Source organism: Bacillus sp. BS3(2021) (assembly GCF_021043345.1).
Lineage (GTDB): Bacteria > Bacillota > Bacilli > Bacillales > Bacillaceae > Bacillus > Bacillus paralicheniformis.
Map to the genome: position 1 here is coordinate 57672 of NZ_JAJNDM010000003.1, position 227480 is coordinate 285151.

At 44.9% G+C, this 227480-nt stretch carries 247 protein-coding genes, 1 tRNA gene, 3 pseudogenes and 1 riboswitch (2 of these 252 cut by a window edge); of the genes and pseudogenes, 53 read left to right on the plus strand and 198 right to left on the minus strand.

The genetic code is table 11. The features are described from left to right. The 4 genes from buk to LQ247_RS07870 form a co-directional block, all read right to left on the minus strand. Window positions 1–92, minus strand: partial view of a butyrate kinase gene (buk, locus tag LQ247_RS07855; protein ID WP_023855156.1) — the 5' portion only. It extends 1015 nt beyond the left edge of the window; only the first 92 of its 1107 coding nucleotides appear in the window; it begins with the start codon at window positions 90–92; its stop codon lies beyond the left edge, outside the window. A gap of 38 nt (window positions 93–130) precedes the next feature. After that, window positions 131–1225, minus strand: a complete 1095-nt coding sequence (gene bcd / locus LQ247_RS07860; protein WP_020452118.1) for a branched-chain amino acid dehydrogenase — start codon at window positions 1223–1225, stop codon at window positions 131–133. A 3-nt stretch (window positions 1226–1228) separates the two neighbouring features. Continuing rightward, the gene (yqiS, locus tag LQ247_RS07865) at window positions 1229–2140 is read right to left on the minus strand and encodes a phosphate butyryltransferase (RefSeq protein WP_023855157.1); all 912 of its coding nucleotides are present in this window, start codon (window positions 2138–2140) and stop codon (window positions 1229–1231) included. Window positions 2141–2265: 125 nt separating this feature from the next. After that, window positions 2266–4332, minus strand: a complete 2067-nt coding sequence (locus tag LQ247_RS07870) for a sigma-54 interaction domain-containing protein (RefSeq protein ID WP_023855158.1) — start codon at window positions 4330–4332, stop codon at window positions 2266–2268. A gap of 153 nt (window positions 4333–4485) precedes the next feature. Here LQ247_RS07870 and LQ247_RS07875 point away from each other — a divergent pair, with 153 nt between their 5' ends. Further along, entirely contained in the window at window positions 4486–4740 is a 255-nt protein-coding gene (locus LQ247_RS07875; RefSeq protein ID WP_020452121.1) for a DUF2627 domain-containing protein, read from the plus strand. Between the two features lie 110 nt (window positions 4741–4850). Here the strand turns inward: LQ247_RS07875 and LQ247_RS07880 are convergent, their stop codons facing one another. The 32 genes from LQ247_RS07880 to LQ247_RS08035 all read right to left on the minus strand — a co-directional run bounded on the left by LQ247_RS07880 (window position 4851) and on the right by LQ247_RS08035 (window position 31473). Beyond that, on the minus strand, window positions 4851–5576 hold the full coding sequence (locus LQ247_RS07880) for a glycerophosphodiester phosphodiesterase (protein WP_145654269.1): 726 nt from the start codon (window positions 5574–5576) through the stop codon (window positions 4851–4853). Window positions 5577–5710: 134 nt separating this feature from the next. After that, window positions 5711–6331 (minus strand): N-acetylmuramoyl-L-alanine amidase family protein, encoded by a 621-nt coding sequence (locus tag LQ247_RS07885; RefSeq protein ID WP_020452123.1) that lies wholly within the window; start codon window positions 6329–6331, stop codon window positions 5711–5713. Window positions 6332–6366: 35 nt separating this feature from the next. Continuing rightward, entirely contained in the window at window positions 6367–6672 is a 306-nt protein-coding gene (locus LQ247_RS07890; RefSeq protein WP_020452124.1) for a membrane lipoprotein lipid attachment site-containing protein, read from the minus strand. A 491-nt stretch (window positions 6673–7163) separates the two neighbouring features. Continuing rightward, the gene (locus tag LQ247_RS07895) at window positions 7164–7733 is read right to left on the minus strand and encodes a serine O-acetyltransferase (RefSeq protein WP_425332685.1); all 570 of its coding nucleotides are present in this window, start codon (window positions 7731–7733) and stop codon (window positions 7164–7166) included. 117 nt (window positions 7734–7850) lie between these two features. After that, window positions 7851–8147, minus strand: a complete 297-nt coding sequence (locus LQ247_RS07900; RefSeq protein WP_020452126.1) for an antimicrobial peptide LCI — start codon at window positions 8145–8147, stop codon at window positions 7851–7853. 341 nt (window positions 8148–8488) lie between these two features. Next, window positions 8489–9289, minus strand: coding sequence for a sporulation transcription factor Spo0A (gene spo0A, locus LQ247_RS07905; protein WP_075213036.1), 801 nt, complete (start codon window positions 9287–9289; stop codon window positions 8489–8491). 288 nt (window positions 9290–9577) lie between these two features. Beyond that, window positions 9578–10828 carry a SpoIVB peptidase gene (gene spoIVB / locus LQ247_RS07910; protein ID WP_031304732.1) on the minus strand — a complete coding sequence of 417 codons (1251 nt, stop codon included), beginning with the start codon at window positions 10826–10828 and terminating at the stop codon, window positions 9578–9580. A 214-nt stretch (window positions 10829–11042) separates the two neighbouring features. Further along, window positions 11043–12773 carry a DNA repair protein RecN gene (recN, locus tag LQ247_RS07915; protein WP_020452128.1) on the minus strand — a complete coding sequence of 577 codons (1731 nt, stop codon included), beginning with the start codon at window positions 12771–12773 and terminating at the stop codon, window positions 11043–11045. Window positions 12774–12804: 31 nt separating this feature from the next. After that, window positions 12805–13254 (minus strand): transcriptional regulator AhrC/ArgR, encoded by a 450-nt coding sequence (gene ahrC, locus LQ247_RS07920; protein WP_020452129.1) that lies wholly within the window; start codon window positions 13252–13254, stop codon window positions 12805–12807. A 163-nt stretch (window positions 13255–13417) separates the two neighbouring features. Then, window positions 13418–14263 carry a TlyA family RNA methyltransferase gene (locus LQ247_RS07925; protein ID WP_020452130.1) on the minus strand — a complete coding sequence of 282 codons (846 nt, stop codon included), beginning with the start codon at window positions 14261–14263 and terminating at the stop codon, window positions 13418–13420. Continuing rightward, window positions 14260–16161, minus strand: coding sequence for a 1-deoxy-D-xylulose-5-phosphate synthase (dxs, locus tag LQ247_RS07930; RefSeq protein WP_231005866.1), 1902 nt, complete (start codon window positions 16159–16161; stop codon window positions 14260–14262). Before dxs ends, LQ247_RS07925 begins: the two co-directional genes overlap by 4 nt. 232 nt (window positions 16162–16393) lie before the next feature. Continuing rightward, on the minus strand, window positions 16394–17284 hold the full coding sequence (locus LQ247_RS07935) for a polyprenyl synthetase family protein (RefSeq protein WP_048349985.1): 891 nt from the start codon (window positions 17282–17284) through the stop codon (window positions 16394–16396). Next, the gene (locus LQ247_RS07940; protein WP_020452133.1) at window positions 17274–17534 is read right to left on the minus strand and encodes an exodeoxyribonuclease VII small subunit; all 261 of its coding nucleotides are present in this window, start codon (window positions 17532–17534) and stop codon (window positions 17274–17276) included. The genes LQ247_RS07935 and LQ247_RS07940 overlap by 11 nt, the downstream gene beginning before the upstream one ends. After that, complete coding sequence (gene xseA, locus LQ247_RS07945; RefSeq protein ID WP_105980355.1) at window positions 17527–18876, minus strand: exodeoxyribonuclease VII large subunit; 1350 nt, start codon at window positions 18874–18876, stop codon at window positions 17527–17529. The genes LQ247_RS07940 and xseA overlap by 8 nt, the downstream gene beginning before the upstream one ends. Window positions 18877–18958: 82 nt before the next feature. After that, window positions 18959–19807 (minus strand): bifunctional methylenetetrahydrofolate dehydrogenase/methenyltetrahydrofolate cyclohydrolase FolD, encoded by an 849-nt coding sequence (folD, locus tag LQ247_RS07950; RefSeq protein ID WP_020452135.1) that lies wholly within the window; start codon window positions 19805–19807, stop codon window positions 18959–18961. Between the two features lie 16 nt (window positions 19808–19823). Further along, on the minus strand, window positions 19824–20213 hold the full coding sequence (gene nusB, locus LQ247_RS07955) for a transcription antitermination factor NusB (RefSeq protein WP_020452136.1): 390 nt from the start codon (window positions 20211–20213) through the stop codon (window positions 19824–19826). Window positions 20214–20505: 292 nt separating this feature from the next. Beyond that, window positions 20506–20889, minus strand: a complete 384-nt coding sequence (locus tag LQ247_RS07960; RefSeq protein ID WP_031304734.1) for an Asp23/Gls24 family envelope stress response protein — start codon at window positions 20887–20889, stop codon at window positions 20506–20508. 47 nt (window positions 20890–20936) lie between these two features. Further along, a complete protein-coding gene (gene accC, locus LQ247_RS07965; protein WP_020452138.1) occupies window positions 20937–22289 on the minus strand; it encodes an acetyl-CoA carboxylase biotin carboxylase subunit in 1353 nt (450 codons plus the stop codon). Window positions 22290–22300: 11 nt separating this feature from the next. Beyond that, the gene (accB, locus tag LQ247_RS07970; RefSeq protein ID WP_035338362.1) at window positions 22301–22780 is read right to left on the minus strand and encodes an acetyl-CoA carboxylase biotin carboxyl carrier protein; all 480 of its coding nucleotides are present in this window, start codon (window positions 22778–22780) and stop codon (window positions 22301–22303) included. A 173-nt stretch (window positions 22781–22953) separates the two neighbouring features. Beyond that, window positions 22954–23592, minus strand: coding sequence for a SpoIIIAH-like family protein (locus LQ247_RS07975; RefSeq protein ID WP_035338363.1), 639 nt, complete (start codon window positions 23590–23592; stop codon window positions 22954–22956). Continuing rightward, complete coding sequence (spoIIIAG, locus tag LQ247_RS07980) at window positions 23593–24288, minus strand: stage III sporulation protein AG (protein WP_231005867.1); 696 nt, start codon at window positions 24286–24288, stop codon at window positions 23593–23595. Next, entirely contained in the window at window positions 24281–24910 is a 630-nt protein-coding gene (spoIIIAF, locus tag LQ247_RS07985) for a stage III sporulation protein AF (protein WP_048349980.1), read from the minus strand. Before spoIIIAF ends, spoIIIAG begins: the two co-directional genes overlap by 8 nt. An 11-nt stretch (window positions 24911–24921) precedes the next feature. Continuing rightward, window positions 24922–26127, minus strand: coding sequence for a stage III sporulation protein AE (gene spoIIIAE, locus LQ247_RS07990; RefSeq protein ID WP_026579320.1), 1206 nt, complete (start codon window positions 26125–26127; stop codon window positions 24922–24924). Window positions 26128–26148: 21 nt separating this feature from the next. Further along, window positions 26149–26544: a stage III sporulation protein AD gene (gene spoIIIAD / locus LQ247_RS07995; protein ID WP_256164082.1), complete on the minus strand. Its 396-nt coding sequence runs from the start codon at window positions 26542–26544 to the stop codon at window positions 26149–26151. 12 nt (window positions 26545–26556) lie between these two features. After that, on the minus strand, window positions 26557–26763 hold the full coding sequence (gene spoIIIAC / locus LQ247_RS08000) for a stage III sporulation protein AC (protein WP_003183409.1): 207 nt from the start codon (window positions 26761–26763) through the stop codon (window positions 26557–26559). Window positions 26764–26785: 22 nt separating this feature from the next. Next, window positions 26786–27301 (minus strand): stage III sporulation protein SpoIIIAB, encoded by a 516-nt coding sequence (spoIIIAB, locus tag LQ247_RS08005; RefSeq protein ID WP_020452145.1) that lies wholly within the window; start codon window positions 27299–27301, stop codon window positions 26786–26788. Continuing rightward, window positions 27295–28218: a stage III sporulation protein AA gene (gene spoIIIAA, locus LQ247_RS08010; protein WP_020452146.1), complete on the minus strand. Its 924-nt coding sequence runs from the start codon at window positions 28216–28218 to the stop codon at window positions 27295–27297. The genes spoIIIAB and spoIIIAA overlap by 7 nt, the downstream gene beginning before the upstream one ends. A 91-nt stretch (window positions 28219–28309) precedes the next feature. Further along, window positions 28310–28591 carry a YqhV family protein gene (locus tag LQ247_RS08015; protein ID WP_003183412.1) on the minus strand — a complete coding sequence of 94 codons (282 nt, stop codon included), beginning with the start codon at window positions 28589–28591 and terminating at the stop codon, window positions 28310–28312. A gap of 162 nt (window positions 28592–28753) precedes the next feature. Then, complete coding sequence (gene efp, locus LQ247_RS08020) at window positions 28754–29311, minus strand: elongation factor P (protein WP_020452147.1); 558 nt, start codon at window positions 29309–29311, stop codon at window positions 28754–28756. A gap of 31 nt (window positions 29312–29342) precedes the next feature. Beyond that, on the minus strand, window positions 29343–30404 hold the full coding sequence (locus LQ247_RS08025) for a M24 family metallopeptidase (RefSeq protein ID WP_105980351.1): 1062 nt from the start codon (window positions 30402–30404) through the stop codon (window positions 29343–29345). Window positions 30405–30419: 15 nt separating this feature from the next. Continuing rightward, the gene (gene aroQ, locus LQ247_RS08030; protein WP_020452149.1) at window positions 30420–30857 is read right to left on the minus strand and encodes a type II 3-dehydroquinate dehydratase; all 438 of its coding nucleotides are present in this window, start codon (window positions 30855–30857) and stop codon (window positions 30420–30422) included. Window positions 30858–30936: 79 nt separating this feature from the next. Continuing rightward, on the minus strand, window positions 30937–31473 hold the full coding sequence (locus LQ247_RS08035; protein ID WP_020452150.1) for a YqhR family membrane protein: 537 nt from the start codon (window positions 31471–31473) through the stop codon (window positions 30937–30939). A gap of 251 nt (window positions 31474–31724) precedes the next feature. On the opposite strand from LQ247_RS08035, the gene LQ247_RS08040 reads away from it, so the two are divergent. Continuing rightward, a complete protein-coding gene (locus LQ247_RS08040) occupies window positions 31725–32678 on the plus strand; it encodes a DUF1385 domain-containing protein (protein WP_020452151.1) in 954 nt (317 codons plus the stop codon). Between the two features lie 38 nt (window positions 32679–32716). Continuing rightward, window positions 32717–33103 carry an SA1362 family protein gene (locus LQ247_RS08045; RefSeq protein ID WP_020452152.1) on the plus strand — a complete coding sequence of 129 codons (387 nt, stop codon included), beginning with the start codon at window positions 32717–32719 and terminating at the stop codon, window positions 33101–33103. Here LQ247_RS08045 and LQ247_RS08050 read toward each other — a convergent pair. From LQ247_RS08050 to LQ247_RS08060, 3 genes are all read right to left on the minus strand, one after another. Further along, the gene (locus LQ247_RS08050; protein WP_020452153.1) at window positions 33100–33975 is read right to left on the minus strand and encodes a patatin-like phospholipase family protein; all 876 of its coding nucleotides are present in this window, start codon (window positions 33973–33975) and stop codon (window positions 33100–33102) included. The genes LQ247_RS08045 and LQ247_RS08050 overlap by 4 nt on opposite strands. 331 nt (window positions 33976–34306) lie before the next feature. Then, window positions 34307–34735: a transcriptional regulator MntR gene (mntR, locus tag LQ247_RS08055; RefSeq protein WP_020452154.1), complete on the minus strand. Its 429-nt coding sequence runs from the start codon at window positions 34733–34735 to the stop codon at window positions 34307–34309. Between the two features lie 91 nt (window positions 34736–34826). Then, a complete protein-coding gene (locus LQ247_RS08060; RefSeq protein WP_023855177.1) occupies window positions 34827–35663 on the minus strand; it encodes a lipoate--protein ligase family protein in 837 nt (278 codons plus the stop codon). Window positions 35664–35817: 154 nt separating this feature from the next. Here LQ247_RS08060 and LQ247_RS08065 point away from each other — a divergent pair, with 154 nt between their 5' ends. Beyond that, window positions 35818–36231, plus strand: coding sequence for a rhodanese-like domain-containing protein (locus LQ247_RS08065; RefSeq protein WP_043054396.1), 414 nt, complete (start codon window positions 35818–35820; stop codon window positions 36229–36231). 154 nt (window positions 36232–36385) lie between these two features. Here LQ247_RS08065 and LQ247_RS08070 read toward each other — a convergent pair whose 3' ends face one another. The 6 genes from LQ247_RS08070 to gcvT all read right to left on the minus strand — a co-directional run bounded on the left by LQ247_RS08070 (window position 36386) and on the right by gcvT (window position 43660). Further along, window positions 36386–37270: a glycine betaine ABC transporter substrate-binding protein gene (locus tag LQ247_RS08070; RefSeq protein ID WP_023855178.1), complete on the minus strand. Its 885-nt coding sequence runs from the start codon at window positions 37268–37270 to the stop codon at window positions 36386–36388. After that, complete coding sequence (gene opuAB / locus LQ247_RS08075) at window positions 37270–38124, minus strand: glycine/proline betaine ABC transporter permease subunit OpuAB (RefSeq protein ID WP_035338367.1); 855 nt, start codon at window positions 38122–38124, stop codon at window positions 37270–37272. The genes LQ247_RS08070 and opuAB overlap by 1 nt, the downstream gene beginning before the upstream one ends. Then, complete coding sequence (opuAA, locus tag LQ247_RS08080) at window positions 38124–39380, minus strand: glycine/proline betaine ABC transporter ATP-binding protein OpuAA (RefSeq protein WP_105980349.1); 1257 nt, start codon at window positions 39378–39380, stop codon at window positions 38124–38126. The genes opuAB and opuAA overlap by 1 nt, the downstream gene beginning before the upstream one ends. Window positions 39381–39738: 358 nt before the next feature. After that, entirely contained in the window at window positions 39739–41196 is a 1458-nt protein-coding gene (gene gcvPB / locus LQ247_RS08085) for an aminomethyl-transferring glycine dehydrogenase subunit GcvPB (protein ID WP_020452160.1), read from the minus strand. Beyond that, entirely contained in the window at window positions 41189–42535 is a 1347-nt protein-coding gene (gcvPA, locus tag LQ247_RS08090) for an aminomethyl-transferring glycine dehydrogenase subunit GcvPA (RefSeq protein WP_231005868.1), read from the minus strand. Before gcvPA ends, gcvPB begins: the two co-directional genes overlap by 8 nt. A gap of 30 nt (window positions 42536–42565) precedes the next feature. Further along, window positions 42566–43660 carry a glycine cleavage system aminomethyltransferase GcvT gene (gene gcvT / locus LQ247_RS08095; RefSeq protein WP_105980345.1) on the minus strand — a complete coding sequence of 365 codons (1095 nt, stop codon included), beginning with the start codon at window positions 43658–43660 and terminating at the stop codon, window positions 42566–42568. A 245-nt stretch (window positions 43661–43905) separates the two neighbouring features. Beyond that, window positions 43906–44010, minus strand: a riboswitch (glycine riboswitch). 244 nt (window positions 44011–44254) lie between these two features. Here gcvT and LQ247_RS08100 point away from each other — a divergent pair. From LQ247_RS08100 to sinR, 4 genes are all read left to right on the plus strand, one after another. Beyond that, entirely contained in the window at window positions 44255–45934 is a 1680-nt protein-coding gene (locus LQ247_RS08100) for a DEAD/DEAH box helicase (RefSeq protein ID WP_231005869.1), read from the plus strand. Between the two features lie 6 nt (window positions 45935–45940). After that, the gene (locus LQ247_RS08105; protein WP_020452164.1) at window positions 45941–46735 is read left to right on the plus strand and encodes a YqhG family protein; all 795 of its coding nucleotides are present in this window, start codon (window positions 45941–45943) and stop codon (window positions 46733–46735) included. Between the two features lie 190 nt (window positions 46736–46925). Further along, window positions 46926–47102, plus strand: a complete 177-nt coding sequence (gene sinI / locus LQ247_RS08110) for an anti-repressor SinI (protein WP_020452165.1) — start codon at window positions 46926–46928, stop codon at window positions 47100–47102. Window positions 47103–47135: 33 nt separating this feature from the next. Next, window positions 47136–47471 carry a transcriptional regulator SinR gene (gene sinR, locus LQ247_RS08115; RefSeq protein ID WP_023855185.1) on the plus strand — a complete coding sequence of 112 codons (336 nt, stop codon included), beginning with the start codon at window positions 47136–47138 and terminating at the stop codon, window positions 47469–47471. A gap of 104 nt (window positions 47472–47575) precedes the next feature. Here the strand turns inward: sinR and tasA are convergent, their stop codons facing one another. The 3 genes from tasA to tapA form a co-directional block, all read right to left on the minus strand. Next, window positions 47576–48370 carry a biofilm matrix protein TasA gene (tasA, locus tag LQ247_RS08120; RefSeq protein ID WP_020452167.1) on the minus strand — a complete coding sequence of 265 codons (795 nt, stop codon included), beginning with the start codon at window positions 48368–48370 and terminating at the stop codon, window positions 47576–47578. Window positions 48371–48442: 72 nt separating this feature from the next. Further along, window positions 48443–49027, minus strand: coding sequence for a signal peptidase I SipW (gene sipW, locus LQ247_RS08125; RefSeq protein WP_231005870.1), 585 nt, complete (start codon window positions 49025–49027; stop codon window positions 48443–48445). Continuing rightward, a complete protein-coding gene (gene tapA, locus LQ247_RS08130; RefSeq protein ID WP_020452169.1) occupies window positions 49024–49752 on the minus strand; it encodes an amyloid fiber anchoring/assembly protein TapA in 729 nt (242 codons plus the stop codon). Before tapA ends, sipW begins: the two co-directional genes overlap by 4 nt. A gap of 277 nt (window positions 49753–50029) precedes the next feature. Between tapA and LQ247_RS08135 the strand changes: the two genes are divergently transcribed. After that, the gene (locus LQ247_RS08135; protein ID WP_023855188.1) at window positions 50030–50350 is read left to right on the plus strand and encodes a YqzG/YhdC family protein; all 321 of its coding nucleotides are present in this window, start codon (window positions 50030–50032) and stop codon (window positions 50348–50350) included. A 29-nt stretch (window positions 50351–50379) separates the two neighbouring features. On the opposite strand, the gene LQ247_RS08140 is transcribed toward LQ247_RS08135, so the two are convergent. The 9 genes from LQ247_RS08140 to LQ247_RS08180 all read right to left on the minus strand — a co-directional run bounded on the left by LQ247_RS08140 (window position 50380) and on the right by LQ247_RS08180 (window position 55591). Beyond that, complete coding sequence (locus tag LQ247_RS08140; RefSeq protein WP_020452171.1) at window positions 50380–50562, minus strand: YqzE family protein; 183 nt, start codon at window positions 50560–50562, stop codon at window positions 50380–50382. Between the two features lie 88 nt (window positions 50563–50650). Continuing rightward, window positions 50651–51016, minus strand: a complete 366-nt coding sequence (comGG, locus tag LQ247_RS08145) for a competence type IV pilus minor pilin ComGG (RefSeq protein WP_048349968.1) — start codon at window positions 51014–51016, stop codon at window positions 50651–50653. Window positions 51017–51027: 11 nt separating this feature from the next. Further along, the gene (gene comGF, locus LQ247_RS08150) at window positions 51028–51516 is read right to left on the minus strand and encodes a competence type IV pilus minor pilin ComGF (protein ID WP_231005872.1); all 489 of its coding nucleotides are present in this window, start codon (window positions 51514–51516) and stop codon (window positions 51028–51030) included. Continuing rightward, window positions 51425–51772, minus strand: coding sequence for a competence type IV pilus minor pilin ComGE (gene comGE, locus LQ247_RS08155; RefSeq protein WP_025811161.1), 348 nt, complete (start codon window positions 51770–51772; stop codon window positions 51425–51427). Before comGE ends, comGF begins: the two co-directional genes overlap by 92 nt. Further along, complete coding sequence (gene comGD, locus LQ247_RS08160; protein WP_020452175.1) at window positions 51756–52193, minus strand: competence type IV pilus minor pilin ComGD; 438 nt, start codon at window positions 52191–52193, stop codon at window positions 51756–51758. Before comGD ends, comGE begins: the two co-directional genes overlap by 17 nt. Before the next feature lie 5 nt (window positions 52194–52198). Then, the gene (comGC, locus tag LQ247_RS08165; RefSeq protein WP_020452176.1) at window positions 52199–52492 is read right to left on the minus strand and encodes a competence type IV pilus major pilin ComGC; all 294 of its coding nucleotides are present in this window, start codon (window positions 52490–52492) and stop codon (window positions 52199–52201) included. A gap of 13 nt (window positions 52493–52505) precedes the next feature. Then, entirely contained in the window at window positions 52506–53540 is a 1035-nt protein-coding gene (gene comGB / locus LQ247_RS08170) for a competence type IV pilus assembly protein ComGB (protein WP_048349965.1), read from the minus strand. Then, window positions 53530–54594, minus strand: a complete 1065-nt coding sequence (gene comGA, locus LQ247_RS08175; protein ID WP_039072848.1) for a competence type IV pilus ATPase ComGA — start codon at window positions 54592–54594, stop codon at window positions 53530–53532. The genes comGB and comGA overlap by 11 nt, the downstream gene beginning before the upstream one ends. Before the next feature lie 157 nt (window positions 54595–54751). Then, window positions 54752–55591, minus strand: coding sequence for an STAS domain-containing protein (locus LQ247_RS08180; protein ID WP_035338373.1), 840 nt, complete (start codon window positions 55589–55591; stop codon window positions 54752–54754). A gap of 107 nt (window positions 55592–55698) precedes the next feature. Here LQ247_RS08180 and LQ247_RS08185 point away from each other — a divergent pair. After that, window positions 55699–55770 (plus strand) — tRNA-Gln (locus LQ247_RS08185). 62 nt (window positions 55771–55832) lie between these two features. Here the strand turns inward: LQ247_RS08185 and LQ247_RS08190 are convergent. Continuing rightward, window positions 55833–56210 (minus strand): Spx/MgsR family RNA polymerase-binding regulatory protein, encoded by a 378-nt coding sequence (locus tag LQ247_RS08190; protein WP_003183482.1) that lies wholly within the window; start codon window positions 56208–56210, stop codon window positions 55833–55835. 210 nt (window positions 56211–56420) lie between these two features. Between LQ247_RS08190 and LQ247_RS08195 the strand changes: the two genes are divergently transcribed. Further along, window positions 56421–56666 (plus strand): DUF2626 domain-containing protein, encoded by a 246-nt coding sequence (locus LQ247_RS08195; protein WP_020452180.1) that lies wholly within the window; start codon window positions 56421–56423, stop codon window positions 56664–56666. A gap of 35 nt (window positions 56667–56701) precedes the next feature. Here the strand turns inward: LQ247_RS08195 and LQ247_RS08200 are convergent, their stop codons facing one another. Beyond that, entirely contained in the window at window positions 56702–57340 is a 639-nt protein-coding gene (locus LQ247_RS08200) for an MBL fold metallo-hydrolase (RefSeq protein WP_020452181.1), read from the minus strand. A gap of 155 nt (window positions 57341–57495) precedes the next feature. On the opposite strand from LQ247_RS08200, the gene LQ247_RS08205 reads away from it, so the two are divergent. Next, entirely contained in the window at window positions 57496–57669 is a 174-nt protein-coding gene (locus tag LQ247_RS08205) for a DUF2759 domain-containing protein (protein WP_003183486.1), read from the plus strand. A gap of 60 nt (window positions 57670–57729) precedes the next feature. Here the strand turns inward: LQ247_RS08205 and LQ247_RS08210 are convergent, their stop codons facing one another. The 14 genes from LQ247_RS08210 to LQ247_RS08275 form a co-directional block, all read right to left on the minus strand. After that, window positions 57730–58044: an MTH1187 family thiamine-binding protein gene (locus LQ247_RS08210; RefSeq protein ID WP_020452182.1), complete on the minus strand. Its 315-nt coding sequence runs from the start codon at window positions 58042–58044 to the stop codon at window positions 57730–57732. A 15-nt stretch (window positions 58045–58059) separates the two neighbouring features. Then, entirely contained in the window at window positions 58060–59169 is a 1110-nt protein-coding gene (locus LQ247_RS08215; protein WP_048349964.1) for a hypothetical protein, read from the minus strand. A 54-nt stretch (window positions 59170–59223) separates the two neighbouring features. Continuing rightward, window positions 59224–60348: a M14 family metallopeptidase gene (locus LQ247_RS08220; RefSeq protein ID WP_020452184.1), complete on the minus strand. Its 1125-nt coding sequence runs from the start codon at window positions 60346–60348 to the stop codon at window positions 59224–59226. A 131-nt stretch (window positions 60349–60479) separates the two neighbouring features. Then, entirely contained in the window at window positions 60480–61421 is a 942-nt protein-coding gene (locus LQ247_RS08225; RefSeq protein ID WP_050820735.1) for an iron-hydroxamate ABC transporter substrate-binding protein, read from the minus strand. 174 nt (window positions 61422–61595) lie between these two features. Continuing rightward, window positions 61596–63494 (minus strand): LTA synthase family protein, encoded by a 1899-nt coding sequence (locus LQ247_RS08230; RefSeq protein WP_035338376.1) that lies wholly within the window; start codon window positions 63492–63494, stop codon window positions 61596–61598. 181 nt (window positions 63495–63675) lie between these two features. Further along, on the minus strand, window positions 63676–64650 hold the full coding sequence (locus LQ247_RS08235) for an ROK family glucokinase (RefSeq protein WP_080131444.1): 975 nt from the start codon (window positions 64648–64650) through the stop codon (window positions 63676–63678). Window positions 64651–64674: 24 nt separating this feature from the next. After that, a complete protein-coding gene (locus LQ247_RS08240; protein WP_020452188.1) occupies window positions 64675–64872 on the minus strand; it encodes a YqgQ family protein in 198 nt (65 codons plus the stop codon). 99 nt (window positions 64873–64971) lie between these two features. Continuing rightward, window positions 64972–66426, minus strand: coding sequence for a spore germination protein (locus tag LQ247_RS08245; protein WP_231005873.1), 1455 nt, complete (start codon window positions 66424–66426; stop codon window positions 64972–64974). A 76-nt stretch (window positions 66427–66502) separates the two neighbouring features. After that, window positions 66503–68041, minus strand: coding sequence for a rhomboid family intramembrane serine protease (locus LQ247_RS08250; protein ID WP_080131445.1), 1539 nt, complete (start codon window positions 68039–68041; stop codon window positions 66503–66505). A gap of 96 nt (window positions 68042–68137) precedes the next feature. After that, on the minus strand, window positions 68138–68311 hold the full coding sequence (locus LQ247_RS08255) for a hypothetical protein (RefSeq protein ID WP_020452191.1): 174 nt from the start codon (window positions 68309–68311) through the stop codon (window positions 68138–68140). Window positions 68312–68353: 42 nt separating this feature from the next. Beyond that, window positions 68354–68926 (minus strand): 5-formyltetrahydrofolate cyclo-ligase, encoded by a 573-nt coding sequence (locus LQ247_RS08260; RefSeq protein ID WP_224146164.1) that lies wholly within the window; start codon window positions 68924–68926, stop codon window positions 68354–68356. Window positions 68927–68975: 49 nt separating this feature from the next. Continuing rightward, a complete protein-coding gene (rpmG, locus tag LQ247_RS08265; protein ID WP_003183500.1) occupies window positions 68976–69125 on the minus strand; it encodes a 50S ribosomal protein L33 in 150 nt (49 codons plus the stop codon). Between the two features lie 103 nt (window positions 69126–69228). Next, the gene (locus LQ247_RS08270; protein WP_231005874.1) at window positions 69229–70341 is read right to left on the minus strand and encodes a glycosyltransferase family 4 protein; all 1113 of its coding nucleotides are present in this window, start codon (window positions 70339–70341) and stop codon (window positions 69229–69231) included. Continuing rightward, window positions 70338–70826, minus strand: coding sequence for a hypothetical protein (locus LQ247_RS08275; protein WP_231005995.1), 489 nt, complete (start codon window positions 70824–70826; stop codon window positions 70338–70340). The genes LQ247_RS08270 and LQ247_RS08275 overlap by 4 nt, the downstream gene beginning before the upstream one ends. 184 nt (window positions 70827–71010) lie before the next feature. Here LQ247_RS08275 and LQ247_RS08280 point away from each other — a divergent pair, with 184 nt between their 5' ends. Then, complete coding sequence (locus tag LQ247_RS08280; protein ID WP_011198121.1) at window positions 71011–71361, plus strand: hypothetical protein; 351 nt, start codon at window positions 71011–71013, stop codon at window positions 71359–71361. After that, entirely contained in the window at window positions 71358–71837 is a 480-nt protein-coding gene (locus LQ247_RS08285; RefSeq protein WP_023855204.1) for an endolytic transglycosylase MltG, read from the plus strand. The genes LQ247_RS08280 and LQ247_RS08285 overlap by 4 nt, the downstream gene beginning before the upstream one ends. Before the next feature lie 87 nt (window positions 71838–71924). Here LQ247_RS08285 and pstB (LQ247_RS08290) read toward each other — a convergent pair whose 3' ends face one another. From pstB (LQ247_RS08290) to LQ247_RS08330, 9 genes are all read right to left on the minus strand, one after another. After that, window positions 71925–72704 carry a phosphate ABC transporter ATP-binding protein PstB gene (pstB, locus tag LQ247_RS08290; protein ID WP_023855209.1) on the minus strand — a complete coding sequence of 260 codons (780 nt, stop codon included), beginning with the start codon at window positions 72702–72704 and terminating at the stop codon, window positions 71925–71927. A 12-nt stretch (window positions 72705–72716) separates the two neighbouring features. Next, a complete protein-coding gene (gene pstB / locus LQ247_RS08295) occupies window positions 72717–73529 on the minus strand; it encodes a phosphate ABC transporter ATP-binding protein PstB (RefSeq protein WP_043054596.1) in 813 nt (270 codons plus the stop codon). Window positions 73530–73563: 34 nt separating this feature from the next. Continuing rightward, on the minus strand, window positions 73564–74451 hold the full coding sequence (gene pstA / locus LQ247_RS08300; RefSeq protein WP_025811149.1) for a phosphate ABC transporter permease PstA: 888 nt from the start codon (window positions 74449–74451) through the stop codon (window positions 73564–73566). After that, window positions 74451–75380: a phosphate ABC transporter permease subunit PstC gene (gene pstC / locus LQ247_RS08305; RefSeq protein WP_003183532.1), complete on the minus strand. Its 930-nt coding sequence runs from the start codon at window positions 75378–75380 to the stop codon at window positions 74451–74453. Before pstC ends, pstA begins: the two co-directional genes overlap by 1 nt. A gap of 75 nt (window positions 75381–75455) precedes the next feature. Further along, window positions 75456–76373, minus strand: a complete 918-nt coding sequence (locus LQ247_RS08310; protein WP_023855212.1) for a phosphate ABC transporter substrate-binding protein — start codon at window positions 76371–76373, stop codon at window positions 75456–75458. 192 nt (window positions 76374–76565) lie between these two features. Then, window positions 76566–78689 carry a peptidoglycan D,D-transpeptidase FtsI family protein gene (locus LQ247_RS08315; protein WP_050820708.1) on the minus strand — a complete coding sequence of 708 codons (2124 nt, stop codon included), beginning with the start codon at window positions 78687–78689 and terminating at the stop codon, window positions 76566–76568. A 101-nt stretch (window positions 78690–78790) separates the two neighbouring features. Further along, the gene (locus LQ247_RS08320) at window positions 78791–80077 is read right to left on the minus strand and encodes an MFS transporter (RefSeq protein WP_023855214.1); all 1287 of its coding nucleotides are present in this window, start codon (window positions 80075–80077) and stop codon (window positions 78791–78793) included. Window positions 80078–80459: 382 nt separating this feature from the next. Next, entirely contained in the window at window positions 80460–81068 is a 609-nt protein-coding gene (gene sodA / locus LQ247_RS08325; protein WP_023855215.1) for a superoxide dismutase SodA, read from the minus strand. 182 nt (window positions 81069–81250) lie between these two features. Beyond that, entirely contained in the window at window positions 81251–81733 is a 483-nt protein-coding gene (locus LQ247_RS08330; protein ID WP_026579296.1) for a DUF456 domain-containing protein, read from the minus strand. Window positions 81734–81891: 158 nt separating this feature from the next. On the opposite strand from LQ247_RS08330, the gene LQ247_RS08335 reads away from it, so the two are divergent. The 3 genes from LQ247_RS08335 (at window position 81892) to ispG (ending at window position 84268) form a co-directional block, all read left to right on the plus strand. Continuing rightward, window positions 81892–82650: a DUF1189 domain-containing protein gene (locus LQ247_RS08335; protein WP_048349957.1), complete on the plus strand. Its 759-nt coding sequence runs from the start codon at window positions 81892–81894 to the stop codon at window positions 82648–82650. Between the two features lie 84 nt (window positions 82651–82734). Then, window positions 82735–83040: a LysM peptidoglycan-binding domain-containing protein gene (locus LQ247_RS08340; protein ID WP_026579294.1), complete on the plus strand. Its 306-nt coding sequence runs from the start codon at window positions 82735–82737 to the stop codon at window positions 83038–83040. A gap of 106 nt (window positions 83041–83146) precedes the next feature. Continuing rightward, window positions 83147–84268 carry a flavodoxin-dependent (E)-4-hydroxy-3-methylbut-2-enyl-diphosphate synthase gene (gene ispG, locus LQ247_RS08345; protein ID WP_095323521.1) on the plus strand — a complete coding sequence of 374 codons (1122 nt, stop codon included), beginning with the start codon at window positions 83147–83149 and terminating at the stop codon, window positions 84266–84268. 34 nt (window positions 84269–84302) lie between these two features. Here ispG and LQ247_RS08350 read toward each other — a convergent pair whose 3' ends face one another. Then, entirely contained in the window at window positions 84303–84674 is a 372-nt protein-coding gene (locus LQ247_RS08350; RefSeq protein ID WP_023855219.1) for a hypothetical protein, read from the minus strand. A gap of 137 nt (window positions 84675–84811) precedes the next feature. Here LQ247_RS08350 and LQ247_RS08355 point away from each other — a divergent pair, with 137 nt between their 5' ends. After that, the gene (locus tag LQ247_RS08355; RefSeq protein WP_026579293.1) at window positions 84812–85396 is read left to right on the plus strand and encodes a 5' nucleotidase, NT5C type; all 585 of its coding nucleotides are present in this window, start codon (window positions 84812–84814) and stop codon (window positions 85394–85396) included. Window positions 85397–85466: 70 nt separating this feature from the next. Here the strand turns inward: LQ247_RS08355 and LQ247_RS08360 are convergent, their stop codons facing one another. The 4 genes from LQ247_RS08360 to LQ247_RS08375 form a co-directional block, all read right to left on the minus strand. Next, window positions 85467–85898: a Fur family transcriptional regulator gene (locus LQ247_RS08360; RefSeq protein ID WP_023855221.1), complete on the minus strand. Its 432-nt coding sequence runs from the start codon at window positions 85896–85898 to the stop codon at window positions 85467–85469. Then, window positions 85876–86736, minus strand: coding sequence for a metal ABC transporter permease (locus LQ247_RS08365; protein WP_023855222.1), 861 nt, complete (start codon window positions 86734–86736; stop codon window positions 85876–85878). Before LQ247_RS08365 ends, LQ247_RS08360 begins: the two co-directional genes overlap by 23 nt. Then, window positions 86736–87512 carry a metal ABC transporter ATP-binding protein gene (locus LQ247_RS08370; RefSeq protein ID WP_048349955.1) on the minus strand — a complete coding sequence of 259 codons (777 nt, stop codon included), beginning with the start codon at window positions 87510–87512 and terminating at the stop codon, window positions 86736–86738. The genes LQ247_RS08365 and LQ247_RS08370 overlap by 1 nt, the downstream gene beginning before the upstream one ends. Before the next feature lie 143 nt (window positions 87513–87655). Then, window positions 87656–88540, minus strand: coding sequence for a YitT family protein (locus tag LQ247_RS08375; RefSeq protein WP_026579292.1), 885 nt, complete (start codon window positions 88538–88540; stop codon window positions 87656–87658). Between the two features lie 126 nt (window positions 88541–88666). Here LQ247_RS08375 and LQ247_RS08380 point away from each other — a divergent pair, with 126 nt between their 5' ends. Then, on the plus strand, window positions 88667–88921 hold the full coding sequence (locus LQ247_RS08380) for a DUF2624 domain-containing protein (protein WP_023855226.1): 255 nt from the start codon (window positions 88667–88669) through the stop codon (window positions 88919–88921). A 29-nt stretch (window positions 88922–88950) separates the two neighbouring features. On the opposite strand, the gene LQ247_RS08385 is transcribed toward LQ247_RS08380, so the two are convergent. Both LQ247_RS08385 and LQ247_RS08390 read right to left on the minus strand, forming a co-directional pair. Then, window positions 88951–89844, minus strand: a complete 894-nt coding sequence (locus LQ247_RS08385) for a deoxyribonuclease IV (RefSeq protein ID WP_020452220.1) — start codon at window positions 89842–89844, stop codon at window positions 88951–88953. Between the two features lie 11 nt (window positions 89845–89855). Next, window positions 89856–91175, minus strand: coding sequence for a DEAD/DEAH box helicase (locus LQ247_RS08390; protein WP_231005875.1), 1320 nt, complete (start codon window positions 91173–91175; stop codon window positions 89856–89858). Between the two features lie 255 nt (window positions 91176–91430). On the opposite strand from LQ247_RS08390, the gene LQ247_RS08395 reads away from it, so the two are divergent. Together LQ247_RS08395 and LQ247_RS08400 are read left to right on the plus strand one after the other, a co-directional pair. Beyond that, entirely contained in the window at window positions 91431–92081 is a 651-nt protein-coding gene (locus LQ247_RS08395; RefSeq protein WP_231005876.1) for a YqfQ family protein, read from the plus strand. Window positions 92082–92200: 119 nt separating this feature from the next. Next, window positions 92201–93145: a 4-hydroxy-3-methylbut-2-enyl diphosphate reductase gene (locus LQ247_RS08400; protein ID WP_023855228.1), complete on the plus strand. Its 945-nt coding sequence runs from the start codon at window positions 92201–92203 to the stop codon at window positions 93143–93145. A gap of 26 nt (window positions 93146–93171) precedes the next feature. On the opposite strand, the gene LQ247_RS08405 is transcribed toward LQ247_RS08400, so the two are convergent. The 32 genes from LQ247_RS08405 to rpsU form a co-directional block, all read right to left on the minus strand. Continuing rightward, a complete protein-coding gene (locus LQ247_RS08405) occupies window positions 93172–94293 on the minus strand; it encodes a Nif3-like dinuclear metal center hexameric protein (protein WP_101561087.1) in 1122 nt (373 codons plus the stop codon). Next, window positions 94290–94955, minus strand: coding sequence for a tRNA (adenine(22)-N(1))-methyltransferase (locus LQ247_RS08410; RefSeq protein WP_230631872.1), 666 nt, complete (start codon window positions 94953–94955; stop codon window positions 94290–94292). Before LQ247_RS08410 ends, LQ247_RS08405 begins: the two co-directional genes overlap by 4 nt. Before the next feature lie 137 nt (window positions 94956–95092). After that, the gene (locus LQ247_RS08415) at window positions 95093–95818 is read right to left on the minus strand and encodes an endonuclease V (protein WP_023855230.1); all 726 of its coding nucleotides are present in this window, start codon (window positions 95816–95818) and stop codon (window positions 95093–95095) included. A 224-nt stretch (window positions 95819–96042) separates the two neighbouring features. Further along, the gene (locus LQ247_RS08420) at window positions 96043–96267 is read right to left on the minus strand and encodes a hypothetical protein (RefSeq protein WP_020452227.1); all 225 of its coding nucleotides are present in this window, start codon (window positions 96265–96267) and stop codon (window positions 96043–96045) included. 196 nt (window positions 96268–96463) lie between these two features. Then, window positions 96464–97123, minus strand: a complete 660-nt coding sequence (locus LQ247_RS08425; protein ID WP_231005877.1) for a hypothetical protein — start codon at window positions 97121–97123, stop codon at window positions 96464–96466. 263 nt (window positions 97124–97386) lie between these two features. Then, entirely contained in the window at window positions 97387–97896 is a 510-nt protein-coding gene (locus LQ247_RS08430) for an Imm6 family immunity protein (RefSeq protein WP_105980318.1), read from the minus strand. A gap of 16 nt (window positions 97897–97912) precedes the next feature. Then, complete coding sequence (locus tag LQ247_RS08435; RefSeq protein WP_231005878.1) at window positions 97913–99925, minus strand: ribonuclease YeeF family protein; 2013 nt, start codon at window positions 99923–99925, stop codon at window positions 97913–97915. Window positions 99926–99950: 25 nt separating this feature from the next. Next, the gene (locus tag LQ247_RS08440; protein ID WP_043928719.1) at window positions 99951–100214 is read right to left on the minus strand and encodes a YwqI/YxiC family protein; all 264 of its coding nucleotides are present in this window, start codon (window positions 100212–100214) and stop codon (window positions 99951–99953) included. Then, window positions 100214–100648, minus strand: coding sequence for a YwqH-like family protein (locus tag LQ247_RS08445; RefSeq protein ID WP_023855236.1), 435 nt, complete (start codon window positions 100646–100648; stop codon window positions 100214–100216). Before LQ247_RS08445 ends, LQ247_RS08440 begins: the two co-directional genes overlap by 1 nt. Before the next feature lie 324 nt (window positions 100649–100972). After that, window positions 100973–101332, minus strand: a complete 360-nt coding sequence (gene cccA, locus LQ247_RS08450; RefSeq protein WP_020452233.1) for a cytochrome c550 — start codon at window positions 101330–101332, stop codon at window positions 100973–100975. 355 nt (window positions 101333–101687) lie between these two features. Continuing rightward, window positions 101688–102809 (minus strand): RNA polymerase sigma factor RpoD, encoded by a 1122-nt coding sequence (rpoD, locus tag LQ247_RS08455; protein ID WP_020452234.1) that lies wholly within the window; start codon window positions 102807–102809, stop codon window positions 101688–101690. A gap of 206 nt (window positions 102810–103015) precedes the next feature. Continuing rightward, complete coding sequence (gene dnaG / locus LQ247_RS08460) at window positions 103016–104839, minus strand: DNA primase (RefSeq protein ID WP_023855237.1); 1824 nt, start codon at window positions 104837–104839, stop codon at window positions 103016–103018. A gap of 32 nt (window positions 104840–104871) precedes the next feature. Beyond that, on the minus strand, window positions 104872–105363 hold the full coding sequence (locus tag LQ247_RS08465; RefSeq protein WP_023855238.1) for a YaiI/YqxD family protein: 492 nt from the start codon (window positions 105361–105363) through the stop codon (window positions 104872–104874). A gap of 264 nt (window positions 105364–105627) precedes the next feature. Further along, window positions 105628–106440: a pyruvate, water dikinase regulatory protein gene (locus LQ247_RS08470; RefSeq protein ID WP_023855239.1), complete on the minus strand. Its 813-nt coding sequence runs from the start codon at window positions 106438–106440 to the stop codon at window positions 105628–105630. Between the two features lie 25 nt (window positions 106441–106465). Further along, window positions 106466–107104 (minus strand): helix-turn-helix transcriptional regulator, encoded by a 639-nt coding sequence (locus tag LQ247_RS08475; protein WP_025804968.1) that lies wholly within the window; start codon window positions 107102–107104, stop codon window positions 106466–106468. A 197-nt stretch (window positions 107105–107301) separates the two neighbouring features. After that, complete coding sequence (glyS, locus tag LQ247_RS08480) at window positions 107302–109341, minus strand: glycine--tRNA ligase subunit beta (RefSeq protein WP_231005879.1); 2040 nt, start codon at window positions 109339–109341, stop codon at window positions 107302–107304. Beyond that, the gene (glyQ, locus tag LQ247_RS08485; protein ID WP_020452239.1) at window positions 109334–110221 is read right to left on the minus strand and encodes a glycine--tRNA ligase subunit alpha; all 888 of its coding nucleotides are present in this window, start codon (window positions 110219–110221) and stop codon (window positions 109334–109336) included. The genes glyS and glyQ overlap by 8 nt, the downstream gene beginning before the upstream one ends. A 331-nt stretch (window positions 110222–110552) precedes the next feature. Next, a complete protein-coding gene (recO, locus tag LQ247_RS08490; RefSeq protein WP_020452240.1) occupies window positions 110553–111323 on the minus strand; it encodes a DNA repair protein RecO in 771 nt (256 codons plus the stop codon). A 37-nt stretch (window positions 111324–111360) separates the two neighbouring features. Next, window positions 111361–111504 (minus strand): YqzL family protein, encoded by a 144-nt coding sequence (locus LQ247_RS08495; protein ID WP_003183626.1) that lies wholly within the window; start codon window positions 111502–111504, stop codon window positions 111361–111363. A 161-nt stretch (window positions 111505–111665) separates the two neighbouring features. Continuing rightward, window positions 111666–112571 carry a GTPase Era gene (era, locus tag LQ247_RS08500; RefSeq protein WP_020452241.1) on the minus strand — a complete coding sequence of 302 codons (906 nt, stop codon included), beginning with the start codon at window positions 112569–112571 and terminating at the stop codon, window positions 111666–111668. Beyond that, a complete protein-coding gene (locus LQ247_RS08505) occupies window positions 112552–112962 on the minus strand; it encodes a cytidine deaminase (RefSeq protein WP_020452242.1) in 411 nt (136 codons plus the stop codon). Before LQ247_RS08505 ends, era begins: the two co-directional genes overlap by 20 nt. A 132-nt stretch (window positions 112963–113094) precedes the next feature. Next, on the minus strand, window positions 113095–113475 hold the full coding sequence (locus LQ247_RS08510) for a diacylglycerol kinase family protein (RefSeq protein WP_145624080.1): 381 nt from the start codon (window positions 113473–113475) through the stop codon (window positions 113095–113097). Continuing rightward, entirely contained in the window at window positions 113453–113929 is a 477-nt protein-coding gene (gene ybeY / locus LQ247_RS08515) for an rRNA maturation RNase YbeY (protein WP_020452244.1), read from the minus strand. The genes LQ247_RS08510 and ybeY overlap by 23 nt, the downstream gene beginning before the upstream one ends. Then, window positions 113926–115980, minus strand: coding sequence for an HD family phosphohydrolase (locus LQ247_RS08520; protein ID WP_223254788.1), 2055 nt, complete (start codon window positions 115978–115980; stop codon window positions 113926–113928). Before LQ247_RS08520 ends, ybeY begins: the two co-directional genes overlap by 4 nt. Window positions 115981–116144: 164 nt before the next feature. Further along, on the minus strand, window positions 116145–117104 hold the full coding sequence (locus LQ247_RS08525) for a PhoH family protein (RefSeq protein WP_017474322.1): 960 nt from the start codon (window positions 117102–117104) through the stop codon (window positions 116145–116147). Then, the gene (gene yqfD / locus LQ247_RS08530) at window positions 117101–118297 is read right to left on the minus strand and encodes a sporulation protein YqfD (RefSeq protein ID WP_231005880.1); all 1197 of its coding nucleotides are present in this window, start codon (window positions 118295–118297) and stop codon (window positions 117101–117103) included. Before yqfD ends, LQ247_RS08525 begins: the two co-directional genes overlap by 4 nt. Window positions 118298–118314: 17 nt before the next feature. Continuing rightward, window positions 118315–118596: a sporulation protein YqfC gene (yqfC, locus tag LQ247_RS08535; protein ID WP_020452247.1), complete on the minus strand. Its 282-nt coding sequence runs from the start codon at window positions 118594–118596 to the stop codon at window positions 118315–118317. A gap of 55 nt (window positions 118597–118651) precedes the next feature. After that, complete coding sequence (locus LQ247_RS08540; RefSeq protein ID WP_231005882.1) at window positions 118652–119104, minus strand: hypothetical protein; 453 nt, start codon at window positions 119102–119104, stop codon at window positions 118652–118654. A gap of 29 nt (window positions 119105–119133) precedes the next feature. Continuing rightward, window positions 119134–120126 carry a flotillin-like protein FloA gene (gene floA / locus LQ247_RS08545; RefSeq protein WP_020452249.1) on the minus strand — a complete coding sequence of 331 codons (993 nt, stop codon included), beginning with the start codon at window positions 120124–120126 and terminating at the stop codon, window positions 119134–119136. A gap of 23 nt (window positions 120127–120149) precedes the next feature. Then, entirely contained in the window at window positions 120150–121469 is a 1320-nt protein-coding gene (locus tag LQ247_RS08550; RefSeq protein ID WP_020452250.1) for an NfeD family protein, read from the minus strand. A 143-nt stretch (window positions 121470–121612) separates the two neighbouring features. Further along, entirely contained in the window at window positions 121613–122059 is a 447-nt protein-coding gene (locus LQ247_RS08555) for a GatB/YqeY domain-containing protein (RefSeq protein WP_023855244.1), read from the minus strand. A gap of 14 nt (window positions 122060–122073) precedes the next feature. Next, the gene (gene rpsU / locus LQ247_RS08560; protein ID WP_003183654.1) at window positions 122074–122247 is read right to left on the minus strand and encodes a 30S ribosomal protein S21; all 174 of its coding nucleotides are present in this window, start codon (window positions 122245–122247) and stop codon (window positions 122074–122076) included. 185 nt (window positions 122248–122432) lie between these two features. Between rpsU and LQ247_RS08565 the strand changes: the two genes are divergently transcribed. After that, window positions 122433–123368 (plus strand): Na/Pi symporter, encoded by a 936-nt coding sequence (locus LQ247_RS08565; protein WP_231005884.1) that lies wholly within the window; start codon window positions 122433–122435, stop codon window positions 123366–123368. Window positions 123369–123387: 19 nt separating this feature from the next. Here the strand turns inward: LQ247_RS08565 and deoC are convergent, their stop codons facing one another. The 13 genes from deoC to gpr all read right to left on the minus strand — a co-directional run bounded on the left by deoC (window position 123388) and on the right by gpr (window position 138155). After that, on the minus strand, window positions 123388–124059 hold the full coding sequence (gene deoC, locus LQ247_RS08570) for a deoxyribose-phosphate aldolase (protein WP_048350753.1): 672 nt from the start codon (window positions 124057–124059) through the stop codon (window positions 123388–123390). Window positions 124060–124148: 89 nt separating this feature from the next. Then, window positions 124149–125504, minus strand: coding sequence for a tRNA (N(6)-L-threonylcarbamoyladenosine(37)-C(2))-methylthiotransferase MtaB (mtaB, locus tag LQ247_RS08575; protein WP_026579280.1), 1356 nt, complete (start codon window positions 125502–125504; stop codon window positions 124149–124151). Window positions 125505–125506: 2 nt separating this feature from the next. Next, window positions 125507–126274: a 16S rRNA (uracil(1498)-N(3))-methyltransferase gene (locus LQ247_RS08580; RefSeq protein WP_026579279.1), complete on the minus strand. Its 768-nt coding sequence runs from the start codon at window positions 126272–126274 to the stop codon at window positions 125507–125509. A gap of 23 nt (window positions 126275–126297) precedes the next feature. Next, window positions 126298–127233 (minus strand): 50S ribosomal protein L11 methyltransferase, encoded by a 936-nt coding sequence (prmA, locus tag LQ247_RS08585; protein ID WP_231005886.1) that lies wholly within the window; start codon window positions 127231–127233, stop codon window positions 126298–126300. Between the two features lie 23 nt (window positions 127234–127256). Further along, window positions 127257–128384, minus strand: coding sequence for a molecular chaperone DnaJ (gene dnaJ / locus LQ247_RS08590; RefSeq protein ID WP_231005888.1), 1128 nt, complete (start codon window positions 128382–128384; stop codon window positions 127257–127259). 182 nt (window positions 128385–128566) lie between these two features. Then, entirely contained in the window at window positions 128567–130405 is a 1839-nt protein-coding gene (dnaK, locus tag LQ247_RS08595) for a molecular chaperone DnaK (protein WP_020452259.1), read from the minus strand. Window positions 130406–130428: 23 nt separating this feature from the next. After that, window positions 130429–131013: a nucleotide exchange factor GrpE gene (grpE, locus tag LQ247_RS08600; RefSeq protein ID WP_020452260.1), complete on the minus strand. Its 585-nt coding sequence runs from the start codon at window positions 131011–131013 to the stop codon at window positions 130429–130431. 79 nt (window positions 131014–131092) lie between these two features. Further along, window positions 131093–132124 carry a heat-inducible transcriptional repressor HrcA gene (hrcA, locus tag LQ247_RS08605; RefSeq protein ID WP_020452261.1) on the minus strand — a complete coding sequence of 344 codons (1032 nt, stop codon included), beginning with the start codon at window positions 132122–132124 and terminating at the stop codon, window positions 131093–131095. Between the two features lie 80 nt (window positions 132125–132204). Further along, window positions 132205–133344: a radical SAM family heme chaperone HemW gene (gene hemW / locus LQ247_RS08610; protein ID WP_025811134.1), complete on the minus strand. Its 1140-nt coding sequence runs from the start codon at window positions 133342–133344 to the stop codon at window positions 132205–132207. Between the two features lie 59 nt (window positions 133345–133403). Further along, window positions 133404–135242: a translation elongation factor 4 gene (gene lepA, locus LQ247_RS08615; RefSeq protein ID WP_020452263.1), complete on the minus strand. Its 1839-nt coding sequence runs from the start codon at window positions 135240–135242 to the stop codon at window positions 133404–133406. 145 nt (window positions 135243–135387) lie between these two features. Beyond that, a complete protein-coding gene (locus LQ247_RS08620) occupies window positions 135388–135711 on the minus strand; it encodes a YqxA family protein (protein ID WP_023855247.1) in 324 nt (107 codons plus the stop codon). 14 nt (window positions 135712–135725) lie between these two features. Beyond that, entirely contained in the window at window positions 135726–136931 is a 1206-nt protein-coding gene (gene spoIIP / locus LQ247_RS08625; RefSeq protein WP_020452265.1) for a stage II sporulation protein P, read from the minus strand. A gap of 117 nt (window positions 136932–137048) precedes the next feature. Next, window positions 137049–138155, minus strand: coding sequence for a GPR endopeptidase (gene gpr / locus LQ247_RS08630; RefSeq protein WP_025811132.1), 1107 nt, complete (start codon window positions 138153–138155; stop codon window positions 137049–137051). Between the two features lie 204 nt (window positions 138156–138359). Between gpr and rpsT the strand changes: the two genes are divergently transcribed. Then, on the plus strand, window positions 138360–138626 hold the full coding sequence (gene rpsT / locus LQ247_RS08635) for a 30S ribosomal protein S20 (RefSeq protein WP_020452267.1): 267 nt from the start codon (window positions 138360–138362) through the stop codon (window positions 138624–138626). Between the two features lie 483 nt (window positions 138627–139109). On the opposite strand, the gene LQ247_RS08640 is transcribed toward rpsT, so the two are convergent. Then, window positions 139110–139394 (minus strand): RNA polymerase alpha subunit C-terminal domain-containing protein, encoded by a 285-nt coding sequence (locus LQ247_RS08640; RefSeq protein ID WP_101561247.1) that lies wholly within the window; start codon window positions 139392–139394, stop codon window positions 139110–139112. Window positions 139395–139764: 370 nt separating this feature from the next. Further along, on the minus strand, window positions 139765–140121 hold the full coding sequence (locus LQ247_RS08645) for a winged helix-turn-helix transcriptional regulator (protein ID WP_026579274.1): 357 nt from the start codon (window positions 140119–140121) through the stop codon (window positions 139765–139767). Between the two features lie 261 nt (window positions 140122–140382). Here LQ247_RS08645 and LQ247_RS08650 point away from each other — a divergent pair. Then, a pseudogene (locus LQ247_RS08650) lies at window positions 140383–140894 on the plus strand (NAD(P)H-dependent oxidoreductase). Between the two features lie 109 nt (window positions 140895–141003). On the opposite strand, the gene holA reads toward LQ247_RS08650, so the two are convergent. Then, complete coding sequence (holA, locus tag LQ247_RS08655; RefSeq protein WP_023855252.1) at window positions 141004–142029, minus strand: DNA polymerase III subunit delta; 1026 nt, start codon at window positions 142027–142029, stop codon at window positions 141004–141006. 229 nt (window positions 142030–142258) lie between these two features. On the opposite strand from holA, the gene LQ247_RS08660 reads away from it, so the two are divergent. Then, a complete protein-coding gene (locus LQ247_RS08660) occupies window positions 142259–142390 on the plus strand; it encodes a YqzM family protein (protein WP_003183686.1) in 132 nt (43 codons plus the stop codon). 24 nt (window positions 142391–142414) lie between these two features. Here LQ247_RS08660 and LQ247_RS08665 read toward each other — a convergent pair whose 3' ends face one another. From LQ247_RS08665 to LQ247_RS08675, 3 genes are all read right to left on the minus strand, one after another. Further along, window positions 142415–144802 (minus strand): DNA internalization-related competence protein ComEC/Rec2, encoded by a 2388-nt coding sequence (locus tag LQ247_RS08665; protein ID WP_231005889.1) that lies wholly within the window; start codon window positions 144800–144802, stop codon window positions 142415–142417. Between the two features lie 4 nt (window positions 144803–144806). Further along, window positions 144807–145376 (minus strand): ComE operon protein 2, encoded by a 570-nt coding sequence (locus LQ247_RS08670; RefSeq protein ID WP_020452273.1) that lies wholly within the window; start codon window positions 145374–145376, stop codon window positions 144807–144809. Between the two features lie 68 nt (window positions 145377–145444). After that, window positions 145445–146074: a helix-hairpin-helix domain-containing protein gene (locus tag LQ247_RS08675; RefSeq protein WP_096748238.1), complete on the minus strand. Its 630-nt coding sequence runs from the start codon at window positions 146072–146074 to the stop codon at window positions 145445–145447. 82 nt (window positions 146075–146156) lie between these two features. Here LQ247_RS08675 and comER point away from each other — a divergent pair, with 82 nt between their 5' ends. Next, entirely contained in the window at window positions 146157–146978 is an 822-nt protein-coding gene (gene comER, locus LQ247_RS08680) for a late competence protein ComER (protein WP_231005890.1), read from the plus strand. A gap of 70 nt (window positions 146979–147048) precedes the next feature. Here the strand turns inward: comER and LQ247_RS08685 are convergent, their stop codons facing one another. Genes LQ247_RS08685 through LQ247_RS08720 form a run of 8 tightly spaced genes read right to left on the minus strand, consistent with a single transcriptional unit; the run spans window position 147049 to window position 152074 of the window. Further along, a complete protein-coding gene (locus tag LQ247_RS08685; RefSeq protein ID WP_231005891.1) occupies window positions 147049–147804 on the minus strand; it encodes a class I SAM-dependent DNA methyltransferase in 756 nt (251 codons plus the stop codon). Then, window positions 147801–148157 carry a ribosome silencing factor gene (rsfS, locus tag LQ247_RS08690; RefSeq protein WP_023855256.1) on the minus strand — a complete coding sequence of 119 codons (357 nt, stop codon included), beginning with the start codon at window positions 148155–148157 and terminating at the stop codon, window positions 147801–147803. Before rsfS ends, LQ247_RS08685 begins: the two co-directional genes overlap by 4 nt. A 13-nt stretch (window positions 148158–148170) precedes the next feature. Continuing rightward, complete coding sequence (yqeK, locus tag LQ247_RS08695; RefSeq protein ID WP_026579268.1) at window positions 148171–148734, minus strand: bis(5'-nucleosyl)-tetraphosphatase (symmetrical) YqeK; 564 nt, start codon at window positions 148732–148734, stop codon at window positions 148171–148173. After that, window positions 148724–149293 (minus strand): nicotinate-nucleotide adenylyltransferase, encoded by a 570-nt coding sequence (locus LQ247_RS08700; RefSeq protein WP_025811125.1) that lies wholly within the window; start codon window positions 149291–149293, stop codon window positions 148724–148726. The genes yqeK and LQ247_RS08700 overlap by 11 nt, the downstream gene beginning before the upstream one ends. Before the next feature lie 18 nt (window positions 149294–149311). Next, window positions 149312–149602: a ribosome assembly RNA-binding protein YhbY gene (gene yhbY / locus LQ247_RS08705; RefSeq protein ID WP_003183704.1), complete on the minus strand. Its 291-nt coding sequence runs from the start codon at window positions 149600–149602 to the stop codon at window positions 149312–149314. Then, window positions 149596–150432, minus strand: coding sequence for a shikimate dehydrogenase (gene aroE / locus LQ247_RS08710; RefSeq protein ID WP_020452280.1), 837 nt, complete (start codon window positions 150430–150432; stop codon window positions 149596–149598). Before aroE ends, yhbY begins: the two co-directional genes overlap by 7 nt. A gap of 19 nt (window positions 150433–150451) precedes the next feature. Next, the gene (gene yqeH / locus LQ247_RS08715) at window positions 150452–151552 is read right to left on the minus strand and encodes a ribosome biogenesis GTPase YqeH (RefSeq protein WP_025811124.1); all 1101 of its coding nucleotides are present in this window, start codon (window positions 151550–151552) and stop codon (window positions 150452–150454) included. A 3-nt stretch (window positions 151553–151555) separates the two neighbouring features. Next, a complete protein-coding gene (locus tag LQ247_RS08720; RefSeq protein ID WP_020452282.1) occupies window positions 151556–152074 on the minus strand; it encodes a YqeG family HAD IIIA-type phosphatase in 519 nt (172 codons plus the stop codon). Window positions 152075–152442: 368 nt separating this feature from the next. Between LQ247_RS08720 and LQ247_RS08725 the strand changes: the two genes are divergently transcribed. Further along, complete coding sequence (locus LQ247_RS08725) at window positions 152443–152583, plus strand: sporulation histidine kinase inhibitor Sda (RefSeq protein ID WP_003183713.1); 141 nt, start codon at window positions 152443–152445, stop codon at window positions 152581–152583. A 114-nt stretch (window positions 152584–152697) separates the two neighbouring features. Here LQ247_RS08725 and LQ247_RS08730 read toward each other — a convergent pair whose 3' ends face one another. The 4 genes from LQ247_RS08730 to LQ247_RS08745 form a co-directional block, all read right to left on the minus strand. Continuing rightward, complete coding sequence (locus LQ247_RS08730; protein WP_023855260.1) at window positions 152698–152853, minus strand: hypothetical protein; 156 nt, start codon at window positions 152851–152853, stop codon at window positions 152698–152700. A gap of 77 nt (window positions 152854–152930) precedes the next feature. Continuing rightward, the gene (locus LQ247_RS08735) at window positions 152931–153662 is read right to left on the minus strand and encodes an SGNH/GDSL hydrolase family protein (RefSeq protein ID WP_020452283.1); all 732 of its coding nucleotides are present in this window, start codon (window positions 153660–153662) and stop codon (window positions 152931–152933) included. Between the two features lie 144 nt (window positions 153663–153806). Continuing rightward, window positions 153807–154571, minus strand: a complete 765-nt coding sequence (locus LQ247_RS08740; protein WP_231005892.1) for a GNAT family N-acetyltransferase — start codon at window positions 154569–154571, stop codon at window positions 153807–153809. A gap of 28 nt (window positions 154572–154599) precedes the next feature. Next, window positions 154600–154971, minus strand: coding sequence for a DUF2294 domain-containing protein (locus tag LQ247_RS08745; RefSeq protein WP_025811122.1), 372 nt, complete (start codon window positions 154969–154971; stop codon window positions 154600–154602). 307 nt (window positions 154972–155278) lie between these two features. Here LQ247_RS08745 and fdhF point away from each other — a divergent pair, with 307 nt between their 5' ends. Together fdhF and LQ247_RS08755 are read left to right on the plus strand one after the other, a co-directional pair. After that, the gene (gene fdhF / locus LQ247_RS08750; protein ID WP_035338391.1) at window positions 155279–158218 is read left to right on the plus strand and encodes a formate dehydrogenase subunit alpha; all 2940 of its coding nucleotides are present in this window, start codon (window positions 155279–155281) and stop codon (window positions 158216–158218) included. A 21-nt stretch (window positions 158219–158239) separates the two neighbouring features. Next, entirely contained in the window at window positions 158240–158719 is a 480-nt protein-coding gene (locus LQ247_RS08755) for a DUF1641 domain-containing protein (RefSeq protein WP_025811120.1), read from the plus strand. Between the two features lie 76 nt (window positions 158720–158795). Here the strand turns inward: LQ247_RS08755 and LQ247_RS08760 are convergent, their stop codons facing one another. Continuing rightward, the gene (locus LQ247_RS08760; RefSeq protein WP_023855265.1) at window positions 158796–158975 is read right to left on the minus strand and encodes a hypothetical protein; all 180 of its coding nucleotides are present in this window, start codon (window positions 158973–158975) and stop codon (window positions 158796–158798) included. A 272-nt stretch (window positions 158976–159247) separates the two neighbouring features. Between LQ247_RS08760 and sigK the strand changes: the two genes are divergently transcribed. Next, window positions 159248–159973, plus strand: a complete 726-nt coding sequence (gene sigK, locus LQ247_RS08765; RefSeq protein ID WP_003183729.1) for an RNA polymerase sporulation sigma factor SigK — start codon at window positions 159248–159250, stop codon at window positions 159971–159973. A gap of 892 nt (window positions 159974–160865) precedes the next feature. On the opposite strand, the gene psiE is transcribed toward sigK, so the two are convergent. The 3 genes from psiE to yrkP are packed head-to-tail and all read right to left on the minus strand — an operon-like array spanning window position 160866 to window position 163308. After that, a complete protein-coding gene (gene psiE / locus LQ247_RS08770) occupies window positions 160866–161282 on the minus strand; it encodes a phosphate-starvation-inducible protein PsiE (protein ID WP_023855272.1) in 417 nt (138 codons plus the stop codon). Window positions 161283–161327: 45 nt separating this feature from the next. Beyond that, window positions 161328–162626, minus strand: a complete 1299-nt coding sequence (yrkQ, locus tag LQ247_RS08775) for a HAMP domain-containing sensor histidine kinase (protein ID WP_231005893.1) — start codon at window positions 162624–162626, stop codon at window positions 161328–161330. Next, window positions 162613–163308 (minus strand): two-component response regulator YrkP, encoded by a 696-nt coding sequence (yrkP, locus tag LQ247_RS08780; RefSeq protein WP_144497933.1) that lies wholly within the window; start codon window positions 163306–163308, stop codon window positions 162613–162615. Before yrkP ends, yrkQ begins: the two co-directional genes overlap by 14 nt. 264 nt (window positions 163309–163572) lie before the next feature. Here yrkP and LQ247_RS08785 point away from each other — a divergent pair, with 264 nt between their 5' ends. The 5 genes and pseudogenes from LQ247_RS08785 to LQ247_RS08805 form a co-directional block, all read left to right on the plus strand. Then, a complete protein-coding gene (locus tag LQ247_RS08785) occupies window positions 163573–164790 on the plus strand; it encodes a DUF418 domain-containing protein (RefSeq protein ID WP_144497931.1) in 1218 nt (405 codons plus the stop codon). Beyond that, window positions 164709–164957, plus strand: a complete 249-nt coding sequence (locus LQ247_RS08790; RefSeq protein ID WP_144497929.1) for a hypothetical protein — start codon at window positions 164709–164711, stop codon at window positions 164955–164957. Before LQ247_RS08785 ends, LQ247_RS08790 begins: the two co-directional genes overlap by 82 nt. Window positions 164958–165301: 344 nt before the next feature. Next, a complete protein-coding gene (locus tag LQ247_RS08795; RefSeq protein ID WP_212110695.1) occupies window positions 165302–165898 on the plus strand; it encodes a GNAT family N-acetyltransferase in 597 nt (198 codons plus the stop codon). A gap of 449 nt (window positions 165899–166347) precedes the next feature. Continuing rightward, a pseudogene (locus tag LQ247_RS08800) lies at window positions 166348–166592 on the plus strand (ImmA/IrrE family metallo-endopeptidase); the annotation flags it as partial. 44 nt (window positions 166593–166636) lie between these two features. Continuing rightward, window positions 166637–167014, plus strand: a pseudogene (locus LQ247_RS08805) (sigma-70 family RNA polymerase sigma factor); the annotation flags it as partial. A gap of 80 nt (window positions 167015–167094) precedes the next feature. Here the strand turns inward: LQ247_RS08805 and LQ247_RS08810 are convergent. The 10 genes from LQ247_RS08810 to LQ247_RS08855 all read right to left on the minus strand — a co-directional run bounded on the left by LQ247_RS08810 (window position 167095) and on the right by LQ247_RS08855 (window position 177056). Then, a complete protein-coding gene (locus LQ247_RS08810) occupies window positions 167095–168336 on the minus strand; it encodes an alanyl-tRNA editing protein (protein ID WP_231005895.1) in 1242 nt (413 codons plus the stop codon). Between the two features lie 23 nt (window positions 168337–168359). Further along, window positions 168360–169466 (minus strand): D-TA family PLP-dependent enzyme, encoded by a 1107-nt coding sequence (locus LQ247_RS08815; RefSeq protein WP_231005897.1) that lies wholly within the window; start codon window positions 169464–169466, stop codon window positions 168360–168362. Continuing rightward, window positions 169463–169801: a RidA family protein gene (locus LQ247_RS08820; protein WP_261378088.1), complete on the minus strand. Its 339-nt coding sequence runs from the start codon at window positions 169799–169801 to the stop codon at window positions 169463–169465. Before LQ247_RS08820 ends, LQ247_RS08815 begins: the two co-directional genes overlap by 4 nt. A 69-nt stretch (window positions 169802–169870) precedes the next feature. Then, window positions 169871–170845, minus strand: coding sequence for an asparaginase (locus LQ247_RS08825; RefSeq protein WP_231005899.1), 975 nt, complete (start codon window positions 170843–170845; stop codon window positions 169871–169873). 45 nt (window positions 170846–170890) lie between these two features. Continuing rightward, window positions 170891–171994, minus strand: coding sequence for a threonine synthase (locus LQ247_RS08830; RefSeq protein ID WP_231005901.1), 1104 nt, complete (start codon window positions 171992–171994; stop codon window positions 170891–170893). A 93-nt stretch (window positions 171995–172087) separates the two neighbouring features. Further along, window positions 172088–172462 carry a RidA family protein gene (locus tag LQ247_RS08835; protein ID WP_128822609.1) on the minus strand — a complete coding sequence of 125 codons (375 nt, stop codon included), beginning with the start codon at window positions 172460–172462 and terminating at the stop codon, window positions 172088–172090. A gap of 5 nt (window positions 172463–172467) precedes the next feature. After that, entirely contained in the window at window positions 172468–173133 is a 666-nt protein-coding gene (locus tag LQ247_RS08840; protein ID WP_026579249.1) for a helix-turn-helix transcriptional regulator, read from the minus strand. 574 nt (window positions 173134–173707) lie between these two features. After that, window positions 173708–173806 (minus strand): DUF3986 family protein, encoded by a 99-nt coding sequence (locus tag LQ247_RS08845; protein ID WP_229128970.1) that lies wholly within the window; start codon window positions 173804–173806, stop codon window positions 173708–173710. Window positions 173807–174851: 1045 nt separating this feature from the next. Continuing rightward, complete coding sequence (locus LQ247_RS08850) at window positions 174852–175667, minus strand: Cof-type HAD-IIB family hydrolase (protein WP_144497915.1); 816 nt, start codon at window positions 175665–175667, stop codon at window positions 174852–174854. Window positions 175668–175727: 60 nt separating this feature from the next. Then, the gene (locus LQ247_RS08855) at window positions 175728–177056 is read right to left on the minus strand and encodes a 6-phospho-beta-glucosidase (RefSeq protein WP_231005903.1); all 1329 of its coding nucleotides are present in this window, start codon (window positions 177054–177056) and stop codon (window positions 175728–175730) included. Between the two features lie 209 nt (window positions 177057–177265). On the opposite strand from LQ247_RS08855, the gene LQ247_RS08860 reads away from it, so the two are divergent. Further along, window positions 177266–178003, plus strand: a complete 738-nt coding sequence (locus tag LQ247_RS08860) for a MurR/RpiR family transcriptional regulator (RefSeq protein ID WP_035338395.1) — start codon at window positions 177266–177268, stop codon at window positions 178001–178003. 270 nt (window positions 178004–178273) lie between these two features. Here the strand turns inward: LQ247_RS08860 and LQ247_RS08865 are convergent, their stop codons facing one another. From LQ247_RS08865 to LQ247_RS08880, 4 genes are all read right to left on the minus strand, one after another. After that, window positions 178274–179482, minus strand: a complete 1209-nt coding sequence (locus LQ247_RS08865) for a CynX/NimT family MFS transporter (RefSeq protein ID WP_101561113.1) — start codon at window positions 179480–179482, stop codon at window positions 178274–178276. Continuing rightward, complete coding sequence (locus tag LQ247_RS08870) at window positions 179479–180171, minus strand: FadR/GntR family transcriptional regulator (RefSeq protein WP_231005905.1); 693 nt, start codon at window positions 180169–180171, stop codon at window positions 179479–179481. The genes LQ247_RS08865 and LQ247_RS08870 overlap by 4 nt, the downstream gene beginning before the upstream one ends. A 364-nt stretch (window positions 180172–180535) precedes the next feature. Then, the gene (locus LQ247_RS08875) at window positions 180536–181105 is read right to left on the minus strand and encodes a flavin reductase family protein (RefSeq protein ID WP_039072867.1); all 570 of its coding nucleotides are present in this window, start codon (window positions 181103–181105) and stop codon (window positions 180536–180538) included. A 241-nt stretch (window positions 181106–181346) separates the two neighbouring features. Next, entirely contained in the window at window positions 181347–182192 is an 846-nt protein-coding gene (locus tag LQ247_RS08880; RefSeq protein ID WP_231005907.1) for a MerR family transcriptional regulator, read from the minus strand. A 374-nt stretch (window positions 182193–182566) separates the two neighbouring features. On the opposite strand from LQ247_RS08880, the gene LQ247_RS08885 reads away from it, so the two are divergent. Continuing rightward, complete coding sequence (locus tag LQ247_RS08885; protein WP_231005909.1) at window positions 182567–182716, plus strand: hypothetical protein; 150 nt, start codon at window positions 182567–182569, stop codon at window positions 182714–182716. A gap of 79 nt (window positions 182717–182795) precedes the next feature. On the opposite strand, the gene LQ247_RS08890 is transcribed toward LQ247_RS08885, so the two are convergent. From LQ247_RS08890 to LQ247_RS08955, 14 genes are all read right to left on the minus strand, one after another. Then, entirely contained in the window at window positions 182796–184226 is a 1431-nt protein-coding gene (locus LQ247_RS08890; RefSeq protein WP_231005911.1) for an MBL fold metallo-hydrolase, read from the minus strand. Window positions 184227–184281: 55 nt separating this feature from the next. Further along, the gene (locus LQ247_RS08895; RefSeq protein ID WP_231005914.1) at window positions 184282–185481 is read right to left on the minus strand and encodes an NAD(P)/FAD-dependent oxidoreductase; all 1200 of its coding nucleotides are present in this window, start codon (window positions 185479–185481) and stop codon (window positions 184282–184284) included. A gap of 158 nt (window positions 185482–185639) precedes the next feature. After that, a complete protein-coding gene (locus tag LQ247_RS08900; RefSeq protein ID WP_224146145.1) occupies window positions 185640–186284 on the minus strand; it encodes a response regulator in 645 nt (214 codons plus the stop codon). After that, on the minus strand, window positions 186281–187348 hold the full coding sequence (locus LQ247_RS08905) for a PAS domain-containing sensor histidine kinase (protein ID WP_101561118.1): 1068 nt from the start codon (window positions 187346–187348) through the stop codon (window positions 186281–186283). Before LQ247_RS08905 ends, LQ247_RS08900 begins: the two co-directional genes overlap by 4 nt. A gap of 13 nt (window positions 187349–187361) precedes the next feature. Next, window positions 187362–187706: a thioredoxin family protein gene (locus tag LQ247_RS08910; RefSeq protein ID WP_105980217.1), complete on the minus strand. Its 345-nt coding sequence runs from the start codon at window positions 187704–187706 to the stop codon at window positions 187362–187364. 21 nt (window positions 187707–187727) lie between these two features. Beyond that, window positions 187728–188510, minus strand: a complete 783-nt coding sequence (locus tag LQ247_RS08915) for a sulfite exporter TauE/SafE family protein (RefSeq protein ID WP_105980215.1) — start codon at window positions 188508–188510, stop codon at window positions 187728–187730. 53 nt (window positions 188511–188563) lie between these two features. After that, complete coding sequence (locus LQ247_RS08920; protein ID WP_023855297.1) at window positions 188564–188791, minus strand: sulfurtransferase TusA family protein; 228 nt, start codon at window positions 188789–188791, stop codon at window positions 188564–188566. Window positions 188792–188822: 31 nt separating this feature from the next. Further along, window positions 188823–189953 carry an MBL fold metallo-hydrolase gene (locus LQ247_RS08925; RefSeq protein ID WP_231005916.1) on the minus strand — a complete coding sequence of 377 codons (1131 nt, stop codon included), beginning with the start codon at window positions 189951–189953 and terminating at the stop codon, window positions 188823–188825. Window positions 189954–190023: 70 nt separating this feature from the next. Beyond that, entirely contained in the window at window positions 190024–190602 is a 579-nt protein-coding gene (locus LQ247_RS08930) for a sulfurtransferase TusA family protein (RefSeq protein WP_075213049.1), read from the minus strand. A gap of 93 nt (window positions 190603–190695) precedes the next feature. Beyond that, on the minus strand, window positions 190696–191178 hold the full coding sequence (locus tag LQ247_RS08935) for a DsrE/DsrF/DrsH-like family protein (RefSeq protein WP_020452325.1): 483 nt from the start codon (window positions 191176–191178) through the stop codon (window positions 190696–190698). Window positions 191179–191344: 166 nt separating this feature from the next. Continuing rightward, window positions 191345–191605, minus strand: coding sequence for a metal-sensitive transcriptional regulator (locus LQ247_RS08940; RefSeq protein ID WP_009327831.1), 261 nt, complete (start codon window positions 191603–191605; stop codon window positions 191345–191347). A 463-nt stretch (window positions 191606–192068) separates the two neighbouring features. After that, window positions 192069–192665, minus strand: coding sequence for a class I SAM-dependent methyltransferase (locus LQ247_RS08945; RefSeq protein ID WP_035338406.1), 597 nt, complete (start codon window positions 192663–192665; stop codon window positions 192069–192071). A 43-nt stretch (window positions 192666–192708) separates the two neighbouring features. Continuing rightward, window positions 192709–193416 carry a DNA alkylation repair protein gene (locus LQ247_RS08950; protein ID WP_035338407.1) on the minus strand — a complete coding sequence of 236 codons (708 nt, stop codon included), beginning with the start codon at window positions 193414–193416 and terminating at the stop codon, window positions 192709–192711. Between the two features lie 255 nt (window positions 193417–193671). Then, window positions 193672–193791 carry a hypothetical protein gene (locus LQ247_RS08955; protein WP_315897772.1) on the minus strand — a complete coding sequence of 40 codons (120 nt, stop codon included), beginning with the start codon at window positions 193789–193791 and terminating at the stop codon, window positions 193672–193674. 235 nt (window positions 193792–194026) lie between these two features. Here LQ247_RS08955 and LQ247_RS22295 point away from each other — a divergent pair, with 235 nt between their 5' ends. Both LQ247_RS22295 and erm read left to right on the plus strand, forming a co-directional pair. Then, window positions 194027–194071: an erythromycin resistance leader peptide gene (locus tag LQ247_RS22295; RefSeq protein WP_105980607.1), complete on the plus strand. Its 45-nt coding sequence runs from the start codon at window positions 194027–194029 to the stop codon at window positions 194069–194071. Between the two features lie 276 nt (window positions 194072–194347). Beyond that, window positions 194348–195211, plus strand: a complete 864-nt coding sequence (gene erm / locus LQ247_RS08960) for a 23S ribosomal RNA methyltransferase Erm (protein WP_231005918.1) — start codon at window positions 194348–194350, stop codon at window positions 195209–195211. Window positions 195212–195296: 85 nt separating this feature from the next. Here erm and LQ247_RS08965 read toward each other — a convergent pair whose 3' ends face one another. The 4 genes from LQ247_RS08965 to LQ247_RS08980 all read right to left on the minus strand — a co-directional run bounded on the left by LQ247_RS08965 (window position 195297) and on the right by LQ247_RS08980 (window position 197990). Continuing rightward, window positions 195297–195686 (minus strand): tautomerase family protein, encoded by a 390-nt coding sequence (locus LQ247_RS08965; protein WP_035338409.1) that lies wholly within the window; start codon window positions 195684–195686, stop codon window positions 195297–195299. A gap of 584 nt (window positions 195687–196270) precedes the next feature. Continuing rightward, window positions 196271–196828, minus strand: a complete 558-nt coding sequence (hxlB, locus tag LQ247_RS08970) for a 6-phospho-3-hexuloisomerase (protein ID WP_023855326.1) — start codon at window positions 196826–196828, stop codon at window positions 196271–196273. Window positions 196829–196830: 2 nt separating this feature from the next. Further along, window positions 196831–197457, minus strand: coding sequence for a 3-hexulose-6-phosphate synthase (hxlA, locus tag LQ247_RS08975; protein WP_003183787.1), 627 nt, complete (start codon window positions 197455–197457; stop codon window positions 196831–196833). A gap of 185 nt (window positions 197458–197642) precedes the next feature. Then, the gene (locus LQ247_RS08980) at window positions 197643–197990 is read right to left on the minus strand and encodes a winged helix-turn-helix transcriptional regulator (protein ID WP_003183789.1); all 348 of its coding nucleotides are present in this window, start codon (window positions 197988–197990) and stop codon (window positions 197643–197645) included. 279 nt (window positions 197991–198269) lie between these two features. Here LQ247_RS08980 and desE point away from each other — a divergent pair, with 279 nt between their 5' ends. The 3 genes from desE to desR all read left to right on the plus strand — a co-directional run bounded on the left by desE (window position 198270) and on the right by desR (window position 201181). Continuing rightward, window positions 198270–199328, plus strand: a complete 1059-nt coding sequence (desE, locus tag LQ247_RS08985; protein WP_020452331.1) for a fatty acid desaturase DesE — start codon at window positions 198270–198272, stop codon at window positions 199326–199328. Window positions 199329–199449: 121 nt separating this feature from the next. Beyond that, window positions 199450–200562, plus strand: coding sequence for a sensor histidine kinase (locus tag LQ247_RS08990; RefSeq protein WP_020452332.1), 1113 nt, complete (start codon window positions 199450–199452; stop codon window positions 200560–200562). 19 nt (window positions 200563–200581) lie between these two features. Next, window positions 200582–201181: a two-component system response regulator DesR gene (gene desR, locus LQ247_RS08995; protein WP_020452333.1), complete on the plus strand. Its 600-nt coding sequence runs from the start codon at window positions 200582–200584 to the stop codon at window positions 201179–201181. Between the two features lie 72 nt (window positions 201182–201253). Here the strand turns inward: desR and LQ247_RS09000 are convergent, their stop codons facing one another. Continuing rightward, window positions 201254–202303 (minus strand): NAD(P)/FAD-dependent oxidoreductase, encoded by a 1050-nt coding sequence (locus tag LQ247_RS09000; protein ID WP_231005919.1) that lies wholly within the window; start codon window positions 202301–202303, stop codon window positions 201254–201256. A gap of 282 nt (window positions 202304–202585) precedes the next feature. On the opposite strand from LQ247_RS09000, the gene nikA reads away from it, so the two are divergent. The 9 genes from nikA to LQ247_RS09045 all read left to right on the plus strand — a co-directional run bounded on the left by nikA (window position 202586) and on the right by LQ247_RS09045 (window position 212325). Beyond that, entirely contained in the window at window positions 202586–204208 is a 1623-nt protein-coding gene (gene nikA / locus LQ247_RS09005; protein ID WP_231005920.1) for a nickel ABC transporter substrate-binding protein, read from the plus strand. A gap of 9 nt (window positions 204209–204217) precedes the next feature. Then, a complete protein-coding gene (gene nikB, locus LQ247_RS09010; protein ID WP_035338411.1) occupies window positions 204218–205162 on the plus strand; it encodes a nickel ABC transporter permease subunit NikB in 945 nt (314 codons plus the stop codon). Beyond that, entirely contained in the window at window positions 205159–205992 is an 834-nt protein-coding gene (nikC, locus tag LQ247_RS09015) for a nickel ABC transporter permease subunit NikC (RefSeq protein ID WP_231005921.1), read from the plus strand. Before nikB ends, nikC begins: the two co-directional genes overlap by 4 nt. Window positions 205993–206010: 18 nt before the next feature. Beyond that, window positions 206011–206829: a nickel import ATP-binding protein NikD gene (gene nikD / locus LQ247_RS09020; protein ID WP_020452338.1), complete on the plus strand. Its 819-nt coding sequence runs from the start codon at window positions 206011–206013 to the stop codon at window positions 206827–206829. Between the two features lie 41 nt (window positions 206830–206870). Then, a complete protein-coding gene (gene nikE / locus LQ247_RS09025) occupies window positions 206871–207689 on the plus strand; it encodes a nickel import ATP-binding protein NikE (protein ID WP_035339356.1) in 819 nt (272 codons plus the stop codon). A gap of 264 nt (window positions 207690–207953) precedes the next feature. Further along, window positions 207954–208784 (plus strand): MerR family transcriptional regulator, encoded by an 831-nt coding sequence (locus LQ247_RS09030; protein ID WP_023855332.1) that lies wholly within the window; start codon window positions 207954–207956, stop codon window positions 208782–208784. 60 nt (window positions 208785–208844) lie between these two features. Beyond that, the gene (locus LQ247_RS09035; protein WP_035399740.1) at window positions 208845–210200 is read left to right on the plus strand and encodes an MATE family efflux transporter; all 1356 of its coding nucleotides are present in this window, start codon (window positions 208845–208847) and stop codon (window positions 210198–210200) included. Window positions 210201–210505: 305 nt separating this feature from the next. Continuing rightward, window positions 210506–211513 (plus strand): AraC family transcriptional regulator, encoded by a 1008-nt coding sequence (locus LQ247_RS09040; RefSeq protein ID WP_195257703.1) that lies wholly within the window; start codon window positions 210506–210508, stop codon window positions 211511–211513. A gap of 17 nt (window positions 211514–211530) precedes the next feature. Continuing rightward, the gene (locus tag LQ247_RS09045; RefSeq protein ID WP_231005922.1) at window positions 211531–212325 is read left to right on the plus strand and encodes an SDR family NAD(P)-dependent oxidoreductase; all 795 of its coding nucleotides are present in this window, start codon (window positions 211531–211533) and stop codon (window positions 212323–212325) included. Between the two features lie 82 nt (window positions 212326–212407). On the opposite strand, the gene LQ247_RS09050 is transcribed toward LQ247_RS09045, so the two are convergent. The 6 genes from LQ247_RS09050 to LQ247_RS09075 form a co-directional block, all read right to left on the minus strand. Beyond that, the gene (locus LQ247_RS09050; RefSeq protein ID WP_231005999.1) at window positions 212408–214192 is read right to left on the minus strand and encodes a phosphatase PAP2 family protein; all 1785 of its coding nucleotides are present in this window, start codon (window positions 214190–214192) and stop codon (window positions 212408–212410) included. 262 nt (window positions 214193–214454) lie between these two features. Then, complete coding sequence (locus tag LQ247_RS09055; RefSeq protein ID WP_105980200.1) at window positions 214455–215282, minus strand: alpha/beta hydrolase; 828 nt, start codon at window positions 215280–215282, stop codon at window positions 214455–214457. Window positions 215283–215687: 405 nt separating this feature from the next. Next, window positions 215688–216923 carry a cytochrome P450 family protein gene (locus tag LQ247_RS09060; protein ID WP_023855338.1) on the minus strand — a complete coding sequence of 412 codons (1236 nt, stop codon included), beginning with the start codon at window positions 216921–216923 and terminating at the stop codon, window positions 215688–215690. A 444-nt stretch (window positions 216924–217367) separates the two neighbouring features. Then, window positions 217368–218255 carry a sulfite exporter TauE/SafE family protein gene (locus LQ247_RS09065; protein ID WP_020452347.1) on the minus strand — a complete coding sequence of 296 codons (888 nt, stop codon included), beginning with the start codon at window positions 218253–218255 and terminating at the stop codon, window positions 217368–217370. A 391-nt stretch (window positions 218256–218646) separates the two neighbouring features. After that, window positions 218647–220248: a xylan 1,4-beta-xylosidase gene (gene xynB / locus LQ247_RS09070; protein ID WP_020452348.1), complete on the minus strand. Its 1602-nt coding sequence runs from the start codon at window positions 220246–220248 to the stop codon at window positions 218647–218649. A 52-nt stretch (window positions 220249–220300) separates the two neighbouring features. Further along, the gene (locus LQ247_RS09075; protein ID WP_026579217.1) at window positions 220301–221674 is read right to left on the minus strand and encodes an MFS transporter; all 1374 of its coding nucleotides are present in this window, start codon (window positions 221672–221674) and stop codon (window positions 220301–220303) included. A gap of 570 nt (window positions 221675–222244) precedes the next feature. On the opposite strand from LQ247_RS09075, the gene LQ247_RS09080 reads away from it, so the two are divergent. Continuing rightward, complete coding sequence (locus tag LQ247_RS09080; protein ID WP_231005923.1) at window positions 222245–222625, plus strand: hypothetical protein; 381 nt, start codon at window positions 222245–222247, stop codon at window positions 222623–222625. 226 nt (window positions 222626–222851) lie between these two features. Then, a complete protein-coding gene (locus tag LQ247_RS09085; RefSeq protein WP_025811081.1) occupies window positions 222852–223646 on the plus strand; it encodes an SDR family NAD(P)-dependent oxidoreductase in 795 nt (264 codons plus the stop codon). A gap of 37 nt (window positions 223647–223683) precedes the next feature. On the opposite strand, the gene LQ247_RS09090 is transcribed toward LQ247_RS09085, so the two are convergent. The 3 genes from LQ247_RS09090 to LQ247_RS09100 form a co-directional block, all read right to left on the minus strand. Then, window positions 223684–225717: a GH32 C-terminal domain-containing protein gene (locus tag LQ247_RS09090; RefSeq protein WP_025811080.1), complete on the minus strand. Its 2034-nt coding sequence runs from the start codon at window positions 225715–225717 to the stop codon at window positions 223684–223686. Between the two features lie 129 nt (window positions 225718–225846). Further along, window positions 225847–226674, minus strand: a complete 828-nt coding sequence (locus LQ247_RS09095) for a PTS system mannose/fructose/sorbose family transporter subunit IID (protein ID WP_020452353.1) — start codon at window positions 226672–226674, stop codon at window positions 225847–225849. A gap of 21 nt (window positions 226675–226695) precedes the next feature. Next, window positions 226696–227480, minus strand: partial view of a PTS mannose/fructose/sorbose transporter subunit IIC gene (locus LQ247_RS09100; protein ID WP_020452354.1) — the 3' portion only. The gene runs 19 nt beyond the window's last position; 785 of the gene's 804 nt are visible here — the last part of the coding sequence; the start codon falls outside the window, past its right edge; it ends in the stop codon at window positions 226696–226698.

Consider the following 227480-nt stretch of genomic DNA (forward strand, 5'->3'; position numbering starts at 1 on the left):
TCGAAAATCGAACGGTCATCATGAAAAACGCCGATCTTTGTAGATGTTGATCCCGGATTGATGACGAGAATACGTTTTTCCTGTACCTGCATTGATATAAAACCTCCAATAGCGAATAGGGGTTATGATCTTAACGCCTGCTTAAAATGTGATGGCCGTTTTGCAAAAATTGACTTCTCGATTGGCGCATGCGCTCAATACGCTCTTCCGCCAGGCGGTCTGCGGCCAAGTATGTCGGAATGCGGTCGCGTTTTGAAATTTCAAGGACGCGTTCAATATTACCGTAGATGCCTTCGACTTTTTTCAGCGCGCGCTCTGAATTATAGCCGTAAAGCTCGTCAGCGACATTGATGACGCCGCCGGCATTGATGACATAGTCAGGGGCATAAACGATACCCATGTCGTGGATTTGATCCCCGTGGCGCGTTTCTTTCAGCTGATTGTTGGCTGCCCCGGCAATCACTTTGGCTTTCAGCTGCGGAATCGTATCATCGTTGATTGTCGCTCCCAGAGCACACGGTGCATATATATCGCACTCCTGTGAATAAATATCATCCGGATCGACGGCACGGGCGCCGAATTCGGCGACTGCGCGTTCGACCGCTTCTTTATTGATGTCGGTCACGATCAGTTTCGCGCCTTCTTCGTGGAGATGACGGCACAGATTGTATGCCACGTTTCCGACCCCTTGGACAGCAACGGTTTTTCCTTCAAGCGAATCTGTCCCGAAGGCCTCTTTTGCCGCAGCCTTCATCCCTTTATATACCCCGTAAGCCGTTACCGGGGAAGGATTGCCAGATGAACCGAAAGCAGGCGAAATGCCTGTAACAAAATCAGTTTCGTCATGAATGATGTCCATATCTTCAACGGTTGTACCGACGTCTTCCGCGGTGATGTATCTGCCGTTCAGCCCTTGAATGTAACGGCCGAAAGCGCGGAACATTTCTTCGTTTTTATCTTTGCGCGGATCGCCGATAATAACGGTTTTGCCTCCTCCGAGGTTCAGTCCGGCCGCCGCGTTTTTATAGGTCATTCCCCGCGCAAGGCGCAGCGCATCTTCAATTGCGGCTTCTTCACTTTCATATGTCCACATTCTCGTGCCGCCGAGAGCCGGCCCGAGCGTCGTATCATGAATCGCGATGATCGCTTTTAATCCGGACTGTTTATCTTGGCAAAATACCAATTGCTCATAGTCATACTGTTCCATATATCGAAATAGTTCCATTTTTTATTCCTCCTCTTGTCGTGCTTCAGACGTACACAGCGCCAAAGCAATCGAATACAGCTTGTTTTCTGCGGAATCGGCCCTGCTTGTCAAGGCGATGGGCGCTTTTGCCCCTGCCAAAATGGCTCCCACTTTCGCACCCGCAAAATGAATCAATGATTTGTAAAGGACATTGCCTGTTTCAATTGAAGGAACAAGCAGGATGTCAGCCTCGCCCGCAACGATTCCGGAAATGTTTTTATGCCGGGCGGCAAGCGGTGAGATCGCGTTATCCAACGCAAGAGGCCCGTCAACGATGCAATTTTTGATTTGGCCCCGATGATTCATCTGCGTCAAGGCAGCTGCATTTAATGTCGCTTCCATTGCGGGATTCACCGTTTCCACCGCGGCGAGGCAAGCGGCTTTCGGCATTTGCACGCCGACCGCTCTTGCCACGCCGACTGCGTTTTCTAAAATTTGTTTCAGCTCATCAAGCTTGGGGCTGATATTCATTGCCGCATCTGTTACATAAATCAGCCTCTCAAACCCGCTGACTTCAAAAGCTGCTACATGTGACAGCACATGCGAGGAACGGAGCCCGTACTCTTTATTCAAAACGGCTTTTAATAGCACGGCTGTCGGGACATTCCCCTTCATGAGAACATCAGCATTTCCGCTTTTGACAGCTTGAACGGCAATTCTCGCCGAATCCGCCGGCGATTCCGAATGAATGATATCCACGTGCCGTTTTGAAATGTTCTGTTCTGTCATCATATGCCTGATCTTTTCTCTGTGCCCAATCAGCAAGAACCGGGCAAATTGTTTGTCGACCGCAAGTTTGACTGCTTGCAGCACTTCGTCATCTTCTGCATGTGCGACGGCGACCGTTTTATTGTCAAGCTCCGCCGCTTTTTGCAATAATTGTTTCAGCTTCATAGTACCCACCTTTCTTAGCAAACATCCGCCCACTATATCATGCAAGTTTCGTGCCAGTATAAAAAAGCGGTTCGGTACTGTGATCCTGTTTTACAGTTTGCATGATTTTGCACTCGTTTTGCAATTTATTGCATGCTATCTTTTGCAAGATTGTATTTATCCATTTTGTAATAGAGATTGCGGATACTGATTCCAAGCGCTTTCGCCGTTTTCGTTCTGTTGTATTGATGCTTTTCAAGCGTTTCTTTTATGACATGAGCTTCAAACCGTTCAACCGCATCAGACAGCTTTTCCTCTTCAATCTCAGGGAAAGCTGCTCCGGCTTCCACCTTTTTTTTCGGACGGTCTGCTTCAGGCAGGTGTTCGAGATCAATCCATTCCATTTGCGGTTTTAAAAAGATCATCGCCCGCTCAAGGACATTTTCAAGCTCTCTGACATTCCCCGGCCACTTCCGTGCTTTTAACGATTTGAGTGCGTTTTTCGTGAGCCCCTTTACATTGCGTCCGTATTCTTGATTGATCTTCCCAATCAAATGCCTGCTCAAGGCTTCGATATCCTCTTTCCGCTGCCTGAGCGGCGGAATTGATATCGGATAGCGATTGATCCGGTAGTACAAGTCTTCGCGAAACCTGCCCTCAGCGAGCGCTTTTTCAATATTGACGTTTGTCGCTGCGATGACCCGGACGTTCACAGAAATCGGTTTGGTCCCGCCGACTCTGACAATTTCTTTTTCCTGAAGAACGCGGAGGAGCTTCGCTTGTGTGTTTTGCGTGAGCTCTCCGATTTCATCCAAGAAAATGCTGCCGTTGTTCGCCTCTTCAAAAAATCCTTTTTTGCCGCCGCGGCGCGCGCCTGAAAAAGCGCCTTCTTCATAGCCGAACAGCTCTGATTCAAGCAGTGATTCCGAAATGGCCGCACAATTGACGCGAACAAACTTATTATACTTTCGGTCACTTTCGTTATGTATGGCATGGGCAAAAAGCTCTTTCCCCGTTCCCGATTCGCCTCTCAGCAAAATCGTCGCAGGCGTCTTCGCCCCCAATTTCGCCTGTTCCAGCGCGACGAGCATCTGCTCGCTTGAACCGATGATGTCGGCAAATGTATATTTCGCCTCGAGTGTACGGATAATCTGGCGCGCTCTGTTCAGCTCGTTTGTGAGCGATTGAATTTCAGATACATCGTGAATAACGCCGACGCTCCCTTTTAAAATACCGTCAACGATAATCGGCGCGACATTGACGATCACTTCTTTTTTATTGGGGCCGACTTTCATTCTGACCCCTCTGACAGGGCGCCTCGTTTCAAGCACTTTCAAATGCATGCTTTCACCTTCGGATATGTCGGTATTGGCCGGCTTCCCGATCACCTGGTCTTTTGTCAGGCCCGTCATCTTTGTATACGCCCTGTTGATCATCATCCCGTTTCCGTTTTCATCAACGACCGATATCGCTTCATCCGAAGATTGAATGATCGCTTCAAGCATCGTTCTGACTTCCTTCAGGTTGGTCACCTCTTCAGCCAGCTCGACCGCATCGGTAATGTCCTTAAATATGCTAAGCGCCCCGAGCAGCGTCCCTCCGTCATCGATAATCGGAATTCTGGTCGTGACGATCTGCCTGTTCGGATGGAGAAATTGTTTTTGATGATACTCAGGCTCTCTCGTATTGAGAATGCGCGGCAGCTTCGTCGTCGGGATCACGCTTTGAATATGCTGGCCGATCGCTTCAGTGCGCTTTGTCCCGGTCATCACTTCCGCCATTTTGTTAAACAAAATGATCTCTTCGTTAATGTCGATAAAAATCATGCCGTCATTCATAGAGTTGAAAATACGGTCGTGTTTATACGTCTGCTCTTTTAACATTTGGATGAGCTGCTGCTTTTCGTTCATCAGCTGAGAGATGATATAAGCGAGCGATCCCGGCACCACGATCGTACTGTCGTGCTTTTTTCGCATCAGTTGCTTTAATACGCCGGCGTCTCCGGTCGTTTCAATGATGATATCGATCTGTTCTGTGATGTACGGCGCCCAATCGAGCGCCGTTTCGATATCGTTTTTTTGCGCGATGAAAAGTCCGGGAGCTTCCGGATTTTTATCGATGACCGCCTCGATATGCATCGTCTTTGTTTTCAGCAGCACATCCAAGAGAGCGGTCCCCCCTTTTCCAGCACCAACGATCAGTACTTTTTGCATCATCCCTTTACCCCTTTGTATGAAAAATTTTGCACACTATCACGTTCACTTGCAACAATTTGCACAACATCTATGTTATCATGTTTTCCTTTCTTGACAAACTTTTTTTTCAAATAGACAATAAAGGTAAATCTTTGGTAAGGGGATTCGTGTATGGGGAGAATGATCGCACTGCTCGTTTTGCTGATACCGGGAGGCCTGGCTGCTCTCGGAATTAAATTGATGCGCGACACTGTTTTCGGCGTTTTGATCAGCCCGTTTCAGATCCTTTGGCTTCAGGGGCTGGCGGGGTTCATATGCTTCGCAGGCGGCCTTTATTTATTAGGCGGATTTATTCTATACAGAGACAGAAAACGCAACCAAGTAAGCCCCCGCTTCAGAAAAAAGCAGAGCGGCCGCGAGGTGTGATCTCTGCGAACGGAAAGCAAAAAGCCGCAGATATTGTCTGCGGCTTTCAGATTGTTGACAAAATCCCAAAACGACTTTTAGTTTTGGGATTTTGTAATCCTTTCAGCGTGTCACATCTCGGCTTTTATTTTTAACGCTTTTTCGGGAAAATCGGTGAAGAAACCGTCAATTCCTTCAGCAATCAGCTTTTTCATCTCCTCTTCACGGTTGATGGTGAACGGCCGGACCGCTTTTTGTTTCAAATGGGCGTTTTTGATCATGTCAACCGACATTGAACGGCGATACGGATGAAATCCTGCAGCCGGAATCATTTCAATGTACTCCTCAGGCTTGTAGATGACATCCATGTAAAGCGCGGCCAACTCGATACTTGGATTCAATCTGCTGCATAACGCAAGGCTTTCATGATTAAACGATGAAAGAATGATCCGGTCTTGAAGGCCGTACGCTTCAATCATCGACATCACCTTTTCTTCCATCCCTTCATAACGGATAATGCTGTTTTTCAATTCCACATTGAGAAGAAATTCAGCATCTGCCGCCCACTCAAACACTTCTTCAAGGGTCGGTACCGGGACAGATCCGGTTTTTTCGGAAAAACGGTGGCTTGCGTCTCCGCGCTTGATCTCCGCATATGTAAGATCCTTTACATATCCTTTCAGCGAAGTCGTCCTATCAAGCTTTTCATCATGTATTACAACAAGACGTCCGTCTTTTGCCATTTGTACATCCAATTCGATGCCGTCTGCACCGATGGCCGCCGCCTGCTTAAACGCCTCCATTGTATTTTCGGGAAAAGTGCCTGAAGCTCCTCGGTGTGCAAATATTTTCGTCATTTCTGGTTCACCTCTACAAGAATTGCAAGTTTATATCCCATTATGAAGGTCTTACTGTTTTCTTTCCACACATAAGGCCTTTTTTAACATAAACATAACACAAGAACCCCGGTCTTATACCGGGGCCCCTATTGTTATTCGTAATAAGCTGTGACAGCGTCAGCAATCGCGTCTGCCGCTTTTTCCTGATATTCCGGACTTTCGAGTTTAGCTGCATCAGTTTTGTTCGTGATAAAGCCGAGTTCGACTAAAACACTCGGCATTTGAGAATTTTTGATGACATAAAACCCTGATTCTTTTACACCTCTGTCCCGAGTGCCAAGCGCATCCGGAAGGCGTTCTTGAATGTTAGACGCCAGGCGTTCGCTGTCAGCGGCTTGATAGGCAGAATCGAAGTATGTTTCTGTACCTGACGCTTCAGGGACGGCCGAGTTTGCATGAATGCTGATCAGCAAGTCCGAAGCGTGCTTGCTCGCTTTGGCCACCCGGTCTTCCAGCGTCAAAAACGTATCATCCGTTCTTGAGGCGACTGTGGCAGCTCCCTCTTCTTTCAGTTTTTCATCAACCAGCTTTGCCACTTCAAGATTGACATCTTTCTCAAGCAGCCCGTTTCCGACCGCGCCGCTGTCTTCGCCCCCGTGACCTGCGTCAACATATACCGTCTTACCGGAAAGCGGCTCAGCTGCAAAAGCAGCTGGAAAAACCGCAATAAACGAAAACAGCAGCAAAACTAAACTCCTCATTAACAGTTTCACGATTAGTTCCTCCTACAATCCCTTTTTGCAAACGATCATTCTTTCTCTTTCATATCTTCAAGCTGTAATGTTCCGTCCTCTGTTTTCGTGTACTTCACTTCCACCTTTGTATCATCCTTGATCCCCTTATATTTGTCCCGTTTTTCGGGAGGGACCTGAAACGTCGTTTCTTTACCGTCAATATTGACGGCGACGGTATGCTGATCCGCCAAACCGACAAAGGTGCCTTCTTTCACAAACGTTTCCCCGCCTGTTCCTTTTCGGCTCTCATTATGTTGCGTTGTCCCGCAGCCTGCCAATAGCAGCATAGCGAACAAAACAAGGATGACTCCTTTTTTCATGTCTACCACCTCGCCCGCTGAATTTTTTACACCCCGTACCTTATCTTTAATACCCGGCGGCTGTAAAGCAGGCTACTCCAGCAGATATTCGCCCGATTTACCCGTCCAACGCCCCAGGGATTTCCGAATTGTTAGAAGCCATCCGCTCAAAAACGTCTGTGAAAAACGGTCTACCCAAGGCGAAAAATGGTTGTCATCTGGAAGAAATCAGATCTATTTCATCATTTTTATTTTTTTGTATAAAAAAACGTCTTTTTTCATAAGAAAAAAGACGTTTCATGCGGCTTTCGCTTTATATGATTCAGTCTATGACGCCAATGCACCGGGCGTGAGACAAACTTTGAAAAATAGACGGATACACCGAAAGCTGGCTGCGTGCTATGTGGCTTTTATCAGAACTTGCAGGAATGCATTTTTAAAGCCCGGCTGCTTGATGACAACATTTAGTCCTTCATAGCTTAGCAGCGCTGCTCCTTCCGCAGTTCTCATGCTTATATTTGCTGCTGCAGAGCCTGCTTCCGGTCCATTGTTGACGGCGCCTCTTTAATCTTTTTGGCAGGCACACCGGCTATTGTAATGTTTTCCTCAGTGAAAGATTTGTTGACTACGGCGTTTGCGCCAATCGAAATGCCGTCGGCAATGTGAATGCTGCCAAAGAGCTTTGCTCCAGGCCCGATCCAGACATTGTCTCCGATTGTTGGAACATCGTGGTGAGCGTGATTTTGCCCGATGTTAACTCCTTGATGAATGTCACAGTTTGCACCTATTTTTGCATTGCTGTTTACGATGAGCAATCCGTAATGGTTGATCCTCAACCCCGGACCGAAAACATTCACCGGGATGTCAAATCCGAGCTTCAATCCTCTCTTTTTATGCAGATACCGGTAAACACGCTTGAACACCTTGGAGTTGGCATTTGAGTAATATTCATGTTTGCGCAAGGCTATCTGATACTTCCAAATATCATCGCCAAACCATTTAGGCCTTTTTCGACTTGAGATTCCTAACGCTTTCTTGTCTTGTTCGAGATAATAGCGAAGATCTGTTTTCGTAAAGATCATCATACCACCTGCTTATTTCATACTTTTAACTCGAGATTGGCTTTTTTCGAAAGGTTTTACATTCTCCGCCATCTATTTCCGTGAAAACAAAAAAAAGGGGGAGCCCCCCTTTTTTGTTCATCCTTCGTAAAAACCAACCCAAGTGTTAAAAACATTACTGTAAAATTTCCCTTTGAAATACCATGTTCCATCGCTATCAGAAAATTTGTTACTGAAAACTCCTGAAGAAGATTTTACACATTTTGATGATTTGCTGCTTTTGAATGAGCTTGGCAAGTCACTTGGACAATTGATGTATTGAGCAGTCGGATGTGCAATCACCTCAGATGAATGCGGTGCAGCAAATACCGGCGCTGTAGAAATAAGTAAACCAACAGCCAGAGTCGTACCAGTTAATAATTTATTGACTTTCATTTTAAAACAACTCCTTTTCCATTTATTTCATTTCGATTTCATCATATAACAAACAGGCATGTCTAAAAAGTGCACAAATTACAATATTTTGGTATTTTTTGATAAGCTGTTAGGCTGACTTTACACAATACACACCGTGCTGAAACACAAACAGTACATTTAAGAGCAAAAAAACAGCCTCGTTTATAAAAACGAGACCTTCAAATACTGTATGAAACCCTTCGGATCGCAATTCATCGCAATAAGGGCGAAAAATTCATCGGAATTACGATAAACTATTCGTTAGAAACAGGTCGGCAATTCAACGGTAAATCTTCGTCAAAACCGCGCCATGTCAACGTTTAAGAAGCCTTATGCTCCAGTCTCAGCTTGTCTGCGACCATCGCGATGAATTCTGAATTCGTCGGCTTGGCTTTTGACATGCTGACTGTGTAGCCGAAAAGTGACGAAATCGAGTCGATGTTGCCTCTGCTCCATGCGACTTCGATGGCGTGGCGAATCGCCCGTTCGACTCGGCTTGCAGTCGTGTTGAATTTTTTGGCGATATCCGGATAAAGCACTTTTGTAATGCTTCCGAGCAGTTCGATGTCGTTATACACCATGGAGATGGCTTCCCTTAAGTATAAATAGCCTTTTATATGAGCGGGCACGCCGATTTCGTGGATGATGGTCGTAATGCTGGCGTCCAGGTTTTTCTTCGGCGATTCCGACTGCGGCCGAAGCACACTGCTTTGAGAAGACGGGGCACGGTGTGTCAATTGAGATCCGTTTCCGCTGACCTGGCGGATATGGCCGACTAAGTTCTCCATGTCAAAAGGCTTCAAAATAAAATACGACGCGCCCAAATCTACAGCTTTTTTCGTCACGTCTTCCTGACCGAACGCCGTCAGCATGATGACATTCGGCTGCTTTTTAAGCTGCGATTCCCTCAGCCTTTCAAGAACGGCCAATCCGTCGAGGTGAGGCATGATAATATCCAGCACAAGCACATCGGGCTCCTTGTCTTTAAACAACGAAAGGCATTCCTGTCCGTTGTATGCGACACCAAGTACTTCCATGTCGCTTTGTCCCTCGATATATTCGCTTAATAGGCCGACAAGCTCCCTGTTATCATCAGCAACACATACTTTAATTTTCTCCACGTTTCTTCCTCCCCAATGTGTATGTTGATAAATTTCATCATTCTTTTCTAATATGTTTAATTCGACAGCACCACTTTATTCCCTTTTTTTAAAAAGGATTTTTCCAATAATAGTGGTATCTCTCGCTTTTTCTCTGTTTTTTTCTGATTTTCTCGATTTTTCGACTCGAAATGCGACTTGACAAACCGGGGAACGTGAATTTGTCGAAAAATCTTTTCTTCTTTCATTTTAACGCACAACGCGCAAGAAAAAAAGACGAAATCAAAAACTGCCGGAGGAATCCGGCAGTCAGCTTGCTTTTTCTTTTTTATAAATATCGATTCCTGCTTCAGACAGCATCCATTCAATATGCACGCCGTATCCGCTCGTCGGATCATTGACGAAAACGTGAGTTACGGCGCCAATGATCTTTCCGTTTTGGATGATCGGGCTTCCGCTCATCCCTTGAACGATGCCTCCTGTTTTGCTCAACAGCCTCGGGTCGGTAATTTTCAGCACCATCCCTTTTGTAGCCGGAAACTTCTGAGGTGTCGTACTGACGACCTGAATATCGAATTTCTCGACTTTGTCGTTTTCGATAACCGTTAAAATTTGGGCAGGGCCTTCTTTTACTTCATCTGAAAATGCAATCGGAATGGCTTTGTCAGCGATGCGGTTTTTGATTGACTCGTGAAGCGTCCCGAAGATCCCGAATGGACTGTTTCTGTTGATATCACCGATCACTTTTCGTTCTGATGCGAAACGGGCCAGTTTCTCTCCGGGATTTCCGCCTGTTCCTTTTTCAATCGAAGTGACGGTCGATTTCACGATTTGCCCTTTTTCAACAACGATCGGTTTTTTCGTATCCATGTCTGAAATGACGTGACCAAGCGCTCCGTATTTTTTCGATTTCGGCTCGAAAAAAGTCATTGTGCCGATTCCTGCGGCAGAGTCCCTGATATATAAGCCGATTCTGTATTTATCTTCAGCCTGGTCTTTTTTCGGAATGAGCTTCGTTTTGATTTCTTGTTTATCTCTTTTAATCGACAGATGTAAGGTTTCTCCTGTTTTCCCGGCCTTTTGAATAAAAGGGGTAATGTCATTCATTTTTTCGATTTTCGTGCCGTTGATTTCGGTGATAATGTCGCCTACCGCGATTCCGGCTGCTTCACCGGGCGATTTTTTGCCTTCAGAGGTATTGATTTGATGAAAACCTACGACCAATACGCCAACGGAGTGAAGCTTTACACCAATAGACTGCCCGCCGGGGACCACTTTCAAATCAGGCAGGACATTTACTTTCGTTTTTTTAACTGGGAATCCGGCAAAATCATATACGAGTTCTGCCTTTCCATTCTTTTCACCTTTTATTTCCACTTCGCTTTGATTTTCTTTCAGTGTGAATGCTTCCGATGATCCATCTTTCGAAGCACTGACGGATAAGCTCGTTTCAACCGCACGGGTACCCGTCTCAAAAATGTTCAAGTTTTTTGGGATTACAATGTATTCTTTCACCGGTTTGTAAAACCCTACACTTATTAAAGAAACAAGGAGAATCATACCCACAACTTTTCTGATTTTTTCAACATCCACCTTTTCACTCTCCTCGCACCTAACCCACACCATATAAAATTTCTTTCGCTACATTCATTACTTTTGCCTTTCGGACAGCGATTTATAACTGCGGACGGAAGAAAATCATTGGATAAAATGATAAGAATGAGTTTGTATAAGAAAATGCCGACAAAAAAATAAGCTGTTCAGGATGAACAGCTTATCCGGTAGTTTTAACAAGCTTAGCTTGGTTCAAAAGTTCTTTCGCATGGCGCTTCGTCAGATCCGTTACTTCGACTCCGGCGATCATCCGGCCGATTTCCGCTATTTTTTCCTGTTTTGTCAACGGTGTGACGCTTGTCGTCGTTCTCCCGTCTTTCGACTGTTTCGTAATCAAAAGATGGGTGTCAGCCATCGCGGCCACCTGCGGCAAGTGGGTAATGCATAAAACTTGAGAGCCGATCGAGACGCGGTGTATTTTTTCGGCGATCGCCTGCGCGACTCTGCCGCTTACACCCGTATCCACTTCATCGAAAATGATCGATGTAACATCCTGCTGAGCAGAGAAAATGCTTTTCATGGCCAGCATGATTCTTGACAGCTCTCCTCCAGATGCAACCTTTGACAAAGATTTGAGCGGTTCTCCCGTGTTTGTTGAGATTAGGAAATGGACGGTATCAATGCCGTGCTTTGTGAGCTGAACCGGCATACCGTTGACGACGGGTGCATCATCATCCCGTTCCGCTTTTTTCACCTGGAATTCCGTATCGAATGTCGATTTTTCCATATACAGATCTTTCAGTTCCTGCTGAATCTGTTTGGCCAGTTTTTTCGCCCATTTTTTTCTGATTTCGGACACATTGGCGGCTTCAATCGCCACATCCTTGCCGATTGATTCAAGGCGGGATTTTAAAGCCTGCAAGTGGCTGTCCCGGTTTTCGATCCGGTCGATCTCTTCCTCTATCTTAGCCGAATAAGCTTGGATATCTTCGACAGTAGCGCCGTATTTGCGTTTCAGCTGTTTGATTTCGTTTAATCGCGATTCGATATAATCGAGGCGCTCGGGGTCGTATTCGAGTTCATCCAGCATATTTCTGATCTGAAAAGTTGAATCTTCGAGAATGTAGTATGCGTTGGCTACGGATTCAGATACTTTATTGAGCCCTTCATTGATGCCTGAGACGTTTTCAAGCTCGCTTGAAGCCATGCCGACCCAGTCAAGCCCGGCCTGCTCGTTGCGAAGCGCATTATAGGCATTTTGCAGAGCTTCGTATATTTTTTCGAAATTAGCGATTTGACGGCGCTCTTCCTGAAGAAGTTCGTCCTCTTTCGGCTCAAGGTTTGCAGATTCGATTTCATCAAGCTGAAACTGTATTAAATCGAGTCTGTGAGCCATTTCCTGCTCGCTTTCAGAAAGCTCTTTCACCTTTCTCATGACGTCCATGTAGCGGCTGTAAACTTCCTGATACGCTTTTAAAGCATGCTCGATTTCTTCTCCTGCAAACCTGTCCAGAAGCTGAAGATGGTGCTCATCCTCCATCAGCAGCTGATTGTCGTGCTGCCCGTGTATGTCAAGCAGCAGTCTGCCGACTTCCCGCAAAGCGGCAATGGTGACAAGTTTTCCATTGACGCGGCAGATGCTCTTGCCGTTTGCGTTAATATCTCTCCTCATGACGATCATGTCATCCGAGGCTTCAATCCCGAGTTCTGTGCACAAATCAAAAACCGGATGGCCGCTGTCAAGGAGGAAGAGCCCTTCCAATTCGGCTCTTTTTTCGCCATACCTGACATATTCGGACGAGCCGCGGCCTCCGACAAGCAAAGAGACGGCGTCGATGATGATCGATTTTCCGGCCCCCGTTTCACCGGTCAGAACCGTCAGCCCTTTTTCAAAAGAAACGGTTAATTCTTCGATAATGGCAAAGTTTTTGATCGATAATTCAGCTAACAAGCTTTCATGACACCTCTTTTCAGGCCTTCGTTTATAAAAGCTCCAATATTTTCTTCTGTACGATTTTGGTATCATCATGCGTCCGGCAGATGATCAAAATGGTATCATCTCCGCAGATCGTTCCCATGATTTCTTCCCAATCCAAATTGTCCATCAGCGCCCCGATCGCCTGCGCGTTGCCCGGCATTGTTTTTAAAACGATCAGATGGCTGGCTGAGTCGATTTTGACAAATGCGTCCATCAATGATCTTTTTAATTTGGAAAGGGGATTAAAGCGCTGATCAGCAGGCAGGCTGTATTTGTAGGAACCGTTGTTTGTCGGCACCTTGACCAAATGAAGCTCTTTAATGTCCCGCGAGACGGTGGCCTGCGTCACATTATAGCCGTCTTTCTTTAAAATATCGACAAGCTCATCCTGCGTTTCAATTTCATTAGCGGTGATAATCTCCCTGATTTTAATATGCCTTTGACCTTTGTTCATTTCACACCTCGTTTTATACACAAATTGTGTATGTTTATACATTTATGTTAAATGATTTTGTCGGAAAAGTACATGTTTGCAGTAAAAAAGGAATAATAGCCCACTATTATTCCTTTTTGCGTGCCGGCCACCCTCGCATTCGCCGTACGGCTCTCAAGGGTTTTTAATCACGCGGATCCGTTTTTTTCGCTTTTAATGTCTTGTGAGCTTCTTCGACAATTTGATTGATCGTTTCTTCTGCTATCGGCGTGCCAGGTTGCTCTTCTCCGTCCCAATGCAAATGGAGAAGGAATTCGATGTTGCCGTCGCCGCCGGTAATCGGCGAAAACGAGACGTTTCTGCAGTCATATCCTTCCCGAGCCGCAAACCGGCTGATGTCATCAAGCACAGCTTGATGGACGAGGGGATCGCGGACGATCCCTTTTTTCCCAACGGATTCCCGCCCTGCTTCAAACTGCGGTTTGACGAGAGCGATGCAGTCGCTTCCCGGAACTAAAATGCTCTTAAGCACAGGCAGGATGATTTTCAGTGAGATAAAAGAGACATCGATCGTCGCGAACTCCGGCAGTCCTTCCGTAAAATCGGCAGGTGTACAATACCGGAAATTCGTGCGTTCCATCACTACAACCCGCTCATCCTGTCTCAGCTTCCAGGCGAGCTGATTATACCCGACATCAACGGCATATGAGCGGAGAGCGCCGTTTTGCAGCGCGCAGTCAGTGAAGCCGCCAGTGGAAGAGCCGATGTCAATCATCAGCTTGCCTTGAACGGAAAGCTGAAACTCTTTTAATGCTTTTTCAAGTTTTAATCCGCCTCTTGAGACGTATTTTAACGGGTTTCCTTTAACGGTCAGCGGAATCGTGCGGTCGACCTTTTCGCCCGGCTTGTCCAGTCTGTTTTCATTCGTATAGACGATGCCGGCCATGATGGCTCTTTTCGCTTTTTCCCGCGTTTCCATTAACCCTCTTTCTACTAATAAAACGTCGAGCCGTTCTTTTTTTCCTGTCATGATCCAATTCCTTTATGAGTCTTTACGGGCGTCAATAGTCTTATTCGTCTGATGACGTCTTCTTTTGTCATTCCGATCTCTTCCAGAAGCTTGGCGACACTGCCGTGTTCAATAAATTGATCAGGTATCCCCATTCTATCAATGATCGGGCTGTAAGACTGATGTTCATGGGCATACTCAAGGATCGAGCTGCCGAATCCGCCTTGGAGCACAGCCTCTTCGATCGTTAAAATCGGAAGCCCTTCGTTCAGGATTTCCATCAGCATGTTTTCGTCAAGCGGCTTGATAAAACGGGCGTTAACCACTCTGACCGAACGTCCTTCTTTCTGCAGCTCCTCCGCGGCAGCAAGCGCCATCGGAATGGTGGTGCCGAATGTTAAAATGACCGCGTCTGTCCCGGGTCTCAGCACTTCCCACTTTCCGATCGGGATCGTTTTCAATTCTTTATCCATTTTGACGCCGAGTCCGTTTCCGCGCGGAAAGCGCATGGCAATCGGGCCGTCATCGTATTTGACAGCCGTGTTGACCATGTGCTGGCCTTCGTTTTCGTCTTTCGGCATCATGAGAACCAAATTCGGAATATGCCGTAAAAAAGCAATGTCAAACACGCCCTGGTGTGTTTCCCCATCAGCGCCGACTAGGCCCGCTCTGTCAATGCCGATAAATACATTTAGGTTTTGCCGGCAAATATCATGGACAACCTGGTCATAAGCGCGCTGAAGAAATGTCGAATAGATCGCCAGAAACGGCTTCATATTCTGAGTCGCGAGACCAGCCGCCATCGTTGCCGCATGCTGTTCCGCAATGCCGACATCAAACATGCGCTCCGGAAACTCGCTCGCAAACCCTTCAAGTTTTGAACCGACAGGCATGGCCGGAGTAATGGCTACAATCCTTTCATCCTCGCGGGCAAGCTTCCTGACCGTTTCGCTTACGAGCGCGCTCCATGATGGCGCAGCGGCTTTCGGCTTAACAAAATCACCGGTATCGATTTTATATGGGCCGGTTCCGTGCCATGTGCCGGTTTTATCGGTTTCCGCAGGCTTATAGCCTTTTCCTTTTTTCGTAATAACGTGGAGGAGTACCGGGCCTTTCGTCTTTTTCGCATACTGCATGTTTTCAAACAGTTCATCATAGGAATGACCGTCTACAGGCCCTAAATACGTAAATCCGAGCTCTTCAAAGAACATCCCGGATACCAGCAGGTATTTCAGGCTGTCTTTGATCCGCTCGGCTGTAGCGGCAAGCTTCCCGCCAACAGCAGGAATCCGCTTGAACAAATACTCAAGCTCATCTTTGACCCATTGATATTTTCCGGCTGTGCGCAGCCTTCCGAGCATGGAATGAATCGCTCCGACGTTTGGAGCGATGCTCATTTCGTTGTCATTCAAAATGACAATCATATCTTTTTGCTCATGGCCGATATGGTTAAGCGCTTCAAGAGCCATGCCGCCGGTCAGTGCACCGTCTCCGATGATCGGGATAATATATTCGTTTGTCCCTTTCAAGTCTCTCGCAGCTGCCATCCCCATCGCACCGGAGAGAGAAGTCGAACTGTGGCCCGTTTCCCAGACATCATGTTCGCTTTCATTCCGCTTTGGAAAACCGCACAGTCCTTTATGCTGACGCAGGGTGGCGAAGTCCTTTCCGCGGCCGGTCAGCAGTTTATGGACATACGATTGATGCCCCACATCCCACAAAAACTTATCTTTCGGGCTGTTAAATTCTTTATGCAATGCAATGGTAAGCTCGACAACGCCGAGATTCGGACCAATGTGCCCTCCGGATTCAGAAAGCGTTTCAATTAAAAAACGGCGAATTTCAGCGCTCAAGCTTTCCAGTTCTTGATTTGAAAGGTTCTTCAAAAATGCAGGGTCCTTTATCGATAACAGATCCAATCGGATCAACTCACTTTCAGCATGATTTCTGCAAGTATGCGCCTTGCTTCATTTTAAGTTTCAGCTTGAATTATTATATGACGAATTCATCCCCATGCGCAAACTTGCATATGCGGACGCTTCGTTTGAAAAAACAGCCGCTAACACAACGTGATAACGGCGCGGCGTTTTAGAGTTCAACTCTTTATATTTTAGCATAATAAGCCTTTGATGCTCAAATGGAAGCCCTGTATCAATGATCCCTTGCGGCAATCATATCGCAAAACTCGTACATAAGCTCTTTTTCAAGCGGAAGCTCTGAAATCAGCCGTTTTGCTTTTTCAATATGTTCATCAAGCTTTTGGCTGGCGCCCTCAAGCGAAAGGAGCGACGGATAGGTCGATTTTCCGTTTGTCTCGTCAGATCCGATCCGTTTGCCGATTTTATCCTCTGATCCTTCAAGGTCGAGAATGTCATCTCTGATCTGGAAGCCGATGCCGATATGATGGCTGAATTCGCGGAGCTTTTCGATCTCTTTTTCAGATGCATCTGCTAGAATCGCCCCCGCGATGACGCTGAAGCTGAGGAGTTTAGCCGTTTTTCCTTCGTGAATCCGCTGCAGTTCATCAAGAGAGACAGACTTTGATTCCGCTTCCATATCTAAAATTTGACCGCCGACCATGCCTTCAGCCCCCGCTGCCGATATCAGCTCATTCACCAGTCTGATGCGTTTTTCAGCAGATACATCAGAAGGCATATTGGAAGTGATCATTTTGAAACTTTCGGTTAATAAGGCATCTCCGGCGAGAATGGCCGTCGCTTCCCCGTATATTTTATGGTTTGTCGGCTTTCCCCTTCTGAGGTCATCGTCATCCATACAAGGGAGATCGTCATGGATTAATGAATACGTATGGATCATTTCAACCGCGCACCCTACCGGAATTCCGGCTTCTTCGTCTTTTCCGTACGCATGAAGAAGCGCAAGTACCAAAATCGGTCTCAGCCGTTTCCCTCCGGCTTCCAATGAGTACAGCATGGATTTCTTAAGGATGGACGGCGCTCGTAGGTCTTTAATATACATCGGAAGGCGTTCTTCAATTACTGTTTTTCTCGATTTTAAAAATCCGTCAAGTTTACCGGTCACCTTTTTCCTCCTCCCGAACACTGAAAGGAGCTAATTCCCCATTTTCCCGCAAAATGTAGTCCATCTGCTTTTCGACATTTTGCAGTTTTTCGTGGCACATTTTCGAAAGAGCCATCCCTTCCTGGAAGTAGTCGATCGCCTTTTCCAAAGGCACATCCCCTTCTTCAAGCTTTGATACGATCTGTTCCAGACCTTTCATCGCCTCTTCAAATGTCAGGTCTTCCCGGTTTGTTTTGTTTTCTTCAGCCATTTGTTTCGCCTCTCTTTTGCAGTACCTCACAGGTCAGCGTCCCATCGTTTAATGTGACGCGGATCTCGTCTTTTTCATGAACCTGTTCAATACTTTTAATCAATTCGTTTTCTTTATATGTCAAACTGTACCCTCTTTCCATCACTTGGAGAGGGCTTAATGCATTCAGTTTACCAAGAACCGTTTGAAACTGCGAGTGAATCTGCTTAAGCTGCACATCCATATTCCGCTTCAGCCGGACTGTCTGCTCTTCATGCCTCTTTCTCGCTTGTTTAAGCTGCTCCTCGGGATGAAGCATCTCCAGCTTGTATGTCTGTTCGTTCAGTTTTTGTTTTTTGCGTTCAACGGTCATCGCCAGCTGTTTTTGGAAACGGTCGAATATCAGGTCGAATTCCTGTTCCTTTTGGGCATACAGCCGTTTCGGGTAGCGGAAGGCATAAGAGGACTGGAGGGTTTTCACGCGCTCCTGCCGCTTTCTTAAATCCTGCTTCATCGATTTTGCAATTCTCGCTTCGAGCGTTTTCAGACGCTCCAGCAAATCAAGCATATTAGGTACGGCCTGTTCGGCCGCTCCCGTCGGGGTCGCCGCGCGCAAATCCGCAACAAAATCGCTGATTGTAAAATCCGTTTCATGCCCGACGGCGGAAATGATCGGAATGTCGGAAGAAAAAATGGCCCTGGCGACAGCCTCTTCATTAAATGCCCACAGCTCTTCGATCGATCCCCCTCCGCGTCCGACGATTAATACATCGCATAAATCTCTGCGGTTAGCCTCTTTGATGCTGCTGACGATGGACTCGCCCGCGTTTACTCCTTGAACGAGCGTTGGAAAGACGATCACTTTTACAAGGGGGTATCTTCTTTTAATGGTGGTGATCACATCGCGTACAGCCGCTCCGGTTGGAGATGTGACAACACCGACGACGGATGGGAACGCGGGGATGGGTTTCTTATGTTTTTCATCAAACAAGCCTTCTTGCGACAGCTTTTTCTTAAGTTCTTCATACGCGAGATGAAGCGCACCTATGCCGTCAGGCTGTATTTCTTTCGCATAGAGCTGATAATTGCCGCTCGGTTCATATACCGAAATGCCGCCTCTCACCAATACCTTCATCCCGTTTTCAGGGGTAAAGGCGAGATTTCTGTTTTGTCTGGCGAACATGACGGATTGAATGCGGGCGTTATCATCTTTCAGTGTAAAATAAATATGGCCTCTGCTATGTATTTTAACATTTGACAGCTCGCCCTTGATCCAAATATCTTCAAGATGGGGGTCCACGTCAAATTTGCGCTTAATATATTTTGTCAAAGCCGTGACCGTGACAAATGAAATTTCACTCATGGCACAGTCTCCTTTCTAAGAAGGCACAAGCACGTTCATCCGCCGGCGCGAGACCAGGCGGATGAACGGCTGTACATTAAAGTTAAATTGTACGCTTCGCTGATTTAACCGTGTTATGGGCCAGCATTGTAATCGTCATCGGACCGACACCGCCCGGTACGGGTGTAATATAGGAAGCCTTTTCCTTCGCTTCTTCAAAATCGACATCACCGACGAGCTTTCCGTTGTCAAGGCGGTTAACGCCGACATCAATGACAACGGCTCCCTCTTTCATTTGATCCGCTTTGATGAAATTCGCCTTTCCGACAGCGACAATCAGAATGTCGGCTTTTTTTGTGTGAGCCGTAATGTCGGCCGTTCTTGAATGGCAGTACGTAACGGTTGCGTTTTCGTTCAAGAGCAGCTGCCCTACCGGCTTTCCGACGATATTGCTTCGCCCGACGACAACAACCTCTTTTCCCGACAGATCAATCTCGGTTTTCTTTAAAAGCTCCACGATGCCCGCAGGCGTGCAAGGCAGAAATGTATCTTCGCCAAGCAGCATCTTTCCTACGTTTAATGGATGAAAACCGTCAACATCTTTGTCAGGGGATATTCTTTCAATCACCGCTTGTTCGGAAATATGATCCGGAAGAGGCAGCTGGACAAGAATTCCGTGAAAGTCGTTATTTTGGTTGTACTGGTCAATTACTTCAAGAAGTTCCTGTTCAGAGAAACTTGCATCGAAATGATCCAGCTGAAAACGAATCCCCATGGCTTCAGCTGCTTTTTTCTTTCCCCGTACATATGAAAGAGACGCCGGATCATCACCAATTAAAATAACGGCCAGTCCCGGGGTCACTCCTTGTTTTTTCAGCTCTTCAACTTCCTTGGCCAGCTGCCCGCGCTTTTCCTTTGCTGTTTCTTTCCCATCGATGATGGTTGCTGTCATTTGCTCTCCTCCTAGATTATTCAAGATCGGATTTAATGTTAGAAAGAACACCGTTTACAAACTTCGCCGACTTGTCATCTCCAAATTGCTTGGCCAGTTCAATCGCTTCATTCATAGAGACGTTGACAGGTATGTCTTCTAAAAAAATCATTTCGTAGGCGGACAAACGCAAAATCGCGCGATCGACATTCGCTAGCCTGTCAAGCTTCCAATTGACGAGATGCCGTTTGATCATCTCATCGATTTTCTCTTTGTTCTCTAAGACCCCGTAAACAAGCTGCTCGAAAAAAGCGTCGCTTTCCTGCCCGTCCAAGGCGTGCTGCATCGCTTCATTCGGTTCTGTATCACTGACATCAATCTGGAATAGTGACTGCAAAGCCTTTTCTCTTGCTGTTCTTCTTTTCATTCTTTCTTTTTCTCCTTTAACCCTCTTTGCCGCTTGCCGTTTAAGCCACAAAGAGATCATATCATATTTTTAGTCTTTCCGCATGCAAAAATCGCGGTTTTATCGTCAATAACCGAATAATAAGAAACAAACATTTGTTATCATTCGTTTTTCGAACTTCTTTGCAAACTTTCCGGTTCCTCTTATTTTTGGTCGATAACAGCGGAAAGATGCTTTTAAACGTCATTTTTTAAAACGGAACATGAAAAAACCAAAGGGCCGTCATTCCCCTTGGTTCTTCCACTTCACCGCACTACATCTCTTGATCGACTTCCACCTCGTGCGTTTTTGAATCGAATTGAATGCCAACGATGTGAATATTGATTTCATTAATCGAAAGAGCTGTCATATTGAGAAGCGTCTGGCGGATATTATCCTGAACGGCATTTGCAACTTTAGGAATCGAAACGCCAAACATCATCACGCAATAAACATCAATGATAATTCCGTCATCTGACAAATCAACTTTGACGCCTTTGCCGTGATTCTTTTTTCCAAACCGTTCCACGACACCTGTCGCAAAATTGCCGCGCATTTCAGCTACGCCTTCAACTTCGGAAGCTGCGATTCCGGCAATGACTTCGATGACTTCCGGAGCGATTTCCACTTTTCCTAAATGATTGTCTTCATGGCTCATTTCCAATAAGCTGTTGTCGTCTTTCAATATGTTCACCTCCGTTAAAATTACGACCCCATTACATCATATATTTCTAAAAACTTCGTATTGAATTCTCCGCTTACGAATGTTTCGTGCTCGAGCAGTTTCAGATGGAACGGTATCGTCGTATGAACGCCTTCGATGACGAATTCGCTCAACGCTCTTTTCATTCTTGATACAGCTTCTTCCCTCGTCTTCCCGTATGTGATGACTTTTGCAATCATGCTGTCGTAATAAGGAGGAATCGAGTATCCCGGATAAGCCGCAGAATCCACTCTGACGCCGAGCCCGCCCGGAGGCAGATACATCTCGATTTTTCCCGGAGAAGGCATGAAGTTTTTCTCAGGGTTTTCCGCATTAATCCGGCATTCGATGGCCCAGCCGTTAAAAGTGACTTCATCTTGGGTGAGGGCTAATTTTTCACCTGATGCCACTCTGATCTGCTCTTTAATCAAATCAACGCCCGTCACCATCTCTGTTACCGGATGCTCAACCTGAATGCGCGTGTTCATTTCCATAAAGTAGAACTTCTGCTCGCGGTAATCGTAGATAAATTCAACTGTTCCCGCGCCCGTGTACTTAACGGCTTCAGCCGCTTTGACAGCCGCCTGCCCCATTTGCTCCCTGATTCCTTCATCAAGCGCAGGTGAAGGGGTTTCTTCAAGCAGCTTTTGGAGCCTTCTTTGGATTGAACAGTCGCGTTCACCCAAGTGAATCGTATTTCCGTGTGTGTCCGCAAGCACTTGGATCTCGACGTGTCTGAAGTCTTCAATGTACTTTTCAATGTACACACCCGGGTTGCCGAAAGCGGTGGCCGCTTCCTGCTGAGTGATTTTAATGCCGTTGATCAGTTCTTCTTCCGTACGGGCGACCCTGATTCCTTTTCCGCCGCCCCCGGCAGTTGCCTTTATAATGACAGGATACCCTATATCGCGCGCTAATGAAACCGCATCTTCAATATCTTCAATAATTCCTTTGGAACCCGGTACGATCGGAACGCCAGCCTGCTGCATCGTTTCCCTAGCAACATCCTTTGTCCCCATCTTAGAGATCGCGTCTGCTGTCGGACCGACGAAGGTTACGTTTACCTCTTCGCAAAGCTCGGCAAAATCGGCGTTTTCCGCCAGGAAGCCGTAGCCCGGGTGAATCGCATCAGCGCCGGTCATTTTGGCGACGCTGACGATGTTCGTTATATTCAAGTAGCTGTCTTTTGATAGCTTAGGTCCGATGCAAAATGCTTCATCAGCCATCTGAACATGGAGCGCCTCTCTGTCGGCCTCGGAAAAGACGGCTACTGTATCGATCCCCAGTTCTTTACAAGCTCTGATAATTCTGACAGCAATTTCTCCCCTGTTCGCAATTAATAGCTTTTTGATCATCTTATTGCTCCTTACTCTGCTTTTACTAAAAATAAAGGTTGTCCGTATTCAACCAGCTGGCCGTTTTCAACCAATACTTCAACGATCTCGCCTTTCACTTCGGCTTCGATCTCATTAAAGAGCTTCATTGCTTCCACAATGCAGACGACAGAGGATTCTGTTACCTTCGAACCGACTGTTACGTAAGGGTCGGCTTCAGGCGAAGAAGACGCATAAAACGTTCCGACCATCGGAGAGGTGATTTTGTGGAGGTTTCCGCCGTCTTTTGCGGCTTCTTCTGCTGCAGGCGCATCCTGAACTTGCGCTTGCATCGCGGGAGCTTCCGGAGCCGGTGTTTGAACAGGCGCCGCAGCCACTTGCTGGATGGTTTGCACGGTTCCGCTTTGTTTTTTCAGTTCAACCTTCGATCCTTCGTTTTCGTATGTAAATTCATTTATCGAAGATTCATCAATTAATTTTATCAACTGTCTGATTTCATCAATGTTTAACATGCTATCGCACTCCTAATGAAAAAGATTTTACGCATTTATCAGTTAGTACTAAAAGTACATACTATATTCATCTTACAGGAGAGGAATGCCGAATTCAACTACAATCATGAGCGCCCTGCATCAACAGGGGCCTCAAGCATAAAAAAATCCCGCTTTTTGCAAGCGGGACATGTTTACTCTGCTGGCTCGAACGTCACAGCCACATCGTTTAAGTTTTTCACTTCTTTTGCGACGATGTCGATGATATCGGTGGCAGCGGCCTTCGAGTGCTCCTTCGCCTTCACCGTAATATTGACTTTATCGCCGTCGGCATTGACCAAGGCGTCTTTATAGCCTTTTGTTTTGATCAGCGTTTCAAGCGTCTTTTCCGTTCCTTCAGCTTCACTGAGCTCTGTCATCTTGTCGTAAGCTTCGCTTTTTTCTTTTGCCGTCGCTTTATCGCTTCTGACGATTTCGGTTAATTCCTCCCTCTCCCTGCTGCGCTGATCGTCCATTTCCATGCGGTATGTTGTGAATAAATCTTCATCACCGGATGATTCTTTTGTTACAACTTCTCCGTTCTGCTCACTCGCAGACGTTTCTTTATCTTTTGTGTCTTTCCCTTCAGTTTTGTCTTTAGCAGGCGCGGTGTCTTCTTTGCCATCTTTGGCAGGCTCTTCTTTCATCGGTTTTTCTTTTTCAGCAGCGACTTGTTCTTTGTCATCCACCGTGACGACATTTTCTCCTTCAGGCGACATAATGTAGTAGACACTCAGCACAACGACGAGACTTAACATGGTTAAAAGCCAAACCGTTTGTTTTTTCAGCATCATTTATGAATCCTCCTTCATTTTTTTAGGGGCAACAGCGACGCGGTGGCTCGGAACATCAAGAACCCTTGTCACTGCTTCAATGATGGTCTTTTTTATTTGAACGTTGTCGACTCCTTGAGCGACAACGAGAACACCCCTGATATCGGGCTTTTTCGTCTGAACGACGACAGGCGTCTCTTTATCTCCGTTTTTGATGATGACAATTTCTTCGTCAGAAGACATTTCAGACACCGTTCGCTTGCCTCCCTGTTTATCTGTCTCATTCGTTGAAGTCTCCTGGGTTTTTCTATTTTTCTCGAATATTTTCAATGAGGTTGCATCAACATTGACGACGATTGATACGTCTTCCACGCCGATAATCGTTTCCAATATGTCTTTGAGCTGATTCTCATATTCCTGTTCGTAATCTTGGATCGAGTCCTTCGGTTTGTCATCTGAGGCGGGTTTGAACACTTCTTTTTCACCTTCACCGCTCTGTCCGGCGCTTTCAGACGAAGCTTTTTGTGAAGCCGACGGCTGATCTGCCGCTCGATCTTGAGAAGGTTCGGAAGAGAAGATTTGACTGACGAGCATGAAGGAAACGCCGAGAACAAAAAGCAGCAGAAAATAGTGATATTTCGTCAGCTTTTTTCCGTTTTTCTCGCCTTTGGGTAGCAGGTGGCCGATCAGCTTTTCGATCCAGGTTCTTTTATTCATTGCCGCTTCGTTCTCCCCCTTCAATATGAACTGTAATCTTGTCGGGGCTTATTTCCCATATGCCTGCAAGCTGTTCTCTGACTTCCCCCGTCTCTTTCTTTTCTCTTTCTCGCATTGGCTGGTAGCCTCGATCCGTATTGATTTCGACAGGAGCGACGGCTTGGACCGTTTTTTCGGATGCCGGTTCCATGAATACCGAGACTTCCGCATGCTTACTGAGATCTTTCTCTGTTTTCAGCTGGCTGTCAGAAGAGACCGCGACTCGGTCAATCTTGTATTTGTCGCTGATAAACCTTCCCTCTGCGCTCTTTTTCAATTGAACAGCCATCTGTTCTAAGATATATGCTTGTTGTGAGGCTTGTATTTCTTTTTTTTCTGAATTCAACTGATTTTTTATTTCGTTTGACTGAACTTGTCCGTTTTTTGTAAGCCTCTCAAAGATTACATCCGGATCGGTCCTGAATAAAGAGAAGATCGGATTCAGTATCACAACGATCAAGAGCAGGCTGATCACCATTTTCGCGTATTTTTGCATGCTCGAATTCGGCAGAAGCATATCGATGACGATCGCCATCAGAATAAATAGAATAATGTTCGTGAGCCACTCTGTCAGAAATTCCATCTCATCCCTCCCTACTTCATCATCATCGTCAAATTCCCCGCTGTAATGATCACGGTTAAGCTTAAAAAAAACATCAGCGAAACGATGGCCATGGCCGCGAAAATGTAGATGACGCTTTTGCTGATGACATCCAGGCAGCTGATCACCGGACCGCCTCCGAGAGGCTGGAGAACGGCTGCGGCAATTTTGTATATGAGCGCGAGGGAGAGGATTTTGATTGCGGGAAAGGCTGCGATGCAAATCAAGATCGCCACCCCGAGTATCCCGACGGTGTTTTTCAACAGGAGAGACGCGCTGATCACCGTGTCCGTCGCTTCGGTAAACATGCGGCCCAATACGGGAATGAAGTTTCCGGTGATGAATTTGGCCGTCCGCAAAGTAATGCCGTCCGTCACTGCGGCTGAGGCGCCCTGAACCGAGATGACACCGAGGAACACGGTTAAAAATGCAGCCAGCGTGCCGATCGCCGCGTTTCTGAGGAGCTGAGCCAGCTGTGTGACTTTATACTGGTCCGTCATCGTGCTGACAATGCTTAAAATCGCTGATAAAAACAAAAGCGGCAGCACGATATATTGGATAAACAAGCCGCTCGTGTTCATGAGAAAGAGAATGACCGGATGAAAAAATGCGGCTGAGGCGGCTCCTCCCGAAGTCGCCATCAGCGCTAGAAGCAGAGGCACGAGCGACAGGATAAAGCTTGTCATCGTCTGGATCGCTTCATTCGCATATGTGACGGCAACCCGAAAGCTGTTGAGCGCAAGAATGATCAGTACCATGTAGACAATTGCATACGCCACTTTGCTGACGGTGCTTTGCTGAAACGCGTTTTGCAAAAGCTGAAGCAGCACGCAGAAGATGGTCAACAGGATCAGCGTCCCGAGCAGTTTCCCGTTAGCCAGCACTTCATGAAACAAGTAAGAAAACAGCGCTTTGCTCCATTCCTCAGGCGAAAAGTGCTTTTCACCTTTGACAAATTCAAGCAGGCTTCCTTTTTGACTTTCGGGAAGGTGTCCTCCATACTCAGTCAAAATGTTGTTCCAGAACTCCCCGACCCGGTCAAGCTCCAAACCTTCAGCCTGCTCTCTGGCCATCGCTTCAGCCGATTCTTCCGCGGCGGGTTCCCCAGCCGGCTCCGCTTCTTTTGGCGAAGCTTGTACATCATGCGCTCCAAAGCATACGATTCCTATGACCAAGAGCCAGAACAGAAAACGCTTCACTCAGGAAATCCTCCTTTCTAACTAAGACATGGAAGGGATGAGTCCGATGATCGTTTCGATAATGACGGTTAAAATAGGCACGGCCATGACTAAGATGAGGATTTTGCCTGCCAATTCGATTTTTGAAGCAATCGCACCCTGTCCGGCATCTTTCGTCAGCTGGGCGCCAAACTCCGCTATATAAGCAATCCCGATAATTTTCAAAATCGTTTCGACATACATCATGTTGATGTTGGCATTGGCAGCTATTTTTTCAATCATCCGAATGATTTCGTAGACTTGATCGACTAAGAATAAAAAAATCGTGCATCCGGCAAAAACGACAATCATAAAAGCAAACGTCGGTTTTTGCTCTTTCACAATCAAGCTGAGGAAGGTGGCGATCATTCCCAATCCTACGATTTGTACGATTTCAATGAGTGAGCCCCCCTATCCTTGAAATAGAAAGACAGCTTTTATCTTTTGGAATAGATCATCGACAACAGTAGCCACCATGAACAATATATAAATGAATCCTAAAAGCGTGACCCATTGGGCATATTCCTTCTTCCCCATTTGATCCAGTATGGTGTGAAGAAAAGCGACGACGATCCCGACGCCGGCAATTTGAAAAATAATATTTACGTCTACTCCCATTTCGTGTATGCTCCCCTCTTCATTACATCAATAGAAGAATCAGCAGCAGTCCCGACAAGAACCCAAGGCTCTTCACCATTTTTTCATTTTTCGCCTGGGCGAGATTTGCTTCAGCTTCCTCTGTCTCTAAATGGGTTAACGCCAGTTTGATATGTTTTTGCTGAGAAATCAGATCATGACGGCCAAGCGTTTCGCCGAATTGCCGTAAAATCTCGTATTCTTTCTTTTTGAGAGCCGTTTCGGGCCATACTTTCTCCAAGCTGTCTTCCCATGCCGTCCCCGCTGAAGCGCTGCCTTTTTCCAGCTGTTCTGCAAATGTCTGAAACAAAGAAGCTATCGGCCCGGAAAGCTGGTGTGCGATCTGCTTTGACGCCTGAAGGAGCGGTGTGTGCCCGTACATGATTTCAGCCTCTAAAGACTGCAAAGCGGCCAACAGCTGGCGGATTTGCTTCGGTCTATCCCTGAAAGGCTTCGCCATTTCAAATCCTGTCCATGTGGCTGCTGCCAAAATAAGCACGGCACCTAAAAGCTTCAGCATGATAACATCCTCTTCGCCGCACCGAGCGGCTCTCCATTCCCGTTCAAGATGCGGCTCAGGCTGCCGGGACCGTTCTTTCTGGATAGTTCCACGATTCTCTCAAAAACCCGGTGCTCCTGAAGCATTTTCAATGATGGACGCCTGGCGATATCGGCATATGAGGAGCCGTGAGCCGAAACGATGACAGACACCCCCGCATGGACCGCTTCCAAGAGCGCTTCTGCGTCTTCCATTCTTCCGATCTCATCGGCGATCATAACCTCCGGACTCATCGATCTGATCATCATCATCAGGCCTTCCGCTTTTGGACAGGCGTCAAGGATGTCTGCCCGGTCGCCGAGCCGATATTGCGGGATGCCGTTTACACAACCTGCGATTTCAGACCTTTCGTCGACGATTCCCACCTTTTTGGCAGACACGTTGCCGCTCCCTGAGCTGATCAGCCTGGCGAGATCTCTGAGCAGTGTTGTTTTTCCGGTTTGCGGCGGACCGATGATCAGCGTGTTCAGCCACGAGTTTTGAAATAAATGAGGGACATACGGTTCGGAAATGCCGATTTTTTCTTTGGCAATGCGGATATTAAATGATGATATTTCTCTGATTCCTTTGACTGCTCCGTTTTCGACGACAACCCGGCCGGCAAGCCCCACGCGGTGTCCGCCTCTGATCGTGACATATCCTTTTTTCAATTCCTCTTCCAGTGTATACATGCTGTAATTTCCCAGCCTGTTTAAAAGAAGCGCCGAGTCTTCAGGCGTCGCCGCATAAGGGAGAAAGCGTGGCTTTCCTTTGTTCACCAGTTCGAGCGGACGACTTGTCCGAATCCGAATTTCTTCTATCTGATTGATTTCATGGTCGCCAAGACCGTTGAGCGCGCGTTTGATCGTATCGGGGAGAATCTCTGTGATGTGATGCAAAAACACTCCCTCCTCTTTTTGCTTGTCTTCTATAAAAATGTATGATCAACGGAAGACATTATGACAAGTCGGTCTCTCTTATCATGTGTCACTATTTATAGATCCCCGCGATGATCAACACCACTCCCATAAAGATCAAAATCAGCTTTGCGTAAGAAAGCTGCCCTGCAATCTGATAGATGCCGATTGTCATTGTAATAATAAAGATGAGCGGTCCGACCATCGCAAGCACACTGTTGACCGCCACGGCTTTTCTGACGTCGTTTGTCAAAAGCATTACGACAGCCGCCGTCAGTTCGATCAAAGATGATACCACTCTTAACGCAGCCATTGTCAAAACCGTCGGATTGACTTGTCCAAAGAAAAGCTTCATGATCTTAAACCTCCAGTAACACATCCTCTTTTTTTACAATCTATGCTCCTCATTGAAAAAGTAGTCTTCCGATTTTTCTATTTGGCCTGTGAGAGGTAAAAGATTTCAGACAGCAAAAAAAGAGCCGGCTTCAATGAAGCCGACTCTTTCCCGCTGTTACTCTTATGCTCTTGATACGTAAGATCCGTCAGAAGTATTGACAACAAGCGTATCTCCTTCGTTTACGAAGAACGGCACGTTGACAACAAGGCCTGTTTCTGTTTTTGCCGGTTTTGTTCCGCCTGAGGCTGTGTCGCCTTTAATGCCCGGTTCTGTTTCCACAACTTTCAGTTCAACTGTATTCGGAAGTTCGATTCCGATCGTCTCTGTCTGATACATCATGATGTGGACAGACATATTTTCAAGCAGGAATTTGAGCTCGTGTTCGATTTGCTTCTCGTTCAGCTCAAGCTGCTCGTAAGATGTCGTATCCATAAAAACGTGCTGGTCGCCGTTGGCATACAAGTACTGCATCGTTTTTGTTTCAATTTGGGCGCGTGCCACTTTTTCACCTGCGCGGAATGTTTTTTCCTGAATCGCGCCTGTGCGAAGATTTCTCAGTTTGGAGCGGACAAATGCCGCACCTTTTCCCGGCTTAACGTGCTGGAAGTCAACAACGCGCCAGATGCCTCCATCTACTTCAATCGTTAATCCTGTACGAAAATCGTTTACTGAAATCATGATTATCCTCCTATTGCTCCAATCAAACGGATTATAAAATAATTAATTCTTTCGCGGAATGGGTAAGGGATTCGTTTCCTTCCTCTGTCAGGACAATATCATCTTCTATCCTGACCCCGCCTTTTCCCGGTATGTAAATTCCCGGTTCAACCGTTACAACCATGCCTTTTTCAAGCATCTGGTCCGAACGTGCTGAAAGCGCCGGACTTTCATGAACTTCCATGCCGAGGCCGTGGCCTGTTGAATGGCCGAAATACCCGCCGTAGCCTTGTGAAGATATGTAGTCCCTTGTATAAGCGTCAGCCTGTTTCCCGGTGATTCCCGGCTTGATGCTCCGCATGCCGATAGCCTGCGCCTCAAACACGGTTTGATAAATGCGTTTCAGCTCATCATCCGGCTCTCCTACCGCGACCGTACGCGTTATGTCCGAGCAGTAACCTTTATAGTAAGCCCCGAAGTCCAGTGTCACAAGGTCGCCTTTCTCAATCGCTTTGCCGCTTGCCACTCCGTGCGGCAGACTTGAGCGTACGCCTGATGCCACGATCATATCGAAGGACGAATGATCCGCTCCCTGGCTCCGCATGTAAAACTCGAGCTCATTGGCGACTTCAATTTCGGTGATGCCGGGCTTTATGACCGTCAGAATATGGCTGAATGCATCATCTGCAATCTTTGCAGCTTCCTTTAATATCTTAATCTCTTCACTAGACTTAATCAAGCGCAACTTTTCCACAGATTGAGAAACAGGAACGAGTTCAGCTGCGCCAAGCAGCTCTTTGTAGGCGGCATACGTTCCGTATGTCATTTTATCCTGTTCAAAACCGATTTTGTTTATCCCCATCTCTTTGATCACTTCGGCGGCCTTTTGAACGATTCCGCCGGCATGCTGAACAATGTCAAAGCCTTTGACTTGATCTTTCGCCTGTTCTGTATAGCGGAAATCTGTAATAAAGACCGCTTGGTCGCCGGAGATGACCGCCAGTCCTGAAGATCCGGTAAATCCGGTGATGTACCGCAGATTAACGCTGCTCGTCACCAAAATCCCGTCAATACCCAAACCGCCGAAAAGCTCTCTCAATTTGTTTAGTTTCATTGTCCACTAGTCCCCCTATTTGTTATTTGCGTTCATAAAATAACAGATGGCCAGCTTATAACCTTCAAAGCCGAGTCCCGTGATCTGGCCTCTTGCAACCGGAGCGATGACCGAGCGGTGCCGGAACTCTTCCCTCGCATGAGGGTTTGAAAGATGGACCTCAATCACCGGTATGCTGATTGCTGCCACCGCATCGCGGATGGCATAGCTGTAATGGGAGAAAGCCCCCGGATTCAGGACGATTCCATCGTATTGTTCCTCTGCCTCATGAAGAGCATCAATCAGGTCCCCTTCGTGGTTTGATTGAAAAAAAGTCAATTCAATCTGAATGCCTTCGGCAAATTGAAAAAGTTTTTGTTCCAAATCAGTTAATGTGTCTGTACCGTATACATCGGGTTCGCGTTTTCCAAGCCGGTTTAAATTCGGTCCGTTCAATATTAAAATATGCGGCAACTCTGCCTCCCCCTTCTCATCACGCAAAAAAATGTCCACTTACAGTGAACATTTTATCATATTGCTTCCTGATCAGGCACTATTCTCTTGTTTCTCCAAGGGCCCGCGTCAACTTTTCAGAATTGAGCTCATTGTATTCAAACGAAATGGAATAGCCGACGAATAAACCGTAAAGCAGGTAAATGCAAAGCGTCGTCACAACCGTTTCCCTCTTTAATTCAGCCACAGTCTGAACATCTGGGAACATCGGATTGAACAGGTAAAACACGACAGCCCACAAAACGGCTCCATATACAATGCCTGCCCACATGCCTTTGACCTGCTTCAAAGTGCCGTAGTAAAGCAGGGCAGCTCCGATGGAAATAACACCGATCAGCAGGATGCTGATAAACGTCCCGAGAAATCCGTTTTTCCAATCGCCGATGACAAAAGGCTGGAGAATCATGTTTGCATTGACTTCGGAGAACTTAAAAAGGTACGCAAGCTCACCGAGTGCACTCCAAAGCACTCCGCCGACAAAGCCAGTCGTGATCACCCTTCCGATGAAAGTCATCGGAGTTTCACGCTTATTTTGCTCAAGCTCTTCCGGCTGTTTTTGATTGTCTTCATTACCCATACAGTCCAGATCACCTCCATTTCCAGTATGTCCAAAAACAGCCTCGCCAACATCAGCTTTCCCGGATTTTTAAGATCCGAGTGTAAAAAGCATGAAAAAGGGTATACTTTAATTAGATTTGGCTTTGTAATAGGTTCGAATTTCTTAAATTTTTGAGCCCGTCAATCTAGAGGTTTCAGCGTTTTTCCTGTACAATAGGTGTAAGGAAATGGTTAATGTACTCATAGATTGATACAGATAGGTTGATGCAAATGTCAAATCAAACAAAACAGCCCGCATACGGAGGGCAGGCTGTCGTCGAAGGCGTTATGTTCGGCGGCAGGCGCCATTATGTAACCGCGATCCGCAGAAAAGACGGAAGCCTTGAATTTTTTAAGCTGCCTCGGAAAACCAATCCGGCGCTTGAAAAATTTAAAAAAATTCCTTTTCTCAGAGGGATTATCGCGATTATTGAAGCAAGCGCGAACGGCACCAAGCACTTGAATTTTTCGAGCGAACGCTATGACCTCGATCCTTCTTTAGACGATCAATTGAAAGAAGAGAAGCCGTCCAAGCTGACGATGATTTTTGGCCTCGCCGCAGTCGGCGTCCTGTCTTTTTTGTTCAGCAAGTTTATTTTTACGCTCGTGCCCGTTTTTTTAGCGGAGCTCACCCGTCCGGTCTTTCAGTCGGACGTCGCGCAGATTATGATCGAAAGCTTTTTTAAGCTGCTCCTTCTCTTAAGCTATATTTACGCCATATCATGCACTCCTTTTATTAAAAGAGTTTTTCAATATCACGGAGCAGAACACAAGGTCATAAACTGTTACGAGCAAAATCTGCCGGTCACGGTTGAAAACGTTCAGCGGCAGTCAAGACTGCACTACCGATGCGGAAGCAGCTTTATTTTATTCACCGTCATCGTGGGCATGTTTGTTTACTTGCTCGTTCCTACTGACCCTCTCTGGGTCCGTATTTTGAATAGACTCGCACTGATACCCGTCGTTCTCGGCATTTCATTTGAAGTTCTGCAGCTGACAAACAAACTGAGAGACATCCCCGTATTGAAGGTGCTCGGCTATCCGGGTTTGTGGCTGCAGCTTTTAACAACGAAAGAGCCGTCTGACGATCAGGTGGAAGTCGCCATCGCAAGCTTCAATGAGCTTCTTCATATGGAGACCAAAGCAGAGGACGAACAGAAGGAACCTTCTAATATCGTAATGTAATGCAACGAATTGGTTAATTTTTTGGGAGGTGGACAGTTATGAAGCAACGCGTACATCCTGTCTCAGCTTTAATTATTGCGTTTGGAATTTTTGGGTTTGTCTATTTCGCCGTCACAAGTCCGGGCCGCCTGCTCCAATACTTGGTTGTTTTTGCAGCGGTCGGCGCCATCATTTATTTCGTGATCAGGCGCATTTCCAATCGCGATATGGGCAGTGAAGGAGCCGCTTTTAAGAAAGCAGCCAAGCAATCCAACAAGCGTTTTCAAGATCACAAAAAACGCTCTATAAAAGGCAAGGTTAATCATCTGAGAAGCGTACCGTCTATTAATAAATCGAAGCCGGTATTGGTGAAGAAAAAAAGCCAGACTCAGCTGACAGTGATTGAAGGCAAAAAAAGCAAAAAGAAAAACAGGGCTTTCTTTTAAAACGTCCACTGTTTCAAAAATAATTCTGTTCGTTTTTTTCCTAGCTCGATTAGAGCTAGTTTTTTTTCTGCCGACATCGCGAATTCAGTCGACAGGACTTCCTCAACAGGTAAAAAAATGATGTTGCGCTCATGTTTTGTGGCAATGTGCCTGGCGTCATGCGCCTCTTTCATCGTCTCAAACAGCGCCCCGAACAGTTCGAACGCATTTTTAATCGTTTTCTTCGGCCTCTCTTTTTCATTGGGCATCAGCGTGATCCCCAATACCGGCCGTTTTTTTTCTGTTGTAAACAGCCACATCGGAAAATTGCTCAGAACTCCGCCGTCTACGACAACGCTGATGCCGCTGGAGGACTTGAGCTTCACCGGCTCAAAAAAATAAGGAATGCTGCAGCTCATCCGGACCGCCCTGGCGACGGAAAAACGCCTTGGGTTTAAGCCGTATCTGTTTAAATCGTCAGGCAGCACAAGCATCTTGCCATTCGATAAGTCGGAGGCGATCAACTTCAGTTTTCCCTGTTCAAGATCCCCGAAAACTGAAATGCCTTTCGCTTTCAGCTTTTCGGAAATCCAGTTTTCCAGTTTATCTCCTTTATATAAACCGAGCCGCCAATAAATCGATGCCCATTGCAGCATTTTCAAAGGCAAGAGTGAAAATCTCGGGTCAAGGAGCTCGCTTTCATTTAATTCTTCCATCATTTGACGGATCTCCGCGCTTGTATAACCTGCCGCGATAAACGAGGCAATAATCGAACCGGCGCTCGTTCCGGCCAGCCTTTTAAATCGGAAGCCCCGTTTCTCAAGCGCCTCGTATGCCCCCACAAGTGCAATCCCTTTCATACCGCCGCCTGAAAAAACCCCGTCGATGTACATCGCGATCTCCCTCCCTTAAAAGATGGCTTTACACCATTTTAAGAAACGGACAGAAAAAAAAGACCATGAGACAAAGCGGCAGCTGGAAAAACTGATACGGAAAGAGAAAAGCCGCCGTTACCCGGCGGCTTCAGCGTGTCGACAAACCCTCGCATTCGTTGTCAGGCCTGCGCGTCGGTGCTCACGAATTCCAACATTCGCTCCGCTCCGATGCTCGGCCTTCCTAGACTGCAAGAGTTTTCAATCACGCTGATAGGATGACAAAATCCCAAAACCAAAAGTCGTTTTGGGATTTTGTCAACAATCTGAAACCGCCGTTACCCGGCGGCTTTTATTGATTTTCCTGTTCGTTTCTTTTTTGGACGCTTCTCAAATCGTCGATTCTTTTGCTGTCGTCTTCAAAATACTGCACAAGATCTCCGACACGGTCAATGCTGTTCCAGCTTAAATGATGCTCGATTCCTTCGACATCATCATAAATTTTCTCTTCGTCAACACCAATGATTCGTAAAAACTGCTCCAATAATTCATGTCTGTATACTAAACGTTTGCCTATTTTCTTCCCTTTAGGCGTCAGCACGAGGCCGCGATACTTTTCATAAATCAAATATTCGTCTTTATCGAGTTTTTGAACCATTTTTGTAACCGAGGAGGGATGGACGGCCAGAGCTTCGGCTATATCTGAGACCCTTGCATATCCTTTTTCTTCAATCAGCATATAAATTTGTTCTATGTAATCTTCCATACTCGGTGTTGTCATCAAATCCCTCCAAATCACACCTATTCAAATCATAACAAGTTTACACTATGTGCATGTAAAAAACAAGCAACGGGATAACGTTTTCACCCGATTACCTTCTATAATTCCATTCATCTGCCGCATACTTCGTTCTGGCGAGATCGGCGACAAATTCCGTTTCCTCTTCTGTCAGTTCATAAGGCTCCAAATGAATGTTAAGCCCCTTTTCGAACCCTTTTTTAAAAGCTTTGCTCGCTTCTTCAATCGTGATTTTTTCTTTTGCGAGCTCATTGATGGCGACCGCTTTTTGTTTGAAGTTTCTCTGCATGCGCTCTCTGAGGCGATCATTTTTGTAAATAAACAAATCAAAGAGCTTGTCCTCATCCAGATCAAGAAGGATCGAACCGTGCTGGAGAATGACTCCTTTCTGCCTCGTCTGGGCGCTTCCTGCGACCTTTCTGCCTTCGACAACGAGCTCATACCACGACGGCGCGTCAAAACAGACGGAAGATCTCGGGTTTTTCAGGCTCTGTTTCTCTTTTTCCGTTCTTGGTATGGCGAAATACGCATCAAGTCCCAGCTCTCTGAAGCCTTCAAGAATACCTTCTGAGATGACGCGGTACGCTTCCGTCACCGTCTTGGGCATTTCCGGGTGTTCTTCAGACACAATAACACTGTAGGTCAGCTCTTGATCATGGAGCACGCCTCTTCCGCCGGTCGGCCTTCTCACAAAGCCTAAACCGTGTTTTTTGACGGCATCCAGATTGATTTCCTTTTCGATATTTTGGAAATAGCCGACTGAAAGCGTGGGCGGATTCCAGCCGTAAAAGCGGATGGTCGGCGGAATCTTATTTTCGCTGTGCCAATAAAGGAGCGCCTCGTCGAGCGCCATATTAAAAGCGGGATCCTGTCGTCCCGAATCGATAAAACGCCATATTTCTTTTTCCATAACCTACCCTCTTTTTCTTTGGTATAAAATAAGTCTACCATTCCCTCTTAAAATTGAAAATAAATTCGGCGAATCAGATGACAGATTTCTGAGGCTTTACTATAATAGTATTTGTCTTAACATATCGTTAAAAATCTCCCGATTATCAGACGGGATGAATTCAAAAAGGAGTCGGATCAGATTGTCTACCAGCAGCATTATCATTCTCTTGATTTGCGCCGCGCTCATCATCTACGCGGTCGTTTCATACATCTATCAGCAGCGCATTATGAAAACCTTGACAGAAGAAGAATTCCGGGCCGGCTATCGCAAAGCGCAACTCATCGATGTGCGCGAGCCGAACGAGTATGAAGGCGGCCACATTTTGGGTGCGAGAAACATTCCGCTTTCACAGCTTAAGCAAAGAAAAAGCGAAATCCGTCCTGACAAACCGGTTTACCTGTACTGCCAAAACAACGTCAGAAGCGGAAGAGCCGCCCAAACGCTCCGCAAACACGGCTGTAAGGAGATTTACAACCTGAAAGGCGGGTTCAAAAAATGGGGCGGAAAAATTAAAACGAAAAATTAATAACCGCAGCTGTCTCCAGTTGCGGCCAACATCCTAAAGCGTCTTTGCGTTTTAGGATTTTTTTTAGCATATCCTGCAGACAATCAAAACAGGCGGAGCAGATGATCCTTCAAATAAAAATAAGCCGGCGAAATGGGTTCGCCGGCTTTGTTCGTTATTTTTTCAAGTCTTCGATTGAATTGACATCTTTCATGTATGTCGGAACGACAAGGCCAATTTTTACGCCTGTCATGCTTGTACCGATATCTTCGTATTTGCCTTTGTATTTTTCAGCATATGTTTTATGCGTTTGCGGCAGCCATGCAGCAAGTGAAGCATCGACGCTTCCATTTGCAATTCCAGTCCACATCGGGCCTGCTTCTACTTGGCTGAGCGTCACGTTGTAGCCTAAGTCTTCAAGAACTTTTGCGATGACATTTGTGCTCGCAATTTCACTGTCCCATGCCACATAGCCGAGCTTAATTTTTTCGCCGTCCGCTTTATCGACGCCTTTTGTCCATTTCTTAACAAGGTCTTGATGTTTTTTAACGAAATCTGCTGCAGCTTCTTCCGCTTTTTTGCCTTCCTGAACGGCAAGCATGACTTCTCCCATATCATCCTCTGTCCAGCTGAATTGGCTGAGCAGCTTGTGTGCGCCCGGATGATCGTCCTTGAATCCTTTGCGCGTAACAGTATGGATTTCTTCGGCATCGCCGTAAGAACCTTTTGGATCTTTCAAATATTTGAGATCGTATTTTGCAAACATCCAATGCGGTGTCCAGCCCGTAATAATGATCGGATCTTTTTTATCGTAAGCTTTTTTCAATGCGGCTGTCATCGCTGAGCTTGAGCCTGATGTTACAGCCCACTTGCTGAGATCGTAGTCCTTGAGCGCCTTGTCCGTTGCATTCATAATGCCCGCTCCAGGATCAATGCCGGTAATTTTATAACTGACTTGATCGCCTACAGACGCGTTTTCATTATTATTGCTGCTTCCGCAGGCAGCCAGACCCAATGTCAGTACTGCTGCAGTGCCGATTCCCGCTATCTTTTTCCACATTATGCATTCCCCCTGCTTTTTTTCAATTTTATATTTTGTGTAACCCGGTCAAGTACGATCGCAATAATAACAATCGCAAGCCCGGTTTCTACACCGGTACCCGTTTGCAGCTGGGTAACAGCCCGGTAAACTTCTTCTCCAAGTCCAGGCGCACCTACCATGGATGCAATAACGACCATTGACAACGCAAGCATGATGCTTTGATTGATACCGGCCAGAATGGTTTTCGTCGCAAGCGGCAGCTGCACTTTAAAGAGCCGCTGGCTTGTCGTTGAACCAAATGCTTCTGTAGCTTCAATCAGATCTTCCGGCACCTGCTGAATTCCTAAGATTGTCATCCGGATTGTCGGAGGCATCGCAAAGATAACGGAAGCGACAACACCCGGCACAACCCCGATATTGAAAAAGAAGATGGCCGGAAGCAAATAAACGAATGCCGGCATCGTCTGCATTAAGTCAAGAATGGGCGTAACGATTCTCCGAACCGTTTTCTTTTGGGAGCCCCAGATTCCGACCGGAATGCCGATAATGACAGAAATCAGAACGGATGTGACGACAAGCGCCAATGTCTGGAGCATGGCGTCCCAATATCCTAAATAATCAATGATAAAAAATCCGATTAAAGTAAACAGCGCAATGCCTCTTTTGCTGATCAGCCAGACGAGCGCGGCAAAGATAACGGTCAAAATAACCGGCGGAACAAAACCCAGGCCTTGGACAATCACATCAACAAACGATTCCACTCCGCTGGCAATTCCGTTAAATACCCCGCCGAACGACACCGTCAGCCAGTCAACAAACTGATCGATCCAATCGGCTAAAGGAATGCGGGGAAGCGATGATAAAGTAAACATTATCTCACCTCCTGAACAACAGTTTCATGAGCTGATTCATGATCTGAATGTGCATTAATATACCGGTCATTTCCGGCAAGCGCTCCGATTAACGCGCCTTTGACGATGATCCCTTTCATCCGCTGTTTTTCATCGACGACAGCAATCGGGATGCTGGCATCAGAGACCAATTCAAAAATATCCGTCAGGACCGCATTCTCTTCCACGGTTGTAATGTCTCTCGAGATGACGCTCTCCAGCGTCTGGCTTTTTTCGGCTGCTTTTTTAGCTGTTTCAGCATCAACAGAACCAAGAAGCCTATTGTGTTTGTCAACGGCATAAATCGAGGAAATCCCGAGGTTTTTCATCAGCGTCAGAGCGACGCGCGGCCCTTTGTCTGCGCGTACGGTTTCAGCGCGTTTCATAATATGACCGGCTGTCAGCACTTTAGACAAGTCGACATCTTCAACGAATTTTTCAACATATTCATTTGACGGGTTCATTAAGATCTCTTCCGGCGTACCGATTTGAACGATGTTTCCGTCTTTCATCAATGCGATTCGATCGCCGATTCTCAGCGCTTCATCAAGATCATGGGTAATGAAAATAATCGTTTTGCCTACTGATTCATGCAAATCGAGGAGTTCATCCTGCATATCTTTGCGAATCAGCGGGTCAAGCGCGCTGAACGCTTCGTCCATCAGCAGAATGTCCGGATCATTCGTCAATGCGCGGGCAAGCCCGACGCGCTGCTGCATCCCGCCGCTCAGCTGATCCGGATATTGCTGTTCATATCCTTCAAGACCGACAAGCTTTAATGATTCCATAGCTCTTATCCGGCGTTTACTTTTATCGACTTTTTGCAGTTCCAATCCGTACTCTGTGTTTTCAAGAATCGTTTTGTGCGGAAACAGAGCGAACTTTTGAAAGACCATGCTGATTTTTTTCCGGCGGATTTCCCGAAGCTGGTCTTTGGACATATTTGTTATCATGTCACCATCTATGTACACATGTCCTGCAGTCGGTTCAATCAGCCGGTTTAAAAGCCGCACCAAGGTTGATTTACCGCTCCCTGATAGACCCATGATGACAAATATCTCACCTTCATACACGCTAAAATCCGCTTGGTTCACCCCGACGGTCGCCCCGGTTTCTTTCAGAATTTCTTTTTTGGTTTTGCCATCGGCAAGCAGCTGCGTTGCTTTCTTTGTATTTTTCCCAAAAACTTTAGACACTTTTTCTACTTTTATCTTGATTGGCTTTTCGTCTGAATTCATATTTCTCCTCCCGTATGAAGCAATCTAATATACCGTAACATTTATGTAACATATGAGACAAACGGCATATTCGCTGTCATTTTGTATCAAACCTTCATATTCATCGTTGTCACTCTCTACCCTTGTGAATCCTTTTAAATACTCCATAATCCTCTTCTTTTAAGGTAAATTAAACCATTATATTTCATAAAAACATTGAAACTATCACGTTTTACAATGTAATTTTTATTTTTAATTTTAAATTTGATGAATTTACTATTTAATACGAGAGAAATCCTTATCATTCAGCACATAAACCGTTTACATAAAGATGTTTTTTTCACAAAAAAACCGGCGAAATCGATCCGCCGGCTTCTTATCATTTTTCATAACGCAGCACGGGCTTCCGCGCAGCTTTTGTTTCATCCATGCGTTTCACAACGGTTGAATGCGGTGCTTCCTGAACGACTTCAGGCGTTTCCTCCGCTTCTTTTGCAATCTGGATCATCGTATCGATAAACGCATCGAGCGTTTCTTTAGACTCTGTTTCTGTCGGTTCAATCATGATGCATTCCTCGACATTGAGCGGGAAATAGATAGTCGGCGGATGGAAGCCGAAGTCCAAAAGCCGCTTTGCGATGTCAAGCGTCCTGACTCCCAGCTTTTTCTGGCGCCTTCCCGACAGCACAAATTCGTGCTTACAGTGCCGGTCAAACGGCAGATCGTAGTATGGAGCAAGCTTTCTCATCATATAATTCGCATTTAAAACGGCGTTTTCCGTTACTTCTTTGAGCCCGTCCGGCCCCATTGAACGAATGTACGTATAAGCTCTCACATTGATGCCGAAGTTTCCGTAGTAAGGTTTCACCCTGCCGATCGAATGCGGACGGTCATGGTCAAAGGTATAACGGCCGTCTTTTTTCACCAGCACCGGCTTCGGCAAATACGGAATCAATTCCTTCTTGACGCCGACAGGGCCTGATCCAGGTCCTCCGCCTCCATGCGGTCCTGTAAAGGTTTTGTGAAGGTTCAAATGGACGACGTCAAATCCCATGTCACCCGGCCTTGCTTTGCTGAGAACGGCGTTCAGGTTCGCTCCGTCATAGTACAGCTTTCCTCCGGCTTTATGGACGATTTCAGCCATTTCTAAAATATTTTCTTCAAAAAGGCCGAGCGTATTTGGATTAGTCAGCATTAACGCGGCTGTTTCTTCATCTACGACACGCTTTAAATCTTCGAGATCAACAAGACCGTCGTCATTCGATTTGACGGTGACCGTTTCAAATCCGGCAACAGTCGCAGACGCCGGGTTTGTACCGTGGGCCGAATCAGGTACAATGACCTTCGTCCTTTTATGATCGCCGTTTGCCTCATGGAACGCGCGGATCATCATCAGCCCGGTCCACTCGCCGTGCGCACCCGCAGCCGGCTGAAGGGTGACCTCATCCATACCCGTGATCTCTTCCAAATGCTCGCTCAAGTCGTACAAGAGCTCCAGCGCACCCTGCACGGTCCGTTCATCCTGGAGCGGATGGATCGCAGAAAGTCCTGGGATTCTCGCGATTTTTTCGTTAATCTTCGGGTTGTACTTCATCGTGCATGAACCGAGCGGATAAAAGCCCGAATCCACTCCGTGGTTGCGCCTTGATAAAGCCGTATAATGGCGCATAATATCAAGCTCAGACACTTCGGGGAGATCTGCCGGTTCATCTCTGAGATACGCTTCGTCAAGGACGTCTGTCACATCTGTTTCAGGGACGTCAAGCTCAGGAAGGCTGTAGCCGACCCGCCCTTCTTTTGATACTTCAAAAATAAGCGATTGATCCTGATTATTCATGGCGATCCCCCAATTCATTCATGAGTGTATCGATTTCCTCTCTTGTTCTGAGCTCTGTCACGGCGATCAGCATGTGCTGTTTTAAATCCCGATATGAAGCGCCGAGATCGTAGCCTCCGATAATATTTTTCTCAAGCAGGCGTTCATTCGCTTTTTCGACAGGTTCATTGAGCCTGACGACAAACTCATTGAACATCGGCCCGTAAAACACGACTTCAAGACCGGCCCGTTTAGCTGCTTCTTTTGCGTAAGCCGCTTTTTGCAGGTTCTGCCATGCGATTTCCTTGACGCCTTTTTTGCCGAGCGCCGTCATGGCGACTGATGCGGCAAGCGCATTGAGCGCCTGGTTGGAGCATATATTTGATGTTGCTTTATCCCGTCTGATATGCTGCTCGCGCGCCTGCAAGGTGAGAACGAATCCCCTTTTCCCGTTTTCATCTTCCGTCTGACCGACGAGACGGCCAGGCACTTTTCTCATCAATTTTTTCGTGACGGCAAAGAATCCACAGTGCGGCCCGCCGAAAGCGGCCGGTATTCCGAACGGCTGGGCATCCCCGACAACGATGTCAGCTCCCAGTGCCCCGGGCGGTGTTAAAAGCCCGAGAGCCAGCGGATTGGCGGACACGATGAACATGCTTTTCCCTTTATGGGCGATCGGTTCAATGTCTTTCAGCGGCTCAATTCGCCCGAAAAAGTTAGGGTATTGGACGATCACTGCTGCTGTATCTTCGCAGACGGCTTCATCAAGAGCCGCAAGATCTGTTGTTCCGTTTTTGGCAGGTACTTCTACCACGTCGATGTACTGTCCTTTCGCATACGTTACTAAAACCTCGCGCGATTCGGGATGGACGGTTTCCGAAACGACGATTTTTTTCTTTTTTGTATGTCCTGAAGCAAGCATTGCCGCTTCGGCTAATGCCGTTCCCCCGTCATACATCGACGAGTTGCTGATATCCATGCCCGTCAGCTCGCAAATCATCGTTTGAAATTCAAAGATCGCCTGGAGCTCCCCTTGAGAAATTTCAGGCTGATACGGTGTATAAGCCGTGTAAAATTCCGACCGCGAAATCACGTGGTCCACGATGACGGGCTGGTAATGATCGTATACGCCCGCTCCCAAAAAAGAGGCGTGCATCACTGTATCTTTATTTTTAGCCGCGAGTTTCGTCAGCTCTTTTGTGAGCTCAGTCTCGGACTTTGCCTTTTTAATTTGGTATTCCCCTTTAAATTTGACGCTTTCGGGTATATCGGAGAATAGCTCTTCGATCTTCTCGACTCCAATTGCCTCAAGCATTTCTTTTTTATCCTGATCTGTAGCTGGCAGGTAACGGTGCTTCATCTTCAGTCTCCTTTCACGGCCTTGGCAAACTTACGGCTGCCGTTTGTAAAATGGGGTTTTCACGATTTTGGCTTTCAAGCGCTTATTTCTGATTTCCACTTCAACGACGGTGTCGAGGGCGCAGGCTTCTTTTTTCAGCAATGCGAGGCCGACGTTTTTCTTTAAGGTCGGCGACTGTGTGCCGGTTGTCACCTCGCCTGCTTGTTCGCCTTGATAATAGACGGCGTAGCCGTGCCTTGGAATGCCTTTATCGATCATTTCAAGGCCGACGAGCTTTCTGTCCGCTCCATGTTCCTTTTGGCTTGCCAGGACGGCTTTTCCGAAGAAGTCCGAGGCTTTGTTTGTTTTGACGGCGAATCCGATGCCGGCTTCGATCGGTGTAATATCTTTTGAGAGCTCTTGTCCGTACAGCGGCAGCTTCGCTTCAAACCTCAGCGTATCTCTGGCCCCGAGGCCGCACGGCACTAATCCCGAATCCTTGCCCGTTTCAAGAAGCAGCTTCCAAATGTAGGCTGCATCTTCACTCCGGCAGTAAATCTCAAAGCCGTCCTCTCCCGTGTATCCCGTTCTGGACACAAGCGCCTGCACGCTGCCAATCGCCGCATCATCCCTGAACGTAAACAGCTTTAACCCGGCAAGATCGCTATCTGCGACCTGTTTTAAAATCGATTCGGCCTTCGGTCCTTGAAGGGCAAGCAGCGCAACCTCGCCAGACACGTTTCGAACCGAAACGTCTCCTTCTTGGTGCTTGTTCATCCAATCGACGTCTTTGTCGATATTGGCTGCGTTAATGACGAGCATGTAGACATTGGCCGCTTTTTTATAGACGAGGAGATCGTCGATCGTTCCGCCGTCTTCATAGCACATGGCCGTATACTGGGCACCGCCTTCTTTCAGTGTCGAAACATCGTTTGTCAACAGTTTTTGCAAAAACGGAAGGCTGTCTGTTCCTGTGATTTCGACCTCCCCCATGTGTGAGACGTCAAAAAGCCCCGCTTTCGTCCTGACGGCTTCATGCTCCTCTTTAATTGAAGAAAATTGAACAGGCAGTTCCCAGCCGCCAAAATCAATCGTTTTTCCGCCATATTCCTTATAAAGGTCAAATAAAGGCGTTCGTTTAAGCATTCTGCTTCCCCCTTCGCTTTTCAAACTAAAAACAAGTTTGCCAATCATCAGAAAACAAGAAAGATTCCAACATCACCTGGATGGTTCCGCCGCTTTGGACGGCACAAAAAAGGACAGAGAAGCCCCTTTGTCAGTTCTGAGGCTCTCTGTCCTGGCACCTGAAAGTTTACTTTGCATCAAAAGCAAAGATGTCCCCTTTGGTGGTTTGTTAAAACATCATATGATACAAACTCTCTCCAGAGTTGCGTCAAGCAAGAGTTCTTTTGCCTGAGAGATTCACTGTTTCCCCAGCTTGCTCCTTCGGCGCCGCTTTAAGGTTTCCCGCTATCGGTCTCTCCCCTTGCTGTCATTCGCTCATATTCATTTCTTTTCATGGACATACTATATAAAGCTTATGATTTTTTTACTGATGATCTACAAATATCCTACCATCATCACAACAATTGGGCAACAGGAAAAATCATTAACAATTTATTATTTTAAAATAAGAATGTTCGTGTTTTGTTTATTTGTTAGTAAAATCCGTTTTTTTCACGCAATATTTTCTTTTAAAAAAGAACATTTGAATCTCAGAAGAGAAAGGCGGCATTAGTGATGAGACCAGACATTCATTTCGACAACGAGTGGCCGGAACAGTTCAAAAAGCACCTTGATGAAGACGGACCATGGGCGAATTGGGAGCTTTACAAGCTTTCCTGTGAAGTGCAGAAAAGGCTTGCGATTCCGACGTTTGAAGGCTTGCAGGCCCCTTATCACCTCCCAGGATTCACCCCGCTTCCCCATCAGCTCGAAGTCGCCCGGAAGGTAGTCGAGCAGATGAACGGAAAAGCCATCTTGGCGGATGAAGTGGGCCTCGGCAAAACGGTCGAGGCTGGGCTGATATTAAAAGAATACATGATTCGCGGGCTGGCCAAGAAAATCTTAATCCTCGTCCCCGCCTCGCTCGTCTCGCAATGGGTGAAGGAACTGCGGGAAAAGTTTTTAATTCCGGCCGTGGAACAGAAAAAAAGCTATGTCTGGGAGCAGTGCGATGTTGTCGTCTCCTCCCTTGACACGGCAAAGCGGTCACCGCACAGGGAGACGGTTTTGTCGATCCAGTATGATGTGGTGATTATTGATGAAGCTCACAAACTGAAAAACAATAAAACAAAAAATTACGAGTTTGTCCGCAGCTTAAAGAAAAAATATTGCCTGATGCTGACGGCGACGCCCATCCAAAACAAGATCGACGAAATATTTAATCTCGTTTCCCTGCTAAAACCCGGACACTTGGGAAATGAAAGCAACTTCAACAAAGATTATACAAAACAGATCAATTCAGCTGAAGCGCATGAACGCTTAAAGTCCCTTATCAATAAAGTCATGATCAGAAACAGACGGCATGATACCGGCATCACCTGGACGAAGCGCCATGTCGAAACCGTGCCCATTTCCTTTTCTCCTACAGAACAGGCTTTGTATGACGAGATTAAAAAGCTGAAGACAAGTCATCAGCATTCATCAAGCATGTTCTCAATCATGACATTGGAGCGCGAATGCTGTTCAAGCAGAGAAGCTGTCTATATGACGCTGAAAAACATGCTTGACCGAAAGGATCGCGAAGCGCCGGTGATCTCCGAACCTGTCATCCACCATTTGATCGAAAAGGTCAACGAGGTCACGCAAAATTCAAAAGCGCTGAAAGTTGTTGAGCTCATTCAAGAACTCGATGACAAAGTCATCATCTTTACTGAATACAGGGCGACGCAGATTTATCTGCAATGGTTCCTCCAGCAGAACGGCATCAGTTCTGTACCGTTCAGAGGCGGATTTAAAAGAGGAAAGAAAGACTGGATGAAAGATTTGTTCAGGGGCAAAGTTCAAGTTCTGATCGCGACTGAAGCAGGCGGTGAAGGGATCAACCTTCAATTTTGCAATAAAATCATCAACTATGACCTTCCGTGGAACCCGATGCGTCTCGAACAAAGGATCGGCCGGATTCACCGGCTCGGCCAGGAACGCGATGTTTACATTTACAACATGGCAACAAAGCATACCGTAGAAGAGCATATTTTAAAACTTCTCTATGAAAAGATCCATTTGTTCGAAAAAGTCGTCGGAGACTTGGATGATATTTTAACAAAAATTGAGGTCGGCAATTTTGAAGACCACCTTCATGACATTCTCTTTTACTCCGCAACAGACGAGGAAATGAAGATTAAAATGGAAAACTTAACCTCTTTCATTTCATACGGAAATGAAGCCGTTTCAAACCAAGAACAGATCGGAGGCTAAAATCAAATGCGTCAGGAAGAAATATACCTGTTTTTAGAACGCTTTTTCATCGCAAACGGCTGCACGATCACCGACAAAAGTTCAGGCCACATGACTGTGCAGCTGACGGTTGAAGTCGATAAACAGATTATGAACAGGCCGTTTTACTGGCACTGGCTCGAAAAGACGGGCGGAGAACCTAATCCGATGAAAATCACGCTGATCACGAATGAAGACGAGGCCCCTTCCGATATCGAAGGTGAGTTTATTCATTTTGGATCACCAAGACTTTTTCAAATTTTCCAGGCCGTGCAAAAAAACGGCAAATTTATTCGCCTTTATGAGAAAATCCGTTCTGATGGAGCCCATATTTCCCTGGAACCGTGGCTCGGCATGAATGTGACGATCTCGTACCAATCCGACATGAAAAAAGATAAGCTTTTGTCTCTCGGCCTTCATTTAATCAGCGGTCAGCTGGTCGAATCGTTTCAAGAACAAATGGAGGCCCGCGATCTCTCTTCACAGATCTCTGACTACTGCTACACGATGTCGCCGTTGATTAAGCCGGAAAGCGGCATTAAACGGCTTGAGCGCTATATCGAACAGGCGGCCAGAAGCGAGCCGCTTGATTGGGCTGAAGCTTCCCTGAAACGCTGGAATAACGACCTGTCACTTTTAAACCAATTTTACGAGGATACTGAAGAAAAACCGGAGGAATACGAAATTGAGAAAAAGGCTCTCCAAACGCTTTACGAGCCTAAAATCGATATTAAAGTTCAAAACGGGGGATTATTTTATTTGCACAAAAAAAATTCAGGATAATTTTTCCGATTCGACAACATTCTTGTTTTTATTCAGTGAGCTGGACTTATAATAGAACTAAAGAGATAGGAGGAACTTTCGTAACACCATTTGGACAATATTGGTAAAGTGTTGAGTCTCGGGGTTTATCTTTGTTTATCACAACACGGTTGTCTGAAATACATAATGAAGTATTTTGGGGGGGAAATGTATGAATAAAGATAAAAATGAGAAAGAAGAATTGGATGAGGAGTGGACAGAACTGATTAAACACGCTCTTGAACAAGGCATTAGTCCAGACGATATACGTATTTTTCTCAATTTGGGTAAGAAGTCTTCAAAACCTTCCGCATCAATTGAAAGAAGTCATTCAATAAATCCTTTCTGAATGTGCTATAATATCGAAAGGAAGGTGATGACATTGATTGGCCAGCGTATTAAACAATATCGAAAAGAAAAAGGCTACTCACTATCTGAACTAGCTGAAAAGGCTGGGGTAGCGAAGTCTTATTTAAGTTCAATAGAAAGAAACTTGCAAACAAACCCCTCCATTCAATTTCTAGAAAAAGTCTCCGCTGTTCTGGACGTCTCGGTTCATACCCTGCTCAATGAGAAAGATGAAACCGAATACGATGGTCAATTAGATAGTGAATGGGAAAATCTAGTTCGTGACGCTATGGCATCAGGGGTTTCTAAAAAACAATTTCGAGAATTTTTAGATTATCAAAAGTGGAAGAAAAGACAGGAAAAGGAGTAAGGGAAACATATCTTACTCCCTTTGGCATTTTTTACGCTGAATAAGCCGATTCCTCATGAACATAAAAAAACGGATCATACAGATCCGTTTTTTAAATTGCACCATTATTTATCTTCACTGTGCGCTCTTTCGTTCTCTTTTACATAACCTTTTTCATCGGCATGTTTTTTGCCGTCGATTGTCAAGCCGTTCCATTGAGTACCTTCGAATGAGAAGTCAAGCTGCACAGAATCTCCTTGATATTTGTTCTGTACCATTCTGCCGCTGGCGTCTGTTGTTTTGTCATTGACGAACTCAATCACCAATTGAACTTTGTCAAAGTCATATGGATCTTTCGGAATGCCGTCGTATTCAGGCGCCGTTTTTCCGTTGATTGTCGCTACATTGATTTTGCCATTGTCATGCAGGAACTCTGGCTCGATTGCTTTCTTCACTTTTTCGTACGCGGCCTTATCTTTTTTCGCGGACATATTGTACAGATCATAAAGGTTGGCTTCATCTAAAATGATGTTTTTAGGATAGCCGTTTCCGCCTTCAACTCCGACAGTCAGAACGCTGACTTTAAATTGTTTCAGGAAGTCTTCCGCTGTGCTTTTTCCGCCGTTTTTCGCATTTCCGTCAACGAAATTGCTGTAGCCAACCTGCATCAGCACTTCTTTAATCGCAAGTGATCCGTCATTTTTGAATTCGAAATCTTTAGTGAATTTGTCGCCAGGTTTTAAGTTGGACAAGTTCACTCTTGCAGATGTATCTTTCGCATTCAGGTCAAGCGTACCTGCTGCATAAGTTGCTTGAGTTGTTTCGATGTCGTTAAACGCAGCCCAAGTTCCTCCTCCTACTAATGCCAGTCCAAGCGCAGCAGACGCAACGCCTAATCCGAGTTTTTTCTTTGTACCCATTGATAACTCCTCCTTTTATAATAAGAAAATCTGTATATATGGAGACCTGAATGTTCAGGTGACCAACGAAGATTACATGGAAACTGATTGATCTTTCCCGGCGGCTTCAATTGCTTTAGTTTTTTGGTCAATCTCTCTTAAAGCCGCGGATACAGTAATCACTGCATAAAGAATCAACAAGAGTCCCGGCACGATCAGCAATATAGCTGTGCCGATCGGTTTACTTGCAAAATCCAGAAAATACCCGGCATACGGAACCGTAATGCCCGAATACTTAGCGACAACATTTTCCGCCAGCACCGGATCGGAATCAGGGTTTTGGTTATTGTCACCCTTTGTTTTAAACATGAGGTTTGATTTATTTTTTGTTATACCGATAATTCGGTGGGTAACCATGGTGTTTTCGTCTTGCATGAATGTAATGATATCTCCCTTTTTCAAAGACCCGGGATTTTCAATCTTTTGAACGGCTATCACAGAACCTGTTTTAAATTCCGGCTCCATCGAACCGGATAAAACCGTTTTCAATTGATAGCCGAAGAGCTGCGGCTCTCCGCCGGACGACTTTGTCGAAATCACGACGATGACCGCGGCGATGATGAGTGTGAAAATAATCACATATAAGATATTGCTGACCCATTTGATCACATGTTTCATGACGCTTCCCCGCTTTCTAATGAATTTTCTTCTTTTCTATTTTCTTTATCTACGGATTCACTGCTCTTTGGTGTTTTCTCTATGTCCTGTTCAGACTTTTCCCGTGTTTCTGTCTGTTCTGTTTGCTTCGGCTTTTCTGATGCTTTTTTAGGCGGCTTCGGTGTTTCTTCTTTACAGTCTTGAAGCTTCATCACATTTGACCAAATAAAAGGTTTGCCCTTTTTCACATCGGGATGGCCTTCAGGCTTAATCAATTTAAATGCGTAGAGCCCTCCTTTTGCCGCCCGCTTTGACTCTATCCGGTAGATGTTCTTTTCGGCTTCTTTTTTGAACGCGCCTTTATCGATCACAGTCCCGTCCTCTAACGGTTTTTTGGCATTACCGAGTTTATGCAGCTCCCACTTCCATTCAGAGTCGGCGATTTGGCTGCCGCGGTTTTTATATTCTGCAAACAATGTCAGCGGTGCACAGACCGTTCCTTTCGTCTTTGTCTGTTTTTGAAGCTTCAAATTGCTCCCGTCCCACTGTTTCCCATCTTGAGGAAATGAAGAGGCCGCTTTCATTGTCATGCTGTATGTTTCCACATCGTGAAATGATGCGTTTGTATGCTGTGACAGCTGACTCCCCAATCCAATTAAAAGATAAATGATCAGCAGCGTTTGAAAAACGATGATGTTTTTTCCGGCTCTTTTTCGGGATCTCCTAGTTCGAGATAATCGGATCATGACTACCCTCCTAGCGAGTATGTAATGGCTTTTTTCGCTCGTTCGTTTTAAAGAACTTGATAGTTAGAGTATAAAGAACAAATGTGCCATTTGAAAACTATCAAAATAGTCGATTAAGTTCGTTTTACAGAACGTTTTCGTTTAATTCCTCAAAAAATCTCTCAAATTCTCATCTTTTTGAAAAGATTGAAGTTCTTTATAAAGTACATAATTTCTTCTTCATTTTTGTATAAACACTGTTGACAAGGAAAAAATAGGATAGAAAGGATGATGCCCCGTGCTGAAAAATGCTATGTTATGCTCTTTTTTACTGCTTGCAAGCATCGGGCCGCTCAATGCCCATGCGGCAGCTTACGAAACAGCCCGCATGTCTAAGTGGGAAGAAAAAGCGGTTGAGGAAGCAAAAAAGAGGTATCCGGAAGCAGAAGTGCGTCTCACGAAAAAAGTATGGGATCGAAAGCGGGCGGATGAAGCGGTCAAACAATACCATGTCACATTGAGTGAAGGAAATAAAAATTTCGGAGTATTTGTTACAATTTCATTTGAACCTGCGACACACAAAATCAACAAAGTCGTCGTTGTGGAAGAATATAAATAAGCCGCTTTGCAGTAGAAAGCGGCTTGTCTTTATTTATGCCTTTTAAAAAACATGATACACCCAAGAGGAAGAATGCCGAACCATTGATATATCCTGGACGGCGGCTTTGATTCTTTACGTTTTTCTTTCATTTCTTTTCTTTCCTGCTTAGGCGTGTCCATATATTTTACGAGCTGTTCCGTCATATATTTAACATAATCGTTCGTTTTCATCACATCACCTCTTGGGGAGTTCTGTCAGTTGAAGTGTTGTCATACGAATCTTTTTTTATACATTCTTCATGATTCCGACACACAATTTTTAATATTCTTTCCACTGTGTGATTTTCTTAGTGCTCAAATCATATTGAAATTCAGCGCTCGTTTCTGTGCCGGAAGCTGTCGTTACCTCTATCTTCACTCGCTTGAGCCGCTGATGAGCCGGATTGACAGTATACGATATCAAGCCATGCTGTTTTTGAATTTTCTCTTTTGTCTCTTCGTGAATATGAGACAGGGCATGGAGCATTCCATTTTGGAGAAGGTTTTGCTGAATATGAAATTCTTTTGTTTGCTGTGCAAACATTCGTTGATTCGATAATAAAACGGCTGAATGACCCGCGCAGAGCATGTAAATCACAGCTGTGAAAACAGCAGCCGGATAAATGAATCCTTTTGAATTTTTCACGTGATCACCTTTTACATATGATAGAGCGGAATGGACGTACGGTATGACTTGCCGCTTAAACTTGTCGCTTCAAGGATCAGCAGATGATCTTCAATCACAAACCTCATGTGTTTGACATGTTGCAAAAGCGGCACATGACCTTTTCCAGTGACTCTTTTTCGAATAACTGTCTGATATTTCTCATAGCGAACGGCGGCACCTTGGCGATTTGTCATTTCCAATGACTGATGATCGTCGCCCGCTCTTATATCAACCGAGTTCCTGCACTCCTTCAATATTTGCTCGGCAGTAATCGTCCATTCGCGCGGGTGAATATCCGCACCGTTTCTTTCCGGGGATAAAAACAGATGAAATATCGAGGCCATCGTTCCTGCAATGAACATATACACCATTAAGGAAACCAGTACATTAAGAAGGGTAAATCCCTTTTGACCGCAAAATGGTGAAGCAACGCCTTTGACTGTCTCTTTTTTTAATGGAGATGCATACTTCATAATCATCTCCCTGCTCCTTCCATTCAATAAAGTAAGATGTGTTTCGGTAAAGCACAGTTTCTTTAGGCTGAAACCGTCCGGTCAGTGTGTATCGGCTGATCTTTTCATCCAATATGCGATATGCCTCTTCTTCTTTTTCAGATGCCCCGCGCTGCAAAGACAGCTGATGAACCATAGGAATCAATAACATGGTGATCATGACCCAAATGCCGAATGCGGAAACAGCTTCAACTGTTGTAAAGCCTCTATTTTTTTTGCACATTAATCTTTCCGCTTCCTAAATAGATCGTCAGTGCAAAAGAGGCGTGCTGTGTATCGATCACGATTTTTCCCCCTTGATTCGGAACTCCGCTTGGGTTAAAAGTAAGAGTTCGTTTGAGCGTCGCTTTTTTGAACGCAATATGGCAACTGTATGTCCTGACCAGCTTAGGCGATGAGCCTTCGTCCGCGTGCTTAATAATATAGCGGCAGCCGGCAAAGTCAAACTGCACCTTAACCGTCGCATGGCGGACGAGAGCTGTCTGCTGTGCGTAAAGCAGATCCTCTTCAAGCTGTGAGACAAAGTGCTGAACAACTCTTTTTTCATAAACGGGAGGCAGTGCGGCAAAGAGAAGAGAGAGCATAATGGAACCGATCATCAATACAGTTAGGCTTTCCAAAAGCGTAAATCCTTTTTGATTCATAACCGTCAATCAGCCTGTGCTTTGCCGTTTGAAATTTTAATTGCTTTCCCATTCGGGCACTTTAAGTTCTTCTTCACGTAACCTTCAGATTCAAGGTCCGCCCTACTCGGCGTTTTCCCGTCATGATCCATTTGATAAGCCGTGATTTGCGCTTGAACCATATTAATTAACCCTTCGCATCCTTTCTTTTGAATACTTTGATTATGCTTGGTCACATTCGGTATGGTGATCAACAGCAGGATGGAGATGACGAGCATGACGACTAACATTTCTATCAGTGTAAATCCCTTTTCATTCACAGTTCCGTCCTCCTTATAACTGGTTCATCATTTGATACATTGGCAAAAGCATAGACAAATAAAGAATTAATATCATCGCCGCTGTTAGCCCGTAAATCAATGGCTGGATCAAACCTGTCCATTTTTCTGCTTTCCGTTCAAGCCGTTCAATCAAAAATTGACTGTATGAATACAGCTCTCTGTATAAGAGTCCGTTTAATTGGCCGTGAGCAACAGCCTTCGCCAGATCATTTTCATAAAACGGATGCCCGGCCAGCATCTGCTCCAGACTCTCCCCTTGTTTCAGCCGCTCGATCAGACGCTTCGCTTCATTTTTATGAAATGATAAAAACGGCTGGCTTTCAAATGCTTTTAAACTGTCATATACAGACAGACCAGCTTGCAAAAGATTGCTCAATTGGAGCGATAAAAAATAACTGTTGAATAGTTTGAAGGTTTGGCCCAGCAAGGGAATTCTAATGAGAAAGGTCATTTTGTCTTCTGGAGGTTTATGGCGAAATGAACACAGATAATAGAGGGATAAAGCGGCGGCAATCAACATCATTCCTGCGATAAAAAGATAAAAATGATCAAAAACCGAAAAGATGAGGGTCGTTGCAAAAGACGTTTCAACGTTCATTGATTCATAGATCGCGGAAAATTGCGGGATGATTGCCGATTTCATAATAGAGATAATGACGCAGACCGTTAAAACTAAAAACAAGGGATATCTGGCGGCTTTCTTTAGTTTTTCGGTTTGAGCGATCTTGCGGTGAAGCAGCTCTCCGCTCTGCCGAAAGGCATATGGCAAATTCCCGTGCTGTTCGGCAAAGTAAACAATGGTAACAGCATCCTTATGAAATGAAATCATTTCAAGCACTTGAAACACAGGTCGCCCTTCTGTCAGCTTCTCCATCGCAAATGTCAGATCTGCTCTTCGCCTTTCATTCAATTGCAGTTTCAGCATACTTAAAGCATCCAAAATCGTATATCCGCTCTTCATCATGTCTCCGAGTTTTTTCAGAATGTCCGCCTGTTCCCGGACGGGCCACTTCATTTTAATCTTCATGGCCTATCCAGCGTTCATAAGTATTCGACGGCAGATATCCGAGTGCTATTCCCTTCTGGATCAGCGTTTTCAATGTTTCTGTTTTTATGTCACCGCACCTGCCTTTTGCTTCTTCGATGCAGAGATTGAGGCTTTTTCCGTACAAAAGCTCGAAGACGCTTGCTCTTCTCACAGGCCTCGACAATCTGCAATATAAAGAGCAGTTGTCGCCGCAAAACGGGCAGACGAGACCGACGAGGCGCTGGGCGCTGATTGCGACCAGTGTTTGTTCAATTTCTGTCATATCAACGCCGAACTCGAGCAGCCTGTATATTGCGCCTTTGGCATTTTTCGCATGCATGCTCGATAAAACAAGGTGTCCTGTCAAAGCTGCCCTGACTGCGATTTGGGCTGTTTCGGCATCGCGAATTTCCCCGAGGATGATCATGTCCGGATCGTGGCGAAGCACCGCCTTCAACCCCGCAGAATAAGTCATGCCAGCTTTTTCGTTTACTTGCACTTGCAAAATGTTTTCGCTTCTTGATTCAACAGGGTCTTCCAAGGTAATGATATTTCGCTTAAAATGCCGCTTAGCGTATTCGATTAAAGAATAGAGTGTTGTCGTTTTCCCCGAGCCTGTCGGACCGGTGAACAGAATTAATCCGTGGGAATGCTTCAGAAAAGACAGCAGCTTGAATGTTGCACTCGGAAACAATGAGAGCTTTGTGAGCGGCTTGCTGCTCATCTTGGGAAGAAGCCTGATGACCAAGCTTTCATCATGGATGGTGGGCAGAGTGGACATTCTTAAATGAACGGGCTGACGGTTGATATAAAGAGTCAAAGCTCCGCTTTGCGGCAGCCGTCTTTCCCCAATATCCATCGAAGAAAGGAATTTAAAGTGAGAAATGAGCCTTGAGCACTCATTTCTCGTTAATCTTTCTTTTTGAAAAAGTTCATCATCAATCCTGAAGCGAACCACCGCCTCTTTTTCACCGGGAACAATATGAATGTCTGACGCCTTCATTCTATATGCCTCGTCAATTAATCTTCCGCTTAATGATTCAATCGTGTACAAACCATTGCGCCTCCTTTCTAAGCGCAGTTTATACGAAAAACATCGGAAGCATCAAATCCTTAAAAATCGCAAATCAAGCTGAATACGAAGCAAAAACGGAATTTCCGAATACCGATTTGACTATTTTATTCAGCTTCCAACTGCTGAAATGAGAAATTTAAACCTTCTCTTCAGCCTTGCCGTTTTCACGGATGCAAAAGCCTTTATTGCAAAGCGCCTTAGCAAGGCTCTGTTCTGTGTTAATATGCGAAAAATCCATCCCAAGCTTCACAACTGTTTGGGCAATCTCCGGTCTCAAGCCCGAAAGAACCGTCTCAACGCCAAGTAGTTTTGTGCTGTCTACGACTTTGAACAACTGGTAGGCAACCATCGTATCGACGACAGGAACACCGGAAATATCAATAAACAGATGCGAGAGATGAAGCTCAGCACACTGCTTAAGCGCAGATTCAATGATCACCGTTGCCCTGTGAGTATCAATTTCACCAATGAGCGGCAGCACACCGATGTGTTCTGATACCGGTATAACAGGTGCGCTCAGTTCGCGTATCATCTCGGTCTGCGCCTTCAATTGCCTCTTTGTCGTATGCTCATATTCAAGAATAAACTGTTCAATAACCTCATCCATCATTGAGTGAAGCTGTTTATTCCAGATAAAAAAGTCTTTTTTCGAACAGTCCGGTGCATGTTTATCCGAAAAATGCTCGATTTCATCTATTAAAAGTTCACGGCACACTTTAAACCCCTTTATGCTTTCAGTCACCGGAATTTGGCTAACAGCCCTGTCGTAGGCAATTTCCTTGGCGCATCCGGAAGCTTTATCCCAGCATAGCGCCTGTTCATCCTTGGCAAATACCCTTGAAACAGCCAGTATAAAGTCCTTATATTGCTGTGCCGTTTTTTCTTTTTCAGACGCTGTTCGGGACAGCCATTCATCGGTGATTCTGTCCGCCTGTTTGACCAAATACTCATAAAGGGCTGCATGCTTGTTTTCCATGTCAATCCTCCTCATTGTTTTCCTTTAAAATCAATCGGCTATATGACCAACATTTTGATCACTATGTATAAAACGAAATCGATTGTCTACACTATACGTAAGCGCATTGGGCTATAGCCAAGCGGTAAGGCAACGGACTTTGACTCCGTGACGCGCTGGTTCGAATCCAGCTAGCCCAGTTACACAGGCGAAAAAACGAAGATATGCTGAACATGCAATGTGTCAGCAATCTTCGTTTTTTTCAGGAAACAGAACGGTGTAAGGTGTGTTTTTTTAATTTTAAGAGTTCGCCGGGATTATATCCGACAACCAGCTTATCGCCGTTTACGATAATCGGGCGTCTCAGCAGTTTTGGTTTTTGAATTAACAATTCCAGCACTTCGCTGACCGTTAATTCTTCGATATCAAGATTTAACTCTTTAAATGCCTGGCTTCTTGTCGCCAATATCTCATCAATTCCTTCGGTCGTGAGAGACAAAATATGTTTCAGCTCGTCCTGATTCGGCGTTTCCCTGAAAAGATGCCGCTCTGTAAAATCAACCTGGTTCGCTTTCAGCCAATGTTTCGTTTTCCGGCATGATGTGCAGCTCGGGTATGAATAAAAGGTCAGCTCTTCCATGAATGATTCCTCCTTAAAATGTACTGACTTTGTCTTTGTATGTTTTAGTACCCGTGATATTTTCCGTTTAAACACGTGACAGGTGATTTTTTAAAAATGCTTATCACAAAATTGTAAAAAATGAATTGATTTTCCCAAAATGAAAATGTTTACATTTCAAGATAAATTGGCTTATAATAAAATCAAAGGGGCTTTTTGGGAGGGATATAAATGAATCGCATGTTCCGTGTGTTAGGATTCTGGACAGGTATCTTTGCGGTCATGTTTTATTTAGGAAATATGAAAGATGCATCACTGCTGTTCTTCGGTCAAACTGTATTTTTTGTGTTCTTATCGTATCTCAACTTGACCGAGCGGATGTACATTTATATTTTCGGTGCTTACTTGACAGTCTTTTTTGCCGCATTTACATATTATTCTGTGTTTATTATGGTTCCCGGGCAGGGAGGCCATTAAAAAAGACGATCCATCAGGATCGTCTTTTTTATGTTTTACAAAGTAAATCCGTTGATGAACGGGTTTTGTTCCTGTTCTGTTGCAATGTCCGTCTCGGGGCCGTGACCGCTTAACACAAGCGTCTCTTCCGGAAGCGTCAGCAGTTTTTGATGAATACTGTCCATCAGCACCTTTTGATTTCCTCCCGGCAGGTCTGTACGCCCGACTCCCCCTTTAAATAAAACATCCCCGGAAACGATCAGGTTTTCTTCTTCCGCATAATACGAGACGCTGCCCGGAGAATGTCCAGGCGTAAAGAGCATGCGGAGCGTAAAAGAGCCGATTTTAAGATCCCCCTCTTCTTCGATCAGATGATCTGCTTTTTCTGCTGTGATCGTCTGTCCCGTAAGCAGCGCTGAACCATTTAATGAAGGATCAGTCAGCCATTCAGCTTCATTTTTATGTACGTATACAGGAATGTTCCATTCTTTTCTGACATTGTCCACGGCTCCGATATGATCAAAATGAGCGTGAGTGAGCAATACTGCAAGAGGCTTCAAACCGTTTTCTTTTATGTATGCATTCAGTTTCCCTGATTCGCTGCCGGGATCAATTATTAAACAGGTACCGTCATCATGGGATAAAATATAAGCGTTCGTCTGGATAGGCCCTAAAGGCATTCTTCTCCATTTCATTTTCTTCACCTCAGATTCATCTTTCTTTGTTCCATTATGAAGGTTTTGCGGGAAACTTTCAATGAATCATGTTGTCCTCGACAAATTTGATGAAAACGGTTAAAATAAAATTGGAAATATACTGCAGGGGATCCAAACGAAGGGGGTTTATATTGATGTTGCTCGTGATCATTTTCGGTCTAGTCACGATATTATCTGCTCTTGGAGTTCTTCGTTCTCTTAAACAAATCAACGTTCTTGGCATCTTATTTGGCGGGGCGGCTTTTTTAGTGTTTGGATGGTTTACCGTCATGACAATCATTAACAGCGGGTATCCGACAGTCCACTAAACCCGGTGCCTTTAGACAAAAACAGCCTTATTCCGTTATTCCGGAATAAGGCTGTTTTTCTTATTGGCTGAAATGACGCTGGACGCTTGCAAGCTTGCCTTCCATCGTCGTTTTCTTGTCGCGGCGGTCGTCAATCCTGATATTCGTCGCCACTCTGTGGATGCCTTTTTGGAAAGGCGCTTCGTGAATCGTCTGAATCACCTCAAATAAATCGCTTAATTCCCCTTCAATCAAAGTATTCATCGGTGTCAGCTGATATTGGATTTTGCCTTCTTTTTTAAATCCTTCTAAAATGGTTTGAATCTCCGCTACATACGCGCTTACGCTTGGAGTTTCGGTACCGATCGGTATGATGGTAACGTCTGCTATGGCCACTGTCCATTCTCCTTTCTATTCTTTTGTCACAAGGGGTGCTGCAGTTTTTGAGTTGAATGAAATGATTTGATCCTGGGTATAACCGTACAATGCATAATCCCCGTCAGGAGATACGGTAATCGGAAGCATTTCCACTTTTTCACGAATGACTTCCCGTTTGCCGGTTTTGAGACTGACGGAAATCAGATCATACAAGGAGCCCGACTCATTCGGCTGATACGTATAAAACAGCTCATGCCGAGGGTCGTAGCTGTATTCCATCGGTGACAGGCTGCCATATTCCGAGAACAGCGGCAATTTGAAAGAAATTTTCTTTTCCGAAGAAGAAACGTCTGAAAATATGTAGGTGCCCTGGCGATGACTGGATGAAGGCGCTACAATCAGCCGCATATCCCCCAGAACATCGAGCAGTACGGCATCACCGGCGAGCTTCTTTTCCCGTCCGTCCGCTGTGTTGAAGGAATAAACAGGAGCCGGTTTTTCCCGGTTCCGTTCATTCCATTTGATATATTCAAAAGTGTCGGCGGAAGTCCAATGAACAAAGGCGGCCTGTGCGATGTCTTTTTCGGTTTGCTGTTCTTTCGCATCAATCAGGCGCGATTCATAATTCCAATCTTTCGTAAAAGTTGTGACGTATAAAAGATAAGGGTCAAACCGATTCCAGTCCACTTGCAGTTCATGCGTGCGAAATTTTTTTGTGTATAGCTGTTTTCCCTGTAAATTAAGCAAAGTTAACTTCATTTCAGAGCCGTTTCCGGCGGTTTGGATGAGAATCATGCCTTTTTCCCTGTTTACTTCCGCCGCTATCAGCCTGTCATCCGTCTTGTAGATCGTTTCGCCCGTCCCTTTAAATATATCATATGATTTGACTTCACTTCCTGCGACCGGATCGGTTGCGGTGTATATAACGGTTTCATCATCAAGCCATCCTGCCGCCTCATCAAAGTGCCGGTCCTTCAGCGCTATCACTTTTTTATCTTTTACTGCTGCACTGCTTTTCTTTTTCCCTTCCGGCTCCTCATGATGAACGCTTTTCGTTCCTTCCTGATGCTGCGGTGTGCAACCAGCCGCAGCCACGGTCATCACAGCGGCAATAAGCCATAACGAAACTCTCAAACCGGCCATTCTCCCTCCATAAATGATTGGCTGTCTAATTTACGATTTTCACCGTGAAAAGTTTCAGCTTTCAAAAAAGCAGGATGCCCAAAGTATGCCTCTGCTTTTACAATATATATCGTCAAATTGTTTCAGTGGTAAAGGATTTTTTCCTTTGCCGAGTTCAACAGTATATCCTTCTCTTCCGAAAAAATGAATAAACCAATCTCTAAATCCTGCATAGCTGTCTATATATCTGACGCCCTTATAACCGCTCAGGCGCTCAAATGTTTGGATCACATCGGCTGATTCAGGAGGCTCCAGCCCCTTGTACCCCCAATAAATTTCCTCTCCCTGTGTGTGAAGCGCCACAAGCCGATCAGGCGGCTCGTTTGCGATTAAATCCCTCATCGCTGCCGCTTCCGGTTCTGTCAGCGGTTCATCTCCGGGGTAGTCCCTGTAGGAAGGGGATTTGGGTGGTTTTCTCTGTTTTTCGATCTCCCAAAAAGACGGAAACTGATTATTTAAATCCACTCCGTTTATATTGGCTTTCCATTCCCGGAAATCCGGTTGATGCTCATTCATCTCATCCAGTGCTTCCCGCGCTATCCCAAGATGACCGGGACCGTTAAGCACAAGATCAACCCCGTCGGGATTAACGATCGGCACGACGGAAAGCTTTGTTGATGAAAAAATGTCAAGCGGTGAAAAACCTAAAGCGGACCGGCCTGTACATAAATGATAACAATATTCTTTGAGCCATTTCATCAAAACAGAAGTGGTGATCCATTCATTGGCATGAAAAGAAGCATTCATATGCGTTTTTTTTTCGGCATTTTCAGCTCCGAGGAGCAGTTCGTATATAGGCTGGCCCATGCTTGAGCGACCGATGATGCGGGAAGTAACAAACGGAAAGCACTCCGTCAATCTGTCAATTTCCTTTTTCAGTACTGCTGAATCGTAAACGACTGTTTTTGTCAGCCACTGTTCATCTTCAAGTGTGTATTGATTCACCAATAATTGCAGCTGTTCATATGTTTCGGCTGCTGGAACGTTTTTTCCTGCTTGAAAAGACGCTCCCGGAAAATAAAATTCGTCCGCGGCTGCATTCGCGTTTGCGCTGATTAAAAGCGGTTCGGGTATGTTCAGGATATTAGACAATCTTTCCATATTCTGCTTTAACTCCGGTTTGATGTTGATGAATGCCATCAATGATCCCTCCCACAATAGCATATGATGAAGGCTCGTTTAAAAACTCTCCCGGTTCGCTTAAAAAACGCTTTTTCAATAAGGTTTCAGCCCGCAAAAAAACTTCCGCCCAAATAGGCGGAAGTTCATCTTTATTTCGCTAAGCTTTCTGTAATAAAGTCAAGCTGGCCCTCTAATGAAATCGGATCGGAAAAGTAGAAGCCGACAGGGTCGATTTTATAGACATGTTGATTTTTGACCGCGCCAAGGTTCTTCCAAATAGAGGTATTAAGCACGGCGCTGTCGTCTCCGCTTGATTCCCAGGGCCCTATAAATATATAATCTCCGGCGAATTCAGGCAGCTTTTCTAATGAAATGCTCGTGTAGCCCGGCCCTTCGTCGATTGCTTTTTCCTTCGTCAGCTTTGTCGCCTTTAAGCCGAGATCTTGATAAACAATGCTTCCTCCCCTTCCGAATTGATCGCCGAATACAAAGATTTCTTTGCCATTCGTTTGCATAATGGAAACCGTTTTGTCCCCGACCGCTTTTTGAATTTTTGATTTTGCCGCGGCAACTTTTTTGTCCCAATCAGCCAGCCATTTCTCCGCTCGATCTTCAGTACCTGTCATTTTTGCGAAATCCTTCAGCCGTTCAGTGTTATTCAAGCTGTCATATTTCAAAGCGACCGTCGGAGCGATTTTTTCCAGCTTTTCGATATCAGCGCCTTGGGTCGTCCATACGACAATCAGGTCCGGTTTTAATTGAATAACCTTTTCAGCGGAATTTCCTTCACCAATGTTTGTCACACCCTCGGTTTTCCCCTTGAAATAAGGATTTTTGAATACCCTGTCAGGGGCACCCACTACATTGAGACCGAGTGTCTTGAAATAGCCGAAATAATCGTCAGCCATGACAACCACCCGTTTCGGATGCTTCGGAACTTTAACCGTTCCGTTTTCAGCCTTGTATGTAATCGTTTCTTCGCTTTTTGATTTAGAAGACGAATCTTTGCTCTCCGTTTGATTACCGCATGCTGTCAATGCTGCGATCAATAATAGTACAAAGCATGCTCCAGCGAGCGTCTTTCCTTTCATATTCACCTTTCATACCTTCTTTCTGGTTTGAATATCGATAAAGAGAATCATTATCAATTATATCATAACCGGCATCGGCTTGGATCATGATTTTTATGACGGACTCTTGTCATTAAAAACAGGCCGGAACGATATCCGGCCTGCTGCATCAGCTTTCTCCGCCAAAAGAAAAGCTTACTCGTCTTTCGGCTTGGCGTCAGATTGCTTTTTTAAGCGCTCGCTGTCATAAAACCTCAGCAAGTCGCCATAAATGATTTGATCTGAATATGAAAGCTCCTGTTTCGCTTTTTCAATGTACGGCTCACAGCCTTTTTTATCTTTAGACGGCTCTCCTGTCGATTTATCATAGCATATGCCGTCTGTGTATACTTTGTCTTTCGTAATAAAGCTGCCGTCGCGAAGCACTGTAAACTCCGTTTTGTCTTTGGCAAACAGGTCGTTTCCAAACTGGATCTGATCGCTCGAATCGATTCCGAGAAGGTTCAGTACAGTCGGCCGAATATCGATTTGGCCGCCGACGGTGTCAATGGCTTTCGGCTCTTTATCCGTCACTCCCGGAATGTGGATCACAAGCGGGACTCTTTGAAGCTGCACTTCCTCAAACGGGGTTACTTCTCTGCCGAGGAATTGGCTCATCGCTTCGTTATGGTTTTCGGAAATCCCGTAATGGTCACCGTATAACACGATAACAGAATTATCGTAGAGGCCGTCTTCTTTCAGCTTTTCAATAAATCGTTTAAGCGCTTCATCCTGATAGCGGACGGTCGGGAAATATCTGTTTAACGTACGGCTTTTTGAATCAAATTCATCGATCAGTTTATCTTCCTCATCCAGCTCAAACGGAAAATGGTTTGTCAGCGTGATCAGGCGGGTATAAAACGGCTGAGGCATTTCTTTCATCAGCTCTGATGTTTGTTCAAAGAATTCCTTATCTTTCAGTCCCCAGCCCACTGAGTTTTCTTCGTTTACATCATAGGAATTGATATCGTAAAACTTATCGTATTTAAACGTATCGTACATAATATCCCGATTCCAGAAGCTTTTGTTGTTCGCATGGAAAATCGAGGAATAATAGCCGTGGTTTTTCAATATTTCAGGCATTGCCGTATATTCGTTTCCTGCATTCGTAAAGAAGACCGCTCCTCTTCCAAGAGGATAGAGAGAGTTGTCAACGATGAATTCGGAATCTGCCGTTTTGCCTTGGCCTGTCTGATGATAGAAATTCTCGAAGCTGTAGCTTTTCTTTATCAGGTCGTTTAAATAAGGCGTAATCTCTTTGCCGTTTAACTTTTGGTTCACGACAAAGCTTTGGGTGGATTCCAGGGAAACGAGGATCACATTTCGACCCTTGGCGATCCCGGCCAGGTTCTGATTGGTGTCCGTGCGGTTTGCGTTGACATAGTTTTCAATCTCCGTGAGGCTGTTGCTGTCGGCCAGCGCACGCTGTGCAGATTGCTTTGACTGGATCAGCCCGTCATAGATATGGAAGTTGTAAAGACTGATATTCTTCACAAGAACTTCCCTGTCAAACGATCTTGTCAAAAGCTGCGGTCTTTCTGTTTCAGAAATCCCTAAATTGAAAAAGAAAACGGCAGCGACAAATAGATAGTAAGCCGCGCGTTCCTTTCTTGTCGCCTTTCCGCCTGTTTTGGCAGGCTGGCGCTTGTACAGCCAAATTAAAATGGCAATGTCGACGACGAGGAGCAAATCGGTCGGCATAAACAAAGAGTTGATACTGCTTCCCAAATCACCCATATTATTCGTCTGGAACAATACAGGAATCGTTAAAAAGTCGTTGTAAAAACGGTAGAAGATCATGTTCGCAAGCAAGACAAACGTCAGGACGATGCTTGCCCCGATAATAAACCGGTTCCTGTTTTTTTCTTTGAAAAACAGGCCGATTCCGAATATAAACAGCAAAAAGCTTAAAGGATTGATGAACAATATAAACTCTTGCATGAAGTTTTCAATTTTAATGTTGAAGCTTGTTTTGTAGACGACATACGTTTTCAGCCACATCAGCAATGTCGCAATTAACAAAAACGAAATTTTTGAAAAAAATGACTTTCGCATTCGAAACCTCCCTATGCAGCAAGACGCATGTTTCCGCAAACTGAATTTCCACATATTGTTTTATTTTAGAAAAATCGCTAAAATTACTAAATCATATCTTAACCTGTCTGTACAAAAAAATCAATCATTTTTCACATTGGCTTAAAAGTGTTAACAATGCTGCAAAGCGGTCCGAAAATGCTTATAAAACAGGCTCCGCCTGGCTTTTCAGCCATTGGTTTTTGGCGATCCATGCGCCGCCGATCACGCCTGCGTCGTTTCCAAGTGAAGCGATTACGATCTCAGCCGCCTCGCCGGCCCGCGGGAATACGAAGCGGTTGAAAGATTGTTCAACTTTGGAGCGCAGGATTTCTCCTGCTTTTGAGACGCCTCCGCCAATTACGATTTTCGAAGGATTGAGCGAGCTCGCCAAGTTGCCGAGGACCATTCCTAAATGACCCGCCACATAATCGACGACTTCGCAAGCAACCGGATCATTTTCCCGGGCCGCTTCAAAAATATCGCGCGCCGTGATATCCAGACATGCACGCAAGTCTGTATCTAGATGACCGGATTCTATTTTTTCTTTGGCAATCCTGACGATGCCCGTAGCCGAAGCGATCGTTTCGATACAGCCGCTTTTCCCGCAGTTGCACGGCGCTCCTCCTTCAGGAACTGAACAGATGTGGCCGATTTCTCCGCCTGCACCGTTTTGCCCGCGGACGATTTCTCCGTTTACAATAATGCCGCCTCCGACACCCGTTCCCAACGTGACAAGAATCAAATCCTTTGCGCCGTCTCCCGCTCCTTTCCACATTTCGCCGAGAGCCGCGATGTTCGCGTCATTTTCAATGACCGCCGCTAATCCTGTCTCTGCTTCAAGGTGGTCTTTTAACGGATAGTTCTCCCAGCCCATGTTCGTCGTTTTATAAACGATGCCGGTCTCCGTATTGACGGGGCCCGGAGCGCCCATGCCGATCCATTTTAAGATGTGCTTCGGTTTGCCGAGCTCTTTCAATTTTCCGTCGATGGCTTTTGCGATGCTTACCGTAACCGTTTCCCCCGATTTATCGGTCGGAATTTCCCACTTGTGCAGGATTTCACCATAAGCGCTTACAAAAGCGAGCTTTACCGTTGTTCCTCCAAGGTCGACTCCGACCAGCCAGCTGTCATTCATTTTGCTCCCCCTCTAATCCCTGTTTTATTTTCTCTTTACTTTTGTGAGTTCATTCTGCAAAATTGAAACGCCTTTAAGCCACTGTTCTTTTTCTATCAGATTCGAAAGAAACATTTCTTTCAGTTCGTCCATCATATATTCAAGTTCAAGTTCGCGATCTCCAAAATAAACATAACATCCAAACTGTTTCAGCAACAGCTGTACATCATAGGCTGTTTTCATTTTATTTCACCATTCTTTAAAGGTCTAACATTAGAGTATTCATAAAGCTGTCCGGCGTCAAGCAAAAAAAAAGCCTGTTTTCCTGAAGAAAACAGACATTCAGCGGTCTGGATCCTGGGGATCCAAAAATACGGGCCTTCTATTTTTCAGCGGCATTGGCGTTCGAATCGCGATATCTCGAAAGGCTCTGTAGTCAAAGGGGATAAACGGCCATAAATACAGCACATGAAACGACTTCATTCTGACCAGATAAATCACCCAGCAGAAGATCGCGATGACAAAGCCGATCGGTCCGAATGCGCCGGCCGCGATCAGGAGAACGATTCTTGCCAGCCTGTTCGCTATGCTCAGCTCATAGCTCGGCGTAGCAAACGTGCCGATAGCCGCAACAGCGAGATACAAGACGACTTCATGCGAGAAAAGTCCGACCTGCACTGCCACTTCTCCGATCATTAAAGCAGCTACAAGTCCGAGAGCCGTAGCCAGAGACGACGGGGTGTGGATTGCAGCCATCCGCATCATGTCGACGCCTATTTCAATTATGATGAATTGCGCAAGCAGCGGAAGGGCCCCTTTTTTTTCAGGCCCTATATATTGAAGGGCGTCCGGCAAAAGATCGGGATGAACGGAGAGCAAAAACCACAGCGGCAGCAAAAAGATCGATGCCAACACAGATATAAAACGGACCACTCGCAAATAGGCGCCTGCAAGCGGTTTGTTTCTGTACTCTTCGGCATGCTGCAGATGGTGCCAAAAAGTAACAGGGGTAATCAGCGCGCTTGGCGAACCGTCCACAAAGACGAGAATGTGGCCTTCGTACAAATGAACGGCCGCAGTATCAGGCCTTTCTGTATAGCGGACCGTCGGATAAGGATTCCAATGACGGCCGCCGATATATTCTTCCAGTGTCTTTTCCGCCATTGTCAAAGCGTCCGTATCGATCGCTTCAAGCGATTGCTTCAGCTTTTTTACACTTTCCAAATCAGCGATATCTTCCAAATAGCAGATGACAACATCTGTTTTGCTTCTTCTGCCGACCTGAAGGAACTCCATTCTGAGGGACCGGTCGCGGATTCTTCTTCTCGTCAGTGCGGTGTTGAACACGATCGTTTCGACGAAGCCGTCTCTTGAACCTCTGACGACACGTTCATTGTCGGGTTCCTCCGGGTTTCTTGCCGGGTATGTCCGCGCATCGATAATAATGGCATGGTCCACCCCGTCGACAAGGAGAACGGCCGGCCCGGACAGCACCTGGGCGGCTGCTTTGTCGAGGTCGTCTTCCGTATCAATTTCGATGTATGGGATGTACGTTTTGATCAGCTTCTCAAGCGGATCGTCTTCCAGAGTTTCGGGGGTGAGCCTTGAGAGATTCTTAAGCAAGTGGTGCATAATATCATCTTTTACAAAGCCGTCGACAAGATAAAGCGACATGTCTCTATCAGCATAAACAACATCAAGCCGGATCATATCGAAGCTTTTGTCGACCCCCAGCTTTTCATTTAAATATTCAACATTTTTCGCTAAATTTTTTTGGACCGCATGCTTTTTTTCCATTGTATATTAAAAGCTCCCGTCAAATGAGTCTATACTAAAGACCATTTTTAACATAACGGAAGCTTTTCATACTTGGTTACCGGGCGGTTTCTTTCTTAAGTTCGTCCCGAAGCGCTTTATACATCTCTTCATCAGGCTTTTCTGCCAACGCTCTTTCAACAGACTGTTCGGCTTTGGCGAACTCGCCTTTTTGAGCATAGAGCCTGGCAAGATTATAGAGTGAGGCGTGATCTGATGGATCTTTTTCAACGACGGCCTCGAACCTTTTCTCAGCGTTTTCAAACTCGCCGAGCTGAAATTCGGAATAAGCGAGCAGCTTTAAAGTGTCGCTGGAAGCGTCCTGCTTTGAGCCCGCTTCCTGCAAGGCATCTTTTACCTTTTCATAGTCTCCCTCTTCATACCATTTCGCCGCCTGATGCAGCATGGCATTTTCCTGCATCGAAGCTGAATGTGTCCCAATGTACAGAGCGCCTCCTCCGATGACAAAGATGAGAACCCAGCCTGTCAGCCGCTGGAGTGGTCTTTTTTTCCCGGGGATTCCGACTGCCAAGGCCGTCAGGAGTCCGCCGATCAATCCGCCGATATGGCCGGCATTGTCAACATTTGAAATCGTGAAACCGAGGCCGAGGTTCAGAATGATAATCACAATGATATTTGTTCCAATCGTTTTTAAGAAAGCTTTCCGATTTGAAAAAGCCAGATACAAAAGTGCTCCCAAACAACCGAAGATGGCTCCCGAAGCCCCTGCGGACGGATACGGGCTGAACAGAAAGCTGCCGATCGATCCAAAAATTCCGGCTGATATGTATATGACAAGAAAGCGGAATGATCCAAACACCCTTTCTGCCGCGGCTCCGACAGACAGCAATGCAAATGTATTGAACATGAGGTGGACCAATCCGATATGAAGAACGATCGGCGTGACAAGCCGCCACCATTCCCCGGCTAACAGGAGGCTGTTTTCCTTCGCACCGAACCGGATGAGCGTGTCGGTATTCTGACTGCCGCCCGACATTTCCAGAAGCAGAAACATGAAGACTTGAAGCACTGCAAAAATCCAGGTAAACATCGGTTTGCCTTTCTCAAATACAGCCGCTTCCCGCCGCCTTTCTTCTTCTCTTGCTTTAGCCGCTGCTAATACTTCGGCTCTCTTCTCTTCCACATTCTCGTATCCGGCATCGTGCATGTGGCCTGTCAGCTCATCCGGCCCCATGTTTAAAGCAACGGCGAGTTTGCGGAAGCCTTCTTCAGCCGAAGCGTGCTCAATAAAAACCGGCACGATGCTGATCCGTTTATCTGCGACCGGATGACTGACAACATCTTCCCACTCATCTACAGGTGCTTCCTGTGACAAATAGACGTTTAATATCGAGAGCTTTCGCTGCCTTGATGCTGCTCTCAGGCGCTCCGCTCTTTCATAAAGAGATTCCAAGTCACCGACGAGATCCTGTCTGAAATCGATATCTTTCCGAAAAACGCGAACCAAATCATACGGCGCGCTCCCCCTTGCTTCAAGCCAGGCTTCTCCGAATGAAGCTGGTGCCTGCACAAGCTCAAAATCCCTGTCTAAGAGGTTCCCGATGAAATTCCAATACAAATAATCGATTGAATACATACCGACGCTCCACAATTGTTTTTGTCCATTATAACAGGAAACGCGTCATTCTGCGCCTTTTAAGCGCTTTAAAAAAATCCCGTTTTTAAACGGGATTCAGAAAGCCTGCTGTATAAACTTATTGCGAAAAAACGGAATTCTCATCATCAAATGGATAAAATAGTGGCGGATCTGGTTTTGACCAAGAATGAAATTGATGACACGATAACGGTTTTGAAAAAACACAAGGGCGGCAATGACGCCTACTGCAATGAATGTAACTTTTCTCATATGATCCCTCCTATAACCGTATCGTGTCTCATTTTTTAATAATTATTCAGCAGACCCGCTGCAGGTGTAAACGGCGTCTTCGGTAAAAATTTGCTCAACCGGAATGTCGTGCGGTTCTTTTGGGACATGATCGATCACTTGGCACTCGAAAGCCAGCGATGCGGTATCTTTTGTGAAACCGGCCAGGTATCTGTCATAATAGCCGCCTCCATAGCCGATTCTGTATCCTGTCCGGTCATAGCAAATTCCCGGCACAAGGATGAAATCGATGTCTTCAGGCTCCATCCGCCCGGTTTTGTGCACGATCGGTTCCTGCAGGCCAAAATACACAACTTCAAGATCGCTTTCATCCTGAAAGCTGCGAAAGTGCATCTCTTTTGTATCAGGCATACATTTCGGAATGCACACCGTTTTTCCTTCAAGCCAGGCCTGTTCGATAATCGGTTTTGTCGGAACTTCGCGATTTCTGGATATCGTGAGGGCAATGACAGACGCTTTTTTCCACTGTTTGGATTGAAAAAGTTTCCGGTGAATCGCTTCCGCCTTTAGAAGAAACTCCTGTTCCGGCATGTTTGCAAGCCTCTTTCTGACCTCATTTCGTAAAGAACGCTTCACATCTCTTTCCCCCTTAAAAACAAAAAAACAGCAGGAAAATCCCTGCTGCTTACTTTGTTTCGCGGTGTAATGTTGATTTTTTGTCACGTGGGCAATACTTTTTGAATTCAACGCGATCTGGATTGTTACGCTTGTTTTTTGTAGAAATATAGTTACGCTCGCCGCATTCAGTGCAAGCTAAAGTAATATTAACGCGCATTTATTTTTCCCTCCAAACTATATATCATTTCTGTTCAGACTTATCTATAATACCACTTATGATGCCGGAATGCCAGGCGTTTTTTTTAGTTTGTCACGGTTTGTTAAAAAGACGTGTGATACACATGTTGCAAAAACACATTTTTGATATATCCAGGATCATGCAAATCCAATATATAAGCCTCTGCCGTTTGCCCGACCTTGAGCAGCTGCTCCTTATCGCGGACAATTTCTGCAAGCGCATATGCAGCTTTATACGGATCATTAAAATCAACCTGAAAACCGGTCACCCGATCGATGACGAAATCGTTCCATCCCCCGTTGTTTCCGACGGCGACGGCAGCGCCGGCTGCCATGCTTTCTTGAGCAGCAATGCCGAACGGCTCATAACAACTTGGAAAAACAGCCATTTCACAAAATGCCAGCCAGCTCTCTCTTTCTTCTTCACAAAGGAAAGGAAGAATTGTCACACTTTCCTTAATGCCCAACTCTCTTGTCTTGGTCTCGATCCCGCTTTGAAGCGGTCCTTCCCCGGCAATGACAAGTTCAAGATCAAGCCGCCGTTTGCGTAGCTGTTGAAAGACGTACAGCAATTCGATAAATCCTTTTTCCGGAACAAACCTTCCGTAGGAAAAAAAGTACGGCGCGCTTTTCATTCGTTTTTTCACCGTGCGGCTTTTTATGCACGGATGTGGAATGACCCTGACTTGCTCGCAAGGAAGCGAAAACGCCTTTTGCATGTCTGACTTCATCATGCTGCTCAGCACGAGGATTTGATCGCTTTTTTCAGCCAGAAGCCGTTCAATGGTTGCCCTGTATGGGTGGACATTCTCGCCTGCTGCCGTTTTCCGGCCGCTTTCAAGGCCGTGTACCGTGGAAATCAGCGGAAGAGCCAGCACCTCGCTGAGATAAACGGCGGCAGGCGCGGTGATATCATCATTTGCATGGATAAAATTAAATTGTCCTTTATACGCCAGCACGGTTTTGATCATCTGAAAATTCATGGCGGCCACCGCCTCTTCAAAAGAAGCGAACGCTTTTAAATCAAGCGGAATCTCAAGCGTTTTCCATCCATGGCTGTTTTGCCCGGCAGCCGTCGTGCAGACGGTAAAGCTGACTTCGTTCCGCAATAGTTCAAGGTGACTTTTCACATAGCGCCCCGCTCCGCTTTTCAATAAAAGAGGATTTTCCAGCGACAGCAGCAATACGTTGATCAACGGAAACGCTCCTTTCCTTCTATTAAAGAATAACTCGTGTACGCGGAAAATTGAGTCGTCCAATCCTGCTGATTGTCGTGATACAGAAAACAGCTGCTGTTTGAATGGATTCCGTTTTCCCCAAGGTAGAAGCAGCCGGAGGTGAGAACGGCCAGCGACATGTTGAGCGAATTGTATATCCGGTATTCCGTTTTGTAGAACGCATTGCCTGCAGCGGGAAAAACCGAGGCTTCCCCTTTAAATGCATCGGTATGGATCGTCCGTACGCTGCGCTCTCCGTTTTTTACGCAAAAGAGAAGAATTTGCTTTTCGACGTCTTTTATACTTTCAAACAGAACCGCTTCAGCCGCTGAAAGCACAGCATCTGAGATTTCCCAGCTCAGCCGAACGGTTTCATGATCCGGCGAAGATATTTTTAAAATATCGTTACAAAACAAAGATTCGCTTCGAATACTATGTTGAAAAGGTTTTTTCGAGATGATCATCCTTTTCACCGTGCGCCCTCCCGTTAAGCCCTGTTATGTATTTATCCTATTGGAAATGGCCCCGCAGGCGCAACGAAAATAAAATTCTTCGACAAAATTTTTATTTTTTGCATTAACTCCTTTTGAAGCAAGCGTTTTTATGGTATAAAAAAGAAGGAGAAAATTAGAATTGAAGGTGATGAACGTGGAAATTGCTATCATTGCGCTGCTCGTTGTCAGCATTGCGCTGATTGCATTCTCATATTTTCAAAGAGAACCGATCAAGGAAGTTGAACAGGAGTTGGAAACCCTTCAGCTGTCCGCCATGCAGGAAATCTATAAATTGAAAAAGAAGATGACCGTGCTTGAGGAAGAGCTCCTCGATTCAAATGTGGTCGTCCGCAGACCAAATGCCGGCATCAGCCAGCATATTGCGAAGCAGATTCTTTCAAAATACCAAAACGGCATGTCTGTAGACGCCATCGCTAAAGCTGAGCACGTATCTGTCGAAGATGTGAAAGCGATCATTAAAGACAATGAGAGGGTGCTTGTATGACCAGACAAAGTGTACAAGCATTTGCCGGTGGAATGATTTTGGCTACCGCTGTTCTTGCAGGCGCATTTTATTTGACGGATAACGGAAAAGCTGAAGCTTCTAAAGACGCTCAAAACATCAGCGAAACCGATGTCAAAACCTATTTAAAGGACAACCAGCAGGTTTCGCTGAAACGCGAAGAATACCAGCAGCTGCTCCATTATAAAGAGACCGCTCTGAAGCAGGATGCTTCGTCTCAAAACAAAAAAGAGAAAGAAGCAGAAAAAAAAGATTCCAAGTATAAGCTTGAAATCAAAAGCGGCATGAGCACGGCTGAGATAGCAGACCTCCTTGCAAAAGGAAAAGTCATTTCATCTGCCGATGACTTCAAAGATTATGTGAAAAAGACCGGAAACGAATCTAAAATCCGCGCAGGTAAGTACGAACTGAAGCGCGGTGACAGCTTGAAAAACATCGTCAAAACACTGTCCAAATAAAAAAGCAGGCTGCCATTCCAGCCTGCTTTTTTATTGCCTCCGCTCCGGTGCAAAAAAGGCTACCGCTTTAAAGCGGCAGCCTTTTTCTCATCCGAACCGGCCTGTAATATAATCTTTTGTCCGATAATCGTCAGGACTTGAAAACATTTTGACCGTATCGTTGCACTCAATCAGCTCGCCCATGAGGAAAAATGCCGTTTGATCGGAAATTCTCGATGCCTGCTGCATATTGTGCGTGACGATTGCAATCGTGTATTTCTCTTTCAGCTTGAGCATCAGCTCTTCAATTTTCAAAGTCGAAACTGGATCAAGAGCTGATGTCGGTTCATCCATCAAGAGAACGTCCGGATTGGTGGCCAGCGCCCTTGCGATGCAGAGACGCTGCTGCTGCCCCCCGGAAAGTCCGAGCGCCTGGGAATGAAGGCGGTCTTTCACTTCATCCCACAGCGCCACATCCACAAGCGCTTTTTCCACCCTCTCATTCAATTCCTTTTTGTTTTTCAGTCCATGGATCCTTGGTCCGTATGCGACATTATCAAAAATCGACTGGGGAAACGGATTTCCTTTTTGAAACACCATACCGACTTTCTTCCGCAGCTCAACAAGATCGACTTTGCTGTTGAGTACGTTCGTTCCGTTGTAGCTGATCTCTCCGGTCATTTTGACATTCGGAACCATATTGATCATGAGATTCAGCGTTTTAATGAAGGTCGACTTTCCGCAGCCTGACGGACCGATGATGGCGGTAATTTCGTACTCGGGTATTGTCAAGTTAATGTTCTTTAATGCGTGATGTTCGCCGTACCATAAATTCAAATCATTGATCTGGTACACATCTTTTGGCTTTACGGCTGTTACAGCGCTCATACCGGCCCCTCCTTATCCAAACCTGCCGTTGATGTAATCCTCTGTCTTTTTTTCTGAAGGATTCATAAAGATCTTTTCCGTACGATCGTATTCGATCAAATCTCCGTTAAGGAAAAATGCCGTTTGATCGGAAATTCTTGAAGCTTGCTGCATGTTATGCGTGACAATGATGATCGAGTATTCCTCTTTTAAACCGACGATTAATTCCTCTATTTTCGCATTTGAAATCGGATCGAGCGCTGAAGCAGGCTCATCCAAAAGCAGTACTTCAGGCTTCATCGCGAGCGTCCGGGCGATGCAGAGGCGCTGCTGCTGCCCGCCTGACAGCGAAAAAGCCGACTCATGCAGCCTGTCTTTCACTTCATCCCACAGCGCGGCTTTCCTCAAGCTTTCTTCCACGATCTCATCAAGCACAGATTTACGCCGTTCACCCGCATACTTTAAAGCATGGGTAATGTTGCTGTAAATCGATTTTGGAAAGGGATTCGGCTTCTGAAATACCATTCCGATTTCCCTTCTCAGATTGACGACATTGATATTGGAATCAAGGATGTTAAGTCCTTCATATCGTATTTCTCCGGATGTTCTGGCTGATGGAATCAGATCGTTCATCCGGTTGATGCTTCTTAAAAAAGTTGATTTTCCGCAGCCTGACGGGCCGATCAAAGCCGTAACGGCATGTTTGTCAACATGCATGGAAATGTCGTTGACGGCCCGCTTTTCTCCATAGTAAATATTTAAATTTTTCACTTCTAAAATATGTTCTTTCGCTTCAGGAAACGGAGCGATTCCGATAGTGTCGCGCACGGTTTCCAAAACCGGCATCTGAACCTGAACCATATGATTTCATCCTTCCTTCTTATTTGTTTGCCGTTAACTTTTTATGAATAAAAGAGCCGAGCCATCGGGCTGCCAAATTAAAGATCAAGACGGACAGTACAAGAACGGCGGATGCCCCGTTTGCGATCGCTTCAGCATCAGGGATGATCCCCTGTGTGTTTACATTCCAAATGTGAACGGCCAGCGTTTCAGCCGGTCTGAAAATATTGAGCGGCGAGGTCTCAGAAAACGGATTCCAATCGGCGAAATTCAGTCTCGGCGTGGTTAGTCCGGCTGTAAACAGCAAAGCGGCAGCTTCGCCAAATACGCGGCCCGACGCAAGAATCGCCCCTGTGATGATGGACGGCACCGCACCAGGGATCAAGACCGTTTTAATCGTATGCCACTTGGACACACCTAAAGCAAGGGAAGCTTCTTTTTGTTCCTTAGGTACAGAGCGGATCGCATCCTCTGTCACCCTGACCATGACGGGAAGGTTGAAAATCGTCAAAGCAAGCGCTCCGCCGATAATGCTGTACCCCCATCCGGTCAAATTAACAAACAGCAGCATGCCGAACATCCCCATGACGATCGAAGGAAGGGATGACAAAACTTCAATACAGACACGGATAAAATCGGTCAATTTGTTGGCGGGCGCATATTCAGCCATATAAATTCCTCCGCCGACTCCAAGGGGAACTGTGATCAGCATCGTCAGTGCGAGAATATAAAACGAGTTGAACAGCTGATCGCGGATTCCGCCGCCGCTTGAAAGCGCACTGGAACGCGAAGTTAAAAAGCTGAGGCTGATATGTGAAACACCATTGATGATGATATAAGTGAACAAACCGACAAGAATGGCGGCGATTACCGCAGCAATCAATCCAAAAACACCGGTTGCTAAACGATCTGTTACTTTGCTGTTCATTACAGTTTCCTCCTGGATGACAGATAGCGGATGAGCAGGATGAACAAGAACGACATGATCAGAAGGACAAGGCCCATTGACCAGAGCGTATTGTTTTCCACGCTTCCGTATGTTGTATGGCCCATATTCAACGTTATAATCGTTGTTAATGTCCCCGCAGGGTCTAAAAGGCTCTCAAACAGGTTTCGGGAATTTCCGATGACCATCTGCACGGCCAGCGCTTCGCCGAACGCCCTCGCCATTCCTAAGACGACGGCTGTCAGAAGCGAAGGCAGCGCTGCCGGTATCAGCACTTTTCGGATTGTCTGCCAGCGGGTTGCGCCCAATGCGTATGATCCTTCGCGCAGATTTTTCGGCAGAGACATGAGCGCATCCGTTGAAATAGAAGTGACCGTCGGCAAAATCATGACAGCTAGGACAATCGTTCCCGCCAGAAGGCTGTGGCCCGATCCGCTTGACTTAAACTGTGAAATGAACGGCACTAACACTGTAAGGCCTATGAATCCATAAACGACGGAAGGAATACCAACAAGCAATTCGACAACCGGCTGCAGTACTTTTCTGCCCCATGATGGCGCGATTTCCGTCATGAAAATCGCACCTCCTATTCCAAGCGGTGCAGCAATCAAAGATGCAAGAAGGGTCACTGCAAAAGATCCGAGTATAAACGGAAGGGCTCCGTATTCAGGGTTTTCGTTCGTTGGATTCCAATCTAGACTGGTTAAGAACTCAATTGGACTTACACCATTGGCCAGAAAAGATTGCAACCCCTTATTTCCGAGAAAAATTGTGATCGAAATCGCCGCCGCCATCATGATAAACGCGCACGACGCAACCAAAATCCTCCCGCGGATTTCATCCATTTTGCGATTATGCTTGGAGCTGATCAGCCGCTCTTTTGCGGACAGTTTCTCTATTTTTTGAACCATTTTTTTACACTCCTATAAGAACAAGTCATAAGAGGGAAAGTGTCAGGAGCACACTTTCCCGCCTTCTATTGTCAATTATTTATCAGTTTGCTTTCCATTCGCATCGCGCTTGACTTCCATGTCTGTTACTGGAATGTAGCCCTGCTCCGTCACGATGGATTTTTGAATGTCATCGTTCATCAAATAGTCGAGGAATTCTTTCGCCAAGCCTTCAGGCTCGCCTTTCGTATAAGAATGCTGGTATGCCCAGATCGGGAATTTGCCTTTTTGTACATTTTCGGCTGTCGGCTTAACGCCGTCGATTGAAAGCGGAGTGACAGTGTCATCCTTGATATAAGAAAACGCAAGATATCCGATTGCTCCAGGCGTTTCAGCGATTAACTTTTTCACTGTGTTTGAAGAATCTTCCGTGATTCCTTCAGCCGGAGTTTCTCCGTCAAGTGCATATTTAACAAAAGTCGCGCGGGTTCCTGAAGAATCAGGACGGTTGACAAGCGTAATCTTTTGATCTTTCCCGCCTAGTTCCTTCCAGTTCTTGATTTTACCTGTGAATACCTTTTTGAGATCCTCTAACGAAATGTCATCGATGCCTACTTCAGGATTGACCGCAGCTGCCATTCCGACAACCGCAACTTGATGATCGGTAAGTTCTTTGGCAGGAATGCCTTCTTTTTCTTCGGCAAAGACATCGGAGTTGCCGATTTGGACTGTGCCTTCAGCCACCTGGGAAAGACCTGTGCCAGAACCTCCAGCCTGAACTTGAATATCGGCATCAGGATTTTCATCCATGAATTTTTCAGCCGCTGCTAAAACAAGAGGCTGCATCGCCGAAGAACCCGAAATCGTCAAAGAACCTGAAGCCTTATTCTCTGCTTTATCGCTTTGTTTGCCTTCGTCTGCATTGTTGTTTGTACTGCTGCTTCCGCAAGCTGCTGCGAAGACAACTAAAACGGACATGATGAACATCAGTGTGATTTTTTTAAATGGTTTCACTTCTTAATCCTCCCGCGTAAATGTGTAATTTGTCCTACGGGTATAGCGTAACTTTTCAGTGTTAATCTTGTTTAAATGAATTATTAAGGTTTTGTAAAATAAGCTTGAACTTTGTATAGAATGCGGGTGAAAGGAACGGGCGCACAAAAAAACACCTGCATGGTTCAATGCAGGTGTTTTAATGAAAAAGTCCTATTCTGTAGCTTCTTTTTCGATTTTGTCTTTATTTTTTTCGGCGGTATTTTCTTTCGATTGTTTTGATTTCAGTTCAAAATACTTATCAAGCACTTTCCGGCCGAGTTCGTTTGTAATTGAATATCTTTGGCCATAGTCATTATAAACCCAAGGAACGACGACGGAAATTGCGACTTCAGGATTATCGTAAGGAGCGTAGGCAACAAGCGTTGTATTGTATGTCGGTGTTCCCGTTTTCGATTTGTCCGGTCCGTCATAGAAAGACTGGGCCGTTCCTGTTTTTCCTGCTGGTTTATATGAAGCAGAAGCAAACTGACCCGCTGCCGTACCTTTTGTCATTACGCGCCTGAATCCGTTTTGGACTTCTTTAATATATTGATCGCTCATGTCTAATTTGTTCAATACTTCAGGCTGCACGGACTGTGTAACGGCCCCGATTCCTTTTTTCGAATCAGGCTCCCTGATCTCTTTCACGAGCTGCGGCTTCATGCGGTACCCGCCATTGGCAATCGTTGATACATACTGAGCCAGCTGCAGCGGTGTGTATGTGTCATACTGTCCGATGGAATAGTCAAGCAAGAAACCAGGCAGTCTTTGAGATCCTTTGTAGCCTGTTGCTTCATTTGGCAGATCGATTCCGGTTTTGACGCCGAGGCCGAACTGGCTGAAATAATACCTGAATGTATCAAATGCTTTTGTTTGAAGATCGAGAGGCTGGTGCGCCTTATATTGACCTTTACCAAGGGCGATCGCTGTTTTAAACATGAACACGTTTGAAGATTGTTCAAGCGCTCCCTGGATACCCAGTGTTCCCAAGCCCACTCTCCATGACTTTTTCGGATTCGGCGAGTCACCGATCCAAAGCGGTTCATCAAGAAAAGTCGTATTTAAATTAATGGCTCCCGTCTGCAAACCTGTTAAAACAGTGGCCCCTTTGACAGCCGAGCCCATCGCGTAAGAAGACGTCATCGCGCCGAGGGCATAGTCGTCAACCTTTAATTTGCCGCTTTCGTTTTTAAGCTGCTTGCCGGCAATCGATAACACTTCCCCGTTTCGCGGGTCCATCATGACGACGAATGCGCGGTCGAGAAGCGGAGCGCTATGCTGGGCTTTGGCGGACTTCAGTTCATCCTCGATAATTTTTTCAATCTCTTTTTGCATATCAACATCGATCGTCAAGACTAAATCTTTTCCGCTTTTCCCCTCTGAAATGACTTCCGTATCGACGATGTCCCCTGATTTGTCGGTAATATTTTTCACTTTCTCTTTCTGTCCCTGAAGCACATTTTCATATTCGGCTTCAAGGTAGCTTTTTCCAACCCGGTCATTCCGGTTGTAGCCGAGCGACAAATAATGATCAAGCAGACTTTTCGGAAGCCCTTCATTTGAATCAGATATGCTGCCGATCATCGTTCTGAGCAGACCGTTATAAGGATAATCCCGCTTCCAATCTGACGTCACATCGACTCCAGGGAGCTCGTCCAGGTGTTCGCTGACAACCGCCATTTCTTTTGCGGTTACGTCCTTGTTTTTAATATACTGCGGAGTCAACGCGTATCCAGAATCCATCTGACGCTTGATTGCCAAGACTTTCAAATCTTGATCTGTCAGTTCTTTCAGTTTATCTTCCGTGATCCTGTCAAGCTGCAGCTGGTATAAATCGTCTTCTTTCAGCTTGCCGTCCTTAACTTTTTTCCGATCCTGATCGGTGATGAGCTTCTCGGCTTTTTTCGGCCTCGTTAAAATCCAGTAGTCCTTTTTATCGCGCTCCGTTATTTTATCTGTATCGATTTTGATCATTTCTGCAAGTTTTTTTGCTATTTTAAGCCTGTCCTTTTGAGAGGTCGATGATGTCCTTGTGTATGTAATGGCATTCATCGGTTTATTTTTCACGATCGTGTTTAAGTTCCGATCATATATTTTCCCCCGCGGAACGCTTGTCGAGACATCGACTTCTTCCTGCTTCTGCACTTCGTTCGTATAGTCTTCGCCAAAGACGATCTGCACCATGCCGAGGCGCACGACGACGATGGTGAAAATAATAAAAGCGAGCAGGAACAATATGTTCAATCTAATGGGGAGCGATTTGCGTTTTTCAGTTTTCATTTTTTTGTTCATCATTAGCATCACCTTTTTGAAATAAAGAAAAGACACCTTATGAAAAGGTGCCAAATCTATTGTAAAGTTTTTTTCGGCATTTTTCTACTATTTTCCCTTGCGGCTTACCTTTTTCCTTCTAAATAATTGGGTTCAGCTGTTTGTTTATGCGCATCTTTTCCGACCGTTTCGCGGGCGGGCTCTGTCAGACGGATATCTTTGACGAAATAGTAGATCAGCGTGTGGCCTGCCCCCAGCAAAACGAGGGAAACCGGAATGCCCAGGTCTTCTTTCAGCAGCGACACGAGCAGCAAAAAGACCAAGATCGAGACAATCCGTCCGATGTTTAAAAAAACCTCTCTGACGACAATATATTCGATCCGCGCTTTCCGGGCATACCTTGCTTTACCGATCACATCATATGTGAGCGATGAATACGGTACGAGCAAAATCGGATAGCCGATCGCAATCGCTACAGCATACAGCAGCAGCGTCACATACGTCATATGAAACAAAATCAGAAATAGAGCGCCGAACAGGATGAGACCGCCCATTAAAATCGCCTTTTTGCGCGCTCCTTTTTTAATAAGCCGCGTTGCGAAATAGTATGCAAAAAAAGAAACAGCTGAATTAATCAAGCCGAACTTCCCCAATGCCAACTCGCTCTTTGTCGTAATAAAGACAAAGACATTGATTAAAAAAACGAAAATCCCTTCTCTCAGCCCCTGAAAAAAATGAGCATTTGTAATGCTGCGCCAATTCGGGTCTGAATTTCGTTCCGCCCAGATTTTCTTCAAAATGTAGCGGCCGCGCGATTCACGCCTCTTTAAAAAAAAGCTCGTGATGACAGCCACTGAAAATAAAGCCAAAGACAGGCTGAAAATCACCGTGTACCCCGTGTTGTCAGCAAGCCGTGAAATAACATAGCCGGCGACAATCGGACCGATCATTCCCGCGCCGGAATTTAAAATGCCGAGAAACCCGTTAAAAAAATCTCTCGTGTCTGGCTCAGTGATTTCAAATGTCAGGACATTAAACGCAAGCCAATAAAATCCGTAGCCAATTCCGAGCACACTGCCGAGCAGCACAAGCCGTGATCCCGCATTCTCCCCCGCCAACAGCACAGTTAAATAAAATACAGCCAAAAACGAAACGCCAAACCTGAGTATAAACACCCTGTCGATTTTTTTAGCAAGGCGGCCTGCAAACATAAAGATGATAGGCTGCATCACGACGATCGACAAATTGTAAATGGCCAAATCGACAAACTGTCCGGACTGCTTCCACAGATATACATTCACAAACGTATTGGAAAGGGCAATGCTAAGAGAATAAAGGCCGCCGACTGCAAGCAGCAGCAGGAGGTCCCTGTTTACTTCAACATCGCCTATTATGTTTTTGATTCTGCTCATAACTGACTCCCCTTTACTGATCATCATTAGTCTGTCTCATCAAAAGTCAGTTATGTACTTCAGAGCAAAAGAAACGAAAAACAAACAGACCGGCTTTTTGCCGGTCCTTCAACAGCCGCTCCGCTTCGCGAACAACATAAAAAGGCCCGCTTTCCGCGGGCCTCTCAGCGTGTCGACAAACCCTCGCATTCGTTGTCAGGCCTGCGCGTCGGTACTCACGAATCCAACATTCGCTCCGCTCCGATGCTCGGCCTTCCTAGACTGCAAGGGTTTTCAATCACGCTGAAAAGGGATGATAAAATCCCAAAACAAAAAGTCGTTCTGGGATTTTATCAACAATCTGAAAGGCCCGCTTTTCGCGGGCCTCTTTTCTCAAACTGGATTATTTTGCTTCGCTATAAAGGCGGGCAACTTCATCCCAGTTCACGACGTTCCAGAATGCTTTAATGTAATCTGGACGGCGGTTTTGGTAATTCAGGTAGTATGCGTGCTCCCATACGTCAAGACCTAAGACAGGGGTCTTGCCTTCTGAAAGAGGAGAATCTTGGTTTGGCGTGCTTGTGATTTCAAGCTCTCCGTTATTGACAACAAGCCATGCCCAGCCGGAGCCGAAACGGCCAGCTGCTGCAGCGGCAAAGTCTTCTTTGAATTGATCGAAGCTGCCGAATTTGCTGTTGATCGCTTCTGCCAATTCACCAGTCGGAGCGCCTCCTCCGTTTGGAGAAAGAAGTTTCCAGAACAATGAGTGGTTGGCATGTCCACCGCCATTGTTGCGGACAGCTGTGCGGATGTTTTCCGGTACAGCATCAAGGTTTGCAACAAGCTCTTCAACAGATTTGCTTTCAAGATCCTGTTTGCCTGCCACCGCTTCGTTCAATTTTGTAACATATGTGTTATGGTGCTTCGTATGGTGAATATTCATCGTCTCTTTGTCGATGTGAGGTTCTAACGCATCGTAAGCATAAGGTAATTCTGGAAGTTTGTAAGCCATATCAATTCCTCCTTAATTTGTATGTATTGAAATGCCGCCTTTAGCAAGCCTTTCCTCTTTCAATGTATCAAAAGAAAAGGCTTGTTTCAATGGAAATGCTCACAAAATGATCACAGTTGCATTTCAAGCGCTCACTAAACTTTTTCCTTTTCCCCTTCTTTTTAAACATGGACGGGAAAATTTTAGAGCACAGTATATAAAAAGTAGCCGATCATTATCAGCTGAATCACACTTTTCGCAAAAACGCCTGAAATAAATCCGATCAATGAACCGATCCCGATTCTGGCCGCTGTTTTCAAATCCTTCTGATGGACAATCATCTCACCCGCCAAGGCCCCGACAAACGGCCCCAAAATAATGCCCGCCACAGGTATCACAAAAGGTCCGATCAAAAGGCCGATTGTGCTGCCCCATATCGCCGCCCTGCTGCCGCCGAAGCGCTTAATACCGAGGAGATTTGCAATATAGTCAGCAGCAAACAATACGGCTGTAAAAATGCCTTCAATGATCCAAAACAGGTAGGAGTAATGCCCGAATGTAAATAAAAAACCGTATAGCACAAAGCCGGCTACGATGAAAACGACGCTCGGAATGATGGGATAAACAAGGCCGATGAACGCAATGACGAACATCGCCGCAATGATGATCCAATATAAAACATCCATCCGAATCTCCTCCAATCGATTGTGATGCTTCATATTATACCCATTTTTCCAAAAGGAAACTTCCAGAGTCCCTGTTGATCGATAAGTTTTCTTGTATTCGTCCTTTTGTGACGATACAATAATGCAGATACATTATAGAAATAGGAAGTGAAAAACGAATGAATTTATTTCAGCGATTTTTTAAAAGTACATATTCCCCTCACGCGATTGGCAAAATGCGTTTCCAAGGCATAGGGAAAACGATTTTATACGTATTTTTGCTCAGCATCATTGCCGCTCTCCCGAACCTTTACCATATCAGCAGCGGAGTGGTGAATACAATGAACAGCTTTCAGTCAGCTGTAAAAGAATTCCCCGCTTTCTCCATAAAAGACGGCTCACTGCAAACAGATGCAAAGAAAGCGATTGAATCACAGTCATTCGGATTTGTCATCGTTTTTGATCCGAGCGGCTCTTATAAAACAAAACAGATCGAAGACAAACGGAATTCCGTCGGCATTCTGAAAGATAAGTTCGTCATCGCCATTGACGGCCAAGTTCAGGAAATGCCGTACACCATGCTTCCCGAAGACATGTCCAAGGACGATATCCTTTCTTTAGTTGATCAAAATAAATCGGTGATTGTTCCCGTCTTATGCGTTCTGCTGTTTTTGGCGACGGCAGCCGGAAAATTCATTGATGTCTCGGTTCTTGCCGTCATCGGGCTGGTCATTCGCAATGGACAGAAGAAAATGCTCTCCTATAAGCACCTTTGGGTGATGTCTGCTTATTCGATCACGCTCGCGACCGTGTTTTTTGCAATTATGGACGCGCTGGAGGCGGTGGTTCCAAGTCAGTTCCTCCTGAACTGGTTTGTGAACTTTATCATCCTGTTTCTCGCCATTAAAGAGACGCCGTCTTCTAAAGCAGCAAGGTAAAACGGGCAGGAGCAAATTTATTGTCATGTTGAAAGAGGGACAAGCGTAACATAATAAAAAATGCACGAAATGGGGACAAATCAGATGAAACGTGTGATTGTGCTGTTTTCGATTTTGCTCGCCCTGTTCATTGTTTATTATGACTTGAAATCAGGCACCATCCCTCAAAACGCCTTGCCGGCTTCAACCATGGCAGCAGAAGCTCCGGCTGCAAGCCTGCAATATAAGACCGTTACCGTCAAACCCGGACAGACCGTATTTTCAATTATCGGGAACAGCGCCGTTCCGGCCGACAAAATAGCCGAAGATTTTGAAGCGCTGAATCCGAATGTGAAGGCGAGCCGCATTCAAGCAGGCATCACCTACAAGTTTCCCGTTTATCCTGAATAAGCGTTAATTTCTTGTCAGTTTCATGAACGGGCTGTTACAATAATACTTGTAAACGATTTGGTATAAGAAAAGGAGCAACCGCCTCCGAATTATACTTAAGGAGCGAATTCAAGTGAGTGAAATCACACATCGTACAAAAACGCGTCCCGTTAAAGTGGGACCTTTAACAATAGGCGGCAATAACGAAGTCGTCATTCAAAGCATGACAACAACAAAAACACATGACGTTGAAGCAACCGTCGCCGAAATCAACAGACTCGCGGAAGCGGGATGTCAAATCGTCCGCGTCGCCTGTCCTGATGAACGGGCTGCAGACGCGATTCCTGAGATCAAAAAGCGGATATCCATCCCTCTTGTCGTGGATATTCATTTCAACTATAAATTGGCTTTAAAAGCGATCGAAGGCGGAGCCGATAAAATCCGCATCAATCCGGGAAACATCGGCCGCCGCGAAAAGGTTGAAGCGGTGGTCAATGCAGCGAAGGAAAAGGGCATTCCAATCCGGATCGGCGTCAATGCAGGCTCTCTGGAAAAACGAATCCTTGAGAAATACGGCTATCCGACAGCAGACGGCATGGTCGAAAGTGCACTGCACCACATTAAAATTCTTGAAGATCTCGATTTCCACGATATCATCGTCAGCATGAAGGCGTCTGATGTCAATCTGGCGATTGAAGCGTACGAAAAAGCGGCAAAAGCATTCGATTATCCGCTTCATTTAGGCATCACCGAATCGGGTACGCTGTTTGCCGGTACGGTGAAAAGCGCCGCCGGTCTCGGCGCGATCCTTTCAAAAGGAATCGGCAATACATTGCGGATTTCTTTAAGCGCGGACCCGGTCGAAGAAGTAAAAGTCGCCAGGGAGCTCCTGAAATCTTTCGGGCTCGCTTCCAATGCAGCGACATTGATTTCCTGTCCGACTTGCGGCCGGATCGAAATCGATTTGATCAGCATCGCCAATGAAGTCGAAGATTACATCGCTAAAATCAAGGCGCCGATTAAAGTTGCCGTTCTCGGCTGTGCCGTCAACGGTCCCGGAGAAGCGCGTGAAGCCGATATCGGGATTGCCGGCGCACGCGGCGAAGGCCTCCTGTTCCGCAAAGGCGAAATCGTCCGGAAAGTGCCTGAGGAAACGATGGTCGAGGAATTGAAAAAAGAAATCGACAAGCTCGCCGAAGAGCATTATGCCAAACAAGCGGCCGAAAAAGAAAAATTAAACACAAAATAAAAAAGCTTGACGGATATCCGTCAAGCTTTTTCCGTTAGAAAAACGGGGTGATGAATATGCCAAGCACCAAGGAAACTGCACCGATACCCATTGCCCATGCTCCTAAGCCAGCTGCTCCTTGTCTTCTGGCTATATAACCGACAATGATCCCTGCAATTCCTAACAGCACTGGAAGCATAAACAAGGAAATAATCGAAAGCGCAAGCGCGATATACCCGGTTACGCGTCCGCCGGCAGCATCGGCATCGTTACGCGCGTCACCGTTGTCCCTGTTATCCGTACGATAAGTCGGGGCAACTTCTGCTGCTGTTTCTTCTAAAAAGTCATCATTATCTAAAGTCGCATCGACTAGGTCAGCATCATAACCGGCCCGGTTACGACCGCGAACATTTTGATCTCTTTCCATTCGATATCCCCCCTCTTTAATCCATAAAGGAGCATTTATAGTTTAAGCATTTTAGCCCGATTCATGTTTGCTAAACTTTACTGTAAATGTTAAAAGATTATGATACACTGGAGGAATGGATGATAAGGAGTGTGGACATGTTACATTTAGGAATCGATATTGATGGAACGATCACTGCCCAGGATACTTTTGTTCCCTATTTGAACGAGTCGTTCAGCCTCTCCATTACATTGGAAGATATTAAGGAATATGACTTAACAAAGCTGCTGAATATATCCCAGGAAGATTTTTGGAAATGGATGAACGAAAACGAGCCCCGCATCTATCAGGAAGCATTGCTGGCTCAATATGCCAAACAGACGCTGGATGAGCTGAAAAAGCAGCATAAGCTGATATACATTACGGCAAGAAGACACCATCTGGAGGATATCACCTTTGATTGGTTCGAGAAACGCGACATTCATTATGACCATATAGAACTTGTCGGCGGTCACGATAAACTGGAAGCCGTCTTCAGGCATAAGATCGATGTTTTCTTTGAGGACCACCACGGAAATGCAACCATGATTGCAAAAGAAGCAGGCATTCCGGTTCTGTTGTTTAATACGCCGTATAATCAGCTTCCGATCGATTCAAACATCGTCAGAGTCGACAGCTGGCTTGAAGCCGCCCAATGGCTGAAAAAGAACGAGAAAACGATTAAAGGCGCAAAAAGCATGTAAGATAAAGTCTCTTACATGCTTTTTGCGTTAAAAAGGCATATGGCTTTTTAACGCCATATGCCGCTTTTCTTTACTGCGCTTCTGCGCTTTTTTCTTCGCATCGCGGGCACGTTCCGTAAATTTCAAACTTGTGGCCGCTGATCTGGTAGCCGTCAAGATCGTCTGTCAGCTTTTCCATCGGGCATAGCTCGATTTCCTTCGTTTTGCCGCACATCATGCAAATAAAATGATGGTGGTGATGAGCAGAAGAACATTTAAAGCGAAACAGCTTTTCACCGGAAAGCTCAGTCGTTTCCAAAATGCCGAGTTCTTCAAACAGCGACAAATTCCTGTAGATCGTATCAAAGCTTAACCCCGGATAATCATCGTTTAAAGCGGAAAGGACGTTTTTCGCCGTTAAATATTTATCAGAATCACTAAACAGCTGAAGCATATCCTCCCGTTTGCTTGTATATTTATATCCTTTTTCCTTCAGTAAATCAAGCGCTTCCTGTACGTTCACGGCGAATCCTCCTTTTGATTTTATTATAACTGATGCACAGTATCAGGATAAAGATCGACAGCATCACGATCGTTCCCCCCGGCGCAAGATCCAGATGATAAGCAAGCACCAGGCCGACGATGACGGAAAGTTCACCGAATAGAATCGATAAGAAGATCGCCTGCTTAAACCCCTTGGCAATGCGCATGCTCGCAGCGACAGGGAGCGTCATCAGCGCTGAAACGAGAAGCGTACCGACGATTCTCATTGAGGCGGCAATAACAAGCGCAACGATCAAAATAAATATAAAATGAATCCACTTTGCGGAAATCCCCGAAGCTTTAGCATGCTCTTCATCAAACGACAGAAGAAACAGCTCTTTAAAAAGGGAAAACACCACAATCAAAACGGCCGCGGAAATTCCGACGATCACCAGCATGTCTTCCCGCGAAACAGCGCTGACGCTGCCGAATAGATAGCTGAACAGATCCGTATTAAATCCGTCCGCAAGCGAAATAAAAATAACGGAAATCCCGATTCCCCCCGACATGATAATCGGGATCGCCAGCTCCTGATAATGTTTATAAACCGTTCTCAGCCTCTCGATAATCAAAGATCCGGCAACGGAAAACGCCATTCCGAAATAGATCGGGCTGACGCCGGCGAGCACTGCAAACTGTTTGCCTGCATACAGGCTCGCTGCTATGCCGGCTAAAGAGACGTGGCTGAGCGCATCTGCGATCAGCGACAGGCGCCTGACAACGATGAATACACCGAGCAAGGGCGCGATGAGGCCGATTAATATTCCTGAAATAAAAGCGTTTTGCAAAAACTCATAATGAAAAAAAGGTGTCAGCATTATTCGTGTCCTCCATGATGATGGTGATTGTGGCTGATGGCTTGAACATCATGCCCGTAAAATTGAGACAAGTCTTGATCTGTCATGGACTCAAACTCTTCTGTATTGCCGTGAAAATGAAGATGTTTATTCATGCAGGCAACGTGTGTGACTTTATCGGAAACCGTGCCGACATCATGGGTGACAAGAATGAGTGTAATGCCTTTTTCACGATTCAACTTCTCCAGCAGCTTGTAAAACCCTTCAACTGTTTTTTGATCGACTCCAACCGTCGGCTCGTCAAGAATGAGCAGCTTCGGTTCGCTCACAAGCGCTCTCGCGATGAAAGTTCTTTGCTGCTGTCCCCCCGAAAGCTCGCCGATGTTCCTGTCTTTCAGGGACGTGATGCCGACGGCTTCGATCGCTTCATCCACCTTTTGCTTATCGGCTTTGGCCATGCGTCTGAATAAGCCGAGCTTCGCTGTTAAACCGCTTGCCACCACTTCATATACGGAAGCGGGAAAACCGGTGTTAAAGCTGTTTGCTTTTTGGGATACAAAGCCGATTTTGCTCCAGTCCTTAAATTTTCTGAGAGGGACGCCGAACAAATTAAGTTCGCCTGTCTGCGGCTTAATCAGCCCCAGAATGCATTTCAGCAATGTCGTCTTTCCCGATCCGTTTGGACCGACCAAGCCGAGAAAAGTCCCTTCTTCAATGTTTAAATTGATATCTTCTATCACATTTCGATGATCATAGGAATATGATACATGCTTCATTTCAATAATAGGTTGTTTCAATACGTTCACCTTCAACTTCTCCAGAATCATTACGATTTATCGCACAAAAAGAAAATGGCAGCCGAAAAGCAGCAAGCCATTTTCACGATTGACCAGTTCATCTTTAAATTATACATATAAACTAAAAAAAAGTAAATGAAAGCCTAATGGATGGCATTTTTGAACTTTCCTCCACGCGTTTCGTGCGTGTCCATAATCGTTATAAAAGCATTGTGATCAATATTGAAAACAATCGATTTCAGCTTTGTCACTTCAAGCCTGGTCACAACGGCATAAATCACCTCTGTATCCTCATCGGAATAGCCGCCTTTCCCTTTGAGCTTTGTCGTTCCCCGGCCGAGGCGATGCAGCAGCGCATCGGAAATCTCCTCGTATTGATCTGAAACGATGATGACCGCTTTCGTCTCATCAAGCCCTTGAATAACGGCGTCGATCGTCTTCATCGCAATATAGTACGTCATAACCGAAAACATAGCCTGCTCAAGGCCGAATACAAAGCTTGCCCACGTAAAAATAAAGACATTGACGAACATGACAAATTCGCCGACTGAAAATGGCAGCTTTTTCGTAAGCAAAATGCCGAGTATCTCAGTTCCATCCATAGAACCGCCGTTACGAATAACAAGCCCTACGCCGAATCCGAGCAGAAGACCGCCGAATACGGCTGCCAGAACGGGCTGAGTCGTAACCCCTTCTACATGATGCAACAAGGTTTCAATAATTGATAAGCTGATGATTCCGATCAGGGTTGAAATTAAGAACGTTTTTCCGATGTGCTTGTAGCCTGAAAACATAAACGGAATGTTAAGAACGACGACGAGCAGTGCGAAGTTGATATACGGAGTATCTTTAAAAATGTAGTCCAATATTAGTGAAATGCCGATAATGCCCCCGTCAATGATGTTGTTCGGCACTAAAAATAATTCGATGCTGGCGGCTGCACAGGCAGCCCCGACGAGAATCATGACGATCCGAAACGCCACTTTGACCGCTGATTCTTTTTTATGCTGTTTTATGGTATTTGCCATTCTGTCTCTCCTTTTTCCAAACTGGCCAAACTGTCCCTTATCATCATATCATTTAACAGACTGAAATAAAAAAATGACACATTTTTAATTTTACGCCATACATTAGTTCAGAGGGGAGGAATGGACGTGATTTTATTTCAAAAAATCGTGCTGCAGCGTTTAAATCAGGTCACGGCTGACGAGGTGCTGAAGTACGCTAAACAATACGGAATTCATGTAACAAGAAAACAGGCGCTTGAAGTGGAAAAGCTTGTGAAAGGAAAAAACATCAATATTTTTAATGAGGAAGAACGCAATAAACTGCTCAAGCAGGTGGAAGCGGTCACTTCAAAAGAAGCGGTGCAGCTCTTGAACCAGCTATTTTCTCAATACGTATCATAAAAAAAGGGGAGCTGATACGCCCCCCTTTTTTATTGCTGCTTGATTTTTTCCAGCAGCCCTTCATCAAACTGTTTATTTTTAAGCATTTCAATTTCAAACCGGTATGGCGGCTTTTTGTTCTTTTTATCTTCTCCTACATAAGGCGTTTCAAGGATTTTCGGAATATCTTTCAGCTGATCGTGGTGGACGATGTATTGAAGCGCATCAAAACCGATTTCTCCGAATCCGATGTTTTCGTGCCGGTCCTTTCTCGCGCCTCTGACATTCTTGCTGTCATTAATATGAAGCACTTTTAAACGGTCGATTCCGACGATCTTATCGAATTCGTTTAAGACACCGTCAAAGTCGGATACGACATCGTAACCCGCGTCATGGGTATGGCATGTATCGAAGCAGACGGATAAATGTTCATTGTGTGTAACGCCGTCGATGATCTGTGCCAACTCCTCAAACGTCCGTCCGCATTCTGAACCTTTGCCGGCCATCGTTTCCAAAGCGATCTGCACATTCTGATTCGGGTCGATGACCTCGTTCAATCCTTCGATGATTTTTTGAATGCCCGCTTCTGCGCCTGCACCTACATGAGCTCCCGGGTGAAGAACGATTTGTCTGGCGCCGATCGCCGACGTCCTTTCAATTTCAGAACGCAGGAACTCGACACCGAGCTCAAATGTGGCCGGATTTGTTGTATTGCCGATATTGATAATATACGGGGCATGAACGACGATATCAGAGATGCCGTTCTCCTCCATATGGGCTCTTCCTGCTTCAATATTTAAATCCTCGATTTTTTTCCTGCGCGTGTTTTGCGGCGCTCCCGTATAGATCATAAATGTATTGGCGCCGTAGGAGCTTGCCTCCTGACTGGCCGCAAGCAGCATATGTTTTCCGCTCATTGAGACGTGTGAACCGATTTTCAACAAAACTGTTTCCCCTACTTTCCTTTTCTAAATTGCTTTCTTTTTTGCTGTCTTTTTATTTTATTGATTTCCGTCTGCATTTTCTTCTTATATCCTGGCTTGACTTTTCTCGGTTTTTTCACAAGCCGCTTGGCGACCTCATCCGTTTCATCAGGCGTTCTTTTTCGATTCTGACGGCGCTTGCGGTCATCGATCTTTTTCCACTCGCCTTTTTCAAGCCTCATGTTTTCAAACGCGATTCCCATCTGTTCAAGCTTCACAAGTGCATCTTCGTCAGAGGTATCATAAAACGTCATCGCTGTTCCGGATGTTCCGGCGCGCGCTGTACGGCCGACGCGGTGAACGTAAAAATCAAGATCGTCTGGCAGTTCATAGTTAATGACATGGCTGATGCCTTTAATATCGATTCCCCTTGCAGCCAAATCAGTGGCTATGATATAGGTGAATTCCAGATCGCCGATTTGCTTCATCACTTTTTTTCGTTCCCGCGGCGTAAGCCCTCCGTGAAGAAGTCCGACTTTCATCCCTTTGTCCGTCAGGTATGCGGCGATTTCGTCAGCCGTTGTTTTTGTATTGGCAAAAACAATCGCCAAATACGGATTTAAATGGGTCATAACCTCGAGCAGCAGCTCATTTTTATCCCTGTGTCTGGAAGGTATCAGCACGTGTTCGATTTTTTCGGCCGTGATGTGCTTCGGCTCAACATGCGCATACCTCGGATTGGCCATATACTTTTTCAGGAAAGGCTTTAATTTTTCTGGAATCGTTGCGGAAAATACGAGCATCTGCAAGCCTTCAGGCATATGCGACCCGATAAAATCGACATCTTCCAAAAATCCCATATCAAGCATTAAGTCCGCCTCGTCGATAACGAGCGAACCGGCTTTATGAACATCGAGCGCCTGCTCCCTGATCAGATCTGCAATCCGCCCCGGCGTACCAACCACCAGATGGGGCTGTGTTCTTAATTTGTCAATCGATTTTTGTTTATCGGTACCGCCGATGAAACATTTCGAACGAACCGCTTCATCAGGCCCTAAAAACTTGGTGATTTTCAGGACTTCCTGATGAATCTGGTTGGCGAGCTCCCTTGTCGGAGCCGTAATCACGACTTGAACGAACTCTTTTTCAAAATCGATCCTGCTTAAGAGCGGGAGCAGATAGGCATGCGTTTTTCCCGTACCTGTCTGCGACTGTCCGATCGCGCTCTCCCCTTTCAGCGCCGCAGGAATTAACCGCTTCTGAATATCAGTCGGCTCATAAAATCCCAAGTCGTGAACAGCCTCTATAATAAACGGCTTTAAATCGTACATTTCAAATTTCGTTTGTTTCATTTTCCCAACTCCTTCTTGGAAAGCCTTTATTCCGGCGCTCCAAGCTTTATCCTATATGGCTGAATTGTGCGCTTATGTATCCTTTTTTATGCCGCACTGCTTAAAAAAAGGCTGATATCATGTCCATCATTAAATTATAACTGATCCTGCGGAAAAAAACCATCACCCCCGCCCTATTCGGGCCGGCGGCAAAGGCACTTTGCCACCGTTGGTGCATACCCTATCAAGAGAAGGATTTTGAAAGGAGGTACAAGTATGTTTCAGCAACAGCCGATGAGAAATCAGCCAAGACCGCAGATGCCGCAAAGGCCCGGCAGAGCCTTGATGCCGAGACATCCGGGGATGAGAATGCAGCCCCCTCAAGCGCAGCAGCGCGGCCTGCAGCAAATGTTTCAGCCGATGGGCGCCGCCCAGGAGCAAGCAGGGGCGCGAGGAGGCGGCGGGATTCAGGGTTTGCTCTCGAAAATCCTTCCTGGATCTGCCGCGTCCGGGGGAACAGGAGCAGGCCTCGGCGGAACCGGAAGCGGCCTTGGAGGCATTCAGGGTCTTGCCAATCCGGCTACCATTTCAAACATGCTCGGCAATGTTCAAAAAGCGCTCGGTGTAGCCCAGCAAGTAACGCCGATGATTCAGCAATACGGACCTCTCGTCCGCAATCTCCCCGGCATGGTGAAAATGTTCAGACAGCTGAATTCCGATGATACTGAAGCGGAGGACAGCGAACAACAAAAAGACGAACCGGACAACAAGACCGAAACGAGCGGCGAAAAGAAAGAAGAAATAAAAGTGTCTTCCAAAACACCCGAAAAATCCAAAGCCGAAGAAATCAGAAAAAAACGGAGCCGTTCAGCCACTCCGTCTGCAAAAAGAAAAACCGGAGGATCAAAACCTAAACTGTATGTATAACATTCTTTGATATCTCCTGCGGGATCAGATATAATAGGTCTATAGAGACTGCAAAAATAAGCCGTTTTTTACGGCTTTTTATCATGCCCGGCTCTTACTTCTTTATAGGAGGACTAAGAATGAACGTAATTAAAATATCGCCGCGCGGCTATTGCTACGGTGTCGTCGACGCCATGGTCATCGCAAAAAACGCGGCTCTCGATAAAAGTCTGCCGAGACCTATATATATTTTAGGAATGATCGTTCACAATAAACATGTCACCGACGCATTTGAAAAAGAGGGCATTTATACGCTTGACGGTCCGAACCGGCTTGAGATTTTGAATCAGGTCGACAAAGGAACGGTGATCTTCACCGCTCACGGCGTTTCGCCCGAAGTCCGTAAAATAGCTGAGGATAAAGGTCTTGTCGCGATTGACGCCACCTGCCCTGATGTGACAAAAACACACGATTTAATCCGAAAAATGAAAGCGGAAGGCTATCACGTCATCTACATTGGAAAAAAAGGACACCCGGAGCCTGAAGGAGCGGTCGGTGTCGCCCCGGATATCGTTCATCTTGTCGAAACCGAAGAAGACGTGGAAAGGCTGGACATTGAAGCGGAGAAACTGATTGTCACGAACCAAACGACGATGTCCCAATGGGATGTCCATGATATTATGGAAAAAGTAAAAGAAAAATATCCGGATGTTGAATTCCACCAGGAGATTTGTCTGGCCACCCAGGTGCGTCAGGAAGCGGTGTCCGAACAGGCGAAAAAAGCCGACTTGACAATCGTTGTCGGCGATCCGAAAAGCAATAACTCGAATCGCCTCGCCCAGGTCTCCGAGGAAATCGCAGGCACGAAAGCATACCGGATCGGCGATTTAAGCGAATTAAAGCTGGAATGGCTCGACGGCGTGGAAACCGTCGCTGTAACGGCCGGCGCATCGACCCCGACTCCGATTACAAAAGAAGTCATCCGCTTTTTAGAACAATTCGATCGTGAAGATCCTTCCACATGGAAGATCAGTCACGAAGTACCTCTTCAAAAAATCTTGCCTAAAGTAAAAGCAAAAACCTGAAGCATCCATCGCTTCAGGTTTTGTTTTTATAAAAATGTAAACGGGTTCGTATTTGTATCTGATGGAAAGACGGCGACATTGTATTTTTTCTTTCGGCACATCGCCGTCAGCTTTTTCGCAACTCCGTTTTTCATGATTTGTTCGGCATAATGTCCAGGGTCGACCACATTCAGCCCGATCATCATGGCATCGTGCGCTGTATGGAAATAAAGATCTCCTGTTACATATACATCGGCGCCCCTACGTTTTGCATGATGGATGTATTTATTGCCGTCGCCGCCTAATACAGCGACCTTCTTCACTTTCGCATCAGACTTGCCCACCATCCGCGCTCCGTTTGCCTCCAGCTTTTCCTTCACATAACGGGCAAATGCTTCGAGTGTCATCTCTTCATTCAATTCACCGATACGGCCCAGCCCTTTTCGAAGCGGACTCTGCTCGACGGGATAAATATCAAAGGCCACTTCTTCATACGGATGAGCCTCATTCATTGCTTTAATCACGGATTTTTCAATACCTGACGGATAAACGGTCTCGATTCTTACCTCTTCGACCCGTTCAAGCTCGCCCCGCTTGCCGATAAAAGGATCGGCTTCAGACAGCGGCTTGAAGCTGCCGACTCCTTCTGAAGAAAACGCACAGTGGCTGTAGGCGCCGATATGACCGGCTCCGGCGTCTCCAAGCGCTGCGCGCACCTGTTCTTCATAATCTTTCGGGACATAGACGGCGAGTTTTTTCAGCGGCTCTTCGTAGGTTGGAACGAGCACTTTTGTGTTCTTTAATTCCAGCGCTTCCGCAAGCATGTCGTTGACACCGCCGTCAGCAACATCGAGATTTGTATGAGCCGCATAAACGGCAATATCATGCTTGATGCACTTTTCGATCAGCCTTCCGCCGGGCTGGTCTGTGATGACATGTTTCAGCGGCCTGAAAACAGGCGGATGGTGCGCAATGATTAAGTCAACGTTCTTTGCAATCGCTTCATCAACCGTTTCTTCGAGAACATCTAGCGTGACCATGACATTGGACACCGTTTTGTTCAGCGTGCCGATTTGCAGGCCGATTTTATCGCCTTCAACGGCGTATGACTTTGGTGAAAATTGTTCAAACAATTGGATGATTTCATGCCCGTTTATCGTTTTTGTCATCTTCTAAGTACCTCCTTTAAGACCTCTATCCGTTTTGACAGTTCAAGCAATTTTTGTTGATTTTCTGCACTCGGAAGAGCCGCTTCAATTTGTTGATAGATGTTTTCCGTATGTTTCAGTTCTTGCGACCATTTTTTGATAAAAACAGCATTTTTTTGTTTGGCCAAAAATGGGCCGACAAGCATGCCTGCCGCAAAGGAAATCCCATCGTAAGCCGCATCCCGATCGCCCGCTTCCGCGACGAGAACCTCATAGTACTTGCCGTCTTCTTCAAGGATTTCTTCATTGATCAGTGCATAGCCTTCCTGATAGAGCCATTCTCTAATATGGTGAGCGTGGATATTCGGCTGTAAAACCAAACGTTCCTTACCTGAGAGCTTATCCTTGCCCGCTTTTAGAATGTGAGCAATGAGCGAGCCTCCCATTCCGGCAATCGTGATCACATCAGCTTCGCCCTTTTCAATCACTTCAAGCCCGTCGCCTTTCCTTACGGATATGAGCGGACTTAATTGCAATTTCTCAACCTGCTGCTTCGCAGAAAGAAAAGGACCATCTGTGATTTCTCCGGCGATCGCGGCACTTGCCAGTCGATTCAGCACACAATAGCAAGGCAAATACGCATGATCAGACCCGATATCAGCGACAACCGCCCCTTTTGTTATGTATTTCGCCACAGTCTGCAGCCTTTTCGATAACTTCAATTCATTCACAATTATCACAACTTTTCTAGATTCATTTTTCCTTTACTATCATATAAAAAATCGCTTTAGTTTCCAAGCTGGAACAGCAAATCAACATTTTACTCGATCAATTTTTGATTTTCTCTGTAGTACGCACGTAAAGCATGAGTCTCAAGATCCGCGAGCCGAACCGGAATCGGCAGCCTGCTTTCTCGATTGACCAAGCTCATCGCGATGTCATAACTGCTGTCTAAATCAATCAAATGTCCGCATGATAGAAATATCGGTTTGACATCTTGCCTTGTCCGCACCGCACGTCCGTAGACTTCGCCATCAATTACAATATCAGTATAAGCACCGAAATTATTATCAGGCATCACAAAATCAGTTTGTTTTATTTTCAAGTAAGTTTTCGCAATGCCGATCGTTGGCTTTTCGAGAAAAAACGCCGCATGTGTCGCAATCCCCATATGGTTAAAATGGAGATAGCCATTCCCGTCAAATAAAAAAACATCCGGTTCAATCGTCAGCTTCTTAGCCGCCTTAATAATAAGCGGCAGCTCCCTAAAAGCAAGAAACCCCGCGATATAAGGCACAGCGATTTTTCCTGCACTATGTACTTTTTCAATGACACGCTTCGTATGAAAATCCAGCACGATGATACTGCAGACACCAAACGCTTCACCATCTTCCTCCCAATAAGCTAAATCAACCCCCGCACAGGTTTGCAGAGCGTCTTTACTGATGGAGTTTACTAGATTGATATGTTTTTTTAGTTTTGTTTGTATCGTTAAGAAGTCATTTTCTTGGTTTAAATTAAAATCGTGTATGTTGTTGATGTTCATTTTTAAAACCAACTTTCTATCATCCCATTTTTTTAAGCGCCTTTAGCCAGATCATATCTAAATTGTTCAGTTCATTCAAAGTTATTGATTCATACCGGGATAAGCCGGGACAGCAAGATGTCTTATAGAATGAGCAGCATATAAAAAAGAACCCCTCAACAAGCAAAAAATTGGGAGCTCTGTTTGTCTTTTTGTAAATCGAAGTATTTTCTAATCATTCATTATTATTCTTTATTTCTCAGCTTCATCGTCATACTGTTTACACCCTCAAAAACAGCGTCCCGTATGATTTCAGTGTAATTCTCATAACTGTCGCTTTTGGCTTTAATGATATCTAAAACTTGTTTAAATTGTCCATCTATGATAATCGTAATGCCTTCGACCTTTTCACCTGTCTGATCATTCACAAATTCCTCATTTAACATGGTTACCGTATCATTACTATTCATAAGACACTCTCCTATCTTTTTGAAAATAAACTTTTCCCTTTATGATTGATCCAATACTTTTGATTTGTAGGAACTAGATTTGTAAAGTCCTCATAAATTCCGATCCAATGATTCGGTACATATTCTTCATAAGATGCTGGCTCTGGGTATATGGAATACAACTTTTTTGACCAAAATCTAACAAATCATCGACTGGCTATTTATATTTATGTTCGGCTGCTTTTTGAAGTGTGGCTTCGATGTGGTCCACTAATTTTTCCGGTCTTCTCGTTTCCATGTCTTCTAACGGGTTATCCCAGTCTAGATTTTTTATTAACAGCATATAAAAGGTGCCTGAAGGATCAATATCTATATACCAGCCGACATCTAAAGTCAAGCGGCTTTCTTTATGCTCCAACTGCAATAATGATGACGTAAAGTTGAACCAGTCATCACTGTCTTCCTCTAACTGATCTGGATCGATATCAATTAGTTTATTATAAGAGACAGTCCATCCTTGAGGAACTCTCAGACGTAAATAGTCAGGAGGGCCTTCAAAAATAAAAATGTTCCCTCCAAATGCCCCCGCTTCTATTTTCCAAATGATCCGTTCCAATTCGTCCACTAACTGCCGGCGATCTTCAACATTGATTGTGTCAATCGTTTCTCCATGATTGTCACAAATATGTATAAGATAATCATCATGGCCTTTAATGATTTTGACCGCAGCATGATATCTTTGTTTTTCTAATTCTATTAATTTGGTATTTGGTTCAACTGTTTCTTGTGTGACGGTTAAATCATGATATTTAACGAACCAGCCGCACGGTATATTTATAGGTTCTAATGATTTTATGGAATTAGACAAATCGTTCACTCCTGATTTTCTATTATAAACTGTTGATTTGTTTTCTGCTATATCTGAATGTTATTACGAATAAAGCTCATTACTTCTTCGACTAATTGAGTGTTCTTACCAAAATTCATTTAGATAACCACCTTTTCAATAACTCTTCGGTTGCTTTACCGCCTCTGTTCCAAATAGGGAGCTTTTTCTTTTTTTCACTTTTATAAAATTCTTTAGATATTCCTATTCTTTATATAAAATAAGAAAGCTGGGATATCCCAACTTTCTTATTTTTATTCTGCACTATTAAGTAAAAAATCTTGAATACTCTCCCTGGAAACTTTTTCTGACCCCTCTTTTTTCAAAAACTTCAAAAAAGCTTTTTCTTTTTGACCTGGATTTTTAGATAATAAACTAAAGTGACTATGAAATTCCTCAAATAACTCGTAAGAATCAATAGATTCGATGGTTTCAGGTAAATACTCATCTTTCTGATATTTATATGCTTTGTAAATTGTATAAGATATTGCATCGGCAATACATATCCAAGCATCTAGAGCATCTTCATTTGATTCAAGCTGCATTAAAGTTAAAATCCCTGTGTCATCTAAATTTTCCAGGTAAGTATAAAGATCGTCTGCTTCTATATTCTTGTGTTCAAGCCACTTCCAGCAGGCATCTAATGCTTCTTTTATATAATTGAAATCATTTGATTGTTTTAATGCAGGAACTATTGCTTCACAAAGTCCTAAATAATATGCAGATTTTAAATGATCGTTCAATTCTTCCCACTCTTGAAACATCTACTACACTCCTCAATTAAATATATTCACCATTTTTAATAACTAAATTCAATCTTCCGTTTGGCTTGATTCCTTGAATAGTCTCAGAAGTTACTTCTATCGTTAAATTAGGAAACATCTCGCTAAATTGCTTAAATATCCCAGATGGTACATTTGGATTATTTAGTCCTTGAATACAGGTTGGACAAACCCCTTTAGGATTAGATTGGTGAATTTTTAATGTTCCTGTTATTTCAGCAGGATTTTTTCCTACAGCTTCTACTTTGCTTATAAAGTCATTTAACACGCCTTCTTCAGCATGTCTTGTTGCACTTGCGATTTTTCCCGGAGATTTTATAGGTCTATCTGGCATTACTGAGTCTAAATCGGGAAGCCCGGCTTCTTTTCTAACTTTAGGCGATCCACCCTCAAATACTAAATTTTCCAAACCTTCCACATCTGTCTTTCCAACTGCAACAGTGTCAGTTTTAGGAACATTCCATTTTTGGCGTAGAACATCTAAATCAGCTTTTCCAACATCTATTTTACTCCCAGTCCTATTGGCTCCCTTACTGACGTTCCCCCCACCACTCACCATCTTCACAATTCCAAGCTCTTTCACCGGCGTTTTCTCAACATTCACGCGGACAATTGGGGTGCCGATGCGGTGGCCTGTTGTGGAGGCCGGCTGTTCGACGTAGACGCGGACGTTTGTCGGAACTTGGAAGGATTTCACCTTTTCAAGGATGTTGTTTCCTTTTTGTACCAGCGCCGCTTTTGGCGATTTCGCGAGCGGAATGTTTTTGCCGGCCGTTTTGGCCAATGTTTGAGCGCCGTGGTTTGCCGTTTTTGCGACAGCACCTGCACCGACGAGACTCAAGGCTGCTTCGATCAGGCCTTGTTTCCGCCTCTCCTCAGAAACTTTGTTTCCAAACATGTCCTTGCCCGTGACGGCTTCTGAGAACCCATTTGAAGCGACAAGGCCGTAGGCGCCCATTTCCGTCATTTTCAAGACGTTCAACGTTTTTGAGGCTTTGTAAGCGTCAAGCGCGTGTTCAGCAGCGATGAGTCCTTTTCCTGTTTTATAAATGGCTTTGCCGCCTTTGAAGGCTCGGCCTGCCCACCCTACGATCGGAATAAATCCTGCTGCCGCCATTGCTCCGGCGGCGACACGCTGGCCGTCTGTCAGCTTTTCTCCTGTGACCGGGTCGACGCCGTCAGCGGCTCTCTTATAATCATAATACCCGCTGACTTCTCCGACAAATGTTCCGGCTGCGTCGAGCGCTTTTAAATACCAAGGCTTGTTCGCTTCTTCTTCTTGTTTTTCCTGAAGCCTGCGCGCTTCTGCCTGTTCATTTTTGAATTCAATATAATTGGCGGCTTGATTTTCGACGTCTATCGTATTTTTATAGATCTCGCTTGAGTGGAACGATTTCAAGCTAAAATACATCGGCGAGGCGGTTTTTCCGTGGCTTGTAGCTTCCATTAGCCCGGAATATTTGCCGAGCACGGCGCTGTCGAGCGCTTGTAAGTTTGTGTATTCGGTCTTGAGCGATTCATCCAGCTGATTAACGGCGTCGATGGTGTTTTGCCGAGTTGTTTGCGCTTTAGACATTTTATCAATATAGTCGTCGAGCGTCCAATTGTCCAAGTCAACGATATCGCTGATACTCGCGATGATTTTATCCATTTCCAACTTGAGCCCCGAGACGATTTCCGTCGCTTTCAAATCAGCGTTTTTCAGTTCATGATCCAAAAAAGAGATTTCCACATAAGAATCGGACAGCTTTTTGTCCTTTATATCACCTGATACACCTTTAAAAAAAGCAATCTGCGCTTCAACAAGCTTTAACCAACTGTCTACAATCTCTGCCTGTCCCTTATAGAAGTCTTTAATGTTGTCCGCACCTTTCCCCTGAAAATCATCACCTAAATCGGCGACTCCGAGAAACGCTTTTTTGAGCGTTTGCAGTTGATCCTCAAAGGTTTCGTATTGTTTCTTGCGGTTATTCGCTGCTTCAATTAAAGAATGCGCTTCAAATACTTTCATTGAATTGTCCTCTCTAACCTAAGGGCTATTTTCTGGCGATTGCTTTGTCCTGCTCTTTCAGCAAATCGACATTTTCCTTCGTATCCTTTATGTTTTTGTGTACGGCTTTTTTGTAATCGGCCACCATCTGATGAATGTTTTGCTCGCGTTCGTGGCACTTTGTCGTATATGTCAATTTATTTTTCCCTGCAGCTTTCGGAGGGTTTGGCAGGTCTAGGGCATCAAGCGCCTCTCTTACGGCCTCCAGCTTTTTGATGACCGCTTCATGTTTCAGCTTGATTGTCGTCATTAAAACCAGCTCCAACTGTTTTTGATTGAGCGGAGTTTATCGCTCAACTGATCAACCGCTTTTTCTCCGAGAGAAAGCAAATGATCCGCCTCTTTAGCTGCCGCTCCCGCCAATTCAAGGCTGTGTTTTTCAATTTCCAGCGCGAAAATTTTTCTCTCCAGCTGTGAAATATAGCCTTCGTACTTTCCGTTCACGATGTTGTACATAGATGTATGAGCCTCATCCCGTTCGTCATCAAAATCGTTGGCGAAGTCCCCTGTCCAGTGGCTGTTCAGATGAGGGTGCAAGATTTGTCTGATCTCGACTATCCCGGTTTCGTGTTCTTTCTCAATTTCCTTTTTTGCTGTTTTGACACGTTCAATCCGGCTTTCTACATCAGTCAGCTTTTGGTTAATCGTGCTGTGGATATGATTCAATGTGCTCTCATGACTCATATGATTCACCTCAAGAAATACTCAAATAGACGGATGAAAACAGTGCATCCGCTGCATTCTCTCCATTTATATAATAGTAAAATAGATGCAATCTTACTTAAATAGGGTGGATTGCTTATTTTTTCCCTTGCAAAGATGAGTGCAGTCTTCAGAAAAAGTAATAAAGACCTATTCCTGATAGACGCCGCACCGTCATAAAGGACGGAATCACGGATGCTGAAACAGTTCAGATCACCCATTTACCGAAAACAGAAAAAGGATTCGCACAAAAGCTCTTATCAAAGCTTTCATTGCGAATCCTTTTGGTGATGAAACGGTTTTAACCTATTTAATCTCTGACACCCATTTTGCCATATCATCAAGCTTTTCCGCCGGAACCAGTCCTCCCGGCATTCCGTTACCTCCTTTTTCAATCTTTTCTTTAATCGCACCTGTATCCATCCGGTCTCCGACGCCCTTCAGTTTAGGTCCTGATACACCTTCATAATTCTCGCCGTGGCAGGTTACACAGTTCGCTTTGTAAATTTCTTCAGGCGAGGCATCCGCTTTGTCTTCTTGAGCTGTTTTATTCCCTTCGCCTGCAATTTCTTTTTCGTCATAAAGGCCTTTTATGGATAAGATAAAAACCAGTCCTATGCCCATAATGGCGATTAATAAAAATGGTATCAATGGATTGCGGTTCATTTTACATCCCCCTTTTTAATTTACCCCTGCCCCTTATGTAAACAATTCTAATTCTACTTTAATTTTACAAAAAGTAAACCAATTATGAAACAAAAGCTGATGAAGTTCACATTTTAGACAAAATAACGGATGATGAAGCAATTGTTCATTTTCCATTTAAAGACCAGTTTTTGAATACGGTTACAACAATAATTATAAAGGGCTTTTCCTTCGATCTCAAGGTTATAATGACTCAAAATGCACTTTTGGATATTTGCAAATTCGAAAGAAATTAAGTAAAATATAATCGGGTTACCAATAATAGCGCTTTCATTCTGTCGTGAAAAAAAGAACGGATCTCCTGACCCGTTCAAGTTTATTCGAGAAAATCTTTCAAGCGTTTGCTTCTGCTTGGATGTCTTAATTTACGAAGTGCTTTAGCTTCTATTTGACGAATTCGTTCTCTTGTTACCCCAAATACCTTACCAACTTCTTCTAATGTTCTTGTACGACCATCATCAAGGCCAAAGCGAAGGCGGAGCACATTTTCTTCACGGTCTGTCAATGTATCCAGTACATCTTCAAGCTGTTCTTTCAGCAATTCATATGCTGCATGATCTGACGGAGAAGTCGCTTCCTGATCCTCAATGAAGTCTCCCAGATGTGAATCGTCCTCTTCACCGATCGGAGTCTCGAGTGAAACCGGTTCCTGGGCGATCTTTAGAATTTCACGGACTTTTTCAGGCGTCAGATCCATATCTTCCGCAATCTCTTCAGGCGTTGGCTCGCGGCCGAGATCCTGAAGGAGCTGCCTTTGAACACGAATCAGTTTGTTGATGGTTTCAACCATATGAACAGGAATCCTGATAGTTCTCGCCTGGTCGGCAATCGCTCTTGTAATCGCCTGTCTGATCCACCATGTCGCGTATGTGCTGAATTTGTATCCTTTGCGGTAGTCAAACTTTTCTACCGCCTTCATCAGGCCCATGTTTCCTTCCTGAATAAGGTCAAGGAAAAGCATTCCGCGGCCGACATACCGTTTTGCGATGCTGACGACAAGTCTCAAGTTGGCTTCAGCCAGCCGGCGCTTCGACTCTTCGTCGCCTTCTTCGATTTTTTTCGCGTATTCGATTTCTTCTTTTGCAGACAAAAGGTTTACCCGTCCGATTTCTTTCAGATACATGCGGACAGGGTCGTTTATCTTAACGCCCGGAGGCACGCTTAAATCGTTAAGGTCAAATTCTTCTTCGGCCTTGGCCAGCTGTTGAATATTAGGATCCTCATTTTCTTCGTTCTCGCTAATTAATTCAACGCCTTGTTCTCCTAAAAATTCATAATACTCATCCATTTGGTCTGATTCGATCTCGAAGCTGGACATGCGCTCTGCAATTTCTTCATATGTGAGCACTCCGCGCTTTTTTCCGGCTTCTGTTAATTGATCCCTCACCTGTTCAAATGTGAATTCAGTTTCGGTCTCGTGTGCTTGTTTATCAGCCATTCATGGATCCCTCCTTCCAAAACTTACAGACGAATTCTAAAAGCATCCCGCTTTTTTTGTTCCTATTTCACGAATAAAGCCTTCTCTCTCATCTAGGGCTTCACGGGAAAGCAAATCATAAATTGACAATATATGATTAGGACAAGCAGCTTTTGCTCCTCCGTTAGGATTCATTGCCAAAAGCTTTTCCTATTATATATAACGGTTTATTTCAGCGAACGGTTCAGCTTAACAATTTCCTGTGCCAAAGTTGCCGCTTTGATGAAGTCTTTTTGCCTCTCGGCTTCCGCCCTTGCAGCTTCTTTTTCTTTTATCATTGACCAATTTCGATAATTCAACACTTTTTTTACATAATCAGATAATTCCGCTTCACTTAATTCTTCGTTCACCTGAAGCATTAAGATATCTGTCAGAAGCTGACCGAGTTCCTGATCCTCAACTCTCTTAAAGAGCTCCTGGATGGAAATGTCCGCTCCTTCTTCATACATGGCGTACAAATAAGCGGCAATCGCGCGGTGCTGATCAAGGTTGAATTCAAAGCCCACCCGGTCTAAAACCTTTCGAATGACGTCCCGGTCATGAATCATGTGAGCCAGGAGCATCCGCTCCGCGTTCTCATGAGCCGGCCGAAGACCTGTCTTTCTCCGCGGGGCGCGCGAAACGGCCGCCTGCCGCTCTTTTGAGTCCTGACGGCTGCTTTCCCTGCTGCGGCTTACAGCCTGCTTTTCAAATACGGAAAGCTGATCCTTCAAGGATTCAAATGAGATTGAAAATTCATTTGCCAGCTGTTTGACGTATATTTCCTGTTCCAAAGGTCCGCTGAGAAGGCTGACTTCCTTCAGTACATCGTTGATATAGGCTAAACGGTCTCCTTCATCAGACAGGTTTCTGCCCTTGCGGAAATAGTTCATTTTAAACGTCATCATCGTAACGCTGGCCCCTATTACATCATTCTTAAATTTCTCGCTTCCGAATTTTTTGATGTAGTCATCGGGATCCAGCCCGTCAGGTATCATGGCCACCTTGACGTCGCAGCCTTTTTTCTGAAGAATCTCCGCCGCTTTCAGCGTGGCTTCATAACCGGCATGATCCGAGTCATAGCACAGTATGACCTCTCCGACATTTCGCCTGATGATTTTCGCATGCTCTTCTGTCAGCGATGTGCCCATCGTGGCGATCGATTCTTTCACACCGGAACTGACGGCTGAGATGACGTCTGCAAATCCTTCAAAAAGGACGGCCCTCTCTTCTTTTCGAATGTGAAGGCGGGCCTGATGGAAATGATAGAGAAGCTTGCTTTTTCGAAAAAGCGGCGTTTCCGGGCTGTTCATATATTTTGGCTGCTCCCCGGTGAACGTCCTTCCGGAAAAAGCGACCGTTGCGCCGTGATGATCATGAATCGGAAACATAATCCTGTTTCTGAAACGGTCAAAATAGCCGTCACCGTTCTCGCGTCTGATGATGAGTCCAGCTCTTTCCATCAGCGCAAGATCAAAACCTCTCCGTTCCAAAAACTTTGTGATGAAATCCCATGAATCAAGGGCGCATCCGATTTCAAACTGCTCGATCTGCTCCATCTCAAAGCCTCTTTCGAGCAAATAATCGAGCGCTTCCTGGCCTTCCTTTGTATTGACCAGCAAATGATGATAAAATTTCTTTAACAGATCATGAGCTTCCGCCATTTTCTGTTCATCCGAACTGCCTGTGCTGTATGCTGATACAGCCGCTACCTGCTCCGGCAGATCTATTTGATATTTGTCCGCCAGGTGAGAGACGGCCTCCGTAAATGAATAACCTTCCATTTGTCTTAAAAATGAAAAAACATTCCCTCCCGCTCCGCAGCCAAAACAATGAAAAATCTGTTTTTCTCCGGAAACGGAAAAAGATGGCGTATTCTCACCATGAAAAGGACAAAGCCCAAAATAATTACGCCCCTGTTTTCTCAACTGGACGTACTCTCCGATAACTTCTACGATATCAGCTGATTTTTGCACCTGTTCTACAATTTCGTCTGGTATACGATTGCCCATGTTCCAACACTCCGTCGTACATAATTCGCTGCTTAGTACGTAAATCCTTCAATTTTCGACAAGATTTTTTGCAGCTCTTTGACAAATCGCTCTCGGTCTTCCTTGACCAGTTTTTTCGGGCCTTTCGTGTAACGTCCGCTTCTTCTCAATTTTTGTGCGACGTGACGGCGGAAAAGAGCATGATCGATGGAGTCCTCTTCGAAAAGATAGCCTCTCTCCGACATCACATAGACCTTTTTGCCAAGCAAAAGTGATGCCAGCCCGATATCTTGTGTGACGACGACATCACCTGGTCGAACATGGTTGGCAATGTACAGATCGGCTGCTTCTTTATGCGGATCGACATATGTCCAATTCTCTTCTTCTTTCCTTGTGACTTGAAAATGCTCGAATGAAGCCACGAATATGACCTTTACGTCGAAATCCGCCGCTGTTTTGAGCACTTCATCTTTCACCGGGCATGCGTCTGCATCGACAAAAATCGTCCTTTCTTTTTCAAGAAGACTAATTCTCCATCCCTCCATCAATCTCCTGCTATAAATACAGGCAAAATCACACAGGTTTCAAAAATAATCGATCTATAAGAATTTGTCGAAAGTTTTTTTCGGGAAATTCTTGACACGATACCCATAATAGTTTATTCGTTCTGTACTAAGCTTAAACCTAAAAGTTAATTATTTTATCACAATTTTTTATTATAATACAAATGGGTTAAAGATGCTAACATTTTCACTTTTCCCAAAACCATCAAAGCAAAAACCCAGGATGGGGTGTCCTGAGTTTTATTCTTAGACCCTTTTTGTCATCATGTTGTGAATAATGTTGGCCGTTTCCTCTACCGCTTTATTTGATACGTCTACGACATTGCAGCCGATGCGGCCGACGATCTTTTCAAAGAACTCCAGCTCTTCTTTGATGCGGTTGATATTAGCGTAAATCGCTTTGTCGTTGAGGCCGAGCGATTTCAGGCGCTCTTTGCGAATATGGTTCAGCTTATCCGGGCTTATTTTTAACCCGATGCATTTAGCCGGATCAACGGTAAAGAGCTCTTCGGGAGGATCCACCTCGGGAACGATCGGAACGTTTGCCACTTTTAACCGTTTGTGCGCCAAGTATTGGGATAACGGAGTTTTGGACGTTCTCGACACGCCGATCAGCACGATATCCGCTTTTAAGATGCCCCTTGGGTCTCTGCCGTCGTCATATTTTACGGCAAATTCGATGGCCTCTACCTTCTTAAAATAATCTTCGTCCAGCTGCCGGACTCTGCCCGGCTCGTATTTCGCGCTAAAGCCGTAGACCGTCTCCATTTTCTCAATCAGCGGGCCGATGATATCGTAATACACGACATTCGCCTTTTCCGCTTCGGCGATTAAAAAATCACGAATCTCCGGGACAACAAGCGTAAAACAGATGATGCCTCCGTCCGCTTCTGCCAGCGAGATCACTTCTTTTATTGTTCCGCGGTCTTCGACATAAGGAATCCGCCTGATGTTTGTCTGCTCGGATGAACCGTTAAACTGGCTGATAGCCGCCTTGACTACGAGCTCAGCGGTCTCGCCGACAGAGTCTGATACAACATAAATCGTCCGATTACTCATGATATCCCTCCATTTGAAGTTCACTCTACATGATTTCATTTTCAGATAAGCCGACTAAAATTTTTGTCATGTTCGTTTTCGTAATTCTTCCCACAACTTCATAGCCTTTTTCTGTATCTTTTACAACAGGCAGTGCGTCAATTTGTTTTTCGATAAGCATCTTGGCAATGTCCAAAATGAAATCGTCGCGCCTGCAAAGCGTAATGTTCGGCATTCTCGTCATAATGATATGGACGGGTATTGAAGGGAGCTCCTGTTTGCCGATGCTGGCTCTGAGCAAGTCTTTTCGTGAAAGTACACCGACTAAGATGGCATTATCATCAACGACAAAAAGCGTTCCTACGTCCTCTAAAAACATCGTGCAAATCGCATCATAAACGGAGACATTTTCATGAATGACCACCGGAATGGACTGGAAGTCTTTCACCTGCAGCTTTTTCAGCTTATCAGCCAAGAGCTGCGTGCCCGTCTTTCCCGTGTAGAAATAACCGACCCGCGGCCTTGCTTCCAAAAATCCTGACATCGTCAATATCGCCAAGTCCGGACGAAGCGTAGCCCTTGTCAGATTCAGCTTTTCCGCGATATGTTCTCCGGTAATCGGTCCGTTCTCTTTGACAATCTGCAAAATATGCTCCTGACGTTTATTTAGTTCGATCGTACTCACCACCTTTAAGCCGAAGCTCACAATTCGTTCGTTATGTATAAAAGTCGATAACATATTATAACGCATATGAAGACTAAAATAACAGCAATTACAATTGAATTCTATGAAAAAGACAGGCACAATTTGACAAGGATGTGAAAAATCAATTTGAGCAAAAAGACGATTGCCAGCTTGTCAGCAACCGTCTTCTGCGGTGTTTATTTTACAATGATGGCATTGATGTTTGCAAAAGATCGGATCAGCTCCGCCAGGCTTGCCATTTGCGCCAGGCGGTTCGCTTTTAATCTTTCATCTTCGGCATGGACCATCGTGTGATCAAAATAAGCTTCGATCGGCTCTTTCAGCTTGGACAGCTCACTGAAGGCTCCCTCATAATCTTTTGCTTGGTAAAGGGTCTCTAATTGCTGTCTGCACGCCTCATAAGCTTTGAAAAGCTCCTCTTCTTGAGGGTTTTCAAACAGTGACGCGTCAATGGCGTTCGTTTCGCTCTTTTTGCTGATCGAAATAACCCTTGCCAGCGCTTCAGCCGTTTCTTTAAATTCCGGTTTTGCTGCAGCCGATTCAAGAACAGCGGCTTTTTTGACAGCCGAATACGGCTCAAGGTTCGAGCTTTCGAGCACGGCATCCACCACATCGTAGCGGATGTTTTCCGCTGTTAATACGTATTTGAGGCGCTGTTTAAAGAATTCGAGCAGTTCGCTGTTTGCTTCCTGTCCGGCAAACGCAGCCAGTTCTTTGAATGAAATGCCCCAGTTCCAGTCAAGCAGGATTTGGACGATGCCGCTCGCCTGTCTTCTTAGTCCATACGGATCCTGAGATCCTGTCGGAATAACGCCGATTTTAAAGAATGAAGCGACCGTATCGAGCTTATCCGCTAATGCGACGACGGCGCCGACGATTGATGAAGGTGTTTCCCCTCCGGCTTGTCTCGGCATATAGTGCTCATTGACAGCGAGCGCCACTTCTTCTTTCTCCCCGAGCATCCGCGCATATTTTTCTCCCATGATGCCCTGCAGCTCAGGAAATTCGTAAACCATGTGTGTCACAAGGTCGAATTTTGAAATGTGCGAAGCGCGCTTGATCAGCTGCACCGTCTCTTGATCCGCACCGATGATTTCAGCGATCCGTTCAGCAACCGCCTCAGTGCGTCTTACTTTGTCTCCAAGTGATCCCAGTTCTTCGTGGAAAACGATCTTTTCGAGTTTTTTCACATTCTCGTCAATGTTTAATTTTTGATCTTCTTTATAGAAGAAGGCGGCGTCTGAAAGCCTTGCTCTCAGTACTTTTTCGTTCCCTCTCGCCACGTTTTCAAGGGCGCGGCTGTCTCCGTTGCGGACGGTCACAAAGTAAGGAAGCAAGCCGCCGTTTTCATCTTTGACAGGGAAATAGCGCTGATGCTCTTTCATCGTTGTCACGAGCACCTCTTCAGGAATTGCGAGAAATTCCTCTTCGTAAGAACCGAACAGAACCGTTGGATATTCAACCAGATGGGTAACCTCATCCAGCAGATCCTCGTCTCTCGGAATGTCCCAGGACTTTTCAGCCGCCAGTTCGTCAAGCTGCTTAACGATCAGCTGCTTCCGTTTGTCCGGATCGGCAATCACAAACTGGCTTTCAAGTGCCGCTTCGTATTCAGAAGGTGCGCTCAAGCCGGCTGTTTTTCCGAGGAAGCGGTGTCCCTGTGTTGTGCGGCCGGTTTCGACATGAGCGACTGAAAACGGAACGACTTCACTGCCGAACAGCGCGACGATCCATTTAATCGGCCTGATGTATTTCAAATCTTCGCTGCCCCAGCGCATGTTTTTTGGAAAGTGGAGGCTTGTCACCAAGTCGCCGAGCTCAGGAAGTAATGAAAACGTATCCTGACCTTTTTGAAATTTTTGCACAAAAACATATTCCGTTCCTTTGATGTCTTTAAAATACAAATCTTCCGGACTTGCTCCTTGCCCCCGTGAAAAGCCGATGGCCGCCTTTGTCCATTCGCCGTTTTCGTCAAGGGCGATTTTCTTTGCCGGTCCTTTCGCTTCTTCTGTCACATCGTCCTGCTTCTCCGCCACGTTCTCGACAAGAACGGCCAGTCTTCTAGGGGAGTTATAGAGCTTGACGGAACCGAAGGCAATATTTTTTTCCTTGAGCCAGCTTTCCAGTTTTTCACCAAGCTGAGTCATGCTGTCATGCATGAAGCGCGCCGGCATTTCTTCTAATCCGATTTCTAAAAGCAAATCTTGATTACTCATGTGAAGCCTCTTCCTCCTTCAGCATTGGGAAACCCAACTTTTCGCGTTCATCATAATACGTTTTCGCCACTTTTCTGGCCAGATTTCTCACCCTTGCAATATATCCTGTGCGCTCCGTGACGGAAATCGCTCCTTTTGCGTCAAGCAAGTTGAACGTATGCGAGCATTTCAGTACATAATCATAAGCAGGATGGACAAGTCCCTGATCCATCTGACGGTTCGCTTCTTTTTCGTACGTGGCAAACAATTCGAACAGCATGTCGACGTCAGATGTCTCGAACGTATAGACGGAATGCTCGTATTCAGCCATCTTGAACAGGTCTTTTATCGTATAGCCTTTCGTCCATTCGAGGTCAAAGACGTTTTCTTTGTCTTGAATATAAGAAGCAAGGCGTTCAATACCGTATGTGATTTCCACAGAAACCGGTTTGCACTCAAGCCCGCCGACCTGCTGAAAATAGGTAAACTGGGTGATTTCCATGCCGTCAAGCCACACTTCCCAGCCAAGCCCGGCGCAGCCGAGCGACGGATTTTCCCAGTTATCCTCGACAAAACGGATATCATGCTCCAGAGGGTCGATTCCAAGAGCTTTTAATGAATCTAAATAAAGCTCTTGAATATTGTCGGGAGACGGCTTAATGATCACCTGGAATTGATGGTGCTGATAAAGCCTGTTCGGGTTGTCCCCGTATCTTCCGTCCGCAGGACGTCTTGACGGCTCCACATAAGCGACTTTCCAAGGTTCAGGTCCAAGGCTCCGCAAAAATGTATATGGACTCATCGTTCCTGCACCCTTCTCTACATCATACGACTGCAAAAGTACGCATCCTTCATTGGACCAGTGCTTTTGCAGGGTCAAAATCATTTCTTGAATATTCAAATGAAGCACCTCCATAAAACGTGTTTTCAAGTTTAATTTTTGGCATAGGGCTGGTTTGGGCAGAAAAAAACTCCCGTCCCTATGCTTGTTTGCCCACAAACATAGGGACGAGAGTTCTCCCGCGGTTCCACCCTAATTGCTGAGAGGAAATGTCTCAGCCTCTTTTTTAAAAGTTGCTCAGGGAATGCCTTTCATTACGCTCTCATCCCCGGCTTTCACCGCCCCGGAGTCGCTTCAATGAGGCCGTGCGCAATTACTTCTTTCCGTCAACGCAACGTCATTATTGAATCCAATCTTCATGACATGATCTTATAAAAAGATGAAGAGGTTGTCAACTTTTGTTTTCATCGCCCAGCATCTTTTTCATATTGTCCATTTGTTCCATGAAGCGCCGCGATTTCAGGTAGATCCCTGAGTACTCGTCATAGTACGTCTGTATGACCCTTTTCAGCTCATCCTTCGTCTCCTGTTTAACCGAGACATTTCCGAGCCTTGACAGGTCAAAATAAAAAAACAGCCTCAACAGCCTGGCGGATGCGGGAGACAGCGGTATCCTGTATGGATCTTTCGCAAAACAGCGGTGGCAGATAAAGCCGTTGTCGCGGATCGAAAAATGAAATGTGCCGTCTTTGCTTTTGCAATGTACACATTCATCCAGCTCCGGATACAGCCCCATCACGCTGAGCATTTTAACTTCGATAAGGTTGGCGATAATGTCGGGATCTGTACCGTCATCGAGCCTCCTCATCGACTGAAGAAGCAGCTCAAATAAAAACGGATTCGGTTTCTTTTCCTCCGTTCCCTTGTCGATTAATTCAGTGATGTAGGCCGCGTATGCTGTTAAAAACAGATCCTCGCGTATATGCCTCATGCTTTCGATCATCTCGCCCTGCTCCAATGTGCCGAGACCGGATGATTTGCGGAATAAAAAAGAAGCATAAAGGAACGGCTGGGAAATCGCTGACAAGCGGCTGTTCGGCTTTTTGGCGCCCCTTGCCAGCACACCGATTTTCCCGTGTTCTCTCGTCAACAGCGTAATGATTTTATTTGTTTCACCATAGTCGTTTGTACGAAGGACGATACCTTCACATTTCGTCAGCATATGTGCACCATCCAAAAATTGGAGGGGTCAAGCATGATCACAAAATTGGAAAGTCAATTTGCGCTAGCTCTTCTTCAAGTACTTCGGGTCTTTCCAGGTTCTCCTTTTCCAATTCTTTAAAAAGGAGGTACGTGTCTACGCTTCCTGTTTGTGAAAATACATTCCAAGTAAAATTCAACATAAAAAGCCCCACCTTTCTGTTTATAACTAGCTTTTTAAACATCCAAATTCTTAAGATTATCTTGACCTTGTATCCTCCATTTCATGTTAAACAATTTTTTCTAATATATCTTTGATTTCGAGAGATTTTGTCACGACTAAACCGCGGTCAAGCTCTGTTCGTTAATACTCGTCTTCTCTAAATCCAAAATCACGAAGCTGAGACATCTTGTTGCGCCAGTCTTTCTGCACTTTAACCCACAGCTCTAAAAACACCGATGATCCGAGCAGCGCCTCGATATCAGTTCTTGCCCGCTTGCCGATTTCTTTAAGCAGGCTGCCTCTTTTTCCGATGACGATCCCTTTTTGTGAATCGCGTTCGACGACGATGGTCGCGCTCACATACACAGAACCGTTTTCCCGTTCTTGAATGGACTCGATCGAGACCGCAATGCTGTGAGGGATCTCTTCCCTTGTCAGATGCAGCACTTTTTCCCGAATCAGCTCAGAAATGATAAATCGCTCCGGATGATCGGTCACCTGGTCACTCGGGTAAAACTGCGGACCTTCCGGCAAATAATCTTCAATTTGCTTTAAAAGCGTATCGATATTATTTCCCTCAAGGGCGGAGATCGGAACGACTTCCTGAAACGGATACCTGGTTCTGTACTCATCGATAAGCACAAGAAGCTCATCCGGATGAATCCGGTCGATTTTGTTGACGATCAAAAATACCGGCGTCTTGACTCCTTTTAAGCGCTCGATGATAAATTCGTCGCCTTTTCCGTAGCCTTCCTCCGCATTGATCATAAACAAGATCAAGTCGACTTCCTTTAAAGTGTTCTGCGCCACCTTCATCATAAAATCGCCCAATTTATGCTTCGGTTTATGAATGCCCGGCGTATCGATAAAAATCGTCTGGGATGTATCGGTTGTCAGCACACCTTGCACTTTGTTTCTTGTTGTTTGCGGTTTGTCGCTCATGATGGCGATTTTTTGGCCGATCACGCGATTCAAAAATGTAGATTTTCCTACGTTTGGTCGTCCGATAATGGAGACAAATCCTGATTTAAAGCTTTCCTGTGTCATGTAAGTCCTCCGATGAAAATGCTCCTGGCAGTAATTCTTGAACCGTCATTTCTTTGATTTGGCCATTCAGATTGGTTAAGATGACAGGCATGTTTGGTGAACAAAGTTCAGAAATCACCTGTCTGCACGCTCCGCACGGCGACACCGGACCCGGCGTATCCGCAGCGACGGCAAGCATCTTAAACGATTTTTCCCCTTCCGAGTAAGCCTTGAACAACGCTGTCCGCTCGGCGCAGTTGCACAGGCTGTATGCAGCATTTTCAATGTTGCAGCCTTTGTACACCTTGCCGTCCTCAGTCAAAAGGGCAGCGCCGACTTTGAATTTCGAATACGGAACATATGCAAATTCCCTTGCTTTTAAAGCTTCTGCAATCAATTCTTGTTTAGTCAATGTGTGTATTCCTTCCTATAGCGGTTATGGTACCGCTAACACTTTTATTTTACATAAAAATGGCTTCTTTTTCACGCCCAAATCACAAATGTAAAATTTTTGTAAGAATTGCGCACAATGAAAGGCACGGCATCAAAACAATTTTGACAAAAAGATGAGTAACCCAATCATACACGAAACGGCCGCAAACACGCAAACCGCCCCGGCCGCCGCGTCCTTTGCCGCCTTTGCAAGCGGGTGGTTCTCTTTTGTGAAAAGATCGATCGTATGCTCCACAGCCGTATTCATCAGCTCCAAGGCAAGCATTCCGCCGATCAGGATCAAGATGATGGACCATTCGATCAGAGTCAGCCTGAAGAAAAAGCCGCAGACGATCACAAGGATGGCGGCCCCGGAATGAATTCTAAAATTGCGCTCCGACATGAACGTCTTGACTATTCCTGTAAAGGCGTTTGAAAAACTCCATTTCAGACGGCGCCATTCATTTTGTTTATGAGGATCTTGAGAGCCCATATCGATTCAAAATGTCCTTTTGCTTAGTGAACATCTCTTTTTCCTCTTCTTCTGTCATATGGTCATAGCCGAGGAGGTGCAAGAAGCCGTGAACCGTCAGAAAACCCAGCTCCCTCATCAGTGAATGCCCGTATTCTTCGGCCTGTTCCCGTGCTTTATCAGCGCTGATGATGATATCTCCGAGAACGGGCGGCATGTCAGCGCCGATAATTTCAATCTCTCCTTCGCCGTCTTCTTCAAGGGCAAATGAAATGACATCAGTCGGATAATCTTTGCCTCTGTACTCTTTGTTGATTTTTTGGATCTCTTCATTGTTGACGATCGTAACCGAAACTTCGGCGCCGTCTGCGACGCCTTCCTCTGCCGCTGCGAATTGAAGAATTTTCTCAATTTCAGCAAGCTGGTCTTCAGGGACCCGTCCGGTCTCGTCTGTGATATCTAGAATTAAACTCATGTATGTTTCACCTTCTGTTTAGGATTAGCTTCCGGATATTCGATCCGGGAATGAAAAATGCCTTTCAGCGTTTCGCAGAGCGTCTTCGCGATAATATTGAGCTCTTTTAAAGTCAAATCGCATTCGTCAAACTGCCCGTCCTGCAGCTTATCTGATATGATCCCGCGCACCAGCTTTTCAATCCTTTCGGGATTCGGGTTATGCATTGAGCGGACGGCTGCTTCGACACTGTCGGCCACCGAGATGATCGCCGCCTCTTTTGTCTGGGGCTTAGGGCCAGGATAGCGGAACTCTTCTTCAGTCGTCTGATCGCCTTTTTCTTTCGCCTTATAGTAAAAAAACTTGAGCAGCGATGTGCCGTGATGCTGTTCGGCGATGTCGACAAGCTCCTTCGGCATTTTATGATCCCTCAGCATATCGGCGCCGTCTGTCGCATGGGCAATGATGATGTTTTTGCTCAGCTGCGGAGAAAGCTTGTCATGCGGATTATCAATATTCATTTGGTTTTCTATAAAGTATTGGGGCCGCTTTGTCTTGCCGATATCATGGTAATAGGCTCCGACTCTTGCCAAAAGCCCGTTTGCTCCGACAGCTTCACATGCCGCCTCCGATAAGTTCGCGACCATAACGCTGTGATGGTATGTGCCGGGTGTTTCCGTCAGAATTTTGCGGAGCAGCGGATGATTCGGGTTTGAAAGCTCGAGAAGCTTCATCGTGGACAGAATCCCAAAGCCGCTTTCAAAAAACGGCATGAGCCCGAGAACAAGAACTGACGATCCGATGCCGGACACCGCTCCCATAACAAGGTATGTACCCATCTCAAGTCCGGTTTGCGCCGTGTTTTGAATCAGCTGCAGGGTAAACAGGACGACGATGTTGATCAGGGAGACAAACAAGCCGGCCTGGAGGATTTTCGCCCTCGCATTATGCTTCCCTAAAAATAGTATACCCGCCATCGAGCTGATCAAGAAATACGTTCCGATTCCATAGTTAAACGTGCCTGTCACACCCTGGTTAAACATCATGCTTCCGCAAATGGAAAGGATCATGCTCGACAGGATCGCCAGCCTTTCATTGATCAGCAGTTTAATGAGCATCACGCCCATCGCAATCGGCACGAGATAGCCGATATGGCCGATTTCAAGCTGCTGAAACAGGCTGATCACTTCCATGACGATTAAAACGATCGCTGTAATCAATGAAAACAGCATGAGCGACTTATTTTTCGGAATCCGGCTGCTGTACTGCTTTTCGAAATAGTAAACCAAAGCTGAGATGAAAAGCGCGATTAAAAGCAGCAGTCCGCCGACAGGCTTGAAGATGTTGGCTCCGCTTAAAAGTCCTGTCAGTTCAAGCTTTCGATAGACTTCCCTGTCGATCAGCTGATTTTCCTCAACAAGTATCTGCCCCTGCTTGATCTGCACCTGCTGCACGCTGTCTGCCGCTTCCTGACGCTTCTGCTCCGTCTTGTCAGGATCGTATACATAGTTGGGAATGATTGCAAAGCGTCCGATTTCATCGGCGGCGTTTTTTAATTTTGAAGGTATTGAATTACCCTTCAGCTCTTTCGTTACATGCTCTTTCGCTTCATCAAGCTTGCCGGCGCGGATTTCTTTGCTCATCACGTCATTGACGGCGGTGATGACCGAATCCTGTGTCATGGAAAGTTCTCCGTCGCTGGCCTTCAGCAGGTGTTTGACTGAATCCTGCGACAGCGAGTCCGTCACATCTGAAGTCAGCTTTTCTTCGACAGATTTGATCTGGTCTTTTTCAGATGGGGCCTGCTTGTCTTTTTTCTCTTGTTCTGCGCTTTCTTTTTTCACTTCTTTAATGATGTCGAAAATTGATGAGACAAGGTCGACCCTGTTGTCAGAGTACTCTTTTTTCAAGGTGTACTGGTCGGGAACTTCCTCTCTCGCTTCCTGCTTTTTATTAGCCGTTGCCTTTTGATCTTCGACTGTTGCCGGCGCATAGATCGTATTCTCGCTGATCGAAAATAAATCGAGGTCGAGGGACTCGGGCCTCACATGGAAAAACAGCAGGATGAACATTAGCGCGGATAAAGCCGCATAAAGAATGACGGGGAGGAAGCGGCCGTTTTCCAAGCGGATGGGCCGAAACTTTCCGTCTCTTTTTTTCTTTTTCAACAAAAGCACCTCTTTTCCCGCGGGAAACTAAAAAATGACCCGATAACGGGCGATCGGGCCATTCGGAATTATTTTGACTTTTCGTATGCTTCAATAATACGGGCGACAAGCGGGTGTCTGACCACGTCCGTCTGATCCAGTTCAACAATTGAAATGCCTTCGATATCAAGGAGCATCTTTTTTGCAACAGCAAGCCCCGATGTGACGCCCTTCGGCAAATCGATTTGCGTAATGTCGCCTGTAATGACCATTTTAGAACCAAAACCCAATCTCGTCAAAAACATTTTCATTTGTGCCGGTGTCGTATTCTGCGCTTCATCCAAAATCACAAATGCGTCGTCGAGCGTCCGCCCCCTCATGTAAGCAAGCGGCGCGATTTCGATCGTTCCTCTTTCAAGCAGCCGTGCCGTATGGTCCGTTCCGAGCACGTCATGGAGCGCGTCATATAGCGGTCTTAAATAAGGGTCGACTTTCTCCTTTAAATCCCCCGGCAAAAACCCGAGGCTTTCCCCTGCTTCAACAGCTGGTCTTGTCAAAATGATTTTTTTGATGCGTCCGTTTTTCAGTTCATGAACGGCCTTTACGACAGCCAAATAGGTTTTCCCCGTTCCTGCAGGGCCGATGCCGAAGATTAAGTCGTGCCTTTTCATGGCGGCGATATATTCTCTTTGACCGATAGTTTTGACTCTGATCGGTTTTCCTTTGGCGTTTTTCGTAATTTCCTCTTCATACATGCTTTCAAAAAACTCAAGCTTCTGCTTTTTCGCCATCTTGATCGCATACAAGACATCGCGTTCTGATATCTCGATTCCTTTGCGGATGAGATTCAAGAGGGATGCAAGCAGGCTGTCCACGATTTCAAACGTTTCTTCGTCTCCGGTCACATAGACGGTTTCACCGCGCGTGACAATCGAAATGTTCAGCTCTTCCTCCATTAACTTCAAATGGGAATCCTGGTTCCCAAACAGCGCTTGAGCCTCGTTCGGACTTTCCAGTTGCTGATGAATCGCAAGTAAGTGTTCTGTCATTCTTTAGTCTCCTGAACAATTGGTGTTGTTTGAACAATGTCTTCAATAACCTGGTAAAGGATGATCAATTTAACTTTACCATTCTCACTCGTTTCGTGCAAAACTTTTTCACTGATAATGTTCCCGTCGCTGCCGATTTTTTTCCTGATGTCTCTTTTTCCCATTTCGATCCCTTCAAGGACCGCTTCTTTTTTCGAGTACACCCTTTTGATTTGTTCGCTCTCTCTCGTATGTTCCTTTTCATATGCGACAGGAAGCGTAAAATTCATAAAATGCAGCGAGTGTTTTTCGGTTTCTGTCTTCGGACGCGAGAACTCTTCTTTTTTAAAAGAAAAGCCCCAGACAGGCACAGAAAAAGAACCGAAGGATAGCTTGTGACTTGTCCTTACTTTACCCGTAAAAACGTCAAATGATGTCTCAAGAGGAACCGTTACCTTTGACTTGTACCAGGTTTCACCGTAGATTTTCCCTTTGGCTCCGACTTTTTGCTTTTCCTCTTCGCTCCCGATCAGTCCGGAAACAAGCATTTGCCTTTTTTCAACGTGCTGGTTTACGGTGACGAGCGGCTCGCCTTTTTCCACGAACATTTTCGAGATGGTCGCCCCTTTTTTGGCGACGATGTGCCTCGGACCAATATATTTTTCTTTGTCAGGTTCATTTTTTTCAACCACTTTCATGTGAAGGGCCGTGCCGTTTAATTCAATGCCCACCCAGGTGATGTTTTCGACGCGCTTTGTAAGCGCCTGCTGAATTTTTTCCGGGGTCAGCATCGTAAACTGAAGGCGCCCTTTTTTGACGCCGATTTGATTCAAGTGCTGTCTGATTTGATGTTCTGTCTCCGGATTGGCTCCTGTTATGTCAATTTTCCAGAGCATATTGGACAATAAAAACATGATGATAAAAAAAGCAGCAATTCCAATAGTGAAGCCGCTATTCCGTTTAGACTTCTGCACAAGGAAAGGGAAACCTTTTCGTCTGACGAAGCGGCACTTGCAGTCAAAATCTCTTATGACCCTCCGGAAGGCATGTACATCAGAAAGCGGAATATAAAGAAAGACAGCGTCTTTCTTTTTCTTAACATTAAACATCGGGATGCTGCGCCTGGTGCATTCATTTAATAATCGCTCGATCCCCTTTCCCGTTATCTCAAGCTGGATCTTTCCTGAAAAAAAAGAAAGCCATTTATTCTTCACGATTCTTTCCCCCCGACTTATGAATCGATATAGCGTACGAGCTCAATCGTGCCTTCAAGTAGAATTTCCTCAGGCAAAATCGTTTTGATGACAAAATTTTTGCCTTGAATGATGCACTGCCCCTGTTTGAGCATCAGCCTTACTTCCGTATCGCTGAAAAGCAAAAGCCCTCTGTGGTTTTCAATATATATGTGAAGTCTTCCTATCATCGTGATCCTCGGAAGATCCATCATGACATCAGGGGGAATTTCCAATGTTCTTGTCAGCCACGCTTTGATGCGGTTTTTTCTTTGCGCCATAAAAAAAGAACCCCCTTTCATCTCATATGTATGAGTGATATGGGGGTTCTAATACTTAAATTTTAGGCCGGCGCCTCATTGTGTAATGCGGCTTTCTCGACCGCGGAGGGCCGAATACTTCGCTAAGTACAACGCCTTGGACAATCGTGTTTTTATTCATATCGAGCAGCTCTTGTTTCCGGTTGATCACCCGGCTGCTCTGCTTTTTAATGGCCCGTTCAACGGCCGGCATGGACCGCTCGGCATCCGCTTGTATTCTGCGGAGTTCTGCGGCCATATCTTCGCTTTTTGCAGCAGCCGCTGCTGCTGCAGGCCGTTGTTTTTTGTTTTCTGCCGGCCGGCGCTGTGCCGTCTGCTTCGGCGTCGTCTGCGTTTTCGTCCGTTCAGGCACCGGTTTTCGCTTGGTTTCTTCATTTTCATCATTTTTTCCGAGCTTGTTGAATATGAAGGAGATGGCTGCGATGATGGCCGCCATGATAATCGGATTGTCGAACAGGATATCAAGCAATGAGCTCCCTCCTTTTTACAGGGGCTTGTTTATTTATGATCCTCTTCATTTTGGTCTTTCGTCATCTTTCCGAAAGAATCGCGCATGTCTGTGTCGGCGTCGATGTTTTTCATATTGAGGTAGTCCATGACTCCGATCTTTCCGCTGCGGAGAGCTTCAGACATCGCAAGCGGCACTTCGGCTTCTGCCTCGACGACTTTAGCACGCATTTCTTCGACGCGGGCGCGCATTTCCTGTTCTTGCGCAACCGCCATGGCTCGGCGTTCTTCCGCTTTCGCCTGGGCGATGTTTTTATCGGCTTCAGCCTGGTCGGTCTGCAGAATCGCTCCGATGTTTTTGCCGATGTCAACGTCAGCAATATCGATCGATAGAATTTCAAACGCTGTGCCTGAATCCAATCCTTTGCTCAAGACGGTTTGTGAAATCATATCCGGGTTCTCAAGCACTTTTTTATGATTATCGGAGGAACCGATTGTCGAAACGATCCCTTCGCCGACACGGGCAATGATTGTTTCTTCTCCCGCTCCCCCGACAAGGCGGTCGATGTTTGCGCGAACCGTGATTCTCGCTTTTGCTTTCACTTCGATACCATCCATTGCTACACCGGCAATAAACGGCGTTTCGATGACTTTCGGATTAACGCTCATTTGAACGGCTTCAAGCACGTCACGGCCCGCTAAATCGATGGCCGCACATCTGGCGAATGTGAGTTCAATGTTTGCACGCTGGGCAGCGATAAGCGCGTTGACAACCCGGTCAACATTACCCCCTGCAAGATAGTGGCTTTCAAGCTGATTGATAGTAACATCAAGTCCCGCTTTATGCGCTTTGATCAGCGGGTTCACCACGCGGTTTGGAATGACGCGGCGGAGCCTCATTCCGATCAGTGTGAAAATGCTGATTTTAACACCAGCGGCCAAAGCCGAGATCCACAGCATGACCGGGACGAATGTAAAGAAGACAGCTAGTAAGATGATTCCGGCTGCTATAATAAGCAAAAGAAACAGTGTTGACGGATCCATAATATTCCTCCTAATAATATAATTTATAATTCTCTCACAACAATGCGTGAGCCTTCCACTTTAACTACTTTCACTTTCTTGTCCTTCGCGGTGAACGAGCCTTCAGATACGACATCAAGCCGTTCATCGCCGATAATGACCGTTCCGGACGGTCTGAGCGGTGTAAACGTGACGCCGGTTTTACCAATTAAATCGCGCCGGCTTTCATTTGATACATATCCGCTTTCCGTGCTTGTCGAGTCAGTTAAGATCAATTTTTTAAAAAATTTCATACGCTTCCCCAACACCCTTGTTAATAGAATGGATGCCGCTATAGAAACAGCAGTTGCAATCAAAATGGATACGGCCATGACCTTAAAGCTTCCCGATGCTAAAAAGAGGCTCGCAACAATCGCGATCAGGCCGGCAATCCCTGCTATTCCGCCCGGCAAAAAAATCTCTAAAATGATTAAAATAATGCCTGCTGCAAACAGAAGGATCGTTTCCATTCCGGCAAGCCCGGCGACGAGATGACCGTAGAAAAAGAGCAGCAGCGCGGAGAGTCCCATAAAGCCGGGGATCCCAAAACCAGGCGAATAAAGCTCGACAATCAGCCCGAGACTTCCGATTGAAAGGAGAATCGGAATCACGACCGGATGCGTGATGAACCGGGCCACCTTTTCGGCGAAGCTCACCTCGGAACGCTCGATTTTGGCATCCTTCAAGTTCAGCTTTTTCAAAAGATCATCAAGGCTCGAAACTGTGCCTTCGGAATAGCCGACTTCCAGCGCTTTGTCAGGGCTTAATGTGAGCAGCTCGCCCTTCGGCGCCCCAACTTCTTTAGCATCGACATCCGCATCGGCCATCGCGAGAGCGTATTTCGGATCACGTCCGTTTTTTTTGGCTGCGTCTTCCATTTCAGCGAGCCACAGAGATTCCGACTTTTTATCAGCGGCATTTCCCTGCGTGTCAATGATCGCGGCAGCTCCCATTTTCCCGCCGGGCGCCATATAAATATCGTCTGCATTCAAGGCGAGGTAAGCGCCTGCGGACAGAGCCCTTCTATTCACATAAGCGGTCACCGGAATGTCGGAGTTATGTATCGTATCAGCCATGTCAAGGACTGCATCGACCGCTCCGCCGGGGGTATTGATATCGAGTATGATATGTTTGGCATTCATATCTTCCGCTTCTTGAAAAGAACGCTCAAGAAATTTTGAAAGCCCTTTTTCAACCGTTTCTTCGATCGGAATGACATACACTGTATCTCCATCCGCTTTCACGGTCAAATGAACGCCTAGTAATAAGAATAAAACAAAACCGCTGGCCAGAGCAACAAAAATTCTAAATTTTTTCAGCAGCAACGATGTCTGAGACCTCCTTCCCCTATTATCATTAACATTACATACGTTATAAATGTAGCAAAGGTTTCATCTTTCTACTACTTTTCTATTGTATGAACACGCACAAAAAAAGACGCCTTTAATTGCTTAAAGGCGTCTTTTTCTTAAGACAGTTGTTTGCTGACAAGCTTATTGACGAGACCGCCGTCCGCCTTGCCTTTGACTTTCGGCATGATAGCGCTCATCACTTTGCCCATATCCGCTTTTGAAGAGGCGCCGACTTCGGCGATCGTCTCATTGACGATGCCGAGCAGCTCTTCTTCCGTCAGCTGTTCAGGCATATAAGCTTCCAGAATGTCTAACTCTTTTTGAACTTTATCTACTAAATCTGAACGATTAGCGTTTGAAAATTCATGGAGGGAGTCTTTACGCTGTTTTAATTCACGAGAAAGAACAGTCAGTTCTTCATCATCGGTCAGCCTGTCTTTCTTAAGCTTGATTGCTTCGTTTTGAAGCGAAGCTTTGACCATGCGAATGACAGTCAGTTTGTCTTTCTCACGGTTTTTCATATAGAGCTTCATATCTTGATTCAGCCGCTCAAGAAGACTCATAAATCCACCCTCTTTTAGTATTTGCGCTTTCTTGCAGCTTCAGACTTTTTCTTGCGTCTTACGCTAGGTTTTTCATAAAATTCACGCTTTCTTGCTTCCTGCAAAGTACCTGTCTTTGATACACTGCGTTTGAAGCGACGAAGAGCATCTTCAAGCGATTCGTTTTTTCTAACGACCGTTTTTGACATTCTCTTTCCCTCCCTCCGAATACACCAATCGACTGCTTTAAAAAAAGACATACATATAAACATGTACTTTGACATTATAATATAAGCCTCCGGTAAGGTCAACCAAGGAGAATCGTTTTATTGTTCAGTCATGATTTCGGCAGCTTGTCTGTATATATTTATAAAGGAGGCTGTTCGAAAAACTGATGATAATCTTGATCTTATTCATATTATTGATCGTTCTTTTTCTCAAAGGCATGAGCATGCTGAGAAAAGGCTTGATTTCACTGACATTTGAAAAAATCGAAAAGCGGCTGCTGTTTTTCACGGATCATCCGGTGAAAGCCTTTTTGGTCAGCATTGTATTTACGGGGGTTTTGCAAAGCAGCTCGGCATTTATGGTGATCGTCATTGGCTTTGTCTCGGTAGGCGCCCTTTCATTTAAACGTTCGATTCCGCTCATTTTGGGAACAAACATCGGGTCCACCTTCACAACGGAATTTTTGGCGGTGAAGCTGGAATTTTTGATTTTTGCCCTCTTTGCCGCAGGTGCGGTTCTTTTCATGGCCCGAAAATCCCCTTTTCGGCAAGTGGGCGTAAGCATGATCGGCTTGGGTGTTATTTTTTTCTGTATCAGCGGCTTCAGCCGGCTTGCCGTGCCGTTGTCACAGCTAGACTCAGGCGCTTATATTGTGCAGCTTGCTGAAAATTCACCGCTTTACGCCTTAATCATCGGCACGGTGTTGACCGCGATGATTCATTCCAGTTCGGCGTGTGTCGGCATCCTGATGAGCTTTATGGATCAAGGTGTCGTCGGTTTGACCGAAGCGATGAGCGTTGTTCTCGGCTCCAATATCGGGACATGCATCACAGCCGTGATGGCGTCCTTCAAAGGCGGAGCTGCAGCCAGGCAAACGGCTTATGCCCATGTTCTGTTTAATGTTATCGGTGTAGCAGCTGTATACCCCCTGCTCTCATCAATAACAGGCTTTATCTCCGGACTGTCTGAAAGCCCCGCTCAGCAGATTGCCCATTTCAGCCTGCTCTTCAACGTCGTCACGTCCCTATTGTTTCTGCCGCTCTCAAATCTGTTTCATTCGCTGATCATGTTTCTCATTCCAAACAAAAACCAGGCCCGGTAAACGCCTGGTTTTTGTTGGATTAGTAGTCTTCATCCGCTGTTATGCCTTTGACTATCGACACGCCCGCGCTTGCTCCGATTCTCGTCGCTCCGGCTTCAACCATGGCAAGGGCGCTTTCCTTATCGCGGACGCCACCTGAAGCTTTAACGCCGATATCAGGTCCGACAGCTTCCCGCATCAGTTTTATATCCTGAACTGTCGCACCGCCGCCGGAAAAACCGGTCGATGTTTTGACAAAGTCGGCGCCTGCTTTGACGGCCAGTTCACAAGCGTGCCTTTTTTCTTCATCCGTCAACAGTGAGGTCTCTATGATGACTTTTACGAGAGCTTTGCCGTCTGCCGCGTCTGTCACCGCTCTGATGTCATGCTCCACGGTTCCGGTATCGCAGTCTTTTAATGCACCGATGTTGATCACCATATCAACTTCACCGGCCCCGTCTGCAATCGCCTGCTTGGTTTCAAAGGCTTTTGTTTCCGGAGACGCCGCACCTAAAGGAAAGCCGATAACCGTGCACACTTTCACTTCTGAATCTTTAAGAAGCTCGGCGCACAGCTTTACCCAGCAAGGGTTGACGCAAACGGAAGCAAAACCGTATACACGTGCTTCTTTGCAAAGCGCTTCGATTTCGGATGTGACAGCATCAGGCTTCAATAGCGTGTGATCGATCATTCGCGCAATTTGTTTTGTCATCGTCCCGACTCCTTTTCAAGTGGTTGTCTTTTATGATATTCGCAAAAAAAGCCGGAACACCTTTTTCGTGAACCGGCTAAATTGATCATTTATGACGATAAGCGGATGTTTTCATGGACGTCGTCTTCGGCGACGCGGACGAACTGGCCTTTATTGTACGGATAGCCGGCTTTTAAGATCTTCACTTTAACAAGCTGGCCGATCAGGTCTTCGGAACCTTCGAAAACGACCTTCATATAGTTGTCCGTGTAGCCGACAAGCAGATTGTCTTCGCCCGTTTCCGTGAACGGCTCTTCCGGAATGATTTCCAGAACATCGCCTTCATAATCTGATGCGTATTCTTTCGCAAGCTGATCTGAAAGAGCGATCAGTTTGTGAACTCTTTCGTTTTTCACGTTCTCGTCAACCTGGCCGTCCATGCGTGCTGCTGGAGTTCCGGTCCGTTTGCTGTACGGGAAGACGTGGAGCTCGGAAAACTTGTGTTCTTTAATAAAGTTGTACGTCTCCATGAATTCTTCTTCCGTTTCCCCCGGGAAGCCGACGATCACATCAGAAGTGACTGCGAGCCCCGGAAGAGCTTTTTTGAGTTTCGTCAGCCTGTCAGCGAAAAACTCCATCGTATACTTTCTTCTCATCCGTTTTAAAACGCTGTTTGAGCCGGATTGAAGCGGAATGTGAAGGTGTCTGACGATCTTGTCTGAGCGGTCAAGCACTTCGATCACTTCGTCTGTAATTTGGCTCGCTTCGATTGAAGAGATACGGATTCGTTTCAGACCTTTCACACGGCTGTCCAGTTCTTTCAACAGCTGTGCAAAGTTGTAGTCTTTCATATCTTCTCCATAACCGCCGGTGTGAATACCGGTTAAAACGATTTCTTTATAGCCGGCATCAACGAGCTGCTGCGCCTGGCGGATGACTTCCTCAGGGTCGCGGGAACGAAGCAGGCCGCGCGCCCACGGAATGATGCAGAATGTGCAGAAATTGTTGCAGCCTTCTTGAATTTTCAATGAAGCACGTGTTCTGTCGGTAAATGCAGGAACATCAAGCTCCTCAAACACTCTTGCTTTCATAATATTGCTGACGCCGTTAATCGGCTGTCTTTCTTCCTGGTACTGCTGAATATAGCCGAGCATTTTTTCGCGGTCCTGCGTACCGACGACGATATCAACGCCCGGGATCGCCATGATTTCCGCCGGGGAAGTCTGGGCGTAGCACCCTGTCACACAAATGACGGCGTCAGGATTTTGGCGGATCGCCCGTCTGATCACCTGGCGGCTTTTTTTATCACCTGTATTTGTGACGGTGCATGTATTAATGACGTATACGTCCGCCGAACTTTCGAATTCTTTTCTTTCGTAGCCGGCTTCTTTGAAAAGCTGCCAAATTGCTTCTGTTTCATAATGGTTGACCTTGCAGCCAAGTGTATGAAATGCAACGGTTGCCATTGTTATTCACCTCTTAATAACTCTGTATGATAAGAAACTGCAGCCAACGCGTACAGCGGAGCTGTTTCCGCCCTTAAGATCCGCGGACCGAGCCCGCAGGCGAGGGCTCCTTTTTCTTTAAGCGCCTCAATTTCATCTTCTGAAAATCCGCCTTCAGGACCAAACACCATGAGCACGGATGATCCTTCCGGCAGGCTTTTGAGCACGGATTGAAACCGGCTCGTCTCGCCTTGCTTTGATGACTCTTCGTATGCAACGACACATTTATCGAAGTCCTCAAGGCTCTCAAGCAAACGTTGAAACGTGTGAACCGGCGCCACATCGGGAATCGTGTTTCTGTGGGACTGTTCTGCGGCTTCCTTGGCGATTTTCGCCCACCTCTCCCGCTTTTTCTTTGCCTTTTTTTCATCAAGTTTAACAACGGAGCGTGATGCCTGAAAAGGAATAAACGAGCTTGCACCGAGCTCTGTCCCTTTTTGAATGATCCATTCCAGCTTATCTCCTTTTGGAAGGCCGTTTGCAATATGGATCTGGACGGGCAGTTCGCGTGTTTTCCCCGTCCATTCGATTACGCTCAATAAAACCTCTTCTTTTGTGACGGACTCGATCCGGCATTTCGCTTCATGGCCGTCTTTTGCACAGCAAATGACCTCGTCTCCGGGAGACATCCTCATCACGGTCGCAATGTGATGAACGTCTTCGCCTTTGATCGAGAACACAGGTGCGGCCGTGACCTCTTGTTTTGATTGTTCGATAAAATATCGTTGCATACGCTTGTCACACCTACTAACGATTATTTTTCAGCGATGATGCTGACCCAGTCCTCCATTGAAAGAACCTCGACTATCGTAAAGCCTTCTTTCACCAGTGCATCTTTGACTTCCTGTTTTTTCTGCTGAATGATTCCCGAAGTAATGAAATAACCGCCGTCTTTCAACAGGCTGTATGCCTGATCCGTAAAGCGCAAGATGACCTCGGCCAGGATGTTGGCGACGATGACGTCTTTTTTCCCTTCGACGCCGTCAAGCAGATTATTTTGCTTGATCTCGATATGATCGCTGACTTTATTGAGCTTGGAGTTCAAGCGGGCGCTTTCCACGGCTACAGGATCGAGATCATATCCTTCAACCTGTTTGGCGCGAAGCATGGCTGATGCAATGCTCAAAATGCCTGTTCCCGTTCCGACATCCACGACCGAATCCCCTTCTTTCACATACCTTTCGAGCGCCTGTATGCAAAGTACGGTTGTCGGGTGTGTGCCTGTTCCGAACGCCATTCCCGGGTCCATCTCGATGATGAGCTCATCCGTATGAACCGGTGTGTACTCTTCCCATGTCGGAACAATCGTAAACTTCTCGGAAATTTTTACGGGATGATAATATTTTTTCCATGCTGTCGCCCATTCTTCTTCGTTAACCTCGCTGATGGTGATTTTGTTCCGTCCGAGGTCAATATCATACAGCAGCAGATTATTGATGGTTTCCTTGATTCCTTCTACGGTCTCTCCCAAAAAGCTGTTGATCGGGAGATACGCTTTAATGATGACTCCTTCATCAGGGTAATCATTGGGGTCGAGCTGGTAGATTTCTCCGTATACATTCTCACGCTCTTTAATTAAATCAAGCGGATCTTCAATTACGACTCCACTCGCACCAGCTTCATGCAAAATATTCGAGATGGGCTCAACCGCTTCATGTGTCGTGTGAATGCAGATTTCGGACCATTTCATACTACCAACTCCTCATCCAATCATTAATCGCCTTTAAAGGCGCGCTTTACTTTATCGAAAAAACTCATTTCCTGTTCATCCGGCATATTTCCGCTCACTTCTGCAAATTCGCGGAGAATATTTTTCTGGTTTTCTGTTAAATTCGTCGGTGTCACGACGCGGACGACGATGTGCTGATCGCCTTGACCGTACCCGCGTACGTTGGCAACGCCTTTTCCTTTTAAACGGAACTTGGTGCCTGTCTGCGTGCCCGCCGGCACTTTTAATTTTACTTTACCGTGAAGAGTAGGCACTTCGATTTCGTCCCCGAGCGCAGCCTGTGCAAATGTCAGCGGCATTTCGCAGTAAATATCGTCGCCATCGCGCTCGAAAAATTCGTGTTCTTGGACGCGGAAAACGACGAATAAGTCACCTGACGGACCGCCGTTGATCCCCGGTTCACCCTGTCCGGATACTCGAAGCTGCTGGCCGTCATCCACACCCGCCGGGATGGTGACATTGATTTTCTTGCGTTTTTTCACTTTTCCTGTACCGCCGCAAGTTGAACATTTGTGCTTAATTTGCTTACCCGTTCCATTACAGTGATGACATACTCTTCTGTTGACAACTTTTCCGAACGGAGTCGACTGCTCCATGTTCAGCTGGCCAGAGCCGCCGCAGTGTGAACATGTTTCCGGCTTTGTTCCCGGTTTCGCGCCTGAGCCGCTGCATGTTTCACATGTTTCTTCACGCGGAATTTCGATCGTCGTCTCTTTTCCGAAGGCCGCTTCTTCAAATGACAGTGTCATCGTATACTGCAGATCGGCGCCCTGCCTCGGGGCATTCGGGTCTCTCCGCCTTGCGCCGCCTCCGAAAATGCTTGAGAAAATATCGTCAAACCCAAAGCCGCCGAAGTCGCCGCCGCCGAAACCTCCGCCGCCGAATCCCTGATTTGGATCGGTGTGGCCAAACTGGTCGTAATGGGCCCGTTTTTGGTCATCAGAAAGTGTTTCATAGGCTTCTTTGACTTCTTTGAATTTTTCATCCGCTCCGGCTTCTTTGTTGATGTCCGGGTGATATTTTTTAGAAAGCTTGCGGTAAGCTTTTTTAATCTCATCTTTAGAAGCGCTCTTACCTACCCCAAGCACCTCATAGTAATCACGCTTACTCATCTCTTCACACTCCCGATTTTCTCACATAAATTAGATTGTATCATTTCAAATTATGTTTTTTCAATTCCTTTTGTCCTTTAGGAAGAAAAAAGTCAAAGTCAAGAGATCCTGACTTTGACTTTCATCGCCTGTAAGGTCATGTGCTGTGCAAACCGGGGTAAGCACAGCACATTTTATTTCAATTATTTTTGTTCTTTGTCGTCGTTTACTTCTTCATATTCAGCGTCAACGACATTGTCGTCGGCTTTTTTAGCGCCGGCGCCGCCGTCTTGCTGAGCCTGAGCCTGTTTTGCAGCTTCTTCGTAAAGCTTCATTGAAAGCTCTTGGACGATCGCTTGCAGCTCATCTTTTTTCGCCTTGATTTCATCAAGGTCATTTTTCTCGATCGCAGCTTTTAACGCGTCTTTTGCATCATTCGCTTTTTTCACTTGCGCTTCATCGGCTTTGCCTTCAAGATCTTTCAGCGTTTTTTCAGTTGTGAAGACAAGCTGATCCGCTTCGTTGCGAAGCTCGATTTCTTCTTTTTTCTTCTCATCCGCTTCGGCGTTTTCTTCAGCTTCTTTCACCATGCGTTCGATCTCCTCGTCAGAAAGACCTGAAGAAGATTTGATCGTGATGTTTTGCTCTTTGCCGGTACCCAGATCTTTCGCGCTGACGTTGACGATACCGTTCTTATCGATGTCAAATGACACTTCGATTTGCGGTACGCCGCGAGGAGCCGGCGGAATATCTGTAAGCTGGAAGCGTCCGAGCGTTTTGTTGTCGGCAGCCATCGGGCGCTCACCTTGGAGCACGTGGATGTCAACCGCTGTTTGGTTGTCAGCCGCTGTTGAGAACACTTGGGACTTGCTTGTCGGGATTGTCGTGTTGCGGTCAATCAGCTTCGTGAACACGCCGCCCATTGTTTCGATACCAAGTGACAGCGGAGTTACGTCCAGAAGGACAACATCTTTGACATCGCCTGTGATGACGCCGCCTTGAATGGCTGCACCAAGGGCTACGACTTCGTCAGGGTTGACGCCTTTATGCGCTTCTTTTCCAGTTTCTTTTTTGATCGCTTCCTGAACGGCAGGAATACGTGTTGATCCGCCGACAAGAATTACTTTGTCGATTTCGCTTGCAGAAAGCCCCGCATCTTGAAGAGCCTGGCGGACTGGACCCATTGTGCGCTCTACCAAGTGTGAAGACAGCTCTTCAAACTTCGCGCGGGTCAGTGTCAATTCAAGGTGCAGCGGACCTGCGTCACCGGCTGTGATAAACGGCAGCGAAATTTGCGTAGAAGATACGCCGGAAAGGTCTTTTTTCGCTTTCTCAGCCGCATCTTTTAAGCGCTGAAGCGCCATTTTATCTTTAGAAAGATCAATGCCGTTTTCTTTCTTGAATTCTGAGACGAGATGATCGATGATCACTTGGTCAAAGTCGTCTCCTCCAAGGCGGTTGTCACCCGCTGTAGAACGAACTTCGAATACGCCGTCTCCCAATTCAAGGATGGAAACGTCGAATGTACCGCCGCCAAGGTCGTAGACGAGGATCGTCTGATCTTCTTCCGTCTTATCCAGACCGTATGCAAGCGCAGCTGCAGTCGGCTCGTTGATGATCCGCTCAACTTCAAGTCCGGCGATTTTACCGGCATCCTTTGTCGCTTGACGTTCTGCATCATTGAAGTATGCAGGAACTGTGATTACGGCTTTAGATACAGTTTCGCCTAAATAGCTTTCAGCATATGATTTCAAATGCTGAAGGATGATGGCAGACACTTCTTGCGGCGTGTACTTTTTGCCTTCGATTTCAACTGTATAGTCCGTGCCCATGTGGCGCTTGACCGACATGATCGTGTTCGGATTCGTGATGGACTGGCGTTTCGCCACTTCACCCACCTGGCGCTCTCCGTTTTTAAATGCAACAACCGAAGGAGTCGTGCGGGCTCCTTCTGGATTTGGGATGACTTTCGGCTCTCCGCCTTCAAGCACTGCAACGCATGAGTTCGTTGTTCCCAAGTCGATTCCGATTACTTTGCTCATGATTTTTACCTCCTGCTATGTAGTTATTGGTTGACTTTTACCATAGAAGGACGGATCACCCGGTCCTTAAGTTTATAGCCTTTTTGCAGTTCCTCAACGACTGCGTTTGATTCGTACGCTTCATCCTCGACCTGCATAACAGCCTGGTGCATGTTCGGGTCAAATTGCTCTCCGACTGAAGGAATCTGTTCAACTCCTTCATTTTTAAGAGCCTCCAAAATTTGACGGTGCACCATTTCCATCCCTTGAAGCAGGCTTTTCGTCTGCTCGTTGTCAGGATCGATCTGTAGCGCGCGTTCAAAGTTGTCAAGCGCCGGCAGCAAATCGCTGATGATGCGCTGGGAACGGTACTTTTCAGCAGCCTCAAGGTCAAGGCGTGCGCGTCGTTTGTAGTTTTCAAAGTCCGCCTGAACACGTAAAAGTTTATTTTCTTTTTCTTCAAGACGTTCTTGAAGTTCTTTTAGTTGTTTTTCAAGCATTTCTGTTTGCGTGTCTTCTGCCGGGGCATCAGCTTCAGCAGCCGTTTGTTCGGCTTCGGCTGTCTCCGCTTCTGTCTCGTTCAGTTCCTCTTGTTCGTTTAGCTCTTCAGTTTGTTTTTCTTCTGCCATCTGTGTTCACCTCCCTTAAAGGATGAGTTTCATGATAAAGAAGGGATTTCTCCCTTCTGTTTTGTTTTCAGGTACTGCCTTACCCATCATACAAACTTGTCAACGCTTTTGACAAGTCAGATGATACGTGCTGAAGCAAACCGACGACGCGGGAGTAGTCCATGCGCGTCGGCCCGATGACCGCGATGGAGCCGATCTGTTTTGAACCGACCGTGTATGTCGCGGTAATCAGGCTGCAGTTTTCCATTTCTTCATAGTCGTTTTCCTTGCCGATTTTAATGGTAATTCCGGACTCAGTCGACTGAAAGAGCCGGAGAAGCTCCTGTTCTTTCTCAATGAGCGACAATAGCGATTTCACTCTGTCAATATCGTGAAATTCGGGCTGATTCAGCATATTAATCTTGCCGCCGAAAAACAGCCGGTCGGTTTGAACAGATGAATCCAGCGTTGCGCCGAGCCCGTGTAAAATCGTATCGTAATTTTGGATATGCGACTTTAAGAAGATGACGACCTCTTTGAAAATCCTGTCTTTCAGCTCTGAGATCGGCACGCCTCTAAGGCGTTCATTTAATATATTCACCAGCTTTTCGAGATCGGAAAGATTGACCTCCGCCGGAAAGTTGATCGTTTTATTCTCGACATGGCCGGTATTCGTTACTAGAATGGCAACGGCCTTCTTAGGCTGAATCGGCACAATCTGGATCTGTTTGAGATGATTTTCGCTCAGTCTCGGACCGAGGACAATCGATGTATAATTTGTCAGATCAGACAGCACTTGAGCCGACTTCTGCACCGCTTTTTCGAGTTCAAAGATTTTTTCTTTGAAAACCGAATGAATAATGTTCAAGTCCGTTTTTGACAGCTTTCCGGGTGAAAGCAGATGATCGACATAATAGCGATAGCCTTTTTCAGAAGGAATCCGGCCTGAAGATGAGTGGGTTTTTTCAATAAAACCGAGCTCTTCCAAGTCAGCCATTTCGTTTCTGATCGTTGCTGAGCTGAATGTGATATCTTCCTTTTTGGAAAGCGTTCTTGATCCTACCGGCTGAGCTGAACGAATGAAATCGTTGACGATAACCTGTAAGATTAACAGCTGACGATTTGTTAACATCCATATCACCCCTGTTAGCACTCGACACAACTGAGTGCTAATTGTATATCAAAATTACCAAACCAAAATCAAAATGTCAATTATAACTCACCCAGGAATGCTTGAAACACTTCATTCCCTAACAGTTTTCCATTATGTGTTAAAAATACGTTGTTGCTCGTGTTCACAATCAGCCCTGTTTCTTCCAGCGAACGGAGCACTTTCGGGAAGAGATCGTCAACAGTTCTTCCGTATTTTTGGAAAAAGTGTTCTTTGTCTACTCCCGCGGTTTTTCGAAGACCGAGAAACATTTCTTCTTCAATCTGTTCATTTTTTGTAACCCTGTGTTTTTCTTTATAAGGAAAACCTGACTGCTCAATCAGGTCGATATAATGTTTAACAGGGCCGGCATTTACCGTTCTTTCACCATTGATATAGCCGTGCGCGCCCGCGCCCAAACCGAAATACTCCTCATTGTTCCAATATGTGAGGTTATGTTTGCTCTCATATCCTTTTTTGGCGTAGTTGCTGATTTCGTATTGGCCGATGCCCGCTTCTTCCATTTTCCGCATCACCAGTTCGTACATTTCTGCTTCCTGATCCTGCGGAGGCAGGTGAAGCCGGCCCTTTTTCATCAAGTTATAAAAAACGGTTTTCGGTTCGACGATCAGCGAATAGACCGAATAATGTTCAGCCCCGAGGGCAAGCGCCGTATCGAGCGATGAAGCGAAGTGGCCGATGGTTTGTCCTGGCAGACCGAACATCAGGTCAAGGCTGATATTATCGAACCCCGCGTTTCGCGCTCTTTCAAAGGAAACGAGTACGTCTTTTTGCTCGTGGACTCTGCCGATTTTTTTTAGCAGCTCGTCTTCAAACGTCTGTACGCCAAAGCTCAGCCTGTCTACACCGGCGGCTTTTAAAACCTCCAGCTTTTCAGCCGATAAATCGTCGGGATTGGCTTCCACTGCAAATTCGGCAAGGCTTTCGGACGGTTTCAAAACGCGATGAATGGAATCAAGAAGCCGCTCAAGCTGCGCTTCCGACAGCGATGTCGGCGTTCCTCCCCCGATAAAGATCGTTTTCAGCTCCGGATGTCCGGCCGCTTCCATTGAATTGGCCATTTCCTTCTCTAAAGAACGCAAATATTCATCAACAGGCTGAGATTGAATAAAAAACTTGTTGAAGTCGCAATAATGGCAAATGTGCTCGCAAAACGGAATATGGATATATGCTGCTTTCATTGTTTTCACCTTCTTTTACAGGAAGAAGCCGCAGTGTGTTACGCTGCGGCAGCTCATGATTATGATTTCGGGCTGCTGTCGTCCATTTTCAGGACTGCCATAAAGGCTTCCTGCGGAACTTCGACAGAGCCGACCTGTTTCATTCTTCGCTTTCCTTCCTTTTGCTTTTCGAGCAGTTTGCGTTTTCTGGAAATATCCCCGCCGTAGCACTTCGCCAAAACGTTTTTGCGCATGGCTTTGATGGTTGAACGGGCGACAATTTTTGTGCCGATGGCTGCCTGGACAGGCACTTCAAACTGCTGGCGCGGAATGAGTTCCTTCAGCTTTTCGACAATAACTTTTCCCCGTTCATACGCATAATCGCGGTGAACGATAAAGGAAAGGGCATCGATTTTTTCGCCGTTCAGCATAATATCCATTTTCACGAGCTTGGACGGTTTATATCCGATGAGTTCGTAATCAAATGACGCATAGCCTTTCGTATTTGATTTAAGCTGATCGAAAAACTCGTAGACGATTTCCGCAAGCGGAATTTCGTAGACAATGCTGACGCGGTTCGCATCAAGGTACTGCATATCGATAAACTGGCCGCGCTTGCCCTGGCACAGTTCCATGACCGCTCCGACAAAGTCGTTCGGCACCATCATCGTCGCTTTGACGAACGGTTCTTCCACCCGGTCGATCTTCTGCGGATCAGGCATATTTGACGGGTTATCGACAACGATTTTTTCTCCGTCTGTCATGTACACGTCATAGATAACGCTCGGAGCCGTCGTAATCAAATCGATGTTGAATTCGCGTTCAATCCGCTCCTGAATAATTTCCATGTGGAGCATCCCCAGGAAACCACAGCGGAAGCCGAATCCGAGAGCCTGGGACGTTTCCGCCTCATACTGAAGGGCTGAATCGTTCAGCTCAAGTTTTTCAAGCGCTTCCCGCAAGTCGTTGTATTTCGCTGTATCAATCGGATACAGACCGCAATAGACCATCGGATTCAGTTTTCTGTAGCCTGGCAGGGCTTCGGGCGCTGGGTTTTCCGCACTTGTAATCGTATCCCCTACACGAGTGTCTCCGACGTTTTTGATTGCGGCCGTCAGGAATCCGACGTCACCGACAGTCAGTTCGTCAACCGGAACGGCCTTCGGTGTGAAAACGCCGACTTCAGTGACTTCAAATTCTTTTCCGGTCGCCATCATCTTGATTTTTTGACCGGCTTTTACGGTACCTTGGACGACTCTGATATAGGCGACGACCCCGCGGTATGCATCATACAGAGAGTCAAAGATCAACGCTTGAAGCGGCGCTTCCGGATCTCCGCTTGGTGCGGGAACCTTTTCAACGATCTGCTCCAATATTTCTTCAATTCCGATGCCTGCTTTTGCTGAAGCAAGGACGGCTTCTGAAGCGTCAAGACCGATGACATCCTCGACTTCCTGGCGGACGCGTTCGGGTTCTGCGCTCGGAAGGTCGATTTTATTAATGACCGGCAGGATTTCAAGGTCGTTATCAAGCGCAAGGTAAACGTTTGCCAGCGTTTGCGCCTCGATTCCCTGTGCGGCGTCGACGACGAGAATCGCGCCTTCGCATGCGGCAAGGCTTCTCGAAACCTCATACGTAAAATCGACGTGTCCCGGGGTATCGATCAGATGAAAAATATATTCCTCTCCGTCCTTTGCCTGATATTTCAGCTGTACGGAGTTCAGTTTAATGGTGATTCCTCTTTCACGTTCCAAATCCATCGAGTCGAGGAGCTGTTCTTTCATTTCCCTTTGAGTGATTGCCGCCGTCTTTTCAAGGATTCGATCCGCAAGCGTTGACTTGCCGTGATCGATATGGGCGATAATAGAGAAATTTCGGATTCTCGACTGCCTTTGTAATCGTTTTTCTTTATCTGTCACACTAATCACTCCTACTATGAAACGCAATATGCGCTAGCTTAGATTATATCAATAGGGTTGTGAAGATTCAATGCTAAGTCACATATGCTTTCTAAACCCGAAAAAGAAAAAACGAGTCCTGCATCCGACTCGTTTTTTCTTTTACTTATTCCGTTTTTTCCTTTATCCAGTCATACAATGAACGGGCTGTGTTTGTGACCGAATCGGCCAGGGCGCGGCCGGCCGAGGAAAAGAGGTTGAAAGCTTCCAGCTGTTCCAGCTCTTTTTGTTTTTCCTCCAAATCGATTTGATGGCCGAGGACTGACGCCTCTTTCGCATCCCCTTCAGATATGCTGAGCGCCGCTTTTAAATCAGGGTCCTGATACCCTTTCATTTCAATCATTCCGTTGTTCGCCTGCTGCATGCCGAGAAGGACGCCGAAAAACATGACACAGCAAGCCAATATGCATTTCCCCATAAAAGAAGCCACTTCCATCACCTGTCCTATTGTTTTTTCTTATCGTCTTCACCGGTGTCTGCATCAACTTTTTCAGCATTCCAGTACATCTCGCTGAATACATCCGCCATCGCTTCTGCAGCCCGCTCCAGCTCTTCGCGGTTATTATCTACGCCGCCAAATTCGATTAAGACGGATCTTTCGTTTAAATCTTGATTATATATGCCATTATCCCCGGCAGCTCCCTTAGATATAACACCGCGGCTCAAACCGGGATATTTTTTTTCCAGCCGTTCATGCAGTTCTTTTGCCAGTTTTAAGTTCGATTCGAAATTAGAGCTCTTCTTGCCGAGCACAAATGCAACACGTGCATAGCTTTTTCCTTTGACAGTTGCGGTTGTCGCTTTCTTCCGCTGCGAATCCCTGTGAATATCGATAAAATACTGCAAATCTTTGTTTTGAGCCATCGCCTCTTTAACGACCGGCCTTGATTCATCATAGGAACGGGCATAGGCCCAGCCTTTTTTCCGCAAGTTCGCCTGAAAGTCGGTTTTATCCACCATTGCCCCGACACCCTGCGACTTCATCGCATTTGCGAGCATATCGCTGACAAGCGTAACATTTGCTTTCGAATGAAGCGCCCGATCAGGTACCGTCTCACCTTTTAAAAAGGGGAGATACGATTCCGTATTGTGCGTATTGTAGATAAATACGACTTTTCGGCCGCCCGTCGATTGCTCAGGAGGTTTTTCCTCCCCTGTTTGCTTTTTCTGTTTCCCTTCAAGCTCTGCAAGATTCGCTTCTCTCTCCTCTTTTAAAACCTCAGTCGGCGGCGGAGATTCTGACGGCATATTCGTGTAATCCGTCCCTTGCCCTGCAATAAGGATTTCCGAGTCAAAATGAGAGAAGCCCGGAAGCTCCCGACCGAGAAAACTTCGCGGATCTTTTAAATTAATGCTGGTCGCCAGTTTCAAGACGATCGGAGAAAGTTCAAAGCGTTTATTCGGTTCCGGCAATTCTGATGCGAAGTAGTGGTTTTCCATTCCCAAAATGAGCCCAAAGGTCTCGCCCGCCAATTCATCGGTCACCCGGTACAACGATGAAGACGGCCTTAACTCAGGACGCAGCGATGTCAGCACGCCTGATAAAATAAAAACGAGCAGCAGGCTGACGATAAATAAGAATACTGTCTTAATCGCACTTCTTCCATTTACAGCCAGCACAAACTGACGATTCCTGCCTCTTTTTCTCATCGCAAATCCCTCCAGAGCTTGTCTAGTAAATAGACTATGTACAAGATAGAGGAAGTAGAACAAGTTCCGGCAATGCTATAAGCACGAAAAAAAGCGGCCTGGTCAGCCGCCTTAATCTTAGTGGTTATACATTCCTTTATTGTCTTGCGAGACATTTTCATGAAGCGCTGTGTTCAGACCGTTCGCAATCACATTTGCCATATCATCGATAAAGGTATCGACCTCTTTTGGGGTTACCATTAAGTTATGGCCGAGCGGAGCGAGGACTTCATGGATCAGCTGCCTTTTTTCATCCTCTGCGAGGCCTCCGACTATACCGAGAAACGATTTGCGGTGCTCCTCATCGGGAAGGTCTTCTTCGGTGAGGACCTTTCTTTTCCCAAAGCTCATCCCCGCGGGAACGAGCGACCTGGACGGACTGTCATCTCTCATCTCTCTTCCAAAATGCTTCAGCATATAATCAATCGTATCACTCGTGATCGTGACGGCATCGACCACCGTCGGAACACCGATGGCGATGACCGGAATGCCAAGCGTTTCCTCGCTTAATTCTTTTCTTTTATTCCCTACCCCAGATCCGGGGTGTATCCCGCTGTCTGAAATTTGAATGGTAGAATTCACACGCTCGATCCCTCTTGAGGCCAGCGCATCGATGGCAATGACAAAGTCGGGCTTTGAGCGATCGATTACCCCTTGGATAATATCGCTCGTTTCAATGCCGGTCAAGCCCATGACTCCAGGGGAAAGCGCGCTCACTGGACGGTAGCCATCCTCTACATTTTCGGGCTGCAGCTGAAAAAGGTGCCTCGTCACGAGAAGGTTCTCCGTTACTAGGGGGCCGAGTGAGTCGGGCGTGACATTCCAGTTGCCAAGCCCTACAATTAAGCAGCTGGCATCCCGCGGAATGTTCAAATAATCGAGAAATGCGGAAAATTCCTTCGCAAACACATTGACGACTTTTTCCTGCAAGACGGAATCCTGCTGTCTGATCCCTTGTGTTTCAAAGGTTAAATAGCGGCCGGCTTTTTTCCCCGACAGCTTCGCTCCTTCTTCATCAATGTCCATCGTCTGAATTTTGATCCCGTCTTTTTCGTATTCTTTGACTGTAAACCCTTTCAGCTCTTTCTTTGGAGAAGCTTCCTTTTCCTCTGCCAGATCCCTCGCTTCCACGGCTAAGTCTGTCCGGACTGCATATTGACTTAAATCAAGCTTCTTTTTCTCCATATTTGCATTCCCTCCAAAAACATAACTGGTGTTAGTGTGCCCACAAGGTCTGTGAACATTCCCCCGAAGCGGAGCTTTCAAACAAAAATACTTTACATTTATATTGCAATCTAAGGGTGTGTTTGATAGAATACAATTTGTTCTATTGTTGAGATCTAACCTATAGAAAAGGAACAGAGGTTATGTCTTAGGAGGTGAAACACATTGCCAAACATTAAATCAGCGATCAAACGCACAAAAACAAACAACGAGCGCCGCGCGCACAACGCAACTATCAAATCTTCAATGCGCACTGCTATGAAACAAGTTGAAACTTTCGTAAGCAACAACGAAGCAGACAAAGCGAAAGCAGCTCTTTCTGCAGCAGCAAAGAAAATCGATAAAGCAGCTAAAAAAGGTCTTGTCCACAAAAACACCGCAGCTCGTTACAAATCAAACCTAGCGAAAAAAGTGAACGGACTTTCTGCATAATAGAAAGCTTGGCCATGCCAAGCTTTTTTGCTTGCCTTCATAAAAAACGGCTCTCTTAAATGAGAAGCCGTCAGACCACCGATAAATCGTAAAAAACGCGCGGTCAGCTGGCGGAAGAAAATCAACATGACAATGTGCGCGATGCGCTGCATTGCAAAAATATACGGTCAATCCAGCCATAGGGTAGGCTCTGCAGAAAAGGGGATGCTTGCTGATCTCATCCTCTGAGGTCCGGCCTTTTTTTGTCGTCAAGCCTGAACCCCGTCCGTGCCGAAGCGAAATATTCGCGGATTGAGTAAACTGGACATGAAATGAAATAGCGTATAAGACTTATCAGGGGGGAGAGCTTCCCTTCCACCTGTCAGCTATGTTCAGTCGCACGACGCTATTTTTTGTGCTAAATATTGTTGATTTTTATACAAAATGAGGGAACTTCCAAAAAGGAAATTCCCTTGCTATGTACAAGTTTAATTATTCCGGTGTTTAACTTTTAAATGATAATCCATTTTCCTTCAAAACAACCCGCAATTTAGGTAAAGACGCTGGTCCCATACCGTGAAATTTCAAAATCTCTTTTTCGCTGTATTTTGACAGATCCTGCAAAGAAGTTATTCCATTGTGTTCCAAAGCTCGTCTGGCTGGCGCAGAGAGCAATGAAAGAAATCCGTTGTCAGGTTTGCGCTGTTGCTCACAAATCGGGCAAACAGGACAATCACTGCTTTTATCATACTGGTGTCCTTTGCTGCAAGACCTTAAATTCTTTGTCATTTCATTTCTCCTTTTCCGCACATTTTCAATGTTTCCGATTTTATCTTTTCTTTTTTGCAATCGTGCCCCTTTGCTATGTTTGGCATCTGATGTTCATATTCAGGATATACCGAAACTCGTTAAACTATCTTCTGGAAAAAGAAAGGCTGCGAAATCGTCGGTTTCAGAAATCGAAGCTCCAACTGGTTCCTGGATCGTCATAGCGGTTTAGTAAGGATGGTTTTACTTATAACCTGTGAGTAACTGGAGCAGGCATCAAAGCGAAAAACGAAAGAAAGGGAAGCGTCCCAAAAACAATGATCCGAGCTGAAGCGAAAAATAGACACAAATCATGAAAGTCCCCATTGATGCAAAGACTTTTAGGCCAAACTCATTCCTCTTCATCACTCAATTGCTTCACAAAGTCGAGATGTTTATATCCCCAGCTGCACATATCGGTCAACACCGGCGCCAACGTTTTTCCGTGCCCAGTTAAGCTATATTCGACCTTCGGAGGGATTTCCTGATAAACTTGCCGTTTGACGAGACCATCATGTTCGAGCTCCCGAAGCTGGTTGGTCAGCATCCCCTGTGTAACTCCAGGGAGCATCCGTCTTAGTTCTCCGAAGCGTTTGGTGCCTTCATGAAGTAATACGAACAGGATCAGCGGCTTCCATTTTCCTCCTATGGCCGCCAAAGTTATGATGATACCTTCCGTCGTCTTCATTTCCCGTACTTTTGACTTCATCTTTGTCAACTCCCGATTCGGTATTCGTGATATCAGTTACGTTACCATATCATTCTGATTCGCGGTAGTACTCTTATTTTACATACATAGTACGGTTTACCGGACTACCATAAACAAGTTCTTTCACCGCAATAGTACGGTTTAAAGGTCTATGTACGAAAAAAAAGCGTACTTTGCAATGCCAAAAATATTCGTAATAATTGGGACGAAGAAAGGTTCAAGAAAAACAACAAACGGTAGAGGAAGATGTTTATGAAAATAATGGTAATTGCAGCACATCCAAATTTGAGGGAGTCCAAATGGAACAAGGCACTAATGAACGAATTGAAAAATCATCCTGATATCTTTATTCGTGATCTGTATCAGGAGTATCAAAATTGGAGTATCGATGTTGAAAAAGAACAGCAATTATTACTTGAATATGACCGGATCGTTCTTCAGTTCCCATTTTATTGGTTCAGCTGTCCGCCTCTTTTGAAAAAATGGTTTGATGATGTCTGACATACGGCTGGGCGCACGGCCCCGGAGGCGAAAACTTGAAAGGCAAAGAATTCATGATTGCTACGACAACAGGCGGAGCGGAAGAAGAATATCGCGTTGGGGGCCGCAATATGTTCACTGTAGAAGAGTATTTACGGCCGATTGAGGGTACTATTATCCGATGTCATGGCACGTTTCTTCCGGCTTTTACATCCCACAATCCTCATGACAATATCCTCAAAAACGAAGCGAAGCGATATGCAAAGCATGTTTTATCACCTAAGGAAGGATGAAGCTTGCCGATTATGAGGGGAAACGGAAAAAGAAATAAGAACAACTGAAAAGGCTGTCGAGAAAATCTCGACAGCCTAACGGCTCTCTTAAAATTAGAGAGCCGTTTTTTCAATCGGACTGCAAAAGCTTGAGCAAAAACAGCTCAAGCAGGAGCTGCTTGTCTTTTTTGCCTGTCTTCATTTCATAATCCATAACGGCGAGATGCTCGATGATGCTTTTCAGCTCTTCTTCAGAAAACAGCCTCGCCTGGTCGATCGCGAGCTTCACCCTGAACGGGTGAACTTTGAGGTTTGAGGCGATTTGCTTTTGCCCGTACCCCTGCTGCGAAAAGTATTTCGTCTGCATCAAAAGCCTGAACTGGTTTGCGATCAGCGCCATCATTTTGATCGGTTCTTCATTTTGCTTTAACAGATCATAGAAAATCTGCAGCGCTTCTGTACGCTTCCGGTTCACAACCTTGTTGATCAATTCAAAAATATTCTGCTCGAGACCTCTGGCAACGAGCTTTTTGACGTCCTCAAGTGTGATCGAATCCCGATCACCAATATATGTACTAAGCTTTTTCACCTCTTGGGCAATGGCCGACAGGCTGGCATTACACAGGATGACAAGCTCCTCCGCCGCTTCTCGTTCTATGAGCTTCCCCTCTGATTTTGCAAGCCCAGTGATAAAATCAGCCGTTTCCCGGCCGTTCAGTTCTTTTGCTTCAACCATATGGGCGTGTTTTTTCAAGAGCTTGGTCAGCTTTTTCCTCTCATCAAGCTTTTCATAAGGAGCGAGCAGCACAAAAACGGAATAAGGCGCCGGCTGCGCAATATAATCCTCCAGGCTCCCGAGGTTATGCTCCGTTTTATCTTTCTTTTTTTCAGCTGTTAAAAAAGACGGGTTTTTCGCAACAACAAGACGCTTATCCCCCATAAACGGAAAAGTTTCAGCATCTTCAACAGCAAGGTCCAATGCCTCTTCTTCCAGATCAAATACGGAAAGGTTGAAATCCTTCGTCTCTTCGTCAACAACGGCTTGTCTGATCCTTTGAACCGTCTCCTGCAGAAGATACGTCTCTTTCCCGTATAAACAATAAACAGGATGAATATCGCCTTTTTTTAAGCTTTTCCAAATATCAAATACCGTCATCTGCACTTTCCCCTCTTTCATCCTTCCTTTCTATCCTAAAGCGTGTTTTGCAATTAGTAAAGAGAGAAGCGGAGTCACCCGCTCTCTCATTTATAATAAACGCCTTCCATAAACCCCCGGGTCAGTTTATAGAAGACGATGTTCATAAATTTTAGAAAACGGTTGCATGAAGCTCCTAGATTTTTGCAAAGAATTGAATTATACTGGATATCAATAGGAGGGGTAAATTGTGAATGAATTTGAAAAAGACGTGCAAAGCAAACGTAACGATCTTGTAGATTCAGGTGTCGGTTTTATCGTGTCTTTTGGCTTTTTCGCTACAATGTTTATTATCGCTACTGTTATACATCTGGCCGCTTAATCAAGCCAAGTCATGGACACCGCTTTACTCTCCGTCAGGCAAGCGGCTTTTTGACGGCTGCTGTTTTTCAGCAGTCTTTTTTTCTTGCGAGGAATGTACTTTATCATATGGGGGATGAAGTAAAAACGTTCCGTTTCCGCCTCGAAATAGGTACTGAATCGAACCGTGCTGATCCGTTCTGAATACTTTCACATGGTGGCGGTTTAAGATATCCAGCACTTCCCCGTGGGGATGGCCGTAGCGGTTGTGCTCTCCCGCCGAAATGATGGCTGCTTTCGGCTCAATTTGCTTAATCAGATCTTCCCCCGTAGAACCTTTGCTTCCATGGTGACCGACTTTCAGAATATCCGCTTTAAGATTCGGATACACTTTCATCATCTCATTTTCACCTTCCTTCTCCAAATCGCCCGTTAACAGCCACGAAAATTCGCCAGCTTTCAGCCACAACACGAGGGAACCGTTGTTTTTGCTGTTTTTGTCCGCCTCTTTCGGTGAAAGAACATAAAATTCAAGATTGCCAATATGAAGGATGTCACCTCTTTTGGCTACATGTACCTTGACGCCTTCTTTCAAGGCAAGGCGAAGCAGCTTTTCATCAGACGGTTCGGCTGCGAAGCCTTTCGGCACGATCAATTGCTTGACTTTATGTTTTTGGATCAGCACTTGAGCTTCACCAATATGATCCTGATCAGCATGAGTCAAAATTAAAGCATCGAGCTTCTTGACTCCTTTGGATGCCAGAAATGGCATTAATACGCTCTCTCCCAGGGAAAAATCCTTTTTCCGCTTTCTCCACTGCTCTTTCCGGAAGGATACGGTTCCTCCCGTATCAATGAAGACGGTGCCATTCTGACCGGGAGCGCTGACATACATGCTGTCACCTTGGCCGATATCAAGCATTGTGACCTCTCCTTCTCCTGCAAACTGAGGAAGACATACGTGAATAGCAAACACAGCGGCAAGGAAGCCGGACGAAATCATGACCGCACGAAACGACATCTCTTTTTCAAGAAACAGCAAAAACAGAAAAATAGCTGCGAAGTAGAAAAACAACAAAATATCCGGCGGTTTAACCGCAGAAAAAACGAAAATATCCGCGGCAGACACCGATTTAACAGCCTGATGGCTCCACACAAGCAGATGGTCCAGCACACAGGCTGCCGCCTCCCCGAGAGGACGAAAACATATGAAAGCCAACAGACTTCCGAAAGACAGCGGCATGATGATAAAAATATAGAGAGGTATGAAAAGCAGATTCATCACTGTGCTGAGAAATGAAAACTCTTGAAAATGGATGAGCAGGATCGGAAGGGAGGCGAGCTGAGCCAAAAATGACCCCAATAGCAGTTGAGAGATTCGGCTTTTCGGCTTGATCAATATTTCTTTTGAAAGAATGAAAACGAAGGATACGGCAAAAGAAAGCTGAAATCCGGCTTGAAATAGCAGATAAGGATGATACAACAGCAGTCCGAGGCAGGCGATGCTGATCACATCGGCGCTTTTGAAGTTCTTATTGGACAGTGATGCCAGCAGATAGATTTCAGACATGAGAACCGCCCTCACTACCGACGGGGCGCCTCCGGTCAAAACTGCCGCAACGGGCAGCCCGAAAACGAGCAGCCATTTGGCGCATTCTCTCGTCAAACCGAAGCGAATAAATACGTGGAACAGAGCGGCCGACAACAGACCGACATGAAGCCCGGAAATCGCTAAAAGGTGAATGATCCCGAGACGCTGATAGCCGTCCAGCACATCTTGTTCAATGAGAAACCGGTCCCCGAAAGTAAGCGCTCTTACAATACCGGCAGCCGGATTAGCCATATTTTCTTCTGTAAAATCAAGGCCCGCTTTTCGGATGTTCAATAGAAATGGCATAAGACCGCCGCCCGGCTTGCAGTTTTCAATGGACTGAACCGCAAATATCCAGTGAATCCCTTTTTGATACAAGGATTCTTTTTGATCAAAAGTTCCAGGAACCGTCTCTTTTTTCGGCGCTCTTAATTCACCTTGCATGACACAGAGGCTTCCCGGCTGAAGAGCGGAGAGCGCCCGTTTTTCTTGCGGAGACCGGATCGTATAGCCCGCTTTCAAAGCTTCCCCCTTATCTGTTTTGGCTGTGAATGAAAGCCGGTCTCCGTCTATTATGGGGATATCCCGAACAGAAGCAAACGTGTGAAATTTGCCTTCATGATAAATCGTTGTATTGAAATGGTCAATCATGTAAAAAGAGGTGAAATATAAAATACAAATCGCTGCACATATGATGAAAAGGAGTATTTGTTTCTTGAAGAAACAGAGGATAAAGAACAGAAAAAAACCGACGGCGAGGAAGAGATAAAGAGAAGAGTGAGCGGAGGCGATTCCGGCTGCCGCTGAAATCGCTCCGCACGGGAAGATGCGATGTCTGTCCATTGGATTACACGTAGCTTGTAAACAGTTTGTTAGCCTCTGCGTGTATTTTCCTGATTTCCTCTTCCTCAAGGCCTTTATCAGCCAGCTGTTTGATCAGATCGGCCACAAACGATAACTTTTCCTGGTTTTTCAAGTCGATAATCATCTCATCGAGCTCTACCTGCTCCACTTTAACAGAAGCCTGATCGAAAAGTTCAACCGCGTAAGGATGGTTTTTGTAATCCTTCGCATAGTATATCGTTTTAATACCTGCCTGAATGATCGATTTACAGCATTGAATGCACGGAAAATGCGTGACATATATTTCAGCGCCTTCGGTCGGAACGCCGAATTTTGCACACTGAAGAATCGCGTTCATCTCGGCGTGAATCGTTCTGATGCAATGCCCGTCCACCATATAGCAGCCTTCATCCGCACAGTGAACACCTCCGGCGATCGATCCGTTGTAGCCTCCTGCGATAATCCGTTTATCCCTGACAATCGTCGCCCCTACAGCAAGCCTTGTACACGTGCTGCGAAGCGCCAGCAAATGGCTTTGCGCCATAAAATATTGATCCCAAGAAATCCGTTCCACTTGTTTTCCCTCCAAAAATACGATGTCGACTTCCCTAAGTTTACATATGTTTATCCGCAAACGTCAATTTACTTTACCGTGATGGAAGATTTTATTCTTTCAAAAGACTTTTCTCCAATTCCCGAAACGTTTGTTATGTCTTCAATCGTCTGAAACATTCCGTTCTCCTCGCGGTATTCGACTACCGCTTCCGCTTTTGAAGGACCGATCCCGGGAATCGTCTGAAGCTCCTCAGAGGAAGCCGTATTGATATTGACGATATCACTTGAGCTGCCGTCTGCTCTTGAGTCCGCTTCCGAAAGAGAGCCAGCGGCCTCTTCCCCTTCAAATGGAATGTAAAGAACCATACCGTCCCGCAAAACGGCTGCCAGATTAATCTGCTTTTGGTCCGCTTTTTTCTCGGTACCGCCTGCTTTTTTCAATGCATCGTGCACCCTGTCTCCCTCCTTCATTTGATAGACGCCCGGATTTTTCACAGCGCCTTTCAAATCGATGATAACCTCCTCTTCCCCCGCGTTTTTTTCCCGCTTCACCTCCTCTTTCTTGTCAAAAGTCTGTGCAGAAGCCTCTTCAGGAATGGAGAAGCCGGATGAAGTTTCACGCTTTCCGCTTAACAGCATGAAGGCAGCGCTGATGATCAAGACGAGTGCCACACCTCCCGCCGCATGCCATTTATATTGTTTTAGCCAATCTGTCAAACTGCTCACCTGCTTTCATACATATTTTGACTGAAGCCTTCATATCGTTTAAAAGATACAGGTTCAAAGGAGGGGAGAACGATTGAATATCGGCTTTATCGGGACAGGAAATATGGGGACCATTTTAATTGAGGCGTTGATTGAATCCAGAGCGGTCATTCCCTCATCTTTAACAATTACTAACCGAACGATCGACAAAGCGTTAAACTTTAAAAAACGATTCCCAGACATTCAGGTTGCAGAACGGCCGGAAGAAGTGATCACGGAAAGTGATGCCGTGTTTATCTGTGTAAAGCCGCTGGATATTTATCCCTTGCTAAAGCGGCTCTCACCCGTCTTCACCCGCGATCAGATTGTGGTCACCATTACGAGTCCGGTGCAGGTCGAACAGCTGGAAGCCATCGTCTCCTGCCAGGCGGCAAGGGTGATCCCGAGCATTACGAACAGAGCGTTGTCTGGCGTGTCATTATTGACTTTCGGAGAAAGCTGCACAGCTGAGGCAAAAGAAAAATTGACGGCTTTAGTGAGCAAGATCTCAATCCCTCTTGAAATCGAAAGCGGGATTACGAGGGTCGCCTCAGACATTGTCAGCTGCGGCCCCGCCTTTGTCAGTTATTTGGTTCAGGAGTTTATTCAGGCCGCTGTAGAAGAAACCTCCGTCTCAAAAGAAGACGCGATTTTAATGACGACAGAAATGCTGGTAGGTTTGGGAAGGCTGCTCGAAACAGGGCATTACACATTGCCCGCCCTGCAGGAAAAGGTGTGCGTTAAAGGCGGTGTAACCGGTGAGGGAATTAAGGCGCTGGAAAGCGGCGTTAAGGATATGTTCCGCCAGATGTTCCGGAACACCCATTTGAAGTATGAAGAAGATATCGCTCTAGTCAAGAAGCAATTTTCCGTTTGATTCATTGTTTCACGAACGCGCTGAGATTTTCAACAAAGGAAAAATACATTATGAAAAACCATCGTTACGATTAAACGATGGTTTTTGTTTTTTTCGCTGTATAAAAATGACGTTCCGACTCTGCGCCAGGCTCCAATTTTGAAAAATCGGCAGTCACACACTGCACCTCAAATCCGGCTTGCCGCAATAAGCTGATATACTTTTCCGTCTGGAAAGTCCGCTGTTCATGCGATTCATCAAACCTTTCGTATACGCCTCCGCTTTCTACGAAGAAGGTCAAATCGTGAACAGCTGAATGAGGCTCATCCCCCGCATAGCTTTGCCAAATGACGCTGACTTCTTCATCCTGATCGGCATACGTACTTCCCGGAAAAATGACATCCATTTTGTAAATGGAATGAACATCAAACAGAAGAAGCCCGCCTTCTTTTAATAGAGAAAAAACGTTTTTAAAAGTATTGAAAACGTCTTTTTCGCTCTTTAGATAATTCAGCGAGTCACAGCAGATCACAACCGCGTCAAACTCTTGCCCATGTCCGGCAAGCTCGCGCATATCCTGCTGAAAGAACTGAATATCGAGCTGCCGAACGGCTGCTTTATACTGAGCCTGTGCAAGCATATCTTCGCTTATATCGATTCCTGTGACAGCGTAGCCTTTTTCAGCCAAGCGGACCGATATTTCACCCGTTCCGCACGCCAGATCAAGTATCCGTATACGTTCTTTCTGCTGTGCACCGATCGTTTTTTCAATCCAGCTGACCCACTCATCGTAAGGAGCGTGATACATCAGCTTGTCATAAATACCGGAAAATCCTTTATAAATCATTCATTAACTCCGAACGAAAGGTCTTCAGTCGGCGCGTCTCCCCACAGCTTTTCAAGGTTGTAATAGCCTCGTTCTTCTTTGTGGAAAACATGGACAACGACATCGCCCAAATCGATCAAAACCCATCTGGCTTCGTCAAAGCCCTCCATTTTCTTCACATTGATTCCATTTTCTTCAGCTTGATCCTTAATTTCCCGGGCAATGGCCTGAACCTGTTTGTCAGAATTCCCGTGGCAAATCAGAAAATAATCAGCCACAAGCGAAATCCCCTGCATATTCAAGGCGATCATATCTTCCGCCCGTTTATCATCGCAGGCCTCTGCGGCAATTTTTAAAATTGAAGCTTGATCCATTCAGTAATTCCTCCTAGTGTCTATCGTTTACTAAAGCATTATATGTGGCGACCGTTTCCGGATAAACGGCCTGATTTTTTGAAATTAAAAATGTCATCGTATTTTTCAACGCCTGGATAAGCGCCAAATCCAAATCTTCTTCAGCGAGAGTCCGAACCTCTTCAACCCCTGGAAAACGGCGGCCCGGCTCGATATAATCCGCTACATAAATCACTTTCTCAAGAAGCGTCATATTCGGCCTCCCAGATGTATGGAATCGAATGGCTGACAGGATGTCTTCATCCGTAATTCCAACCTCTGTTTTGACAAGCGCGGCTCCTGCCGGCGCATGCCAAAGTTCATGATGAAAATCGAGCACTTCAAGCGGCCCGCCCCCGTTGAGGATGATTTGTTTCATTTCCTCTTTCGGGCGAAATTTGGCATAGTCATGAAATATCGCGGCGATTTCGGCTTTTTTCACATCTGCGCCAAACCGTTCGGCAAGTTTGACAGCCGTCTCCATTACGCCGACCGTATGGATGTAGCGCTGTTCTGTCAGCTGTTCTTGCACGCAGGCTAAGGCTTCCTCACGTTTCATATAGATGATTCTCCTTCACATAGACCTTCACTTCGTCAGGGATTAAATAATCTGTCGGCTGCTGATTTTTAATGCGGTCCCTAAGTAAAGATGATGATACTTCAAAAATAGGCACATCGACAAAAACGAGCGGATACGGCGTCTCAATTTGAAAGCCGGGCCGTTTCACCCCGACAAATTGAATCATGTTGACAAGCTTGTCAATGTTTGACCATTTCGGCAGGTATTCCACCATATCCGCGCCGATAATAAAGTAAAACTTATCGTTTGGATATCGGTCTTTCAGCAGGCGAACGGTATCAAATGTATAAGAAGGGCCTTCCCTTTCGAGTTCGATCGTCTCCAATTTAAATTGCTCTTTCCCCGATATGGCGAGCTTCAGCATTTCCGCCCTGTGCATACTTAGCGAAAACGAGTTTTTTTGTTTATGCGGCGGAATTTGGTTGGGCATGAACCAAATTTCATCAAGATCCAGTTTATACAGGACTTCATTTGCCATTAATAAATGCCCGTTGTGCGGAGGATCAAATGTCCCTCCAAAAATCCCGATTTTCCTCATGATTACCACCTTTAAGCGTTAAGGAAGCTCAATTTTTTTATTTTCTTTCGACTCCTTATACAGCACGATAATGTTTCCGATCGTCTGCACCAGTTCGGCGCGTGCTCCGCCCGCCAGCGCTTCGGCTACTTCCTCTTTAGGCTGCTCGCAGTTTTGCAGCACGCTCACCTTGATCAATTCCCTGGCTTCAAGCGCTTCACTGATTTGTTTGACCATGTTTTCGTTGACTCCGCCTTTACCGACTTGAAAAATCGGTGACAGATGATGCGCTTCCCGGCGCAAATATCGTTTTTGTTTTCCTGTTAGCATGATTTTCCTCCTAGTTGCTGCAACACAATTGATTTCATTTTTTCCATATTCGGCTCATGTCCGGTCCACAGCTCAAAAGCAAGGGCTGCCTGGCCGATGAACATGCCGACTCCGTCCAATGTTTTCAAGCCTTTTGCTTCAGCCTCCTGCAGCAGGGCCGTTTTCAGCGGATTGTAGATAATATCGCATACAAGGCACGTTTCTTTCGCATTCGCCAATGAAAGCGGGGCAGCTTCGATGTTCGGGTGCATCCCGACCGACGTCGTTTGAATCACGATATCATATGCTGACAAGTCTGCTTCTGCTTCCTGCAACGACAAAGCACGTGCCTCTCCTTCAAAACGCTTAGTGAATGCTAGTGCCTTTTCAGGTGTACGATTCGCCACGTCCAGCTGCTTCGGCATCTCAGCTGCCAGAGTGGTAAATATCGCCCTCGCCGCACCGCCTGCCCCAATCAACAGTATCGAGAGCTCAGAAAGCGGACGATCAAGGGATGGCTTCAGCGATTTAAGAAATCCTGCTCCATCTGTATTATATCCGACCAGCCCTTCTTTTTCTCTTCTGACAGTGTTGACCGCCCCGAGAGCTTCGGCGCTTTCATCAATACGGTCGAGATGCTTCATGATCGATACTTTATGGGGGACCGTCACATTAAACCCTTGAATGCCAAGGGCCCGCATACCTTTCACAGCATCTTCAAGATCTTCGTTTTCCACGCGAAAAGCGTGATAATGTCCTTCTAAAGAAAGATCCTCCAAAGCCGCATTATGGATGTCCGGAGACATGGAATGAGCCACCGGATTGCCAATCAGTCCGTACATCGGTTTCATAACTCTCTCCCCTTAGCACTTATATTAGAGATCTGCGTAAAAACACGTGAACGCCTTTAGGCGCGTGGGCGACAATTTTTTGGTTCGCCTCTTGGACAGTTACCCAGCCGAGGCCCGAGAACACAACGTCCGTTTTCGGCTCTTTAATCGTAAACGTATGTTTAACAAGCTCCGGAAACGAGTCAAGATCTTCTTTTGCAGGGGGAGCAAGCATTTCCCCAGCGTGTTTTTCATACAGCTGATCCGCGTTTTCAAGCTTTGTTCTGTGGATGTTGAGTTCATTCGGCATATAGCATACAAACGAAGATCTGCCTCCGCTTGCATAATCAAACCGCGACAATCCGCCGAAAAACAGCGTCTGTTCTTCGTTCAGCTGAAAGGTGCGGGGCTTTAGCTCCTTCTTTGGCGTTAATATTTTCAGATCGCGTTTCGCGACATAGTGCGCCATTTGATGATGGTTGATGATCCCCGGCGTATCATACATCGCCGATCCGTCATCCAGAGGAATTTCAATCGCGTCAAGCGTTGTCCCCGGATATTGAGATGTCGTAATAATGTCGCCCTCTCCGGAAACCTCTTTAATAATCCGATTGATAAACGTTGATTTTCCTACGTTCGTACACCCGACGACATATACGTCTTTGCCCTGTCTGTAATATTCGATCGCGTCGATCGCATCTTTCATCCCCTGCCCTCGCCCGGCGCTGACGAGCAGCACATCAACAGGCCTTAAGCCGAGCTCTTTCGCTTCGCGCTTCATCCAGTTTACAAGGCGCTCGCGCTTGACTGATTTAGGGAGAATGTCTGCTTTGTTTCCTATTAATAAGATCGGATTGCCTCCGACAAAGCGGTTTAGGCCGTTGATCCAGCTTCCGTTGAAATCAAAGATGTCGACGATTTTCACGATAAGCGAATCCGTTTCCCCGATGCCGTGCAGGATTTTCAAAAAGTCATCGTCCGTCAGTGAAACATCCTGAATTTCGTTATAATTTTTCAATCTGAAGCAGCGCTGGCAGATGACATTATCTTTTAACAGCGATGCTTCAGGCGCGTAGCCCAGTTTATTTTTATCTTCGGTTTGAATGGCGACTCCGCATCCGATACAAACTACCTTTTCCATTCTTTAATCCTCCCACTGAATATGGCCTTTCCGTTTTAAAGCGCTGAGAATTCTGCGTTCCACCTGGCGGTTGAAACGCGTAAAAAAGCCGTCGGAAGCAGCCACAGGCACGACAAGAATGGTATGAAACCCATTGCGGTTCCCTCCCAGCACATCTGTCATGAGCTGATCTCCTATGACAACGACGTCTTCTTTTTTAAGACCCATATTTTTGACGGCTTTTCTGAAAGCTCTGCCCATCGGCTTTTTCGCTTTGTAAATAAACGGGATATTAAGCGGTTCAGAAAATATTTTGACGCGTTTTTCATTATTATTTGAGACAATTGTCACTTTAATGCCGTGCTCTTTCATCTCTTCAAACCACTCGATGAGACGCGGTGTTGCACTAGGCCTGTCCCATTCTACAAGCGTGTTGTCCAAATCCGTAATAATCCCTTTTACATTGCGCTCTTTTAGTTTTTCAGGGGTAATATGAAAAATATTTTTTACAAATTCATCCGGCAAAAAGAACTTTTTTAACACAAAGCCGCACCCTTTCCTTTCAATTACTGCTTCTTTTTTCAATGTGTCGAATCAAATCTAAAAGTGTCTTAAAAAATCGGCTGTCCGAAAAGTTTTCGACATATAATAGGATTCTTCAACAGGTGTGGATAAAATTACACACAGTATCCACTCATATTTCATCGACCTTTTATTAAATTATAAACATGATACCCACAAGTTATCCACTTTTTGGTGTGGATAACAGAACGATTGTTCTCGCCCAATATTCATGATAGATTATAGGTACTTCAAACAAAGATCATATAACTTAACATTTTATGCTTATTCCAAACAGGTTATTCCAATTTTTATGAGGAGGTGTCTTCCCCATTAAATGGGTACCGAGTATGAAAAAGCTGTCTGATGAACTTTTAATAGAATCATACATTAAAGCAAATGAGATGAATTTGAACCGCGAATTCATCGAGCTGATTGAAACCGAAATCAAAAGAAGGTCGCTCGGTCATCTGCTTTCCGTCTCTTCATAGCTCAAGCACTCCCGAGCGCTCTTGCCGCTTTTTTTCACTTAGGTTGATATTATATCACTTGAATAATACGCTTACTACTGTTTTTCATGAAAAAACACCTCTCTAAAAGAGGTGCTATTTGAAGAATCCGTGAGGACTAAGCCAGTAGAACCCGCCGATGACGAGCAGGACGACTAAAAGGACGACAACGAACGCATATCCGTATGCGGCGCCTGCATATCCGGGATAAGCCGGGTAAGAACACGGACCAGCGGGAAAAGGATATCCCATCGCATCATTCCTCCTTTAGACTGTTATAGTAACAGCCTATGAAGAAAAAGGAGAAATGGCTAGGCCTTTTACTTAAATCAAGAAGTTTTTATGACTTTACTTTCATTAATTCCTTCAAAAATAATTCGCGCGCCTTTTGGGGTTAAGTGATTTCCCGATGGGTCGATAAACCCCGAATGGATCAGCTTCTCATCTGTAGCTCCGCCTGCTTTTTTCACGATGTTTTTCCAGTTGTCGATCAGCGGAACATCAAGTTCACGCGCCGTTTCCCTTGTGACATCATTATAGGAATCGTGCCATTTGCGCGCTCCTCCGTATTTTTCAAACGAAGCAGCCCGGTATCTTGCATAATAAAAGATGTTGTCCCCGCTTCCTTCGACGATCGGCAGGCATGTCATTAATATCGGCTCTATTCCGCGGCGGCGGCTTTCTTTAACAAAATAATAGAGGTTTTCTTTAAACCTTTTTTTGGATACGCGCGGCAGCCCTTTCGCAAGAATTGCTGCATCATTTGTTCCGAACATGATAAAAAGATATGCCGGCTGCTCATCCAGCACATCCTTCCTGAACCGAAGCCTGGCGTCTTCTGTCGTTTCTCCGCCTATTCCCGCATTATTTATTTTGTACTGCCCTTGAAGGGAAGTCTGAAGTAAATTGACCCATTTTTCCGCTTTTGGATAATCGCGAAATTGCCAATTTGAGCCGCGTGTATTGCTGTCTCCAAATGCTACGACTTTTCTGGGATCGTCCTCTCCGCAGCCTGCAAGCAGAAGCAGAAAGATGAGGACCATCACCAAGCTTTTTTTCATTCGTTCCACCTCCAAAAGCCAATACTACGATCATATAGGAGAGAAGCTGCACTTTCAATGGGAGAAATCTCTGCCATCCTGCAAGCGTTTAGTCCTTACTATGCATTTAACCTGTCCCCCCTGTTTAAAAACATTCGTATTGGTTCACGGTTTTCCGACAAACAATGAATATGTTTTGACAGGTCGAAAGCCTAATTTTTCAGCGAGGCGAATCGATGCAACGTTTTGCCGGTCGCAATCCCAGCGCGGTTTCAAGCGGTTCTCTATTGCATACGCGATAAAAGCGCCGGCGCAGCGGGCTGCAAACCCACGTCCCCTGTAATCCGGGTGTGTTACGATATCAACTTCGGCAAAGCGTTCCGAACAAAAAATGGTGACACATTCACTGGCGATCACACCTTCATGCGACACTTTAAATCCGAAACCGTTCTTCAAAAAACGGCCTGGCCCTCCCCAATACTCAATCGCGTATTTTTCCGTAAAATTCGCGCTTTTTTGAAGGTCATCTTCAGAAAATCTTTCCACACCGGCAAACGCGGCACTGCGAACATATTCCTCTTTTCCAAGGAAAAATGACACGCGCTCCATTTGCTGCAGAGGATCGCCAATCCCCCCGATTAAAAAGGCGTCCCACTCCTCAGAAGTCGAAAACACGGTAAAGCGCGCTCCGTTCCTCTGTTCATTCAAATAATGAAGCCATTCGCTCCTTCCGCTGTCGGGGATATCTCCAGCGACATAATAAATCCCGGCAGCTGTTCGAAAAAGAGCAGTGGCCGGTGTGAGGAAATCATCGACATAGACGTTGCCTTCGATAATTGCTTCGGCTATCGCATGCGCGAATGTCGGACTTTCTTCTGTTAACAAAACCTTTGCTTTTCGTTTTTCACTCGATTTCAGTTCAATCATCATAACTCCTCCTCGAACTTGAGACCGATCGTCAAGCCCCGCTGGCTGATTCGGTGCCGTATTCAATATTGCGGTCAAAGATAAAAACAGACACTGCAATATCCTCCTGAATTTTGATGTCTGTAAAAAGGTGCTCGAGCTTCGCTCCGATGAGCTGCTCCATTCCCTCCGGCACGTGATTGGAGTAGTGTTTCTGAATCAGGGTCGTCCTTGCGGCATGGACCATTTCCCTTCCCTCCGACGTGCTTGCGATAAATTGCTCGCTCGCCGTCAAATTGCCGTAAAGCGTCGAAACTGCCATATTGTCGACAAAGACTGTGTGAATCCGTTCAGGCCCCTTGCCAAACAGCTCTTTTCGAAGCTTGCGGATCATATCGTTGAATTCGTGGATTTTTTTAGACATCATGCATACCCCTTCCGTTTAAACCTTCCATCTGTCTCGATGTCCCCTTAGACATTTCACTTGGTTAAAATTTTCCTATTCTATTGAATTATAATCAATATCACTTTATAATAAAAGCCGGGCTGATGGATTTGTAATACCGTCGTGTTATGAATCTATCGAATTCTGACAATATAGGATTGGTCTGTTAGTAAGCTTTGCTAGTAAACTATTCCGCCATGTATGTTTATACCGCTTTCCACGCCAGGATTCGGTATATATGTACATGGCTTTTTTGATTTTGAAAAGATGATGGAGGGGAATAAAGATGGACGGAAAGCCAATCAGTGTCCGGATAGACGGCAAGGAAATTAAAGCAGCGGCCGGGGCAACCGTTTTAGACATATTGAACAAAAACGGGTTTGAACACCCGCAAATATGCCATGTTCCAGAGACGGATCCTATTCAAACGTGTGATACCTGTATTGTGGAAGCAGACGGAAAATTAAAGCGGGCATGCTCCCTGCGGGCAGAAGACGGAATGACGGTCAGCCTGTCTGGAGAACGGGTCAAAGCAGCACAAAAAGAAGCAATGGACCGCCTGCTCGAAAACCATTTGCTTTATTGTACGGTATGCGACAACAACAACGGCAACTGTACGCTACATAATACGGCAGAAATGATGGGAATCGAAGAGCAGAAATACCCTTACACGCCAAAAGAAGACCCGTCTTGCGCAGTCGATATGTCGCATCCCTTTTACCGCTATGATCCGAATCAGTGCATCGCATGCGGACAATGTGTTGAAGTGTGCCAAAACCTGCAGGTCAATGAGACGCTCTCAATTGACTGGGAGCGTGACCGTCCACGGGTGATCTGGGATGAAGGCGTTTCAATCAACGAGTCATCATGTGTCAGCTGCGGGCAGTGTGTCACGGTTTGTCCGTGCAATGCGTTAATGGAAAAATCGATGCTTGGAAAAGCCGGGTTCATGACAGGCATCAAACCGGATGTCATGGAGCCGATGATCGACCTTGTCAAAGATGTAGAGCCGGGATACAGCAGCATCTTTGCCGTTTCAGAAGTCGAGGCGGCGATGCGTTCACAGCGGATCAAAAAGACAAAGACCGTCTGTACATTTTGCGGTGTCGGCTGTTCATATGAAGTATGGACAAAAGGCCGTGACATCTTAAAAATTCAGCCGGTGTCAGAAGCTCCCGTCAACGCCATTTCGACGTGTGTGAAAGGGAAATTCGGATGGGATTTCGTAAATGCGGAAGAGCGTTTGACCAAACCGCTGATCCGCAAAAATGACGAATTTGTCGAATCAACTTGGGAAGAAGCGCTTGACTACGTCGCCCGCAGATTAGGCTCAATTCGGGAGCAGAGCGGAAAAGACGCCGTCGGGTTTATTTCGTCTTCAAAAATTACGAATGAAGAAAACTACTTGATGCAAAAGCTGGCGCGGCAAGTATTTGGCACGAACAATGTCGACAACTGCTCGCGGTACTGCCAGTCTCCGGCAACGGACGGATTGTTCCGCACAGTCGGCATGGGCGGCGATGCTGGCACCATTCAAGACATCGCGAAAGCAGGCCTCGTCATCATCGTCGGCGCCAACCCGGCCGAAGGCCACCCGGTACTGGCAACCCGTGTGAAGCGCGCCCATAAGCTTCACGGACAAAAGCTGATCGTCGCTGACCTTCGCAAAAACGAAATGGCCGAACGCTCGGATCTGTTTATCAGACCGCGGCAAGGAACTGATCAAGTATGGCTGATGGCCGTGACCAAGTATATGATTGACCAAGGCTGGCACGATCAAGCGTTTATCAATGAAAACGTCAATTTCTTTGAAGAATATAAGCAATCGCTTGAGACATACACCCTTGAATATGCAGAAAAAATCACAGGCATCAATCAACAGACGCTGATCCAAATCGCTGAGATGATCCGCGACGCCGACGGTACGTGCGTCCTCTGGGGAATGGGAGTCACCCAAAACACAGGCGGTTCCGACACGTCCGCCGCGATTTCAAACCTGCTTTTAGCTACCGGTAATTACCGCCGCCCGGGCGCTGGGGCGTACCCGCTCCGCGGCCATAACAATGTCCAGGGCGCATGCGACATGGGGACGCTCCCCGGCTGGCTTCCGGGATATCAGCATATTACAGATGACAAAGCGCGGAAAAAGTTCGAAAAAGCTTACGGCACAACAATCAACGAGAAACCCGGACTTGACAACATCGAAATGCTTCACGCCGTTGAAGAAGGCAAAATGAAAGCCATGTATATCGTCGGAGAAGATATGGCTTTAGTCGATTCAAACGCAAACCGGGTCCATGACATTTTATCAAGCCTTGATTTCCTTGTGGTTCAGGATATGTTCCTTTCGAAAACAGCCCAATACGCCGACGTTGTTCTCCCTGCGTCAGCTTCGCTTGAAAAAGAAGGAACTTTTACAAACACGGAAAGACGCGTCCAGCGATTGTATCAGGCCCTTTCGCCGCTCGGAGACGCAAAGCCGGACTGGGTCATCATTCAAGACATCGCAAACCGGCTTGGAGCTGACTGGCATTACAGCCACCCGGGAGATATTTTTTCAGAAATGGCAAGCCTGTCACCGCTGTTCGCAAAGGCCGATTATGACGCAATTGAAGGATGGAACAGCTTCCTGTGGGGCAGCCTGACCGGAGAAAGCACGCCTCTTTTATATGAAGACGGCTTTAACTTCCCTGACCGGAAAGCGCGCTTTGCCCTTGCAGACTGGACAGAGCCGGCCGAATTCCCTGAAGAATACGACCTTCACATTAACAACGGCCGAATGCTGGAGCATTTTCACGAAGGAAATATGACGAACAAATCGGCAGGCATCCAGGCGAAAGTGCCGGACGTCTTTGTTGAAGTCTCGCCTGAGCTTGCCAAAGACAGGGGCATCTGCGACGGATCGCAGGTCAGACTGATCTCGCCGTTTGGCGCCGTAAAATTAACCGCGCTTGTGACAGACCGGGTTAGAGCGAACGAGTTGTATTTGCCGATGAACTCGACAGATAAAGAATCTGCGATCAATTTCTTGACCGGCCCCGCAGTAGATGCGCGTACCAATACACCTGCTTACAAGCAGACAAAGGTGCGTATGGAAGTGCTCGGCGGATGCGCAGAACCGCCGCTTCCGAAAACAAATCCGCGCAATAAGAAACGCCATCCGCAAAACGGAGCTGAAGTCGAGCGGAAATGGAAGCGACCGGGATACGTTCATTTAACAGACTAAATCAAAAGGAGGTCATCACACATGGCAGCTCCCATCACCGCCATCCGCAAAGAAGACAAATCTGAGGAGCAAATGAAGCTTGAAAAATTAGAAGAACTCAAAACCCTTTTGGCTGAACAGGAAGCCGCCGTTTCAAAAACGATGAAGCTTCTCGGCGAACTGAACGGCCTCGGGGTCCTTGATGCCGCAGACAGCATGATCGGCGCAAAGGAAGATATCGCCAAAATCGTCCTCGGCCAGCTGTCTAAAGAGCCGGCCAAAAACCTGATGAATACAGCCATTGCGGCAGGCGGCGCTCTCTCCAAAGCCGAACCGGAAGTCATGGGGAAACTGGTAGAAAGCATCGTCGCCGGCACAAAACAAGGAGAAGACTTTTTAAAAAGCGATAAAAAAACCGGGGTCCTTGACCTGCTGAAAGCCATGAACGACCCTGACATCAACCGAGCCGTCGGCTTCGGTCTGCAATTTTTAAAAGGCATGGGAAAAGCATTGAAAGACTGACAAATAAGAAAACCGGCTCACCACTTTGAGCCGGTTTTTCCTATTGGCGATAGAAGCACCGTCGCTTTCTACCGCCTCATTTGCTGTGTGTTTCATCTTTTTTATTCAGCGATTCTTTTAAAATATTAAAAACTGCCACCGCAATAACGACAGTCATTAACCCTGTCGTCAGCAGATTTGGGAAGGTTTCCTGAACCCCGATCATGACCACGCTCAGCACAATCAACGAAAGTATGAACAGACGTTTGTTTTTCATCTGCCGCACCGGACTAACTGATTGATAGCGTTTACCCTATGGTGAACCGTCCGGCACCCTCACCTCCTTGCCTTTATTATCCCGCTATTGTTAACTTTTGTAAACGATTAAAAAATGGAAGCGGTTGCGAAAACAAGCGGCTGCATGCCGAACAGAACGCCGAAATATTTGGCAGTCCGGCAATTTTGCCGCGTACAGACACAGACATCCCCCCTCCCACATACATTTACATATAGGCTTCTGCCTACATACATTATGTGGAGGTGCCGATAATGACAGGTGTTTTTGCAGCGCTCGGTTATGTCATCAAGGAACTCGTTTTTTTAGTATCATATGTGAAAAACAATGCCTTTCCACAGCCGCTGTCAAGCAGTGACGAAAAAAAGTACTTGGAGCTGATGGCCCAGGGGGATGAACACGCGAGAAACATGCTGATCGAGCATAACCTCCGGCTGGTCGCCCACATCGTCAAAAAATTCGAAAACACAGGCGAAGATGCAGAAGACCTGATTTCCATTGGAACGATCGGGCTGATCAAAGCGATCGAAAGCTATTCAGCCGGAAAAGGAACAAAGCTCGCCACTTATGCGGCACGGTGTATAGAAAACGAGATTCTCATGCATTTGCGCGCATTGAAAAAAACGAAAAAAGACGTCTCCCTCCATGACCCGATCGGCCAGGACAAAGAAGGCAACGAAATCAGCCTCATCGATGTCCTCAAATCGGAAAACGAAGACGTCATCGACACCATCCAGCTCAACATGGAGCTTGAAAAAGTCAAAAAATACATCGACATTCTGGACGGACGGGAAAAGGAAGTCATCGTCGGCAGATTTGGCCTTGATTTGAAGAAAGAAAAAACGCAGCGCGAAATCGCGAAGGAGCTTGGGATTTCGCGGAGCTATGTGTCGCGGATTGAGAAGCGCGCGCTGATGAAGATGTTTCATGAGTTTTATCGGGCGGAGAAGGAGAAGCGGAAGAAGGCGAAGGGGAAATAATTTAGCAAAGGCCGGATTGGACATTCCGGCTTTTCTCTATTTTCACTAAAGTTTATTTTAAAAGAAATAGATGAAAGAGTTATGAAAATTGTTTTTGCACACTAATAAGCTCTATGAGAAAGACAATCTGGATCATAGCAGATAACTGATTATGAGTTCTTTAATCGCATCGTCCCTGCTTTCTTTATACAGGCCTCGATCTGGGTGTGGTTGCTCGATCCATACCCTTATATACATTGCCATCACTCTGGATCTACTTCCTATCAAGTTTTATTAAATAATGAGAGGAATCGTTCATGCATTTGTCAGCTTGCGGTCCCTCGATGAGCATCACCTTCATAAATACATCACACCTTGGGTAATGCTATGTAATAACTGTTTGTCCTAATGGGTGATTTTCAGTATGAAAACAAATAAAAAACCGATGGCTTGAACCATCGATCTGTATTCTATATTACTGGGCCCTCAATATAGTAAATCTATCTCATTGGTTATGAAAGTTTATTTTCATTACACACTCTCTATATTCATTTGTTATCATTTCTATACGTTTATATCAATTATGGTTAAAAAATAGCGAGAAAAAACAATAAACGTCCATCCTAACTTTTTCATCTTATTTATTAAGAATTTTAACCTCTTCCTTTTAAAATAAAGAAGCGATTTTCAGTTCTTAATGCTATGTCATCGGGACATGTCTGTTAAAGCAGCCAAAAAATACATTCAGATATCCACTCACAACCACAATCCACTTTGATCCACTACAGATTTCTGAACTGACATTAAACAGCTAGACTTATAAATACCGATTATCAATTTTTTTATTCTGTTCCAGTTCCCATTCACAATTAGGACATTTCGGCGGCGTATCGGCATAAAGTGAACTAATTTATTAATGTTCAACAACAGAATTTCGTCTATTGGCAATAAAGAATCCACAGATCATTGCAAGAATGGCCATCGCCCACCAGAACGTTGAGATCGCCTGATCATGATCGATGATAATCAAACGAATGACAGCTGTGATGCCAATATAAATGAAGTAGCGAAGCGGGAAATGAAAGTCTGATTTGAAGTATTTGATAATCAAAGCAATGAACTCAAAGTACATGAAGAATATAAGCAGTTCTCCAAGCATCTCATAATAGCTGTCCACTTTGTTGAACAGTGACTTGTATACGAATTGCACAATGTACCATGTCTCGCTGATCAGAAGTGCGCTTAAGGCTATCGCCAGGAAGAACAGACAGACATTGAGAAGCGCTTGTAACAGGTAAGGCACCTTTTTGAATTTGTTGGAAAATCTCATCATGTTGTCTCCTATTTCAATATATTCGTGGTTTTTATTCTCAGCCTACATCTTGGTGTTCCAAAATCGTAGCACAATGTAGTACTTAGAATTCTTTTGTATACTGTGAAACTGTCCCTGCATGCGGGACATCATTCGCGCAATGCTCCTTTCACCGAGTCCGTTGCTTTCCGGTGTTATATCCGCAAGTTTAATCGTATTGCTAACATGGATCTCAAATATCTCTTGATCCGATACAAACGTGATGGTGATTTCTTCTTCCGGATCTGCGTATTTAAATAAGTTTGACATCACATTATCAAATACACGACCAAGCTCCTCCAAATTCACGTTAATATAGGTTTCCGGCAGCTCGCCTGAAATATGGACCCGGAAATGCTTCTGATGAAGGATAGCAATCTGATCTGATATTAGATCGTAGATCACTTCTTTTACTGCAACGGTCTCCAGATCGGCCTCATATTCCTTGTCCAGCAGGAAATACGCAAACAGATTGTCAGACAAGCTTTTTAATTGCAGTGCTTTACCATAAGCATTGGCTACATACCGATCTTTGCTGGTACCCGCTTCGCCTCCCGCTTTTTTGGCAAACTCCAGATTCATGATCAGCGACGTCAGCGGTGTGCGCATATCGTGCGACATTTCGGTAACCAGGCTACGGCTCTCAGCTTGCAATTCCTCGATAGCTTTAAGTTTGTCCAGGAAAGCTTTCCGCAGATCCTCAATGCTCTTTGCAATCATCGCTAATTCATCATGCCCTTTTATCGTCATCTCGTAGTCCAGTTCGCCCCCTTCAAGAATATGAATCTCTTGGTGAATCGTTTTAAGGTAGCGAAGACTTTGGCGAATGCCAAAGAGAACAATGATTAAAAAGATGAGGGTTGCCCCGAGCAAATCCAATGTAAAGGCCAGACTATAATATCGGGAAGAGTAGAAACCGTCGATAATGACTCTTCCTTCACCATCGCTAAACTTGACAGGATGTGAATGATTTTGAGCGTACTGAGTCAGCTTCTCCTTTCCATAATCCGATTCGGAATAAATGGAATCATATTGCAGCTCCTGATCCTTGAATATGGTGAGGTTAATGTAATTTTCTTTTTTGACCCACTCACCAAACGCTTTTCTATCTGATGTAGACAACTCATTTTCTGAAACGTACTTGCTGAATTTTTGAATGTATCTTGCTGACTCCTCGTGATAATACTCATCCGAACTCAGATATCCCTCGATCAGATCATCTGTGATCTTTTGCAACGTTAGAAAGATCACACCACTCACAAACGCAGCAACCATGATCAGCAAAGCCAGTTTTTTGGTTAGCGTAAATTTACGATGCGCCAAATCGATATCCTCTTCCCCATTCAGTTCTTATATAAACCGGACATGCCGGATCATCCTCAATTTTGGAGCGCAGCTTCCGAATATGCACCATCACCGTATTGTTGGAACAGTAAAAGTAAGGCTGTCCCCACACACTCTCATATATATTTTGGGCAGAAAATATTTTGTTGCGTTTGCTCATCAGAAGTTTCAGGATACGATATTCCAGATCTGATAACTTGATTTGCTGCTCCTCTTTCCAGACCTCATTAAATTCTTCGCTCACTCTTAGTTTGCCCCCGATAAGAAATGTTTCTTCCTGTTCCTTCTTTTCCTGATAGATAGTATATCTGCGTAATTGAGCAATCACTCTAGCATGAAGTTCCTCTTCCGAGAATGGTTTAGTCATATAATCATCGCCGCCGGCGAGTAACCCCTCAGTTTTATCGAGTGTACTCGATCTGGCCGTCAGAAACAGAATCGGGACGTTAGAGGATTTCCTGATGTGCTGACATGTTTCAATTCCCGAAATGCCTGGCATCATAATATCCAAAATAACCAAATCAAGCGAGTCATCCACAAGTTGCAATGCTCGCTTTCCATCCTTGGCTCTTAGCACCTCGTAGTCTGCACGCGTAAGGGATTCCTCCAAAAGATCACCAATATCCTGATCATCCTCTACGACTAATATTCGATGGGCCATGTCTCTCTCACCTCATGATTCTTGATGTTATTTCTCGTGTGTCCTTACTATATATCGTTCATAGTTAAGTACGTTATAAGATACTACGTAAATCTTAACAATTTATGAAAGCTGATGCCCGCCACAAATTTGTCACATTTTCTAAAAAAACGATGACTCTTCATAAATTGTTAAGATTCGGTCTTTATATTTATCCATTGTAAGGCTCAGGTTTTTCAGATCCGAACCACACATTGCGATGATAAATGGAAAAGGAGCATTGATATGACTGTACAAAAAGAAGGACACGGGCAACCGGTGAGTCTGCGGGAACGGGTTCATTTTCTGGACATCGTACGCGGATTTGCCTTGCTGGGCATTATTATTGTCAATTATTTTCTGATCGTAGATTCAGTAAAGGGATTCGAAATGACCTCCGATGACGTACTGCACAATCTGGTTTCCTGGTTTGCCGAAGGGAAATTCGTTACGTTATTCTCCTTCCTGTTCGGGGTTGGGTTTATGATCTTTATGGATCGAGCCGCGCAGAAGGTAGATAGTCCCAACAAGCTGTTTGCCCGTAGGTTATCTATCCTGTTGGGATTTGGCATTTTGCACATCACATTTGTTTGGGTCGGTGACATATTAGCCTTTTACGCCGTAAGCGGCTTCCTGTTACTCGCCTTCTATAAACGCACGGCCAAAACGGTGCTTAGATGGATTATCGCACTTATCGTGTTTCAATTCCTGACTCCTGTTTTCACAATGTTGTACAATGTCATCAATACTGCAGGGTCAAAAAACCCAAATTTTTCAGAGTTTACTTTGTTTAGCCACAGCAGTCTTACCTACGTGGAATCCATCAGCACTCGGTGGACAGATATGGTCACGATGGCTGCTGGCTCTTTCTCTATGATCTATTCCATGTTTCTCATGTTTCTGCTGGGCGTGTACTTTGTTAAGATGGAATTTTTCAAAGACATGGAAGCGAAAAAGCCTATATGGAAGCGTATCTGGATCATTAGCACAATCGCTTTTCTAATAACACAAAGCAGTATATTACTAGACATGTTTAATCTTTCTGAGAATATGCTGTGGAAGGACATTTCCTCTGTCTTGAGTCAAAATGGCGGCTTAACCGGAAGTATGTTTTATATGAGCACTTTTGCAATGCTGTTTCTGTACGTTCCTCAGCTGCGAGGCCCTATGATGATATTCACTAAAGTCGGACGGATGTCATTGACCTGTTATCTACTTCACTCTATCATTGGAACAGTTCTGTTCCTCAGGTACGGATTCGGGCTTGCGGGTCATATTCAATCTGCCGGCACGTTCATGTTCAGCCTGGCCGTGTATTTCGTGCTTATGATCTTTAGTACATTGTGGTTGAGATGGTTTAAGTACGGTCCGATGGAATTGATATGGCGCAAGCTGACGTATGGCAAATTAAACGGGAGTCCCAAAGCAACTCCGCTGCATTCGGAAAAATCTATTCAGAAATAACCCCCTTGCACAGATTGCATGACTTCAAATTAGTGTTGTTGAATGAAGCGGGCATTAAACGGACAGATTTGATATATGGACTAGTTATTTTTATATCATTTAGGCTTCTTTGGGCTAATAAATCCACCAGAGTTTACTCAATGTGCATTGCTCATGATCGAATCTAAATTGAATCTTTTACGCATGTTCATAGTCAAAGGCGCCTCATTCGACTATTTTTGTAACTTTTCGCAGGAAAAATTCGAGAATGATGACAAATCCCGCATACACACTTAATACGGTAGTGAACGATAGTAAATAAGGGTTACATGCAGCTTGTTTTCCAATGAAACAAAGAAAAAGAAATCATACAAAAAGACAGGAGAAAGCTTTTGAAGTATTTTAACGCCAAATTTACTGCGGAAGAAAAAGCGACGGAATCACTTTTTGTGATAAGGGCTCGTAGAACAGCTGGAATGTTTCTACTGAACGACTGGACTCGATATTTCAGCAAATGAAGGAGTGAGCAATCATGAAAACAAAAAAGGAACCAAAAGTTATTCTGGAACTAGCAAAGGAATCTGATCTGCCAGAATTCCAAAAAAAATTACAAGAAGCCTTTGCGATCGCCGTGATTGAAACGTTCGGTGATTGCGAAGATGGACCGATTCCATCGGACAATGATGTTCAGGAGTCTTTCAATGCTCCCGGAGCGGTGGTATATCATATTCTTCAGGATGGTAAGAATGTCGGTGGTGCAGTAGTACGTATCAACAGCCAAACAAATCATAATTCGCTAGATTTATTCTATGTATCTCCAGAATATCACAGCCAAGGGATTGGTCTTTCTGCTTGGAAAGCCATTGAAGCACAGTATCCGGATACTGTGCTTTGGGAAACCGTGACACCTTATTTCGAAAAACGAAATATCAACTTCTATGTGAATAAGTGTGGATTCCATATCGTAGAGTTCTACAATGAACATCACTCCGATCCGCATATGTATCGCAGTGGACGCGAAGATGACAAGCCCCTGCCGGATGATGATGACTTTTTCAGATTTGTAAAGATTATAAAAAAAAGGACTAAACAATTGAACACGGCGAGATGCGCAGAGAGTTGCTGGTAACTTTTTTAAAGATGTTTGTTTAGATTGAAAAAATCCTAAAAATATATTAGTGTCAATAATTATTTTCACAGACATAAATACGCTCCTAACAATGCTCATTTTAACAATTAATGCAAATTACCCATGTTTATACAATCTATTTTTCATTATGAGAGAAATGTATTAATGCTGTCTAACAATAAAAAAAGCTTTATCCTAGAAATAGGATAGAGCTTTTTCACCTTTTGACTCAATTGTCAATTTTAAACCAATCCAATACATAAATAAAAAACCTCTATTAAGAGGGTTTAATCAGTTTTCATGTTTGATTTCGGTCAGAAAGTTGATGATATGCTTCACTTTGCTCTACAGCCTGTTTGTTGCATAAGGCATTTACTATTTTTTTACATAAACCCCCAAATACCTTTGCTTTTCTAGAGAAATCCAGATGTGTGTTTAAAGCATAATACCTAGATATCAGGCTTTCGTTTAAACCTGTTACAAGCTTCGCACTTAAATACAGCGGAATTTATAATATATGCTTGGACAGCCGAAAAAGCCGAACTGTACATGGTATGCACTTTTGCATTCGAACTTTCATGTTACGTCATATTAACCTTTCGTACATATAATCACAGGCAATTGAAAATGCAGCTTGGCTATTTAAAGTATCTCCTTCATTCGCTAGTATTACAGGAGGCTGACTCAACATTGATTTAATCAATCAGTGATAGGAAATCTGTGCACCCCCCTTTTGTAATGAATAATGAAATCCTCATGCATTTGTACGCCTTGAAAAGAACGAAAAAAGACGTCTCTCTCCATGACCCGATCGGCCAGGACAAAGAAGGCAACGAAATTTCTTTAATTGATATCTTGAAATCAGAAAACGAAGACGTCATCGACACCATCCAGCTCAACATGGAGCTTGAAAAAGTGAAAAAATACATCGACATCTTAGACGGCAGAGAAAAAGAAGTCATCGTCGGCCGCTTCGGCCTTGATTTGAAGAAAGAAAAAACACAGCGCGAAATCGCGAAGGAGCTTGGGATTTCGCGGAGCTATGTGTCGCGGATTGAGAAACGCGCGCTGATGAAGATGTTTCATGAGTTTTATCGGGCGGAGAAGGAGAAGTGATATCGCAGAAGCCGGTCTAATAATCCGGCTTCTATTTCTTTCCTCTATGCCCTCAATAAAAGTGAGAGCTTGTTATCCACTTACAGAGGTCTGTTGAATTCTGATTTTATTTGTGTTGCTATAATGTTCATAACATTTTTCATAAATTCCTCTTTTGTTAATGAAGCAGTCCCTCCGCCTTGAGCGAACATTTTATTTCCTCCACCTTTTCCATCAATAAGGGAAAGGCTTTCTTGCATTAGGTCTCTCATGTTCATTTTATTTGCTTCTCCTCGCCCGCAAACCATTTGGAAGCGATGATCGTTCTCTGACAAGAAAAAAATAAGGGATCGTTTTTCTCGATCAGCGATCATTTTTGCTAGCTTTTGAAGTTCTTGAATCGATCGATTTGAAAACGTTTCTATCACCATTACAGTATCATTTTGAATGGCGCTTTTTGCTAATAATTCATTGGCTTCATACTGAAGGTTTTTTTCATTAGATTCTAGAAGCGCTTTGTCTAGCTTCTTTACATTTTCAAGTAACCGTTTGACAGCTTCGCTTAATTCCCCTTCAGGACGATTAAGTAATCCAGTCAATTCAACGATTGCTTTTTGTTTTTGATCGAAATGCGTTATAACCCGATTTCCGCATACAAAATACAAACGAATTTTTTTCCTCTGTCTTTCCCAATTCAATACTTTAATTGCTCCGACTTCTCCTGTAGCGCTAGGGTGTGTTCCGCCGCATCCGTTGTAATCAAATTCATCAATCATGACAAGACGAATATTTTCTTTTACAGATGGGAGTTTACGAATCGGATAATTTACTAAGTCATCATATTCTACCCATTTCGCTACTATGGACCTATTTTCCGTTATGATCTCGTTTGCAAGCTTCTCTGCTTTGCCTGCCATTTCCTCTGTTAATTCTGATACATCAAGGTCAATGGTAACCGTATCATTTCCAAGATGGAATCCAACTGTATGAAGATCGTACAACTGCGCGAATGCCGCCGACAAAATATGCTGCCCGGTGTGCTGTTGCATGTGATCAAAACGCCGTTCCCAATCAATAACCCCAACAACCTGATCATCTAAATTCGGTAAAGTCCTTTCTACATAATGACGAATTTCTCCATCGACCTCTTCAACGTTTAAAACCTTGACTCCGTTCAATGTTCCTATATCATGGGGCTGGCCCCCGCCTGTTGGATAAAAGGCTGTTTCCTCTAGGGTAATATAAAAATCACCTTTTTTGTCCTGTTGTTGTTTCAAAATTTTCGTTTCGAACGTTTTAAGATAGGGATCTTTGTAAAAAAGTTTGTGATGATTCAGGCTCATGCCATCTCCCCTTATTTTTTAAATTATTGAAGTCTTCCTCTAGCTTCAATATTTAATTCATCTACAACATCTCCATTATCGACTAGATAGGCTTTATCGTGCAAGTTGCATACTGGGCAGATATGATTTGGAATAATTCGCACCTTATCTCCAATGCTTACTTTTTTGTTGAATTCTTCATGATAAATAATAGCATGTTCGTCGAATACGCCATGAATATAAACGTCCTCGTATTCTTTGATACGGCCAAGCCCTTTGGTTGCAGTAAGCCCTTCGCTTCGTGTTTGGGCGGTAATTCCCTTGGCCCCTACGTCTGTAATGACTCGTTCTTTTGTTGGTTTACTAATCACGGTTGTGAGTACAGAAGCAGCACAGCGATCATACGTACCAATTACATTTGCTTGTGAGGCGTCCATAAAAATGTAAGTGCCAGGTCTAATTTCTGTCACCCCTTCTGGAATATCAAACTTAAACATGAAGGGAGGAGTAGAGCCAATACTAACCACTTTCGGCTTTAGATCCATTTCTTCCGCAATTCGGGCAAAATGTAATGTTCGTTCTACACTTTCTTTATAGAGTTCTTTACAATGTGCTACACTTTTCACTTTATAAGAATGTCCGTCATGTGAGAAGATTCCTTTTAGCTCGACATTTTGACACGTTTTGATTAATTCTAATAAAGTACGAAAATCATCTTCTTCAATAATTCCGGAGCGTTGTTCTCCTACTTCAATTTCCACTAACACTTGGGCTTTCTTTGAAGCTCCTTCAAATACTTCTTCAATTTCACGTACTTGATACGCACTATCGATTCCAAAAGAGATATCAATCGTTTCAGATAGTTTTCTAATACGTTCAAGCTTTGATTTCCCAACAATTTCATTTGCGATAAAGATATCTTTTAAGCCATTTCTCGCCATCACTTCAGCTTCTCCTACTTTCGCTACAGCGATTCCTGTAGCTCCCATTTCTTCTTGTAGCTTAGCTAATTTAGGCATTTTATGTGTTTTTGTATGAGGTCGTAAGTTTACTTTCTGTTCATTAGCGTAATTTTGCATATCCTTCATATTGCTTAACATCACGTCTTTATCGATTAAAAGAGCTGGTGTATCTAATTGTAAATCATTCATTGTACCTCCTCCTTTATCGCTGCAATGGCTTCAACTTCAACAAGACACCCGGCATATAAATGATTTGATGGAACAACTACTCTTGCCGGTTTATGATTGCCGAAGAAATGAGCATAGACCTCATTGATATCCGGCCAATACTTTACATCTGGGGTATAAAGTCTGCATAATATCACATCTTCGTTGGCTAATCCCCGTTCCTTGAGGACCAGCTCCATATTTGCCAACGCCTGTTTTGCTTCTTCTTTGATGCCCGCCGGAATTTTCCCCGTTTCCGGATTCATCGACAACTGCCCTGAAATATAGATAACACCATTATGTTCCATTGCTGGCACGTAATGGCCTCCATCACGTGTTGAATATTTCGTGTGTACAGGCTTCAAAATAATTTCCCCCTATTATTCCTAATATTTAAAGCTAGCCTCATCAATCTTCTGTCCAGAAGCCAGCAAAACAGCGAGTTTGATTCTTGCTTTCTTACTGTCATAGCAGCCGCCTAGTATGATTCCGGCATCTGCATATGTTGAAGCACTTCCTTTGAATCCATATACTCCCTTAACTTCACCTTCATCAGCACTTGTTGTCAGAACGACAGGAATCCCTTTCTCTACGGCTTTCTTTGCACTTTCTAATATTGCTGGAGCCGTATGCCCTCTTCCCGGCGCCTCAATAATGATTCCTGCACTTCCGCACTCGACCGCATAATCTATAAACTTTCCGTCTGATCCAAGTGAACACTTAATAAGTTCTACATTTGGCAATGGTTGAATCAGCTGATACGCCTCATGCTTGATTAATCTTTGATGAATTGCGATCTCATCTTGATCGGCCGTTCCCAAATAACCGAATCCCGGTGAGAAAAAACCATCAATATTTGACGCATGCTGTTTTTTCACATATCGAGCAGCAAAGACCCTCTCATTAAACAACACTGTTACCCCTAATCCTCTCGCATCAGGATGTGCCGCTAATAAGAAAGCTTGTCTTAGGTTCACAAATGCATCTGTACCGTCAAGTGTCGGTCCTCTTTGTGACCCCGTTAACACGACCGGCCGATCATCAGAAATAACCAGATCAAGGAAATACGAAGTCTCTTCAAGGGTATCTGTCCCATGCGGTATCACAATTCCGGCAACATCTTCATTCCGGAAAAAGCTCTCTATATTTTCTTTTAAAATTTTAAGGTGATGAAATGTCATATGGCTGCTGGGTAATTGAAAGACTGACTTAATTTCAATATCTATATGAGAAGGCAGTCGGCACATTTCAGAAAGCTCTTCACCTGTCATAGCACCTGCTTCTAATAGACCTGTTTCAGGGTCAGGCTTACTTGCAATTGTACCGCCGGTACTCAGTAAAATGATTTTCTTGTTTTCCATGCTAACTCCCCCATTTTCATATTAAAGGTTTCTCTCTCTTCGTTCCTAATTAGATTTAATCCCAGCCCCGCATAATGGAATCACGATTTTTTCATCAGAAGAATGATCGTATTTTAAATATCCTGCATAGTTAGCCGCTGTTGTTGGCTCAACATAAAAGCCTTTACTTGCTAATGCTGTACGAGCTTTTAGAATCTCTTCCTCATTGGTTGTAATGATGTGACCTTTTGTGGCACGGATGGCTTCTAATATTTGAGCTGATCTTGCCGGTTTGGCAATCGAGATGCCCTCTGCAAGTGTTCCCCTGTTTTCGACGGGTTGAGCAACTTGTTGATTGTTGATAAATGCCTTTGCCAACGGCGCACAATTCTCTGCCTGTATCGCAACAAGCCTTGGCATTTTGTCTATACATTTGTTCTCTAGTAATTCTTTAAATCCATAGTAAACCCCAAGCAATAATGTACCATTGCCAACTGGAATAATAAGCGTATCCGGCGCTCCATTCATTTGTTCCCAAATCTCAAAGGCATACGTTTTTGTTCCTTCATAGAAATATGGATTAAAAACGTGACTTGCATAGAACTTTTTCTCTATATTCACAGCCTTTTGCGCTGCTTCGGCCACATCTTCTCTTGTGCCTTCAATTTCGCGAACGTTGGCTCCATGCGCTTTCACCTGCGCGATTTTCTTAGGTGATGTACCCTTCCCAAGAAATATGTCACATGCGATGTTAGCCCGCTTGGTGTAAGCTGCAATAGATGTCCCCGCATTTCCGCTGCTGTCAGCTATTACATGCTTCACTCCCAGCTCCTTTGCCTTAGCTATTAATACAGCAGCACCGCGATCTTTAAAAGACAAAGTAGGCATCATATAGTCCACTTTCACAAAAGTATTCGGCTCCCCGCTGTCTAACACGATTAAAGGCGTGTATCCCTCCCCCATCGTGATGCCGCTCCATATGGCGGAGTCGCGATCAAATGGCATAGCATCAATATATCTCCACATAGAAGGAATATCTTTGAGCACTTTTGAATCGGACCATTCTACTTTTTCTTTTACAAGGTCTAACACTCCGCCACACTGGCATTTCCACACCTGTTCAGATACATTGTATTTCGTACGGCAGGAATGACATTGATACTGTTCCATTATTTTTAGACCTCCTATTATATATTTTTTTATATGTTATATATTTTTTTATATGTTATATATTTTTTTATATGCTTTAGGCAAAAAAATATATTACAGACTGGCGCTTGCTTCAATTTCAACCTGAAAACCGTAATGCAGCTCGTTCGTCGGAACAACTGACCGTGCTGGGCGATAATCGCGAAAAAAATCCTGGCAGACATTGTCAACACGGTCTAATAAATTGATATCGTGTAGATATAGGGTCATCTTTACAATTTTGCCTTTATGACTGCCGGCTTTTTTTAAGATATACTCTATATTTGACAATGCCTGTAAAGTCTCTTCTTCAATGGTACCAAATTTCTTTTCCTGCGTGATTGGGTCAATGGCAAATTGTCCTGATACATAGACCGTGTTTTGATGAATTACAGCTAATGCATAATGACCGTTCGATTTTAAATTCCCTGCTTCGAAAATACTCTCCACTCCGCTCACTCCGATTGTCTTTTTTTCACTTCATCCAAATAGCTATAGACGGTTACCTTTGAAATGCCTAGTTGTTCTGCTACTTTATCAATGGCACCTTTCATGAGGAATATTCCCTTTTCATCCATAAATCTGATCAGCTCGATTTTTTCCCGGCGTTTCATCAGGGAATGTTTGCGATTCGCCACAATTTGTTCAATTAACTGGTTCGTGATCTCTTCTACATTCTGAATCGAAGCTTCCTGCTCCGCCGTATTCGAAGTTTGTATTTGATTTTTCTTTTCAACACCGGGCATAAATGCATCTAACATTTCTTTCATTTGAATCATTACATTCATGTCGTAATTGATGCAAAAAGCCCCAATCACCTGCTGCTGGCCATCTCTAATGAGGGTAGTCGATGATTTTATTGTTCTCCCATCATCTGTTTGAATTTCATATCCAGCTAAGTAATCCTCTTTAAATTCATTGGATAAAAGAACCTTTTTCACCAAGTGGTCAAAGGATTGGCCAACCTCTCTTCCCGTCACATGGTTGTTCATTGTAAAAATGACGGAAGACTGGGGGGTTGTCAAATCATGAATGACAACCTCACAATTTGCACCAAACATTTCCCCTATCGTTTTTGCAAATGGTATGTAACTTTTTAAAACCTGTTTTGCTTCAGTCAAAACCTGAACACCTAACTTTCATTTACCTGCATTCATCTACAAGTGATTTAACTCTTGAATTCATTATATAATTTTTTATACAAAAACGGAATAAAAATATATTTTTTTATATAATAGATTGATTATTCATCACACTTATTTGCATCTTTTTTATTTTGGCCACAAAGATGGGCAATATTTTTAACCGTAAATAAACCACTGAATAATTGTTTGCGTATATCGAAACCATCCAAATCCAGCTTACAAAAGCAAAAAAATCCCATCGGCAACCTCAGGCGAGAGAAAAAGAATTCATCGTCGCCCGCTCCGGACTTGATTTGAAGAAAGAACACAGCGGGAAATTGCAAAGGAATTTACCGGAGTAGTGTCCGAACCTGAGAAGCGGGCGCTGATGAAGATGTGAGTTTTACCGGGCGAAGAAGGAGAAGCGGAAGAAGGCGAAGGGGGAAGTGATTGTCAGAGGCTAAGGTTAAAAATCCGCCCATTTTTTTTAGATTGAAATGACCATTTTTTAAACTCAGATCCTCTAAATAGAGAGGATCTGATAAAAATGTTTATTCAACTCTTGATCGATTTAAAGTTCAAAATATTTGAAAGCATGTTCAATGCTTAAATCTCTGCTTGATTTTGATAATATCTTACAACCAAAAGAGTCGATCCTTGAGAACTTCAAAGTTGGTTCGAAATAAAAAATGTCCTACACATCAACGTCTAGGGGTTTTAATCCTATTGTTTCAAGATCTAGTCCTTTTTTATTGTAACTAAATATGCAGATGTTGTGCATCATCACAGTCCAAAGGAAGTCCCCCTTTAAAAATGATATGATGTTTCTTCATGTTAGGCGGCACATGGTAATGCAGTTTGTAAGGTCCTTCTGTTTTAACCGGACAATAATCCAATCTAAAAATTGGCTTTCCACTAGATTTAAAACGAACCTGAAATAATTATGCCACCGCCAACAGAACCATCAATCGTATATTTGCTTGGAACTTTCAAACATTTCTTTGTATGCACACTTTTTTCTTTCCCAACTATACCCTCTTACCTATGACTTGATGGTGTTCACTGACATCCCGTGCTTTTCAAGCCCCTTGTATTTCATTCCTTTAACATAATCTCTTGGTGTTTGTATGTGCTTTTAAGTTATCTACATTCACACGCTATCTCTTTCTGAGTTGTGTTACTTTGAACCCGCTTTACAGAGAACATAAAAAGCACTCCGAAAAGTGCTAAACTTTTGAAATAATTTTATTAACTAACTCATCGTAAGAAGCACTACACTCTTTAATGTATCTGTGATGATCTCCAATTATTCCATCTTTACTAGTAAATTCAAAAATTGGTTTAAGTGCAGTTTGTGCTAAAGGTATCAATGAATTGTAATTTTTCACTTGACCTATTTTTAACTCCTCTTCAACCTTTTCGATGTCTAAGGGCAAATCTTTCTTCGCTAAAGGAGCTCGGGATTTCGCGGAGCAACATGCCCCGGATTGAAAAGCGCGCGTTAATGAAGATATTTCATGGTTTTTTCCGGGCGGAGAAGGAAGAAAGCCTAGAGAAAGTGATCTCGCAGAAGCCGGCCTAACAATCCGGCGTCTATTTCATTAAGCTTTCAATTAAAGCGAAACTTATGCAGCTAAGGTATTGAAACATCTATTTTTCAACAAAAAAAGCCTATGAAGCGATAAGACATTTCATAAGCTTTTTCCATTTTAGAATTATGATATAAACGGTTCTTCATTTTTAAGAATGGCGTCTATGGCATTTAAGACACCTTCCTCGTTATTGGATTGTGTTATATATCGGGAAGCATCTTTAATCATTTTCTGGGCATTCTCCATTGCTATTCCATACTGAACAGTGGAAATCATCTCCAGGTCGTTTCCGCTGTCTCCAAATGCAGCTGACTCATAATTACGAATGCCCCACCGCTTTTGAAGGATTTTAATCCCGCTTGCTTTATGAAGGCCGGGTATAATCAAATCGATGTCGCCGTGTCCGCTTGATACGGGAGTAACGAGAGAACCGATTGACTTTTTCAAGCCGCGTAAAAGTCCTGAAACATCCTTCGTGGAAAAGCTTGTGGCGAACTTGAATATTTTATCATTCAGATTTTCGAAATGAGGCACTTTTTGCAGTTTATGATAATATTTACGAGCATGCTTATATGCATCGTCGCGAACATCTTCATGTATATAAGCACTTTTTTTTCCGCAAACAATTAGATTTGTGTATTCATACTTTTCTATAACATCGATAACTTTTTTTATCGTTTCTTTAGACATTTCGCCTGAGAATATTTCTTTTCCCGAATCTATTACGTAAGCACCGTTCTCAGCAACGAAAGCTATTTCATTTTCAATTGATGGAAAAAAGGATTTAAGCTGATCATATTGATTGCCGCTTGCAACCACAAATTTTATTCCCCGTGCTTTTAATTCATGATATTGTTTCATAAAACGATCATTGTTATATTTCATGTCATCGTCCAAAAATGTTCCATCCATATCAACCGCTATTAGTTTTATGCTCACTTTTTCCTCCTTATCAGCTGAACATAAAGTGAACGCCCAATTTAACCAACTGCTCCCCCCTTATGCTTCTATTTTTTTAAAAAACCTTGGCAAATGCTCTTTATGCGCTTCAAGCATTTCATCTAAAATCGCTTTGCCGATTTTATCAGAAGGGACAAGCGGATTGATCGTCATCGCCAGCAAAGCTGTATCATAGCTTCCTGTTACAGCGGCTTCGGCGCCTACTCGTTCAAATGACTTGATTTGCTGAACGAGTCCCCGGACTGCAACTGGCAGATCACCATGAACGATTGGCCTTGGACCCTCCTTTGTAATCACACAGCTTATTTCAACCGCAGAGTCATCCGGAATACTTGCAATCGCTCCATTGTTGATTGTGTTAACCGGCTGAATATCACGTTTATCGTTATAGATAGACGAAACGAGACGAACGGCTGCGTCGCTGTAATACGCACCGCCGCGCTCCTCTAATTGAGGCGGTTTAACGGCCAGGTCGGGATCTTTGTACAGCTCAAATAATTCCTCTTCAAGCTTCTGAACGACTTCAGCTCTCGTTGTTCCCTTTTTAAAGTTTTCCAATTCTTTTTGCAGCATTTCATCTGTCTTATAATAGTACATATGATATGGACAGGTTAATACATTTAAGGCCCGAATAAATTCCGGCTCCCAGCCTTGCCCTTCGATGTTTTTTACAAAACTGCTGTTCTCCGGATCTGATAACAGCTCCATCACTTTCTCTTTTACACTGACTCCGTCGACGTATACATCCAATCCATATACCATATGATTGAGACCGGCGAAATCAATGCGAACCCGTGAATGATCGACATCCAAAAGCTTGGCGATCCCCATCTCAATTCCGATTGGAACATTGCATAAGCCGACGATTTTCTTATGGTCAGTGTAGCGAAGGACAGCTTCGGTCACCATTCCGGCAGGATTTGTAAAGTTGATTAACCAGGCATCCGGACATAGCTCTTTCATATCTTTTACAATATCCAATATAACCGGAATGGTACGCAGTCCCTTAAACAATCCGCCCGGTCCGTTTGTTTCTTGGCCTAAAACTCCATGACTTAAAGGTATTCTTTCATCCTTTGCACGGGCATCAAGCAGCCCTACGCGAAACTGAGTCGTAACAAAATCGGCATTGTGTAAAGCTGATCTCCTGTCAAGCGTTAAATGAATTTCAATTGGAAGACCGGCTTTTTCAATCATTCTTTTCGCAAGGTTTCCGACGATTTCTAATTTTTCTTTTCCCGCTTCAATATCTACCAGCCATAATTCTCGAACCGGCAATTCATCGTACCGTTTGATAAACCCTTCTACTAATTCAGGAGTATAACTCGATCCCCCGCCTATCGTGACAATTTTAATTCCTTGTGTCATCCTCTTTACACCTCCGGGTAATTTAGCAAAAGTACTTATGGATCAATTGTATCTGCAGATGAGCAAGCCGGTAAATAAGCCGGTAACATGTTGTTTTTAATCATACAAGAAGTCATTTGTTGCACATATGTAACACTATGTTTCTTAGGAAGCAGGTATGCTAAGATGAAGTTAGCAAAAAGGGTCAAGGGAAGGAGAGCCCCGCATACATGTTTACCCATGAGATCATCGCTTCGTTTAATGAACTGGAAACTTCTTTATATAATTACATTTGTCAAAATGGCGAGAAAGTCGTCTATATGCGAATCCGCGAATTGGCAGATGAAACGCACGTATCAACAGCCTCCATTCTGCGTTTCTGTAAAAAACTAAATTGTGAGGGTTTTTCGGAATTTAAAGTAAAGCTTAAAATGCAGTTAGAAAAAGATAAAAAGACGGTATTGAAGAGTTCCCAACATTCAATAGCCGAGTTTTTTGAGAGAACGTTAAAAGGAGACATTGAAGAAAAGATTGCGGAGGCCGCGCTTCTAATTACCAAAGCGGAGAGTGTCATTTTTATCGGCGTAGGAAGCTCAGGTATTCTTGCCGAGTATGGAGCAAGGTACTTCTCATGTTTAGGCAAATTTTCAATGTATATTAAAGATCCTTACTTTCCGACACATTCCCAATTCCGCCGCAATAGCATCACGATTGCTTTATCCGTCTCAGGTGAAGGCCATTCTACAGTCACTCATCTTCATCAGCTCAAGCAAGAAGGAAGTAAAGTGATCAGTATTACAAATCATAAGCACTCCACCATTGCCAGAATATCCGACATTAATATCTCGTATTACGTGACGGAAGAGTGGTTTGAAAATGCTAATATTACTACGCAAATCCCCGTTATGTATATTTTGGAATCAATGGCTCGTGAAATACATAGGCTTAGTAATAAACAATCGAATTGATACCTTTGGCCTGATCTAGTATCTACTTGTGATCGCCCTTAAACATTCCTTAAGTTACAGTAGATATTTCATTAGCTTTACCAGGCGGAGAAGCGGAAGAAGGGGAAATGAAGAAGAAGCCGGTCCATAAGTTCCGGCTTCCCTTTTATTTCACCAGGCCCTCAACCTAGCTATTGCAATTGATTTGACTTACACCAATTCAAGTTATTTTTATTTATTCTGGGCAGTTCATGAGCTCTTTCAGCAAGAGCTTTGCTGAAACAGAGCCCTTTATACCGTTTGATTTTTTGACGCGCCCAGACCGAATATGAACAGCAGAATGCTGACCATAAGCAACAGTAATATTGGGAGATTCCAGCTTGCCGTGACATCATGGAGCAAACCAAACAAGGTCGGTCCTGTTGCAGCCAGCAAATATCCGACAGATTGGGACATACCAGACAAAGAAGCCGCATCGGTGGCATCTTTCGTCCGCAAGCTTAAAAAGATCATAGCCAAACTGAACGCACATCCCCCAGCAATTCCGAGTAAAATTGTCCATAATAAAATAAGTGCATTATCGCCGAAATAAAGGCCACCTAATGAAACAAAAAACAGGACAGTCATGATGACAACCAGCAAACGCTGGTTCTTCATGCGTCCCGCAACGATTGGTACGATGAATGATACGGGAAGTGAAGCGAATTGAAACAACGATAGCATCCAGCCAGCGCTGTCTTCATTCAAGCCCCGGCTTGTCATGACTTCAGGTAACCAAGCGATCAATACATAGAAAAGCAAAGACTGCAATCCCATAAAAAGTGTAATTATCCATGCCAACGGTGAACGCCACAGACTTCGCCGCGTCGACGCACCGCTAGTTGTTATTCCGGCTGACGCGTGACTCGCCCGCGCTTTAGGAAACCAGAATAGTGCGGCTATCAGAGCGAGCAGACCCCAGATTCCAAGTGCGCCATTCCAGCCAAAACCGAGATTGCGGGCGAGCGGGACGCTTACACCGGAGGCTATCGCACCGCATAAATTCATCGATACTGAATACAGTCCTGTCATCAAACCGACATTATGAGAAAAATCCCGTTTAACCAGACCTGGAATTAGCACGTTGCACACCGCAATCGCAAGCCCAAGCAAAACGGTGCCTGCAAACAAAGGAACTGTTGCGGACAGAGAGCGGACAGCGATACCTATCATGAGCAGAACCAATGCATAAAGTATAATCCGTTCCATCCCGAAGCGGCGCGCCAAGATAGGTGCGAAGGGGGAAAGAAGCGAGAAAGCAAGCAACGGCAATGTCGTGAGCAAGCCTGCCGCAGTATTTGATAATCCAAGGGACTCGCGAATCGAACCTACCAGTGGGCCTACCGATGTCAGCGGTGACCGCATCGTTAGTGAAATAAGGACAATGCCTATGATGATCGGCAAACTCAATGAGAACGAAAGCTTTGCCTCAGTTGGCTTTGTACCACTTTGTACGCTCATAGCCGCTCCCCCTCTTCACCGGCAATAACATCCTTCGATTCCCCGATATAGCGATGAACTGCTTCCACGGCACGAGCAGCGTTTTGACCAACAATCGCTTCGACCAGTTGACGGTGCATTTCCAAGAAATCCGCATCTACTTCATAACGGGTCAGGCTTGTGATCGAATCTTGTAACGCTTCGGCGATATGGCTGTATATTTCAATCAATATTTCATTATGAGATGCCTTGACAATATTTTGATGCAGATCAATATCGGCCGCTACAAAGCTATCAATGTCACCGAGTTCTGCCGCTGCCTCGCAGCGTTCCAGCAGAAGAAGAAGGTCGCGCGCCTCGTCATCGGTTCTGCGTTGTGCAGCAAGATGAGCTCCCTCTCGTTCGAGTGCATATCGAACTTCTAATGTTTGCAGCGTATCTGATCGCAAAATGCGTTTTTTCAACACGGCTCCCAAGGCACTTGAAGAGCAGACATAAGTTCCGTCACCTTGTTTCGTCTTCAAGAGTCCCGCATGTATCAATGCCCGAATTGCTTCCCTTAATGTATTGCGGCTAACATTCAACTCGTTCATCAACTCCGGCTCGGCAGGAATGCGCATCCCGACACCCCACTTACCAGATTCGATCATACTTTCTATTTGTATTGCGACTTGCTCAACCAGCGTCTGCCGGTTTGTTTTCTGAAGCATGTGTCTATCCTCCTGTAATGCATTTATCAAACATAGGATGTTTGGTTATTTGGAATTTTATCATGCCTATGAAATTAAGACAACAAAAGCAACTTAATAATAGGATTAATGAAGATGAATTTTAACTTGCAATTTTCCCAAAACAAAAACAGATAGTCTGCAAATGGAAATTTAAATACCTTTTGGAGGGTAAAATGAATTGAGCCTTAGAAATATAAAAAGACCGCAAAGCCTTCTTAAAGAGAAGCGTTGCGGTCTTTGGTCTCTTTTTTACTTCGTATAAGTCAATGAGTTCCAGCGGAGTCCGCTGCAGATACATTCATTGATTGGTTTCCTCTACTCTATGCGGAGAAACCTGAATGTTTCAATCAGTTTTGGGATAAAAAACGTGTTGACGCTCCTCTGCTTGACTATTTAATATTCGATAGCTGGCCCCTCCAATATGAAGCGGAACATCCAATTTCTCTAAATTCGGCATACCATTTTTTAAGAAAAGCTCTTGATCTTGATATCTCTGTAAAACTTCTCCCGCAATCCACTCTTGATCGCCTAAAGTGGAAACACTGTGTACTTTACACTCATAAGCGAAATACGCATCAGTTAAAATCGGTATCTCAGCTTTTAGTCCTTCTTCGTATTGAATATGAAATGCTTCAAACTTATTTAAATCTCTGCCGCTATGGGTGCCTAATGCTTGAATGAGTTCCGAACATCTCCCCGGAAGAAAATTCACACCGAAAACGCCGCTTTTCTCAATCAATTTGTAAGTATATGTCTCTTTATTTATCGATATCCCATACATTCCGGGAGAAGATCCAATATACGTATGCCACCCGGAAGCCATTGCGTTTTTTTCACCTTTATATTGAGCCGTAACGACAGCTACCATTCCAGGGTAAGCGTACCAAATGGGTTCATCTATCGGTGCTCTCATCTTCATCGCTCCTTTTGTTTTAGATTCATTAAATTTGAGAGGCACACATCTAAGTCGCCAGGTACTTCTTCAGATGAACCATTCGTTTAGAATTTAATAAATGGGCTTCCAGCAGGCTTTTTGGCATGAGTAACCGAAGCGTCTTATTTTCTGCCATTTTTATACATCCTCCCTTTCGAATATTCATCAGAACGATGCATAAATCATAAACCCTATAGCAACTATAGGGTCAAGGGGATTGTTATTTTTTCCGCACTCTAAATTCTGTGAGGAAGTCTTCTTCTTTTAATGAGTTATAGCTATTTGGAAAAGAAACTTGATATACTTTTCCATCCGTTTGAATACCATGTGATTCAATAAAATGGTACAGTTTTTGATAGTAGTCAAAATAATTTGTTGCCGTGCAATCAAATGAAATACATACATATTCGCCGGATGGGATTGTATCTAACCTCATGTTTTGTTCCCCTGTATCTATCTTTACTCCATCATAAATCGTCGTATAAACGCTGTTGCAATAAATGTCACCGGAATCTTTATAAGGCTTTAAATCATAAATCAGTCCATAATAGTTATCAACGATATCTCCACTTTCTTCAAGAACTTCAGCCAATTTTCGGTAGTACAAATCTGATTGGTCATGAGGATTCACTTGAGGTGCCGTTGCTTTTAAAATGGTTTGGCCTCCTATATGTCGAACATAAACCAGACCTTCTTCTTTTTTAGTGCGGATCTCCAATTGTTCATTAAGCTGGTTCTTTCTTCTTTGAAGCAATTGCCTGGCACATTCGAGTCTTTCCATCTCACGCTCAATCACGCTTTCTTGCTCCTCAAGAAAGGCTTGCATCAGTTCGGGGGTACATGTATGTGAGATCATGCGCTTAATTTCTCCCAACGGCGTTTTAATAGATTTGAGATATTTTATAATATCTAAATAAAAGAACTGCTTAACATGGTAATATCGATAGCCATTATCCCGGTCTGTGCATTGAGGCTTGAAAATTCCGATCTTATCATAATAGCGTAATGTTTGAATGGAAATGTTATTTAGACGGGCTGTTTCCCCGATTGAAAAATATTCCTTCATTAATCTCATCCTTTCTTTTTAGTTTCTATTCTTTATGTTCATGGTTCTTCTGATCACCGAAATGCGAATGGAAATTAACCACATTATAGCAATTTCGCGGTCGATGGAGTGTATATAAGTCTTGAATATAGCCGTATTCTCAGGGATTGTGCTGGAAAAAACAACAGATATGCGACATACTAAGCCATCTCCAAGTGCAATGTTTAATCCGCCACCTGAACTTGTATACAGATCATGACCATAAACTCTCCCTGAACGGTCTCTTTATCCGTACAAAACGAATAACCGTCGAGTGGCAACGAAATCACCCTTACGATGTCCTCAGGATCGGAAAACGAAAGCTTCATCGTCACCAGCAAGTTCAGGTATGAAACTTGAAAAGTGAATCATACATCGACATCCATAAGGAGAGAGAAAAAGAAGTCATCGTCGGCCATGATTCGAAGGAAGATAAAACGCGAAGAAGCGGGGCTGTGGAAATGTTTCAGAGGTTTGATCGGACGGAGAAGGAAAAGCGGAAATAATATCAGTCAGAGGCCGGGAGTAAGACAATATCGGCCTCTTGACTCTTTATTCCATGACTTGAGCAGAAATTTTCTTTCATTAAAATCCGCTGCAAGGGGTTGAAATGGCAAGACCGTCTTTCTGCCATTGGACAATGCCGCCGCTCAAACTCAAAACTTGTTTGAAACCGCCGTTAGCTTGCAGGATGCTGGCCCCTATTGCAGATCGGGCTCCGGAATGGCATTGCACAAGGATTGGACAGTCTTTTCTAATGTCATCCAGACGTTCTTGAAGCGTTCCCAACATGATGTGTTGTGCATTCGGAATATGACCTTCCTGCCATTCAGTCAGATTGCGAACATCAAGCACGTGCACGAATCCGTCATCGACTAATTTTGCGATTTCAGGTGGTGTAATCTCCGCGTACGATTCAAGTGAAAAAGCACCGCTTGCCAGGATTTTGTCCTGATCTATAATCCCTGCCGCATTGTCAATGCCCACAGAGCGCAGCGCTTCCAGGAGTTCGTTCACTTCGGCCGGATTCGTTATGAAGTACACAGGACGATTGTAGTCGATGAGCCAGCCCGCCCAGTTCGTAAACGCCTTGTTGAATGGAATATTGATTGTGCCTTTGATATGCCCTTCAGCAAATTCTCGGGAAGGGCGGGTATCCACAATCTGCTCTTTTCCCTGCAAATCTTTCACTTGTTCAATCGACGTAATCTCTGGAACAGCAGAAAGATCTTTGAGCAATGCAGGACCTTCTTTATTTACTCGTTTCATCACAGCGAAATACTTTGGCGGTTCAGGTTGTCCGTCAAGCAAGGCTTTAACAAATTCTTCTTCATCGGTGTATGCCATTGCCCAGTTAAACATCTTTTCGTAGCCGACAGTCGTAGTTGGAATGGCTCCCAATGCCTTGCCGCAAGCGCTGCCTGCGCCATGAGCCGGCCAAACCTGCAAGTAATCCGGGAGTTGTTTAAACGTTCCGAGGGACTTGAACATCTCTATTGCCCCCGATTCTGACGTTCCTTTGATCCCCGCCGCTTTTTCGAGCAAATCGGGTCTGCCGATGTCGCCCACAAAGACGAAATCTCCTGTAAAGATGCCGATAGGACGATCCGCATTTCCTCCGCCGTCCGTCAACAGGAAGGAAATGCTTTCCGGGGTATGGCCGGGAGTATGCATAACCTCAAACATCAGGTTTCCGATGGAAAAGCGATCGCCGTCTTTTACAAGTTGATGGTTCAATTCATCGACATATTGGTATTTCCAGTCTGCGTCTCCTTCATCGGAAAGATACAGCTTCGCTTGATGTGTAGCGCCGAGTTCGCGAGCGCCGGAAACAAAGTCGGCGTGAATATGGGTTTCTGCGGCCGCTGTGATGTTTAGCCCTTCATCTTCGGCTGCTTGCAAATATGGTTTCAGATTGCGGCCGGGATCAATGACAATCGCCTCCCCTGTTTTTTGGCAGCCAACCAGATAGGATGCATGGGCTAGTTTTTCATCGTAAAAATAGCGCAATAACATGTTGTATTCCCCCTCTTGAAACATTTATCGGAATATATCCTTTTTTGAGTTCGCATCACATCAGTCCTTTTAACATGCCATTCCAATACATGATGGGCAGCAATCTTCTTTTTAACAGGTACATGCTGAATCGTTCCTTGGACTGATCAAATGGAAACGTTTCTTGCGGCACCTTGTGATAGTCAAACTCGGCCAGCACGAGTTTGTTGTATCCTGTAACCAAGGGGCACGAGGTATATCCATCGTACTTTGCATCTAATGATAATCCTTTGATCAAGGACAACAGATTTCGCACCACAACCGGAGCCTGTTTACGAACTGCAGCTCCTGTTTTGGACGTCGGCAGGTTGGCACAGTCACCAATTCCGAAAACATTGGCAAACTTTTTGTGCTGCAGAGTGTACGGATCAACATCGACCCAGCCGCCGGCATCCGCCAATGCACTTTCTTTGATGAATAGAGGCGCTTTCATCGGCGGCGTCACATGAAGAAGATCATATGCTAATACTTCCTGCTCTCCCGTATCCAAGTTTTCGAACAAGGCTTCTTTTGAATCAGGCCGAATTTCGATTAGATTTCTCTTGTACATCGTTTGGATATCCTTGCGCCGGACGACTTTTTCGAGCGCATTTGCGTATTTGGGGGCATCAAAAATGGTTGATTTCGCCGATGCAAAAATCATGTCCGATTGATTGCGAACATTTGACTTGCGAAAATAGTCGTCTGCTAAGTACATAATTTTTTGCGGAGCTCCCCCGCATTTCACGGGAGAATCAGGATGAGTGAAAATGGCGGTTCCGCCTTTGAAATTGCGGATATTTTCCCAAGTGCTGTCTACCGTATGATATGAATAGTTGCTGCAAACCCCGTTTTTTCCAACCGCATCTTTCAAACCTTTGACCCCGGCCCAATCGATTTGCAAACCGGCTGCTGCCACGAGATAATCGTAGGATACGACCGTTCCTTGTTTTGTAAGAAGTGTGTTCTGATTCGGCCGAAACTCCGTTACAGCATCGCCGATCAAGTCTACCCCGGCAGGAATCAGGGAAGCTAAATCGCGCTCGGACTCTTCCTTCTTCGCTGCGCCGCCTCCGACTAATGTCCACAAAGGCTGGTAGTAGTGCTTTGTTTGCGGGTCAATGATGGCAATTTGTCCTTTGAGTTTTTTAGAAGCCCGGACGAGACGGGCGGCGACAGAGATGCCAGCAGTCCCTGCTCCTACAATGACAATGGTATAACGAGCTTGTCTTGCCATAGTCAACCACCTTTTGTTTTAAAAAGTTGCTGTTTGTCTTAAAGATGTGTCTCTCGTTTTTTAAGTTACCATCCATCTTCCTTTTTTTGTATAGGGGAACTCCCCTACTTTTATTTGAGCCCCGTCTTCCCAAGCTGACAAGGTTAAGAGGTAGTATGTTAGAACGTCAGATCGAGATATTTGTTTTTGATCGCATATTGGATTAATTCGTGTTTCGAGTCCAGTTTTAATTTCTGCATCATATTTGTTTTATGATTTTCGACGGTTTTGACACTGATTGAGAGTTTATCGGCAATCTCCTTATTGGCATAACCCAGCACAATGAATCTGAGAATCTCCTTTTCGCGAACAGTTAAAACAGAAGGCGGCTTTTGGGAATCTGAATTCAGCCATTGATCAATGATGTCTGGCGATACAGATGTCTTGTAGAAGAGATTGCCCCTGTACACTTCGACAATTGCCTGATAAAGCAACTGATAATGACTGTTTTTTAAAACGTATCCATGGGCCCCCGCCTCTATCGCTTTTTGGATAAAAATTTCTTCATCATGCATGGTCAAAATCACGATTTTAACAGAAGGGTTCATCTTTCGGATCGCAGTGCTCGCTGTGAATCCGTCCACCCCGTTTGGCATCGACAAATCCATCAGCACGACATCCGGCTTCAACTGTCCGGCGCTAAGAACGGCTTCGTTGCCATTATTGCTTTCTCCCGCAATCTCAATTCCAGAAAAGCCTTCCAAAAGGACACGGATGCCCTTGCGAATCATCATGTGGTCATCGACCAGCAATACCCTGATCACTCCCCCTTCCCCTCCTTGTCCTGTACTTTCACTTTAATCGTCGTTCCTCTCTGAAGTGCAGAGTGAATTCGAAGACTTCCATCCATCTGATCGACTCTCTCTTTCATATGTTTGAACCCCAGGCCTTCCTCTGTCAGCCCGCGTTCAAAACCAATGCCATCGTCCTGAATGATCAAAACGAGCTCGCCGTCTTCTTTGTGCAGTATGACTTCAATAAGTGTCGCCTGCGAATATTTCAGGGCATTATGCAGCGCCTCCTGAATAATTCGGTACAAATTGATTTCAAAAATCGGCAGCAAGCGATTGCTGACATTGCTTGAGGCAAACGTAATAGAAACATCCTGATGCGTCTTGTTTAAGCTGGACACAAGGTGCTCGACAGCAGGAATCAGCCCCAGCTGATCGAGACTGTGCGGCCGCAGCTGGAGAGCGTAGAGCTTGACATCTTGGATCGCCTTTTCCAATTCATCGATGATTTCCTGCATGTACTCTCTAAATGTTTCTTCCTGCTCCATGCGCGATTGAATCGCTTGAATACCTACTGAAACCGAATAAAGCGATTGCCCTACGCCATCGTGCAGTTCCTGGGCCAGCCGCTTGTGTTCGTTTTCCTGAGTTTCTAGCGTTTTTTGCAGAACAAGCTTGGAGATCCGCGCTTCCTCTTCCTTTTTCTTTATCGTTAAATCTTTCAGAACCAAAAGAACTTCCATTTGATCGCCGTTTTCAGAAATGACAGCCGTACTCATCTCCATGTCGACGAATCGCCCTTCATAGGTGGGCATCGAAGAAAGAAAATAAGGAACTTCCCGCTTGGCCAGCAAATAACAACGCGCTTCTCCCGCTTCCAATTTTCTCGTTTGGCAGTAGGAACAATACGGAACCTTGTCCCCTAATTTCCATCCCGTCATCTTCTCTGCGGACGGGTTCATCACCAGAATTCTGCGTTCCTGATCCATCATGATGATTCCATCCTGCAAGTGGTCGAAGATCTGCCTTAAATAGCCGCTTTCCATTGAGATTCCTTCTTCTTTATACCGTTCAAAAAAAGTCGGTTTTTGACACATCATGGCCCCTCCCTCAGCTATCTATTACCTCGTACAACTGATAGATTCTTTTTAGCTTCTGTTCAAGCTGTTCAAAATGAACAAAACGCGCTTCTCTTAGACATTCGGTTCCCTCAATAAACAAAAGAAGCACAGGAACTGTGAAAACTGAAAACCTGCCGGCAACCTCCTCCACTATGTCAGCATTTATATGTCCTAATTTGATCTTTGGAAAGCGGGCCAACAGCGCTCTAAGCTGAGGCAGAACAGCGTGACAGACTGTGCATTGAGGTCTTGATATATATATAAAACTTAATTGATGATCAGTTATAAATTTCTCAATTGACACCATTGAAGTTAGTTCTACAGCCTCTTTCATCCAATTCCTCCTTCAAAACGGTCAATACAGTAAGATATCAACCCAAATTTTCACTGTTGTAAGCAAAATAACGAATATCAAAATACCTTGAAGAACTTTAGCATTCACTTTCTTGCCAATGAAAACACCTAGCGGGGATGCAATCAGACTGGCAGCCATTGCAACCAAAGCCGGCACAATGGGCACCTGTCCAATGACGAGCTTTGTAGCTGTTGTTCCAATCGATGAAATAAATGTAACTGCGAGCGATGTTGCGATTGTGATTCGTGTAGGTATTTTTAAAACGACTAACATGAGCGGAACAAGCAGAAAAGCTCCGCCCGCACCGACTATGCCCGAAGCCAAACCGACTGCAAAAGTCATGATTGAGGTTAATATCTTTGGAAAGCGAACGTGATCACTTTGATGAGCTTCTGTTCCTGTCTTTGGAATAAACATCATGATGGCAGCGATAATCGCCAATAATCCGTAAACCAGGTTTATGGTGTCTTCAGAGAAAAAATGTGACCCATAACCACCGATCAGACTGCCGATCAAAATACTTAATCCCATGATGGAGATCAGTTCTTTATTTAAGTAACCGCCTTTCCGGTAAGCCCATACACCGGAAAATGTTGCAACAAAAACCTGGGCTGCGACAATACCTGAAACCTGGTGAGCATTAAAACCTGTAAACCCTAATAACACAGGAATATATAATAATAGAGGGTAATTAATAATTGCCCCGCCGACACCAAGCATTCCGGACATAAAAGAGCCAACAAATCCGATGAAAAATATGAGAAGAATAAAAGAGATGTCCACCGGCTTTCCCCCTTTCCTTCAATAAAAAGGGGAATAGTCCCCCTTTTATCACCTTAACCTTTTTTAAGCCAAAACTTTAGTACACCATCTTCCTCAGTACCTTGAAGCAACTCATGACCGCCTGACTTCGCCCATGCTGTCAGATCACTTTTTGCCCCTTTATCAGTGGCATGTACTTCTAACACTTCTCCGGATTGCAATTCATCCATCGCTTTTTTTGTTTTCACAATTGGCATCGGGCACGCGAATCCTTTAGCATCTATGACTTTATCTGATTTCATGTTTTATCTCTCCCTATCTTCAAATCTATATTCATCCATGAACCGCACAACGGTTTGGTCCAATTTCCATCTCACTTTGTCTGTCAGCATCCGGCATTATTTTGCCCATGTTGGTTTGCCGAATTTCCCGATAGGCATTTGGCTGTGGCGGCAGGTTTTCTGATACAACACGTCTGAACTCATTTTCATACAGATTTAAATCGGCATTCTTTTTATATACATCACTCAGCTTAGCTTGAACCTGCCCTTGATCGCCTAATTCACTGACTGTCGAAAAGTGAGCTGGAAGAACAATCAAGTCACCTGATATTTGTTTGTATTTTTCATGCAACGTGTTACGTAAATCCTCTGCCCAGTCCCCGGCTTTTCCAGCCAAGTCTGGCCGGCCGATTGATTCAACAAATAAAATATCTCCTGTTAACAAATAGTGATTATCAACAATTAAAGATGTGCTTCCGATCGTATGGCCCGGTGAGTAGATAGGCTCCACTTTCATGGTTGTGTTTCCTATCGAAACATCATGACCTTCAATTAACGGTTCATACGAATATTGCACTTCCTCTGCATCTTTTGGCGGCAGGTAGTATGCGGCTCCTGTACGCTCACGCAGTAAACGTCCACCAGAAATATGATCCGCATGTAAATGTGTATCGACCACATGTTTAATTGTAACGTTTCTCTCTTTTGCAAAATCTATATATGCGTCTACAGTACGAGCAGGGTCAACTATAATCGCTTCTCCGTCAGTCTCAATAAAATAGGATAAACAGCCTTTCCCCATTCTTACGAATTGATAGATTGAGCCTCCTTCTTTCAAGTTTCTTATTTTTACTGGATGTAAAAATTCGCTCCACGCCTTCATGCCGCCTTCAAGCGCAAAAACTCTTTCAAAACCGGCATCCACTAAATGCTGTGCAACCATCTCTGAAGACCCTTGTTTGGCACAAACCACTAAAACATCTTGATCTTTAGGAACTTGGCCTGCAATCTTATCTACACCATCAATTAAATCAAAATACGGAACATTTAAATGCTCAACCCGGCTGCCCTCGATTTTCCAATCACTAAAGGCATCTTTATTTCGTACGTCTAAAATAAAAAACGATTCTTTTCTTAATAGCTTTTCGGTTACTTCTTTTGGTGAAATGATTGTAAAGTCCACTTCTAAACCTCCTTAGATTGTTAGCATCTCATTGGCATCATGTTGCAATGGTCGCAACTTTTGCAGCCGTTCAATTTATTGATCCTTTTTCAATAGGCCCTGACCACTCCTCCATTCCCCGCACCACATTTTCAACGTCTTTAAAGCCGTTAGCTGCAAGCTGTTTAGCTGCCAGATCGCTTCTATTACCTGTACGGCAAACAACGTACATTTTCCCGTCTCTATTCAGTTCATTTGCTCTTTTTTCAAGTTCACCTAATGGGATTGAAATCGCTCCTGGAATATGGCCGAGACGGTATTCTGCAGGTTCCCGAACATCAACGACTGTTATCCGTTCTCCCGCCTCTACCTTTTTTTGAAGTTCTTCATTTTGAATCACATAAGGAAACGTTTTTTCTTTCTTTATTTCCGAGTGACCTGCTTTACGAAGAAAATGCTTTAATATATCTCCGTCTTCTGTTGTCCCGAGATACTGGTGGCCGCTTCCTTTTGCCCATGCCTGTATATCAGCAAGAGACCCTTTATCAGTAGCATGCACTTCAATTACCTGCCCCGGTTCTAACTCATTGATGGCCTTTTTCGTTTTTACAACGGGCATTGGACAAGCAAGCCCCTTTGCATCTAACACGCGGTCAGATTTGATGTTCATCAATCATCCCTCCATACTCATTTTCTGTATCACGGTTCCATTTGATCGCTCCGGCAACCAAATTCCTTAAAGCACCGTTTAATTTGGAGACCGTTATATAAATAAATTCACTTTTGCTTCGTTGGCATCCCCGAGATATGCGGCAACTCCTGCATAATCAATACCATCGATAAGTTCTTCTTTTTGCAAGCCTAACAAGTCCATTGTCATTGTACAGGCAACAAGCTTAACTCCTTGTTCTTGGGCCATTTCAATCAGCTGAGGCAGAGACAGCACGCCGTGCTTTTTCATGACATGTTTGATCATTTTAGGCCCGATACCGGCAAAATTCATTTTAGATAATCCGAATTTCTTTGAACCCCGGGGCATCATAAAACCGAATGCTTTTTCAAGCGGCCCTTTCTTTACTGGCACCGGTTCATCTTTTCTTAAAGCGTTAAGGCCCCAAAATGTATGAAAAATTGTTACCTCATGATCATAAGCAGCGGCTCCATTAGCAATAATAAAAGCGGCAATCGCCTTATCTAAGTCACCGCTAAATAAAACAATGGTCGTTTTTTCTTTTTGGTCTGACATTGATCAACTCTCCTATTTTATATACCTATACCCGCATGGGTATATAATAAACTAAAAAAATATAAGTCAGCTTTTTTATACCCTAGAGGGTATAAAAACAGCAAAAAATTTTTCTTTTAACCAGGGGTATATAGAGGCTGTATCATAAACAACAGCCATCTAAACATTATCTGCTTTTAACCAATAAATTAACGGCTTCTTGAATGAGGTCTTCGGTATCTTCTCCTCTTTCGATTTGAAGGCGAACGCATTTCTCCAAGTTGCTGCTTACAACAACACCAATGGCGCGATCTAATGCAGAACGAACCGCTGACATTTGGCTTACAAGCTCTTTGCACTCTTTTCCTTCATCCATCATTTTTAATATCCCTCGAACTTGACCCTCAACTCGTTTGATCCTATTTTTTAATTGATCATCGTATTCCATCAGATTACCTCCCATTTTGATGATAGCATATCATTTTTATCAACAGTTTCGCGAAACCGTTACTATGCGGATATGAACTGTCCTGCATTTCTGTCATATTCGTTAAGAATCCAGCCTGTGATGACTTTTTGTACAAAACAGCCTATCCTACCGGAAGAATATCTCCCATAACATACATATACCCCTATGTGTATAATATACTGAACTGCTGAGGATAAATCAAATTTTAGGCTCCTGTAAGGAAAGGGAAGTATGAATAAGCACTCCTTTAAAATTAAAAAATACAGCGATATCTTCAGCGTCAGGGGCGAAATCGCGAAAGAGCTTGGGATTTCATGAGCTGTGTGTCGCAGATCGCGGATGAAGATGTTTGATGAGCTTTACCGGGCGGAGAAAGAAAAAGGATGCAGAAAAAGCCGGATCGTTTTCCGGCTTCCGCTATTTCATTTCAAAAAACAAGAAATCACTTTGTGCTGCTGGATATAAACATTGAGGCATCTTGATTCATAAAAATACGATGTCCGTGATAGAATGTCTTCATTTCAGTTGATTTAAATCCAACATCGGATAATCTTTTTTTCAATTCTTCGTGCGAAAAACCGCTGTGAACTTTCGGATGTTGAATTTTATCGTTTTGGTCAAAATCAATAATCATGAGCTTTCCGCCATTATTTAAAACACCGAACAATTCTTGTAAAATTTTATCCGTATCCGGAATATGAAGAAGGACGAGTGACATTAAAACGATGTCTGCCTTCAGTTCAGGAGTTTCTTCGGTAAAATCTGAATAAAGCACTTTTGCATTGGCGATTCCTTTGCGAGAAATTTTAGCTTTTGCCGCCTCCAGCATTTGTTTTGATGAATCGACCAACAAAATAGAATGTACTAAATCTGATAATTCTAAACTAATGAGACCCGTACCGCTCCCATAGTCGATTAAAGATTTTGATTGACTATTTCTCAATTCCTGTCTTACTTCATTCACGATCACTTTTGCTAATTCAATTCTTTCTTCTGTATCATATCGTTTTGCCATCTGTTCAAAAACGTTATTTTCCATATTCCACTTCCTATTTATTTTTAGATGGTTTACTAAAACTATGCTAACACCTTACATATTTCCGTTTGAAACCAAGACGGCCTCTATCAATATCCATTTGAATATTTTTGGAAGCATTCAGGATACTGCTTTTTTTCTTGCCTCGCCTGAGTTCGACCGGGCCTACTGCTTTTGCGGTTTCAACCGCCTTTTCATGAAGCGGCAAATATGAAATCGCGACTGTGTAGATAAAGTTATTCATAGCCGATTTTGTTCGATCCGGAGAATCGTGAATCGCCTGTTCCACCTGATCAAGCATACCGGCAATTTTGGTCACATTAAATTCATCGTCCGGTCGATTACCTAAAAGCCAGCAGTAACAGCTCCAGCCTGCCGACATTTTAAGCTCTTCACCGCTTGAGATCCATTTATCAGCAACAGCCTGTGCAAAATCGGTTTCTGCCAAAGTTACGGCAACAACATAATCAGATAGCATATAGAAATACGCCTCATCGATCCAGCGCTCAAAATCCGCTTCAGTCATTGTGATTGGGTCAGCAATAATGCCGGCAAAATACATGGCATCGTAGTTCCCGGTAGCGTAAAGCTGCTGCGCCAAAGGTTGATTTTTCTTGATTTTCTTTGCAAGCGGCTTCATTTTGCCTGTAGCCACACCAAAAAGCGGTTCGTGTGCACCATTCGTTATGTATCTTTTTTTCATATTTTCCGTACCCAGCGCTTCAAGTTCCTTCATAACCGTTTCAAAATCCATGCTTTCACTTCCCTCTGTAAATTAAATTCATTTCTTTGATTCCATTATCATGCTCTTTCGCTTCATCTAATCAATACAAATCAACTTTATTTGTTTTTTGCTCTCCATAAACGGTACATCATAATCCTCATCTTTTTTAGCGGCTGTTTTGTTTCTAAGTCTGATAAAAACTAAATTTCCTCTGCATATCATTTATATTTATTATGTGAAACATTTTAACAAGCAGAAAGGGGTTGTTTTTGACCGCCTTTCCTCTTAGACAAACAGAGAATATATGAAATCGTCAGCGGAAAGCCGATTTTCTCTTACCAAATCCCGGATACCCGGTGTTGAGCGCAGTCTGCGATGCCGTGAGAATGCGAATGACTGATTCAATGTTATTGCACCACTTTTCTATGAGTTATTTACAAATCATAAATATTACGATTTGTATTTTGAATTATAGACAATCACATCTATAATTTCAATGTTAGCAGACTCCTATTCTTAACACTGCCTGGTTAACCCCTGCGATATTCGTAAGGAGAAGAAAATTCCAGCCGTTGACGTTTTCCAAAGAATGCCCTACAATGAGATCGTAACTTTAACTTTTCAGGAGGATTATTAAAAAATGACACACTCAATGAGACTTCGTTTCCCAACTTTGAACCAGTAATTAAATACGTTCAAAGGCTCTGTTTGTGTATGCAGAGTAAACGGGATCAGTCTGTCCTTTTTTAATAATCTTCAATTTGCATATAAAATTTGTAATTTGTAGAAAGGCGGATCGTTCTGCCTTTCTTTTTTGTTTAATCCTTTTTTTCTAACGGCTGAGAAAGGCTTATTTGGTTATGGAAATACCGCGGCTTCATCCTTAAAGGATGGCTCTTCCCTTTACTCTGAATCACAGGCAGACCGCCTGTGATTTTTTATGATGAGAGGAAGAGGAAACATGAAGAAAAAAAATCATAAGTACAGAGGAAAAAAGTTAAACCGCGGGGAATCTCCGAATTTTTCCGGACAGCATTTGATGCATAATAAAAAATTAATTGAAGAAATTGTGGATCGGGCAAATATTAGCATAGACGATACGGTTTTAGAGTTAGGAGCGGGAAAAGGGGCTTTGACAACTGTGCTAAGTCAAAAAGCCGGTAAGGTATTGGCAGTGGAAAACGATTCTAAATTCGTTGATATACTCACACGTAAAACGGCACAGCATTCAAATACGAAAATTATTCATCAAGATATCATGAAGATTCATTTACCAAAAGAAAAGTTTGTGGTGGTCTCTAATATTCCCTATGCCATCACAACCCCCATCATGAAAATGCTTTTGAACAATCCTGCAAGCGGATTTCAAAAAGGGATCATCGTAATGGAAAAAGGGGCTGCTAAACGTTTCACATCAAAATTCATTAAAAATTCCTATGTTTTAGCTTGGAGAATGTGGTTTGATATTGGCATTGTCAGAGAAATATCGAAAGAGCATTTTTCTCCCCCTCCAAAAGTGGACTCGGCAATGGTCAGAATAACACGAAAAAAAGACGCGCCTCTATCACATAAACATTATATTGCGTTTCGGGGACTTGCCGAATACGCGCTAAAGGAGCCGCAAGCCCCTTTCTGTGTTGCTTTACGCGGAATTTTTACCCCGCGTCAAATGAAACACTTAAGAAAAAGTCTAAAAATCAACAATGAAAAAACCGTTGGAACGCTCACCGAAAACCAATGGGCGGTTATTTTTTACACGATGACTCAGTATGTAATGCATCACAAATGGCCAAGAGCAAATAAGCGAAAACCCGGAGAAATATAAAGAAAAAAGCTGCTGACTTCCCGTCAGCAGCTTTAGCTATTTCTGGAGGGATTCAGATGTCCCTGTCAACATTCCTTTTGTCCGCTTACAGCTTTCCAGTTAAAAACTGCGCCTCGCCGAGGCCGAAACTCCAATCGGCATCTCCATTTTCTGTGATGGACACCATGACATCTTCAGGTGAAATGCCGCATCCCGCTTCAAGCTTTTCAGCAAGTAAAGCGTACAATTTCTCTTTTTGGCTTTCCGTTCTTGTTTTACTGGTGATGCTGATCACAACCAGATCCTTCGATCTATTCAATCCCAAACCTGTATCTTGGATGATGAGCTCATTCGCCGGATGCTGATGGACAATTTGATAGCGGTCTTTCTCCGGAACGTTAAACGCTTCTACCATCGCATCGTGTGCGGTATCTAATAATTTTTTTAATGCTTGTTCATCACGGCCTTCTATTAGATCGAAACGTAATAATGGCATTTGTTTATCCCCTTTTTGATCATTTTAAATTTCGTTAGCAAAATAACAAGAAATGATGTCTGTTAACTTGATAAAAACATAACACATAACCAAAATATATTCAATAATTGATCACCTTTTCATCTGCTTTATCAGTATCGAAGATATAAGGTCTGTATTATTAAAAATTAGTTGATACCCGTTCTTTAGGAGATGAGTATGTACATAATAGTTCATCAAAACATGACAATAATATAATCAGAAAACACTTTTTTTGTCTTCCAGTCAAATGAAATCGAATGCGGTTAAGGCGGAAATTACGAAGACCGCCTCCTTCTTTATCAACACTCTACTTATTTCTTAAAAAAAGGATAAGCTTTCTCAACACGAATATGATGAAAATAATAAAAACAAATAAAGGGATAAACCCAACCAAGCTAAAACTTGTAAGCATAATAAGCTCCTTTCTTCATATATCCATTTAGTCCCTGCTCCAGTTTACGTTATCCACATTTTAAAAATATAATATAGATGTAAATGATATATTAAAAACAGATTTGTATACAAAAAAATCACCATCCAAGATTACGGATGGCGATTTTCTATTATTCAAGGTTGGCATGATTTCCATACATGTTATGAGTATTCAGCCCTTTCATTTCCATGATTCGCAATATGATAGCGTCATAATACAATAAAAGAGTCTGTTCAAAAAGCGAGCCCATCGGTTGTATCGTCTGTTTATTGCCTGTCGTTTGATCTTTTGGGGAGCCGGGCAGCTGCAGTATCAGGTCAGATATTTCAGCTATCGGCGAATCTGGAGAGATCGTAACTGTTGCTACAGTGCCTCCGATATCTTTTGCCTTTTCCGCCATATGAAGCAAACTTTCTGTTTTCCCAGATCCCGTGCCCACGATAAGCAAGTCTTTTTCGGTAAATACCGGTGTTACGGTTTCCCCTGTTACAAACGCATTGATCCCCATGTGCATTAATCGCATAGCAAATGATTTCCCCATTAAACCGGAGCGGCCTGCACCGGAAACAAACACTTTTTCAGAAGACAAGATAGTGGATATTAAGTCTTCTATACCTTCCGCTTGATTTTGAGACGTTGCATGATCAAGCTCTGCGATGATCGCTTTTACATAATCATAAGTCTTCATGTTTATTGGATCATCTGCTTCATTTTTGCGGCTGCCGCAGCTTTATCGTCTTGATTTGCAATACCGCCCCCGACAATAACCAAATCAGGTTTTAATTTAACGACTTCGGGCAGTGTGTCTAATTTAATTCCGCCTGCAATAGCCGTTTTAGCGTTTTTCACAACATTTTTAATCGTCATTAAGTCTTCAAATGAATTTTGGCCAATGGCTTGAAGGTCATAACCGGTATGGACACAAATATAATCGACACCAAGCTCATCCAATTCCTTAGCACGCGATTTGATGTCTTTAATCCCAATCATATCCACCAGGATTTTGTTCCCTTGCGCTTTCGCCTCTTCTACAGCGCCTTTAATAGACATATCTTCAGCAGCCCCTAAAATGGTGATGATGTCGGCTCCCGCTTCTGATGCTTTCATCACTTCATACCCCGCCGCATCCATAATTTTAAGGTCTGCCAGCACTTTCAAATTCGGGAAAGCGGCTTTCATCTCTTTCACTGCACGGAGTCCTTCATTTATCACAACCGGCGTACCGATTTCTACAATATCAATGTATTCTTCTACTTCTTTTACTACTTCGATGGCTTCCGGTATATTGACTAAATCTAATGCTAACTGTAATTCCACTTACAATCACTCCTGTTTGAATTAAGAATTCCGCGGATTATTCTTTTCATATTTTGTTACATCAAGAGTATAACAAGGGGAAAATTCCATTAATAGTACGCACTTTTTTTTTACATACTATACTTTTCCTCATATGGTATAGAAAAAGATACTGTCTCCAAAACAGTATCTTAAAGTCAATCATTCTATTCATCATCTTTTGAAAAGTTAGTTTCTATATAATTTTTACCCCATTCATACATCGCCTCTAATATAGGCATTAAACTTTCTCCTTGTTTTGTTAGGGAATATTCAACTTTTGGGGGAACAACCGGATATACTTCCCTATGTACAATATGATCCTCTTCTAATTCACGCAGCTGATTCACCAGCATTCTTTGCGTAATGCCGGGCATCAAAGCTTTTAATTCTCCGAACCTTTTCGTACCTTCTTTTCCTAAAAACCACAAAATCAGCATTTTCCACTTACCGCCGATAATGTTGAGCGTCAGCTCCTTCTCACAATTAAATGTTTTATTTTCCATTCGTGACATATGAATTCTCCCCTTATGAAATGACTAAACAATGAACATCTATCACATCATTGTAAAAGAACTTTGTTTAACTAATCAATCATCGCGTTTTTGTAGCTTCCATTATTCACCATATCATCATGCGGATTTGCCCATCATGTCATTGTCAATCTTCTTATCCATTCGGGTGAAGGAAACATGACAAGTGTCATGTTTGAAGCATGATGTGTGCTACTACAAAGACATCTCTCTGTACCGTAAACTTAACTTAAGACCCATTTATGAGAGGATAACTTTACTATGACTGAACAAACCACCACACACAAACAAAAACAGTTAACAAAACAGGTTGCTGCATTTGCCCAGCCTGATACCAAAAACAGTCTCATTCAGCTCTTCAATACGTTTATTCCTTTCTTCGGACTGTGGTTTCTTGCCTACCTCAGCCTCGATGTCTCCTACCTCCTTACATTAGGAATAACGGTGATTGCCGCAGGGTTTTTGACGAGAATTTTCATTATTTTTCACGACTGCTGCCATCTTTCCTTTTTCAAACAAAAACGCCTTAACCACATTCTCGGCTTTTTGACAGGCGTTCTGACTTTATTTCCTTATCTTCAATGGCAGCACAGCCATTCGATTCATCATGCGACAAGCAGCAACCTAGATAAACGCGGAACAGGCGATATCTGGCTGCTGACGGTAAACGAATATAAAGCCGCACCTCTACGCACAAAAATCGCATACAGACTTTACAGAAATCCGTTTATCATGTTTATTCTCGGACCAATTTATGTCTTTCTGATCACAAACCGCTTTAACAAAAAAGGTGCAAGACGGAAGGAACGTGTGAACACATACCTTACCAACCTTGCAATCGCGGCATTGGCTGCTGTTTGCTGCCTGATCTTTGGCTGGCAATCGTTCTTGCTCGTACAGGGTCCGATCTTTCTGATCTCAGGTTCGATCGGCGTTTGGCTGTTTTATGTTCAGCATACATTTGAAGATTCTTATTTTGAAGCGGATGAAAACTGGAGCTACGTTCAGGCGGCTGTGGAAGGAAGTTCATTTTATAAACTACCGAAACTGCTTCAATGGCTTACAGGCAATATCGGGTACCACCACGTTCACCATCTGAGCCCAAAGGTGCCTAACTATAAACTTGAAATCGCACATGAGCAGCACGAACCACTAAAAAACGTCCCGACCATCACTTTAAAAACAAGCCTGCAATCACTCGCGTTCCGGCTTTGGGATGAAGAAAAAAAGCAGTTTGTAACCTTTCGGGACATGAAACAAACATCTTCCCATCTTCCGCAGGATTCAACGGAAAAACAGAAGCTGCGAAAGAACGCCTGACGATGAGGAGGTCTTCTTATATCAACAAGAAGGCTTCCTTATTTATTGTCGGATGATGCAATCCGGCTCAGGCAATGGTAAAGTTACTCTAAAGATGAAAAGCTGAAAACGAGGTTATATCATGTTCAAAAAGCATTTTGCATTTCAAAAACTTAACGGGATCTCGCCGTATATATGGACGATATTTTTCATCCTGCCCTTCTACTTTATCATGCAATCATCATCTACCCTTGTCATCGTCGTCGGCATCATTTTGACACTTTTATTTTTTGCGGTATACAGATTTGCGTTTGTTTCAAAAGGCTGGGACATTTATTTGTGGGCGTTTATATTAATCGGCATTTCAACCGCCTCAATTATGCTGTTCAGCTATATTTATTTTGCTTTTTTTATCGCGTATTTTATAGGGAACATAAAAAAACGAGCCCCTTTTCACATTTTATATTATGTTCATTTAATAAGCGCAGCCGTCGCTGCCAACTTCAGTCTCGTGTTAAAAAAAGAATTTTTTCTGACACAAATTCCTTTTGTGGTCATCACTCTCATCAGCGCGATTTTATTGCCGTTCAGTATCAGAAGCCGCAAGGAGCGCGAACGCCTCGAAGAAAAACTCGAGTATGCTAATGAACGGATTGCCAATTTGGTAAAATTAGAAGAGCGGCAGCGGATTGCCCGCGACCTCCACGATACACTTGGGCAAAAGCTGTCTCTGATCGGTTTAAAAAGCGACTTGGCGAGAAAATTAATTTACAAAGATCCCGATCAAGCCGCGCGTGAACTGAAAAGCGTTCAGCAAACTGCGAGAACTTCTTTAAATGAAGTAAGAAAAATTGTATCCTCCATGAAAGGCATCCGGCTCAAGGATGAAATGATCAACATCAAACAAATTCTTGAAGCAGCCGACATTGCGTTCATCTATGAAGAAGAAAAATTGCCGGAAAATATCTCATTGCTTAATGAAAACATATTGAGTATGTGCTTAAAGGAAGCTGTCACTAATGTCGTCAAACACAGTCAGGCTAAAACCTGCCGCATTGACATCCAGCAGCTCTGGAAGGAAGTTGTCATTACAGTGACTGACGATGGAACGTTTCAAGGTGAAGAGAAGTACTTTTCAAAAGGACACGGCTTGCTTGGCATGAGAGAACGGCTTGAATTTGCAAACGGAAGCCTTCACATTGATACAAAAAACGGCACCAAGCTTACCATGTCAATTCCTAATAACTCAAAATAAACAAAAAAGGATGGCTTGCATGATTAGTATATTTATTGCGGAAGATCAACAGATGCTCTTGGGCGCTTTAGGATCACTACTGAATTTAGAAGATGATATGGAAGTCGTCGGCAAAGGCACAACCGGACAGGATGCCGTTGATTTCACAAAAAAACATCGGCCTGATGTATGCATTATGGACATTGAAATGCCGGGAAAAACGGGACTTGAAGCTGCTGAGGAACTAAAGGATACAGGCTGCAACATTATTATCTTAACCACTTTTGCCCGCCCCGGTTACTTTCAGCGGGCCATTAAAGCAGGTGTTAAAGGCTATTTGTTAAAGGACAGCCCAAGCGAAGAGCTTGTGAGCGCCATCCGCAGCGTCATGAAAGGAAAGCGGATCTATGCGCCTGAATTGATGGAAGACATGTACAGTGAGGCCAATCCCCTCACAGATAGAGAAAAAGAAGTGCTCGAACTTGTGGCTGACGGAAAAAACACAAAAGAAATCGCCCAAGAACTCAGCATCAAAAGCGGAACCGTGCGAAATTATATCTCAATGATTCTTGAAAAGCTTGAGGTCAAAAATCGGATCGAAGCCATTACCCGTTCAAAGGAAAAAGGCTGGTTTAAATAAAAAGAGAATCTTGGCATATCTCCAAGATCCCCTCGACGAATCAGCCGCTCCCACGGCGGAAACGTTCCTTTTCTACACGAACATCTTCTTCACAAGCTCGCGGTTGCGCTCTTTGAAAACCTCATTATGTGACGACACCATCGCACTCTTGTGTGCTTCGGGATCGATAAAGCGCTTGGCGCTGTTGACCGCGTTTGCCGCATCCTGAAACGCTCCGGCGATCAAGTGCAGCTTGCCTTCATAATGCACAATATCCCCTGCCGCATACAGTCCGGGCACGGAAGACTGGCAGTTGGCGGTACCTTTAATATAATAGTCATCAACCCTGGTAATATGAAGCCGGCTGTTCTCCAGCAGTGAGGTGTCGCGTTCATAGCCGTGGTTGATAACCACTTCGTCGACAGGCAGCTCCATCACCTCACCGGTTTGAGCGTTCGTGAGCTCGACCCGTTCGATCACCTCATGATCTTCCGAAGCGATCAGCTTGGTAATCTGTGTATGGAAGAAGCAGCTCACCGAGCTGTTCAGCAGCTGATCCACCTGGGCCTCATGCCCGCTGAGCGCATCTTTGCGGTAAGCGAGGTAGACCTTTTTCGCTACAGGTTCGAGCTCGTTGGCCCAATCGACAGCCGAATTGCCGCCGCCTGATACTATGACTGTTTTATCTTTAAAATGCTGCAGCGATTTGACCGTATAATTCAGATTGGACACTTCAAAGCGCTCTGCTCCTTCAATCTGAAGCTTTTGCGGATTGAGGATGCCGCCGCCCACGGCAACGATGACCGTCTTGGACAGATGCACCCCTGAGGCAGCCGTATGTAACTCAAACAACCCTTCTTCATTGCGGGCAATCGATTTAACTTTCTCATTCAGCAGCACTTCAGGATGAAATGTTAGCCCCTGCTGCACGATCTGTTCTATCAGCCTGGCTCCGGAAATCGGCGTTAGCCCCCCGACATCCCAGATCATTTTTTCAGGATATACGTGAACCTTTCCGCCCAGCATCGGCTGATATTCGATAATCTTCGTTTTCATTCCCCGCAGTCCGCTGTAAAAGGCGGAATATAAACCGGCCGGACCTCCGCCGATCACGGTCACATCAAACACTTCATTTCTGCTCATCGCTCTTCACTCCCGGTATATGTCATGAGTTTACACTCTCAATCGTAAATGATTATCATTATCATTAAGTGTACTTTGATTGCTTCGTTTTTACAATCCATTTTAATAAAAAGTTCATTCTTCGCCACTTCATTTTCGCCTCCCCCTCTTTGCGCTCGTTCTTCACGGGATGCCGCCGCCATTCCGCAGCATGTAAGCAGTTCCTATATCTTACATTGACAAGGGCATGCTTCCTGCATAGAATGAAAATGATTATCAACTTCATTTAGGAGGAAACAAAGCATGATAAGCGGAAGGATTAGTTCGAAAATTAAAATTACTTTTGTATTAATGCTCGCCTTTTCTATTTTATTGGCCGGATGTACAACCTCAGGAAATTCAACAGAGAAAACGCATGAAAACATGGTCACAATGGCTTGGCCTAGAGATATTGGCGAGATGAATCCGCATGTGTATAATCCTTCCCAATTATTTGCCCAGTCGATGGTATATGAACCTTTGGTTACCTATGAAGCGGGAGGAAAGCTTAAACCGCATTTAGCCGAATCTTGGGATATATCAAATGACGGTAAAGTATATACGTTTCATTTGCGTAAGAATGTAAAATTTTCAGATGGGACAACGTTTAATGCAAAAATTGTGAAGAAGAATTTTGATTCCATTTTAAAACATACTGAATTACACAGCTGGTTAGGGTTTCTTTCAAAAATAGCCCAAACAGAAGTAATCGATGATCATACATTTAAATTGACATTAACTGAACCATATTACCCGACCATTCAGGAACTAGCCGTAGTACGGCCGGTCCGGTTTTTGGGAGAAGCCGGCTTCCCTAAGGACGGCGATACATCAAAGGGTGTCGCAAAACCGGTAGGTACGGGCCCGTGGGTATTGGAAGAGCATAAAGCTGATGAATATGCGGTTTTTAAACGCAATGAACATTATTGGGGTGAAAAGCCAAAAGTCGAGAAAATCAAGGTGAAAGTCATCCCGGACGCCGAAACAAGGGTGCTTGCATTTGAAAAAGGCGAGCTTGACCTCATTTACGGCGAAGGCGTTATCAGTTTGGATGCATTCAAGCAGCTGCAAGCGACAGGCCAATATGAAACAAGCCTTTCTGAACCGGTGGCGACGAGACAGCTTGTCATGAATACGAAAAAAGAACAGCTCTCTGATGAGCGCGTGCGTCAAGCCCTCCACTATGGTTTTGACAAAGAAGCCTTGGTAAAAGGCATCACCTCCGGGTTAGAAGAAAAAGCAGATCATATTTTGCCGACAGACTTCCCATACACGTCTGATATTGATGTAAAGCAAATCAACTATGATCCAGAGAAAGCAAAAGCGCTATTAGATGCGGCAGGCTGGAAGCTTCCGAATGGCAAGACGGTGCGCGAGAAAGACGGAAAGCCTCTTGAATTTAGTTTAATGTATGATTCAGCGGAATCCATTCAAAAAACAATGGCCGAAACGCTGCAGGCAGAATGGGCGGCGATCGGGGTAAATCTGAATCTTGAAGGTGTAGAATTGGCAACCCAAGTCAAACGGTTTAAAGCGAATGAGTTTGATATGAACTTCTTTAGCAACTATGGTGCGCCTTATGACCCGCACACATTTTTAAACATTGTCTCCTCCAAAGGATTCGGATTTAATGAAGCGATTTCAGCCTATCCAAACAAGGACGAGCTGATCAAGCAGATGGCAAAGGTACCTCAAACGACTGATGAAAAAGAGCGGCAGGAGCTTTACTCATCTATTTTAAAATCCCTTCAAGACCAGGGAGCCATCGTTCCTGTTTCTTATATTAAAAAGACGGCGATATATCAAAAGAATATCAGCAACTTTACGTTCCCTGCCAATCGTGACGAACATCCATTTACAGGGATTCGCATCAAGCAGCAACACTAGGAGGCTTTTATGGGCAACTATATATTGAAACGAATCATGTCTATTATTCCAGTGTTTCTTTTAGCTGCACTTCTCACAACTGGAATGATTCATCTCTCACCGGTTGACCCAGCTGAAGCATACTTAGCCGCAGCACATATCCAGCCAACCGATGAAATTTTAGCGCAAAAAAGACATGAGTTTGGCTTGGATCAGCCATTCTTTATTCAATATGTAAACTCTGTATTGAAGATATGCCAACTTGATTTTGGCATATCTTATGTTTCGAATCAGCCGGTTTGGGATGAAGTTGCACACCGAATGCCGGCGACGATCGAGCTCGCGCTTGGGAGTTTAATGATTGCGGTGCTTGTCAGTGTGCCGCTAGGCTTCTTAGCGGGAATTAAAAGAAACGGTGCAGTTGATCATATCAGCCGCTTCATTTCCTTTTTCGGAGCATCCATCCCGACTTTTTGGTTAGGGTATATGCTGGTTTTTTTCTTTTCTGTTCAGTTAGACCTTTTGCCGGTAGAGGGAATCGGGACATGGCAGCATCTTGTACTGCCGTCGATGACTTTGGCGCTTCCTTTAATCGCGATGTATACAAGGCTGCTCCGTGCAAGTGTCATCGAAAACCTGCAAGAACCCTATGTGCAATTTGCTCGCATAAGAGGAATGACGAGGATGAACATTATGGCCAAACATGTATTGCGAATGGCCATTTCTCCGATGATTACGGGGCTGGGAATGAACCTTGGCAAGCTGCTCACCGGCACAATCATTGTTGAAGTCGTTTTTTCTTGGCCGGGCTTTGGCCGTTATTTTATTGAGGCCATTTTCAATCGGGACATCCCTGTCATTCAATGCTATGTGTTCTTAGCCGCCGCCTTTTTTATATTGAGCAACTTAATTGTTGACCTTATTCAAATGTATATTGACCCGCGCATTTCAAGGAAAGAAGGACAGCATCGATGATAAGTATACGCAAGATTTTCAAAGGCCCAAAAGTGATCGCAATCTGCACCTGCACCATCATATTAACCGTCCTTTTTATCATCGCTGTATTCGCCCCTTGGATTGCGCCGCATCACCCTGCTGATGTCCATTTGGTCTATAAGCTGCAGCCTCCGTCCTGGACGTTTCCTTTAGGAACTGATCATCTGGGAAGATGCAACTTATCCCGCCTTTTGTACGGCGCCCGAATTTCTCTTGGATTCGCGATGCTCATTTTCATTTCCTCACTCGTTATCGGCCTCATAATCGGGACGGTCTCAGGGTATAAAGGCGGCTGGATTGATCAGCTGTTAATGAGATGCTGCGATGGTGTGATGGCCTTTCCGAACTTAATTTTAGTTCTTGGCCTCGTGGGCATATTCGGTCCTGGACTTCCTCAAGTCATTGTGGCCCTCATGCTTGTGCAATGGGTCTATTATGCAAGAATTTTTAGAGGAATGGTGCTTAGCCTGAAAGAGGAGAATTTTATTGCGGCGGCAAAAATCAATGGATCTTCACAATGGAAAATTATTAAACAGCATATTATCCCTAATGTCCTCCCTCCCCTCGTCGTCATCGGCACGTTGGAAATGGGCTGGGCCATTATGGATATCTCCGCCATGTCTTTTCTCGGATTAGGCGTCCAGCCCCCGGCAGCTGAGTGGGGAGCGATGATTCATGAAGGTAAATCGTATATTCGGACGAACCCCGAGTTAATGATTTATCCAGGGCTGATGATCATGGTTGTCGTTGTGACGTTCAATTTATTGGGCGAAGCCTTATCAGATCAATACGGCGTCAAACGTCGATGATAAAAAGGAATGAGGAAGTTGGGAACAGAACAATCAACAGTACTTCAAGTCAGGGATTTGCATGTGCAGGTTCACAATCAAAAAGGAAATTCAACTATCGTTCAAGGGATTAATTTTGAACTGAAGCGCGGACAGGTTCTTGGTTTAATTGGTGAGAGCGGTTGCGGAAAAACGGTAACGAGCATGTCTATTCTTCAGACGCTTGATCCAAAAACAACCAAGGTGGAAGGAAGTATTGCTTTGCGGGGCCGGGAATTGAACGGATTAGCAGAACAGGACATGCGTAAAATCCGCGGCAAAGATATAGCCTATATCATGCAGAATCCGATGAACGCTTTTACACCCGTTTTTACGATCGGCCAGCAAATGATCGAATCGATTCGCTCTCATACATCTTTTAGCAAAAAACAGGCGAAAGAGCTCGCGACCGAAGCATTGCATCATGTAAACCTCCCCCACCCCGCTAAACTTTTGCATTCCTACCCTTTTCAATTAAGCGGCGGAATGCTTCAACGGGTCATGATTGCAATTGCAGCATGCCTGGAGCCGGCCGTTCTTATTGCGGATGAACCCACAACTGCGCTCGACGTGTTTAATCAGAAGACGGTGCTGAAATATTTAGACGGCTTGCGATCTGAATTCGGCACGGCGATTTTGCTTATATCTCATGATCTGGGCGTCATTGCTGAAATGGCCGATGAAGTCGCTGTGATGCAGAATGGGAGAATTGTAGAAAATGGAGATGTGTTTCAGCTGTTTGATGAACCAAAACATGACTATACAAAGAAGCTGTTAAGTGCACGGTTGACTTTGCCAATGGATCAACTTGCCACTTGAGTCAGTATGAAGAAGACCTGCATTTGATATGAGGTGAACAAGTGAGTTTATTACAAGTGAAAGACGTCACTCATCATTATACGGCGCGCAAATTGTTCAAATGGAAAGCTCCATCGAAACAAGTCCTTTCCAATGTCAGCTTTTCAATTGAAGAAGGCGCATGTCTGGGCATGCTTGGACCAAGCGGAGCCGGGAAAAGCACATTGGGAAAAGTGATGCTCGGTTTGGAACGGCCGCAATCAGGCCAAATCTTTTTTCAAGGTCATGATCTATATAAAGCCGAGCAATCCATCCGGCGGAAAATCCGCCGCGACCTTCAAGCTGTTTTTCAAGACTCATATTCTTCCGTCAACCCGCGAATGACGGCGGAACAAATCATAGCAGAACCGCTGGAAAACTATGAAAGGCTCACAATCGCCGAGCAAAAACGGACCATTATCGAGCTGTTGGAAAGAGTAGGCTTAACTGAAGAGGATTTAACAAAATATCCGCATCAATTCAGCGGCGGCCAATTGCAGCGAATTAATATTGCAAGAGCAGTCTCGCTCAAGCCGAAGCTGATCGTATTGGACGAGTCTGTCAGCAGCCTGGACATGGTAACCCAAACGCTTATATTGGATTTATTAAAAGAGCTCAAAAACGATTTTGGAATGTCGTATTTCTTTATAACGCATGATTTAAAAGCCGCCTATCAATTAAGTGATACACTAGGTGTTTTAGATCACGGCCAATTGACCGGGCTTTACGAGAAAGATCGGTTTTTAAAGTCAGACCACCCGGTTGTAAAAGAAATGAAGCGTTCCATACTGGCAGAGCACCCGCGATTTCGTTCAATCGGAACAAGGGCGGTTCAGCAATAAACTTGCCGGGAACATTTCAAACCTTTTCTCTGAAATGAGCTTCTTTAACCATACTGTATTCACGTTTGTGAAAAATAAATGAGGGCTTCCAATCATGAAGCCCTCATTTATTTTTGAAAATCTATCATTTGGCGTAATGCCCCTTTTAGAGGCTGCGGTTCCTTGTTGACCAGGCATGCATTTTCACCTAATGTCAATAGTAGGCTTAAGATATACATCCGATAACCCTAAAAAAAGTTCACATACCAACAAATGAGGTGAAAAATGGTGAATAATCGATTCCGCGTGGGAGAAGTAGCACGGCTTTTCAAGCTGCCCGCATCGACTCTGCGTTACTATGATGAAATCGGACTGTTCAAGCCAAAGTATACTGACCCTGAAACATCCTATCGATATTATGGTGTTGAACAATTTCAGGTTCTGGATACCATTATTTTTTTAAGGAAAAATGGATTTTCGTTAAAAGACATTCAGCATCAGTTAGATAAAAGGACTCCGGAAACGACGATGGATATTTTGAAGAAGAAGCTTGAGGAAGTGAGGATGGAAATTTGCCGGCTCCAACGCAGTGCGGCGAGGATCGAAAACAAAATTTCCACAATCGAAGAAGGAATAAAACTTGCCGGTCATCCTGCTTTAACATTTCAGTATTTCCCAAAACGGCCTGTTTCCTATCTGTATTTTGACAAACCTGTTGATCTGATAGAGGAAGGCGACGACATCTATTTAAAGGATAGAGAAACGCTTTCGAGCCAGTCGATCGAGAATAACGGCTTCTTCACCGGAGACATCGGAACGATCGTGGATATGGAAAGCTTGAAGCAAGAAGGACCTGTAAAATACATCGGCTTATTTGAATTGCTGCACGGCGAAAACAGCAATGAATATTTAAACGAAGGTTTGTATGCAAGCTATCCTCATATTGGCCCCTACGAGGACATGAGAAAAAGTTATCAGCTTGTTTTACGTCAGCTGAAAGAGGAAGGATATAAACTTGAAGGAATCCCCGTTGAGATTTCCGTTCTTGATGAGGCTGTCATCAAGGAGTCCGATCATTTTGTCACTTTAATCCAAATTCCGGTGACAAAGTTTTGATTGACCTTCAAGTAACTTGAAGGTTTAGAATACTCCTGTAGCTCATTATAGGAGGAATACATGATGACAGAAACACATCAGCAGCTAATGAAATTACCAGTTAATCAAGTGTTTTTTAAATATTTCATCCCTGCAACGCTTGGATTACTCTTAATGTCAGCGAATATTTTAATTGATGGCCTATTCGTTGGAAATGGGATTGGAACCGCAGCACTGGCTGGAGTGAACCTTTCCTATCCGGTCATTTCTTTGATTATGGCCATCGCTCTGTGGATTGGGATAGGCGGAGCAACGAAGTACTCTATCAGCATCGGGGAGAATCGTCCGCAAAAGGCAAGCAGCGTTTTTTCTCTGGCTCTCTTCTCTACACTAATCATCAGTGCGCTTTTAGGGGTGTTCGGGCTTTTCAATATTCAAGCCATTTCCCTATGGCTTGGCGCTAACTCCGACACCTCTTCTTACGTCATAGAGTACTTAAACGTCATGTTTTTATTCGGCTGGGTCATCGCATTAGAACAGGTCTTAAGTATTTTTGTAAGGAATGACGGCAGTCCAAAGCTTTCGATGATAGCTCTTGCAACAACATCGATTGTGAATATCATTCTGAATTTTTATACAATCATGATTTTGAACATGGGGGTAACAGGTGCTGCGATTTCAACGGTGCTTGGCGGATTCGCCGGACTGCTTGTATTATCCCTGCACTTCTTTAACCGTCAAGCGCAACTGAGAAAGCTGGCGTTTCAGTGGTCCCGGAAATCCCTTCTGCACATCTTTGCCATCGGGTTTCCAAGTTTTCTGGCGGAGGCCGGGCTCCTCATATTTGTAACAGGGTATAACCTGGCGATGTCCGAATTGGCAGGCACGGGAGGGGTCGCTGCCTTCTCGGTCATCAACTACCTTCACGGGTTTATGTTCCTGTCCTTCTTCGGCATTGAAATGGCGCTTCAGCCAATGATCAGCTATTATCATGGTGCTGAAGAAAGCGAACGAATCAAAAGCAGCATGAAGATTGGGGAGAAGACCGCTGTTATCCTGGGAATTCTTTTGCTCGTTATCGGTTGGGTGGCTGCACCGTTCCTTGTAGGTTTATTCGGAATAGAATCAACCGAAATCCAGGAGCTGGCCATCGATGGAATCCGCCTATTTTTTATCGGGTATATCTTCCTTGGCTATAACTTTGTCTATATGAGTTACTTTCAATCCATTGGCCGGGCCGGCTCATCGGCTTTGATCATCATATTGCGAAGCTTCGTGTCCCTTCTCATCCTGCTTTGGATTTTGCCTAAGTTTATTGGCGTCACGGGAGTTTGGCTATCCTTGCCGCTTTCCGAGTTTTTTGTCGCCGCCCTCCTCTTTTTCATGACGAGAAAACATGTGATGAAAACAGGAAATCCCGTGTTTGGCAAGGGATGATTTTACAGCCGGGAGTTTCCTCCCGGCTTGTTTCCTATATTTAAGGACTGCATACATCAATTGAAGATTCAAACAATAATACTTGTCCCTCCTATTTGAAGGTAATGATAGAATACAGGCGCCTGCCTGTCACAGTCTTCGTACGCTGACACGTTCGGCGTAATCGGCAAGTTAAATGTCGTCCTTTGCTAGTTACAGTCCGACAATGGATAGGTAAAGTTATAACTGTCCCGCCAATAAGGCAGGATGGAATGACGACCAAGTGAGCGAAGGTGCAGAAAGTTAAAGGAGTGCTCATACGTATGATGTCTCATAATCGAATTAAATTCCCGGCAGGGTTTTGGGCGGGATTGCGTCACTTAGGAATTAACGCCTCTGACGTGCTCCGAAAAGCCCAGCTGCCGCTCACCATGATGACTGAACCAGTTGTCACCGCCGCCCAATACCTCGCGATCTGGCAGGCGTATTCCGATCTCGTTGATGATGTTTCCAAAGGAATCATCAAGCTTGCGACCGGCTTTGAGCCGGCACATTACCCTCCAGCCGTATTAGCGGCTTACCATGCTCGTGACTACCGCGACGCGCTAAAGCGAATGGCCCGCTATAAACAATTGTGCCCTCCCGAAAGCTTGCGTATCACCGAGGAAAGTGAGCACTGCACAATCGAACTGGAATGGTTGGATGATAAGCAACCCGGTCCGCCGCTCTTGATTGGCATTACACTGGCATTTCTTCTGGAACTCGGGCGCCGGGGTACAGGTCAGCCGTTGACAGCGAAGTCGGTCGAGTTTGCACACCCAATGGGCGACATGCAGGCGCTTGAAGCATACTTCGGCTGCCGTATCCGGAGCGGTGCAGATCGGAATCGGCTGACGCTGCATCGAGGAGATCTGGACCGCCCCTTTGTCTCGTATAATGCAGAGTTGCTGGAGATTCTGACTCCTGTGCTGGATCAATCGTTGAATGATCAGCAAAATAGCCTTTCAATCACTGAAGTGGTCAAGTGGATCATGAAACGCACGCTCACAGGAGGGCACCCAGACATTCAGACTGTCGCGGGCGAATTGGGAATGAGCGGCCGCACCTTGCAGCGCCGGCTTACTGATGAAGGCACTAGCTTCAAACAGCTGTTGATCCAAGTCAGACATGAGCAGGCGCGGGAGTACTTGGCAGACCCTTCGCTCGATATTAAAGAAGTGGCCTTTCTGATCGGATATGAAGATCAGAACTCGTTCTACCGGGCCTTCCGCCTCTGGGAAGGCGAGACACCTTCTAATTGGCGTAAGCAAACCCGGATGAATGGACTTAACTAGAATAGGAGAAATGTTTGATGGATATGGGATTAAAAAACAAAACAGCTTTAGTTACAGGATCGACGAAAGGGATAGGAAAAGCCATCGCTATTGAACTTGCCAAAGAAGGTGTTCATGTCCTCATTAACGGACGAAATGAGGAAGAGGTAGAACGAATAGTCAATGAAATAAAATCAGCTTTTCCTGCCACCTCTCCCCAAAACGCCGCGGCTGACATCGTGGATATTAGGCAAAGGGAAGCTTTATTTAAAAAATACCCTCAAATCGATATTTTAATAAACAATATGGGTATTTATGAAATCATGGAATATGAGGACGTTGACGATGAAATATGGGAAAAATACTTCCGCACCAACGTTCTGGCTGCAAACGGTTTAACTAAATTTTATTTGCCGAAAATGCTGAAAAATGATTTTGGCCGCATCATCTTGATTGCGAGTGAAGAAGCGATGATGCCTTCTGGGCAGATGCCTCAGTATTGTATGACAAAATCAATGCTATTATCATTGTCAAAAAGCTTATCTAAATTAACAATCGGAACAGAAGTGACGGTCAATACGATCATGCCGGGGCCGACGCTCTCTGAGAATGTGAAGCAAATCATTGAGGGAATGTACCCTGATGAAGGAATGACTTTTTCAGAAAAAGAGAAGAAATTTATGACCACAAACCTGCCTCAATCCGAAATACAGCGATTTATCAAACCTATTGAAATCGGCAGACTGGCGGCATTTGTATGCAGTCCTTATGCATCCGCATTTAAAGGGTCTCCGATCCGTATGGACGGAGGAATGGTGCCGACTATTTTTTAAGATCTCCTGTTCAAAATAGACTTCGTCAAAACGAAAAACAAGCTGGCGGCAGTAAGCGCCAGCTTGCAGCTTTTGATGAAGATCAGCTTCTCCCCTTTTGATCAACTTTCAACTGAATACTGTTGGACTTATAGATGATCTTCACTTTATATTTGCTTGGCAATCCTCTGGTTTCGACGGAAGAAAATGAGCCATGACGCTTGCGGAAGGTTATGACCGCCGATCCATCAGCCGGAATGTAATTGTCTGTAAAATTGAGACGTAATGTCCCCTTTAATCTTGCTTTTCCTTTAATTTTCAACTGATCTTTTTTACCGCTGAGATGAAGTTCAAGTATTCCTTCAGCAGATTGTTTGTAGTCTCCCCCGATCATCAGTTTTCCCGGCACATCTTCCCTAAGGGTGCCTCTTCCCAGTGAAACATCACCTCTCCCGAAAGCTGTCTCCGAACCGCCCTCAAGCGTCCCTTGATCAATCCGTGTACCGCCGGAATATGTATTTTTCCCTTCCAGCTTCAAAGTGCCTGTCCCCTTTTTGGTCAGCTTTCCAGCGCCGGAGATGTCGTTGCGCCAGCGATCCGTTGCATGGAAGCCGCCTTTGGCAGCATCCATCTTCACGGTAACATCTTTGGTCAAAGCACCATACCCATCTGCGGCGGAAAAGAGATTAAGCCTTCCCCATCCTTCCGCATCATCAAGAACAGGATAGCCGGCCGGAAGACCGGTAGTGGCTAAAATCAAACGGCGCTGCTTTTTATCAAGGTAAGGAAAACGCGTTTCCAGCAGGACTTCGGCTCCCTTTGGAACTGCCATTAGTTTAGCGGTTGTCTTCATTTGACGAAATCCATATGTCAATCGTTCCGTATATTGTTTTTTATTCGTTTCATAATCGCTGTATCTGTCTTCGCCTGTACCGGTTTGCGTTAATAGTTTACGATGAGCTTCATCATAAGCCGTTTTCTTCAATTTTTCATTGTCGGGATCAGACAGAATCGCAGCTGACAATGCTGTAGCCATGACCCTCCCCCCCATAACGTCCAGCGGGGAATGCATACCGGCAACAATCCGGTTATGACCGAGTTCAGAAGCGCGAGTCAGCAGCTCCTGATAACGCTCTGGTATCGCATAGGCCATGGCAAAAGCGCTGAGATATGCGGCGTTCGTATGTCCGCTTGGAAAACCTCCGTCTTTGCTCGGATCAGGATTGATGACGGGAATAAGCGTTGGAACAATGATCGAATTGTCTTTCCAGCGAAACGGACGGGGATAATTGAAATAGCCTTTAGCCGGATTCGATGAAGAATAGTTGCCGCGTAAAGTATTGACCAAGCTCACGACATGTCCAAGTTCCGAACTGGTGCTGCCTGAATTGGTTCCTTCATCATGATATTTTTTTATCGAGGCACCTGCCGGGATGCTGATGATCGTTGTCGTCGCTCCCGCGTTCATTCGGTAGACGTCAGCAAGCTTCCCGAGGCCGTCAATAACACTGTAGCTCTGGCCCCTCCGATCATCAAAATATGCAGCATTTTCCTCAAACATCGTGCGGTGTTCAGCAATATCCACGACTTTTTGGATGTTGGCATCCAACACTCTTCTGTTCAGTTTAGTACCGGTATTCCACATCTTTCCGGGGATCCAAAGTTTATTAAATTCGGAAAGCACCCCGATGACTGGATTGGATTCCACCGTCATATTAGCAGAGATATTATTTTTGTAATGATCTACGAAAAATCCGGAAGACTGCCGCGAAGCTGCAGTTGTTGGTTTAGTTGCCGCGCTCGCATCGCCTACAACCAGAGAACTTAGAAGAAGTGCCAAAGAACAGACAGCTATCAGTAAATGCTTCCTCATCCTTAATCGTTTCATTCTCACATCATATCCCCCTTGCTCTTAATCTCCCAACCATCAAGTTCTATATGATCGTATCGTAAATTTGTTAAATCAAATGGCTTGATTTAATTAATGTTTTGTTTATATTTTGGGATTTTGCAGATTGATGCATTATGAGTGAGGAGGGTAACAAGTGTGAGAAAGGCCGGATTTAAAATTCAGGCCTTTCTCTGCTAGTTTAACAGCTGTTTATACACTTTCAACCAAGTGCATAGGAGGCTAAATCGGCCTGTTTAGTCTATTTATTTTCCTTCTCTAAAAACGCCATAACCGCTTTTGTCAGATTCTGTGCTTCTGCCGGCGCATCCGGTGAGCCGAACATCTTATTTAAATCACTGTGAGATAAGCTGTTGACCCGATACACAAAATCCGTTGCTTTCGCTTTGTTTACGGTTTCCGCGAATTTGTAGACGGCGGGGTCTTCCCAGCGGGTCACAAGATAGGCAGGTGGCAATTTTGAGTTGTTGATGTAGGAGAGCGGCGAAGCTTCTGTCCATACCTTTTCGTCGGAACCGAACACTTTTTGATAAGACGGGATCGCTTCGATGAATCGTTTCATATCCAAGGGTCCATCTAAAACCACAATCGAATTGAGCGAGGCCGGCGTGAGGCCGACACGATTTAAATATGCCGGATTTGCGGCAATTAAGGCGGCCAAGTGCCCTCCTGCCGAATGTCCCATAACATTGATTTTTGACGGATCGATTTGATATTCATCAGCATGATCCATCACCCATTTAACGGCCTTAGCCGCATCATCAGCCATCTCTTCATACTGAACATCGGGATGAAGCCGATAGTTGACAGATACGAAAACATAGCCGTTTTCCGTGAACAATGCCGGCTTCGAAGCAGCCCTGCTTTTGTCGCCGCTTGTCCATCCTCCACCGTGAAGATAGATGAGAACAGGATGTTTTTCATCCTCGTTTGTTTGCGGTGTATAAATATCCAATGTTTGTCTGTCGTCTTTTGCGTAATGAACATTTTCAGCATTCTTGTTGGAAGTACACGCAAACAAGCCAATACACAGAATCGCCAATCCTGCCCATTTGATGAATCCTCTCAAATTAAAAAACACCTTTCTTCTTTAGCCAGTATATTTTAAAACGTCTCACGGAACATTCCGGGAATGCTCATCTGTTAATCAGTTTTAAGGCGGCGGAACATTAGCATATGTTTCTAATTATAAACAGAAACAAGAAACTTACAAATTTTAAAATCAATAAGAAAAGTTAAAGCTGTTGTGCAGTAAACTTGCGAGGAAAATATGAGAGGAGGCATTCGTGAAAGCGAACATGAATAACAATAGACGATTAAGCCGGCAAGAGGAGTACTCCCCGTCATATCGGGGAGTACGATTTTTATGAACCTTGTAATAGATGAATGTCTCATAATCTGATGTTCTATTTTCAAGATGAAAACATCCCATGCTTTTTCTTCGGCCGAAATGACAGATCGCAAATCCAATCATTTAAAAAGATAATGGCAGTTCATCTAAAGCTCTCATCAGAAAATTGCCTTTCCATTTGATCTGCTCCCTTTCGCCTTTGATCTCTATATGTTCAAAGCGGCGCAGCAAGGTTTGAATGGCAATTTTGGCCTCCAATCGGGCAAGCGGTGCGCCCAGGCAAAAATGGCTGCCATAGCCAAAGGCAAGGTGGCGGTTATCCTTTCTTTCAATATTAAAGCGGTCGGCATTCGGGAAGACCGTGTCATCGCGGTTGGCCGAGGCTAATGAAATGATGATCACATCTTTTCTCTTCATCTCCTGCCCGTGCAATGTAAACGGTTCGGCCGCCCAGCGCAGAGTGGTCAATTCCACGGGGCTGTAAAATCTGAGCGCCTCTTCAATGGCTGAGTCGATTAAATCTGCGTTTTGATGAAGCTTTTCCAGTTGCTCAGGGTGGTTCAGCAAGGCAAAGGTCATATTGGTTATTAAGTTTACCGTTGTCTCATGTCCTGCAACGATAAGGAGCATAATTGTCGAATACAGCTCTTCTATGCTTAATGTCGTTCCTTCGCTTTCTGCCTGAATTAATGCACTGACTAAATCCTCAGCCGGCTCGTCCCTTTTTTTGCAAACCAAATATTCCAGGTATTCAGCGAACTCGCCTATTTTATGCTTGTATTCCTCCAGGCTTTCGGGCGTGTCAGAAAAATCAATAACCGCCTGGGACCAAACTCTGAATTTTTGCCGATCTTCAAGCGGAATACCAAGCATCTCGCTGATGACAATGATCGGCAGCGGGAAAGCGAAGTCGTCTACAAGATTCATGGAATGATTCGGTTCTGCTTGATCCAATAAAGAATCAGCGATTTTTTGGATTCTGTTCTCGAGCTGTAAAACCATCCGGGGAGTAAATGCTTTCTGTACAAGAGACCGCAAACGGCCGTGGTCGGGGGGATCTGAGTTGAGCATATGCTTTGATAAAGGTTCTTCATTTTCCAGAGCGGAGAAGTTCTCTAATTCTTCTTCAGTAAACACATTTTCGTAATTTTTCTTCATTCTTGCATCCTTTAATATATGGACCGCATCCTCGTACCTCGTAATGAGCCAGCCTTCGCCCAGATCCCCCATCGATACGGGATAGACAGGACGGGAAGCGCGTAATCGCTTGTAAAATTCGTACGCTTCATCTTTAAATGCCGCAGAAGACAATTCTCTCTCAGTTAATATGGCGAAGCTCTCCTCTTGTTTTGAAGACATACATCCTACCTCCATCTCTATTTTTGTAAATAACAGCCTGCACCGGAATGATAAACCGCGATAGTGCGTTAGGCTATTCACATCCACTCATTCACAAATATTATAATTCCAGGAAAACCCGCATTCAATCGGCAATCAAGCTGGAGATGTTCATTAATAAACACCTTCCGCATTCATTGTTTAGAAATGAGACGGGGAATGCAAAAAGAGGCATGAAAACAAGTTGAGACCGGCGCTATGCCGATCTCGCTATAAGTAAATTTAAAAATAAAAAGTCCTCTTAGTTTACAGTTCCTTTTCAAGGAACGGCAGTCTAACAGGAGCCCTTCGGTTGTCCGATCGGAATGTATTCGTTTGTTGACGGCCTGAAGTTCTTCCCTTCTCTTGCTTATCGACTTCCGCATCTTTTTTAAAACGCTCATGATATCTGAAGCCGTCGCAAGATTATTGATTTAATGCTTGAGCAGTTTGATCACTTGTTCTTATTTTTACAACAATATATACAATAGCTGATATCCAAACTGCGATGATTCCAATATAAATAGCCGGATATAATGCTGTTTGATTGATCCACGAATGGACAAGCGTTCTTGTGTTGACGAGAATGATCAGTCCGCCGACCAGAACGCCCATTAATCGGGCATGCACCTTCTGCACCAGCCAGGCGGCAATCGGAGCCGCAATAATTCCGCCAATCATCAATGCACCAACCCACAGCCAATTGACTTCTTCCCAGCCGAGAGAAATGAAAAATCCTAACGTTGCCGAAACGGCAATAGCAAACTCGCTTGTGTCAACAGTACCCACTACTTTTCTCGCACTGACGCCTTTTTTGGATAACAAAACTGGAGTGGCAATCGGCCCCCAGCCTCCCCCTCCGGTTGCATCAGCAAAACCCGCGATTAATCCCAGGGGAACGGCTTTTTTTCTCGAAAGGCTGATACCGCTTTTTTGCTCTCCTATTTTAAACATGAATAGAAATCGAGTGAGCACATACACGCCGAGGACAAGCAGAAATATTGAAATATAAGGTTTCGCAAGCTCGCCCGGAATGTTGCTTAAAAAGGAAGCGCCGAGAAATGCCCCGAGTGATCCCGGGATGACGAGTCGTTTGACCGTTTGTTTATCAACGTTTCCAAACTTTATATGCGACACACCGGATGCCGCGGTTGTGACGACTTCCGCCAGGTGAACGGATGCTGACGCAACCGCCGGTGCGATGCCGAAGGCAAGCAGCAATGACGACGATGTCACCCCGTACGCCATCCCTAAGGCGCCATCTATCAGCTGCGCAAATAATCCTATCAAGACAAACACAATCAGCTTTTTCATGTTGGCCTCCCACTTCAATTGGTTTATTTTTATTGTTAAATATAATCTATACTATACCTACCTGTAAAGTGGGAATTTGAAAAATATAAATTTTTTGTATTTTTCATCGACACCAGCAAAAAAGAGCATATGCATGCAAAATGAGCGCCTATCCCCCGGTCTTTTGTCTTATGGATGTTCATTAATGAACACCTTCTGTAATCATTGTTTAGTAATGAAGTTTAATTTGAAAGGTTCATAATGCATCTGCTCCTTTTGCGTTTCACTTACCCCAAAGCGAGCGAGGATGACAACTTTTAAATTAACCGAGGAAGGAAAGAGGCATTAAAATGGGAAGGGAAGAAAACAAATTTGAACCGCTCCCGATTGTCGGGAGCGGTATTTTGTTGACTCATAGCTCTTTGTACATAAAGTAATCAAAATCGGCATGTTGATGTGCTCCGCTTGTATCTTGGCATTGCATTCCCACAAAAGCTCCGGTGAAGAATCCTCCTCCGCGCACATAATCATCTGACAGTTTTTTAGATTCCAACGGGATCTCAATTTTATACCAGTCTTTTTTATTAAAAGAATAGGAGTAATAATATGTTTCCCATTCGACATTTACTCTTAAATAAACATATTGTATGTCCCGCGGGATGACAATTTTGTCTTTTATCGGCTGTGAGAATGTAAAATTATCGCATATCGTTACATCCAAAATGCGCCCAAGGTCTTCATCATAAGTCACTTGAAGAGCCGTCCAGTTTTCGGTGTTGTAGTAATTCACGAGTCCCGCGGCTTGCTGAAAGGTCTCCGGGTTGAAATCAACAGCAGTCTCCGCTGTAAAACGGAGGCTTTGCCAACGCCTGGCTACAAACGCCTGGGTAAATGTGGAGGTTAGTGATTCACGTCCATATAAACGTAAATGATTCGGCCTTTCAGTCAATGATCCTAATTCTTTCGTAAAGGGAATCCGCAATGTCTGAAAGTTCATATTTAATGTCCGATCAGCAAATTGATCGACTTCCTGATAGGTCGATGGAAATTTTGTTTCAGATATGCGGGGCGCTTCCACCTCCACCCTCCCCTCTTTTCCGCCTGCCACATAAGGCCAGCCGTCTTTCCACTCTAATTTTTGAATCGCGGTTTCTCTTCCCAAAGGACAATATCCTCTTTGGTGAATAACCGAGTCATCAGCAGGATGAATAGGACGCCCGGTTAAGTGAGCTAAATACCACTCACCTGTATGCGTTTCCACAATTGATGCATGTCCGCATTTCTGCAACGGATTCCGAGGTTCGTGCCAAGACGTTAAAATTGGATTGTCGGGGTGAATCTCATATGGTCCTTCGATATGTTTTGAACGGGCAATTGTGGCGGCATGCTCGTAACGGGTCCCGCCTTCCGCTGTCAACAAATAGTAATAATCCCCGATATGATAAAGGTGCGGCGCTTCAGTCAGTTTAATATCTGTGCCTTCAAAAATGATTTTCGGTTGATGGATAAGCCTTTTTTCGCGCACGGAAAATTCCTGCATCACAATGCCTCCGAATGAATGGCGGCCGATCCGGTGATCCCACAGCATATTTAACAAATATTTTCTTCCGTCGACATCATGGAACAATGAAGCATCGAAGCCGGAACTATTTAGTTGAATCGGCTCCCCCCAATCTCCATCGACGGTTTCGCAAGTAACTAAATAGTTATGACAGTCTTTCCAGGCTCCATCCACAACTTTTACATCTGTATATATAAGCCAAAACTTTCCTTCACTGTAACTTAGACAAGGCGCCCATACACCGCCTGAGTCGGGATTCCCTTTCATATCCAATTGTGAAACCCTCTGCAACGGATGTGCAATTAAACGCCAATTCACCAAATCTTTTGAATGATGGATTTGCACTCCTGGAAACCATTCGAAGGTGGATACTGCGATATAATAATCTTCCCCTACTCTACATATGGATGGATCCGGGTTGAAACCTTTAAGCACCGGATTGATAATTTTCATCTTCATTCCTCCTCACGGTTGTCTTTAAAATGTATATTTCCACTGAAATTCTTCATAGAGTCCAAGTCACTTTATCTCTATTCTCTAATTCACGTACGACTTTTGCATATTTTTCATCGCTTAAATTGTAAAAATTAATGTCGATCATAGCCAATATAAGGAAAATAACCGGAACTACAGTTGTCGTTAATAATATCCCTGTCAACGCTTCAGGTGTTTGGACCTGGCCTGCGGCATAGCCGAACTTCTCCAATATGAGTCCTGGAACGATTCCGCCGAGTGCCATGCCAAACTTGAAAAAGAAGCCGATAATCGCATAAATCAATCCACTCAAGCGTTTCCCAGTCTTATATTCGCCATATTCGATTGTTTCAGGGATAAGCGCCCACATATATCCCCCGGCCGTCACGCTTCCAACTGCGGCAATGACCCGAAAGAAGAGCACCAGAAACACATTGCTTGGCGGAACAATGAGAATGGCTAAAAGTCCAATGATATTTAATAATAAAGCGGCATTTAATAGCTTTCTCTTTCCCAGCCACTTATTGATTCGGGGTATAAACGGCAGGATGGCCAATGCAGGAAGGCTTCCAAGCAAGCCGTACCATTTCACAAGATCGGCTCTGCCTACATTGTACGTCATGTAGTAGATGCCGACGGAATTGCTTATCGAGTTGACGCCAAAAATAATGATAAAGAAAATGCTTAAAACGACTAACGGACGATTCACCCGGAATTGCTCGAATAGATCGGAAAATTTAATTTTTTCTTCGGACATTGGCAGAGTGACCCGTTCTTTTGTACTTTTAAAACAAAAGATTAATAGACAGGCGCCAATTATCCCCAGCATGCTCATCGTCAGCTGCCAGCCAAGAGCCGTGTTTCCTGTCGTATCACCTAAATAAGTAGAAAGTAAAGGAACAAAAAAAGATACGATGAGTCCGCCAAGATTGGCAAAGACCATCCGAACCGAAGTAATGCTGACGACCTCTTGATTATCTCTCGTCATCGCGGAGGTTAATGCGCCGTATGGAACATTTATCGCTGTATATGTGAGTGATAAACCGACATACGTGATATAAGCGTAGATTAATTTTCCGGTATCTGAAAAATCAGGGGTTGTAAAACAGAGGATGGCAAGTACAGAAAGCGGAAACGCGCCGAACAGCAGATACGGCCTAAACCTCCCGAATCTGCTGTTTGTTCGGTCTACTAATGTTCCGATAAAAGGATCGGCAAGCGCATCAATGATTCGAACAATCAGAAACATTGTTCCAGCGGCAGCGGCTGATAAACCATAAACATCCGTATAGAAAAATAACAGATATGTAGAAACCGTGGTGTAAATTAAATTACATGCTAAATCTCCAGAAGCATAACCGGATTTCTCATACATACTAACTTGGTTTACATGTCCACCCGTCATGATTCTTACCTCCTCCACAGCCTTTCAAAACGGCTTTATGATAAGTTTTTATGAAAGCGCATACATAGAACCTGGCAAGCGGCCTTTCAGCCGAAGTGAGACAGATGCTTCACTCGTCAACCACGAATACTAGATTGTAGGTTTATGTCATCTTATCACCTCCTTTTTCCAATTTCGCAAGAATCAGATTTCGAAGGTTGCTTTGATCAGAACATAAAATGATCTCCCTCTTTCATCCACTCCTTATGCACACACTTAGTTTAATCATCAAACTAAGTTTAAGTCAGTTTGAAAATGTTGTCAATCATTAGCAGTGTCTATTTCAATTTCAAAAGAAAAAAACTCGAAAAACCGCGGAGGCCTTCATGGGATATCAGCTTCATTTGTTACAGCGCCGCAGCACCATGATCGGCCTTTTTTCTTAATAAAAGCACAATTTATGGATGCCGTTCGCAAAAAGTGCATCATATGAAAAAGATAAACCCAATTTTTCAGGGAACAATGCCTCATTCTTTCATCTGTGATGAATGATACAATCCCCAGTGTAGTGACTAAAAAGGAGGACCAATCATGAAATTCAGCAAAATCGGTGCCTTACTGCTCACTTTGGCGTGTTTGCTTTTGCCTTTTTCTTCTGCGTCTGCAGCAGGTTCCGGTGTATGGGATAATATCGGCACATACGGCATGACATCGCAGACTCCGATCATTAAATCAGGCGGAGGGAAATTTTATTTTCACAACAACAGCTTTTATGGCTTTACTTTTACGCTGTATGAAGTTGACGGGGCGGGAAGCACGCCCGAAATCGTTAGAAAAAATATCTACGTCCGACCGAAAAGCAACAGTCCGGTGATCGATGTCAGCGATTTTACAGATGGCGCGAACAAAAAAGCAGAACTCGTTCTGTTTAAAGGGAACGATACATACATCACCGTTACTTGCTATGATTGAATTCCCCATAAACAGTAAGCCCGCCGTTTACAGACGGCGGTTTTTTGATGCTTTTTTTGCCTGGTCAAACAAACGGTCCCCTCTTTAAACTGAGGGGGCACAAAAAAGTGCCTATATAACTTTAAAGTGCGTACTTCCGTTTCGGGTTCTTCTGTTCCATAATCATGAATGATGTTTTGTATGACATTGTTCTGTTTATACTGAAAAGAAAACGGAGGGATCCATGATGAACCTGAACTTACGAGGAAAAACAGCATTGGTGACCGGATCAACGTCCGGAATCGGCAAAGCGATTGCCGCTTCACTTGCGAAAGAAGGTGCGTCTGTCATCATTAACGGACGCCGGCAAGACAAGGTCAATCAAATAATAGACGAATTGAAAGGCCAATTCCCCGAGGCTGTTCTTCATCCGGCCCCTTATGATCTTGGCACTGAGAAAGGGTGTCAAGACCTAATAGCAGCGTTCCCGCATGTTGATATTCTCATTAATAATTTAGGAATTTTTGAGCCGGCGGAATATTTTGAGATTCCGGATGAGGATTGGTTCCGCTTTTTCGAAGTGAATATTATGAGCGGAGTAAGGCTCTCGCGGAGATATTTGCAAAGCATGATCGAGAAAAAAGAAGGCCGGGTCATTTTTATTGCGAGCGAAGCTGCGGTTATGCCGTCACAGGAAATGGCGCATTACAGCGCAACAAAAACGATGCAGCTTTCGATTTCCCGGAGCTTGGCAGAGCTTGCTACGGGTACAAATGTGACTGTCAATACCGTTATGCCGGGCTCAACCTTAACCGAAGGCGTTGAAACGATGCTGAAGACTCTTTATCCGGATGAAAACCTGACGGTCGAAGAAGCGGAAAGGCGGTTTATGAAAGAAAACCGGCCGACCTCTATCATACAAAGGCTGATTCGGCCGGAAGAAATCGCGCACTTTGTCACCTTTTTAAGCAGTCCGCTTTCCTCGCCGATCAATGGTGCAGCCTTGCGGGCGGACGGCGGATTGGTCCGCAGCGTCTTTTAAATGAAAGGCTGGAATGCCCGGCATTCCAGCTTCATCGTTATCGATCAGCATAAACATGTTGGAAGACTGCGGTCGCATCCCATGCATTCAAGCCAAATGCTCCCTCGGTAAACGTGGAATCCCGAGCACTTATCACCAATCGGCCGTCCAAGTAAATATGAAAGTTGGAATCGCGGGCCACCGCCTTCAGGTGATATTTCCGGCCGGTTTCTATCGGTGTGCGGTGTTCGGCAATAACAGAGGCCGAGCCGTTTTCAAATTTGAAAAACTTCACCACATCATGCTTGGCATCCACATTGGCAAGATATCCGTTTTGAACATCCTTGTCGGCCCGAAACACGAGAGCACCCGCCCCTCTGCCATTTCCATCCTTTACCGTGACATCTGCTTCATATGTGAAATCTGTTCCTTTTGCTGAAGATAAAATGAACGAATCCCCGTCAGATCGCCCTTGTTTTCCATCAATCGTGTCGGCCCATACACCGTTTACGGTCGTCCAGCCGGTCAAATTCGATTGAAAGGGTGACGTTCCCCATACGTTTTTCAGAGGATGAACCGTCATTGAATTCAGCTTGACAAACCCGTTAGATGCGTATACTTCAAGCCCTTTACTGGATCGGTCCGGCAGAATAATGTCGGTGATCACCTGCCTCCCGTCGTTGCCGAATACTTCAACTGAAGAGCGGTCGACATAAATGCGCATCTTCACCTTCCCACCGACCGGTTGCAGCGGGGCCGCATGCTTTCCGGTGTTAAAGTTCGGATTAAAGGAGACGTTTCCGGATTGGCTTCGGTCGACGAACAGTGAAGCGCTGTTTTTGCTGTAGCCGATTTTCGTATATTGGTTTTCCCCTGTTCGGACTTTAAAGCCAAATTCGGCCGCAGTTCCGGTATTTACTTGAAATTCCGCATTGATTTCGTACGCATTATCTGACAGCGCTTTCAAAAAATTTCTGTTTCGAGGTGAAATGATCTTGTTTTTCCACATTTGCGATGCACCCCTGATCGACTTCAGCTCAGTTACCGGAGCCTGAACAATTCTGAATCCTTCGGAAAACGCTTTCAATTTTAGTTCTCTCGGGATAGACATTGCGCTTCTCCACGGGGAAGTGGGAACATCGTTTGCGTATTGCCAATTGCTCATCCATCCTAACCAAAGCCTTCGCCCGTCAGACCGCGGGATATCAGACCAGCTGACAGCTGCGTAGAAGTCTTTGCCGTAATCTGTCCATAATACGCGATTCGGCGGGTTTTCATTTTTAAAGGTTGTGCCGTCAAAGCTTCCGACGAAATATTGCATGCCTGATCCTCCTGAGACAGCACCGTCTCCAACACTGACTTGCATCACCCATTTCGTTTCATTCGGTCTCCCCTCTACAGGAAGCTCAAACAGATCCGGACATTCCCACACGCCTCCATGGCTGCCTTCTCCTTCGCCGAATTCGCTCGCATGTGTCCAGTGCTTCAGGTCAGGCGATGTATAGATTAAAATTCGGTCGCCGCCCGCAAGCACCATCACCCACTTTTTCGTCTGTTTGTGCCAAACGACTTTCGGATCTCGGAAATCTCTTTTTCCCGGATTTGGAATGACGGGGTTGCCTGAGTACTTCGTCCATGTCCTGCCTTTGTCATTGCTGTAGGCGATGCTTTGTACTTGTTCCCCGTCCCGGTCCTGCGTATAAATGGCAACGAGCGGCTTCTCCGTCCCTGTTTGAAACCCTGTTGTATTATGCCGATCGACGACAGCGCTTCCCGAAAAAATTGTCCCTTTTTCATCCGGATACAGCGCGACCGGCAAATGCTCCCACTTGACCAAATCTTTGCTTACTGCGTGCCCCCAATGCATCGGCCCCCAGCGCAAGCCATACGGATGATATTGATAAAACAGATGATATTCCCCCGCGTAATACACCATCCCGTTCGGGTCATTCATCCAGTTTGCTTCCGGCGTGAAATGATACTTGGGCCGATGATCCTCGTTATAGTAGTCCGGGTCGGCCGCAGCTGCGGAAAAGGCTTCCGGAAACATCATAGCCCCTATGATCCCCATCTGAATCATTCTCTTTTTCATCCCTTTTCTCCCCTCTTCTTCACACGGTTTTTAGTGACGGTTAAGGCAGGAAGTCCAAACAGCCTCCCCCTTTTTGCGGCCGAATGGACCTGCCTCTCCAAAAGCTAAGAAAAGAACAACTAAATCATTTTATGCCAAAAAGCCAGCCCAATAGCCGACAATCCCGATGATAAAAATACCGAAAATCATGAGAAGAGGATTCACCCCTTTGCGAAGCATCCAGGCAGCGAGCAATGTCAATCCTAGAGGCAGTACCCCCGGCATGATGCTGTCTAAAATGTTTTGCACGGTCTGTACATCGACTTTGCCTGCATCATCTTTAATTCTCGACACGACGATCGGGATATTGATCGTCGTCCACTTGGAAACGAGCGCTCCCATCACAAACAGCCCGAGTATTGAAGCGCCTTCCGTCAGTTTCTGAATGCGGTTCCCGACCAAGTCCTGCAAAATTTCCATGCCTTTCACATAGCCGTACTTTAACCCGTAGTATTTTGTACTTAACCTGATCGCGTTGATTAAAAAGAAAAACAAAAGCGGGCCGGCGATGTTTCCGCTTAAAGCAAGCGACGCTCCCAAGGCTGCCAGAACGGGACGCAGCGTCCCCCAGAAAATCGGGTCGCCCACACCTGCCAACGGGCCCATTAAGCCGATTTTCATTCCATTAATCGCTTTGGCATCAATCTTTTTATTGTTGGCCATTTCTTCTTCCATCGCAGCGGTCACGCCGAATATCGGCGCTGTCAGCCACGGATGCGTATTAAACCATTCCAAGTGGCGCTGGAGCGCTTCGCTCCGTTTCGCTCCCGGACCGTACAATTTTTTGATCGCCGGAATCATGACGTAGCAGTAGCCGAGCGCCTGTACACGCTCAAAGTTAAATGATCCGAGCAAAAAGTTTGAGCGGATAAACATACTGAAAATCTCTTTCTTCGTTAACCTTTTTTCTGTGCTCATTATTCGTCCCTCCTTCAATAGTTAAGCATCCAGATCATCGTCATCATCATATGCAGCCACGCTGCTGTCACTGGCGGCAGCCACCGCCCCCTGCGCATGATTTTTTTGCATCACTTGCTGATATAAAAATGCCAGACAAAGCCCGAGGGCACCGAAGCCGACTAAATTGAAATCGGTAAACGCGGCCAGCAAAAAACCGATATAGAAAAACGGCTTCAAATACGGAATGTTCATCATGTTGATGACCATCGCATATCCGACAACAACGATAATCCCCCCGCCTATTTGCAAACCTTTTGTGATGACGTCCGGAATATTTCCCAAAAACGCCTGAACAGCGCTGACACTGATCAGAGCCACAATCAATGTCGGAATCATAACGCGCAGCGCCTGAAACGCCATGGCGGTAATATGCATGATTTCAATTCCTTTAAAATTGCCATCCTTTGCGTATTTGTCGGCACGGTGAATTAAAAATACGGTGATCGTCCTGACGAAAATCGTCAGCGCCTGACCCGCAGCAGCCAAAGCCACCGCGACGGCAATCCCTTCACCGACTCCCTGATCGGCGGTAATCACTAAAATGGTCGAAATCACGGAAGCGATAGCCGTATCGGGGGCCATTGCAAGACCGACGTTCATCCAGCCAAGCGCCATCAGCTCCAGCGTTCCGCCGAGAATGATGCCTGTTTTCAGATCCCCGAGAACCAGGCCGACCAACGTGCAGGCAATCAGCGGACGGTGTGTCTGCCCTTCGTCCAATACACTACCGATACCTGTTATAGCTGCAATGACGAGCAGCAAAA

What these genes read in the sequence shown, in the direction of transcription:
- LQ247_RS08285 (WP_023855204.1), top strand. Translation starts at nt 71,358, where the DNA reads ATGACCAGACAAAGTGTACAAGCATTTGCCGGTGGAATGATTTTGGCT.
- xseA (WP_105980355.1), bottom strand. Translation starts at nt 18,876, where the DNA reads ATGAGTGAAATTTCATTTGTCACGGTCACGGCTTTGACAAAATATATT.
- recO (WP_020452240.1), bottom strand. Translation starts at nt 111,323, where the DNA reads ATGCTGACGAAATGTGAAGGTATCGTCCTTCGTACAAACGACTATGGT.
- LQ247_RS08190 (WP_003183482.1), bottom strand. Translation starts at nt 56,210, where the DNA reads ATGGAAGAGCTGACCTTTTATTCATACCCGAGCTGCACATCATGCCGG.
- prmA (WP_231005886.1), bottom strand. Translation starts at nt 127,233, where the DNA reads ATGAAATGGTCCGAAATCTGCATTCACACGACACATGAAGCGGTTGAG.
- LQ247_RS08315 (WP_050820708.1), bottom strand. Translation starts at nt 78,689, where the DNA reads ATGATGAACAAAAAAATGAAAACTGAAAAACGCAAATCGCTCCCCATT.
- dnaJ (WP_231005888.1), bottom strand. Translation starts at nt 128,384, where the DNA reads ATGAGTAAGCGTGATTACTATGAGGTGCTTGGGGTAGGTAAGAGCGCT.
- LQ247_RS08755 (WP_025811120.1), top strand. Translation starts at nt 158,240, where the DNA reads ATGGCAGCTCCCATCACCGCCATCCGCAAAGAAGACAAATCTGAGGAG.
- LQ247_RS08430 (WP_105980318.1), bottom strand. Translation starts at nt 97,896, where the DNA reads ATGTTTCAAGAGTGGGAAGAATTGAACGATCATTTAAAATCTGCATAT.
- LQ247_RS08740 (WP_231005892.1), bottom strand. Translation starts at nt 154,571, where the DNA reads ATGATGATTGAACTGAAATCGAGTGAAAAACGAAAAGCAAAGGTTTTG.
- LQ247_RS08830 (WP_231005901.1), bottom strand. Translation starts at nt 171,994, where the DNA reads ATGGAACAGTATCAATGTCATTCCTGCCGTACGAAATACAATGTATCT.
- LQ247_RS08810 (WP_231005895.1), bottom strand. Translation starts at nt 168,336, where the DNA reads ATGAGCCTGAATCATCACAAACTTTTTTACAAAGATCCCTATCTTAAA.
- LQ247_RS08415 (WP_023855230.1), bottom strand. Translation starts at nt 95,818, where the DNA reads ATGAACATCAACAACATACACGATTTTAATTTAAACCAAGAAAATGAC.
- LQ247_RS08445 (WP_023855236.1), bottom strand. Translation starts at nt 100,648, where the DNA reads ATGAGTCATGAGAGCACATTGAATCATATCCACAGCACGATTAACCAA.
- desE (WP_020452331.1), top strand. Translation starts at nt 198,270, where the DNA reads ATGACTGAACAAACCACCACACACAAACAAAAACAGTTAACAAAACAG.
- comGD (WP_020452175.1), bottom strand. Translation starts at nt 52,193, where the DNA reads ATGAATCAAAAAGGATTTACGCTTTTGGAAAGCCTAACTGTATTGATG.
- comGF (WP_231005872.1), bottom strand. Translation starts at nt 51,516, where the DNA reads ATGATTATGAAGTATGCATCTCCATTAAAAAAAGAGACAGTCAAAGGC.
- LQ247_RS08350 (WP_023855219.1), bottom strand. Translation starts at nt 84,674, where the DNA reads ATGGAAAGAGATCAAAATGTTCGCGGTCGTAACCGGGCCGGTTATGAT.
- LQ247_RS08400 (WP_023855228.1), top strand. Translation starts at nt 92,201, where the DNA reads ATGAACGTAATTAAAATATCGCCGCGCGGCTATTGCTACGGTGTCGTC.
- comGE (WP_025811161.1), bottom strand. Translation starts at nt 51,772, where the DNA reads ATGTGCAAAAAAAATAGAGGCTTTACAACAGTTGAAGCTGTTTCCGCA.
- LQ247_RS08950 (WP_035338407.1), bottom strand. Translation starts at nt 193,416, where the DNA reads ATGGATTTTGAAACGGTTATGAAGGAACTTGAAGCGCTGGGTACGGAA.
- LQ247_RS08855 (WP_231005903.1), bottom strand. Translation starts at nt 177,056, where the DNA reads ATGACACAAGGAATTAAAATTGTCACGATAGGCGGGGGATCGAGTTAT.
- LQ247_RS07960 (WP_031304734.1), bottom strand. Translation starts at nt 20,889, where the DNA reads ATGAGCCATGAAGACAATCATTTAGGAAAAGTGGAAATCGCTCCGGAA.
- tapA (WP_020452169.1), bottom strand. Translation starts at nt 49,752, where the DNA reads ATGATCCGATTATCTCGAACTAGGAGATCCCGAAAAAGAGCCGGAAAA.
- pstB (WP_023855209.1), bottom strand. Translation starts at nt 72,704, where the DNA reads ATGAGCGCTGTAACAGCCGTAAAGCCAAAAGATGTGTACCAGATCAAT.
- yhbY (WP_003183704.1), bottom strand. Translation starts at nt 149,602, where the DNA reads ATGCTAACAGGAAAACAAAAACGATATTTGCGCCGGGAAGCGCATCAT.
- dnaG (WP_023855237.1), bottom strand. Translation starts at nt 104,839, where the DNA reads ATGGGCAATCGTATACCAGACGAAATTGTAGAACAGGTGCAAAAATCA.
- pstC (WP_003183532.1), bottom strand. Translation starts at nt 75,380, where the DNA reads ATGGTTCAAAAAATAGAGAAACTGTCCGCAAAAGAGCGGCTGATCAGC.
- sinI (WP_020452165.1), top strand. Translation starts at nt 46,926, where the DNA reads ATGAATAAAGATAAAAATGAGAAAGAAGAATTGGATGAGGAGTGGACA.
- LQ247_RS08790 (WP_144497929.1), top strand. Translation starts at nt 164,709, where the DNA reads ATGGCGCAAGCTGACGTATGGCAAATTAAACGGGAGTCCCAAAGCAAC.
- nusB (WP_020452136.1), bottom strand. Translation starts at nt 20,213, where the DNA reads ATGAAAAGAAGAACAGCAAGAGAAAAGGCTTTGCAGTCACTATTCCAG.
- dnaK (WP_020452259.1), bottom strand. Translation starts at nt 130,405, where the DNA reads ATGAGCAAAGTAATCGGAATCGACTTGGGAACAACGAACTCATGCGTT.
- LQ247_RS08435 (WP_231005878.1), bottom strand. Translation starts at nt 99,925, where the DNA reads ATGAAAGTATTTGAAGCGCATTCTTTAATTGAAGCAGCGAATAACCGC.
- LQ247_RS07870 (WP_023855158.1), bottom strand. Translation starts at nt 4,332, where the DNA reads ATGCAAAAAGTACTGATCGTTGGTGCTGGAAAAGGGGGGACCGCTCTC.
- sigK (WP_003183729.1), top strand. Translation starts at nt 159,248, where the DNA reads ATGACAGGTGTTTTTGCAGCGCTCGGTTATGTCATCAAGGAACTCGTT.
- LQ247_RS08025 (WP_105980351.1), bottom strand. Translation starts at nt 30,404, where the DNA reads ATGAAACTAAACAAATTGAGAGAGCTTTTCGGCGGTTTGGGTATTGAC.
- LQ247_RS07880 (WP_145654269.1), bottom strand. Translation starts at nt 5,576, where the DNA reads ATGACGAAAATATTTGCACACCGAGGAGCTTCAGGCACTTTTCCCGAA.
- LQ247_RS09080 (WP_231005923.1), top strand. Translation starts at nt 222,245, where the DNA reads ATGAAATTCAGCAAAATCGGTGCCTTACTGCTCACTTTGGCGTGTTTG.
- psiE (WP_023855272.1), bottom strand. Translation starts at nt 161,282, where the DNA reads ATGAGATTTTCCAACAAATTCAAAAAGGTGCCTTACCTGTTACAAGCG.
- LQ247_RS09085 (WP_025811081.1), top strand. Translation starts at nt 222,852, where the DNA reads ATGAACCTGAACTTACGAGGAAAAACAGCATTGGTGACCGGATCAACG.
- LQ247_RS08230 (WP_035338376.1), bottom strand. Translation starts at nt 63,494, where the DNA reads ATGCGAAAGTCATTTTTTTCAAAAATTTCGTTTTTGTTAATTGCGACA.
- rpmG (WP_003183500.1), bottom strand. Translation starts at nt 69,125, where the DNA reads ATGCGCGTTAATATTACTTTAGCTTGCACTGAATGCGGCGAGCGTAAC.
- LQ247_RS08875 (WP_039072867.1), bottom strand. Translation starts at nt 181,105, where the DNA reads ATGAGAGCACCGATAGATGAACCCATTTGGTACGCTTACCCTGGAATG.
- LQ247_RS08320 (WP_023855214.1), bottom strand. Translation starts at nt 80,077, where the DNA reads ATGAGCAGAATCAAAAACATAATAGGCGATGTTGAAGTAAACAGGGAC.
- LQ247_RS08700 (WP_025811125.1), bottom strand. Translation starts at nt 149,293, where the DNA reads ATGAGGAAAATCGGGATTTTTGGAGGGACATTTGATCCTCCGCACAAC.
- deoC (WP_048350753.1), bottom strand. Translation starts at nt 124,059, where the DNA reads ATGACAAAACAAATTGCGCGAATGATCGATCACACGCTATTGAAGCCT.
- opuAB (WP_035338367.1), bottom strand. Translation starts at nt 38,124, where the DNA reads ATGTTTACTTTATCATCGCTTCCCCGCATTCCTTTAGCCGATTGGATC.
- opuAA (WP_105980349.1), bottom strand. Translation starts at nt 39,380, where the DNA reads ATGAATTCAGACGAAAAGCCAATCAAGATAAAAGTAGAAAAAGTGTCT.
- LQ247_RS08525 (WP_017474322.1), bottom strand. Translation starts at nt 117,104, where the DNA reads ATGACAGAACACTTACTTGCGATTCATCAGCAACTGGAAAGTCCGAAC.
- LQ247_RS08520 (WP_223254788.1), bottom strand. Translation starts at nt 115,980, where the DNA reads ATGTTCATCCTGCTGTTTTTCCATGTGAGGCCCGAGTCCCTCGACCTC.
- LQ247_RS08725 (WP_003183713.1), top strand. Translation starts at nt 152,443, where the DNA reads ATGAAAAAGCTGTCTGATGAACTTTTAATAGAATCATACATTAAAGCA.
- efp (WP_020452147.1), bottom strand. Translation starts at nt 29,311, where the DNA reads ATGATTTCAGTAAACGATTTTCGTACAGGATTAACGATTGAAGTAGAT.
- mntR (WP_020452154.1), bottom strand. Translation starts at nt 34,735, where the DNA reads ATGACAACACCGAGTATGGAAGATTACATAGAACAAATTTATATGCTG.
- LQ247_RS08640 (WP_101561247.1), bottom strand. Translation starts at nt 139,394, where the DNA reads ATGACAAAGAATTTAAGGTCTTGCAGCAAAGGACACCAGTATGATAAA.
- LQ247_RS08945 (WP_035338406.1), bottom strand. Translation starts at nt 192,665, where the DNA reads ATGGAAAATAACGTTTTTGAACAGATGGCAAAACGATATGATACAGAA.
- gcvPB (WP_020452160.1), bottom strand. Translation starts at nt 41,196, where the DNA reads ATGAATAATCAGGATCAATCGCTTATTTTTGAAGTATCAAAAGAAGGG.
- LQ247_RS08105 (WP_020452164.1), top strand. Translation starts at nt 45,941, where the DNA reads ATGCGTCAGGAAGAAATATACCTGTTTTTAGAACGCTTTTTCATCGCA.
- LQ247_RS08860 (WP_035338395.1), top strand. Translation starts at nt 177,266, where the DNA reads ATGTTTACCCATGAGATCATCGCTTCGTTTAATGAACTGGAAACTTCT.
- rsfS (WP_023855256.1), bottom strand. Translation starts at nt 148,157, where the DNA reads ATGGATCAAGCTTCAATTTTAAAAATTGCCGCAGAGGCCTGCGATGAT.
- LQ247_RS08065 (WP_043054396.1), top strand. Translation starts at nt 35,818, where the DNA reads ATGAATTCAAAAAGGAGTCGGATCAGATTGTCTACCAGCAGCATTATC.
- xynB (WP_020452348.1), bottom strand. Translation starts at nt 220,248, where the DNA reads ATGAAAATTATCAATCCGGTGCTTAAAGGTTTCAACCCGGATCCATCC.
- nikA (WP_231005920.1), top strand. Translation starts at nt 202,586, where the DNA reads ATGATAAGCGGAAGGATTAGTTCGAAAATTAAAATTACTTTTGTATTA.
- LQ247_RS08340 (WP_026579294.1), top strand. Translation starts at nt 82,735, where the DNA reads ATGAAACGTGTGATTGTGCTGTTTTCGATTTTGCTCGCCCTGTTCATT.
- LQ247_RS09050 (WP_231005999.1), bottom strand. Translation starts at nt 214,192, where the DNA reads ATGAAACGATTAAGGATGAGGAAGCATTTACTGATAGCTGTCTGTTCT.
- LQ247_RS07975 (WP_035338363.1), bottom strand. Translation starts at nt 23,592, where the DNA reads ATGATGCTGAAAAAACAAACGGTTTGGCTTTTAACCATGTTAAGTCTC.
- erm (WP_231005918.1), top strand. Translation starts at nt 194,348, where the DNA reads ATGAAGAAAAAAAATCATAAGTACAGAGGAAAAAAGTTAAACCGCGGG.
- spoIIIAG (WP_231005867.1), bottom strand. Translation starts at nt 24,288, where the DNA reads ATGAATAAAAGAACCTGGATCGAAAAGCTGATCGGCCACCTGCTACCC.
- LQ247_RS08040 (WP_020452151.1), top strand. Translation starts at nt 31,725, where the DNA reads ATGTCAAATCAAACAAAACAGCCCGCATACGGAGGGCAGGCTGTCGTC.
- cccA (WP_020452233.1), bottom strand. Translation starts at nt 101,332, where the DNA reads ATGAACCGCAATCCATTGATACCATTTTTATTAATCGCCATTATGGGC.
- LQ247_RS08050 (WP_020452153.1), bottom strand. Translation starts at nt 33,975, where the DNA reads ATGTACATCGACGGGGTTTTTTCAGGCGGCGGTATGAAAGGGATTGCA.
- LQ247_RS08220 (WP_020452184.1), bottom strand. Translation starts at nt 60,348, where the DNA reads ATGGCATTCATCAACATCAAACCGGAGTTAAAGCAGAATATGGAAAGA.
- grpE (WP_020452260.1), bottom strand. Translation starts at nt 131,013, where the DNA reads ATGGCAGAAGAAAAACAAACTGAAGAGCTAAACGAACAAGAGGAACTG.
- glyS (WP_231005879.1), bottom strand. Translation starts at nt 109,341, where the DNA reads ATGAGTAATCAAGATTTGCTTTTAGAAATCGGATTAGAAGAAATGCCG.
- LQ247_RS08420 (WP_020452227.1), bottom strand. Translation starts at nt 96,267, where the DNA reads ATGAATAGTAATGATACGGTAACCATGTTAAATGAGGAATTTGTGAAT.
- LQ247_RS08645 (WP_026579274.1), bottom strand. Translation starts at nt 140,121, where the DNA reads ATGAAGTCAAAAGTACGGGAAATGAAGACGACGGAAGGTATCATCATA.
- LQ247_RS07895 (WP_425332685.1), bottom strand. Translation starts at nt 7,733, where the DNA reads ATGATCTTTACGAAAACAGATCTTCGCTATTATCTCGAACAAGACAAG.
- LQ247_RS08495 (WP_003183626.1), bottom strand. Translation starts at nt 111,504, where the DNA reads ATGTTGAATTTTACTTGGAATGTATTTTCACAAACAGGAAGCGTAGAC.
- LQ247_RS08880 (WP_231005907.1), bottom strand. Translation starts at nt 182,192, where the DNA reads ATGAAGGAATATTTTTCAATCGGGGAAACAGCCCGTCTAAATAACATT.
- LQ247_RS08035 (WP_020452150.1), bottom strand. Translation starts at nt 31,473, where the DNA reads ATGGGTAATGAAGACAATCAAAAACAGCCGGAAGAGCTTGAGCAAAAT.
- yrkP (WP_144497933.1), bottom strand. Translation starts at nt 163,308, where the DNA reads ATGGCCCATCGAATATTAGTCGTAGAGGATGATCAGGATATTGGTGAT.
- LQ247_RS08980 (WP_003183789.1), bottom strand. Translation starts at nt 197,990, where the DNA reads ATGTCACGAATGGAAAATAAAACATTTAATTGTGAGAAGGAGCTGACG.
- LQ247_RS08815 (WP_231005897.1), bottom strand. Translation starts at nt 169,466, where the DNA reads ATGAATGATTTACAATTAGATACACCAGCTCTTTTAATCGATAAAGAC.
- hxlB (WP_023855326.1), bottom strand. Translation starts at nt 196,828, where the DNA reads ATGAAGACTTATGATTATGTAAAAGCGATCATCGCAGAGCTTGATCAT.
- LQ247_RS08060 (WP_023855177.1), bottom strand. Translation starts at nt 35,663, where the DNA reads ATGGAAAAAGAAATATGGCGTTTTATCGATTCGGGACGACAGGATCCC.
- LQ247_RS08275 (WP_231005995.1), bottom strand. Translation starts at nt 70,826, where the DNA reads ATGATCATCTCGAAAAAACCTTTTCAACATAGTATTCGAAGCGAATCT.
- desR (WP_020452333.1), top strand. Translation starts at nt 200,582, where the DNA reads ATGATTAGTATATTTATTGCGGAAGATCAACAGATGCTCTTGGGCGCT.
- LQ247_RS08235 (WP_080131444.1), bottom strand. Translation starts at nt 64,650, where the DNA reads ATGAATGACAGCTGGCTGGTCGGAGTCGACCTTGGAGGAACAACGGTA.
- LQ247_RS07890 (WP_020452124.1), bottom strand. Translation starts at nt 6,672, where the DNA reads ATGAAAAAAGGAGTCATCCTTGTTTTGTTCGCTATGCTGCTATTGGCA.
- LQ247_RS08795 (WP_212110695.1), top strand. Translation starts at nt 165,302, where the DNA reads ATGAAAACAAAAAAGGAACCAAAAGTTATTCTGGAACTAGCAAAGGAA.
- LQ247_RS08825 (WP_231005899.1), bottom strand. Translation starts at nt 170,845, where the DNA reads ATGGAAAACAAGAAAATCATTTTACTGAGTACCGGCGGTACAATTGCA.
- hrcA (WP_020452261.1), bottom strand. Translation starts at nt 132,124, where the DNA reads ATGTTAACAAATCGTCAGCTGTTAATCTTACAGGTTATCGTCAACGAT.
- accB (WP_035338362.1), bottom strand. Translation starts at nt 22,780, where the DNA reads ATGTTAAACATTGATGAAATCAGACAGTTGATAAAATTAATTGATGAA.
- sodA (WP_023855215.1), bottom strand. Translation starts at nt 81,068, where the DNA reads ATGGCTTACAAACTTCCAGAATTACCTTATGCTTACGATGCGTTAGAA.
- LQ247_RS08865 (WP_101561113.1), bottom strand. Translation starts at nt 179,482, where the DNA reads ATGAGCGTACAAAGTGGTACAAAGCCAACTGAGGCAAAGCTTTCGTTC.
- LQ247_RS08940 (WP_009327831.1), bottom strand. Translation starts at nt 191,605, where the DNA reads ATGGAATACGATGATCAATTAAAAAATAGGATCAAACGAGTTGAGGGT.
- LQ247_RS08470 (WP_023855239.1), bottom strand. Translation starts at nt 106,440, where the DNA reads ATGAGTAATCGGACGATTTATGTTGTATCAGACTCTGTCGGCGAGACC.
- LQ247_RS08200 (WP_020452181.1), bottom strand. Translation starts at nt 57,340, where the DNA reads ATGAAATGGAGAAGAATGCCTTTAGGGCCTATCCAGACGAACGCTTAT.
- LQ247_RS08335 (WP_048349957.1), top strand. Translation starts at nt 81,892, where the DNA reads ATGAATTTATTTCAGCGATTTTTTAAAAGTACATATTCCCCTCACGCG.
- LQ247_RS08905 (WP_101561118.1), bottom strand. Translation starts at nt 187,348, where the DNA reads ATGTGTCAAAAACCGACTTTTTTTGAACGGTATAAAGAAGAAGGAATC.
- LQ247_RS08375 (WP_026579292.1), bottom strand. Translation starts at nt 88,540, where the DNA reads ATGGCAAATACCATAAAACAGCATAAAAAAGAATCAGCGGTCAAAGTG.
- LQ247_RS09030 (WP_023855332.1), top strand. Translation starts at nt 207,954, where the DNA reads ATGGTGAATAATCGATTCCGCGTGGGAGAAGTAGCACGGCTTTTCAAG.
- LQ247_RS09065 (WP_020452347.1), bottom strand. Translation starts at nt 218,255, where the DNA reads ATGAAAAAGCTGATTGTGTTTGTCTTGATAGGATTATTTGCGCAGCTG.
- LQ247_RS08785 (WP_144497931.1), top strand. Translation starts at nt 163,573, where the DNA reads ATGACTGTACAAAAAGAAGGACACGGGCAACCGGTGAGTCTGCGGGAA.
- floA (WP_020452249.1), bottom strand. Translation starts at nt 120,126, where the DNA reads ATGGATCCGTCAACACTGTTTCTTTTGCTTATTATAGCAGCCGGAATC.
- pstB (WP_043054596.1), bottom strand. Translation starts at nt 73,529, where the DNA reads ATGCCGGTTTTGGAAACCGTGCGCGACACTATCGGAATCGCTCCGTTT.
- accC (WP_020452138.1), bottom strand. Translation starts at nt 22,289, where the DNA reads ATGATCAAAAAGCTATTAATTGCGAACAGGGGAGAAATTGCTGTCAGA.
- ahrC (WP_020452129.1), bottom strand. Translation starts at nt 13,254, where the DNA reads ATGAACAAAGGTCAAAGGCATATTAAAATCAGGGAGATTATCACCGCT.
- LQ247_RS08405 (WP_101561087.1), bottom strand. Translation starts at nt 94,293, where the DNA reads ATGACAAAAACGATAAACGGGCATGAAATCATCCAATTGTTTGAACAA.
- LQ247_RS09095 (WP_020452353.1), bottom strand. Translation starts at nt 226,674, where the DNA reads ATGAGCACAGAAAAAAGGTTAACGAAGAAAGAGATTTTCAGTATGTTT.
- comGB (WP_048349965.1), bottom strand. Translation starts at nt 53,540, where the DNA reads ATGAAGATTAAAATGAAGTGGCCCGTCCGGGAACAGGCGGACATTCTG.
- LQ247_RS08870 (WP_231005905.1), bottom strand. Translation starts at nt 180,171, where the DNA reads ATGCTTCAGAAAACAAACCGGCAGACGCTGGTTGAGCAAGTCGCAATA.
- spoIVB (WP_031304732.1), bottom strand. Translation starts at nt 10,828, where the DNA reads ATGATTCTCCTTGTTTCTTTAATAAGTGTAGGGTTTTACAAACCGGTG.
- bcd (WP_020452118.1), bottom strand. Translation starts at nt 1,225, where the DNA reads ATGGAACTATTTCGATATATGGAACAGTATGACTATGAGCAATTGGTA.
- yqiS (WP_023855157.1), bottom strand. Translation starts at nt 2,140, where the DNA reads ATGAAGCTGAAACAATTATTGCAAAAAGCGGCGGAGCTTGACAATAAA.
- LQ247_RS08730 (WP_023855260.1), bottom strand. Translation starts at nt 152,853, where the DNA reads ATGGGATATCCTTTTCCCGCTGGTCCGTGTTCTTACCCGGCTTATCCC.
- folD (WP_020452135.1), bottom strand. Translation starts at nt 19,807, where the DNA reads ATGACAGCAACCATCATCGATGGGAAAGAAACAGCAAAGGAAAAGCGC.
- LQ247_RS08565 (WP_231005884.1), top strand. Translation starts at nt 122,433, where the DNA reads ATGATAATCTTGATCTTATTCATATTATTGATCGTTCTTTTTCTCAAA.
- LQ247_RS08180 (WP_035338373.1), bottom strand. Translation starts at nt 55,591, where the DNA reads ATGGAAAACAAGCATGCAGCCCTTTATGAGTATTTGGTCAAACAGGCG.
- LQ247_RS09035 (WP_035399740.1), top strand. Translation starts at nt 208,845, where the DNA reads ATGATGACAGAAACACATCAGCAGCTAATGAAATTACCAGTTAATCAA.
- spoIIIAF (WP_048349980.1), bottom strand. Translation starts at nt 24,910, where the DNA reads ATGGAATTTCTGACAGAGTGGCTCACGAACATTATTCTATTTATTCTG.
- LQ247_RS08760 (WP_023855265.1), bottom strand. Translation starts at nt 158,975, where the DNA reads ATGAAAAACAAACGTCTGTTCATACTTTCGTTGATTGTGCTGAGCGTG.
- spoIIIAB (WP_020452145.1), bottom strand. Translation starts at nt 27,301, where the DNA reads ATGCTGAAGCTTTTAGGTGCCGTGCTTATTTTGGCAGCAGCCACATGG.
- yqeH (WP_025811124.1), bottom strand. Translation starts at nt 151,552, where the DNA reads ATGGAAAAGGTAGTTTGTATCGGATGCGGAGTCGCCATTCAAACCGAA.
- LQ247_RS08195 (WP_020452180.1), top strand. Translation starts at nt 56,421, where the DNA reads ATGAATCGCATGTTCCGTGTGTTAGGATTCTGGACAGGTATCTTTGCG.
- LQ247_RS07925 (WP_020452130.1), bottom strand. Translation starts at nt 14,263, where the DNA reads ATGACAGGAAAAAAAGAACGGCTCGACGTTTTATTAGTAGAAAGAGGG.
- LQ247_RS08255 (WP_020452191.1), bottom strand. Translation starts at nt 68,311, where the DNA reads ATGAGAAAAGTTACATTCATTGCAGTAGGCGTCATTGCCGCCCTTGTG.
- LQ247_RS08555 (WP_023855244.1), bottom strand. Translation starts at nt 122,059, where the DNA reads ATGAGTCTTCTTGAGCGGCTGAATCAAGATATGAAGCTCTATATGAAA.
- LQ247_RS08250 (WP_080131445.1), bottom strand. Translation starts at nt 68,041, where the DNA reads ATGTATTCAATCGATTATTTGTATTGGAATTTCATCGGGAACCTCTTA.
- LQ247_RS08395 (WP_231005876.1), top strand. Translation starts at nt 91,431, where the DNA reads ATGTTTCAGCAACAGCCGATGAGAAATCAGCCAAGACCGCAGATGCCG.
- LQ247_RS09045 (WP_231005922.1), top strand. Translation starts at nt 211,531, where the DNA reads ATGGATATGGGATTAAAAAACAAAACAGCTTTAGTTACAGGATCGACG.
- LQ247_RS08440 (WP_043928719.1), bottom strand. Translation starts at nt 100,214, where the DNA reads ATGACGACAATCAAGCTGAAACATGAAGCGGTCATCAAAAAGCTGGAG.
- LQ247_RS08330 (WP_026579296.1), bottom strand. Translation starts at nt 81,733, where the DNA reads ATGGATGTTTTATATTGGATCATCATTGCGGCGATGTTCGTCATTGCG.
- ybeY (WP_020452244.1), bottom strand. Translation starts at nt 113,929, where the DNA reads ATGAGTTTAATTCTAGATATCACAGACGAGACCGGACGGGTCCCTGAA.
- LQ247_RS07875 (WP_020452121.1), top strand. Translation starts at nt 4,486, where the DNA reads ATGGGGAGAATGATCGCACTGCTCGTTTTGCTGATACCGGGAGGCCTG.
- LQ247_RS08140 (WP_020452171.1), bottom strand. Translation starts at nt 50,562, where the DNA reads ATGAAAACGAACGATTATGTTAAATATATGACGGAACAGCTCGTAAAA.
- nikC (WP_231005921.1), top strand. Translation starts at nt 205,159, where the DNA reads ATGATAAGTATACGCAAGATTTTCAAAGGCCCAAAAGTGATCGCAATC.
- LQ247_RS08015 (WP_003183412.1), bottom strand. Translation starts at nt 28,591, where the DNA reads ATGAAGCTTTTCTTTGGACAAGTCAATCCGACGGTTTTGACAATGGCT.
- fdhF (WP_035338391.1), top strand. Translation starts at nt 155,279, where the DNA reads ATGGACGGAAAGCCAATCAGTGTCCGGATAGACGGCAAGGAAATTAAA.
- yqeK (WP_026579268.1), bottom strand. Translation starts at nt 148,734, where the DNA reads ATGAAACGTGAGGAAGCCTTAGCCTGCGTGCAAGAACAGCTGACAGAA.
- LQ247_RS09075 (WP_026579217.1), bottom strand. Translation starts at nt 221,674, where the DNA reads ATGACGGGTGGACATGTAAACCAAGTTAGTATGTATGAGAAATCCGGT.
- tasA (WP_020452167.1), bottom strand. Translation starts at nt 48,370, where the DNA reads ATGGGTACAAAGAAAAAACTCGGATTAGGCGTTGCGTCTGCTGCGCTT.
- LQ247_RS08580 (WP_026579279.1), bottom strand. Translation starts at nt 126,274, where the DNA reads ATGCAACGATATTTTATCGAACAATCAAAACAAGAGGTCACGGCCGCA.
- LQ247_RS08240 (WP_020452188.1), bottom strand. Translation starts at nt 64,872, where the DNA reads ATGAAAACAGCCTATGATGTACAGCTGTTGCTGAAACAGTTTGGATGT.
- mtaB (WP_026579280.1), bottom strand. Translation starts at nt 125,504, where the DNA reads ATGGCAACCGTTGCATTTCATACACTTGGCTGCAAGGTCAACCATTAT.
- LQ247_RS08355 (WP_026579293.1), top strand. Translation starts at nt 84,812, where the DNA reads ATGTTACATTTAGGAATCGATATTGATGGAACGATCACTGCCCAGGAT.
- LQ247_RS08365 (WP_023855222.1), bottom strand. Translation starts at nt 86,736, where the DNA reads ATGCTGACACCTTTTTTTCATTATGAGTTTTTGCAAAACGCTTTTATT.
- rpoD (WP_020452234.1), bottom strand. Translation starts at nt 102,809, where the DNA reads ATGGCTGATAAACAAGCACACGAGACCGAAACTGAATTCACATTTGAA.
- holA (WP_023855252.1), bottom strand. Translation starts at nt 142,029, where the DNA reads ATGACGGTATTTGATATTTGGAAAAGCTTAAAAAAAGGCGATATTCAT.
- LQ247_RS09060 (WP_023855338.1), bottom strand. Translation starts at nt 216,923, where the DNA reads ATGTCTTCAAAACAAGAGGAGAGCTTCGCCATATTAACTGAGAGAGAA.
- LQ247_RS08070 (WP_023855178.1), bottom strand. Translation starts at nt 37,270, where the DNA reads ATGTGGAAAAAGATAGCGGGAATCGGCACTGCAGCAGTACTGACATTG.
- nikB (WP_035338411.1), top strand. Translation starts at nt 204,218, where the DNA reads ATGGGCAACTATATATTGAAACGAATCATGTCTATTATTCCAGTGTTT.
- LQ247_RS08465 (WP_023855238.1), bottom strand. Translation starts at nt 105,363, where the DNA reads ATGGAGGGATGGAGAATTAGTCTTCTTGAAAAAGAAAGGACGATTTTT.
- era (WP_020452241.1), bottom strand. Translation starts at nt 112,571, where the DNA reads ATGACACAGGAAAGCTTTAAATCAGGATTTGTCTCCATTATCGGACGA.
- LQ247_RS08390 (WP_231005875.1), bottom strand. Translation starts at nt 91,175, where the DNA reads ATGAAACAAACGAAATTTGAAATGTACGATTTAAAGCCGTTTATTATA.
- LQ247_RS08965 (WP_035338409.1), bottom strand. Translation starts at nt 195,686, where the DNA reads ATGCCATTATTACGTTTCGATCTAATAGAAGGCCGTGATGAACAAGCA.
- LQ247_RS08910 (WP_105980217.1), bottom strand. Translation starts at nt 187,706, where the DNA reads ATGAAAGAGGCTGTAGAACTAACTTCAATGGTGTCAATTGAGAAATTT.
- LQ247_RS08920 (WP_023855297.1), bottom strand. Translation starts at nt 188,791, where the DNA reads ATGAAATCAGATAAAGTCATAGATGCTAAAGGATTCGCGTGCCCGATG.
- LQ247_RS09000 (WP_231005919.1), bottom strand. Translation starts at nt 202,303, where the DNA reads ATGAGCAGAAATGAAGTGTTTGATGTGACCGTGATCGGCGGAGGTCCG.
- LQ247_RS08685 (WP_231005891.1), bottom strand. Translation starts at nt 147,804, where the DNA reads ATGATTTATAAAGGATTTTCCGGTATTTATGACAAGCTGATGTATCAC.
- LQ247_RS08100 (WP_231005869.1), top strand. Translation starts at nt 44,255, where the DNA reads ATGAGACCAGACATTCATTTCGACAACGAGTGGCCGGAACAGTTCAAA.
- rpsU (WP_003183654.1), bottom strand. Translation starts at nt 122,247, where the DNA reads ATGTCAAAAACGGTCGTTAGAAAAAACGAATCGCTTGAAGATGCTCTT.
- LQ247_RS09040 (WP_195257703.1), top strand. Translation starts at nt 210,506, where the DNA reads ATGTCTCATAATCGAATTAAATTCCCGGCAGGGTTTTGGGCGGGATTG.
- LQ247_RS08930 (WP_075213049.1), bottom strand. Translation starts at nt 190,602, where the DNA reads ATGAACATCAAATCTGACCGCGTGTTAGATGCAAAGGGGCTTGCTTGT.
- LQ247_RS08245 (WP_231005873.1), bottom strand. Translation starts at nt 66,426, where the DNA reads ATGGAAAAAAAGCATGCGGTCCAAAAAAATTTAGCGAAAAATGTTGAA.
- LQ247_RS08510 (WP_145624080.1), bottom strand. Translation starts at nt 113,475, where the DNA reads ATGGGCTCTCAAGATCCTCATAAACAAAATGAATGGCGCCGTCTGAAA.
- LQ247_RS09090 (WP_025811080.1), bottom strand. Translation starts at nt 225,717, where the DNA reads ATGAAAAAGAGAATGATTCAGATGGGGATCATAGGGGCTATGATGTTT.
- yqfC (WP_020452247.1), bottom strand. Translation starts at nt 118,596, where the DNA reads ATGGCGCAAAGAAAAAACCGCATCAAAGCGTGGCTGACAAGAACATTG.
- LQ247_RS08745 (WP_025811122.1), bottom strand. Translation starts at nt 154,971, where the DNA reads ATGTCTAAAAAAATCCACGAATTCAACGATATGATCCGCAAGCTTCGA.
- pstA (WP_025811149.1), bottom strand. Translation starts at nt 74,451, where the DNA reads ATGAACAGCAAAGTAACAGATCGTTTAGCAACCGGTGTTTTTGGATTG.
- LQ247_RS08735 (WP_020452283.1), bottom strand. Translation starts at nt 153,662, where the DNA reads ATGAAAAAAAGCTTGGTGATGGTCCTCATCTTTCTGCTTCTGCTTGCA.
- LQ247_RS08045 (WP_020452152.1), top strand. Translation starts at nt 32,717, where the DNA reads ATGAAGCAACGCGTACATCCTGTCTCAGCTTTAATTATTGCGTTTGGA.
- LQ247_RS08215 (WP_048349964.1), bottom strand. Translation starts at nt 59,169, where the DNA reads ATGGCCGGTTTGAGAGTTTCGTTATGGCTTATTGCCGCTGTGATGACC.
- LQ247_RS08990 (WP_020452332.1), top strand. Translation starts at nt 199,450, where the DNA reads ATGTTCAAAAAGCATTTTGCATTTCAAAAACTTAACGGGATCTCGCCG.
- gcvT (WP_105980345.1), bottom strand. Translation starts at nt 43,660, where the DNA reads ATGCTTAAACGAACGCCTTTATTTGACCTTTATAAGGAATATGGCGGA.
- LQ247_RS08890 (WP_231005911.1), bottom strand. Translation starts at nt 184,226, where the DNA reads ATGTTATTGCGCTATTTTTACGATGAAAAACTAGCCCATGCATCCTAT.
- gcvPA (WP_231005868.1), bottom strand. Translation starts at nt 42,535, where the DNA reads ATGAAGCACCGTTACCTGCCAGCTACAGATCAGGATAAAAAAGAAATG.
- spoIIIAC (WP_003183409.1), bottom strand. Translation starts at nt 26,763, where the DNA reads ATGGGAGTAGACGTAAATATTATTTTTCAAATTGCCGGCGTCGGGATC.
- spoIIP (WP_020452265.1), bottom strand. Translation starts at nt 136,931, where the DNA reads ATGAGAAAAAGAGGCAGGAATCGTCAGTTTGTGCTGGCTGTAAATGGA.
- gpr (WP_025811132.1), bottom strand. Translation starts at nt 138,155, where the DNA reads ATGGAGAAAAAGAAGCTTGATTTAAGTCAATATGCAGTCCGGACAGAC.
- hemW (WP_025811134.1), bottom strand. Translation starts at nt 133,344, where the DNA reads ATGAAAGCAGCATATATCCATATTCCGTTTTGCGAGCACATTTGCCAT.
- LQ247_RS08225 (WP_050820735.1), bottom strand. Translation starts at nt 61,421, where the DNA reads ATGAAAGGAAAGACGCTCGCTGGAGCATGCTTTGTACTATTATTGATC.
- LQ247_RS07940 (WP_020452133.1), bottom strand. Translation starts at nt 17,534, where the DNA reads ATGGCTGAAGAAAACAAAACAAACCGGGAAGACCTGACATTTGAAGAG.
- LQ247_RS07900 (WP_020452126.1), bottom strand. Translation starts at nt 8,147, where the DNA reads ATGAAAGTCAATAAATTATTAACTGGTACGACTCTGGCTGTTGGTTTA.
- LQ247_RS08895 (WP_231005914.1), bottom strand. Translation starts at nt 185,481, where the DNA reads ATGGCAAGACAAGCTCGTTATACCATTGTCATTGTAGGAGCAGGGACT.
- sipW (WP_231005870.1), bottom strand. Translation starts at nt 49,027, where the DNA reads ATGAAACATGTGATCAAATGGGTCAGCAATATCTTATATGTGATTATT.
- LQ247_RS08205 (WP_003183486.1), top strand. Translation starts at nt 57,496, where the DNA reads ATGTTGCTCGTGATCATTTTCGGTCTAGTCACGATATTATCTGCTCTT.
- aroE (WP_020452280.1), bottom strand. Translation starts at nt 150,432, where the DNA reads ATGAAACCGATGTACGGACTGATTGGCAATCCGGTGGCTCATTCCATG.
- LQ247_RS08665 (WP_231005889.1), bottom strand. Translation starts at nt 144,802, where the DNA reads ATGGACAGACATCGCATCTTCCCGTGCGGAGCGATTTCAGCGGCAGCC.
- LQ247_RS08935 (WP_020452325.1), bottom strand. Translation starts at nt 191,178, where the DNA reads ATGTCAGACCAAAAAGAAAAAACGACCATTGTTTTATTTAGCGGTGAC.